219 protein-coding genes, 2 pseudogenes and 1 riboswitch (2 of these 222 only partly in view) are annotated in these 224,190 nt (G+C 71.7%); of the genes and pseudogenes, 84 read left to right on the forward strand and 137 right to left on the reverse strand.

Annotation, left to right across the window (positions count from 1 at the left end; all coding sequences use genetic code 11):
* From ACIBZJ_RS04150 to ACIBZJ_RS04185, 8 genes are all read right to left on the reverse strand, one after another.
* Positions 1-802, reverse strand: partial view of a xanthine dehydrogenase family protein molybdopterin-binding subunit gene (locus tag ACIBZJ_RS04150; protein ID WP_395925259.1) — the 5' portion only. It extends 1,694 nt beyond the left edge of the window; the window shows 802 of its 2,496 coding nt (coding positions 1-802); its start codon is at positions 800-802; its stop codon lies off the left edge, out of view.
* A complete protein-coding gene (locus ACIBZJ_RS04155; protein WP_395925261.1) occupies positions 799-1,269 on the reverse strand; it encodes a (2Fe-2S)-binding protein in 471 nt (156 codons plus the stop codon). The genes ACIBZJ_RS04150 and ACIBZJ_RS04155 overlap by 4 nt, the downstream gene beginning before the upstream one ends.
* Before the next feature lie 71 nt (positions 1,270-1,340).
* Positions 1,341-2,576, reverse strand: a complete 1,236-nt coding sequence (locus ACIBZJ_RS04160) for a transcriptional regulator (protein ID WP_395925263.1) — start codon at positions 2,574-2,576, stop codon at positions 1,341-1,343.
* Between the two features lie 72 nt (positions 2,577-2,648).
* A complete protein-coding gene (locus tag ACIBZJ_RS04165) occupies positions 2,649-3,791 on the reverse strand; it encodes a VWA domain-containing protein (protein ID WP_395925265.1) in 1,143 nt (380 codons plus the stop codon).
* Complete coding sequence (locus ACIBZJ_RS04170) at positions 3,788-4,657, reverse strand: AAA family ATPase (protein WP_395925267.1); 870 nt, start codon at positions 4,655-4,657, stop codon at positions 3,788-3,790. Before ACIBZJ_RS04170 ends, ACIBZJ_RS04165 begins: the two co-directional genes overlap by 4 nt.
* A 112-nt stretch (positions 4,658-4,769) precedes the next feature.
* Positions 4,770-5,072, reverse strand: a complete 303-nt coding sequence (locus ACIBZJ_RS04175; RefSeq protein ID WP_395925269.1) for a GlsB/YeaQ/YmgE family stress response membrane protein — start codon at positions 5,070-5,072, stop codon at positions 4,770-4,772.
* A 214-nt stretch (positions 5,073-5,286) separates the two neighbouring features.
* On the reverse strand, positions 5,287-6,144 hold the full coding sequence (locus ACIBZJ_RS04180) for a hypothetical protein (RefSeq protein WP_395925271.1): 858 nt from the start codon (positions 6,142-6,144) through the stop codon (positions 5,287-5,289).
* A 254-nt stretch (positions 6,145-6,398) separates the two neighbouring features.
* A complete protein-coding gene (locus ACIBZJ_RS04185; protein ID WP_395925273.1) occupies positions 6,399-6,692 on the reverse strand; it encodes a DUF4190 domain-containing protein in 294 nt (97 codons plus the stop codon).
* Between the two features lie 57 nt (positions 6,693-6,749).
* On the opposite strand from ACIBZJ_RS04185, the gene ACIBZJ_RS04190 reads away from it, so the two are divergent.
* Entirely contained in the window at positions 6,750-8,240 is a 1,491-nt protein-coding gene (locus tag ACIBZJ_RS04190) for a carboxylesterase/lipase family protein (protein WP_395925275.1), read from the forward strand.
* 33 nt (positions 8,241-8,273) lie between these two features.
* Here the strand turns inward: ACIBZJ_RS04190 and ACIBZJ_RS04195 are convergent, their stop codons facing one another.
* The 3 genes from ACIBZJ_RS04195 to ACIBZJ_RS04205 are packed head-to-tail and all read right to left on the reverse strand — an operon-like array spanning position 8,274 to position 12,155.
* Positions 8,274-9,251 (reverse strand): NADPH:quinone oxidoreductase family protein, encoded by a 978-nt coding sequence (locus ACIBZJ_RS04195; protein ID WP_395925277.1) that lies wholly within the window; start codon positions 9,249-9,251, stop codon positions 8,274-8,276.
* Between the two features lie 21 nt (positions 9,252-9,272).
* Positions 9,273-10,670 (reverse strand): FAD-dependent monooxygenase, encoded by a 1,398-nt coding sequence (locus ACIBZJ_RS04200; RefSeq protein WP_395925280.1) that lies wholly within the window; start codon positions 10,668-10,670, stop codon positions 9,273-9,275.
* Between the two features lie 18 nt (positions 10,671-10,688).
* Positions 10,689-12,155, reverse strand: coding sequence for an NAD-dependent succinate-semialdehyde dehydrogenase (locus ACIBZJ_RS04205; RefSeq protein WP_395925282.1), 1,467 nt, complete (start codon positions 12,153-12,155; stop codon positions 10,689-10,691).
* An 81-nt stretch (positions 12,156-12,236) separates the two neighbouring features.
* Between ACIBZJ_RS04205 and ACIBZJ_RS04210 the strand changes: the two genes are divergently transcribed.
* Positions 12,237-13,109 (forward strand): LysR family transcriptional regulator, encoded by an 873-nt coding sequence (locus ACIBZJ_RS04210; RefSeq protein WP_395925284.1) that lies wholly within the window; start codon positions 12,237-12,239, stop codon positions 13,107-13,109.
* Here ACIBZJ_RS04210 and ACIBZJ_RS04215 read toward each other — a convergent pair.
* On the reverse strand, positions 13,106-14,623 hold the full coding sequence (locus ACIBZJ_RS04215; RefSeq protein WP_395925286.1) for an APC family permease: 1,518 nt from the start codon (positions 14,621-14,623) through the stop codon (positions 13,106-13,108). The two genes, ACIBZJ_RS04210 and ACIBZJ_RS04215, sit on opposite strands and share 4 nt — an antisense overlap.
* A 171-nt stretch (positions 14,624-14,794) precedes the next feature.
* On the opposite strand from ACIBZJ_RS04215, the gene ACIBZJ_RS04220 reads away from it, so the two are divergent.
* The 4 genes from ACIBZJ_RS04220 to ACIBZJ_RS04235 are packed head-to-tail and all read left to right on the forward strand — an operon-like array spanning position 14,795 to position 18,778.
* Positions 14,795-16,261 (forward strand): aldehyde dehydrogenase, encoded by a 1,467-nt coding sequence (locus tag ACIBZJ_RS04220; protein WP_395925288.1) that lies wholly within the window; start codon positions 14,795-14,797, stop codon positions 16,259-16,261.
* Between the two features lie 3 nt (positions 16,262-16,264).
* Complete coding sequence (locus ACIBZJ_RS04225) at positions 16,265-17,218, forward strand: catechol 1,2-dioxygenase (RefSeq protein ID WP_395925291.1); 954 nt, start codon at positions 16,265-16,267, stop codon at positions 17,216-17,218.
* 10 nt (positions 17,219-17,228) lie between these two features.
* Complete coding sequence (locus ACIBZJ_RS04230; protein WP_395925293.1) at positions 17,229-18,080, forward strand: fumarylacetoacetate hydrolase family protein; 852 nt, start codon at positions 17,229-17,231, stop codon at positions 18,078-18,080.
* Entirely contained in the window at positions 18,077-18,778 is a 702-nt protein-coding gene (locus tag ACIBZJ_RS04235) for a gamma-glutamyl-gamma-aminobutyrate hydrolase family protein (protein ID WP_395925295.1), read from the forward strand. The genes ACIBZJ_RS04230 and ACIBZJ_RS04235 overlap by 4 nt, the downstream gene beginning before the upstream one ends.
* Here ACIBZJ_RS04235 and ACIBZJ_RS04240 read toward each other — a convergent pair.
* Complete coding sequence (locus tag ACIBZJ_RS04240) at positions 18,730-19,512, reverse strand: acetoacetate decarboxylase family protein (protein WP_395926013.1); 783 nt, start codon at positions 19,510-19,512, stop codon at positions 18,730-18,732. The two genes, ACIBZJ_RS04235 and ACIBZJ_RS04240, sit on opposite strands and share 49 nt — an antisense overlap.
* Before the next feature lie 124 nt (positions 19,513-19,636).
* Here ACIBZJ_RS04240 and ACIBZJ_RS04245 point away from each other — a divergent pair, with 124 nt between their 5' ends.
* Both ACIBZJ_RS04245 and ACIBZJ_RS04250 read left to right on the forward strand, forming a co-directional pair.
* On the forward strand, positions 19,637-20,980 hold the full coding sequence (locus ACIBZJ_RS04245) for a glutamine synthetase family protein (protein ID WP_395925297.1): 1,344 nt from the start codon (positions 19,637-19,639) through the stop codon (positions 20,978-20,980).
* Positions 20,981-20,991: 11 nt separating this feature from the next.
* On the forward strand, positions 20,992-22,275 hold the full coding sequence (locus ACIBZJ_RS04250) for a cytochrome P450 (protein ID WP_395925299.1): 1,284 nt from the start codon (positions 20,992-20,994) through the stop codon (positions 22,273-22,275).
* On the opposite strand, the gene ACIBZJ_RS04255 is transcribed toward ACIBZJ_RS04250, so the two are convergent.
* Positions 22,235-22,747 carry a MarR family winged helix-turn-helix transcriptional regulator gene (locus ACIBZJ_RS04255; RefSeq protein ID WP_395925301.1) on the reverse strand — a complete coding sequence of 171 codons (513 nt, stop codon included), beginning with the start codon at positions 22,745-22,747 and terminating at the stop codon, positions 22,235-22,237. The two genes, ACIBZJ_RS04250 and ACIBZJ_RS04255, sit on opposite strands and share 41 nt — an antisense overlap.
* Before the next feature lie 35 nt (positions 22,748-22,782).
* Complete coding sequence (locus tag ACIBZJ_RS04260) at positions 22,783-23,253, reverse strand: MarR family winged helix-turn-helix transcriptional regulator (protein ID WP_395925303.1); 471 nt, start codon at positions 23,251-23,253, stop codon at positions 22,783-22,785.
* Between the two features lie 70 nt (positions 23,254-23,323).
* Between ACIBZJ_RS04260 and ACIBZJ_RS04265 the strand changes: the two genes are divergently transcribed.
* The 3 genes from ACIBZJ_RS04265 to ACIBZJ_RS04275 all read left to right on the forward strand — a co-directional run bounded on the left by ACIBZJ_RS04265 (position 23,324) and on the right by ACIBZJ_RS04275 (position 26,622).
* On the forward strand, positions 23,324-24,496 hold the full coding sequence (locus tag ACIBZJ_RS04265; RefSeq protein ID WP_395925305.1) for an FAD-dependent monooxygenase: 1,173 nt from the start codon (positions 23,324-23,326) through the stop codon (positions 24,494-24,496).
* 43 nt (positions 24,497-24,539) lie between these two features.
* Complete coding sequence (locus tag ACIBZJ_RS04270) at positions 24,540-25,229, forward strand: hypothetical protein (protein WP_395925307.1); 690 nt, start codon at positions 24,540-24,542, stop codon at positions 25,227-25,229.
* Between the two features lie 61 nt (positions 25,230-25,290).
* Positions 25,291-26,622 carry an ABC transporter substrate-binding protein gene (locus ACIBZJ_RS04275; RefSeq protein WP_395925309.1) on the forward strand — a complete coding sequence of 444 codons (1,332 nt, stop codon included), beginning with the start codon at positions 25,291-25,293 and terminating at the stop codon, positions 26,620-26,622.
* A gap of 1 nt (position 26,623) precedes the next feature.
* Here ACIBZJ_RS04275 and ACIBZJ_RS04280 read toward each other — a convergent pair whose 3' ends face one another.
* Entirely contained in the window at positions 26,624-27,415 is a 792-nt protein-coding gene (locus ACIBZJ_RS04280) for a PaaX family transcriptional regulator C-terminal domain-containing protein (protein ID WP_395925311.1), read from the reverse strand.
* A 21-nt stretch (positions 27,416-27,436) separates the two neighbouring features.
* On the opposite strand from ACIBZJ_RS04280, the gene ACIBZJ_RS04285 reads away from it, so the two are divergent.
* Positions 27,437-28,147: a VC0807 family protein gene (locus ACIBZJ_RS04285; RefSeq protein WP_395925313.1), complete on the forward strand. Its 711-nt coding sequence runs from the start codon at positions 27,437-27,439 to the stop codon at positions 28,145-28,147.
* Here the strand turns inward: ACIBZJ_RS04285 and ACIBZJ_RS04290 are convergent.
* Both ACIBZJ_RS04290 and ACIBZJ_RS04295 read right to left on the reverse strand, forming a co-directional pair.
* Positions 28,144-29,001 (reverse strand): LLM class F420-dependent oxidoreductase, encoded by an 858-nt coding sequence (locus ACIBZJ_RS04290; RefSeq protein ID WP_395925315.1) that lies wholly within the window; start codon positions 28,999-29,001, stop codon positions 28,144-28,146. The genes ACIBZJ_RS04285 and ACIBZJ_RS04290 overlap by 4 nt on opposite strands.
* A 133-nt stretch (positions 29,002-29,134) precedes the next feature.
* Positions 29,135-30,520 (reverse strand): GH1 family beta-glucosidase, encoded by a 1,386-nt coding sequence (locus ACIBZJ_RS04295; protein WP_395925317.1) that lies wholly within the window; start codon positions 30,518-30,520, stop codon positions 29,135-29,137.
* Positions 30,521-30,612: 92 nt separating this feature from the next.
* On the opposite strand from ACIBZJ_RS04295, the gene ACIBZJ_RS04300 reads away from it, so the two are divergent.
* Positions 30,613-31,056 (forward strand): NUDIX domain-containing protein, encoded by a 444-nt coding sequence (locus ACIBZJ_RS04300; protein ID WP_395925319.1) that lies wholly within the window; start codon positions 30,613-30,615, stop codon positions 31,054-31,056.
* Between the two features lie 7 nt (positions 31,057-31,063).
* Here ACIBZJ_RS04300 and ACIBZJ_RS04305 read toward each other — a convergent pair whose 3' ends face one another.
* The 18 genes from ACIBZJ_RS04305 to ACIBZJ_RS04390 form a co-directional block, all read right to left on the reverse strand.
* The gene (locus ACIBZJ_RS04305) at positions 31,064-32,158 is read right to left on the reverse strand and encodes a sodium:calcium antiporter (RefSeq protein WP_395925321.1); all 1,095 of its coding nucleotides are present in this window, start codon (positions 32,156-32,158) and stop codon (positions 31,064-31,066) included.
* On the reverse strand, positions 32,155-33,225 hold the full coding sequence (pqqE, locus tag ACIBZJ_RS04310; RefSeq protein WP_395925323.1) for a pyrroloquinoline quinone biosynthesis protein PqqE: 1,071 nt from the start codon (positions 33,223-33,225) through the stop codon (positions 32,155-32,157). The genes ACIBZJ_RS04305 and pqqE overlap by 4 nt, the downstream gene beginning before the upstream one ends.
* Positions 33,218-33,478 carry a pyrroloquinoline quinone biosynthesis peptide chaperone PqqD gene (gene pqqD / locus ACIBZJ_RS04315; protein WP_395925325.1) on the reverse strand — a complete coding sequence of 87 codons (261 nt, stop codon included), beginning with the start codon at positions 33,476-33,478 and terminating at the stop codon, positions 33,218-33,220. Before pqqD ends, pqqE begins: the two co-directional genes overlap by 8 nt.
* Entirely contained in the window at positions 33,475-34,161 is a 687-nt protein-coding gene (pqqC, locus tag ACIBZJ_RS04320; protein WP_395925327.1) for a pyrroloquinoline-quinone synthase PqqC, read from the reverse strand. Before pqqC ends, pqqD begins: the two co-directional genes overlap by 4 nt.
* Complete coding sequence (gene pqqB, locus ACIBZJ_RS04325; protein WP_395925329.1) at positions 34,158-34,973, reverse strand: pyrroloquinoline quinone biosynthesis protein PqqB; 816 nt, start codon at positions 34,971-34,973, stop codon at positions 34,158-34,160. Before pqqB ends, pqqC begins: the two co-directional genes overlap by 4 nt.
* 1 nt (position 34,974) lies before the next feature.
* Entirely contained in the window at positions 34,975-35,058 is an 84-nt protein-coding gene (pqqA, locus tag ACIBZJ_RS04330) for a pyrroloquinoline quinone precursor peptide PqqA (protein WP_395926015.1), read from the reverse strand.
* A gap of 32 nt (positions 35,059-35,090) precedes the next feature.
* Complete coding sequence (locus tag ACIBZJ_RS04335) at positions 35,091-36,788, reverse strand: PQQ-dependent dehydrogenase, methanol/ethanol family (protein WP_395925331.1); 1,698 nt, start codon at positions 36,786-36,788, stop codon at positions 35,091-35,093.
* Between the two features lie 10 nt (positions 36,789-36,798).
* Positions 36,799-37,260, reverse strand: coding sequence for an MSMEG_3727 family PQQ-associated protein (locus tag ACIBZJ_RS04340; protein ID WP_395925333.1), 462 nt, complete (start codon positions 37,258-37,260; stop codon positions 36,799-36,801).
* Positions 37,261-37,436: 176 nt separating this feature from the next.
* Positions 37,437-39,533 carry a catalase/peroxidase HPI gene (gene katG / locus ACIBZJ_RS04345; RefSeq protein WP_395926017.1) on the reverse strand — a complete coding sequence of 699 codons (2,097 nt, stop codon included), beginning with the start codon at positions 39,531-39,533 and terminating at the stop codon, positions 37,437-37,439.
* 90 nt (positions 39,534-39,623) lie between these two features.
* The gene (locus ACIBZJ_RS04350) at positions 39,624-41,018 is read right to left on the reverse strand and encodes a LytTR family transcriptional regulator DNA-binding domain-containing protein (protein WP_395925335.1); all 1,395 of its coding nucleotides are present in this window, start codon (positions 41,016-41,018) and stop codon (positions 39,624-39,626) included.
* 150 nt (positions 41,019-41,168) lie between these two features.
* Positions 41,169-42,230 (reverse strand): phosphotransferase family protein, encoded by a 1,062-nt coding sequence (locus ACIBZJ_RS04355; protein WP_395925337.1) that lies wholly within the window; start codon positions 42,228-42,230, stop codon positions 41,169-41,171.
* A gap of 1,606 nt (positions 42,231-43,836) precedes the next feature.
* Complete coding sequence (locus ACIBZJ_RS04360; RefSeq protein WP_395925339.1) at positions 43,837-44,967, reverse strand: RNA polymerase sigma factor; 1,131 nt, start codon at positions 44,965-44,967, stop codon at positions 43,837-43,839.
* Positions 44,964-45,371 carry a YciI family protein gene (locus ACIBZJ_RS04365; RefSeq protein WP_395925341.1) on the reverse strand — a complete coding sequence of 136 codons (408 nt, stop codon included), beginning with the start codon at positions 45,369-45,371 and terminating at the stop codon, positions 44,964-44,966. The genes ACIBZJ_RS04360 and ACIBZJ_RS04365 overlap by 4 nt, the downstream gene beginning before the upstream one ends.
* A gap of 66 nt (positions 45,372-45,437) precedes the next feature.
* On the reverse strand, positions 45,438-46,391 hold the full coding sequence (locus ACIBZJ_RS04370; protein WP_395925343.1) for an MBL fold metallo-hydrolase: 954 nt from the start codon (positions 46,389-46,391) through the stop codon (positions 45,438-45,440).
* A complete protein-coding gene (locus ACIBZJ_RS04375) occupies positions 46,388-47,320 on the reverse strand; it encodes an MBL fold metallo-hydrolase (protein WP_395925345.1) in 933 nt (310 codons plus the stop codon). Before ACIBZJ_RS04375 ends, ACIBZJ_RS04370 begins: the two co-directional genes overlap by 4 nt.
* Entirely contained in the window at positions 47,320-48,543 is a 1,224-nt protein-coding gene (locus ACIBZJ_RS04380) for a nitrate/nitrite transporter (RefSeq protein WP_395925347.1), read from the reverse strand. The genes ACIBZJ_RS04375 and ACIBZJ_RS04380 overlap by 1 nt, the downstream gene beginning before the upstream one ends.
* A 31-nt stretch (positions 48,544-48,574) precedes the next feature.
* Complete coding sequence (locus tag ACIBZJ_RS04385; RefSeq protein WP_395925349.1) at positions 48,575-49,972, reverse strand: class I adenylate-forming enzyme family protein; 1,398 nt, start codon at positions 49,970-49,972, stop codon at positions 48,575-48,577.
* Positions 49,965-50,975 carry a fumarylacetoacetate hydrolase family protein gene (locus tag ACIBZJ_RS04390; protein ID WP_395925351.1) on the reverse strand — a complete coding sequence of 337 codons (1,011 nt, stop codon included), beginning with the start codon at positions 50,973-50,975 and terminating at the stop codon, positions 49,965-49,967. Before ACIBZJ_RS04390 ends, ACIBZJ_RS04385 begins: the two co-directional genes overlap by 8 nt.
* 117 nt (positions 50,976-51,092) lie before the next feature.
* Here ACIBZJ_RS04390 and ACIBZJ_RS04395 point away from each other — a divergent pair, with 117 nt between their 5' ends.
* A complete protein-coding gene (locus ACIBZJ_RS04395) occupies positions 51,093-51,704 on the forward strand; it encodes a TetR/AcrR family transcriptional regulator (protein WP_395926019.1) in 612 nt (203 codons plus the stop codon).
* 144 nt (positions 51,705-51,848) lie between these two features.
* The gene (locus ACIBZJ_RS04400) at positions 51,849-52,970 is read left to right on the forward strand and encodes a pyridoxal phosphate-dependent aminotransferase (RefSeq protein WP_395926021.1); all 1,122 of its coding nucleotides are present in this window, start codon (positions 51,849-51,851) and stop codon (positions 52,968-52,970) included.
* Here the strand turns inward: ACIBZJ_RS04400 and ACIBZJ_RS04405 are convergent.
* Entirely contained in the window at positions 52,967-54,178 is a 1,212-nt protein-coding gene (locus ACIBZJ_RS04405) for a CoA transferase (protein WP_395925353.1), read from the reverse strand. The two genes, ACIBZJ_RS04400 and ACIBZJ_RS04405, sit on opposite strands and share 4 nt — an antisense overlap.
* Positions 54,178-55,392, reverse strand: coding sequence for an acetyl-CoA C-acetyltransferase (locus tag ACIBZJ_RS04410; RefSeq protein ID WP_395925355.1), 1,215 nt, complete (start codon positions 55,390-55,392; stop codon positions 54,178-54,180). The genes ACIBZJ_RS04405 and ACIBZJ_RS04410 overlap by 1 nt, the downstream gene beginning before the upstream one ends.
* A gap of 194 nt (positions 55,393-55,586) precedes the next feature.
* Here ACIBZJ_RS04410 and ACIBZJ_RS04415 point away from each other — a divergent pair, with 194 nt between their 5' ends.
* Positions 55,587-56,438, forward strand: a complete 852-nt coding sequence (locus tag ACIBZJ_RS04415) for an alpha/beta fold hydrolase (RefSeq protein ID WP_395925357.1) — start codon at positions 55,587-55,589, stop codon at positions 56,436-56,438.
* A 58-nt stretch (positions 56,439-56,496) separates the two neighbouring features.
* Entirely contained in the window at positions 56,497-57,549 is a 1,053-nt protein-coding gene (locus ACIBZJ_RS04420; RefSeq protein ID WP_395925359.1) for an FAD-dependent oxidoreductase, read from the forward strand.
* Here the strand turns inward: ACIBZJ_RS04420 and ACIBZJ_RS04425 are convergent.
* Both ACIBZJ_RS04425 and ACIBZJ_RS04430 read right to left on the reverse strand, forming a co-directional pair.
* A complete protein-coding gene (locus tag ACIBZJ_RS04425) occupies positions 57,524-59,188 on the reverse strand; it encodes an acyl-CoA synthetase (RefSeq protein ID WP_395925361.1) in 1,665 nt (554 codons plus the stop codon). The two genes, ACIBZJ_RS04420 and ACIBZJ_RS04425, sit on opposite strands and share 26 nt — an antisense overlap.
* Before the next feature lie 105 nt (positions 59,189-59,293).
* The gene (locus ACIBZJ_RS04430; protein ID WP_395925363.1) at positions 59,294-60,319 is read right to left on the reverse strand and encodes a DUF5937 family protein; all 1,026 of its coding nucleotides are present in this window, start codon (positions 60,317-60,319) and stop codon (positions 59,294-59,296) included.
* A gap of 72 nt (positions 60,320-60,391) precedes the next feature.
* Between ACIBZJ_RS04430 and ACIBZJ_RS04435 the strand changes: the two genes are divergently transcribed.
* Positions 60,392-61,648, forward strand: coding sequence for an MFS transporter (locus ACIBZJ_RS04435; RefSeq protein ID WP_395925365.1), 1,257 nt, complete (start codon positions 60,392-60,394; stop codon positions 61,646-61,648).
* Here the strand turns inward: ACIBZJ_RS04435 and ACIBZJ_RS04440 are convergent.
* The 3 genes from ACIBZJ_RS04440 to ACIBZJ_RS04450 all read right to left on the reverse strand — a co-directional run bounded on the left by ACIBZJ_RS04440 (position 61,638) and on the right by ACIBZJ_RS04450 (position 68,143).
* Positions 61,638-64,097 carry an FtsX-like permease family protein gene (locus tag ACIBZJ_RS04440; protein ID WP_395925367.1) on the reverse strand — a complete coding sequence of 820 codons (2,460 nt, stop codon included), beginning with the start codon at positions 64,095-64,097 and terminating at the stop codon, positions 61,638-61,640. The genes ACIBZJ_RS04435 and ACIBZJ_RS04440 overlap by 11 nt on opposite strands.
* Entirely contained in the window at positions 64,094-64,855 is a 762-nt protein-coding gene (locus ACIBZJ_RS04445) for an ABC transporter ATP-binding protein (protein WP_395925369.1), read from the reverse strand. Before ACIBZJ_RS04445 ends, ACIBZJ_RS04440 begins: the two co-directional genes overlap by 4 nt.
* A 96-nt stretch (positions 64,856-64,951) precedes the next feature.
* A complete protein-coding gene (locus ACIBZJ_RS04450; RefSeq protein WP_395925371.1) occupies positions 64,952-68,143 on the reverse strand; it encodes a LodA/GoxA family CTQ-dependent oxidase in 3,192 nt (1,063 codons plus the stop codon).
* 77 nt (positions 68,144-68,220) lie between these two features.
* Between ACIBZJ_RS04450 and ACIBZJ_RS04455 the strand changes: the two genes are divergently transcribed.
* Complete coding sequence (locus ACIBZJ_RS04455) at positions 68,221-69,096, forward strand: TIGR03619 family F420-dependent LLM class oxidoreductase (protein WP_395925373.1); 876 nt, start codon at positions 68,221-68,223, stop codon at positions 69,094-69,096.
* Positions 69,097-69,099: 3 nt separating this feature from the next.
* Positions 69,100-69,837 (forward strand): PIG-L deacetylase family protein, encoded by a 738-nt coding sequence (locus ACIBZJ_RS04460; protein WP_395925375.1) that lies wholly within the window; start codon positions 69,100-69,102, stop codon positions 69,835-69,837.
* Positions 69,838-69,864: 27 nt separating this feature from the next.
* Here ACIBZJ_RS04460 and ACIBZJ_RS04465 read toward each other — a convergent pair whose 3' ends face one another.
* Positions 69,865-70,848, reverse strand: coding sequence for an oxygenase MpaB family protein (locus tag ACIBZJ_RS04465; RefSeq protein WP_395925377.1), 984 nt, complete (start codon positions 70,846-70,848; stop codon positions 69,865-69,867).
* 81 nt (positions 70,849-70,929) lie between these two features.
* On the opposite strand from ACIBZJ_RS04465, the gene ACIBZJ_RS04470 reads away from it, so the two are divergent.
* Entirely contained in the window at positions 70,930-71,538 is a 609-nt protein-coding gene (locus ACIBZJ_RS04470; protein WP_395925379.1) for a TetR/AcrR family transcriptional regulator, read from the forward strand.
* A gap of 12 nt (positions 71,539-71,550) precedes the next feature.
* Here the strand turns inward: ACIBZJ_RS04470 and ACIBZJ_RS04475 are convergent, their stop codons facing one another.
* Positions 71,551-72,498, reverse strand: coding sequence for a thioredoxin (locus tag ACIBZJ_RS04475; protein ID WP_395925382.1), 948 nt, complete (start codon positions 72,496-72,498; stop codon positions 71,551-71,553).
* Between the two features lie 74 nt (positions 72,499-72,572).
* Here ACIBZJ_RS04475 and ACIBZJ_RS04480 point away from each other — a divergent pair, with 74 nt between their 5' ends.
* Positions 72,573-74,801: a putative bifunctional diguanylate cyclase/phosphodiesterase gene (locus tag ACIBZJ_RS04480; RefSeq protein WP_395925384.1), complete on the forward strand. Its 2,229-nt coding sequence runs from the start codon at positions 72,573-72,575 to the stop codon at positions 74,799-74,801.
* Here ACIBZJ_RS04480 and ACIBZJ_RS04485 read toward each other — a convergent pair.
* The 3 genes from ACIBZJ_RS04485 to ACIBZJ_RS04495 form a co-directional block, all read right to left on the reverse strand.
* On the reverse strand, positions 74,784-75,083 hold the full coding sequence (locus tag ACIBZJ_RS04485; protein WP_395925386.1) for a hypothetical protein: 300 nt from the start codon (positions 75,081-75,083) through the stop codon (positions 74,784-74,786). The two genes, ACIBZJ_RS04480 and ACIBZJ_RS04485, sit on opposite strands and share 18 nt — an antisense overlap.
* A gap of 51 nt (positions 75,084-75,134) precedes the next feature.
* Complete coding sequence (locus ACIBZJ_RS04490; protein WP_395925388.1) at positions 75,135-76,052, reverse strand: AEC family transporter; 918 nt, start codon at positions 76,050-76,052, stop codon at positions 75,135-75,137.
* Positions 76,053-76,127: 75 nt separating this feature from the next.
* The gene (locus ACIBZJ_RS04495; RefSeq protein WP_395925390.1) at positions 76,128-76,883 is read right to left on the reverse strand and encodes a TetR/AcrR family transcriptional regulator; all 756 of its coding nucleotides are present in this window, start codon (positions 76,881-76,883) and stop codon (positions 76,128-76,130) included.
* A gap of 55 nt (positions 76,884-76,938) precedes the next feature.
* On the opposite strand from ACIBZJ_RS04495, the gene ACIBZJ_RS04500 reads away from it, so the two are divergent.
* The gene (locus tag ACIBZJ_RS04500) at positions 76,939-78,516 is read left to right on the forward strand and encodes a carboxyl transferase domain-containing protein (protein ID WP_395925392.1); all 1,578 of its coding nucleotides are present in this window, start codon (positions 76,939-76,941) and stop codon (positions 78,514-78,516) included.
* A gap of 8 nt (positions 78,517-78,524) precedes the next feature.
* Complete coding sequence (locus tag ACIBZJ_RS04505) at positions 78,525-80,567, forward strand: acetyl/propionyl/methylcrotonyl-CoA carboxylase subunit alpha (protein ID WP_395925394.1); 2,043 nt, start codon at positions 78,525-78,527, stop codon at positions 80,565-80,567.
* A gap of 36 nt (positions 80,568-80,603) precedes the next feature.
* Here the strand turns inward: ACIBZJ_RS04505 and ACIBZJ_RS04510 are convergent, their stop codons facing one another.
* From ACIBZJ_RS04510 to ACIBZJ_RS04555, 10 genes are all read right to left on the reverse strand, one after another.
* Entirely contained in the window at positions 80,604-81,860 is a 1,257-nt protein-coding gene (locus ACIBZJ_RS04510; protein ID WP_395925396.1) for a M20 family metallopeptidase, read from the reverse strand.
* Positions 81,857-82,999: an amidohydrolase family protein gene (locus ACIBZJ_RS04515; protein ID WP_395925398.1), complete on the reverse strand. Its 1,143-nt coding sequence runs from the start codon at positions 82,997-82,999 to the stop codon at positions 81,857-81,859. The genes ACIBZJ_RS04510 and ACIBZJ_RS04515 overlap by 4 nt, the downstream gene beginning before the upstream one ends.
* Positions 82,987-84,378: a glutamine synthetase gene (locus ACIBZJ_RS04520; protein ID WP_395925400.1), complete on the reverse strand. Its 1,392-nt coding sequence runs from the start codon at positions 84,376-84,378 to the stop codon at positions 82,987-82,989. Before ACIBZJ_RS04520 ends, ACIBZJ_RS04515 begins: the two co-directional genes overlap by 13 nt.
* Positions 84,375-85,826 (reverse strand): APC family permease, encoded by a 1,452-nt coding sequence (locus ACIBZJ_RS04525; protein ID WP_395925402.1) that lies wholly within the window; start codon positions 85,824-85,826, stop codon positions 84,375-84,377. Before ACIBZJ_RS04525 ends, ACIBZJ_RS04520 begins: the two co-directional genes overlap by 4 nt.
* A gap of 547 nt (positions 85,827-86,373) precedes the next feature.
* Positions 86,374-86,877 carry a hypothetical protein gene (locus ACIBZJ_RS04530; protein WP_395925404.1) on the reverse strand — a complete coding sequence of 168 codons (504 nt, stop codon included), beginning with the start codon at positions 86,875-86,877 and terminating at the stop codon, positions 86,374-86,376.
* 93 nt (positions 86,878-86,970) lie between these two features.
* Complete coding sequence (locus tag ACIBZJ_RS04535) at positions 86,971-87,777, reverse strand: SAM-dependent methyltransferase (protein ID WP_395925406.1); 807 nt, start codon at positions 87,775-87,777, stop codon at positions 86,971-86,973.
* Positions 87,778-87,943: 166 nt separating this feature from the next.
* Entirely contained in the window at positions 87,944-88,807 is an 864-nt protein-coding gene (locus ACIBZJ_RS04540; protein WP_395925408.1) for a CbtA family protein, read from the reverse strand.
* Positions 88,807-88,983, reverse strand: coding sequence for a CbtB-domain containing protein (locus ACIBZJ_RS04545; RefSeq protein WP_395926023.1), 177 nt, complete (start codon positions 88,981-88,983; stop codon positions 88,807-88,809). The genes ACIBZJ_RS04540 and ACIBZJ_RS04545 overlap by 1 nt, the downstream gene beginning before the upstream one ends.
* Positions 88,984-89,083: 100 nt before the next feature.
* Positions 89,084-89,175, reverse strand: a riboswitch (adenosylcobalamin (AdoCbl) riboswitch).
* A gap of 138 nt (positions 89,176-89,313) precedes the next feature.
* Positions 89,314-89,742, reverse strand: a complete 429-nt coding sequence (locus ACIBZJ_RS04550; RefSeq protein ID WP_395925410.1) for a MerR family transcriptional regulator — start codon at positions 89,740-89,742, stop codon at positions 89,314-89,316.
* Positions 89,739-90,050 (reverse strand): hypothetical protein, encoded by a 312-nt coding sequence (locus tag ACIBZJ_RS04555; protein WP_395925412.1) that lies wholly within the window; start codon positions 90,048-90,050, stop codon positions 89,739-89,741. Before ACIBZJ_RS04555 ends, ACIBZJ_RS04550 begins: the two co-directional genes overlap by 4 nt.
* 87 nt (positions 90,051-90,137) lie before the next feature.
* Between ACIBZJ_RS04555 and ACIBZJ_RS04560 the strand changes: the two genes are divergently transcribed.
* The 6 genes from ACIBZJ_RS04560 (at position 90,138) to ACIBZJ_RS04585 (ending at position 97,612) form a co-directional block, all read left to right on the forward strand.
* Positions 90,138-90,701 carry a hypothetical protein gene (locus ACIBZJ_RS04560; protein ID WP_395925414.1) on the forward strand — a complete coding sequence of 188 codons (564 nt, stop codon included), beginning with the start codon at positions 90,138-90,140 and terminating at the stop codon, positions 90,699-90,701.
* A 350-nt stretch (positions 90,702-91,051) separates the two neighbouring features.
* Positions 91,052-91,618 (forward strand): copper chaperone PCu(A)C, encoded by a 567-nt coding sequence (locus ACIBZJ_RS04565; protein ID WP_395925416.1) that lies wholly within the window; start codon positions 91,052-91,054, stop codon positions 91,616-91,618.
* A gap of 23 nt (positions 91,619-91,641) precedes the next feature.
* Positions 91,642-92,838 (forward strand): Dyp-type peroxidase, encoded by a 1,197-nt coding sequence (locus ACIBZJ_RS04570; RefSeq protein WP_395925418.1) that lies wholly within the window; start codon positions 91,642-91,644, stop codon positions 92,836-92,838.
* Positions 92,835-93,410 carry a copper resistance protein CopC gene (locus ACIBZJ_RS04575; RefSeq protein WP_395925420.1) on the forward strand — a complete coding sequence of 192 codons (576 nt, stop codon included), beginning with the start codon at positions 92,835-92,837 and terminating at the stop codon, positions 93,408-93,410. The genes ACIBZJ_RS04570 and ACIBZJ_RS04575 overlap by 4 nt, the downstream gene beginning before the upstream one ends.
* Complete coding sequence (locus ACIBZJ_RS04580) at positions 93,407-95,545, forward strand: PepSY domain-containing protein (protein WP_395925422.1); 2,139 nt, start codon at positions 93,407-93,409, stop codon at positions 95,543-95,545. The genes ACIBZJ_RS04575 and ACIBZJ_RS04580 overlap by 4 nt, the downstream gene beginning before the upstream one ends.
* Before the next feature lie 6 nt (positions 95,546-95,551).
* On the forward strand, positions 95,552-97,612 hold the full coding sequence (locus tag ACIBZJ_RS04585; protein ID WP_395925424.1) for a cytochrome c oxidase assembly protein: 2,061 nt from the start codon (positions 95,552-95,554) through the stop codon (positions 97,610-97,612).
* Positions 97,613-97,633: 21 nt separating this feature from the next.
* Here the strand turns inward: ACIBZJ_RS04585 and ACIBZJ_RS04590 are convergent, their stop codons facing one another.
* The 4 genes from ACIBZJ_RS04590 to ACIBZJ_RS04605 are packed head-to-tail and all read right to left on the reverse strand — an operon-like array spanning position 97,634 to position 100,875.
* Entirely contained in the window at positions 97,634-98,557 is a 924-nt protein-coding gene (locus ACIBZJ_RS04590; protein WP_395925426.1) for a glycosyl hydrolase family 32, read from the reverse strand.
* The gene (locus ACIBZJ_RS04595) at positions 98,541-99,023 is read right to left on the reverse strand and encodes a universal stress protein (RefSeq protein ID WP_395925428.1); all 483 of its coding nucleotides are present in this window, start codon (positions 99,021-99,023) and stop codon (positions 98,541-98,543) included. The genes ACIBZJ_RS04590 and ACIBZJ_RS04595 overlap by 17 nt, the downstream gene beginning before the upstream one ends.
* Positions 99,020-100,354, reverse strand: coding sequence for an MFS transporter (locus ACIBZJ_RS04600; RefSeq protein ID WP_395926025.1), 1,335 nt, complete (start codon positions 100,352-100,354; stop codon positions 99,020-99,022). The genes ACIBZJ_RS04595 and ACIBZJ_RS04600 overlap by 4 nt, the downstream gene beginning before the upstream one ends.
* Positions 100,355-100,407: 53 nt before the next feature.
* Entirely contained in the window at positions 100,408-100,875 is a 468-nt protein-coding gene (locus ACIBZJ_RS04605; RefSeq protein WP_395925430.1) for an SRPBCC domain-containing protein, read from the reverse strand.
* Positions 100,876-100,986: 111 nt separating this feature from the next.
* Between ACIBZJ_RS04605 and ACIBZJ_RS04610 the strand changes: the two genes are divergently transcribed.
* Positions 100,987-102,114, forward strand: coding sequence for a LacI family DNA-binding transcriptional regulator (locus ACIBZJ_RS04610; RefSeq protein ID WP_395925432.1), 1,128 nt, complete (start codon positions 100,987-100,989; stop codon positions 102,112-102,114).
* A 5-nt stretch (positions 102,115-102,119) separates the two neighbouring features.
* On the opposite strand, the gene ACIBZJ_RS04615 is transcribed toward ACIBZJ_RS04610, so the two are convergent.
* Genes ACIBZJ_RS04615 through ACIBZJ_RS04625 form a run of 3 tightly spaced genes read right to left on the reverse strand, consistent with a single transcriptional unit; the run spans position 102,120 to position 105,031 of the window.
* On the reverse strand, positions 102,120-103,019 hold the full coding sequence (locus tag ACIBZJ_RS04615; protein WP_395925434.1) for an SMP-30/gluconolactonase/LRE family protein: 900 nt from the start codon (positions 103,017-103,019) through the stop codon (positions 102,120-102,122).
* 9 nt (positions 103,020-103,028) lie between these two features.
* A complete protein-coding gene (locus tag ACIBZJ_RS04620; RefSeq protein ID WP_395925436.1) occupies positions 103,029-104,180 on the reverse strand; it encodes an acyl-CoA dehydrogenase family protein in 1,152 nt (383 codons plus the stop codon).
* Positions 104,180-105,031: a 3-hydroxybutyryl-CoA dehydrogenase gene (locus ACIBZJ_RS04625; RefSeq protein WP_395925438.1), complete on the reverse strand. Its 852-nt coding sequence runs from the start codon at positions 105,029-105,031 to the stop codon at positions 104,180-104,182. The genes ACIBZJ_RS04620 and ACIBZJ_RS04625 overlap by 1 nt, the downstream gene beginning before the upstream one ends.
* An 82-nt stretch (positions 105,032-105,113) precedes the next feature.
* On the opposite strand from ACIBZJ_RS04625, the gene ACIBZJ_RS04630 reads away from it, so the two are divergent.
* The gene (locus ACIBZJ_RS04630) at positions 105,114-105,785 is read left to right on the forward strand and encodes a TetR/AcrR family transcriptional regulator (protein ID WP_395925440.1); all 672 of its coding nucleotides are present in this window, start codon (positions 105,114-105,116) and stop codon (positions 105,783-105,785) included.
* 56 nt (positions 105,786-105,841) lie between these two features.
* Here ACIBZJ_RS04630 and ACIBZJ_RS04635 read toward each other — a convergent pair whose 3' ends face one another.
* The 3 genes from ACIBZJ_RS04635 to ACIBZJ_RS04645 form a co-directional block, all read right to left on the reverse strand.
* A complete protein-coding gene (locus ACIBZJ_RS04635; RefSeq protein ID WP_395925442.1) occupies positions 105,842-105,994 on the reverse strand; it encodes a hypothetical protein in 153 nt (50 codons plus the stop codon).
* A 177-nt stretch (positions 105,995-106,171) separates the two neighbouring features.
* Complete coding sequence (locus ACIBZJ_RS04640) at positions 106,172-106,366, reverse strand: hypothetical protein (RefSeq protein WP_395925443.1); 195 nt, start codon at positions 106,364-106,366, stop codon at positions 106,172-106,174.
* Between the two features lie 43 nt (positions 106,367-106,409).
* Positions 106,410-106,703: a putative quinol monooxygenase gene (locus ACIBZJ_RS04645; RefSeq protein ID WP_395925445.1), complete on the reverse strand. Its 294-nt coding sequence runs from the start codon at positions 106,701-106,703 to the stop codon at positions 106,410-106,412.
* Positions 106,704-106,804: 101 nt separating this feature from the next.
* On the opposite strand from ACIBZJ_RS04645, the pseudogene ACIBZJ_RS04650 reads away from it, so the two are divergent.
* Positions 106,805-107,425: pseudogene (locus ACIBZJ_RS04650) on the forward strand (SDR family NAD(P)-dependent oxidoreductase); the annotation flags it as partial.
* A gap of 70 nt (positions 107,426-107,495) precedes the next feature.
* On the opposite strand, the gene ACIBZJ_RS04655 reads toward ACIBZJ_RS04650, so the two are convergent.
* Genes ACIBZJ_RS04655 through ACIBZJ_RS04665 form a run of 3 tightly spaced genes read right to left on the reverse strand, consistent with a single transcriptional unit; the run spans position 107,496 to position 111,232 of the window.
* On the reverse strand, positions 107,496-108,029 hold the full coding sequence (locus ACIBZJ_RS04655; RefSeq protein WP_395925448.1) for a TetR/AcrR family transcriptional regulator: 534 nt from the start codon (positions 108,027-108,029) through the stop codon (positions 107,496-107,498).
* A gap of 9 nt (positions 108,030-108,038) precedes the next feature.
* The gene (locus ACIBZJ_RS04660) at positions 108,039-110,678 is read right to left on the reverse strand and encodes an SNF2-related protein (protein WP_395925450.1); all 2,640 of its coding nucleotides are present in this window, start codon (positions 110,676-110,678) and stop codon (positions 108,039-108,041) included.
* Positions 110,654-111,232 (reverse strand): ester cyclase, encoded by a 579-nt coding sequence (locus ACIBZJ_RS04665; RefSeq protein ID WP_395925452.1) that lies wholly within the window; start codon positions 111,230-111,232, stop codon positions 110,654-110,656. The genes ACIBZJ_RS04660 and ACIBZJ_RS04665 overlap by 25 nt, the downstream gene beginning before the upstream one ends.
* Positions 111,233-111,316: 84 nt before the next feature.
* On the opposite strand from ACIBZJ_RS04665, the gene ACIBZJ_RS04670 reads away from it, so the two are divergent.
* Positions 111,317-111,931, forward strand: coding sequence for a TetR/AcrR family transcriptional regulator (locus ACIBZJ_RS04670; protein ID WP_395925454.1), 615 nt, complete (start codon positions 111,317-111,319; stop codon positions 111,929-111,931).
* A 7-nt stretch (positions 111,932-111,938) separates the two neighbouring features.
* On the opposite strand, the gene ACIBZJ_RS04675 is transcribed toward ACIBZJ_RS04670, so the two are convergent.
* Positions 111,939-112,595 (reverse strand): DUF2461 domain-containing protein, encoded by a 657-nt coding sequence (locus tag ACIBZJ_RS04675; RefSeq protein ID WP_395925456.1) that lies wholly within the window; start codon positions 112,593-112,595, stop codon positions 111,939-111,941.
* A 32-nt stretch (positions 112,596-112,627) separates the two neighbouring features.
* On the opposite strand from ACIBZJ_RS04675, the gene ACIBZJ_RS04680 reads away from it, so the two are divergent.
* A complete protein-coding gene (locus ACIBZJ_RS04680; protein ID WP_395925458.1) occupies positions 112,628-114,064 on the forward strand; it encodes a glucose-6-phosphate dehydrogenase (NADP(+)) in 1,437 nt (478 codons plus the stop codon).
* A 50-nt stretch (positions 114,065-114,114) separates the two neighbouring features.
* Here the strand turns inward: ACIBZJ_RS04680 and ACIBZJ_RS04685 are convergent, their stop codons facing one another.
* From ACIBZJ_RS04685 to ACIBZJ_RS04705, 5 genes are all read right to left on the reverse strand, one after another.
* Positions 114,115-114,660, reverse strand: coding sequence for a hypothetical protein (locus ACIBZJ_RS04685; protein ID WP_395925461.1), 546 nt, complete (start codon positions 114,658-114,660; stop codon positions 114,115-114,117).
* The gene (locus ACIBZJ_RS04690) at positions 114,657-115,343 is read right to left on the reverse strand and encodes a DUF4386 domain-containing protein (protein ID WP_395925463.1); all 687 of its coding nucleotides are present in this window, start codon (positions 115,341-115,343) and stop codon (positions 114,657-114,659) included. The genes ACIBZJ_RS04685 and ACIBZJ_RS04690 overlap by 4 nt, the downstream gene beginning before the upstream one ends.
* Before the next feature lie 325 nt (positions 115,344-115,668).
* Positions 115,669-116,898 (reverse strand): MFS transporter, encoded by a 1,230-nt coding sequence (locus tag ACIBZJ_RS04695; RefSeq protein WP_395925465.1) that lies wholly within the window; start codon positions 116,896-116,898, stop codon positions 115,669-115,671.
* Positions 116,892-117,221 (reverse strand): hypothetical protein, encoded by a 330-nt coding sequence (locus ACIBZJ_RS04700; protein ID WP_395925467.1) that lies wholly within the window; start codon positions 117,219-117,221, stop codon positions 116,892-116,894. The genes ACIBZJ_RS04695 and ACIBZJ_RS04700 overlap by 7 nt, the downstream gene beginning before the upstream one ends.
* The gene (locus ACIBZJ_RS04705; protein WP_395925469.1) at positions 117,218-118,078 is read right to left on the reverse strand and encodes a response regulator transcription factor; all 861 of its coding nucleotides are present in this window, start codon (positions 118,076-118,078) and stop codon (positions 117,218-117,220) included. The genes ACIBZJ_RS04700 and ACIBZJ_RS04705 overlap by 4 nt, the downstream gene beginning before the upstream one ends.
* A 153-nt stretch (positions 118,079-118,231) precedes the next feature.
* Here ACIBZJ_RS04705 and ACIBZJ_RS04710 point away from each other — a divergent pair, with 153 nt between their 5' ends.
* Positions 118,232-118,930, forward strand: coding sequence for a hypothetical protein (locus ACIBZJ_RS04710; protein WP_395925471.1), 699 nt, complete (start codon positions 118,232-118,234; stop codon positions 118,928-118,930).
* Here ACIBZJ_RS04710 and ACIBZJ_RS04715 read toward each other — a convergent pair.
* The 3 genes from ACIBZJ_RS04715 to boxC are packed head-to-tail and all read right to left on the reverse strand — an operon-like array spanning position 118,815 to position 123,541.
* Positions 118,815-120,377 carry a benzoate-CoA ligase family protein gene (locus ACIBZJ_RS04715; protein WP_395925473.1) on the reverse strand — a complete coding sequence of 521 codons (1,563 nt, stop codon included), beginning with the start codon at positions 120,375-120,377 and terminating at the stop codon, positions 118,815-118,817. The two genes, ACIBZJ_RS04710 and ACIBZJ_RS04715, sit on opposite strands and share 116 nt — an antisense overlap.
* A gap of 13 nt (positions 120,378-120,390) precedes the next feature.
* Positions 120,391-121,827, reverse strand: coding sequence for a benzoyl-CoA 2,3-epoxidase subunit BoxB (boxB, locus tag ACIBZJ_RS04720; protein ID WP_395925475.1), 1,437 nt, complete (start codon positions 121,825-121,827; stop codon positions 120,391-120,393).
* Between the two features lies 1 nt (position 121,828).
* Complete coding sequence (gene boxC / locus ACIBZJ_RS04725) at positions 121,829-123,541, reverse strand: 2,3-epoxybenzoyl-CoA dihydrolase (RefSeq protein ID WP_395925477.1); 1,713 nt, start codon at positions 123,539-123,541, stop codon at positions 121,829-121,831.
* A gap of 63 nt (positions 123,542-123,604) precedes the next feature.
* Here boxC and ACIBZJ_RS04730 point away from each other — a divergent pair, with 63 nt between their 5' ends.
* Positions 123,605-124,444: a PaaX family transcriptional regulator C-terminal domain-containing protein gene (locus ACIBZJ_RS04730; protein ID WP_395925480.1), complete on the forward strand. Its 840-nt coding sequence runs from the start codon at positions 123,605-123,607 to the stop codon at positions 124,442-124,444.
* On the forward strand, positions 124,444-125,295 hold the full coding sequence (locus ACIBZJ_RS04735) for an amidohydrolase family protein (RefSeq protein WP_395925482.1): 852 nt from the start codon (positions 124,444-124,446) through the stop codon (positions 125,293-125,295). Before ACIBZJ_RS04730 ends, ACIBZJ_RS04735 begins: the two co-directional genes overlap by 1 nt.
* A 34-nt stretch (positions 125,296-125,329) precedes the next feature.
* On the opposite strand, the gene ACIBZJ_RS04740 is transcribed toward ACIBZJ_RS04735, so the two are convergent.
* The 5 genes from ACIBZJ_RS04740 to rpe form a co-directional block, all read right to left on the reverse strand.
* Positions 125,330-126,133 (reverse strand): META domain-containing protein, encoded by an 804-nt coding sequence (locus ACIBZJ_RS04740; RefSeq protein ID WP_395925484.1) that lies wholly within the window; start codon positions 126,131-126,133, stop codon positions 125,330-125,332.
* Between the two features lie 36 nt (positions 126,134-126,169).
* Positions 126,170-126,808, reverse strand: coding sequence for a hypothetical protein (locus ACIBZJ_RS04745; protein WP_395925486.1), 639 nt, complete (start codon positions 126,806-126,808; stop codon positions 126,170-126,172).
* Positions 126,809-126,895: 87 nt separating this feature from the next.
* Positions 126,896-127,843 (reverse strand): phosphoribulokinase, encoded by a 948-nt coding sequence (locus ACIBZJ_RS04750; protein ID WP_395925490.1) that lies wholly within the window; start codon positions 127,841-127,843, stop codon positions 126,896-126,898.
* Positions 127,844-127,845: 2 nt separating this feature from the next.
* Complete coding sequence (gene tkt, locus ACIBZJ_RS04755; protein ID WP_395925492.1) at positions 127,846-129,816, reverse strand: transketolase; 1,971 nt, start codon at positions 129,814-129,816, stop codon at positions 127,846-127,848.
* Positions 129,816-130,514: a ribulose-phosphate 3-epimerase gene (rpe, locus tag ACIBZJ_RS04760; protein WP_395925494.1), complete on the reverse strand. Its 699-nt coding sequence runs from the start codon at positions 130,512-130,514 to the stop codon at positions 129,816-129,818. The genes tkt and rpe overlap by 1 nt, the downstream gene beginning before the upstream one ends.
* A 145-nt stretch (positions 130,515-130,659) precedes the next feature.
* Here rpe and ACIBZJ_RS04765 point away from each other — a divergent pair, with 145 nt between their 5' ends.
* Together ACIBZJ_RS04765 and ACIBZJ_RS04770 are read left to right on the forward strand one after the other, a co-directional pair.
* Positions 130,660-131,334, forward strand: coding sequence for a response regulator (locus tag ACIBZJ_RS04765; RefSeq protein ID WP_395925497.1), 675 nt, complete (start codon positions 130,660-130,662; stop codon positions 131,332-131,334).
* Positions 131,331-132,503, forward strand: coding sequence for a GAF domain-containing sensor histidine kinase (locus ACIBZJ_RS04770; protein ID WP_395925499.1), 1,173 nt, complete (start codon positions 131,331-131,333; stop codon positions 132,501-132,503). The genes ACIBZJ_RS04765 and ACIBZJ_RS04770 overlap by 4 nt, the downstream gene beginning before the upstream one ends.
* On the opposite strand, the gene ACIBZJ_RS04775 is transcribed toward ACIBZJ_RS04770, so the two are convergent.
* Positions 132,489-133,484 (reverse strand): class I fructose-bisphosphate aldolase, encoded by a 996-nt coding sequence (locus ACIBZJ_RS04775; protein WP_395925501.1) that lies wholly within the window; start codon positions 133,482-133,484, stop codon positions 132,489-132,491. The genes ACIBZJ_RS04770 and ACIBZJ_RS04775 overlap by 15 nt on opposite strands.
* Positions 133,485-133,519: 35 nt before the next feature.
* Positions 133,520-134,386 (reverse strand): LysR family transcriptional regulator, encoded by an 867-nt coding sequence (locus tag ACIBZJ_RS04780; protein WP_395925504.1) that lies wholly within the window; start codon positions 134,384-134,386, stop codon positions 133,520-133,522.
* Positions 134,387-134,481: 95 nt separating this feature from the next.
* On the opposite strand from ACIBZJ_RS04780, the gene ACIBZJ_RS04785 reads away from it, so the two are divergent.
* From ACIBZJ_RS04785 to ACIBZJ_RS04795, 3 genes are read left to right on the forward strand one after another with little or no spacing between them, the layout of a single operon-like run.
* Positions 134,482-135,915, forward strand: coding sequence for a form I ribulose bisphosphate carboxylase large subunit (locus tag ACIBZJ_RS04785; protein ID WP_395925506.1), 1,434 nt, complete (start codon positions 134,482-134,484; stop codon positions 135,913-135,915).
* Positions 135,916-135,927: 12 nt separating this feature from the next.
* Positions 135,928-136,353, forward strand: coding sequence for a ribulose bisphosphate carboxylase small subunit (locus ACIBZJ_RS04790; protein ID WP_395925508.1), 426 nt, complete (start codon positions 135,928-135,930; stop codon positions 136,351-136,353).
* Positions 136,354-136,369: 16 nt separating this feature from the next.
* Positions 136,370-137,431: an AAA family ATPase gene (locus ACIBZJ_RS04795; protein ID WP_395925510.1), complete on the forward strand. Its 1,062-nt coding sequence runs from the start codon at positions 136,370-136,372 to the stop codon at positions 137,429-137,431.
* Here the strand turns inward: ACIBZJ_RS04795 and ACIBZJ_RS04800 are convergent.
* From ACIBZJ_RS04800 to ACIBZJ_RS04875, 16 genes are read right to left on the reverse strand one after another with little or no spacing between them, the layout of a single operon-like run.
* Positions 137,352-138,083 carry a DUF6390 family protein gene (locus tag ACIBZJ_RS04800; RefSeq protein WP_395925512.1) on the reverse strand — a complete coding sequence of 244 codons (732 nt, stop codon included), beginning with the start codon at positions 138,081-138,083 and terminating at the stop codon, positions 137,352-137,354. The genes ACIBZJ_RS04795 and ACIBZJ_RS04800 overlap by 80 nt on opposite strands.
* Complete coding sequence (gene hypD, locus ACIBZJ_RS04805) at positions 138,080-139,204, reverse strand: hydrogenase formation protein HypD (protein ID WP_395925514.1); 1,125 nt, start codon at positions 139,202-139,204, stop codon at positions 138,080-138,082. Before hypD ends, ACIBZJ_RS04800 begins: the two co-directional genes overlap by 4 nt.
* Before the next feature lie 11 nt (positions 139,205-139,215).
* Positions 139,216-139,488, reverse strand: a complete 273-nt coding sequence (locus ACIBZJ_RS04810) for a HypC/HybG/HupF family hydrogenase formation chaperone (protein WP_395925517.1) — start codon at positions 139,486-139,488, stop codon at positions 139,216-139,218.
* A gap of 10 nt (positions 139,489-139,498) precedes the next feature.
* Positions 139,499-140,548 carry a hydrogenase expression/formation protein HypE gene (gene hypE, locus ACIBZJ_RS04815; protein WP_395926027.1) on the reverse strand — a complete coding sequence of 350 codons (1,050 nt, stop codon included), beginning with the start codon at positions 140,546-140,548 and terminating at the stop codon, positions 139,499-139,501.
* A gap of 13 nt (positions 140,549-140,561) precedes the next feature.
* A complete protein-coding gene (locus ACIBZJ_RS04820; protein WP_395925519.1) occupies positions 140,562-141,242 on the reverse strand; it encodes an SIS domain-containing protein in 681 nt (226 codons plus the stop codon).
* Complete coding sequence (locus ACIBZJ_RS04825; RefSeq protein WP_395925521.1) at positions 141,239-141,964, reverse strand: hydrogenase assembly protein HupF; 726 nt, start codon at positions 141,962-141,964, stop codon at positions 141,239-141,241. The genes ACIBZJ_RS04820 and ACIBZJ_RS04825 overlap by 4 nt, the downstream gene beginning before the upstream one ends.
* Entirely contained in the window at positions 141,961-142,200 is a 240-nt protein-coding gene (locus tag ACIBZJ_RS04830) for a HypC/HybG/HupF family hydrogenase formation chaperone (RefSeq protein WP_395925523.1), read from the reverse strand. Before ACIBZJ_RS04830 ends, ACIBZJ_RS04825 begins: the two co-directional genes overlap by 4 nt.
* A complete protein-coding gene (hypF, locus tag ACIBZJ_RS04835; protein WP_395926029.1) occupies positions 142,200-144,443 on the reverse strand; it encodes a carbamoyltransferase HypF in 2,244 nt (747 codons plus the stop codon). Before hypF ends, ACIBZJ_RS04830 begins: the two co-directional genes overlap by 1 nt.
* A complete protein-coding gene (locus ACIBZJ_RS04840; RefSeq protein WP_395925525.1) occupies positions 144,443-145,630 on the reverse strand; it encodes an NHL repeat-containing protein in 1,188 nt (395 codons plus the stop codon). Before ACIBZJ_RS04840 ends, hypF begins: the two co-directional genes overlap by 1 nt.
* The gene (locus ACIBZJ_RS04845; protein WP_395925527.1) at positions 145,630-146,547 is read right to left on the reverse strand and encodes a NifU family protein; all 918 of its coding nucleotides are present in this window, start codon (positions 146,545-146,547) and stop codon (positions 145,630-145,632) included. The genes ACIBZJ_RS04840 and ACIBZJ_RS04845 overlap by 1 nt, the downstream gene beginning before the upstream one ends.
* Positions 146,548-146,552: 5 nt before the next feature.
* Positions 146,553-147,785: a hypothetical protein gene (locus tag ACIBZJ_RS04850; protein WP_395925529.1), complete on the reverse strand. Its 1,233-nt coding sequence runs from the start codon at positions 147,783-147,785 to the stop codon at positions 146,553-146,555.
* 23 nt (positions 147,786-147,808) lie between these two features.
* Complete coding sequence (locus ACIBZJ_RS04855) at positions 147,809-148,015, reverse strand: hypothetical protein (protein WP_395925531.1); 207 nt, start codon at positions 148,013-148,015, stop codon at positions 147,809-147,811.
* A 1-nt stretch (position 148,016) separates the two neighbouring features.
* Positions 148,017-148,814 carry a hydrogenase maturation protease gene (locus ACIBZJ_RS04860; RefSeq protein WP_395925533.1) on the reverse strand — a complete coding sequence of 266 codons (798 nt, stop codon included), beginning with the start codon at positions 148,812-148,814 and terminating at the stop codon, positions 148,017-148,019.
* Between the two features lie 8 nt (positions 148,815-148,822).
* Positions 148,823-150,430: a nickel-dependent hydrogenase large subunit gene (locus ACIBZJ_RS04865; protein WP_395925535.1), complete on the reverse strand. Its 1,608-nt coding sequence runs from the start codon at positions 150,428-150,430 to the stop codon at positions 148,823-148,825.
* Between the two features lie 24 nt (positions 150,431-150,454).
* A complete protein-coding gene (locus ACIBZJ_RS04870; protein WP_395925537.1) occupies positions 150,455-151,426 on the reverse strand; it encodes a hydrogenase in 972 nt (323 codons plus the stop codon).
* A gap of 2 nt (positions 151,427-151,428) precedes the next feature.
* Complete coding sequence (locus ACIBZJ_RS04875) at positions 151,429-151,992, reverse strand: DUF1641 domain-containing protein (protein WP_395925541.1); 564 nt, start codon at positions 151,990-151,992, stop codon at positions 151,429-151,431.
* Between the two features lie 195 nt (positions 151,993-152,187).
* Here ACIBZJ_RS04875 and ACIBZJ_RS04880 point away from each other — a divergent pair, with 195 nt between their 5' ends.
* From ACIBZJ_RS04880 to ACIBZJ_RS04910, 7 genes are all read left to right on the forward strand, one after another.
* A complete protein-coding gene (locus ACIBZJ_RS04880) occupies positions 152,188-153,243 on the forward strand; it encodes an AraC family transcriptional regulator (protein WP_395925543.1) in 1,056 nt (351 codons plus the stop codon).
* Between the two features lie 9 nt (positions 153,244-153,252).
* Positions 153,253-153,594 (forward strand): hydrogenase maturation nickel metallochaperone HypA, encoded by a 342-nt coding sequence (locus tag ACIBZJ_RS04885; protein ID WP_395925545.1) that lies wholly within the window; start codon positions 153,253-153,255, stop codon positions 153,592-153,594.
* 3 nt (positions 153,595-153,597) lie between these two features.
* Positions 153,598-154,326, forward strand: coding sequence for a hydrogenase nickel incorporation protein HypB (gene hypB, locus ACIBZJ_RS04890; protein ID WP_395925547.1), 729 nt, complete (start codon positions 153,598-153,600; stop codon positions 154,324-154,326).
* A complete protein-coding gene (locus ACIBZJ_RS04895) occupies positions 154,326-155,186 on the forward strand; it encodes a hypothetical protein (RefSeq protein WP_395925549.1) in 861 nt (286 codons plus the stop codon). The genes hypB and ACIBZJ_RS04895 overlap by 1 nt, the downstream gene beginning before the upstream one ends.
* 64 nt (positions 155,187-155,250) lie before the next feature.
* Positions 155,251-156,240 carry a class II fructose-bisphosphatase gene (gene glpX, locus ACIBZJ_RS04900; protein WP_395925551.1) on the forward strand — a complete coding sequence of 330 codons (990 nt, stop codon included), beginning with the start codon at positions 155,251-155,253 and terminating at the stop codon, positions 156,238-156,240.
* Positions 156,237-156,956 (forward strand): HAD-IA family hydrolase, encoded by a 720-nt coding sequence (locus ACIBZJ_RS04905; protein WP_395925553.1) that lies wholly within the window; start codon positions 156,237-156,239, stop codon positions 156,954-156,956. The genes glpX and ACIBZJ_RS04905 overlap by 4 nt, the downstream gene beginning before the upstream one ends.
* 14 nt (positions 156,957-156,970) lie before the next feature.
* On the forward strand, positions 156,971-157,738 hold the full coding sequence (locus ACIBZJ_RS04910; RefSeq protein ID WP_395925555.1) for a class I fructose-bisphosphate aldolase: 768 nt from the start codon (positions 156,971-156,973) through the stop codon (positions 157,736-157,738).
* On the opposite strand, the gene ACIBZJ_RS04915 is transcribed toward ACIBZJ_RS04910, so the two are convergent.
* The 6 genes from ACIBZJ_RS04915 to ACIBZJ_RS04940 all read right to left on the reverse strand — a co-directional run bounded on the left by ACIBZJ_RS04915 (position 157,715) and on the right by ACIBZJ_RS04940 (position 162,183).
* On the reverse strand, positions 157,715-158,365 hold the full coding sequence (locus tag ACIBZJ_RS04915; protein ID WP_395925557.1) for a response regulator: 651 nt from the start codon (positions 158,363-158,365) through the stop codon (positions 157,715-157,717). The genes ACIBZJ_RS04910 and ACIBZJ_RS04915 overlap by 24 nt on opposite strands.
* Before the next feature lie 29 nt (positions 158,366-158,394).
* The gene (locus tag ACIBZJ_RS04920) at positions 158,395-158,547 is read right to left on the reverse strand and encodes a hypothetical protein (RefSeq protein ID WP_395925559.1); all 153 of its coding nucleotides are present in this window, start codon (positions 158,545-158,547) and stop codon (positions 158,395-158,397) included.
* Between the two features lie 175 nt (positions 158,548-158,722).
* Entirely contained in the window at positions 158,723-159,124 is a 402-nt protein-coding gene (locus ACIBZJ_RS04925) for a pyridoxamine 5'-phosphate oxidase family protein (RefSeq protein ID WP_395925561.1), read from the reverse strand.
* Positions 159,125-159,201: 77 nt separating this feature from the next.
* Positions 159,202-160,173, reverse strand: a complete 972-nt coding sequence (locus ACIBZJ_RS04930; protein ID WP_395925564.1) for an Acg family FMN-binding oxidoreductase — start codon at positions 160,171-160,173, stop codon at positions 159,202-159,204.
* Between the two features lie 106 nt (positions 160,174-160,279).
* Entirely contained in the window at positions 160,280-161,296 is a 1,017-nt protein-coding gene (locus tag ACIBZJ_RS04935; protein ID WP_395925566.1) for an Acg family FMN-binding oxidoreductase, read from the reverse strand.
* Positions 161,293-162,183: a universal stress protein gene (locus ACIBZJ_RS04940; RefSeq protein WP_395925568.1), complete on the reverse strand. Its 891-nt coding sequence runs from the start codon at positions 162,181-162,183 to the stop codon at positions 161,293-161,295. The genes ACIBZJ_RS04935 and ACIBZJ_RS04940 overlap by 4 nt, the downstream gene beginning before the upstream one ends.
* A gap of 214 nt (positions 162,184-162,397) precedes the next feature.
* Between ACIBZJ_RS04940 and ACIBZJ_RS04945 the strand changes: the two genes are divergently transcribed.
* Both ACIBZJ_RS04945 and ACIBZJ_RS04950 read left to right on the forward strand, forming a co-directional pair.
* Positions 162,398-162,976 (forward strand): hypothetical protein, encoded by a 579-nt coding sequence (locus tag ACIBZJ_RS04945; RefSeq protein ID WP_395925570.1) that lies wholly within the window; start codon positions 162,398-162,400, stop codon positions 162,974-162,976.
* Between the two features lie 178 nt (positions 162,977-163,154).
* Positions 163,155-163,688: a hypothetical protein gene (locus ACIBZJ_RS04950; RefSeq protein WP_395925572.1), complete on the forward strand. Its 534-nt coding sequence runs from the start codon at positions 163,155-163,157 to the stop codon at positions 163,686-163,688.
* 361 nt (positions 163,689-164,049) lie between these two features.
* Here the strand turns inward: ACIBZJ_RS04950 and ACIBZJ_RS04955 are convergent, their stop codons facing one another.
* Positions 164,050-164,526: an FMN-binding protein gene (locus tag ACIBZJ_RS04955; RefSeq protein ID WP_395925574.1), complete on the reverse strand. Its 477-nt coding sequence runs from the start codon at positions 164,524-164,526 to the stop codon at positions 164,050-164,052.
* An 11-nt stretch (positions 164,527-164,537) separates the two neighbouring features.
* Positions 164,538-165,914: a ferric reductase-like transmembrane domain-containing protein gene (locus ACIBZJ_RS04960; RefSeq protein ID WP_395925576.1), complete on the reverse strand. Its 1,377-nt coding sequence runs from the start codon at positions 165,912-165,914 to the stop codon at positions 164,538-164,540.
* 170 nt (positions 165,915-166,084) lie between these two features.
* Between ACIBZJ_RS04960 and ACIBZJ_RS04965 the strand changes: the two genes are divergently transcribed.
* The 3 genes from ACIBZJ_RS04965 to ACIBZJ_RS04975 are packed head-to-tail and all read left to right on the forward strand — an operon-like array spanning position 166,085 to position 169,142.
* On the forward strand, positions 166,085-166,813 hold the full coding sequence (locus ACIBZJ_RS04965) for a response regulator transcription factor (protein WP_395925578.1): 729 nt from the start codon (positions 166,085-166,087) through the stop codon (positions 166,811-166,813).
* A complete protein-coding gene (locus ACIBZJ_RS04970) occupies positions 166,810-168,324 on the forward strand; it encodes a sensor histidine kinase (RefSeq protein WP_395925580.1) in 1,515 nt (504 codons plus the stop codon). Before ACIBZJ_RS04965 ends, ACIBZJ_RS04970 begins: the two co-directional genes overlap by 4 nt.
* Positions 168,321-169,142, forward strand: coding sequence for an FAD:protein FMN transferase (locus tag ACIBZJ_RS04975; protein WP_395925582.1), 822 nt, complete (start codon positions 168,321-168,323; stop codon positions 169,140-169,142). Before ACIBZJ_RS04970 ends, ACIBZJ_RS04975 begins: the two co-directional genes overlap by 4 nt.
* Here ACIBZJ_RS04975 and ACIBZJ_RS04980 read toward each other — a convergent pair.
* Positions 169,127-169,798, reverse strand: a complete 672-nt coding sequence (locus ACIBZJ_RS04980; RefSeq protein ID WP_395925584.1) for a CBS domain-containing protein — start codon at positions 169,796-169,798, stop codon at positions 169,127-169,129. The genes ACIBZJ_RS04975 and ACIBZJ_RS04980 overlap by 16 nt on opposite strands.
* A gap of 143 nt (positions 169,799-169,941) precedes the next feature.
* Entirely contained in the window at positions 169,942-170,205 is a 264-nt protein-coding gene (locus ACIBZJ_RS04985) for a hypothetical protein (protein WP_395925586.1), read from the reverse strand.
* A 190-nt stretch (positions 170,206-170,395) separates the two neighbouring features.
* On the opposite strand from ACIBZJ_RS04985, the gene ACIBZJ_RS04990 reads away from it, so the two are divergent.
* The 4 genes from ACIBZJ_RS04990 to ACIBZJ_RS05005 all read left to right on the forward strand — a co-directional run bounded on the left by ACIBZJ_RS04990 (position 170,396) and on the right by ACIBZJ_RS05005 (position 171,615).
* Positions 170,396-170,818, forward strand: coding sequence for a hypothetical protein (locus ACIBZJ_RS04990; protein ID WP_395925588.1), 423 nt, complete (start codon positions 170,396-170,398; stop codon positions 170,816-170,818).
* Between the two features lie 148 nt (positions 170,819-170,966).
* Complete coding sequence (locus tag ACIBZJ_RS04995; RefSeq protein WP_395925590.1) at positions 170,967-171,146, forward strand: hypothetical protein; 180 nt, start codon at positions 170,967-170,969, stop codon at positions 171,144-171,146.
* A 10-nt stretch (positions 171,147-171,156) separates the two neighbouring features.
* Complete coding sequence (locus ACIBZJ_RS05000; RefSeq protein WP_395925592.1) at positions 171,157-171,432, forward strand: DUF6247 family protein; 276 nt, start codon at positions 171,157-171,159, stop codon at positions 171,430-171,432.
* Positions 171,433-171,615 carry a hypothetical protein gene (locus ACIBZJ_RS05005; protein WP_395925595.1) on the forward strand — a complete coding sequence of 61 codons (183 nt, stop codon included), beginning with the start codon at positions 171,433-171,435 and terminating at the stop codon, positions 171,613-171,615.
* A gap of 243 nt (positions 171,616-171,858) precedes the next feature.
* Here the strand turns inward: ACIBZJ_RS05005 and ACIBZJ_RS05010 are convergent, their stop codons facing one another.
* Entirely contained in the window at positions 171,859-175,284 is a 3,426-nt protein-coding gene (locus ACIBZJ_RS05010) for a CHAT domain-containing protein (RefSeq protein WP_395925597.1), read from the reverse strand.
* Between the two features lie 293 nt (positions 175,285-175,577).
* A complete protein-coding gene (locus ACIBZJ_RS05015; RefSeq protein WP_395925599.1) occupies positions 175,578-176,522 on the reverse strand; it encodes an SDR family oxidoreductase in 945 nt (314 codons plus the stop codon).
* A gap of 90 nt (positions 176,523-176,612) precedes the next feature.
* Between ACIBZJ_RS05015 and ACIBZJ_RS05020 the strand changes: the two genes are divergently transcribed.
* Positions 176,613-177,368, forward strand: a complete 756-nt coding sequence (locus tag ACIBZJ_RS05020; RefSeq protein ID WP_395925601.1) for an enoyl-CoA hydratase family protein — start codon at positions 176,613-176,615, stop codon at positions 177,366-177,368.
* Positions 177,365-178,453: an NAD(P)H-dependent flavin oxidoreductase gene (locus ACIBZJ_RS05025; RefSeq protein WP_395925603.1), complete on the forward strand. Its 1,089-nt coding sequence runs from the start codon at positions 177,365-177,367 to the stop codon at positions 178,451-178,453. Before ACIBZJ_RS05020 ends, ACIBZJ_RS05025 begins: the two co-directional genes overlap by 4 nt.
* Positions 178,454-178,483: 30 nt before the next feature.
* Here ACIBZJ_RS05025 and ACIBZJ_RS05030 read toward each other — a convergent pair whose 3' ends face one another.
* From ACIBZJ_RS05030 to ACIBZJ_RS05040, 3 genes are read right to left on the reverse strand one after another with little or no spacing between them, the layout of a single operon-like run.
* Positions 178,484-179,635, reverse strand: coding sequence for an acetyl-CoA C-acetyltransferase (locus tag ACIBZJ_RS05030; RefSeq protein WP_395925605.1), 1,152 nt, complete (start codon positions 179,633-179,635; stop codon positions 178,484-178,486).
* 16 nt (positions 179,636-179,651) lie between these two features.
* Complete coding sequence (locus ACIBZJ_RS05035; RefSeq protein ID WP_395925607.1) at positions 179,652-180,431, reverse strand: SDR family oxidoreductase; 780 nt, start codon at positions 180,429-180,431, stop codon at positions 179,652-179,654.
* Positions 180,428-181,612 carry an acyl-CoA dehydrogenase family protein gene (locus ACIBZJ_RS05040; protein WP_395925609.1) on the reverse strand — a complete coding sequence of 395 codons (1,185 nt, stop codon included), beginning with the start codon at positions 181,610-181,612 and terminating at the stop codon, positions 180,428-180,430. Before ACIBZJ_RS05040 ends, ACIBZJ_RS05035 begins: the two co-directional genes overlap by 4 nt.
* A 94-nt stretch (positions 181,613-181,706) precedes the next feature.
* Here ACIBZJ_RS05040 and ACIBZJ_RS05045 point away from each other — a divergent pair, with 94 nt between their 5' ends.
* The 6 genes from ACIBZJ_RS05045 (at position 181,707) to ACIBZJ_RS05070 (ending at position 187,514) form a co-directional block, all read left to right on the forward strand.
* Positions 181,707-182,594, forward strand: coding sequence for an enoyl-CoA hydratase (locus tag ACIBZJ_RS05045; protein WP_395925611.1), 888 nt, complete (start codon positions 181,707-181,709; stop codon positions 182,592-182,594).
* Positions 182,591-183,745 (forward strand): acyl-CoA dehydrogenase family protein, encoded by a 1,155-nt coding sequence (locus ACIBZJ_RS05050; protein WP_395925613.1) that lies wholly within the window; start codon positions 182,591-182,593, stop codon positions 183,743-183,745. The genes ACIBZJ_RS05045 and ACIBZJ_RS05050 overlap by 4 nt, the downstream gene beginning before the upstream one ends.
* On the forward strand, positions 183,742-184,707 hold the full coding sequence (locus ACIBZJ_RS05055; RefSeq protein WP_395925615.1) for an acyl-CoA dehydrogenase family protein: 966 nt from the start codon (positions 183,742-183,744) through the stop codon (positions 184,705-184,707). Before ACIBZJ_RS05050 ends, ACIBZJ_RS05055 begins: the two co-directional genes overlap by 4 nt.
* A gap of 3 nt (positions 184,708-184,710) precedes the next feature.
* Positions 184,711-185,814: an acyl-CoA dehydrogenase family protein gene (locus tag ACIBZJ_RS05060; RefSeq protein WP_395925617.1), complete on the forward strand. Its 1,104-nt coding sequence runs from the start codon at positions 184,711-184,713 to the stop codon at positions 185,812-185,814.
* Between the two features lie 72 nt (positions 185,815-185,886).
* Entirely contained in the window at positions 185,887-186,756 is an 870-nt protein-coding gene (locus ACIBZJ_RS05065) for a CoA transferase subunit A (RefSeq protein WP_395925619.1), read from the forward strand.
* Positions 186,753-187,514: a CoA-transferase subunit beta gene (locus tag ACIBZJ_RS05070; RefSeq protein ID WP_395925621.1), complete on the forward strand. Its 762-nt coding sequence runs from the start codon at positions 186,753-186,755 to the stop codon at positions 187,512-187,514. Before ACIBZJ_RS05065 ends, ACIBZJ_RS05070 begins: the two co-directional genes overlap by 4 nt.
* 4 nt (positions 187,515-187,518) lie before the next feature.
* Here the strand turns inward: ACIBZJ_RS05070 and ACIBZJ_RS05075 are convergent, their stop codons facing one another.
* Positions 187,519-188,148, reverse strand: coding sequence for a TetR/AcrR family transcriptional regulator (locus ACIBZJ_RS05075; RefSeq protein WP_395925623.1), 630 nt, complete (start codon positions 188,146-188,148; stop codon positions 187,519-187,521).
* 80 nt (positions 188,149-188,228) lie between these two features.
* Here ACIBZJ_RS05075 and ACIBZJ_RS05080 point away from each other — a divergent pair, with 80 nt between their 5' ends.
* Positions 188,229-189,791, forward strand: a complete 1,563-nt coding sequence (locus ACIBZJ_RS05080) for an AMP-binding protein (protein ID WP_395925625.1) — start codon at positions 188,229-188,231, stop codon at positions 189,789-189,791.
* A gap of 43 nt (positions 189,792-189,834) precedes the next feature.
* Here the strand turns inward: ACIBZJ_RS05080 and ACIBZJ_RS05085 are convergent, their stop codons facing one another.
* Both ACIBZJ_RS05085 and ACIBZJ_RS05090 read right to left on the reverse strand, forming a co-directional pair.
* A complete protein-coding gene (locus ACIBZJ_RS05085; RefSeq protein WP_395925627.1) occupies positions 189,835-190,605 on the reverse strand; it encodes an SDR family oxidoreductase in 771 nt (256 codons plus the stop codon).
* A 160-nt stretch (positions 190,606-190,765) separates the two neighbouring features.
* A complete protein-coding gene (locus tag ACIBZJ_RS05090; RefSeq protein ID WP_395925629.1) occupies positions 190,766-191,716 on the reverse strand; it encodes an NAD(P)-dependent alcohol dehydrogenase in 951 nt (316 codons plus the stop codon).
* Between the two features lie 130 nt (positions 191,717-191,846).
* Between ACIBZJ_RS05090 and ACIBZJ_RS05095 the strand changes: the two genes are divergently transcribed.
* Positions 191,847-192,695: a helix-turn-helix transcriptional regulator gene (locus ACIBZJ_RS05095; RefSeq protein WP_395925631.1), complete on the forward strand. Its 849-nt coding sequence runs from the start codon at positions 191,847-191,849 to the stop codon at positions 192,693-192,695.
* Here the strand turns inward: ACIBZJ_RS05095 and ACIBZJ_RS05100 are convergent.
* Positions 192,629-193,507, reverse strand: coding sequence for an ABC transporter permease (locus tag ACIBZJ_RS05100; protein ID WP_395925633.1), 879 nt, complete (start codon positions 193,505-193,507; stop codon positions 192,629-192,631). The genes ACIBZJ_RS05095 and ACIBZJ_RS05100 overlap by 67 nt on opposite strands.
* A 642-nt stretch (positions 193,508-194,149) precedes the next feature.
* On the opposite strand from ACIBZJ_RS05100, the gene ACIBZJ_RS05105 reads away from it, so the two are divergent.
* The gene (locus tag ACIBZJ_RS05105; RefSeq protein WP_395925635.1) at positions 194,150-194,332 is read left to right on the forward strand and encodes a hypothetical protein; all 183 of its coding nucleotides are present in this window, start codon (positions 194,150-194,152) and stop codon (positions 194,330-194,332) included.
* Positions 194,333-194,521: 189 nt separating this feature from the next.
* Here the strand turns inward: ACIBZJ_RS05105 and ACIBZJ_RS05110 are convergent, their stop codons facing one another.
* Complete coding sequence (locus ACIBZJ_RS05110; protein ID WP_395925637.1) at positions 194,522-195,559, reverse strand: SDR family NAD(P)-dependent oxidoreductase; 1,038 nt, start codon at positions 195,557-195,559, stop codon at positions 194,522-194,524.
* Positions 195,560-195,778: 219 nt separating this feature from the next.
* A complete protein-coding gene (locus ACIBZJ_RS05115) occupies positions 195,779-196,447 on the reverse strand; it encodes a TetR/AcrR family transcriptional regulator (protein ID WP_395925639.1) in 669 nt (222 codons plus the stop codon).
* Between the two features lie 83 nt (positions 196,448-196,530).
* Here ACIBZJ_RS05115 and ACIBZJ_RS05120 point away from each other — a divergent pair, with 83 nt between their 5' ends.
* The 4 genes from ACIBZJ_RS05120 to ACIBZJ_RS05135 all read left to right on the forward strand — a co-directional run bounded on the left by ACIBZJ_RS05120 (position 196,531) and on the right by ACIBZJ_RS05135 (position 201,560).
* The gene (locus tag ACIBZJ_RS05120) at positions 196,531-198,273 is read left to right on the forward strand and encodes an AMP-binding protein (protein ID WP_395925641.1); all 1,743 of its coding nucleotides are present in this window, start codon (positions 196,531-196,533) and stop codon (positions 198,271-198,273) included.
* Positions 198,270-199,055 (forward strand): enoyl-CoA hydratase/isomerase family protein, encoded by a 786-nt coding sequence (locus tag ACIBZJ_RS05125; protein WP_395925644.1) that lies wholly within the window; start codon positions 198,270-198,272, stop codon positions 199,053-199,055. Before ACIBZJ_RS05120 ends, ACIBZJ_RS05125 begins: the two co-directional genes overlap by 4 nt.
* 62 nt (positions 199,056-199,117) lie before the next feature.
* Positions 199,118-199,795: an SDR family NAD(P)-dependent oxidoreductase gene (locus ACIBZJ_RS05130; protein WP_395926031.1), complete on the forward strand. Its 678-nt coding sequence runs from the start codon at positions 199,118-199,120 to the stop codon at positions 199,793-199,795.
* A gap of 31 nt (positions 199,796-199,826) precedes the next feature.
* Positions 199,827-201,560: a CocE/NonD family hydrolase gene (locus tag ACIBZJ_RS05135; protein ID WP_395925646.1), complete on the forward strand. Its 1,734-nt coding sequence runs from the start codon at positions 199,827-199,829 to the stop codon at positions 201,558-201,560.
* Between the two features lie 120 nt (positions 201,561-201,680).
* Here the strand turns inward: ACIBZJ_RS05135 and ACIBZJ_RS05140 are convergent, their stop codons facing one another.
* Entirely contained in the window at positions 201,681-202,589 is a 909-nt protein-coding gene (locus tag ACIBZJ_RS05140) for a helix-turn-helix domain-containing protein (RefSeq protein ID WP_395925648.1), read from the reverse strand.
* Positions 202,590-202,816: 227 nt separating this feature from the next.
* Here ACIBZJ_RS05140 and ACIBZJ_RS05145 point away from each other — a divergent pair, with 227 nt between their 5' ends.
* Genes ACIBZJ_RS05145 through ACIBZJ_RS05165 form a run of 5 tightly spaced genes read left to right on the forward strand, consistent with a single transcriptional unit; the run spans position 202,817 to position 206,769 of the window.
* Complete coding sequence (locus tag ACIBZJ_RS05145) at positions 202,817-203,707, forward strand: SGNH/GDSL hydrolase family protein (RefSeq protein ID WP_395925650.1); 891 nt, start codon at positions 202,817-202,819, stop codon at positions 203,705-203,707.
* The gene (locus tag ACIBZJ_RS05150) at positions 203,704-204,471 is read left to right on the forward strand and encodes an SDR family NAD(P)-dependent oxidoreductase (protein ID WP_395925652.1); all 768 of its coding nucleotides are present in this window, start codon (positions 203,704-203,706) and stop codon (positions 204,469-204,471) included. Before ACIBZJ_RS05145 ends, ACIBZJ_RS05150 begins: the two co-directional genes overlap by 4 nt.
* A gap of 33 nt (positions 204,472-204,504) precedes the next feature.
* Entirely contained in the window at positions 204,505-206,031 is a 1,527-nt protein-coding gene (locus ACIBZJ_RS05155; protein WP_395925654.1) for a flavin-containing monooxygenase, read from the forward strand.
* Entirely contained in the window at positions 206,028-206,195 is a 168-nt protein-coding gene (locus ACIBZJ_RS05160; protein WP_395925656.1) for a hypothetical protein, read from the forward strand. The genes ACIBZJ_RS05155 and ACIBZJ_RS05160 overlap by 4 nt, the downstream gene beginning before the upstream one ends.
* 49 nt (positions 206,196-206,244) lie before the next feature.
* Positions 206,245-206,769, forward strand: a complete 525-nt coding sequence (locus ACIBZJ_RS05165; RefSeq protein ID WP_395925658.1) for a flavin reductase family protein — start codon at positions 206,245-206,247, stop codon at positions 206,767-206,769.
* Positions 206,770-206,949: 180 nt separating this feature from the next.
* Here ACIBZJ_RS05165 and ACIBZJ_RS05170 read toward each other — a convergent pair whose 3' ends face one another.
* From ACIBZJ_RS05170 to ACIBZJ_RS05215, 10 genes and pseudogenes are all read right to left on the reverse strand, one after another.
* Positions 206,950-208,044 (reverse strand): zinc-binding dehydrogenase, encoded by a 1,095-nt coding sequence (locus tag ACIBZJ_RS05170; protein WP_395925661.1) that lies wholly within the window; start codon positions 208,042-208,044, stop codon positions 206,950-206,952.
* A gap of 16 nt (positions 208,045-208,060) precedes the next feature.
* Positions 208,061-208,294, reverse strand: a complete 234-nt coding sequence (locus ACIBZJ_RS05175; RefSeq protein ID WP_395926033.1) for an SDR family oxidoreductase — start codon at positions 208,292-208,294, stop codon at positions 208,061-208,063.
* Positions 208,277-208,800 (reverse strand): annotated as a pseudogene (locus tag ACIBZJ_RS05180) (SDR family NAD(P)-dependent oxidoreductase); the annotation flags it as partial. The pseudogene ACIBZJ_RS05180 and the gene ACIBZJ_RS05175, both read right to left, overlap by 18 nt.
* The gene (locus tag ACIBZJ_RS05185; protein ID WP_395926035.1) at positions 208,797-209,780 is read right to left on the reverse strand and encodes a cyclase family protein; all 984 of its coding nucleotides are present in this window, start codon (positions 209,778-209,780) and stop codon (positions 208,797-208,799) included. The pseudogene ACIBZJ_RS05180 and the gene ACIBZJ_RS05185, both read right to left, overlap by 4 nt.
* 5 nt (positions 209,781-209,785) lie before the next feature.
* Positions 209,786-211,000 carry an acyl-CoA dehydrogenase family protein gene (locus tag ACIBZJ_RS05190; RefSeq protein ID WP_395925663.1) on the reverse strand — a complete coding sequence of 405 codons (1,215 nt, stop codon included), beginning with the start codon at positions 210,998-211,000 and terminating at the stop codon, positions 209,786-209,788.
* A complete protein-coding gene (locus ACIBZJ_RS05195; RefSeq protein ID WP_395925665.1) occupies positions 210,997-211,935 on the reverse strand; it encodes an alpha/beta hydrolase fold domain-containing protein in 939 nt (312 codons plus the stop codon). Before ACIBZJ_RS05195 ends, ACIBZJ_RS05190 begins: the two co-directional genes overlap by 4 nt.
* A 584-nt stretch (positions 211,936-212,519) precedes the next feature.
* Positions 212,520-214,175 carry an AMP-binding protein gene (locus ACIBZJ_RS05200; protein WP_395925667.1) on the reverse strand — a complete coding sequence of 552 codons (1,656 nt, stop codon included), beginning with the start codon at positions 214,173-214,175 and terminating at the stop codon, positions 212,520-212,522.
* A gap of 14 nt (positions 214,176-214,189) precedes the next feature.
* Positions 214,190-215,098 (reverse strand): SDR family NAD(P)-dependent oxidoreductase, encoded by a 909-nt coding sequence (locus ACIBZJ_RS05205; RefSeq protein ID WP_395925669.1) that lies wholly within the window; start codon positions 215,096-215,098, stop codon positions 214,190-214,192.
* Positions 215,099-215,109: 11 nt separating this feature from the next.
* Entirely contained in the window at positions 215,110-216,201 is a 1,092-nt protein-coding gene (locus ACIBZJ_RS05210; RefSeq protein ID WP_395925671.1) for an acyl-CoA dehydrogenase family protein, read from the reverse strand.
* Between the two features lie 3 nt (positions 216,202-216,204).
* The gene (locus tag ACIBZJ_RS05215) at positions 216,205-216,969 is read right to left on the reverse strand and encodes an enoyl-CoA hydratase/isomerase family protein (RefSeq protein WP_395925673.1); all 765 of its coding nucleotides are present in this window, start codon (positions 216,967-216,969) and stop codon (positions 216,205-216,207) included.
* Positions 216,970-217,027: 58 nt separating this feature from the next.
* Here ACIBZJ_RS05215 and ACIBZJ_RS05220 point away from each other — a divergent pair, with 58 nt between their 5' ends.
* Complete coding sequence (locus tag ACIBZJ_RS05220; protein WP_395925675.1) at positions 217,028-218,302, forward strand: CaiB/BaiF CoA transferase family protein; 1,275 nt, start codon at positions 217,028-217,030, stop codon at positions 218,300-218,302.
* Between the two features lie 56 nt (positions 218,303-218,358).
* On the opposite strand, the gene ACIBZJ_RS05225 is transcribed toward ACIBZJ_RS05220, so the two are convergent.
* Complete coding sequence (locus ACIBZJ_RS05225; RefSeq protein ID WP_395925678.1) at positions 218,359-218,976, reverse strand: TetR/AcrR family transcriptional regulator; 618 nt, start codon at positions 218,974-218,976, stop codon at positions 218,359-218,361.
* 57 nt (positions 218,977-219,033) lie between these two features.
* Here ACIBZJ_RS05225 and ACIBZJ_RS05230 point away from each other — a divergent pair, with 57 nt between their 5' ends.
* The 4 genes from ACIBZJ_RS05230 to ACIBZJ_RS05245 are packed head-to-tail and all read left to right on the forward strand — an operon-like array spanning position 219,034 to position 222,960.
* Positions 219,034-219,876 carry an SDR family NAD(P)-dependent oxidoreductase gene (locus tag ACIBZJ_RS05230; RefSeq protein WP_395925680.1) on the forward strand — a complete coding sequence of 281 codons (843 nt, stop codon included), beginning with the start codon at positions 219,034-219,036 and terminating at the stop codon, positions 219,874-219,876.
* The gene (locus ACIBZJ_RS05235; RefSeq protein ID WP_395925682.1) at positions 219,873-221,117 is read left to right on the forward strand and encodes a cytochrome P450; all 1,245 of its coding nucleotides are present in this window, start codon (positions 219,873-219,875) and stop codon (positions 221,115-221,117) included. The genes ACIBZJ_RS05230 and ACIBZJ_RS05235 overlap by 4 nt, the downstream gene beginning before the upstream one ends.
* 45 nt (positions 221,118-221,162) lie before the next feature.
* Positions 221,163-222,167 carry an LLM class flavin-dependent oxidoreductase gene (locus ACIBZJ_RS05240; protein WP_395925684.1) on the forward strand — a complete coding sequence of 335 codons (1,005 nt, stop codon included), beginning with the start codon at positions 221,163-221,165 and terminating at the stop codon, positions 222,165-222,167.
* 40 nt (positions 222,168-222,207) lie between these two features.
* On the forward strand, positions 222,208-222,960 hold the full coding sequence (locus ACIBZJ_RS05245; RefSeq protein ID WP_395925686.1) for an SDR family NAD(P)-dependent oxidoreductase: 753 nt from the start codon (positions 222,208-222,210) through the stop codon (positions 222,958-222,960).
* 141 nt (positions 222,961-223,101) lie between these two features.
* Here ACIBZJ_RS05245 and ACIBZJ_RS05250 read toward each other — a convergent pair whose 3' ends face one another.
* On the reverse strand, positions 223,102-224,190 hold the 3' portion of the coding sequence (locus ACIBZJ_RS05250; RefSeq protein ID WP_395925688.1) for an acyl-CoA dehydrogenase family protein. 84 nt of this gene lie beyond the right edge of the window; only the last 1,089 of its 1,173 coding nucleotides appear in the window; its start codon lies beyond the right edge, outside the window; the stop codon is at positions 223,102-223,104.

Below are 224,190 nucleotides of genomic sequence, written 5' to 3' on the forward strand. Positions count from 1 at the left end.
CGCCGAACCCGCCGCCGACGTCCGGGGCGATCACCCGGATCTTCGACTCGGAGACCCCGGTGACCGCCGCGAGCAGGAACCGCAGGATGTGCGGGATCTGGGTCGCCGACCACATCGTGATCTGCTCACCGGTCGGGTCGACGACGCACGACCGGGGCTCCATGAACGCCGGGATGAGCCGCTGCTGCCGGTACTCGCGCTCGAGCACGATCCCGTCGGTGCGGGCCTTGGCGATCGCCGCCTCGACGTCGCCGCCGGTGCCGGCCGCGGCCGAGTCGAACACCCACAGCGCGGACTTGTTCGTGCCCAGGTCGGGGTGCGCGATCACACCGCCGTTCTCCGGGGTGGCGGCGGCGGCGTCCTTCAGGTCGAGGGCGGCGGGCAGCTCCTCGTACTCGACGTCCACCAGCTCGGCGGCGTCGCGGGCCTCGGCCGCGCTGCGGGCCGCGACGACCGCGACGATCTCGCCCGCGAACGTCGCCCGGTCCACCGCGATCGGCGGGTGCGCGGGCGCGACCTGGTCGGGCGTGATCGGCCACGCGTTCGGCAGCGCGCCCTGCTCCTCCGCGACCTCCTGCCCGGTGATGACCGCGACGACGTTCGTCGCTTGCTTCGCGGCCGACGTGTCGATGCTGACGATCCGCGCGTGGGCGAACGGGCTGCGCACCATGGCCAGGTGCAGCATGCCCGGCAGCTGGATGTTGTCGGTCCAGCGGGTACGGCCGGTGATCAGCCGCTGGTCTTCCTTGCGGCGCCGGTCGCGGCCGATCTCGGCAGTGGGACGGTCGTCGAGGGCGGTCACTGGGCGCCCCCGTTCTCCGACGCGTACTGCACGGCTTTGACGATGTTGTGGTAGCCGGTGCAGCGGCAGAGGTTCCCTTCCAGCCCGTGCCGGATCTCTTCCTCGGTGGGCGTCGGGTTGTCCTTCAGCAGGTCGACCGATTGCATGATCATTCCGGGCGTGCAGTAGCCGCACTGCAGGCCGTGGCACTCCCGGAACGCCTCCTGCACCGGGTGCAACTGCCCGTTGCTCGACAGCCCCTCGATGGTGGTCACCTCGGCGCCGTCGGCCTGGACGGCCAGCACGTTGCAGGACTTCACGCTGCGCCCGTCGAGATGAACGGTGCACGCGCCGCAGTTGCTGGTGTCGCAGCCGACCACCGTGCCGGTCTTACCGAGCTGTTCGCGCAGATAGTGCACCAGCAACGTGCGGGGCTCGACGTCGTCGGAGACCTTCGCGCCGTCAACGGTGAGGCTGATCCGGGTCATGACACTCCCCTCGGTGTGAGTCAGGTCACCGTAGGAGCGCGGGGGTTGGCGGACGGTTGGGCTGCGACCGCTCAGCGGTCGGCCACCGCCAGCCGGGCCTTGAGCAGCGGGATCGTGGGGTCGGGCGTGGCGTCGAGCCGGTCGAGGCAGGACTCGACGACCTCGCGGTCGTACGGTGCCAGCTCCTGGCTGTAGCGCAGCACGGCGTCCGGCTGCGGGTCGGCGAGCAGCGCTTCGCGCAGCGCGACGGCGACGTAATCGGCCAGTTCGCTCAGGGCCGGCGAGTTCGTGCCGGGCAGCAGGTCGCCGCCGTAGGCCTCGACCGCGGCCGAGACGTGCCCGCCCCGGATCAGCGCGAGCACGTGCTGCACGTCGGTGGCGGTCGGCATCAGCAGCCGGTACGGACGCGAGGCCAGCTGGCCGCCGAGCGTCCGCCGCAGATGGCTGACCTCGGCCTTGAGCGTGGAGAACGTGACCGCCTGGTCGCCGTAGACCATCGCGTGCAGCTGCTCGAGCGACAGGCCCTCGGGGTGCAGCGCCAGCAGCGCCAGGATCTCGGTCTGGCGCCGGTTGAGCAGCAGGCGGTTTCCGTCGAACCAGGTCTCGGCGGTGCCCAGCAGCGTCATGACGAGCCCCGGTTCCGCGTTCACTTCCGGCTGCGCCGCCGGGTGGTCGTGCGAGTACGGGATCGCGGTCTCGATCAGCCGGGCCATCACCCGCGCGGTGGCCAGCCCGATCGGGTGGGTGCGGTCCCACGTCGTCGACAGGTCGAGGACGCCGAGCCGCCGGCCCGACACCGGGTCGTGCACCGGCGCCGCCCAGCACACCCAGTTGCCGACGACCCGGGCGTAGTGCTCGGCGCTGAACACCATCGACGGCGCGTCCAGCCGGTTGGCCAGGTCCAGCGCGTTGGTACCGACGGACTCGTCGTCCCAGCGCCCGCCGGGCAGGAAGCCCACGGTCTCGGCCTTGTTCCGCATCACCCGCCCGCCGTACGTCCAGAGGATCCGGCTGTTGGGATCAGTCACCGCGATCACCAGATCGCCGTCTTCGGCCGTCCGGCGCAGCTCGGACTCGACCGCTTCGACCGCGGTCTGCAGCGGGCTGTCGTGCCAGACCGCGTGGGTCTCGGACTCGTCCGCCATCGGCGCTGCCTCGACGTCGGCGGAAACCAGCGCCTTGCGGGCGCGCCCCCAGCTCAGCAGGATCTCCGGACGGACCTCGGCCGCCACGTCGCCGTGCTCGATGAACGTCGTCCAGGCGCACATGGCTTGCACCCGGCGCGCCTGCAGAATGTCGTCCGCCATCCGGAACTCCGATGTCCCTGGTCCGCAATTCGGCGACGTTAACATCCGAGGAGTAAGTACGGCCACAGGCACTCAGGCGCGGGAGATCACGACCGAAAGCTCCGCGAAAGCGGCGAGCGAATGGCCGGCCACAAACGCGTCGACGTGCGGCAGCACGGCCTGGATCCCGACCTGGACCGGCTCGTAATTGGCCTTGCCGCGATGCGGGTTGACCCACACGACGTGGTGCGCGATCCGGTGCAGACGGGCCATCTGCTCGCCCAGCAGCGCCGCGTCGCCGCGCTCCCAGCCGTCGGAGAACACCACGACGACGGCACCGCGGGCCAGGCCGCGCCGGCCCCACCGGTCGAGGAACGCCTTCAGCGTCTCCCCCAGCCGGGTACCGCCGGACCAGTCCGGCACGGTCTGCCCGGCGGCGACGAGGGCCCGCTCGGCGTCGCGGGCCGCCAGTGCTCTCGTCAGCCGCGTCAGCCTGGTGCCGAGCGCGAACGTCTCCACCGGGCCACCGCCGGTGCCCAGGCGGTGCGCGAGGCGCAGCAGAGCGTCCGCATAGGCACTCATGGAGCCGGAGACGTCGACGAGCAGTACCACCGACCGGGCCCGGAGGGCACGGCGACGCCATTCGAGCGTCGCGGGCTCGCCCATGCGGCGCAGGGAACTCCGGAGGGTGCGGGGGGCGTCGAGCGTGCCGCGGTGCCAGGGCCGCATACGGCCGGACCGCCGCAGCGGCGGACGGACCTCGAGCGTGGCGAACATCGCGGCCAGGCGGGCCTTCTCGTTGGCGGTCAGCGTCGCGATGTCCCGCTGCCGGAGGACCTCGGTCTCGCTGGCCATCGCACGGACGATCTCCTCGTCACCGGCTTCGCCGGCGCCGCCGTGGTCCGATTCGGGGAGCGTCGACGTCGAGGTCGTGACCGACGGCGGGGCGGACGCCCGGCGGCGGGGCAGTCCGGCCGCGGGGTCGAAGTAGGCCTCGTAGACCTGGTCGTAGCGTTCGAGGTCGGCCGGGGAGGCGCAGAGCGTGGCCCGGCCGGCGTAGTACGCGGCGCGGGCGTCGGTGAGGCCGGCCAGGGCCGCGGCCTCGAGGTAGCCCTGGGCCCGGTCGTGGGTGACCGGAACGCCCGCGGCCCGCAGCGCGATCGTGAACCCGAGCAGGATCTCCTCGGCGCCTCGTTGCGGGGTGCTCGCGTCGGCGATGGCGGAGAGTTCGGTCATGGCGCGAGCAGGCGGTCCAGCGCGTGCCGCACCTTCTCGGCGTCCTCGCGGTACTTGACCAGCGCGCCGACGGTGGCCGCGGCCGACTCCAGGTCGAGCCGCGCGACGCCGAGCAGGTGCAGGGCCCGGGCCCAGTCGAGCGTTTCCGCCACTCCGGGGGGCTTCTGCAGGTCGACCGAGCGCAGCGCCTGGACGACGGTGACGACCTGGCGGTTGAGCTCGGCCGTGACCTCGGGGGCCCGGGAGCGCACGATCTCGATCTCGCGCTCCAGGCCGGGGTGGTCGATCCAGTGGTAGAGGCAGCGCCGCTTGAGCGCGTCGTGCAGCTCGCGGGTGCGGTTGGAGGTGAGCAGGACGATCGGCGGGACCGCGGCGGTGACCGTGCCGAACTCGGGGATGCTCACCTGGTAGGTGGAGAGGACCTCGAGGAGGAACGCCTCGAACTCGTCGTCGGCGCGGTCGATCTCGTCGACCAGGAGCACCGCGGGCGCCTGACGCAGAGCCGCCAGCACCGGGCGGGCGAGCAGGAACCGCTCGTCGTAGAGCGACTTCTCGGCCTGCTCGGCGTCGACGCCGCCGGAGGCCTCGAGGGCGCGCAGGTGCAGGATCTGGCGCGGGAAGTCCCAGTCGTAGAGTGCCTGCGTGGCGTCGATGCCCTCGTAGCACTGCAGGCGGATCAGCGGCAGCGCGAGCGTCTGGGCGATCGCCTCGGCGAGCGCGGTCTTGCCGGTGCCGGGCTCGCCCTCGAGCAGCAGCGGGCGCTTCAGCCCGAGCGCGAGGAACGTCACGGTGGCGAGGGCGTCGTCACACAGGTAGCCGGTCTCACCGAGGTGGGTGGCGATGTCGGCCGCGGATCGGAACTCCATTAGTCGAGGCTACGCATAGGCGCGTTGGTGCGCGGTTGGGCGGGTCGTCACCCGCCGGCGGCCGGGGCGCGCGGCGCGGACACCGGAGCGTCCTTCCGGTGCCGGCCCGGAGTCACCGTTCCTCGCCGGACGAGAACGCCTTGGCGAGCAGCGCGGCGACCGCGACGCCGACGACGGCGATGCCGACCTGGACGCCGAGCACGAGCCAGTCGTAGTGGTGGCCCCGGACGACGAGCGAGCCGCTGCTGTGCAGGTCCCAGCGATCGGACGCCCAGGTGCCGGCGACGGCGGCGCCCATCCCGATGAGGACGGTCAGGAGGAAGCCGATCGGCTGCCGGCCCGGCAGCAGTATCCGCGCGATGATGCCGATGACCGCGCCGAACAGAATCGCCGCGAGGTAGTCCTGAGCCTGCATCCGGATCGTCCTCCTCGAACTGTGGGTCTCCCGCAGTGTGCCGAGGCGATGCAATCCGGCCCGGCCCTCCGGTTCACCGCGCTCGCCCCGGGGGCGCTAGGCCGCATTGAGGCCGTTCGGCCCATTGCCGGCGCCCCGCCGGCCGGGGCGAACGGCCGAGGCCCGGTGCGGACCGGGCCGGAGCACGGTCCCCACCGGACGACGAGCTGACGGACTAGAGGCAGACCGCGGTGGCGATCACCTCCGGGGTGCTGGCCTGACCGAGGACCCGGGCGCGGTTCGCGTCGATGTCCAGCGCGGTGACGTACGGCGAGTCCGACCAGACCGAGCCACCGGTGACCTTCTTACCGGACGGGCAGGTCGCGGTGGTGGACCCACCCGTGTTCACCTGAACCTTGACCATCGAGGCCTCGAGGATGCCGATCGGCGCGCAGACCGTGTACGCGATGACGGTCCAGTTGCTGGCTCCCACGGTCGAGAATCCGGCCGCCGTCGTGCGGTTGCTGGAGGCCGGCCCGCCCTCGATGCTGGTGTTGAGTCCCACCAGGTTCCCGCCGCCGTCGATCCGGCCACCGGCACTGATCGTGTTCGTGCCCGAAGGGCAGGTCGAAATGGCGTTTCCGAAGTTGGGACCTTGCGGCTGACCCGCCTTCGAGACGATCGTCAAGCCGGTGATCGCCGGACTGCAGACGGCGATCGCCTGGAGTGACCAGTTGGCGGTCGTCCCGACGCTGTCCTCGACGGCGGCGACCGAGAAGTTGTCGGTGGAGGTGCCAGTGACCGGCTGCTCCCGGGTGAGGATCACGTGTCCCCCACCGCCGACGATCTTCACTCCGCCCCCGAGCACCCGGGGCTTGTCGGCCGGGCAGGTCGCGGTCGCGGTCCGGTCCGGCGCCGAATTCAGGACCGGGTTCGGACTCGGCACCACGACGGTGCCGGCGGGAATCGTCGCCGCCGAAGCGGGCGACGCCATCAGCACCGACGCGCCCAGGAGCGCGCCGATCAGAGCGACGACGAATCCCGCCCAGAGTGTTCCGGCCGTCTTCCGGCCGGAATCCGCAGTTGTCTTCATTGCATCTCCCCGTAGCGTCGCGGGCTCCCCAGGCGGGTGCGCCGGGCGTCGCGACATTGGTTGCATGTGCTATGCAACGGGAGAGGCGGCCACGCCTCTGCGTACTTTTACCGACAGTGGTCCACTGTCGACTTACCGTCAGCGGTGGCCACCTGGCCCAGCGCCGTGCTAGCCGTCCGGACGGCAGACGGCAGCAGACGGCGGCGGCGCGGCGCGCAGACCGCGTTCGGCGCTGGTTGTCCTGGCGAGTACAGCTAGTTGATGAGGTACCCGATCAACCCGACGAGATTGACCGCCACGATGATCCCCCAGCTGATGCCGAACGAGATCCACCCGATCTTGATCGCGACCCTCGCGAAATTGTCGCCGTCCTCGCCCGTGCGGGCGATCTGCTTGCGCGCCGAACGGCCCAGCAGCGCGCCGACGAATCCCAGCGTGCCCAGGCACCAGACCACCGACACGATCGACACCACCAACGCGACGATCGCCAGCGTGTTCTTGCGCGGCGGCGGCGCGTAGGGATAGCCCGGAGGCGGCTGATACGTCATCGCGACTGCCTATCACAGCACCGTGCCGCACACTCACTACGAGGCAAAGGAGCTGCCATGGCCGAGGTAAGAGTGACGGGCGGGGTCGTCCGGGGTGTGACCGAGGACGGCGTCGCCCGGTTCCTGGGGGTGCCCTACGCGGCGCCGCCGTTCGGGGCCAACCGCATGCGTCCGCCGGCGCCGGTGGTGCCGTGGAGCGGCACCCGCGACGCCTCGGCCTACGGCCCCACGGTCCCCAAGGGGGACTACCCCGATCAGTACGCGCCGTTGTTCGCCGAGGTCGTCATTCCGGGCGACGAGTGCCTGAACCTCAACGTCTGGACGCCGGAAGGCGCCGCGTCGTTACCGGTGCTGGTCTGGATCCACGGCGGTGCGTTCGTCAACGGTTCCGGCTCGGTGTCGGCCTACGACGGCAGCGCGTTCGCGCGCGACGGGGTCGTGTGCGTGACGATCAACTACCGCCTCGGGCCCGACGGGTCGTTGTTCACCGAAGGTGACCAGGGCACGGACAACGCGAACCTCGGCTTGCAGGATCAGGTCGCCGCGCTGCGCTGGGTCCGCGACAACATCGCCGCGTTCGGTGGCGACCCGTCGCGGGTGACGGTCGCCGGTGAGTCCGCCGGCGCGATGAGCGTGTCGACGTTGCTGGCCCTGCCGTCCGCCGACGGGCTGTTCGCCCAGGCCATCACCCAGTCGGGCGCGACCGCCCACACGCTGACGGCGGAGATCGGCCTGACCGTGGCCCGCTCGTTCGCCGAGCGGCTCGGCGTCGACGCGACCCGCGAGGCGATCGCCGCCGCCGACCTCGACCTGCTGGTCAAGACCGCCGAGGAGTTCCACAACGACGCCCAGGCCGTGCCCGACCCGGAGAAGTACGGTGCGCTCGCCGCCCGGGTCCTGGTGTTCGCGCCGGTGGTCGACGGGGTCGTCCTTCCGCGGCACCCGCTCGACGCGGTCGCCGGTGGCGCGTCCGGGAACGTCCGGATCCTGCTCGGGTCCAACCGGCAGGAGGCCCGCCTGTTCCTCGTCGCCCCCGGGGTCATCGACCTGATCGACGAAGCGGAGCTGACCGCCGGCTCGGCGGCGTACGGGCTGCCGCCGGACGGGCTGGAGACCTACCGCCGCAACCACCCGGGGGCCTCCCCCGGTGACCTGCTGGCGCAGGTCGTCAGCGACTGGTACTTCGGCGTGCCGGCCATCCGGCTGGCCGAGGCGCACGAGCGCGGCGGTGGCCGGACCTGGGCCTACGTCTTCGACCGGCCCCGGCCGGAGGAGAACCACGGCTTCGGGAGCGCGCACGCGGTCGAGATCCCGTACGCGTTCGACACGATCGACGATCCGTCGATCGCACCGCTGATCGGCCCGAACCCGTCCCGGGCGGTGGCCGACTCGACGCACGCGGTCTGGGTCCGGTTCGTCACCGACGGCGACCCGGGCTGGGCGCCCTACACCGCCGCCACCCGGACCACCGGGGTGCTCACCGAGACCGTGACCGTCGTCGACGACCCGCGCGGCGAGGAACGCGCCGTCTGGGACGGCCTCGTCTAGCGCAGCGCCGGCCGAGGGCTGCTCGACGGCCGATCAGCCCTCGCCCGCCGGCTGGCGCACCGAGAGCAGGATCTTCCCGGTCGCGCGCCGCTCGTCGAGCTCCGACAACGCCCGACCGGCCTCGGCCAGCGGAAACGTCCGCCCCAGCACCGGATCGAGCTTCCCGGCCGAGATCAGCGGCAACAGCTGCGCCCACTGCTCCTGCAGATACCCGGGCTGCGCGGTCCAGAACGCACCCCACCCGACGCCGACCACGCTGATGTTGTTCAGCAGCAGCCGGTTGACCTTGACCTGCGGGATCTCCCCGCCGGTGAACCCGACGACGAGCAGCCGGCCCTCGCGGGCGAGGCTGCGCAGCGAGTCGGTGAACCGGTCCCCGCCCACCGGGTCGACCACGAGGTCGACGCCCCGGCCGCCGGTCAGCTCCTTCACCGCGTCCTTGAACCCGTCCGCCGGCACGACGTCCTGCGCACCGGCCGCCTTCGCGGTGCCGGCCTTGTCGGAGGACGACACGACCGCGATCACCCGGGCCCCGAGCGCGGACGCGAGCTGCACCGCCGCCGTTCCGACGCCTCCGGCCGCGCCGTGCACCAGCACGGTCTCGCCCTCGCGCAGCCGGCCCCGGCGCACCAGCCCGAAGTGGACGGTCAGGTAGTTCATCGGCAGCGCGGCCCCGGCGGCGAACGACACCGAATCGGGCAGCGGGAACACCGACCCCGGATCCACGGCCACCACCTCGGCGAACCCACCGAGCCCGGGGAACGCGGCCACCCGCAGGCCCGCGGCGAACCCCGGACCCGACCGGACGACCCCGGCGACCTCCGACCCGGGCACGAACGGCAGCGGCGGCTTGAGCTGGTACTGACCCCGGCTCTGCAGCACCTCGGGGAACGTCACCCCGGCCACGTGGACGTCGATCACGACCGATCCGGCGTCCGGAGCGGGCTCGTCGATCGAGACCACCTCCAGCGCCGACGGACCGTCCAGGCGGGTGATCTGCACTGCGCGCACGCGAGCTCCTCAGCGTCGAAGTTACTGCTCAGTACCGAACCATCGCTCCAGCGGTCCGCGCAGGTCTTCCGGCGAATCACCGCTCCACGCCACCTGACCGTCCGGCCGGAGCAGCACCGCTGGGGCGTCCAGTTCCTCGCTGACGCCGGCCGCGTAGCCGACCCGATCGGCCCAGCCCGACACCGACAGCCGGCCGGTCCGATCCAGCAGCAAACCCCGCCCGTCGCGCATCCGCTCGTACAACCGCCCGTGTTCCAGCGGCAGATCCTTCAACCGCCGGCCGGTCAGCGGGTACCGGATCCCGATCGCGGTGACTTTCTCGACCAGGAACCGCGTGACGTCCTCGAAGTCCATCAGCTCCGACAGCAGCCTCCGCACCGCCGCCGGCCCCGGCCCGGGACCCAGCAGCTCGGCCTGCGCCCGCACGGTGCTCAGCACGTCGTCGGCCACCGGCCGCCGCTCGCTCTCGTACGTGTCCAGAAGCCCGGCCGGCGCCCATCCGGCCACCGCACCGGCCAGCTTCCAGCCCAGGTTGAACGCGTCCTGCAGGCCGAGATTGAGGCCCTGCCCGCCGATCGGCGGGTGCACGTGCGCCGCGTCGCCGGCCAGCAGCACGCGGCCGGCCCGGTAGCGCTCGGCCAGCCGGGTGGCGTTGCCGAACCGCGAGAGCCAGCGCGGCGAGTGCACCCCGAAGTCGGTTCCGGCGGCCAGCCGCAGCGCCTCCCGGAACTCCTCCAGCGTCGGCGGTGCGTCCGAGAGGCCCGGAGCCGGCACGGTCGCCCGGAACACCCCGTCGCCCACCGGACCGATGCCGAACATCCGATTGGTGCGGCGGACCTCGGCCATCACCGTCGCCACCGTCTCCGGTGGCACCCCGATCTCCACCTCGCCCAGCAGGTTCTCGGCCGTGGTGGCCTCGCCGGGAAACCCGATGCCGAGCAGCTTGCGCACGGTGCTGCGCCCGCCGTCGCACCCGACCAGGTACTTCGCGCGCAGCTCGGACCCGTCGGCCAGCGACGCGGTCACCCCGTCCGCGTCCTGCGCGAGCCCGGTCAGCACCGAGCCACGCCGGAGCGAGGCACCCACCGCCACCGCGTGCTCCTCCAGCAGCCGGTCGGTGATCGTCTGCGGAATTCCCAGCACGTACCCGTGCTCGGTGTCCATCCGGTCGGGCCACGGCTTGCTGATCCCGGCGAAGGACGCGCCGGTCCGGTGCACGGTGCCATGCGCGAGGAACGTCTCCAGCAGACCGCGCTGGTCGAGGATCTCGATGCTGCGCACGTGCAGGCCCAGCGACCGCACGAACGGCAGCCGCTCGGCCTCCCGCTCCAGTACCACCGTGTCCACGCCGTGCAGCCGCAACTCGGCCGCGAGCAGCAGGCCGGTCGGCCCGCCACCCACGACGATCACCTCCGTCATGCCGACGATGCTCGGTCCTCAACGACCATTTGGCCAATCGACCGACAGGTACTGCGTCTCGGTGAACTCCTCCAGGCCCACCCGGGCCCCCTCGCGGCCGATCCCGGACTGCTTCATCCCGCCGAACGGCGCCGACGGATCCGACACCAGCCCCCGGTTGACGCCGATCATCCCGGCCTCGAGCTCCTCGCCGATCCGCACCGCGCGGGCCAGATCCCCCGCGTACACGTACGCGGCCAGGCCCAGCTCGGAGGCGTTCGCGTCCCGCAGCATCGCGTCCTCGTCGGTCCAGGCGACGATCGGCGCCACCGGCCCGAAGATCTCCGTGCCGAGGATCTCGGTCGTTGGCACCGAGGCGGAATCCGGCAGCCGCAGCGCGGTCGGCGGGTAGAAGTACCCGTCCGAGGGCACCGGAGCCCGGTGGGTGATCCACGCTCCCGCGGCCACCGCCCTGTCCACCAGCCCGCCGACCGTCCCGACCGCCTTCGCCGAGATCAGCGGTCCGATGTCGGATCCCGCCGAGGCCGGCCCGACCGCCAGTGCCTCGAGGCGCGCGCCCAGCAGCGCGGTGAACCGCTCCACGACCTCCTGGTGGACGTAGAACCGGTTGGCCGCCGTGCAGGCCTGACCACCGCCGCGGAACTTCGCCACCATCGCGCCGTCGACCGCGGCCTCGAGGTCGGCGTCCTCGGTGACGACGAAGGGCGCGTTGCCGCCCAGCTCCATCGACGCGTTGACGATCCGGTCGGCGGCCCGGCGCAGCAGCAGCTGCCCGACCCGCGTCGAGCCGGTGAACGAGATCTTGCGCACGCGCGGATCGGCCAGCCAGGCCTCCACGACGCCGGCCGGGTCGGTCGTCGGCACCAGGTTCACGACACCGTCCGGAACTCCGGCCTCGGCCAGCAGGTCGAGCAGCGCGATCGCGGTCAGCGGTGTCTCGGCGGCCGGCTTGAGAACGACCGTGCAGCCGGCGGCCAGCGCCGGAGCGATCTTGCGCGCGGCCATCGCGGCCGGGAAGTTCCACGGCGTGACCAGCGCGGCCACTCCGACCGGCCGTTCGGTGACCAGCGTGCGGGTGCCGCCGGCCGGTGACGGGCCGTAGCTGCCGCCGCTGCGTGCGGCCTCCTCGGCGAACCAGCGGAAGAACTCGGCCGCGTAGACGACCTCTCCCCGGGCGTCGGCAAGCGACTTGCCGTTCTCGGCCGCGATCAGGCCGGCCAGCCGGTCGGCGTCGCGGACCATCAGCTCGAAGACGCGGCGCAGGACCTCCGAGCGGGTGCGGCCGGGCGTCCGGCGCCAGGGGTCGAACGCGGCCGCGGCGGCGTCCACCGCGGCGAGGGCGTCACGCCGGTCACCGTCCGCGACGGCGGCCAGGTGCGCACCGGTGGCCGGATCGTCGACGTCGAACAGCCCGGAGCCACCCTTGCGCCGTCGGCCGGCGATCACCACTCCGCGTTCGGGGTTCAGGCCCGACAGATCAGTCATGCTTCCAGCGTCGGCACCGCGGCCTATGCCGTCCAATGCCCAGTTCTGATGGGTGGCATGCCTCCGAGGCATGATGGTCCGGTGGACCTGCACACGCTGCGCTACCTGGTGGCCGTCGCCGATGCCGGGACGGTCTCCGCAGCGGCGGAGGTCGTCCGGGTCACCCAGCCGTCGCTCTCGCGGCAGTTGCGGGGGCTGGAGCGCGACCTCGGGGTGGCGCTCTTCGAGCGCGGCCACGGCCGGCTGACGCTCTCCCCGGCCGGCCGTCAGCTGCTGCCGCGGGTCCGCGACCTGCTCAGCCGGGCCGACGACCTGCGCACCGCCGCCGCGCTGGAGGCCCACGGCCGCCTCGAGCGGATCACGATCGCCGCGCCGACGACCACGCTCACCGACGTCGTCTCGCCGTTCCTGGCCACGCTCCGGCCCGACGACCCGGTCCCCGCCGTCTTCGAGTCCGACGCGCTGACCCCGGTGGACGCCCGGCGGCGCGGCGCCGACCTGGTGCTGACCACGGTGCGCCCACTCCCCCCGTTCCGCGTTCACTCGTTGCCGCCGCTGCCGGTGTTCGCGTACGTCCCGGCCGGGCACTCCTGGCACGGCCGGGACGTCGTCGCGCTGGCCGAACTGCTCGGCCAGGAGCTGATCAGCCTGCCGCCCGGTCACTCGGCCCGGCGGGCCCTCGACGCGGCGACGGTCATCGCCGGCGTCACGCCGACGCTGCTGGAGGCCAGCAACGGCACGGTCGCGCAGGCGCTCGCGGCGGCCGGTCGCGGTATCGCCGTGGTCTCCGACGACCCGCGTTTCGGTCTGGACCCGATCCGCATCGCGCTCGACGAGCGGGCTCGTCTGGAGGTGCGCCTGCACTGCGCCTGGGACAGCGCCCACCCGGCGGCGGCCATTCTGGAGGAAGTGGCCCGCCGCCTGGGCGATTTCGTGGTGGCGCGGTACGGCTAGCTGACCAGGTCGGCGATCGCCCGTTCGTTCTCGGAGTTGCGCCGGACCGCACCGAGCACGAACCCGAGGGCCAGCACCACGAACGGCGCCAGCACCAGCACCCAGCCGGTCGCCGACAGCGCGAACGACTTCAACGAGTCGTCGGCGTTCGCGCTCGTCCCGGCCAGCAGGCCGAACCGCGCCATGATCAGGTACGCCCCCAGCGCCAGCCCGACGATCGCGACGACCGGCGCCACCACGCTGGTGAGCACCCCCACCGACCCGGGCTCCCGCCGGAAGTGCACGATCACCGCGACCGACACCAGGATCTCCACCAGCACGATCGCCAGCACCGCCAGGCCGCTGAACCAGTAGAACAGCGTCAGCACCGGATCCTTGCCGGCCAGCGCGAAGATCGCGACGACCACGACGGAGATCACCGACGTCGAGACCGAACCGAACACCGGCGCGCCCCGGCGGTTCACCCGGTCGAGCGCGCGCGGCAACACGCCGGCCCGCCCCATCGAGAAGAAGTACCTCGACGCGCTGTTCTGGAACGCGAGCAGCCCCGCGAACAGGCTGCTGAGCACCAGCCAGCTCAGCAACGTCGACAGCCAGCCGCCGACGTACTGCTCGGCCACCGAGAACAGCACCGCGGCCGGGTCGGCCAGTGGCGTGCCCTGCACGGACGACAGTTCGGCGACCTTGTCGACGGCGTGTGCGCTGCCGACTCCGCTGACCACCGCCCACGAGGTCAGCGCGAACAGCAACGCGATCATCGCGACCGCGGTGTAGGTGGCCCGCGGGACGGCACGCTTGGGGTCGCGCGTCTCCTCGGCGTAGATCGCGGTGGCCTCGAACCCGATGTACGACGCGAACGCGAACGCCAGCGCGATGCCGGCCGAGCCACCGAACCCACCGGCGAAGATGTTCGACGGCGAGAACGACGCGCTGAACCCGAGCCCGTCCGGGCCACCGCCCTGGAACAGCACCACGACCGCGACCAGCAGGAGCGACAGCACCTCCAGCGTCATCAGGACGCCGAGCAGCTTCGCGCCGATGTCGACCTGCAGCAGTGACAGCGTCAGCACGATCGCCCACGCGAGCAGCGTCCACACCCACCAGGGCAGGTCGATCGAGAGATGGGCCTCGAGCTGCTCGTGGGCCACCGACCCGAAGAACCCGTAGATCGCCAGCTGCACCGCGAGGTAGGCCAGTAACGAGACGAACGCGGTCGCGACGCCGGGCACGAGGCCCAGGCCCCGGCCCACGAACGCGAAGAACGCGCCGGTGTTGGCGACCCGATGGCTCATCGCCGAGTAACCGACGCTGAACACCAGCAGCACCAGACCGGCGACGAGGTAGGCCCCCGGCGCGGCGGCCCCGTTGCCGAGCACGATCGCGACCGGCACCGCACCGGTCATTCCGACCAGGGGCGCGGCCGCCGCGACGACGAAGAACACGATCCCGGCGATGCCCAGCCGGTTGGGAGCGAGCTGCTCGTCGGCTCTGGGGACAGTCCGTTCGGCGGTCATGGCGCCTCCCGTAAATGTGACCTGGGCGACAAAAGATATTCGGACCCGAACGACTTGTCGAGCGCTCGTGATCGAATCGTTCGCGTCCGAACAGATTGCTCAGCCGCTTGACCACCCGAACCGGGCGCGATTACGTTCGGCTCCAAACGACCTACGCTCAGCGGGAGCCCGATGGACGACTCTGCACTGGTCGACGGCGTCCGGGTCGATCTCCGCCACTGGATCGACGGCCGGCGCGTCGCGTCCGCCGGACGCTTTTCGGACGTGTCACCGATCGACGAACAGGAGATCGCGCGGGTCGCCGCGGGCGGCGCGGCCGAGGTCGACGCCGCGGTCGCGGCGGCCCGGGCCGCGTTCCCGGCCTGGAAGGCAGCGAGCCCGGCCGAACGCGGCTCGATCCTGCGCCGGGCCGCCGATCGCCTCGACGCCCGGGTCGAGGACCTGGCCGCACTCGAGACGCGTGACAACGGATCGCTGCTCCGCAGCCACCGCCGCGGGGTGATGCCCCGGGTCGCGCTGAACTTCCGGGCCTTCGCCGACTACGCCGAGAAGCGGCTCGGCCACCCCGGCCTCTCGGTGCGGGGCCACCGCGAGCGCATCACCTACGACCCGGCGGGTGTCGTCGCGGTCATCACACCGTGGAACGCGCCGCTGATGCTCGCCACCTGGCGGATCGGCCCGGCGCTGGCGGCCGGCGACACCGTCGTGCTCAAGCCGCCGGAGTGGGCGCCGCTGACCGCGAGCCTGCTCGCCGACATCCTGCACGAGGCCGGCGTCCCGGCCGGAGTGTTCAACGTCGTCCAGGGCACCGGCGCGGACGCGGGGGCACCGCTGTCGGCGCATCCGGGCATCAACCGGCTCGCGTTCACCGGCTCGGTGCCGACCGCCGGGGCCATCGCCCGCGCCGCCGCCCCGAACATCGTGCCGCTCTCGTTCGAGCTCGGCGGCAAATCCCCGCTGCTGGTGTTCGCGGACGCCGACCTCGGCCTCGCCGTCGACCTGGCCGTCGATCAGTTCGACAACGCCGGCCAGGTCTGCCTGAAGGCGGCCCGGATGCTGGTCCACGAATCGATCGCCGGAGAGTTCACGGACCGGCTGGTCGAGCGCACCAGGGCCCTGTGTCAGGGCGACCCCCGCGACGAGCGCACCGACGTCTCCGCGCTCATCACCCGCGCGCATTTCGAGCGGATCGACGGCTTCGTCCGGCGCGCACTCGCCGACGGCGCCCGGGCGCTGACCGGAGGTGGTCCGAACACCGAGAAAGGCGGCCTCTACTACCGGCCGACGATCCTCACCGACACGAAGCCCGGCGACGAGATCCTCACCGAAGAGGTCTTCGGGCCGGTCGTCACGATCGAGACGTTCGACGACGAGGACGACGCCGTCGCCCGCGCCAACGACACCCCGTTCGGGCTCGCGGCCACGCTCGTCACCGGTGACCGGGCCCGCGCCGAACGCATCTCGCACGCGCTGGACGCCGGCACGGTCTGGGTCAACTGCTTCTTCGTCCGCGACCTCGAAGCCCCGTTCGGCGGCAACGGCCGATCCGGCATCGGACGCGAAGGCGGCCCCTGGTCGTTCGACTTCTACTGCGACGTCAAGAACAGCGTCTTCAGCCCCACCGGCTGGGAGGGGTGAGGCATGGGTGAGGTCATCGGCGCCGGCCTGCTGGCGCACGTCCCCACGATCGTCCTGCCGGAGGAGACGCGACGCGAGCTGAACCACGGCCAGGACTCCACGCTCGTCTCCGGCCTGCACCAGCTGCGGCGGGAGGTGTTCGAGACCCTCGACTACGACACGGTCGTCGTGCTGGACTCCCACTGGGCCACGACGGTGGAGTTCGTCGTCACCGCGCAGGACCGGCGCAGCGGCCTGTTCACCTCGGAGGAACTTCCCCGCGGTATGCAACGCCGCCCGTACGACTTCCCCGGCGACCCGGAACTGGCGAGAGCCGTCGCCGGAAAAGGACAACGGCACTCCACCTGGATCACCGCGATCGACGACCACGCGCTGCCGATCTTCTACGCCACGACGAACCTGTGGGAGTTCCTCGGCCGGGGTCTGCCGGAGAAACGCTGGATCTCGATCGGCGTCTGCCAGACCGCCGACGGCGAGGACGCCTACCGGCTCGGCCGGGCGCTCGGCGACGCGATCGCCGAGTCCGATCGCACGGTCGTGCTGCTCGCGTCGGGTGCGATGTCGCACACGTTCTGGCCGCTGCGCCAGCTGCGCGACCACGAGGCCGCCGGGCGCGAGCACATCCACTCGCCCGAGGCGCTCGCCGCCGACCTGGAACGCATCGAATGGCTCGTCGCCGGCGACCACGCGAAGGTCCTCGCCACGATGCCCGACTACCTCCGCTACCGTCCGGAGGCGAGGTTCATGCACTACCAGATGATGCTCGGGGCGCTCGGCGAGGAGCGCTGCACGGCGCCGGGCCGCCAGTTCGGCGAGTACGAGAACTCGGTCGGCACCGGCCAGGTGCACCTCTGGTTCGATCGCCCGGCCGCCGGTTTCCCGGCCGCGAAAACGACGCCGGCCGACCCCGACTTCGTCCGCCAGAACGGCGGCCCCGACCTGCCCGCCGCCGGCTGAGGAGCTCTCCGTGACTCGTGAAACCCGCCGCATCCTGCTGGACGGCAACGCCGTCGACGTCGTTCGCGACGGTGGCACGCTGGTGGCCGGCGACGGGCGGGAAGTGCCGGTCGCCGACGCCCGCCACCTGCCGCCGGTCCTCCCGTCGAAGATCATCTGCGTCCACCTCAACTACCTCAGCCGGGTACGCGAGCTGCAGGCGACGCTGCCGCCCGCACCGACGTACTTCCAGAAACCGACCTCGGCGCTGAACGCGCACGACGCGGCCGTGGTGCGGCCGGAGGGCTGCAAGTGGCTCAACTACGAGGGCGAGATCGCGATCGTCATCGGCCGGACCTGCCGCAACGTCGCGCCGGCCGAGGCCGGGGACTACATCCGCGGCTACACGGTCGCCAACGACTACGGGCTGCACGACTTCCGGGACACCGATGCCGGCTCGATGCTGCGCGTGAAGGGGTCGGACACGCTGTGCCCGATCGGTCCCGGTCTGGTGGAGGGCTGGGACTTCCGCGGGAAACGGATCCGCACGCTGGTCAACGGCGAGGTCAAGCAGGACGGCACGACCGACGAGATGAACTGGGACATGCACTACCTGGTCGCCGACATCGCGCGCACGATCACCCTGCACCCGGGTGACCTGCTGCTGTCCGGCACACCGGCCCTCTCCCGCACGGTCCGTCCGGGCGACGTCGTCGAGGTCGACGTCGAGGGACTGGGGACGCTGCGCAACCACGTCGTCGGCGGCCCCACCCCGATCCGGTCCGACGTCGGGGCGCAGCCCAGCGAGTCCGAGGAGGTGCTGTCGACGGCGCAGGGCGGCGAGTGGGAGTTCCGCGGACAGCGCAAGCCGATCACGTCGTGACGAGGCCGCTGATCGCGATACCGGCGCGCTTCTCCGCCACGACCTCGGCGCTGCGGTACGAGGCCGAGGTGACCGCGAGGGCGCTGGCCGAGTCGGTCTTCGAGGCCGGGGGCGAGCCGCTGTCGATGCACCCCTCGGCCGCGGGCGGGGCGGCCGGGCGGCTGGGGTTCTGTCAGGGCGTGTTATTACCGGGAGGCGGGGACCTGGCTTCCCCGGATCCGGACCCGCATCCGTCGCTCTACGACGTCGATCCCGCGCAGGACGCGTTCGACCTGGCGGTGGCCCGGCACTGCCTGGCGACCGGCGTGCCGCTACTGGCGATCTGCCGGGGGTTGCAGGTGGTGAACGTGGCGCGGGGCGGGCGCCTGCTCCCGGACATGCTCGCCCACCACCGGCACGTCCGGCACACGGTCACGATCGAGCCCGGGTCGGCGTTGTCCGGCCTGCTCGGCGCGAAAGTCGAGGCGTCGTGCTTCCACCACCAGTGCCTCTCGTCCCTGGGCCGGCGGATGCGGGCAGTGGCACACGCCGAGGACGGCACGATCGAGGGCGTCGAGATCGACGGGCTCCCGGGCTGGTTCCTCGGCGTGCAGTGGCATCCGGAAGACACCTGGCAGGCCGATCTCGCGATCTTCCGGGCACTGGTGGCTCAGAGCCGGGCGAGCGTCGACCCGCCGTTCCACTCGACGCCGACCTGACGGAAGTACCCGCCGATGATCTCCCCGACCTCCAGCCGGGCCAGTTCCTCGGTCGGGGCCTCGAACAGCCGCAGTTCGGCGTCGCCCTTCCAGGCCTGCCCACCCTGGAACGCGCTGGCGCCGGACGAGATCAGTTCGGCGTAGGCGTCCCCGTCCCCGGCGATGTCCGGGTACACCCGGTGATGTGCCATCGGGTGCGCGTTGACGAACCCGTTGGTATCCGATTCCTCCCGTAGCGTCACGACCGCTTCGGCCAGCCGCCGGTCGTAGGACGCGAGCGTCGCCCCGAACCTGCCCCCCGCACCGATCCGGGGCGCGGCCTGGGCGAACGGGTGCGGACGGGTCTGCCACACCGAGCCGAGCTTCTTCGGGTACCCCTGGTGCAGGCCGCGGGCGATCGCGAAGTCCTTGTCGACCCAGATGAAGACGCAGCGCGAGTAGGTGACGCCCGCGTACGAGCACCGGACGACGACGAACGCCTCTTTGTACTGTGCGCGCGCCGGGTCGAGCAGTTCGTCCCGGCCGGCCGAGCACGACTGCCAGTCGGCCCAGATGAACGCGACCGCGCCGGGGTCGTCGGGAGCGAGGCCCAGCGGTTCGGGGAGGAGCGCGGCGACGCTGGCCGGATCCGTGCGGTACTCCACCGTGAGCAGATCTCCGGAGTAGTACCAGGGCGGGGCCGGAATCAGCGACGCGTCCCCGGACGCCGTCCGGGGATACAGGAAGCCGTTCATCGCCGTCACGCGGCCCTCCTCTGGTCGTTTGGATCCGTACGTTATGCCGGACGGGCCAGAAGCGGAAGTCTTGCCCGGCCCGGTACCGCGCTATATTGTTCGGGCCCAAACGAAGGGAAGCGGCGTGGCTCACTTCGACACCTCGGGACTCCGGCCGGCGCAGGAACGGCTGACCGCCGACGGCATCGACGTCGTCCGGCTCGGGTACGCCGACCTGATCGGCGTCGACCGGGGCCGGGACGTCCTGGTCAACCACCTCCCCCGCACCGTGGGCGGCGGCGTGGCGTTCTGCCGCTCGGTCTTCGGCACCACGCCACGCGGTGGCGTCGTCGACATCGACCGGGGCCTGTCCGACGGGCTGCCCGACGTGCTCGCGTTCCCCGACCTCGCCACGCTGCGCCCGTTGCCCTGGGAGCCCGGGGTCGCGCACTGCATCGCCGACGTCTTCAACCCCGACGGCAGCCCGGCGAGGGAGAGCCCGCGACAGGTCTTACGTCAGCTCTGCGCGCGGTTCGAGGCCGAGGCGGCCACCCCGATCGTCGGCCCCGAGCTCGAGTTCTACCTGCTGGAGGACAGCCCTTCGGGCTGGAAACGGTACGGCGAGGGCACCGGCAACATCTACACGTCGGGACGCAAGGGCGACCCGGAGAACGTCCTGCTGGAGTCGCTCCGCCGGCTCGGCGAGTACGGCATCGACGTGGTCGCGGCCAACCACGAGTTCTCCTCCGGCCAGTTCGAGATCAACCTCTGGCACGGCCACGCCCTCGACGCCGCCGACCGCGCCCACCGGTTCAAGGACGCGGTCAAGGAGCTGGCCCGCCGCCGCGGCCACCTGGCCACGTTCATGCCCAAGCCGTTCAACGACGAGGGCGGATCGGGCTACCACCTGCACTTTTCCCTGGTCGATGCCGGCGGGGCGTCCCTCTTCGACGACCCGTCGACGGCCGACGGGCTGTCGCTGACCGCCCACCACGCGATCGGCGGCATCCTCGCGCACGCACCCGCGATCGCGGCGGTCTGCAACCCGACGATCAACTCGTACAAGCGCTTCGGCCCCGACACGCTCGCGCCCTGGCTGATCGACTGGGGCCTCGACAACCGCAGCGCGATGGTCCGGATCCCGCCCGAGCGCGGTACGGCCACCCGGCTGGAGCTGCGGCTGGGCGACGCGAGCGCGAACTCCTACCTGGCGATCGCCGGCCTGCTCGCCGGGGCGCTGCTGGGGATCCGCGACCGGATCGAGCCGCCGGAGGCCCTGGTCGGCTACGGCTACGACACCACCCGATCGGCGAAGCTGCCGCAGAGCCTGGCCGAGTCGCTGGACGCCCTCGAGGCCGACGCCGACGTCGCCGACCTGCTCGGACAGCCGTTCGTCGCCGCGTTCCTCGCCTACAAGCGCGACGAGATCGAGCGCTTCCGGACCTGGATCACCGACTGGGAGTTCCAGGAGTACACGTACCACATCTGAGGAGTGCCCCCATGCCTCGTCACGCACCCGTACCCCTCGCCGACGTGGACCTCTCCGACATCGACGGGTTCGCCGGCCTCCGCGGTTTCGCGCAGTTCGACACGCTGCGGGCCGAGGACCCGGTGCACTGGAACGACGAGAAGGACGGCACCGGATTCTGGGCGGTCACCCGGCACGCGGACATCTGGGCCGTCGACCGGGACGTCGAGACGTACACCTCGGAGAAGTTCGTCGGCCTCGAGGACGTCGACGACGACCTGCGAGACTTCCGCCGGTCGATGCTGGAGACCGACGGTGCCCGGCACCGGGTGCTGCGCCGGCTGATCCAGCGCGAGTTCACCCCGCGGACGCTGATGACGCACTACGAGGGCTTCCTCCGGGTGCTCACGAAGCAGACCGTCGACCGGGCTTTCGCGTCGGCGGCCGCCCACGACGGCCGGATCGACTTCGTGGAAGAGATCAGCGCGGACTTCCCGATCCAGGTGCTGGCCCGGCTGCTCGACGTCCCGCCGGAGGACACGCCGCAGCTGATCGCGTGGGGCAACGAGATGGTGGCCAACACCGACCCCGACTACGCGTCGGTCCGGGCCGACACCGCCGAGTCGGAGCGGTACCGGCACCTGCCGTTCCGCTCCCCGACCGTCCAGGACGTCTGGGACTACGGCAACCGGCTGCGCGGCGAGCGGGCCGGCGGCGACGGCGGCGACCTGATCTCGGTGCTGGCCAACAAGATGCCCGGCGACGGGGTGCCGCTGAGCCCGCAGGACTTCAACAACTACTTCTCGCTGCTGGTCATCGCCGGCAACGAGACCACCCGGCACGCGATCAGCAACTCGATGCTGGGCCTGATGGAGCAGCCCGGGCAGCTGGCGCTCCTGCGGCAGCGACCCGAACTGCTGAACACCGCGGTCGAGGAGCTGCTGCGCTGGTCGTCGCCGGTGTACCACTTCCGCCGCACCGCGACCCGCGACGTCGAACTCGGCGGCAGGACGATCCGCGAGGACGACAAGGTCGTGATGTGGTTCGCGTCCGGCAACTTCGACCCCGAGGTCTTCGACGATCCCTACACGCTGGACGTGACCCGCACGAACGTCGACCACCTGACGTTCGGCAAGGGCAGCCCGCACCTGTGCATGGGCGCGAACCTGGCCCGGATGGAGATCCGGCTGATGTTCGAGGAGCTGCTCCCCCGGCTGGAGTCGATCGAGCTCGCCGGTGCGGTGCGGCGGATCCGCAGCAACTTCGTCAACGGGATCAAGGCTTTCCCGGTCCGGGTCGCTCCAGCCCCTCGATGACCGTCCGCAGCGAGTTCGCCAGCTCCGTGCGCTGCGCGTCGGAGAGCGCGCGCACCACGAACGCCTCCTCCCGGTTGAATGCCGGGAACAGGCCTTCCATCAGCTTGCGGCCGGACGGGCTCATCGACAGCACGACCCGGCGCTTGTCGGTCTCGTGCCGCTCGCGCTTGAGGTGCCGGTAGGACTCCAGCGTCTTCACGACGCCGGTGAGCGTCCCTTTGGAGATGCCGGCCTCGGCCGCGGCCTGCGCGGTCTCGATCTCACCCCAGATCCAGACGACCCACAGGACGACGAACCCGGTCCAGGTCAGCCCGGTATCGCGCAGCACGGTCTGCTCGAGGTGGTTCCGGATCGACGTGGTGGCCCGGTAGATGTTCGACACCGCCCACATCGCGCTGGTGTCGAGCGACATCCCGGCCACCCGCTCTTCCACGGCCTGCTCGGTCGCCCGGAGCGTGTGCGATCCCGTCATGCCGCCAGTCTATCGTTCGGGTACGAACGGTCTGCTCAGTCCTCCAGCCACTGGAGCTTCGTGGCGAACTCGTCGGCGAATCGCCGGACGAGCGTGAGGAACGCCGCCCGGTCCTGGTCCGACCACTCGTCGAGCACGTCGCGCATCCAGCCGAGCACGGCGCCGAGGTAGGACGTGACGACGTCCCGGCCTTGGGGGGTGACCTCGATCAGCCGGGCGCGCGAGTCCCCCGGGTCGATGACCCGCCGCACCAGCCCGCGCTGTTCGAGGTCGGGCAGGTGCCGGGTGACGTGCGGCCCGACGACCTGCATCCGGCTCGCGATCTCGCCGATCCGCAGCGGCTGTTCGGCCGTCTGCAGCGTGATCAGGATCGTCAGCGCCGGGCGCTCGACGTCGATCCCGGCGTGCGCCATCGCCCGCTCTTCCAGCCGTCCGCGCCGGATCGCGTTGCTCACCCGGGTGAACTCCGCGAAGACGCCGCGGAGGTCTTCTTCGGTCGCGCTCATATTTAGATGCCTAAGTTAGGTATATAGTTCGTCCCGTCCCTAGAAGCTTACCTAAGTTAGGTATCTCAAAATGACCTCCGTTCTGATTTCCGGTGCCAGCATCGCCGGGCCCGCGCTCGCCTACTGGCTGCGGCGCTACGGGTACGACGTCACGATCGTCGAGAAGTCCGGCTCGCTGCGCGGCGGCGGCTACCCGATCGACGTCCGGGGCACCGCGCTGGACGTCGTCGGCCGGATGGGCCTCTCCCCCGCCTTACGGGCCGCCCACGTCGACACCCGCCGGATCACGTTCCTCGAGCCGGACGGCAGCATCCTGACCTCGCTGAACCCGGCGACGCTGACCGGCGACACCGAGCACGACCTGGAAATCCGCCGCGGCGACCTGACCGCGGCGATCTTCGGCACGATCCGCGACGACGTCGAGCTGATCTTCGACGACTCGATCGCCACCCTCGACGAGAGCGACACCGGCGTCGACGTCGTGTTCGCCGGCGGTTCCCGGCGCACGTTCGACCTGGTCGTCGGCGCCGACGGCCTGCACTCGCAGACCCGGGCGCTGATCCTCGGGCCGGAAGCGCCCTACCACCGCTACCTCGGCTACGCGTTCGCCGGCTTCGGGGCGCCCAACCACCTCGGGCTCTCCCACGAGGGCGTGATGTGGAACGTCCCGGGCCGGACCGCAGCGCTCTACGCGGTCGGCGACCGTCCCGAGCGCGTGCACGCGTTCCTCAACATCAGCCTGGCGGAGCCGCCGCTCGACGCCCATCGCAACCCGGCTGAGCAGCGCAAACTGGTCGCCTCGATCTTCGGGGACGACCACGAGTGGGAGATCCCCCGGCTCCTGGCCACGATGCAGGAGGCCGACGACATCTTCTTCGACGTCGTCAGCCAGATCCATCTGCCGCGCTGGTCGTCCGGGCGGGTCGCGCTGGTCGGCGACGCGGCCTACGCGCCGTCGTTCCTGACCGGCCAGGGCACCAGCCTGGCGCTGGTCGGCGCGTACCTGCTGGCCGGCGCACTGGCCACGCACGACGACCACGCGGCCGCGTTCGAGGCCTACGAGCAGAGCGCCCGCGGGTTCGTCCAGCTCAACCAGGCGCTGGTCAGCGAGGGCGAGGCGACGATGTTCCCGTCGACGCCCGAGGCGCTGGCCCGGCGCAACGACCTGCTCCGCGGGCTCACCGAGATCCCGAGTGACGCCGAGGCCGCCCACTCCGCACTGGTCCTCCCGGCTTTCGAGTAGAACTGGTTCCCGCGGCGCGGCTTCGCTGCTAGGTTTCGCCCTCGTGCGGAAACTGATCGTTGTCCTGCACCACACTGATATCGGCACTCCCCTTTCGGCCGGTTCCTTCCTGTCCGCGCTCGCCGCCGTCGGGGCGACGGCCGTCCAGATCAACCTCGACGACACCGACGTGGCGCCCGCGCTGCGTTTCGGGCCGGGTGCGCCGATCACCGGGCTGGTCTCGGTCTGGACCGAGGGCGACGTGACGAGCGCGGCCGCCGTCGTCGGCCAGGTCGCCGGCGAGCCCGAGCCGCACGCGTACCGGGTCACCGAGCGGGTGCGCCTCGACCCCGAGCCGGTGCCCGACGGCGCCCGCGCCGACGTGCTGTCCCAGATCGCGCTGCTCCGTCGTCCCGGCTCGATGAGCCGGGACGACTACCTGCACTACTGGCTGGTGCGGCACACCCCGATCGCGATCCGGACGCAGGGCACGGTCTGCTACGTCCAGAACGTGGTCGAGGAGGCGCTGACGCCGTCGTCGCCGGACGTCGCCGCGATCGTCGAGGAGCACTTCCCGATGGCCGCGCTGACCGATCCGCACGCGTTCTACGGCAGCCGGGGTGACGAGGCCGAACTCCGTCGCCGCCAGCGCGAATTGATGACCAGCGTGTCCCGGTTCGGTGCGGACAAAGACCTCGATCTGGTGCCCACCAGCCGCTATCTCTGGCGACTCGGAACGCTGTCCGTCAGTTAATTAAAGGAAACATATGTAACAACAGCCCGACCAGACCGTCACTTCAACAGAGGTGTAGCTCGTGAGACACATCCGCGGCCGGCGACGGCCCGCGTTGGCCGGTCTGACGCTGGCCCTGGCCGGCGCCCTCGTGCTCTCCGCCTGCGGGCCGTCCGAGACCAACGGCGCCCGCGACGCCGCCAAGGGTTACGACCCCGACGCCAAGGTGACGATCACCTGGTGGACCGGGCAGCAGACCCCCGAGATGGAGAAGACGGCCGAGAGCCTGGCCGACGAGTACCAGCGTCTGCACAAGAACGTCACGATCAAGACGTCCGCTGGCGCCCAGGTCACCGACGACCTGCTGCCCAAACTGACCAGTGCGTTCGGCAACGGCTCGTACCCGGACGTCTCGTACGCGTTCGGCAGCTGGGCCGGTCAGCTGGCCGCGACCGGCAAGACGCAGGACCTGGCCGACTTCGTCCGCGACCCGGAGTTCGACTGGCAGGACTTCCCGTCCGCCGCGCAGGAGACCGCGACCGTCAACGGCGTCGTGATCGGTATTCCGGCGCTGGTCGACAACATCGGGCTGATCTACAACAAGAAGCTGTTCACGCAGGCCGGGGTGGCGCCTCCGACCAAGCGGTGGAGCTGGGAGCAGTTCCGCAACGCGGCCAAGAAGCTCACCGACACCCAGAAGGGCGTGTACGGCACCGCGTACTCGGTGTCCGGGAGCGAAGACACCACCTGGCACCTGTGGCCGCTGCTGTGGCAGCACGGCGGGCTGATCCTCGACGGCAAGAAGCCCGCGTTCAACAACCAGGCCGGTGTCGACGCGCTGGAGACGCTGCGCCAGATCGCGGTCGACGACAAGTCGATGTACCTCGATCAGACCGACGAGAAGTACCCGCAGTTGTTCGCGAGCGGCAAGATCGCGATGATGATGTCGGGTCCGTGGGAGCTGCTCGGGCTGAGCGACAAGGGCATCGACTACGGCGTCACCCAGCTGCCCGGCTACAACGGTGACCACCAGACGGTCTCCGGCCCCGACCTGTGGGTGCTGTTCAACCACGAGGACAAGAATCGCGCGGGCGCGTCCCGCGAGTTCATCCGGTGGCTGACCAGCAAGGACGTCGACGCGAAGTTCAACCTCGCGATCGGCAACCTGCCGCTGCGCGGTGTCGAGCAGACCACGATGCAGTTCGCCGCCTACACCCAGGAGTACCCGGGCGGCCGGGAGTTCTTCAACAACCTGGCGAACGCCCGCCAGGCCCGCCCGACCGTCCCCGGCTACGCGGAGATGTCGAAGCAGGTCGGCGCCGCGATCGCCAAGGTGCTCAAGGGTCAGGCCCAACCGAAGCAGGCCCTCGATCAGGCCGCGGCCAAGTCCGCCCCGGCACTCGAGGGTTCGTGATTCACGGGCTCGTCAGAGCGTCCAGATAGGCAGTGAACGCCGGAACGACGGCGGCGGAGTACCGGCCGATGGCCTCCCGGAGGCCGGGGCCGGGCCAGTCCGCCGGCATCAGACCCTGCGGGAGCCTCGGTTCCCGCAGGGTCTCCACCAGGATCGGCATCAGCGTGTCGGCGTAGGCGCGGAGCGCGGCCTGCGGATCCGCAGGCGTCTGCGCTCCGGCCGCGGCCAACCGGCGCTGGTGGACGCGATAGTCGCGGGCGAGCCCGGGCAGGTCCCAGGCGACGGACGCCGCCGCGGCCGCGTCCCCGACGCTCAGCGCGAGCCGCGCGGGCCAGACCCGGGCCTCGTCCGGCCGGTCGGCGAGCACGCCGTCGAGGCGGGTGCCCAGGTCGGACATCGAGATCAGGACGCCGGGCTGCAGGACGCCGTAGCCGGCGAGCACGGCCGCCCGGCGGAGCGCGTCGCGGAACGGCCGGTGCTCCTCGGGGACCTGGTAGAGCACGGCCGCGAACGATCCCGTCCACGGGGCGGGCTCGCTCGGCGACCGGATCCGGTCGAATCCGCGGGCGAGATCACCGGCCAGCCGGTACTCGACCGTGCGGCCGTGCCGTTCGGCGGCCAATTGTCCCGCCCGGGCCAGGCGGGACAGCAACGCGCGGGCCGCGTCGTCCGAGACCCCCAGATCTCCGAGCAGCCGCCGCAGCGCGACGCCGGGCAGCGCCGCGCGACCGGTCAGGCCGAACAGGAACGGGACGAGCCCGGCCGACCGCCCTCGCGTGATAACGTCGCTCACGGTCGTAGCGTATCGCGTCACATGTTGGGGGTAGACGTGTCGGACCAGAAGCCGCCGAGCAGCCAGTCGGTCGTGCAGTCGTGGGTGATCCCGCTCGTCGCCAACATCGCGTTACCGACCGCGACCTACTTCGTGCTCACCGGGGCCGGTCTGGCCGACGTCCCGGCCCTGCTGCTGTCCGGCGTCTGGCCGGCGGCCGAGCTGGCCTGGACCGTGCACCGCCAGCGTCACGTCGACGAGTTCAGCGTGTTCGTGTTGCTCGGGCTGGTGGCCGGTATCGCCACCACGGTGTTCTCCGGGGACGCGCGGGCGGTGTTCCTCAAGGACTCGATCACGACCGGCGTGATCGGGCTGGTGTTCCTGGCCACGCTGATCGCCGGCAAGCCGCTGTGTTTCTACTTCGGGCGCCGGTTCGCCACCGACGGGTCCAAGGCCCAGCGCGACTGGTGGGACGGCCTCTGGAGGCACCCGAACTTCCGGAGCCTCCAGCGTCGGCTGACCGCGGTCTGGGGCGCCGGCCTGGTCGGCGAGGCGGTGGTGAGGGCGGTGCTCACCTGGCGCCTGGGCACCGGCTCGATGGTCGTCGTCAACAACGTCGTGCCCTACGTCGTCATCGCCGGGCTGATCACGCTGAGCGTCACCGCCGGACGCCGGGCGCAGGCCGGCGCCCAGCGGCGCGGGTTGAGCGGGGCGCTCCCGCCGACGGCGGCCGCCGCGCCCGAGCAGGCCTAAGCCAGCTTCGGGACCGCGGTCGCGAACAGGTCGCTGATCGCGCGGCGGTCGGTGATGTCGTGCGCGTAGACGTACGCGACCGTGAAGCCGAGGTCGCGCATCGTCTCCGCGCTGCGGACGACGTCCTCGGCCGTGCTGCTCGGGTCGATCGGGAAGATCGTGGTCTTCTCGATCGCCTCGTAGTCGCGTCCGACGTCGTCGCAGTGCCGCCGCAGCACGTCGAGCTTGTGGGTGACCGTCTCGGCGTCGCCGCCGATGTTGCACGCGTCGGCGTACTGGGCGACCAGGCGCAGCGTGCGCTTCTCGCCGCCGCCACCGATCATGATCGGCGGGCGGGCCTGCAGGTTCTGCGGTGAGTTGAGGGTCCGGCCGAGCTGGTAGTGCGTGCCCTGGTAGGGCTCTTCGGAGTCCGACCACATCTGCAGGCAGATCTGCAGTGCCTCCTCGAGGCGCTCGAACCGCTCGGCGACCGACGGGAACGCGAACCCGAGCCCCCGCGACTCGTCCTCGTTCCAGGCCGCGCCGACGCCCAGGCCGGCGCGGCCGCCGGTGAGGACGTCCAGCGTCGAGATCTGCTTGGCCAGCAGCGCGGGCTCGCGGTAGATGACGCCGGTGACCAGCGTCTGCAGCTGCGCCTTCTCGGTGTGCGCGGCGAGGAAGCCGAGCGTCGTGTAGGCCTCGAGCATCTCGTGCTCGACCGGGCCGACCCCCTGGATCTGCCAGAAGTGGTCCATCACGGTGATCCGGGTGACACCAGCCGCCTCGGCCTCGCGGACGTGGTCGGCCAGGGCCTTGCGGAGCTGCGTGGGACCGCCGTCCCAGGTGAAGTCGGCGATGTGCAGGCCGAGTTCCATGACTGGTCGTCTCCTCGATGCGGGATGGGTGTCGAGGACGACGCTAGGGGTTGGAGCGCGCTCTAAGTCAATGCGCGGCGGCCGGCCCGGGGCCGCCGGCTGCGGTCGCGCGACCGCGGCCGGCGGCGGACCGTCAATCCAGCGACCGGTTCCGCACCACGGACGCGTACCAGCGGGCGCTGTCCTTCGGGGTCCGTTCCAGCGTCTCGTAGTCGACCCGGACGATGCCGAACCGCTTCGAGTACCCGTACGACCACTCGAAGTTGTCGAGCAGCGACCAGAGGAAGTAGCCCCGCACGTCGACGCCCTTCTCGCGGACGTTGAGCACCGCCCGCAGGTGCCGCCGCACGTAGTCGGTGCGCTCGGCGTCGTGGATGCGGCCGTCCTCGGTGACGACGTCCGGGAACGCGGCGCCGTTCTCGGTGACCATCATCGGCTGATCCGGGTACCGGCGGCCCAGCTCGACCAGCAGGTCCTCCAGCCCCTGCGGATCGATGTTCCAGCCCATGTCGGTGTGCGGCGGATCGGTCGGCAGGAACTCGACGTCGTCGGCGCCCGGCCAGGCGGTGGCCGACGAGGCCCCGTGGCCGTCGGCCCGCTGCCGCTCACCGACGCCGTCCCAGAGCGCGACCCGGCTGGTGCTGTAGTAGTTCACCCCGAGGACGTCGATCGGCTGGCGGATGAGCTCCAGGTCGCCGTCCTGCACGAACGACCAGTCGGTGATGGCCCGCGTCACCTCGAGCGACTCGGCCGGGTACGCACCCTCCAGCATCGGGCCGAGGAACACGCCGTTGGCCAGCGCGTCCACCGTCGCCCTGGCCGCCTCTCCGGTGGGACCCACCGGGCGGAACACGTGCAGGTTGAGCGTCACCGAGAACTGCGCGTCGGGCCGGACGACCTGGTGGAGCTCGCGGAGCGCGAGCCCGTGGGCGAGGTTGAGGTGGTGGACCGCCTGCAGCGCGGCGAGCGGTTCGGTGCGGCCGGGAGCATGGACGCCGGAGCTGTAGCCGAGGTAGGCCGAGCACCACGGCTCGTTGAGCGTGGTCCAGGTGTGGACACGGTCGCCCAGGGCCTCGCCGGCCACGCGGGCGTAGGCGGCGAACGCCTCGGCGGTGGCCCGGTTGGTCCAGCCGCCCTCGTCTTCCAGTGCCTGCGGGAGGTCCCAGTGGTAGAGCGTGGCGACCGGCCGGATGCCCCGGTCGAGCAGGCCGTCGACCAGGCGGGAGTAGAACGCGAGACCGGCCGGGTTCACCTCCCCGCGGCCGGTGGGGACGATCCGGGGCCAGGCGATCGAGAACCGGTACGCCTCCAGGCCCAGGTCCACCATCAGGTCGAGGTCGGCGTCGAGGCGGTGGTAGTGGTCGTCGGCGACGTCGCCGGTGTCGCCGTCGAGGACCTTGCCGGGGGTGTGGCTGAAAGTGTCCCAGATAGACGGTCCGCGGCCGTCCTCGTGGACGGCGCCTTCGATCTGGTACGACGCGGTGGCGGAGCCGAACACGAACTCAGCGGGGAACTGCATTGGTCCTCCCGTGGTGAGAGCGCTTTCGCTGATAGCGCTTTCACAGCATCCCACGAGGAGTGAGAACGCGAGCGAGTGGGAACCGAACCGCCGTGACCCGAACTCGAGAACTGCCGATCCAGGAGCACACCGGGCCGAGCCCCCGGAAACTCGTGAACGTCGACATCCTCGTCCGCGACCAGAACGGCCGGATCCTGCTGGTCGGCAAACCGGACTGGGCGCTGCCCGGCGGCGTCGCCGGGGACGGCGAATCACCCCGCGCGGCCGCCCGGCGTCTGTTGCACGACCTCCTCGGACTCGACCTGGCCCCGAACCGGTTGCTCGTGGTCGACCACGTGAGCGGGCCGGACCGGCTCGACCTCGTCTTCGACGGCGGGACGGTCCGGGCCGAGGAACTGCCCCGGGCCGCGTTCTGCGACCCCAGCGAGGCGGGCGAACGTCTGCCCGAGACGGTGCGGCCGAGGCTGGCGGCCGCGTGCGAGGGGTTGCGGTTCCAGGTTTCCCGCTATCTGGAGGACGGCGAGACGCTGGGGTAGTCCGGCGTCAGTCCGGGTCGATCGGGGCGGCGCCGAACACCGTGAAGCTGACCACCCAGTACGTGACGTAGAGGGCCAGCAGCAGCACGCCGTGCCAGCGGCGCAAGCGGCCGGTCGAGAGGAAGTAGGCCGAGATCCCGGTCATGACGACGAGCACCGGCAGATGCCAGGCCAGCACGTTGTTCTCGACGTCGATCCGGCCGCCGGTGATCAGGATGATGCCGAGCTTCGCGGTGACGCCGAACACCACGCTGCCGATGACGTTGCCGATCCCGATCTCCGGTGCGCCCCGCCGGTTGGGCTCGACGGTGAGGAAGAGGTCTTCGAGCGACAGCACGAGCGTGGCGATCGTCGCGCCGAACAGCGTCCCCTGGATCTCGAACCCGTCGAGGATGCCGCTGATGCCCTCGCTGGTGATCGCGGCTCCGGCGACGAGGCCGATCAGCGCGAGCACGGCGAGCGCGAGGCCTCCCCACCGCGGCAGCGGCCGGGTCTTCGAGAACGGCATCATCACGGTGAACGGAGGCTCGTCACCCGCACGCCCTCCCCCCGGCCCGCCCGCGGCCGGCACCCCGCCGCCCGGCGCCGCCGGGCCGGGGGCGCCGTCCGCTCCCCCGCCCGCACCGATTCGTTCCAGGATCTCCGCGTTGCGGAACACCGGTGTCGCGCTCCGGAGCTCGTTCGCGGCCACGTAGGCGAGGAACGCTCCGAACAGCAGCAGCAGGACCACCCCGTCGGCCGGGGTCAGCGGCGCGGCCAGCACGAACGGGATCATCATCAGCGGCGACACCGCGAACAGCACGAGGTAGCTGCGCGGAATGCTGATCCGGGTCGGGCAGACGATCGCGGCCAGCGCGAGCACGATTCCGGTCATCGAGATCGCGGTCCCGAACACCGTGCCCAGCGCGACCCCGCCCAGGTCCTCGACGTTCAGCGCGACCCCGAGCGCCACGTCGTCGAACTCGATGCCGGTGAACAGGATCGCCAGCAGAAACACCGACACGTGCAGCCCGGCCGCCGCACCGACCAGGTACACGATCAGTTTCTCGGCGCTGTAGACCAGCAGTCCCGCACCGATCGCGAAGAGCAGGATCGACGTCATGACCGGGCCCGGTGGGGGCGGGGCACCAGCGGCAGATCCACCGAGGTGTTCGCCGCCGCCACGGCGTCGGTCACCAGCGCGTGGTCGGGCGAGAGGTGACAGACCGGGTCGGTCCGGGCCGCGTCGCCGGTGAGCTGGAACGCCTGGCACCGGCAGCCGCCGAAATCGACCTCGCGCCGGTCGCACGACACGCACGGCTCCGGCATCCATCCGGTGCCCCGGAACGCGTTCATCACCGGCGAATCGGCCCAGAGGGACGCCAGGGACGACGACCGCACCGACGCTCTCGGCAACGGCAACGACTGCGCCGCCGGGCACGGCAGCACGTCGCCGTTGGGCGTCACGGTCAGCTGCCGCGACGCCCAGCCGCCCATGCAGGGCTTCGGGTACCGGCTGTAGTAGTCCGGCACGACGTAGAGCACGTCCAGGTCGTACGACGCCGCCCGCACGACCTGTTCGGCCGCCTCCAGCTGCGCGCGCGACGGCAGCAGCGCGTCCCGGTTCTGCCAGGCCCACCCGTAGTACTGGGTATTCGCCAGCTCGACCCGGTCGGCCCCGGCCTCGGCCGCGAACTCCAGCAGTTCGGCGACCCGGTCGATGTTCCGCTTGTGCAGCACGATGTTGACGGTCAGCGGCCAGCCCAGTTCCTTGACCACCCGCATCGCGTCGACTTTGCGCTGGAACGACGGGATACCGGCGATCCGGTCGGACAGCGACGGCTGGTCGGCCTGAATGCTGATCTGGACGTGGTCGAGCCCGGCGTCCCGCAGCCGTTGAGCCGTCACCCGCGACAGCCCCACCGCGCTCGTCACCAGATTCGTGTAAAGGCCGAGAGACGACGCGGCACCGACCAGCGCCGCCAGGTCTCGCCGCAGCAGCGGCTCTCCACCGGACAGATGGCACTGCAGCACGCCGAGGTCGCGCGCCTCGCGGAACACCCGCTGCCACTCCTCGGTGGACAGCTCGTCGGTGTAGTCGGCCATGTTCAGCGGGTTCGAGCAGTACGCGCACGACAGTGGGCACCGGTACGTGAGTTCGGCGAGCAGGCCGAACGGAGGCTCAGCCATCGGCCAGCTCCACGCACCGCCGCGCCACCAGCCCGGCCAGGAACCGCGGGACCTCACCCTCCGGCACGGTCCGGAACTCCCGGGCCAGCGACTCCTCGATCTCGGCCACCGTGCGCTGCCCGTCGCACCGCTCCAGGATCGCCGCACCGGTGTCGTTCAGCACCACGACGGTCTCCGGCAGCAACAGGATCGGCCGCTGCCGGGTGGAGTCGAACGACAACCGGACGTGCCGCGCCAACCGTGGCCTGCTCATCCCGGATAGGCCTTGTCGATCGCGTCCATCTGACTCCACAGCACGTCGCACTTGAACGACAGCGCGTCGACCGCGGCCGCCTGGGACTCGGCCGAGAGGCAGTGCGTGGTGACGATCTCGAGCGCGTGCTCGCAGTCCCGCGGCGCCTGGTGCAGCCGGTTGCGGAAGTAGGTCAGCCCGGCCGGGTCGATCCAGGTGTAGTGCCGCTCGAACGCGGCCAGCCGCTCGGCCATCAGGTCGGGCGCGAACAGTTCGGTCAGCGACGAGGCCACCGCCTCCACCCAGGGCTTGGTCCGGGTGAACGTCACGTACGCGTCGACCGCGAAACGCACGCCCGGCACCAGGTGGCGATGGTCGAGGATCTCCTCCCGGCGCAGTCCGGCGGCCTCGCCGAGACGCAGCCAGGCCTCGATCCCGCTGCCGTCGGCCCCTCCGCCGTCGTGGTCGAGGATGCGCCGGATCCAGCGCCGCCGGACGTCCACGTCCGGGCAGTTGGAGAGGATCGCCGCGTCCTTGCGCGGGATGTTCTCCTGGTAGTAGAAGCGGTTGGCGACCCACCCGCGGATCTGCTCGCGCGTGCATCGTCCCTCGTTCATGCGGACGTGGAACGGGTGGGCGTCGTGGTAGCGGCGCGAGTGGCCCCGCAACAATTCGACGAAGTCGCTCTGCAGAGCCGCGGTCACAACTCCACCTCGAGACCGTCCATGGCTACCTCCAGGCCGCACGCTTCGACGGCCCGCCGCTCGGGCGAGTCGTCGAGCAGGATCGGGTTGGTGTTGTTGATGTGGACGTAGAGCACCCGGCCGGCCCCGAGCGACGACAGCGGGCCGAGGCTGTCTTCGATGGCCAGGTGCCCCATCGAGAACGCCGTCCGGGCGCCCATCTCGTCGTCGCGGTAGAACGAACCGTCGAACAGCAGCACGTCACAGGGGTCGATCGCCGGGAGCGTCTGCGCGCCCGGCACGTAGACGAGCGTCCCGCCGGTGTTCGTGTCGGTGATCCGGTAGCCGACGACCCGGCCGGCGTCCACGCCTACCCCGAAGCGGTCCTTCTTGGTCGTCGGCACGTCGAAGGCCTGGCAGGTCAGGCCCGGGGCCAGCGGGAACGGCACGTCGAGATCGACCGGCCGCCACTCGATCCGGCAGTACCGGGCCAGCAACGGCAACAGCCCCGACCCGTCGTGGAGCGTCCGGTAGACCGCCGCGGTGGCGTACAGCTCGAGGACGTCCGCCTCGCGGAGCAGCAGCAACCCGGCGCTGTGGTCCAGCTCGGCGTCGGTGAGGAGCACCGCGGAGAGCGGAAGGGCGTCGACCTGGACGCGGACGTCCGGCGAGGCGTTGAACAGGAACCACTGACGACGGTCGGCGCTGACCGCGAGCGAGGACTGGGTACGCGAGTGCCCGGCTCCGGAACGGACGGCCGTGCAGACGCGGCAGTGACAGTTCCACTGCGGCGATCCGCCGCCGGCGGCCGAGCCGAGCACCCGCGCCCACACGTCAGGGCTCCAGAGTTCCCATGTACATCGTCACCTCGGGGGCGACGGCGACCTCGACGAACTCAGGGGTCTCCCATTCCTTCATGATTGTTCCTCCTCTCTCGGACCTCGGGCCGGTCAGGCCTCGGGCAGGGCGAAGACGATCAGGGCGCTGCCGTGTCCGGCGCCGAGCATGCCGGGCAGGAACCCCTCGGCCCAGCCGCCCCAGCCGACCGGGACGGCCACGTACTGGCGTCCGTTCACCGCGTAGGTGATCGGGCTGCTGTGGTGACCGCTGCCGCACTGGAACTGCCAGAGCTGCTCGCCGGTGCGGGCGTCGAGGGCGTTGAACTCCCCCGACGGCTCCCCGGCGAACACCAGGTCACCGCCGGTGGCCAGCGTCGACGCGCACATCGGCAGCTCGTTGCGCCAGCGCCACTTCTCCTCGCCGTCGGCGTCGAACGCGCTGACGTAGCCGACCGCTTCCTCGATGTCGACCTGCACGCCCGCACCCCAGTACGGGATGCTCTCCTTGAATTCGCGGCGCCGCCGGGTGGCGGTGGCCCCGACGTCCTGCACCGGAACGTAGAACCAGCCGGTGCGGGGGCTGTAGGACGCGTGCGTCCACTCCTTGGCGCCGGCCGGGCCCGGGTAGAAGTGCACCGGAACGCCCTCTTCGTCGGGGTAGACCTTCGCCAGGACCTGGCCCTCGCGGGTGATCGTGCCCCAGGTGATCCGATCGACGAACGGCGTGATCGAGACCCGCTCGCCGTTCGTCCGGTCGAGGACGAAGAAGTACCCGTTCTTGTCGAAGTGGCCGAGCAGCTTGCGCCCGTCCCGCTCGAACAGGATGCACTCGGAGATGCTGTCGTAGTCCCACACGTCGTGCGGAGTGCACTGGTAGTGCCAGCGGATGTCGCCGGAGTCCACGTCGATCGCGACGATGCTGTCGGTGTACAGGTTGTCGCCCTCGCGGACGCCGCCGTCGAAGTCGGGCGCCGGGTTGCCGGTGCCCCAGTACATCAGGTTCGTGTCCGGGTCGAACGTGCCGACCAGCCACGGGTTGCCGCCGCCGCGGGCCCAGGCCTCGCCGTCGGCCGGCCAGGTCTCGGAGCCGGGCTCGCCCGGCTTCGGGACCAGGTAGGACCGCCAGCGGTGCTCGCCGGTCTCGAAGTCGAACGCGTCGAGGTGACCCCGGACGCCGAACTCGCCGCCGGCGCTACCGACGACGACCATGTCCTTGATGATGATCGGCGCGCTGGTGGCGCTCTCCCCGGCCCGGACGTCGCCCTTGACCTTGTCCCACACCTTCTTGCCGGTGGTGGCGTCGAGCGCGATCAGGTGCGCGTTCGCGGTGACGAAGAAGACCTTGTTCCTGGCCACCGCGACTCCGCGGTTGACGTTCCCGCAGCACAGCGAGACGTCGAACGGGATTGCGTGCTTGTAGCGCCAGATCTCCTTGCCGGTCACCGCGTCCAGGGCCCAGACCCAGCCGTCCCAGCCGGACAGGAACATGATCCCGTCGACGACGATCGGGGTGGCCTCGAACGAGTACGTCGACGCACCGGCGATGATGCCGCTGGACCCGGCCTGGAAGACCCAGGCGGGCAGCAGGCGCTTGACGTTCTCGGTGTTGATCTGGTCGAGCGGGCTGTAGCGCTGTCCGTCGTGGGCGCCGTAGTAGGTGAGCCAGTTCTCCGGCTCGGAACGGGCGTCCAGGATGCGCTCGTAGGTGACGTTCTCGGTGACCGGCGGGGCGACCTCGCCGCCCGCGACCTTGCCGGAGAGACGGCCCTGGTCGACGGCCTCGCCCGCGTCCACGTATTCGACGGTCATGAGTTCCTCCTCACGGGCGGGGCTGGGTGGGCCGGTCGAGTCGGGCTTCCGGTGGGACGTCGCCGAGCACGACGATCGTCCCGGTCAGCCCGCGGCCCTCGTCGTTACCGGTGGGCGAGCTGTACCAGTAGTAACCCGGCCCGTCGAGGTTGAGGAGTGCACGGCCCTTGGAATGATTGACCAGCCAGATGAATTTGCGGTCGCCATTACTCGGCAGCAGAGCGCAGTGCGTGTTCAGGTCGTCATTGATGAGCGTCAGTTCGAGGTCGCCCCCGTGGGGCAGAACCAGAATCGACGGATCCCAGCAGATCTCGTCCGGCTGGATCCGGACCGTCGCTTCCATCGTGCCGTCCGGCCGCTCGGTGGCCTGACCGATGTTTCCGGTGTTCAGAACCTTGCCGAGGGCAGCTTTGTTCTGGCCGTCCAACCCGAGTTTGTCGAGCAGTAAGTCTCGGTCCTGCGCGGTCGCCATCGACCTCATCCTCTCGTCGGAATTCTCCCTGCCTATTTCCGGCCATGCGAAATAGCCCTGTGAAAAGGGCGGATCCGATCAGCTATTACGCCGGACTTTACGCTGACGAAATACGTCCAACAAGGACGACCGCAAATCGTCGCCCGCACTACCGTTCGCCCGCGGACAGCGACCGTTCAGACCGGGTTCGCCACCACCGGCACGTCGTAGCGGCCGAGGTTCATCACCTTGTCCCAGGCCGCGACGAAGTCACGCACGAACATCTCCGAGGCGTCGTCCGCGGCGTAGACCTCGGCGATCGCCCGCAGTTCGGCGTCGGCGCCGAAGACCAGATCGACCCGGGTCGCGGTCCACCGGAGCTCGCCGGTGGACCGCTCGCGGCCCTCGAACGTCTCGGGGCCGTGGTGCGTCCACTCGATCCCCGGGTCGAGCAGGTTCACGAAGAAGTCGTTCGTCAGTACGCCGGGCGTCGCGGTCAGTGCGCCGCCGACGCCGAGCGCGCGCAGACCGCCGACCAGCACCGTCATCTCCGCAGCGGTGAGCGTCAGCAAGCTCGCCCGGTCGACGAGCAGGTGTTCCGACGGGCGCTTCGCGTGCGGCCCGCGGTAGTTGCGGAACCCGTCGGCCAGCGGTTCGAGCGCGGCGAACGACTGCCGGTCGGTCCACTCCGGCGTCGCATCGGTCCGGCCCGGGGTGAACGGCACCTCGACGGTGCCCCCGGCGGCCTGCTCGACGGCGGCACAGCCGCCGAGCACGATCGCGTCCGCGACCGAGATCCCCGGCAGGCCTTCCAGTACGCCGAGGACCTGCGCCAACGACTCCGGGTCGTTGACCTCCCAGCTCCGTTGCGGTTCCAGCCGGACGCGTGCCCCGTTGGCGCCGCCGCGCTTGTCGCTGCGGCGGAACGTGGACGCCGACGCCCAAGCGGCCCCGACCAGCTGGGCGACCGTGAGCCCGGAGCCGAGGATGCGCCGTTTGAGCGCCGGAACGTCGACCGGCTCGCCGGACGGAGCCGGCACCGGGTCCTGCCAGAGCAGGGTCTCCCGGGGCACGAGTGGCCCGAGGTAACGCTGGACCGGGCCCAGGTCTTGGTGCGTGAGCTTGAACCAGGCCCGGGCGAACGCGTCGGCGAGCTGATCGGGGTGCTCGCGGAACCGCCGTGCGATCGGCGCGTAGCCGGGGTCGTAGCGGAGCGCGAGATCGGTGGTCAGGAACGTCGGCGCGTGCCGCTTCGACGGGTCGTGCGCATCCGGCACGGTGCCGGCGCCCCCGCCGTCCCGGGGAACCCACTGCCACAACCCGGCCGGGCTCAGCGCGACGTCCCACTCGTAGCCGAACAGCGTCTCGAGGTAGGTGTTGTCCCAGGTCGTGGGCGTCGGTGTCCAGGTGCCGTCGAGACCGCTGGTGATCGTGTCGCCGGCGTTGCCGGTGCCGTGGCTGTTCCGCCAGCCCAGCCCCTGGTGCCCGACGTCGGCCGCGGCCGGCTCCGGGCCGAGGTGACGCTCGGGGTCGGCGGCGCCGTGGGTCTTGCCGAACGTGTGGCCACCCGCGATCAGCGCGACGGTCTCCTCGTCGTTCATGCCCATGCGCCGGAACGTCGCGCGGATGTCCCGGGCGGACGCGTACTGGTCCGGGACCGTGTTCGGGCCCTCCGGGTTGACGTAGATCAGGCCCAGCTGATCGGCGGCCAGCGGTTCGTCGAGGGTGCGGACGCCGGTGTGCCGTTCGTCGCCGAGCCAGGCGCTCTCCGGTCCCCAGTAGACGTCGTCGGGCTCGAACGCGTCGGTGCGTCCGCCGCCGAAGCCGAACGTGGTGAAGCCCATCGTCTCCAGCGCGCGGTTCCCGGCGAAGACCATCAGGTCGGCCCAGGAGATGCGGCGCCCGTACTTCTTCTTCACCGGCCACAGCAGCCGCCGGGCCTTGTCGAGGTTGCGGTTGTCGGGCCAGCTGTCGACCGGCGCGAACCGCTGCAGGCCCTGGGCGGCGCCGCCCCGGCCGTCGGAGACCCGGTAGGTGCCGGCGCAGTGCCACACCATCCGGAGCACGAGCGGTCCGTAGTGGCCGAAGTCGGCCGGCCACCAGTCCTGCGAGGTCGTGAGCACCGCGTCGACGTCGGCGGCCAGTTCGCCGAGGTCGAGCGTCGAAAAGGCCGCGGCGTAGTCGACGCCCCGGAGCGGGTCGGATCGGCCGAGGACACGGAGGTTGAGCCGATCCGGCCACCGGCCGGTGCCCGCGGTCCGCCGTTCGAGCGAAGCCGAGTACGGACGTTCCACCGAGGCGTAGTAATCGGCCGAGGTGGGGGCGGGCAGGCCGAGGCCTCCGCCCCCGGGCTGGTTGTCGGGCACGGGGCTCCCTTCCGACGCTCAGATCTCCAGTGCGCGTCGCACCGCCGGGGCGTTCCGACGCGAAACGGGCACCATGCCGTCCACGCCGTCGTCCATGACCAGGAAAAGCTCGCCACCCCGGCGACGCTCGACCTCGCGCACGCGGCCCAGGTTGACCACGTATTGCCGGTGCACGCGGAGGAAGCCCACCCCCGACAGCTCGTCGGCCAGGTTGTCGAGGCTCGACGAGGCCGCGCGCAGGCGGCCCTGGTCGGTCGAGAGCCAGACGTCGTTGCCCTCCGACTCGGCGAACGCGACCTCGGTCAGCCGCAGCAGCACGGTCCGGTTCTCCCGGACCGCGACCACCCGGCGCGATCGGGGTGCGGCCTGGGGCGGTGGCGGCCTCTCGTCCACCGAGGGAGGAAGCGGAGCCTCGTCCGAGGCGCTGAACGAGACCAGCGTGCCGATCAGCTGGCCCGACAGGAACACCGGGCGGAGCGTGATCGGGGTCGGTTCGTCGGCGAGGTAGGTGAAGATCTGGGTCGAGCCGACCCAGTCGGGATTGCGGGCCGCCTGGCGGCTCGCGTAGCGGGCGGCGCCGATCAGACCCGGCAGGCCGGGGGTCCAGCGGACGGTGGGGTCGAGGGCCGGGACCGCCGCCGGCACTCCCATCAGGACGCTCGCGGTCTCGTCCGCGATCACCACCTTGCCGGCGGTGTCCATCGCGGCGAGCGGCGCGGGTGAACCGGCCCGGGCCAGGGTGTAGGCGGCGACGAGTTCCGACCCGCTGTTGCGGGCCCGTCGTTTGAGCAGGCACTGGGTCTTGGTGGCCGCGTTGGCCAGCCAGCTTCCGGCCAGCGGCGGGGGCTGGCTACGCCAGCAGGAGATGTTGAGGACGGCGATCGGCTCCCTGCTGACGACGTCGCGCACGGCGACGCCGGCGCAGACCCAGCCGTGGAAGGCCTCGCACCAGTGCTCGGCACCCCGGACCAGCACCGGGCCGTGCGCCTCGAGCGCCATCCCCATGCCGTTGGTGCCCGCGGCGGACTCCGACCAGCAGAACCACGGGGCCAGGTTGGCCGACTCGGCCCGGGCGACCGTGGCCGCGTCGCCCCAGGAGGACAGGATGCGGCCGGTGGCATCGGTGATCGTGACCACGCCGCCGAGGGCGCTGACGTCGTGCGCCAGCGTGGCCGCGCGGAAGCCCAGTTCGGCGAACACGACGTCGTGCTCCGGCGTGTGGTCGATCTCGGTGACCGCGATCGGCGCCTCGGTGAGGTGCGGATCGACGCGGTACCGCTCCCGGCAGCGGTGCCAGGAAATCGCCACTTCGGGCCGGACGCCCGACACGTGGTCGTCGCCTTGGATGAATCGTTCCCACGCCGCGTAAACGGCATTCGTTGTGGTGGATTCCCGCCGATGTCCGTACTTCATGGTGGAGAACCGCCCTTGGTCCATCCCCAACTTCGTTACGGCCGGTCTCGGCTCTGTTACAGACCAGCGTCCCCACTCTAGGTACCCCTCGTGCGGCTTCGCTACCTTTCGTTCCGCCTGTCGAGAGTGGAATCGTGGGGATAACGGCCGTCAGTCGAGACCGTGACGCAGAGCGTGCAGGCCGGCGGCGACCATCGGGCCGACGAGTTCGGCCGCCTCGACGAAACCGTCGCCGATCATCGCGCCGGCCCGGCCGCGGGCGGCCACACCAGCCGCGATAACCGCGAGCTTGAATGACGCGAAACTGAGATACCAGGCGAAATCGTCGACCGGCCGGCCCGTGCGTTCGGCGTACCGCTGCACCAGCTCGCGACGGCGCGGGAACCCGTCGAGCACGGTGACGGCGGTCGCCCGGCCGGCTCCCGCCCACCGGTCGCCGGTCGGGGTTTCCTGCCAGTAGATCGCCAGCATGCCGAGGTCGGTCAGCGGATCGCCGAGCGTCGACATCTCCCAGTCGAGCACGGCGGCGATGCGGCCGGGCCGGTCGGGGTCGAGGATCAGGTTGCCGAGGCGGTAGTCGCCGTGGACGATCGGGCCGGTCCCGGCCCGGGGCCGGTGCTCGGCGAGCTGCCGGGCCAGCGCGTCGAGGTCGTCGGTGGCCGGGTCGTCGGGCAGGCGGGTGGCGGCCCACTGCTTGGTCCAGCGGCGGAGCTGACGGTCGAGGTAGCCGTCCGGGCGTCCGTACTCGCCCAGTCCGACCGCGGCCGGATCGACGCCGTGCAGGTCGGCGAGGACGTCGATCACCGCGGTGCCGATCACCCGCTTCTCCTCGGGCCGGTCGGCGTACCCGGCCGGGAGCGTGTCGGTGACGACGTGGCCCGGCACCCGGTCCATGACGTAGAACGGGGCGCCCAGAACGGCCTCGTCGGCGCAGAACAGGCGGGTGCGCGGGACCGGCACCGGCGAGCGGCCCTCGCCCAGGCGGCTGATCACCGTGTACTCGCGGGCCATGTCGTGCGCGGTCGGCAGCACCGTGGACATCGGCGGCCGGCGCAGGATGACGTCGCCCGCGGCTGACGTGACCAGGAACGTCAGGTTCGACCGGCCGCCGGCGATGAGCGTGATCTCGCAGTCGCGCCAGGCCGGGTCGCCGAGCTCGCTCGCGAGATAGCTGCTGACGACGGCGACCGGTGCGGCGGCGGCCTGGGTCATCGCGTCAGGTTATCGGAGGTTCGGATCTTTGCCACCCGGTCGCCGCTGGATCCCCTCGCCGCTCCGGGGTGGCCCTCGGTCCATCGGCAGGACGCTTCGGGGCGGCCCGCCGTCCACCGGTAGACCGCTTCAGGACGGCCCGCCGTCCACCGGACGGACGCTTCAGGACGGCCCGCCGTCCACCGGACGGACGCTTCAGGACGGCCCGCCGTCCACCGGCAGGACGCTTCAGGACGGCCCGCCGTCCACCGGCATTGCGACCGGCACCGGTCGGCCGTCGGGGCCGACTACCCATCCTGCGGTCGGCAGATCCGGCCATGGCGGGCCTGGGAACGGGCCCATCGCGCACCAGTGCGACTCGACCGTGGACAGGAATTGGCGCCAGCTGCGCCACCATCGGTTGGCTGCCATGCCGCCGCTCCTGTCTGCGACGCCCCGCGAGGGAGCTGGGTTTTCAGGGTATCAACTATTCCTATCGTGAAAGTGTGGTTTGGGGTTGGGCCTGCGGGGTCCGGACGGCAACGAGCCGCAGCCGCGGCTCTCTGGCCGCCCGCAGTGCAGCCCGACCCGGGCCGACTCCGACGCGACCAACCACGACCGCGGCCTCCGGGCGCCCGGAGGCCGCCCCCGGACCTGCGCCGACTCGACCGGCCACGGCTGCGGTCCTTGGTCGCCCGGCCGCCCGACTTGGACCGACGCCGAGCCGAGCGGCCGTGGACGCGCCGCGGTCGCCCGGACCTGGCCCGACGTCGGCCCGGCTGTCCGCAGCACCGCGACCTGGTCAGTGCAGTCGGCAGCACCGCGACCTGGTCAGTGCAGTCGGTGCGGTCGGTGCGGTCGGTGCGGTCGGTGCGGTCGGTGCGGTCGGTGCGCAGCACGTCGATCGCGAGGTCGGGACGCGAGGCTGCGAACCCCGCGGTCACCGGCGTTACGCGCCGGCGGTGGCAGGAACCCGGCGGTGAACGCCTTTGTTCTGCCGCAGCCACCGCCAGCGTCCGGCCGCCTGCGCGGACAGCAGGGACGCGTCCGCCGGAGCCGCTGGCCAGCCGGACGGTCGGGCCGCCCGTGGCCGCCGATCTAGGCGTCCGCGCGTCGATGGCGCTCGCCGCCGGCACCGCCGGCACCGCCGCCCGGCCCCCGGCAGGGCAGGGCCCACGCACGGACGGGGCGGCCCAGAGCAGGGCGGGTTGGGCCAGGGGATGCCGGTGCTGGCCAGGGCGCCCAGGCAGGGCAGGGCAGGGCAGGGCAGGAGCAAGGCCGGCGGGGCCGGAGCAGGCCGAGCCGAGCCGGACGGGGCAGGCCGAACCGGGGCGAGCCGAGCCGAGCCGGACGGGGCCGGGCCGGGGCAGGCCGGGCCGGGGCAGGGCAGGCCGAGCCGGGACAGGCCGAGCCGACCGGAGCAGGCTGGGGCGGACCAGACCGGGGCCAAGCCGGGGCCGGGCAGGGCGCGGAACGGGCAGGGCCGGGCGCGGAACGGGGCGGGCGGGGCCAGGAACGGGGCGGGGGCTTGGCGTTGGCGGCAGGCCGGGCGGGCGCTGGCCGGGGCCCGGGCCGGTCGGCGTCGACCCGATCCGAGCGCGGCGAGCCGCGACAGCACGGTGGTTGCCTAGCGCTGCGCGTTCAGCCGAGCGGCCTGACGGGTCAGGTGATCACGTTCCGCCAGGTTGGGCGCCTTCCGGGCCGCTTCGGCGTACAGCCTCGCCGCCGCCACCAGGTCGCCGTCCCGCTCGCGCAGATGGGCCTCCACGGCCGTGAATCGCGGCACCGTGGCGTCCACGTCCGACAACGCGGCCAGACCGGCACGCGCTCCGTCGGCTTCACCGACCGCGACCGCGCGGTTGAGGCGGACGACCGGACTGGGGGTCAGACGGCAGAGCTCGTCGTACCACTCGACGATCTGCACCCAGTCGGTCTCCCCCGCGGTGGGCGCGTCCGCGTGCAGCGCGGCGATCGCGGCCTGGGCCTGGAACTCCCCCAGCCGATCGCGGGCCAGCGCGGCCTGGAGGATCTCGACCCCCTCGGCGATCAGCCCGGTGTCCCAGCGCTGCCGGTCCTGGTCCGCCAGCGGAACCAGCGAGCCGCCGGGCCCGGTCCGGGCCGCGCGCCGGGCGTGGTGCAGCAGCATCAGCGCGAGCAGCCCGGCGACCTCGGGATGGTCCACCGCCCGCCGCAGGACCCGGGTGAGCCGGATCGCCTCGGCGGCCAGATCCAGCTCCCCCGAGTAGCCCTCGTTGAACACCAGGTACAGCACGCGGAGCACGGTCGCGACGTCGCCGGGCCGGTCGAACCGTACGCCGGAGACCGTGCGCTTGGCCCGGCTGATCCGCTGGGCCATCGTCGCCTCGGGCACCAGGTAGGCCTGCGCGATCTGGCGGGTGGTCAGGCCGCCGACGGCCCGGAGCGTCAGCGCCACGGCCGACGACGGGGTCAGCGACGGGTGGGCGCACAGGAAGTACAGCTGGAGCGTGTCGTCGGTGTTCGGGGCCGCGGGTGGCTCCTCGGGCGGCGACTCCCGCCGTCGGCGGGCCGCGTCCGAGCGGGCCGCGTCGAGGAACTTCCGCCAGGCGACGGTCACCAGCCAGCCCTTGGGATCGCGCGGCGATTCCGACGGCCAGACCCGGACGGCCTCGACCAAGGCCTCCTGCACGGCGTCCTCGGCCGCCGCGAAGTCGGCTCCGCGGCGGACGAGGACGGCCAGGACGCTCGGCGTGAGCTCCCGCAGTAGTGCTTCGTTCATTCGGTGATGGTCGACGGCGCGCCGTAGTACGGGCGCAGTTCGAGCCACTCGTGGATCGGCTCGCCGTCCTTGCCCGGCGCGGCCGACAGCTCCCCGGCCAGCTCGAGCGCCCGCTGGTAGCTGTCGACGTCGATCACGTAGAACCCGGCGATGAGGTCCTTCGTCTCCGCGAACGGCCCGTCGGTGACCGGCGGGCGGCCCTCGCCGTCGTACCGGACGAACGTTCCTTCCGGGGACAGCACGCCCACGTCGACGAACTCGCCCGACGCCTCGGCCCGGGCCTCCCAGTCCTTCATGAACTGCACGTGGGCGGTGACCTCCTCCGGCGTCCACTGATCCATCGGGACGTCGTTGACCGGGGCCGGGCCGCCGCGGTAGTGCTTGAGCAGCAGGTATTTCGCCATCGTGGTTCCTCCCAATTCGGTGTCGTTCTGCCCGGGGACGGAGCCACCTACGGATTCTCGACAGGGTCAGGCCAGGCAGGTCAAAGGCGCACCCCCGTTGTACTCCCGCATGTCGGCGAGCGCGGACCCGAAGTCCATCGCGGCGCCCCGCTCGGCGCCACCGAGCTCGGCGTAGGCCCGGTGCAGGTTGCCGACGAGACGCTCCTGGTCGGTGAGCGCGGCGAACCGGCCGAGGTCCACCGATCGGGCGACCTCCAGCGGCGGCGTGCCGTCCCGCACCCCCAGTACCGCCAGGTCGAGCACGAACCGCAGGTAGGCGAGCACGTCGTCGATCACCTCGGGGCCGCAGACCGGTCCGTGACCGGGGACGATCGTCTCCGCGCCGAGCGACTTCAGCGCGGTCACCGCGTCGACGGCACCGGCCACCGACCCGGCCACCAGGAACGGCGTGCCTCCGTTGAACAACAGGTCACCGGCGAAGAGCACCCGCCGTTCGGGGATCCAGACGATGCTGTCGTTCGTCGAGTGCGCGGGGGTGCCGACGTGCCGCACCTCGCACCTGAGGTCGTCCACCCAGAGGTCGACGCCGGTCGTGTAGGTGAGGAACGGCGGCGCGACCGGCAGGTCACCCCAGTCGACGTCGGTCCAGGTGCCGGTGCGGATCAGCGCGCTGGTGCCGGGCTTGCCCTCGGCCAGGATCTCCTCCCGGCACCGCTCGTGCGCGACGATCGTCGCGTCGGCGAAGAGCCCGTTGCCGTGGGTGTGGTCGCCGTGGTGGTGGGTGTTGACGAGGGTCTGCACCGGGGCCGGCGTCACCTGCGCGATCGCGTCCACCAGCGCGCGTGTCCTGGCCTCGGTGGCGCAGGCGTCGATCGCGGCGGCCCGGGACCGGCCGACCAGGAAGCCGGTGTTGTTGATCCACCAGGTCCCGTCCGGCTGGACGTAGGCGAAGACGCCGTCGCTGACCTCCTGGACGATCGGCGGCGCGGGCGTGGTGATGTCGTGGACGGTAGCGCTCATTCGGTGAAGCCCTCCAGCTCGGCGATCCGGCGGAACACCTCGCGGGTGTCCTCCCGCTCCCGGCCCGGATCGAGTTCGTAGTAGACCGCGAGCACGTTCTGGGCGATCCGGCCGTGCTCGTCGAGGCTCGCGAACCGGCCCAGGTCGATGTCACGCACGGCGTCCTCGGGCGAGAGCCCGCGGTCGAAGCGTTGTTTCGCCTCGTCCTGTACCCAGGTGAGGTAGTCGCGCACCTGGTGGATGCCCTCGGTGCCGACGACCGGGCCGTGACCGGGAACCACGAACTCCGGCTCCAGCCCGAGCATCCGGTCGCACGCGGCGACCCAGTTCGAGATCGGCCCGGCCCAGCTGATCGGCGTCCCCCCGATGAACAGCAGGTCGCCCGCGTACAGGACGCGTTCGCCGGGCACGAACACCACGCTGTCACCCGCGGTGTGGGCCGGGCCGAGGTTGAGCAGCCGCACCTCGGTGCCGCCGACGTCGAGCGTGAGCTCGTCGTCGAACGAACGGGTGGCCGGGGTCGGGGTGATGTTCGAGAAGTCGAACGGGGCGAAGATGTGGCCGGCGAAACGCCCCAGCGCGCCCTCGCCGGCGATCAGGCTCCGGATGAGTTCGGGCCCGTTGGCCAGCATCTCCCGGGTGGTCGGGGCCGACGCGATGATCGACGCGTCGGCCACCAGTTCGTTGCCGAACCAGTGGTCGCCGTTGGCGTGGGTGTTGACCACGGTCCGGATCGGATGGTCGCCGGTGACCGGCGTCAGGCCGTCGAGCATCTCGCGGGTCATCGCGAGGTCGAACAGCGTGTCGACGAGGAGCGACTCGCCCGCACCGGTGATCAGGCCGGCGTTGCTCCAGCCCCAGGTCCCGTCGGGAACCAGCCAGGCGTGGCAGTGCTCGGTGAGCGGGTGCAGCCCGCGGGTGTACTCCATCAGGCCGCGACCTCGGTCCGGGTCGTCACCGCGGACGCGACCGACGCGCTCGACGGGTTGCGTCCGGCCAGTCCGACCAGGGCGAAGACGAAGCTGATCACGGCCAGGAAGTACCAGCCGGTGTTGAAGCTGGTGTGCGGCACCAGGTGGCCGAAGATGATCGGGATGAAGAAGCCACCGACCGCGGCCAGCGTCAGCATCAGCCCGGTGGCCGTCCCGACGTACTCGTGCCGGATCCGGCTCACCCGGGTCGGCACCGCCGACCAGGCCGCGAACCCGAAGATCAGGAAGAACCCGATCCCGATCCCGAGCACCCAGAGCACGCCGGTGGGCACCACCGGGATCAGCGCCAGCAGCACCGCGCACGCGATCAGCGACCCGACGACGAACGCCCGGATGTTGCGCGACCGGTCGGCCCAGTACCCGCCGACGATGCTCCCGGGAATGCCGGCCAGCGCGATCATCGCCGAGAGCAGCCCGCCCTTCGACGCGTCGAACCCCCGCTCGAGGATCGCGTACTCGGTGAACAGCTGCGACGTCGTGAAGTAGGCACCGTACGCGCCGAGCAGCGCGATCCCGTAGATCCACAGGTCCCGGCTGGCCACCGAGGCGGTCAGCGCGTCCCGCTCGAACCGGGTCCCGTGCAGCGCCGGGGCGTCGGCCGGGGTCCGGAACCAGATCAGCGTCGCCGCCGCCACCAGCAGCTCGAACACGCCGGCGAGCAGCAGCGACGTGTGCCAGCTGGTCGCCCGCTGCAGGTAGATCCAGACGTAGAGCGCGAACGCCGCCCCGGCGCTGAACGCCGCTCCGCCGGAGATGCCCAGCGCGAGCGTCACCTGCGTGTCGTGGAACCAGACGATGACCGCGGCGAATGCCACCGCGATGAAGATCGAGCCACCGATGCCGGATAGCAGCCGGAACCAGGCCAGCGCGGTGTAGGACTGGGACAGGCCGGAGGCCACCCCGGCGACACCCTGCAGCGCGAGCCCGATGACGAGCGTCCGCTTCATGCCGATCGCGGTGGCGAGCATGCCGCCGGGGATGTGGGCTACGCCGTAGCCGACCAGGAACAGCGAGATCAGGAAGCTGAGCGACCCGAGGCCGACGTGGAACTCCGCGCCGATCAGCGGGAACGCGGCGGCGACGTCGAACCAGTTCAGGGTCAGGGCGATGAACCCGGCGCTGAGCAGCGCGAGCATCGCCCAGGGGGTGGATCTGGACATGGCTGTCCTCCGGTGCGGGGGGTGACGGGGGTCAGAGACTCCGGGCGCGCAGCTCGGCCTTGCGGACCTTGCCGACGCTCGTGCGCGGGAGAGCGTCGACGAACTTCACGACGCTGGGAACTTTGAACGGGCTGAGGCGCTCACGGCACCAGGTGAGGAGCTCCTCCGGTGCGACCGACGCGCCCGGGCGGAGCGTGACGACGAGCAGGATCGCCTCGTCGCGCACCGGATCGGGGATGCCGACCGCGGCGCTGTCGGCCACGGCCGGGTGCTCCCCGGCGACACGTTCGACCTCGCCGGCCGAGACGTTCTCGCCGCCGCGCTTGATCATGTCCTTCGCGCGGTCGACGAAGTAGAGGAAGCCGTCGGCGTCCCGGCGCGCGAGGTCGGCGGTGCGCAGGCCTTCCGGGGTGAACGTGGCCGCGGTGGCGTCGGGGTCGTTCCAGTAGCCGGCCGCGACCGGCGAACCGGTGACCCACATCTCGCCGTCGGGCCCGAGGTCGATCGTCACTCCGGGCAGCGCGCGACCGATGCTGTCCCACCGCCGGGTGTCGTCGTCCGGGTTCATCGTCGGTGGCAGCACGGTCTCGGTCATCCCGTACAGCTGCACGAGCCGGGTCCCGAACCGGGATTCGAACGTTTTCGCGTCCCCGTCGGCGATGTTCTGGGCGAACAGCACCGTCCGCACCGAGTTCGCCGCGTCGTCGGGGTCGGTGGCCGCGGCCAGGATCATCCGCACCGGGGCAGCGAACAGACTCGCGACGGTCGCGCCCAGCTCGCGCGCCTGCCGCCCCCAGTTCGACGCCGAGAACCGCGGCGCCAGCGCGATCGAACCACCACTGACCAGCGCGGACATCGCGCAGTAGTACTGCGCGTTGGCGTGGAACAGCGGCAGGACGACCAGCCACCGGTCGGCGGCGGTGAGCCCCAGGTGGGTGGCGACGGCGGTTCCGACCGCGACGTAGTTCGCGTCGGTGACCATCACGCCCTTGGCCCGGCTGGTCGTGCCCGACGTGTACAGGATCGCGGCGACGTCGCCGGGTTCCACGTCCGCACCGGTCGGCGCGTGCAGGGCGTCCACCTCGGACGGAGACCGGAGCGAGACCGCGGGGGTGCTGTCGGAGAGGACGTGGGCGAGCTCGTCGGCACTCGACTGCGGGCCGGTGGGCACGAGGATCGTGCCGGACAGCGCGGTGGCGAACCAGACGTCGAAAAACTGGCGGCAGTTGCCCAGCTGGACGTGCACCCGGTCGCCGGGCCGCGCCCCCGCCTCCCGGAGGCCGCCCGCGACGCGGCGGCTCCGGCCGAGCTGCTCGGCGTAGGTGATCGTCTCCCCGCCGTCGAGCACCGCGAACACCCGCATCGCGTCGGCCGCGTTGCGCCGCAGCAAATCCCCCACGGTCAGACGGGCGTCACCCCGCTCAGTCATGAGCGGCCGCGCGGGGTGAACCGGAGTAGCTGGGGACTCCGGCGCCCGCCGGCACGATCTGCTTCGCGCCGACCGGGTTGCGCAGCACACCGAGCCCCTCGGCCTCGAGCTCCACCACGTCACCCGGCCGGATCCATCGATCCAGCTCCAGCCCGCAGCCGCCCCCGACCGTGCCCAGGGCCAGGAACTCCCCCGGGTACACGGTCTCGTCCAGCGACGCCCAGGCCAGCACCTCGGCGAACGAGAACTGCCGGTTCTTCGTGCTCCCGGACGCCCAGACCTCGCCGTTGACGCGGGCGGTCATCCGCACCGCCCACTCGTCGACCTCGTCCATCGTCAGGACGCACGGCCCCATCGCGGTGCAGAAGTCCTTGCCCTTGGACGGGCCGATCGTGAGGCTCATCTCGTAGAACTGGATGTCCCGGGCGCTGACGTCGTTGAAGATCGTGACGCCGGCGATCTTCCCGGCGGCCTCGGCCGGCGTCAGGTCGCGCCCGCCGCCGGAGGTGAAGAACCCGAGCTCGAGCTCGAAGTCGAGCTGGTCGGTGTACGAGGGCCAGAGCAGCGGCTCGTCCGGACCGATGATCGTCTCGACGTTGCACTTGTAGCAGATCGGCATCGCCGCGAACGCCGGCGGCACGGCCAGGCCGGAGCCGGCCGCGTGCTCGGTGTAGGTCAGGTAGTCCCGGATCCGCCGCGGCCTGGGCACCGGCGCGAGCAGCCGCACGTCGCCGATCGGGTGCACCCCGCCGAGCGCGTCGCCGCGGGCCGCGTACCCGCGCGCCACCTCGACCGCGGCTCCGGCCGTCTGCCGGCCGGTCGCGCCGGACTCGAAGAACGCCACCATCTCGGTGGCCACCTCGGGCGCCCGCGCGGCCGCGGTCGTGCCGTTCCGCCGCTCCTGGTCGGCCCGGAGCACCACCGCCGGCTCGATCACGTGGTCGTCGTCCCACACCCCGAACCGCGGTGCACCGGCTCCGACGGAAAAGGTCACCAGCTTCATCGCCAGCCTCCAATGGACTTCAGTCCGAACTTGGACTCGAATCCAAACTGGCTGTAAGGTAGGCCACAGGACACGCGTCGTCAAGAGTCGGGAAAGACGGTGATGTACTTGGGAGCTGTGTCCTCCGAACTCGCCACGCAGGCCCTGCCGGGAACCCCGCCGGCACCCGACCGCCGGACCCGCGGCCGGGTCCGGCGCCGCGACGCGGTGTACGCCGCCGCGATCGGGCTGTTCGTCGAGCGCGGCTACGACAACACGACGATGGACGAGATCGCCGAGCGCGCGGACGTCGCCCGCGCCACCGTGTTCAACCACTTCCAGCGCAAAGCGGCCTTCCTCGACGAGTGGTCGTCCCGGCGCCGCGACCGGGCGCTCGGTGCCGTCCGGGCCGAGGAGCACCACGCGCTCCGGGAGGTCCTGCAGCGGTACATGGTCGAGCTGGGCAACCTGAGCTCCGCGACCCGGCCCGAGACGGTCGCGCTGATGGGCGCCGCCGTCCACAACACCAACGTCCTGGGCGACCCGCCGCTCGCGCACGAGATCGCCAAGCTGCTGACCGACTCCGGCGAGCTCGCCGAGTCCGTCGACCCCGAGCTGGCCGGCCTGCTGCTGGCCACCGGCTACTTCGCGACGCTCACCCGCTGGATCGACACCGACCCCCCGTTCGACCTCACCGAGCAGTTGCTCCGCATGCTCGACCTCGTCCTGACCGGGGTCCTGCCGGCCTAGCGCACAGCCGCGGGACGCCCTCGTGGTCCGGCGTCAGAGGTCGGGGCGGGCCGAATGCAGGTAGAAAGAAGTGTGCATCCGAACTCCGTGGCCGCCGAGCTCGCCGGGCCGTCCGCCCGATCGGGGATCGAGCCGTTCCACGTCATGGACATCTGGGCCGCCGCGGCCGAGCGGCAGCGCACCCACGGTGACCTGATCAACCTGTCGGCGGGCCAGCCCTCCACCCGCGCTCCCGCCGCCGTGCGGGCCGCCGCCGCCGCGGCGCTGGATACCGAGGTCCTCGGCTACACGGTCGCGCTCGGCATCCCGGAGCTGCGGTCCGGCATCGTCGAGCACTACCGGCGCACCTACGACGTTTCCCTGGGAATCGACGACGTCGTCGTCACCACGGCCGGCTCCGGCGGTTTCCTGCTCGCGTTCCTGGCCGTGTTCGACGCCGGCGACCGGGTCGCGATGGCCCGCCCGGGCTACCCCTGCTACCGCAACATCCTCACCGCGCTGGGCTGCGAGGTCGTCGAGCTGCCGACGGGGCCGGAGACCCGGTTCCAGCCCACCGTCGCGATGATCGAGGCGCTCGACGCGCCGATCCAGGGCCTGATCGTCGCCAGCCCGGCCAACCCCACCGGTACGGTCATCGACCCGGCCGAGCTGGCCGCGCTCGCCGTCCTCTGCGAGGAGCGCGGGATCCGGCTGGTCAGCGACGAGATCTACCACGGCCTCAGCTACCCGGGGGCACCCGCGACGGCCTGTGCCCGGGAGACGTCCCGCCAGGCGATCGTCGTCAACTCGTTCTCGAAGTACTTCTCGATGACCGGCTGGCGCCTCGGCTGGCTGGTGGTGCCCGAGGGGCTGCGCCGCGCGGTCGACCGGCTGACCGGCAACCTGACGATCTGCCCTCCCGCACTCGGTCAGTACGCGGCCGTCGCCGCGTTCACGCCCGAGTCGTACGCCGAGGCGGATTCCCACGTGGAGCGCTACGCGGTCAACCGGGCGCTGCTGCTCGACGGCCTCCCGCGGCTGGGAATCGACCGGCTCGCGCCGGCCGACGGCGCGTTCTACGTGTATGCCGACGTCGGGCACCTGACCGACGACTCGATGGCGCTGACGTACGAGTTGCTGGCCGAGACCGGCGTGGCGATCGCCCCGGGGGTGGACTTCGATCCGGTCGACGGGCACCGGTACGTCCGGCTCTCGTTCGCGGGCGCCACCGAGCCGATCGAGGAGGCGCTGGCCAGGCTCCGGCCGTTCGTCGCGAAGCGGTCCTAGGGCAGGCGGACCGCGCCGGCGTCGGCGAGGCCGGTCACCTCGGCGGCGTCCAGGCCGAGCCAGTCGCCGAGCACGTCCCGGGTGTCGGCTCCCACGGCCGGGGCGGGCCCGGGCGTCGGTGGCGTCCACCCGGACGGACGGCCGACCGGCAGCGGCACCGGGTACGTGCCCAGCGCCGGATCGTCGACCTCGGTGAACAGCCCGCTGGCGGCCAGCAGCCCGTCCTCCGACCGGGTCATCTCCTCGATCGTGCGGTAGTCGCCCCAGAGGATGTTCGCGCCGTCGAGCGCCTCCACCACGGACGCGTGCGTCCGCTGCTCGAACCACGGCCGCAGCAGCGCCGAGATCACGTCCCGGTACCGGTAGCGGGCCTCCTCGGCTGCGAAGTCGACGCCGATCGCCTTCTCCATCGCGGCCAGCACGTCCTCGGTGCCGGTCAGCCGGATCAGGTTGTTCCAGTGCCGGTTCGTCAGCGCGACGACCATCACCCGCCGGACGTCGGCGGTGGCGAAGTCGCACCCGTAGCTGCCGTAGAGGTAGTTGCCCTCGCGCAGGCGCTGCGACCCGTTCACGACCACGTCCGCGACGAACCCGAGGTGCGCCATCGTCGCCACCGCCACGTCGGCCAGGTTGATCTCGACGAACTGCGGCGCGCCCGTCTCCCGGCGCATCCGCTCGGCCGAGACGACCGAGAGCGCGGCGTGCGCCCCGGTGATCAGGTCCCAGGCCGGCAGCACGTGGTTGACCGGCACGCTGGCGTCCACCGGGCCGGTGACCCAGGGCAGTCCGACCTCGCAGTTGACCGTGTAGTCCACCGCCGGACGCCCGTCCGCGCGCCCGCCGATCTGGATCTGGATCAGGTCGGGCCGGACCTGGCGCAACTGCTCGTGGCGCAGCCAGGACTGCCCGACCGCGTTCGTGACCAGGATCCCGTGGCCCTCACCCGGCACCGCGAGCAGCCGCCGGACGACGTCCCGGCCGGCCTCGCCGCGCAGGTCCACCTCGATCGACCGCTTGCCCCGGTTGAGCCCGGCCCAGTACAGGCTGCGCCCGCCGGGCGCCAGCGGCAGCCGCCGGGTGTCGGTGGCCCCGCCGATCGGGTCGACCCGGACGACGTCCGCGCCGAGCTGGGCCAGCGTCATGCACGCCGACGGCCCGGCCACGTACGTGCACAGGTCGACGACGTGCAGTCCGCTCAGGGGCAGCATCAGACCTTCTCGAAGATCGCGGCGAGGCCCTGGCCGCCGCCGATGCACATCGTCTCGAGCCCGTAGCGGGCGTCGCGGCGCACCATCTCGCGGCTCAGCGTCGCCAGGATGCGCCCGCCGGTCGCGCCCACCGGGTGCCCGAGCGAGATGCCCGACCCGTGCACGTTCGTCCGGTCGAAGTCTCCCGGTGTGAAGCCCCATTCCCGGGTGCACGCGAGCACCTGCGCGGCGAACGCCTCGTTGACCTCGATCAGGTCCATGTCCTTGAGCGCGAGACCGGCCAGGCTCAGCGCCTTCGCCGTCGCCGGGACCGGCCCGATTCCCATCGTCTTCGGCGGCACGCCGGCGACACCCCAGGACACCAGCCGGACGAGCGGCCGCAGCCCGTACTCGGCGGCCTTCTCGGGCGAGGTCACGATGCAGATCGCGGCCCCGTCGTTCTGCCCCGACGCGTTGCCGGCCGTCACGGTCGCGTCGGGATCGTCCTTCCCGAGGACCGGCCGCAGCGTCGCCAGCTTCTCGATCGAGGAGTCCGGCCGGATGTGCTCGTCGGCGTCGACGACCACCTCGGCCTTCCGGCCGCGCACGGTCACCGGCACGATCTCCTCGGAGAACACTCCGGACGCCGCGGCCGCGGCCGCCCGCTGGTGGCTGCGCACCGCGTACTCGTCCTGCTCCGCCCGCGGGATCGAGTACTCGCGCCGCAGGTTCTCGGCCGTCTCGAGCATGCCGCCGGGCACCGGGAAGTTCTGCCCGCCCGCGGTGACCCGCCCGGCCGACAGTGCGTCACGCAGCAGCACGCCCGGGCTGCCACCCTTGACGCCCCAGCGCATCCCGGTCGAGTAGAACGGCGCGTTCGACATCGACTCGGCGCCGCCCGCCAGCACGACGTCACCGGCCCCGGCCTGCACCTGCATCGCCGCGTAGAGCACGGCCTGCAGGCCCGACCCGCAGCGCCGGTCGATCTGCAGCCCGGACGCCGTGACCGGCAACCCCGCGTCGAGCGCCGCGACCCGGCCGATCGCGGGTGCGTCCATCGTCGGGTAGCAGTGGCCGAGCAGGACGTCGTCCACCGCCTCCGGCGGCAGGCCGGTCCGGTCGATCAGCGCACGGATCACGGTCGCGGCCAGCTCGTGCGGCGGGACGTCACGCAGGGCGCCTCCGAACCCGCCCACCGGTGTCCGCAACGGCTCGCAGATCACGGCCTCAGGCATCTGGTCGCTCCCCTTGATCGCCCGGAACATGCGTCGATTCGATCACGCGCCGGGCCGGCGCCGGTCGGGAACCGCCCGGTGAGATAGCGCACCGTCGCCGGCGGCGGCCGCTCCCCCCCGGCCCGGGCAGCGCGATCCGGCCACCGGCCGGAGTTCGTCACGGGGGCCCGCGCGAACCGCTAGCGTGCGGTGGCATGACGCCCACGGCGCCGAGGGAGTACTCCGTTCCGCTGCCGACGCACGCGGCCGGGGTCCTGGAGTGGGGACCACCCGACGGTGAGCTGCTGATCGCGCTGCACGGGTTCCCCGACACCGCCTGGACGTGGCGCACGGTCGGCCCGCTGCTCGGCGAGGCGGGGTACCGGGTGGCGGCGCCGTTCCTCCGCGGTTACGCACCGTCCGGCTGCCCGGGCGACTACTCCGTCCGCGCGCTCACGGCCGACGCGATCGCGCTGCACGAACGACTCGGCGGGACGGACACCACCGCGCTGGTCGGCCACGACTGGGGCGCGATCACCGCGACGACGCTGGCCGGTTCGCCCGGCTCGCCGTTCGCCCGGGTCGCGGCGCTGGCCGTGCCTCCCCTCGGCTGGATGCACCCCCGGCGCGGGTCGCTGCGGCCCTGGCTCGGCGCGATGTCGCGGCAGCCGTTCCGGTCCTGGTACATCGGCTACAACCAGGTGCCGGGCCTGGCCGAGCGTCACTTCGAGTGGCTCGTCCGGCGTCTGTGGAGGCGCTGGTCACCGGGGTACGACGCCACCGAGGACATCGAACGTCTGAAGCAGGCCGTGCCCGACCGCGCGCACGCCGAGGCGGTCGTGTCCTACTACCGCCGCGCCCGCGTGCCGTTCGACGAGCCCCGGGTGCCGCTGCTCTACCTGCACGGTGATCGCGACGGCGCGCTCGACCCCGCGTGGTTCCGGGTGGCGCAGCCGCGGATCGGTCCGTCGTCCCGGTCCGCGCTGCTCACCGGCGCCGGTCACTTCCTCCAGCTCGAGCAGCCGGGCCCGGTCGCCCGGCACCTGCTCGACTTCCTCCGGAGTTAGCCCGGACCGGGTCCGGGCCCGGCCGGAATACCACCACTCCGGTGCTGTTCCACCCGACGTGGAACGAACGACCGTGGTGATCATCGGTGCGGGACAGGCCGGGCTCTCGGCGGCCTACCACCTCCGGCGCCGCGGTCTGCCGTTCGTGGTCCTCGACGCGGAGTCCGCGCCCGGTGGGGCGTGGCAGCACCGCTGGGACTCGCTGCGGATGGCGACCGTCAACGGCATCTTCGATCTTCCCGGCTTCCCGAAACCGCCGATCGACCCGGACGAGCCGAGCCGCACCGCGATCCCGCGCTACTTCGCCGCGTTCGAGCGTGAACTGGACCTCCCGATCCGGCGCCCGGTCCGGGTGACCGCGGTCCGCGAAGACGGCGACGACCTCGTGGTCGAGTCGGGCACCGGATCCTGGCGGGCCCGCGCGATCATCAACGCGACCGGTACCTGGACCAATCCGGTGCTTCCCGCCTACCCGGGCCGGGAGACGTTCACCGGCGTCCAGCTCCACACCTCCGGCTACGGCCGGGCCGAGGACTTCGCCGGCCTCCGCGTCGCGGTCGTCGGCGGCGGGATCTCCGCCGTTCAGCAACTCGAGGAGATCAGCCGGTTCGCCACCACGTTCTGGTACACCCGCCGGGAGCCCGTCTTCCGTGACGGCGAGTTCGACCCCGAGGTGGCCGGCCGCGAGACGATCGCCAAGGTCACCGCGGACGCGGCCGCCGGCCGCCCCACCGGCAGCATCGTCTCCTACACCGGCCTGATCTGGACGCCCTACGCGCGGGCGGCCCGCGACCGCGGCGCACTCGCGCGGCGGCCGATGTTCACCGCGATCGAACCCGGCGGCGTGCGGGAGGCCGACGGCACGTTCACCGGCGTCGACGTGATCCTCTGGGCCACCGGTTTCCGGGCCGCGCTGGCCCATCTCGAGCCGCTCGCCCTGCGCGGCGCGCTGGGTGGCGTCCGGATGAAAGGGACCGAGGTGGTGGGCGAGCCCCGCGTGCATCTGATCGGTTTCGGTCCGTCGCAGTCGACGGTCGGCGCGAACCGGGCCGGCCGCGAGGCGGCGGTGGCGCTCTCGAAGTACCTCAGCCGTCCGCGGCTCGCTGCGTGACCTGGTCGGCGGCCCAGCGGTAGTCGGCCTTCCCGGACGGGGACCGGACGATCGCGGGCACCCGGATGATCAGCTTCGGCAGCTTGTAGCGGGCGACGTGGCGGCCGGCCTCGGCGTTCAGCTCGTCGTCGGTCGGGTCGTCCTCCGGGTTCATCTCGACGATCGCCACGACCTCGCTGCCCCAGCGCTCCGACGGGCGGCCGGAGACGATCACGTCGCGGACGGCCGGGTGTGCGAGCATCGCCCGTTCGACCTCCTCGGCGAAGACCTTCTCGCCGCCGGTGTTGATCGTCGCGCTGTCCCGGCCGAGCAGCCGCACCCGGCCGTCCTCGAGCAACGCGGCCCGATCGCCGGGAAGCGACCACCGAACGCCGCCGACCAGCGGGAACGTACGGGCGGTCTTGCCCGGGTCGCCGAGGTAGCCGAGCGGGATCCGGCCGCGCCGGGCCAGCCAGCCCTGGCCCTCTCCCGGCTCCAGGACGCGGGAGAGGTCGTCGTGGACGACCGCGGTCTGCTCGTGCGCGTCGAACACCCCGGCCTCGGTCATCGCGCCGCTCGCCGAGAGCGCGCTCATCTGGACGCCGGTCTCCGAGGCGCCGCCCGCGTCGAGCAGCAGGAGGTCCGGCAGCACGCGCATCAGCCGCTCGCGCATCCCCGGCGAGAGCGGCGCACCGCCGTTGGAGATCACCGCGAGCGTCGAGAGGTCGTACGGCCGGCCGGCGTCGATCGCCCGCTCGATCTCTTCGACGACCGGCAGCACGACCGCGTCACCCAGCACCGGGATCGACGTGATGCGCTCGCCCACGATCAGCCGCAGCGCCTCGGCACCGTCGAGATGCCGGTTGTCGTCGAGCAGCACCACCGTGCCGCCGTTCGTGATCGTGTAGAACGCGCTCCACTGCGCGGCGCCGTGGATGAACGGCGGGATCATCAGCACCCGCTGGCCGCCGGGGTTCGCGGCCGCCGCGGCGGCGATCGCGTCGTAGGACGGCCAGGGGTCGGGCGAGCCGAACGGGGTGCCGCCCATCGCCGCGACGTAGACGTCGTCCTGCCGCCAGAGCACGCCCTTGGGCATGCCGGTCGTGCCGCCGGTGTACAGGATGAGCAAGTCGTCGCCGGAGGGTTCCGGCAGGCCCGAGACCGTGGTCGCGGCCGCCGATTCGTACGCGACCGCGCCTTCGAGCAGGTCGTTGCCGCTGTCGTCGGCGACCTGGATCAGGACCCGTAGGTCGGGCAGCCGGTCGCGGATCGCCTGCAGGCTCGGCGCGAACTCCGCGTGGTAGACGATCGCGCGGGCCCGGGCGTCGGTGAGGAGGTACAGCAGTTCCTCGGCCACGTACCGGTAGTTGACGTTGAACGGCGCCAGCCGGGCCCGGTGCGCCGCGACCATCGCCTCGACGTACTCGGGGCAGTTGCGCAGGTACAGGCCCACGTGGTCCTGGCCGGACTCGTGGCCCCGGAGCGCGGCGCGGTCGCGTTGCGCGCCGAGCCCCGTCGCCACCAGGTACGCGGCCAGGCCGTCGGCCCGATTGTCCATCTCGCGGTAGGTGAGCCGGCGGTCTCGCCGGACCATGGCCTCGGTGTCCGGGATGGACTCGGCCACGGTCCGGAACACCTGCGACAGGGTGAAGCTGGTCACGTGGTCTCCCGAAACGGTGGGGAAACTTCGGCGCAATGCCGTGATCCTAAGTGAACAATGATTCGTCCGGGGCCGGTTCCGGCGTGCGGCCCGGCTCGCCGACGTTCACCGTTCCACCAGCGCGTCGCCGAGCGGGGTCCGCGCGTAGCGGACCTCGTGGACCACCCGGCGGGAGGTGAGCAGGCCCGCGTCACGGAGGACGGCCAGGTGGCCGGAGACCGTCGAGAGGGCCAGGCCGTGCCGGGCCGCCAACGCCGACGTCGAGGCCGGCGCGTGCAGCGCGGTCAGGAGCGCGGCGCGGTTCGCGCCCAGCAGCCGGGCCAGGGCCAGCGCCGGTCGCCCGGCCGGTTCCCAGGCCCGGGCCATGCCCCGGGCCGGGTAGATCAGCGTCGGTTGCCAGCGCGGCGCGAAGCCGCTGATCGTGTCGGGCCACGCGAAGACGCTGGGCAGGAGCAGGAGGCCGCGGCCGGCCAGGTCCTGATCGCCGAGGGCGGTGCTGCCGCCGCGCAGGGCGAGCGTGTCGCCGTCCCAGCTGATGTCGGGGTGCAGGTCGGCGAAGAGCGACTGCAGGCCGCCTTCGGCGAGCCGCCGTGAGCGCTCGGCGATGTCGGCCTCGAGCACGTCCCGCAGCCGCGGCCAGTCCGGGGCGACCAGCACCTCCCAGGCCCGCTCGGTCGCGTCCGCCAGCGCCCGCACGGCCGACACCGGGTCGTCCAGCAAGGCCCGCCGCGCTGTCTCCACCGCCCGCCGCGCGGCCGGACCCGCCGGACGCGAGGCGGCAGCTTTCGGCGGCTCGTGCCGGGTGCTCTCGAAGGACGCACGCATCTCGTCGTGCGCCAACGCCGGGTCGGTGGCTCGCAGGCGGGCGATCTCGTCGGCGAACTCCGCGACCCGGCCCAGCGGCGCGTCCGGCGGCGGACCGAGGAAGTCCGGTGTGTAGCCGCGGACCGGCATCACCAGCGGCAGCGGACCCAGCTCCAGGCCGTCGGCGCGAGCCAGCCAGCTCCGGTGGAACCCGTGACGCGCCGGGCGCAGCAGCGTCCGGACCGCCTCGTGCGTCTCGCACAGCGGCGACACCGCGAACCGGCAGCGCAGCAGGTCTTCACCGGCGAACCGGAACCGCAACGGCACGGATCCTCCCGCGGTGATTCGGCTGTGCCCGGAACACTAGGCCGCGGACACGGCGAAAGGCACGCTCCGCCCATGCGTCCGACCTATCGCACCGTGCTCGCCGTCGGGGAGTTCCGCGTGGTCTTCGCCGCGCACCTGCTCTCGACGCTGGGCACGGTCGTCTGCGAGATCGCGCTGTCCGTGCTCGTCTACCGCCTCACCGGCTCGCCGCTGCTCAGCGCCTTGACGTTCGCGCTCGGCCTGCTGCCCTACGTCGCCGGGGGCACCGTGCTCTCGGCGGTCGCGGACCGGCTGCCGGCCCGGCGCGTGATGGTCGTCTGCGACCTGGCGTGCGCCGGGTGCGCGGCCGGGCTCGTGGTGCCCGGCCTGCCGATCGCCGGGCTGCTGCTCCTGCGCTGCCTGCTGGCCGCGGTCGCACCGGTCTTCGCCGGTACGCGCGCCGCCGCCCTGGCCGACGTGTTCACTCATCCGGACGTCTACCCGCTGGGCAATTCGCTGTTGCGCGTGGTCTCGCAGGGCGCGCAGCTCGGCGGTTTCGCGGCGGGCGGCCTGCTGCTGGCCGTGGTGGAGCCGAGAACCGTGCTCGGCCTGACCGTGCTGACGTTCCTGGTGTCCGCGCTGATCATCGGCGCGGGGACGCGTGCCCGCCCGCCTCGCGCCGATGCGGAGGCCGGGCGGTCGCTCCTCACCGCGTCGCTCGGCGGAGCCCGGCGGCTGGCCGCGCGGCCGCGCGTCCGGGCGTTGCTCCTGCTGGCCTGGGTGCCGCCGATGTTCGTCGTGGTGTCGGAGGCCCTGCTCACGCCGTACGCGTCCTCGCTCGGGGCCGGCCCGGCCGGGCTCGGGCTGCTGATGTGCGGGATGCCGATCGGCGCGATCGGCGGATCACTGCTGGCCGGCACGTTCCTGAGCGCCCGCGCGCGGGTCGCGATCTCGGCCCCCGTCGTACTGCTCGCGACGCTGCCGCCGCTCGGGTACGCCGCCCGGCCGTCCCTGCTCTGGGCCCTGCTGTGCCAGATCGGCATCGGCGGCGGGATCGTCTACACGTTCGGCGTCGACCACTGGTTCCTCGACGCCGTCCCGCCCGTCCTCCGCGGCCGGGCGATGACCCTGCTCACGGCCGGGGCGATGACCTCGCAGGGCCTGGGCATGACCCTGGCCGGCGTCGCGGCCGAGTTCGCCCCGGTCCACCGGGTCATCGCGACCGGCGGCGTCGCCGCGCTCCTCGCCGACGCGCTCGTCCTCCGATACTTCCGGAGGACGAGCGATCCGCATCGGGTGGCCGGCCGAGCGCGCCGCGAACCGCGAACCGACGCCGGTCCTACTCCTTGACGCCGAGGTGCTCCACCGGGGACGTGCGCAGCAGGCGTCCGATCGGGAGAACGGTCGTGGCGAGGGCCAGCACGGCCGCGCCGGCCACCACCGCGGCGCCACCCAGCGGCGGGACGTACGGGACCGGGCTGCCGGTCAGCGCGTTGACGACCGCCACCAGCGTCCCGGCCGCGATCGTGCCGCCGATCACCAGCGCGACCCCGAGCAGGCCGGCCTGCTCGGCGTGCACCATCCGCTTCACCTGCCCGGTCGTCAGCCCGACCAGCCGCAACACCGCGAGCTCCCGCCGCCGGGCCAGCGCGGCCACCACCATGGTGTTCGCGGCGGCCAGCGCCGCGAAGCCCACCAGCACCCCGATCAGCAGCTTGTTCGCCCAGGCGCTCACGGCCAGGTCCCGGGCCAGCCCGGCTCCGAGGTCCTCCCGGGTCACGACCGCGCTCCCCGGGTAGCGAGCGGACACCGCCTCCAGCCCCGGCACGGACGCTCCGCGGACCAGCACCGAGTCGGCCAGACCGGTGGGCGTGTGCCCGGCCACGGTCGCCGACGCCAGCGTCAGGTCCCCGAACCCGAGTCCCCGCTGGTAGATCGCGATCACCTCGAGCTTCGCCGGGGTCCCGTCGGCCAGCGTGATCGACGCGGTGTCCCCGACCTTCCACCCCGACCCGGACGCCCGGAGGTCCGACACCGCCACGGTGTCCTTCCCCAGGCGCGCCAGCGACCCCTCGGTCACCTTCAGGTCGAGCGTCGACCGCACGGTCGCCGGGTCGACGGCCTGCGCCCCCGCCGTCTCCAGCCCGTCGAACACCGGTGCCACCACGGTCGTCTGCCGCACCTCGGTCACGCTCCGGACGCCCGGCAGCCGCCGGATCTCGTCGACCGCGGATTCCGGCAGCCCGGTGGGCGAGACCACGGCCTGCTGGGCGAGCGTCCCGTCCCGGCGCTGCTCGACGGTCGTCCGCTGGAGGTTGTCCTGGAGGAACCAGACCGAGCCGCCGAGCCCGACGGCCAGCACGAGCGCGGTGAGCACGGTCGCGCCGCCCCGGGCGTTCGCCCGCAGGTTCGCCGCGGCCAGGTAGCCGCTCGAGCGCCACAGGCCGTGCAGCACCGGCGCGAGCACCCGGGCGGCGAACGTGTTGATCTCCGGCGCCAGCAGCCCGACACCCAGCACGAGCAGGTAGAGCATCCCGGCCGCGGACGTCACCGCGACCAGTCCGCCCGTGCCGATCGCCGCCGGGGCCGCGGCCACCGCGCCGATCAGGATCACCACCCCGACGATCCGCCGGACCCGGCCACCGCCGGTCGGTTCCACCGCCACCTCACCGAGCGCCTCGGTCGGCCGGATCTTCGCCACCCGCCGGGCCGCCGCCAGCGCCGCGAGCACCGCGACGAGCGAGGTCGCGAGCACCGCGGCCGGGGCCGCCAGCACTCCGGGGAGAATCGGCAGCGAGCCCGGCACGAACCCGCGATCCACCAGCTCACCGTGCACCCACCGGGTCGCGAGGACGCCGAGCGGCAGCCCGATCAGCGCACCGAGGAGGCCGAGCAGCGCCGCCTCGGCCATGATCATCCGGCGGACCTGGGCCGGGGTCGCCGCAATCGCCCGCAGCAGCGCCAGGTCACGCCGCCGGTGCCGCACCGAGAGCCCGACCGTGCCGGCCACCACGAACCCGATCAGCAGCGCGACGTACCCGCCGAACGCGCCGCCGAGCTGCAGCAGCAGGTCCCGGCCGTCGAGGGCGGCGCTCGGCTCGGCCCGCGCCCGGTCGTCGCCGGTGTAGGCGCCGGCGCCGTCCGCCCGGGCCAGGTCGCGGATCGCCGGTAGCGCACCGGACGACGCGCGCACCAGCACGGCGGCCACGCGGCCAGGGCTCGGGTTCAACGCGGCGGCCCGGGCGTCCGAGAAGTACAGCGTGGCGGGTGTCGCGTCCGAATGAAAAAGACCGGTGACCGTGAAGCGGTGCACCGTACCGCCGACCAGGACGTCGACCGGCGCGCCGGACGCGAGCCCGAGGCGGGTGTCGGCGACGACCTGGTCGTCGGACGCGGGTGCGGAGCCGGACGGCGGGGAATGGCCGAAGGCCGCGCTGCTCCAGCCGTGCCCGGCGGCCGGGACCGAGCCGACGGTCACCGGGATCGAGACGTCCGCCACGACGCTCCCGACGCCCGGCACCTGGCGGATCCGGTCGGCCAGACCGGCCGGAACGGTGCCGCCGGGTAAGCGGACGCGGCTGGTCTCGGTGTCGCCGTCGAACGTCTTGCTCGTGCGGACGACCTCCGGCCGGGCGACGACGACGTCGGCCCCGGTGTAACGCTGGGGTTCGGGATGGAAGCGCAGGCCGGACTCGACGAGCGTACCCATCGCCATCAGGATCGCGACGCCGGTGACCAGCGCGACCAGCGTGGCCACCGCGCTCCCCCAGCGGTACCGGAGCATGCGGACCGCGATCATGCCCGTGCTCCCTGCGAGACCCGGCTGCGGCCCAGGCCGGCGAGCACCTCGGCGATGCGGGTGGCGCCGGGCTGCGGGAGGTCGAGCACCAGGCGGCCGTCGGCGAGCACCAGCACGCGGTCGGCGTAGGAGGCGGCAACCGGATCGTGGGTCACCATGACGACGGTCTGGCCGTGCGTGTCGACGAGTGCACGCAGGAGCGTGAGGACGTCCGCGGCGGTCCGGGTGTCGAGGGCTCCGGTCGGTTCGTCGCAGAAGATCACCTCGGGGCGGGTGACGAGGGCCCGCGCGATCGCGACGCGCTGCTGCTGGCCACCGGACAGCTCCGAGGGCCGGCGCCGGAGGTGGTCGGCGAGACCGACCCGCTCCACCACCTCGGCCAGCCAGTCCCGGTCGACGTGCGTGCCGGCCAGGCGGGACGGCAGCAGGATGTTCTCCTCGACGGTGAGCGCGCCGAGCAAGTTGAACGCCTGGAAGACGAAGCCGATCCGGTCGCGGCGCAGTTTCGTGAGCTTCGTTTCCGACAGGCCGGACAGCTCGGTGCCGCCCAGCCAGACCCGCCCGGACGTCGGCCGGTCGAGGCCGGCCGCGGTCTGCAACAGCGTGCTCTTGCCCGACCCGGACGGCCCCATGACGGCGGTGAACGTACCGCGGTGGAACGCCGCGTCGACGCCGGCCAGCGCGGTGACCGGCTGCCGGTCGGTGCCGTAGACGCGGGTCAGCTGCTCGACCCGTACGGCTTCATTGTGGACGGACATCGGGATGCCTCTCCGTGTTGTGGCTGTACGGAGACGCTATTTCTCGGCGAGGCCGGCCACGATGAAGCCTACGGGCGAACCGGAGTACAGCCTGCGCTACCCCTCGGAGGGCACCGGGGTGTCCGCGGCCCAGGCCGCGGCGGTGGCGTGGCGCTCGCGGGTGAAACGCTGGCCGTTGCGGGCGCGGCCGGACGCGGTGAACCGGATGCGGTAGGTGCCGGGGTCGGTGACCGTGAACGTTCCCTCGTAGAGCGAGCCGTCGCTGCTGGTCAGGTCGGCGGCCCGGGTCTGGCCGGTCGGGGTCACGACCTCGGCGGAGACGACCGCGTCGGCGGTGATCGGCTGGCCGGACTGCGCGAGGTTCGCGCCGAGCGCGACCTCGGAGCCGGGCGCGAAGCCGTTCTGGGTGGCGAATCCCTGGAGCGAGATGCTCGACCAGGCGTGCACCCGGACCTGGAACGGGGTCCCGGCCGGCTCGGGAGCGGCGGCGGCGAACGCCGCAGGTGCGTCCACCTCCGGCCCGGAGATCACCGCGTACGCGCGCTCGCGCTCCGAACGCCACTGCTGGGGAGGCTCGGCCGGGACCACCGCGGCGGCGAAACCGCCGGCGACGTGGGGCACGGGCCGGTGACGGAGGCCGTGCAGGATCGAGGTGTCGGTCCGGCCCCGCACGTCGGCGGTGGCGGCCGGGTTCGCGGCCGCGAATCCGTGGGCCTCTCCCCCGGCGCCTCCGATCGGCTCCAGGCGGGGGGCGCCGGGCGTGACGACGACGTTCCACGTGCCGCCCTGCTCGAACCGGCCCGGGGCGGGCTGCACCGGCAGCGCGATCCGGTACCAGGCCAGCCCGTCGCCGGTCCCGTAGCGCATCGACGGCTGCTGGAGCGCGTACCACGGCTCGATCAGCAGGCCGTTCGGCGTCTGCAGCCGGAAGTCGACGGACTCGGACGACCGGAGCACGACGTCGAAGCCGCCGTCGGCGTCGGTCAGCGAGAACGGGATCCGGAGCACGGTGCCGTCGGTGAGCCGGCCCGCCGCCTCGGTCACCACCTCGGCGCCGGTGACGGTGGCGACCACGTCCAGCGCCGCGTCGACCGCGTCGCCCTCGGTGCAGGTCAGCACGTAGCCACCGTTGTTCGCGGTCAGGTCGGTCAGGGCCGGTACGCCGATCGAGTGCGGCTGCCCCACCTCGATCACGTACGTCGGAACCCTCACGTCCGCGCTGACGTCGGCCAGCGCGGCCGGAGCGTTCTCCAGCCCGTCGGTGAGCACGACCAGCGCCTCGCTCCCGAATCCGGACGCGGCACCGAGCAGCCCCACTCCGGCGACCACTCCGTCCCCGATCGAACTCGCTCCCCGGGGGTCGAGCCGGTCGCCGTTCAGCGTGTCCACCACCGACGTGTCGCCGACCGGCTGGAGCGCCTCGGCGTCGGCGTCGAATCCGACCACCCCGGCGCCGTCGCCCTCGGGCAGCAGCGCCGCGAACACGGTCGCGGCCCGGCGGACGGCGTCACGCCGGCCGTCGGTGGCCATGCTCCCGGACCGGTCGACGACGAGCGCGGTCGCGGTCGCCCGGCGGGCGACCGTGTTCGCGTCGACGGTGACCGCCCAGGCCGTTCCGGTCGACGGCTCGCGGACCGTGAGTGTCTGGGTCGGCAGCGACGACGGCGCGACCCCGGTCCGGTAGGCGATCGCGAAGTCGGCGAACGGGTTGTCGGCCGGGTCGACGGTGACGCTCCGGGTCAGCGCCTCGAGCTGGGGATGGTCGGGCGCCACCAGTTCGAGCGTCGTCGCGGAGTGCACGGCGAGCCGGATCGACAGCACGGCCTCACTGACCATGCCGAGCGGCCCCTGGGCCACGTCGTCGAACGAGACGTGCGGGGTGAGCAGCGTGATCGGCGCCGGGACGCAGTGCTCGGTCTCGACGTGACGCACGACGCCACCCCCGGTGTCCCGGGCGACGACGAACCCCAGCGTGTGCCAGTGGGCCACCATCTCCTCGCCGCTGCTGACGTCCCGGTCCCAGCGGATCTGCGTCGTCGCGGCGACGTCGCCGAACACGTCGTTCGGACGCGGGACCGGCCACCAGGTGTCGCCGCAGGCCGAGAAGTCGGCCTGCCAGGGCAACGCCATCGACGCGGTGATCGCGCCCGCGGCGACCTGCGCGTGGTCGAGCCGGAACGCGGCCGTGTAGGCGGATTCCAGGATCGGGCGCACGCCCTCGCTCTGCCCGCCGGCCTCGATGCCGGGGAAGAACGCGCCGCCGACGCAGGCCTCCAGGGCGGCCCGGTCGAGGCCGTCCGGGGTCACGCCCGCCGGTGGCACGGGCTCGCCGGCCCAGTCGTTGGTGTACGTCCCGGCCTTCCAGCGGGCGACGTGCGCGGCCTGGATCGGTGTCAGCACCGCGTCCTCGCCGTCGAGCAGCGGCATGTCGCCGGTCGGACGCAACCGGCCGGCGATGCGGTTGACGGTGCGCTGGTCGGTGACCGGGTGCGCCCAGGAGTGCGCGCGGCCGACGTCCTTGACCCAGCGGCTGTCGGCCGCGCGCCGCAGGATCGGATAGATGTCGCGGGTGTACGAGGTGGTCGTCGGCTCGGTGGCCAGGCCGATCTCCACCATTCGGGGCAGCAGCCGGTCGTACAACGTGATGACGTTCTGCTGCTGCGGCGCGAACTTCGGCGGCGCGACCAGCACCCAGGCGCCCTCCACCGGCGGGGACGACCCGTCGGGCAGCGTCAGCGTGGCGGTCACCGGTCCGTCGGCGACGTCGTCGTACCAGCCCGGGTTGCCCCAGAAGTCCTGGATGCCGTTGCCGGCCGGTGAGGCGGACGCGCCCGTGCCACCCAGCACCAGCAGCCGGCCGTCTTCGTCGCTGACGATCTCGCCCAGCGGCACCGTGACGACCGGCTGGCCGGCGAAGTGGATCGTTCCGGTGTCGAACCGGGCGGACTGCTTCGGGCCGTCGAGCGTCCGGGGGCCGGGGTCGATCGTGAGGTCGGCGGCCGGTTCGGTGTTGCCGCGGCCGTCGAACGCGGCCTTGCCGTTGGCCAGGTGCACGGTCCAGGCGATCGTGGCCTGCGCCGACGTGACCTCCTGGACGGTTCCGTCGTCGTGGTGGGCCAAGACCCGGAAGCGGGCGGCCTGCCGCTTGACGCGGCACGCGTCGTCCTTGAAGCCGTCGGCCGGGGCCGGGTACTCGTCCGGGCGTTCGGGCCCGACGAAGTGCTCCTCGGGGCTGTTGCCCACACGAGCGACACCGATTGCCGGATGAACTTTGTAGACCGTCGTCACGGCGGCGATCCTAGGGCGCCTGGGCAAACTCCCAGAAATAGAACGTGTTCTGGTTCGGGCGGGTAACGTCACGGCTCGTGAAATGGACTCTGGCTGCTGCGCTGGTGCCTGCCGACCGGCTCCTCGATCTCGCCCGCACGGCCGAAGAGGCCGGGTACGACTCCGTCGCGATGCCCGATTCGGTGTTCTTCCCGGAGAAGGTCTCGGCCAAGTACCCGTACACCAAGGACGGCAGCCGGTTCTGGAAACCGGAGACCGAATTCATCGATCCGTTCGTCGCGATTCCGGCGATGGCCGCGGTCACCAGCCGGCTGCGGTTCCACACGAACGTCTACAAGCTCCCGCTCCGCGACCCGCTGCTCACCGCCAAGCACGTCGCTTCGATCGCGGTGATGTCGGGCAACCGCTTCGCCTTCGGCGTCGGTCTGTCGTGGATCCCGGAGGAATTCACCTTCACGCACACCGAGATGCGGACGCGCGGCGCGCGGACGGACGAGGCCATCGACATCCTCAAGCTGGTGTGCGCGGGCAACGGACCGGAGTGGGTCGAGTACCACGGCACGCACTACGACTTCGACCGGCTGATGATCTCCCCCGCGCCCGACCGGCCGGTGCCGATCTACGTCGGCGGGCACAGCGAACCGGCGCTCAAGCGCACCGCGCGGGTCGGCGACGGCTGGATCTCGGTGAACACCACGCCCGACAAGATCATCGAGTCCTGCGTGCGGCTCCACGAGCTGCGCCGGGAGTACGGGCGGGAGAACGAGCCGTTCGACATCGTCGCCGGGCCGGTCGGCAACGTCAGCCGGGACGACTACCGCCGGATGGAGGAGGCCGGGGTCACCGAGTGCCAGGCGGCGCCGTGGTGGCAGTACCGCGTCGGCTTCGGCGACGCCGCCGCGATGCGCGAGGCGACGCTGCGCTTCGCGGACGAGGTGATCGCGCAGTATTAGGGCATGGAACCCCTCACGCCGGTCGACGAAGACTGGCAGCGCGCGCTCGCGATCGTCGCCCACCCCGACGACCTCGAGTTCGGGGCCGCCGCCGCGATCGCCCGCTGGACCGCGCAGGGCAAGGACGTCGTCTACACGTTGCTGACCAGTGGCGAAGCCGGGATCGACGGGATGGATCCGGCGACCGCGGGCCCGGCCAGGGAACAGGAACAGCGCGAGTCGGCGCGCATCGTCGGCGTCTCGGCGGTCGAGTTCCTCGGGCTGCCGGACGGCGTGCTGGAGTACGGCGTCCCGCTGCGGCGGGAGCTCGCCCGGGTGATCCGGCGGCGCCGGCCGGAGGTCGTGATCACGAACAACTTCCGGGACAGCTGGGATCCGGAGGGCGCCGCGCTGAACATGTCCGACCACATCGTCACCGGCCGCGCCGTCCTGGACGCGGCTCGCGACGCCGGCAACCGCTGGATCTTCCGCGACCAGATCGAGGACGAGGGTCTCGAGCCCCACAAGGTGAGGGAAGTCTGGCTGGCCTCGTCGCCGCGCGGGCAGCACGGCGTCGACATCACCGACACGTTCGACGCCGGGGTGCGCTCGCTCGAGGCGCACGGGCTCTACCTGCGCGGCCTCGGTGCCGGTGACTTCGACGCCGAGGAGTACCTGGAGGGCTTCGCCCGCCCGACCGGCACCCGGATGGGCGTCCGCTACGCGGCGAGCTTCGAAGTATTCTCCCTGGGCCTGCTCTAGGCACCGGACTCCGCTGGACGACTGACCTCAGAGCGCGGCCTCGACCTCTTCGCGGGTGCGGGCCGGGTCGGGAACGGCCGGAGCGGTCGTGGCGACCGGAGCCGCCGTCCCGGACGCCGTCCGCGCCTGCGCCTCACGGAACTCGCGCAGCGGGGTGTAGATCCCGTTGACCGCCGACTTGAGCACCCGGCGCTTCCACCGCAGCGACACCGGGTTCGGACGCTGGTAGAGCGCCAGTTTCTGGGCCCACCCCGGCAGCATGTCGCGGGCCGCCCAGTCGAGGAACGCACTGCCGGGCTGCCACGGCGGTACCCCGTTCCCACGCAGGTTCGGCCCGGTGCCGAAGGCTTTGATCGGCGTGACCGCGAGCTTCGGCAGGTACGACTCGAGACAGTCCGCGACCTCCTTCTTCGTGCGCGGCAGGCCGGTGCCGCCCAGCGCCTCGCCGACCCGGACGAACTCGGCGTAGTACTCGTCGATGTCGGGCAGCGGCGCGGAGTGGTACCGCTCGTGCGCGGTCGCCAGCCCCCAGACGACCGTGGCGTAGTTCCAGCGCAGCCACTCAGGCTCGTCGGCGTCGTAGCGCACACCGTCCGGGCGGACGCCCTTCACCGTGTGGTGCATCGCCCGGACGGTCCTGGCCAGCCTCTCGGCGGTCTCGGTGGTGCCGTACGCGGTGCCGATGAAGAACGAGACCGAGTGCCCGAGCCGGACCGCGCCGCCCTCCGGATCGATGGCGCCGGTCGGCACGCCCGCGGCATCCCGGGCGACCAGGCGTGAGTGGTCGTAGCCCATCCAGCTGATGCTCGGGTCGAGCCCCTCGATATAGGCCGCGGCGACCAGGCCGAGGACCAGCGCCGGGGTGTGCGAGTGGACGTACCAGACCGCGCTGCCGGGCCCGAACCAGCCGGGATCTCCGACCGGCTCGCGGAACTCGAGGTGGCGGAAGAACTTCGTGCGGACGTCGGCGTCGAACGACCGCTCGAAACGAGTCGCCAATCGGTTCGGCATCTGCGACCTCCAGTCTGGATACGACCGTAGCCAGACTAAGCAGTTGGCTACGGCCGTGTCCAGACTTGATAGGGTCGTCGGATGACCCGATGGGCGGGCGTCCCCGCCGGCCAGCGCAGGGACGGGCGCCGCGAGATGCTCGTCCGGGCCGGGTACCGGCTGTTCGGCGACGAGGGCGAGGCGGCGCTCACCGTCCGGGCCGTGTGCCGCGAGGCCGAGCTGCACACCCGGTACTTCTACGAGAGCTTCGCCGACACGACCGAGCTGCTCGGCGCGATCTACGACGAACAGGCGGCCGCGCTCGGCGCCACGCTGGCCGAGGCGGTGGAGACCGCGTCACCCGACGCGGCCGCGCGCACGCGCGCGGGCGTCCGCAGCGTCCTGCAGCTCATCAGCGACGATCCGCGCCGGGGCCGGGTCTTGTTCGCGGACGCTCCGTCGCTGGGCGCCCGCCGCCGGGCCGCGGAGCAGAGCCTGCTCGACGGCCTGGTCGCGAGGAGCGGAAACCCCCGTCTCCCGACCCTGGTGGCAGCCACCCTGTTCACCGGCGCGATGACCGAACTCGCCCGCCAGTGGGCCGACGGCCGGCTGGGCTCCGACCTCGACGCGGTCGTCGACACCGCGGTGGAACTCGCCCTGGCCCTCCAGACCCGCGCCGCCCGCCGGCTCCGGGAGGGCGCGTCGAGGTGACGTGCGGCCGGATCAGCCGAACGTGAACGCGTAGGCCTCGGCGCCGGGGGCGTCGAACGTGATCTCGAGCGTGCGCTCGCGGACCTCGCCCGGGGCTCGGAGCAACTGGTAGAGACGGCCCTCGCGCAGGACGCCGGCCCCGGCGGCGTCGACGTCGGCGCCGGCCGACGCCCCGGGCGCCTCGCCGTCGACGCGCACGCGGAACGGGATCGGCTCACCGGTGCCGTCGAGCACGACGTGCGCGTCGCGCGCGGAGTAGCGGAACGCGAGGCTCCCGCCCGGCCGGACCAGCGCGACCCGCTCGCGGCCGAACGTCCACTCACCGGCCAGCGCCCAGTGGTTCGCCCGGAGCCGCTCCGGGAGCCGGTAGACGCTCGGCTCCGTCCCGGCCTCCCCGGGTGACGCGAACCGCTCACCGCGCGCGTACCCGAGGTAGGTCTCCGGCGTCCCCAGGTGACGCCAGTCGGCCGCCGCCTCCACGCCGGCACCGGCGACCGCGGGCGTCACCGGCGCCCGGCTCACGTGCAGCAGCCGCTGGAGCACGCGCTCGGACTCCTCGTACCGGCCCTCACCGAAGTGCTCGTCGGCCAGGACGCCGTCGCGCCCGGCAAAGTACAGCGCGGGCCAGTACCGGTTGCCGAACGCCTCCCAGATCGCGTAGTCGTTGTCGACCGCGACCGGGTAGCCGATGCCGCGGGCGGCGACCGCCCGCCGGACGCCCTCGACCTCGTGCTCGAACGAGAACTCCGGCGTGTGCACGCCCAGCACCACCAGGCCGTCGTCCCGGTACGCCTGCGCCCAGGCTCGCACGTACGGCTCCTGCCGCAGCCAGTTGATGCAGGTGAGCGTCCAGAAATGGACGAGGACGACGCGGCCGCGGAGCTCGGCGGGCGCCAGCGGCTCGGAGTTGATCCACGCCGACGCCCCGTCGAGCCGCGGTAACGGCACGCGATCCGGCATGGGCTCACCGTAGCCGTTCCCACTCGGCCCGGTCGTCCATTCATCTGGGCTCGCCGCCCGCCGATATAGCCGACGTGAGGCAACACCGGGCCGTCGTCGCGGTGATCGTGGTCACCCTGGCCGGCCAGGTCGCCGGCCTGGCTGATCGTGCCCTGCACGACTCCGTGTTCGGTCTCTCGCTGGTCGCCCTGGACGGGCTCGGGCTGCTCTACAGCGTCCGGGCGGCCCTCCGATCGGCCGCCCGGACGACGTGGGCGCTGGTCGCGGCCGGCCGGGGCCTCTCGCTGCTCTCCACGGTGCTGTTCACGGTCGACGCGGTCAGGCCCGGGCTCGTCTGGTGGTATCTGGCCGTCGTGCCCGGCCTGGCGGTGTTCGCGGCGCTCTCGACCGCCTGTCTCAACGTGACGACCGAGCGGCTCGACCGCCGCCACCGCTGGGCCTTCCTCGCGGAGGCGACCACGGTCCTGAGCAGCGCATTCATCGTCGCCTGGTACTACGTGCTGCACCCGGCACTGCACGACAGGCACTCCGGGCACTGGCTGTTCGACCTCGGCTACCCGCTCGGGAACCTGCTGCTGCTGGCCGCGGTGTTCGCGGTACTGCTCCGGGGCGCGGTCGCCCACCTCACCCGGCCACTCGCGCTGCTGCTGGGCGGGATGCTGCTGTACGCGGTCGGCGACATCGCGTTCTCCGCCGTCCGCATCCACGGCCAGCAGGCGACGGACGACGCGGCCGCTTCCGGCGCACTGGTGCTCGCGTCGCTGCTGATGACGATCGGCGCGATGGAGGAGCGGAAGACCACCCCGCGCCGGGGGTCCGGCCGGATGCCCGCCTGGTCCACCCACCTGCCGTACGCGGCGGTGGTGGTCGGTAACGTGATGATGCTGGTCGCGACGATCCGCGAGAACGACTTCCTGCTCTGGGGCGGGCTGGTCATGGGCCAGACCGTGATGACCAGCGCGCTGGCCGTCCGGCAGCTGATCAGCCTCCGCGAGAGCAGCGCGCGCAACGTCACCGACCCGCTGACCGGCCTGGCCAACCTCACCGGCCTGCGCCAGGCGACCGAACGGGCGGTGCAGCGCCGCGAGCCGATCGCGCTGCTCCTGCTCGACCTGGACGGCTTCAAGCAGATCAACGACCGGTACGGCCACGAGGTCGGCAACACCGTGCTGGTCGCGTTCGCCCGGACGCTGCGCCAGGCGATCCGCGCCGGCGACACCGCGGCCCGCGTCGGCGGGGACGAGTTCGTCATCCTGCAAACCGGCGTCAGCACCGAGAGCCAGGCCGTCGCCCTGGCCGAGCGAGTGCTGTCCGCGCTCGCGGACACCCGGATCCGCGAGGGCGAGGACCTGATCACGATCCGCACCAGCATCGGGCTCGCCGTCCGCGACGGCGACGACAGCCCGCAGGACCTGCAGCACAAGGCCGACCTGGCGATGTACGAGTCGAAGCGGGCCGGGGCGCACGGCTGGAAGGCGTACGAGCCGTCGATGACCGACCGGCGCAACCGGGATGCGCTGCTCGCCGCCGAGCTGGACGGCGCCTGCGCGGCCGGGGAGCTCTCGGTCCTCTACCAGCCGCTGGTGGACCTCACCACCGGCCTCCCGATCGCGGCCGAGACGCTGCTGCGCTGGCACAGCCCGGCGCTCGGCACGGTTTCGCCGACCGAGTTCATCCCGGTCGCCGAGCGCAGCGGCGCCATCCACGAGATCGGCCGCTGGATCCTCGAACAGGCCTGCGGTCAGGTCCGCCGCTGGGCCGACGCCGGGCACGGGCAGACCGTCTACGTCACGGTCAACGTGTCACCGCGCCAGCTCGAGGATCCGTCGTTCATCGACGACGTGCTGGCGATCGTGCAGCGCAGCGAGTTGCCGCCGGACAGGCTCGTCCTGGAGATCACCGAGACCGCGATCGTCGACGAGCGGACCGCGATCCCGGTGCTCACCCAACTGCGCAGCCGGGGCGTCCGGATCGCGATCGACGACTTCGGTACCGGGTACTCCGCGCTGCACTACCTGACCCGGCTGCCGGTCGACATCCTCAAGATCGACCGGTCGTTCGTCGGGCAGCTCAACGGCACCCGGCACGGCGCCGCGGTGACCGAGGCGATCATCCGGCTGGGTCAGATCCTCGGGTTCTCGATCGTCGCCGAGGGCATCGAGACCGCCGCGCAGGCCACCGAGCTGCAGGCGCTCGGATGCACGATCGGTCAGGGGTACCTGTTCGCGCGGCCGAGCGAGGCCTCCGAGCTGGACGCGATGATCCTGGCCGCGCCCCGCCGGGAGTCACCCGCCCGAACGTGACTCGACGTGGATCCGGATCCGGCCGGCGGCGTCGAGGAAGCCCCGCTGCGTCGCGTAGGCGATCATCTGGTCGAATCCGGCGCGCCAGCCGGTCTCGGCCGCGACCGGGCCGGCCATCGTGGCCAGCGTCTCCGCCGGGACGACGAGGTGGTCGGGGTCGATCCACTCCCCCACCCGTGCGGCGGCCACCTCGGCGCCGGGGCCTTCCAGGATCAGCGACAGCGTCGTGAAGTCCCGGGGAGCATCGAGCGAAACACCATTGGATGAAGCACGAACGAGCACGGTGCGACACTCCTTCCACATTGAGCGGAAGAAGTATGGCACTGGACGAAATCAGCGGAGAAATGCCGTCGCCGCAATGATCACCACCGGCGCGAGGATCGTCGTGATCAGCACCGACTCCCGCGCAAGCCGCGGCGCCACGTCGTAGTGCGCGGCCCACACCGCGACGTTCTGCGCGGCCGGCAGCGCGGAGAGCACGACGGCCGCGTACGCGACCGGGCCCGGCTCGCCGAGCACCGGCCCGGCGAGCAGCCAGGCCAGCGCCGGCCGGCCCACCGCGGAGAGCAGCACGATCAGGGCCAGCGGCCCGCGGTCGCCGTGGCGTCCCGGCAGCGGGCTGCCGACCAGCGAGATCCCGAACGCCAGCAGAACCACAGGCACCGCGACCTGACCGAGGATCCGGACCGGCTCGGCGACCACGAACGGCACGTGCACGCCGGTGGCCGCGACCAGCAGCGCGAGCACGGTCGCGACCAGTACCGGGTTGGTCACCACCGCCCGGACGCGCTGCCGGACGCTCCCCCCGTTCGGCCCGCGCAGCTCCAGCACCGACATCGCCACCGGCGCCTGCACCGCGAGCTGCGCCAGGATCAGCGGTGCGACCAGGGCCGCGTTGCCCAGCACGTACGACGCGACCGGGATGCCGAGGTTGCCGTAGTTGCCGAATCCGACGGCGATCGTCCCCATGACCTGGACCTCGCCGCGCCAGCGGCGCACGAGCGCCACCACGGCGAAGGCGATCATCGCGGCCAGGCAGGTCACCATCGGGACGAGCGCGGCCGGTGCGGTGAGCAGCGACGGGTCGGCGTGCGTGACGGTCGTGAACAGCAGGCAGGGCGTCGTCACGGTGACCGCGAGCCGGGCCAGCACCAGCTGGGCGCCGGAGCCGAGCGTGGCGCGCCGGCCGAGGACGAAGCCGACCGCGATCAGCAGCCCGATCACCGCGAATCCGGAGACGGCGCCGGTCACTCTTGATCTACCCGAGGAGGCACGCCGAGGACGTTAAACCGCAAATCGAGCCCTACTGAGCCGGAGAGAGCCAGCTCACGTGCCCGGGCGACTCCCGCTGCCGCCGGGCACGATCGAGGAAACGCTGCGCCGCGGCCCGGCCGGCGTCCGGCTGAGGGGTGGACGCGGGGTGCGGCCGGGCGCCCGCCGGACCGTCTCGATCGCCGTCGCGATCCGGTCGCCGAGCGCGGTGTCGTCATCGGTGGGGTGGGACAGGCCGCCGAGGATGTCGCGGGCGAAGCGGCCGGCGATCTCCTCGACCGACTGCGGGCCGTCGGGCCGGTACCAGGTCCAGGCGTAGTTGCACATACCGAAGATCTGCAGCGCGGACATCCGCGGGTCCGTCGTGTGCAGCACCCCGCGCCGCACGCCGTCGCGCACGATCCCGACCACGATCTCGGTGTACCCGGTGCGCTGCTGCCGCACGTAGTCGTTCAGCTCGCCGTCGAAGTACCGGACCAGCTCCCGCAGGCACGCGAGGCTCGCCGCCCGGTCGTCGCGGTGGGCCGCCAGCAGCGCGTAGACCATCGCGACCAGCCGCTCGACCGGGTCGCCGAGCTGGTCCAGGACGAACTCCGCCTCGGCGAACCGACGCCCGAAGTACGCGACGTGCAGCTCCCCGAGCAGGGCCTCCTTGCTGCGGAAATGGTGCACGATCGTGCCTTTGCTCAGCCCGAGTTCGGCGGCCACGTCGCCCAGGCTGGTGTCGGCGTAACCGCGCGCGGCCACGTGCTCGGCGAACACGTGCAGGATCGCGTCACGTGAGCTCGCGCGGGGGCTGCGTCCGGCCATGAGAGCCATTCTAGGGGTCTTGCTGACCGTACGGGCGGTCAGTTACGGTCCGGGTGTGACGACCCAGGCGGCAACCCGGGCACTTGGCACCAAGACCGATCCGGGCGGCGAACAGTTCGCGCGCAACGCCGCGGCTCACCGCGCCCTCGTGGCCGACCTGAACGCCGCTCTGGCGACCGCCCGGCTGGGCGGGCCGGAGAGGTCCCGGGCCCGGCACGTGGCGCGGGGCAAGCTGCTGCCGCGCGAGCGCGTCGACACGCTGGTCGACCCGTCCTCGCCGTTCCTCGAGCTCTCGCCGCTGGCCGCGCACGATCTCTACGGCGGCGACGCTCCCGCGGCCGGCCTGGTCACCGGCATCGGCCGCGTCTCCGGCCGCGAGTGCGTCATCGTCGCCAACGACGCCACGGTCAAGGGCGGCACGTACTACCCGATGACGGTGAAGAAGCACCTGCGCGCCCAGGAGGTCGCGCTGCACAACCGGCTGCCCTGCCTCTACCTGGTGGACTCCGGCGGCGCGTTCCTCCCCGCGCAGGACGACGTCTTCCCCGACCGCGAGCACTTCGGACGGATCTTCTACAACCAGGCCCAGCTGTCGGGTCTCGGCATCCCGCAGGTCGCGGCCGTGCTCGGGTCCTGCACGGCCGGCGGGGCGTACGTCCCCGCGATGTCCGACGAGGCAGTCATCGTCCGGAATCAAGGGACGATCTTCCTCGGTGGCCCGCCGTTGGTGAAGGCCGCCACCGGTGAGGTGGTGACCGCCGAGGAACTCGGCGGCGGTGACCTGCACGCGCGCGTCTCCGGGGTGGTCGACCATCTCGCCGACGACGACGCGGACGCGCTGCGCATCGTCCGTTCGATCGTGTCGACGTTCGGCCCGCGGGCGCCGTCGCCGTGGGAGCGGATCCCGGTTCAGGAACCGGTGGTCGATCCGGGCGAGCTGTACGGCGCGGTGCCGACCGACCCGCGGATCCCGTACGACGTGCGGGAGGTCATCGCCCGGGTCGTCGACGCGTCCCGGTTCGCCGAGTTCAAGCCCGACTACGGGGCGACGCTGGTCACCGGGTTCGCGCACATCCACGGGCATCCGGTCGGGATCGTCGCGAACAACGGCGTGCTGTTCAGCGAGTCGGCGATGAAGGGCGCGCACTTCATCGAGCTGTGCGACCAGCGCGGGATCCCGCTGGTGTTCCTGCAGAACATCACCGGGTTCATGGTCGGACGCGACTACGAGGCCGGTGGCATCGCCAAGCACGGCGCGAAGATGGTCACCGCGGTGGCGACCACGCGGGTGCCGAAGCTGACCGTCGTGATCGGCGGGTCGTTCGGCGCCGGGAACTACGCGATGTGCGGCCGGGCGTACTCGCCCCGGTTCCTGTTCATGTGGCCGAACGCGCGGATCTCGGTGATGGGCGGCGAACAGGCCGCGACCGTGCTCGGCACGGTCGGCAGCGCCGACCCCGCCGCCATCCGGGCCCAGTACGAATCACAGGGGCACCCGTACTACTCGACCGCCCGGCTGTGGGACGACGGGGTCATCGACCCGGCCGACACCCGGATGGTGCTCGGGTTGTCGCTCTCGATCGCCGCCAACGCGCCGCTGGCCGATCCCGCCTTCGGCGTCTTCCGGATGTGAGGGGCCTCATGTTCTCCACCGTTCTGGTCGCGAACCGCGGGGAGATCGCCGTTCGCGTGCTGCGCACGCTCCGGCGGTTGGGGATCCGCTCGGTGGCGGTGTACTCCGATGCCGATCTGGACGCTCCGCACGTGAGCGCCGCCGACGTCGCCGTCCGTCTCGGGCCGGCGCCGGCGGCGGAGTCGTACCTGTCGATTCCGGCGCTGATCGCGGCCGCGCGGGCGACCGGGGCGGCGGCGATCCACCCCGGCTACGGGTTCCTGTCGGAGAACACCGAGTTCGCGGCCGCGTGCGAGGCCGCCGGCCTCGTCTTCATCGGCCCCCCGGCGAGCGCGATCGACGCCATGGGCGACAAGATCCGGGCGAAGCAGACCGTCGCCAGGGCCGGCGTCCCGGTCGTGCCCGGTTCCGACGGCGCGGTCCCGTCGGCCGGGGCCGGTCGGAGCGGGTGGTCGGACGCGGAACTCTCGGCCGTCGCCGTCGAGATCGGTTTCCCGGTTCTCCTGAAGCCGTCCGCCGGGGGCGGGGGCAAGGGGATGCGGGAGGTGCATCGGGCCGCGGACCTCGCCGAGGCGCTGGCCAGCGCGCGGCGGGAGGCTCGGGGGTCGTTCGGGGACGACACGCTGCTGGTCGAGCGGCTCGTCACGACCCCGAGGCACATCGAGATCCAGGTACTGGCCGACCGGTACGGCAACGTCGTGCACCTCGGCGAGCGGGAGTGCTCGCTCCAGCGGCGGCACCAGAAGATCGTCGAAGAAGCACCTTCTCCCCTGCTGACGCAATCGCAGCGGGAGGCGATGGGCGCGGCCGCGTGCGACGCCGCCCGGGCCTGCGGATACGTCGGCGCCGGCACCGTGGAGTTCATCGTCGCCGGCGACCGCCCCGACGACTGGTTCTTCATGGAGATGAACACGCGCCTCCAGGTCGAGCACCCGGTCACCGAGGAGGTCTACGGCGTCGACCTGGTCGAGTCGCAACTGCGGGTGGCGGCCGGCGAGAAGACGCCGTGGCCGAGTCCGCTGCGGCCGACCGGCCACGCCGTGGAGGTCCGCGTCTACGCGGAGGACCCGGCCGCCGGTTTCCTCCCCACCGGCGGCCGGATCCTCGCGCTGCGCGAGCCCGGCGGGGTCCGGGTGGATTCCGGGATCGCCGAGGGCGGCGTGGTCGGCTCGGACTACGACCCGATGCTGGCCAAGGTCATCGCGTACGGCGCCGACCGCGCGGAGGCGCTGCGCCGCCTGGACGCGGCGCTCGCCGAGACCGTGCTGCTCGGTCTCGGCACGAACATCGGATTCCTCCGGGCACTGCTGTCCGATCCGGACGTCCGGTCCGGCGACCTCGACACCGGCCTGGTCGGTCGACGCCTCGACGCGCTGACCGCGCAGGACCTGCCCCACGACGTCGTCGGAGTCGCGACCGGAGTGGCCCTCCTCGACTCGGAACCGGCCGACCCGGCCTCCGCCGATCCCTTCGACCTCCCCGGAGGCTGGCGCCTGGGCGACCGGGCCTGGACCACGCGCCGCTTCTCGGTCAGCGGCCACGACCCGGCCGAAGTCCGCTACCGGGGCCGCGCCGGGGGCGCCGAGATCACGATCGACGGCAGCGGTCCGATCCGGATCGCCACCGCCGGCGGCGGGCCGTCGGCCCCCGGCGGGCGCGCGGTGCGCCACACGCAAGACGGCGTGACCCGGGTCTACGCGGTCGCCCGGGACGAGTCCGGGGTGCTGTGGGTCGGGCGGGACGGGCTCACGTGGGCGCTGCGCGACCACGAGGCGCTCGACGCGACCGCGGCCGCGGCGTCCGGATCGGGCGGGCCGGTCCTCTCGCCGATGCCCGGCACCGTCACGGTCGTCGCCGTCACCGAGGGCGAGCAGGTCACCGCCGGTCAGACGCTGGCGGTCGTCGAGGCGATGAAGATGGAGCACGTGCTCACCGCGCCGGTCGACGGCACGGTCACCGATCTCCGGGCCCGCCCCGGCGCCACCGTCGCCAAGGACGCCCCGCTGATGACGCTCGCGGCCACCGGACCGGCGGGCGAGGGCTCCGCGTAGCAGTCGTCGCGCCGGGCGCGCCGGCCGGGCTGCCGGCTAAGCGCCCTCCGCGCCGGCCAGCCAGCCGGCCAGCAGCGCCGCCGCTACCTGCCCGACCGTCTCGTCGCCGGGCAGGTAGCGCGCGTCGTGCAGCATCGGCCCGTCCGGGCCTTCGCCGGTACCGACGAAGTGCATCAGGATCGGCACCTGCGGACCGTAGGTGGCGAAGTCGTCGGATCCGCAGGACGCGAAGCTCGCCTCCGGCACTCCGAACGTCCTCAACCACCGGGCGGACGCCTGCGCCAGCGCCGAATCGTTGACCAGCGCGGGCTCACCCCGCCGGACGCGGTACTCGCCGGTGCACCCGTGCGCGGCGGCGATTCCCTCGACCGCGCGGCGGATCCGGTCGTGCACCAGCGCCCGGTCCTGCTCGCGCATCGCCCGGACCGTGCCCGACGCGGTCGCGACGCCGGGCAGCACGTTCGGGGCACCCGACCCCGCGAGCTGCGGCAGCGTCACGACGACCGGGTGCAGCGGGTCGACCGCGGCCCGCGCGACCTCCGGAACCGCGAGCACGACCCGGCACAACGGCGGCACCGGATCGGCGGCCAGGTGCGGGTAGGCGCCGTGCCCGCCCTGGCCGGTGATCACGATGTCGACCTCGTCCACCGACGCGTTGACCGGGCCGGGGTCGCTGGTCACGCCCCCGGCCGGAACCAGCGGTTGCACGTGGGCCGCGACCAGCGCCCGCACGTCGTGAGCGAGCAGGCGCCCGGACGCGACCACGTCCGCCGCCCCGGTGGGCCCGACCTCCTCCCGGGGTTGCAGCACCGCCACCAGGCCGAGCGGCAGCTCCAGCCGCCGGGCCGCCCGGACCACCGCGACCAGTGCCGCGAGGTGCACGTCGTGCCCGCACGCGTGCATGGCCCCGTTCGTCGAGGCGTACGGGGCCCCGGTCGCCTCCACCACCGGTAGCCCGTCCATCTCGGCGCGGAGGCCGATCGCCGGGCCGGCCGGTCCGATCCGGACGATCCGCCCGGTTCCGGCGACGGTTTCGACCTCCGCCCCGGCGGTGCCGGCCGGGCTCGGCCCGGTCAGGCTCGGCCCGGTCAGGCTCGGCCCGGTCAGAATCGGCCCGGTCAGAATCGGCCCGGTCAGGCTCGGCCCGGTCAGAATCGCCCCGGCCACGCGGCGTGCGGTCGGTTCCTCGGCGCCGGAGACCTGCGGCGCGGCGTGCAGTTCGTGGCGCAGCGCGATCGCGGCCGGTAACTCGGCGGCGATCAGCGACCGCCAGGCCTGCGCGAGCTCCCTCACAGGCGGTAGACGCGCTCGGCGTTGGCGTGCGACACCAGGTGACCGATCCGGTCGGCGTCGGACGCCGCCCACTCGCCGCTCTCCACCCGATCGGACAACAACGCCTCCATCGCCACCCGGAACCCCAGCGCGCCCAGCACGTACAACTCCGGTGCCCCGTACGCGTCCGACGAGTACAACAGCCGCGTGAACGGTGTCACCTCGGCCACCTCGGCCAGCACCTCGATCCCGCGGCGGGGGCCGACGTAGTGCAGCACCGATCCGACGTCCACGTGGACGTTCGGAGAGACGCAGGCCAAATACGACGCCTGCCGGTGCCACGGCCAGCAGTGCAGCAGCATGACCGGCACGGAGTGCCGGTGGATCCAGTCGGTGAGGAGCGTCGGGTCCACGTCGGTCATCCGGATGTCGCTGTCGCCGAAGCCGACGTGGAACTGGATCGGGAGCCCGAGCTCGAGCGCGGCCTCCAGCGTCATCCGCTGCAACACCGGGTCCGCGAGCCGCCACCCGGTCCCGGCCGGGGCCTCGGATCCGTCCGGCGCGCCGGAATGCAGCCACCGTGCGGCCGCCGCCTCCACCGACGAGTCCGAAGGCGGAGACGGGTCGAGGCGGAAGCCGGTGCGGTAGGCGGCCACGGACTTCACGCCGACCGCGCCGGCCGCGGCCACGGTCGAGGCCAGCCGTTCTCCGTACCGGGCCCGGAACTCCGACGGCGACACCCCGGACGCGGCCAGTTCCTCGGCCACCGACTCCAGCCGCACGATCTCCGAGGCCGCGTTCCCGGTCAGCGCGGCCATCTGCGCCGGCGTCGTCAGCCCGGCCGGGTTGTGCCCGGTGTCGACGAGATACCGCGCCGTCCCGGTCGCGCCGAGGAACCGCCGGTTCACCTCGGCCGTCCCGAGTTCGAACCGCCGCGCGAGGTACTCCTCCGGAGCGGCGTGGGCCGGAAGGTCCAGCAGCGGCGCGCAGTGCCGCCGGATCGCCAGCCCGACCGGCGTGTCGAAGTTCGTCTCGCCCGGCGGTGGCGCGCCGCCTTCGCTGATCAGCGCCTCGACCCCGGCCCGGTCGGCCGCGGCGGTCACCACCCCGTGGCAGTGGTGGTCGACCAGCTCCCAGCCGGCGGAGATCAATACACCCACCGGTACGCCTCGGCGACCTCCGCCGGTGAACGCCCCGCCATCCGCGCCTCCTCGCCCCGGCGCACCGCGACGATCGCGTCCGCCAGCAGCTCGCCCCAGCGCTTGGAGTCGGCGGCGAAGGCCGTCAGCGCGTCGTCCATCGTGGTCGGCAGCCGCCGGACGCCGCGCGCCGCCAGTTCGGCCTCGGAGAATCGCGACGGGTCGCCGGTGATCTCCTCCGGCAGCTCGAGCCCGCGATCGACGCCGTCCAGACCGGCCGAGAGCAGCCCGGCGAACACCAGGTACGGGTTCGCGGCCAGGTCGCAGGCCTTCACCTCGAGGTTCGACGCGCGCTCCCGCACGCCGGTCGTGCCGGTGACGACGCGCAGCGCCGCTTCCCGGGTCTCGTGTCCCCAGCAGGCGTAGACCCCGGCCCAGTGCGACGGCTGCAGCCGCAGGAAGCTGGCCGGGCTCGGCGTGTTCACGGCCGACAGCGACGGCAGCGCGTCCAGGATCCCGGCCGCGAGCGCCTCGGCGTCGGGCGTCAGGCCGTACCGCCCGGAGCCGGTGCCGTGCAGGTTCACCCCGTCGCGCCAGGCCGAGAGGTGCACGTGCCCACCGTTGCCGACCCCGCCGGCCTCGACCGCCGGTGCGAACGAGATCCGCAGGCCGTGCTTCTGCGCGAGCGCCCGGAGCGTCTGGCGCACCAGCACGGACCGGTCGGCCGCGGTCACCGGGTCGGTCGCTCCGACCGAGATCTCGAACTGCCCCGGGGCGTACTCCGGGTGGACCTGGTCGACGTCGACGTCCTGCGCGGCCATCGCCTCGAGCACCTCGGCGCAGAACTCGCTCTGCTCGACCAGTCGCGTCATCCCGTAGGCCGGGCCGGTGCAGGCCGGTTCGAACGCCGGCCCCGGCGCGTCCCCACGACCGAGCACGAACTCGATCTCGACCGCGGCCTTGAACGTCAGCCCGCGCGCGGCGGCCTCCCCGACGACCCGGCGCAGCAGCGATCGCGAGCAGTTGACGTGCGGTACACCGTCCTGGGTCAGCCGGTCGACCGGCGCCCAGGCCCAGCCGGGCTGGGCGGCCAGCACGGTCAGCTGGTCGAGGTCCGGGTAGAGCCGCAAGTCACCGTCGGGGCCACCCTGCTTGTCACTGCCGACGATCGAGTCGTCGGCGAGGAACAGGTCGAACACCGGCGACATCCCGACGCCCCACTGCACGGCCGAGGCCAGCGCGGAGACCGGCACGGTCTTCACCCTGGTGATGCCCGCGGTGTCGACGTAGGTCAGTGCGGCGCCGTGCACCCCGAGCGGAAGCAGCTCGTGCGCGATCTGCTGCGCCCGGGCCGCCTGGCCCTCGTGCCCGCCCGGCACCGGATCAGCGGGAAAACTCATGCGTGCTCCTTTGCCGCCGTCAGTCCCTCGTCCGCGGTGAGCGCCGCTCCGGCCCGACGGGTCAGCCGCGGCGCGGCCAGCACCGCCACCAGCCCGACCAGCAGCCAGACGGCCGCGACCAGAGGCGCGACCAGGCTCTTGCCCTCCGGCAGCGGGATCACGTTGCGGTAGAGCGTGTAGCCCAGCACGACCAGCCCGGCGAGCGGCACGACCACCTCCCACATCCGGACGCTCACGTCACGACAAACGAACAGCAAGCGGATCACACCCACCGAGGCCAGGACATACACCACCAGAAGCACCAACGTACCGATCACACCCGCCGCGACGAAGACCGCGAGCGACGTGTCGGACCCGCTCCGGTAAACCAGCCAGAGCACCACCTCGATCACCCCGGCGGCGACGACGACCCCGGCCGCCGCGCCGACCGGCGTCCGCCGGGTCGGGGAAACCCTCGCCAGAGGGGCCGGCGCGAGGCCGTCCCGAGCCATCGCGAACAGCAGGCGGGACGCACCGACCGCGCAGGCCAGCGCACAGCCGAAGGCGCTGATCGCCGCGCCCAGGCTGATCAGGTCGCCGAGCCAGGCCCCGACGTACTGCGTGCCCAGGTCGCCGAAGAGCGACCCCGACGCACCGAACTTCTCCAGGCCGGCCGCGTCGGTGCCGAAGCCCATCACCTCGACCCAGGTGACGAACACGAAGTAGACGCCGCCGAAGATCGCGGTGCCGAGGATCGCCCGGGGGATGTCCCGCCGGGGCCGGCGGGTCTCCTCGCCGAGCGTCGCCGCGGCCTCGAACCCGGCGAACGACAGGAACCCGAACACGACGCCGAGGAACAGCGCGCTGGTGTCGGTGCCCGTCGACACCGTGAACGGAGACGTCGTGAACTTGCCGTCGCCACTGACCTTGACCAGCACGATGATCGCCACGACCAGGATCAGCGCGACCGTCGACGCCTCGACGATCAGCAGTACCCGGGTGCCGAGCCGGATCGGCGAGATCGTCAGCCAGAGCACCCCGAGCAGGACCAGGCCGACGATCGGCAGCACGATCCAGTCCGGCGGGGAGTCCCAGAGACCGGTCCCGTCCAGGAACGACACCAGGAAGCGGGCCGACGCCGTCGCGGTGACGACGCTGTAGAACAGGTAGGTGCCGAGCAGGCCCCAGCCCGCGACGACACCCGGGCGGGCGCCCAGTGTCGCCCCGACGAAGCCGTACACGGATCCGGAGTGGTGGAACTTCTGGGTCAGGCGCACGAACGTGTACGCGACGAGCAGGACTCCGGCGGTGGCCAGGGCAAAAGTGAGCGGGATGGCCCGTCCGACGCTGCCCACCATGCCCTGTGGATTGATGTTCGCCGCCATCGACGGCGCCATGAGGGCGACGGAGATCCCGACGGCCTCCCAGATGCTCAATTCGCGGCCGAGCCGCGGACCCTCACCAGCCACGGGTCACTCCTCGTCAACCGGTAGTTCACGTGCGACGACGCAGGTCTATACCACTTCGTGCCGCCGGACAAGGGGGTGGGTGGAAACGTCCCCGATGTCTTGTCGAGCACGAGGGCGCCGTCGGCCGACCCGGCCTCGGGAGCGCCGGGCACGAGCGCGCGGGCTCCGGGAGCGCGCAGGTGAGACCGCTCGGATCCGGGGTCGCACCGCGCCGCGGTGAGGTCGGCGGCGCGCTCCTCGTCGGTGCCGGCTACGGACCGGGCTGAGCCAGCACGTGCTCGCCGAGCCCCACGTCGAGCCCGGCCCGGCCGAGCCCCACGTCGAGCCCGGCCGAGCGCAGCCGAGCGCAGCCGAGCGCAGCCGAGCGCAGCCGAGCGCAGCCGGTCGGGCGACACCGCGTTGCGGGTGGCGATCACCGCGACCCGGTCACCCGGCCGGACCCGCTCCGGGCGGTAGGCCCCGGCCTCCCGGGGCGCCCCGCGGTCCGAGCCACCGCGGGAGTTCGCGGTGCCGCCGTCGATCCCCGGCACCGGGCCGAGGTCGGTAGTCAGGACGACATGATCGTGGTGACGTCCACTTTGCGGCCGACGCCGGCCACGTGGCGGCCCGCCACGGTCACCCGGCGGTGCAGCCAGAGCGCCCCGACGATCGTCCACGCGAGCGTGGCCGGGCCGATCAGCGCGAAGCCCATCAGTGCCATGAACTGCAGGTTCCAGCCCGAGCCGCCGCCCAGGACGACCGCGAGCGTGTGTCCTTCGAGGAGCAGGAGCGCGGTACCGGCGGCGATCGCCGCGGTCCAGTGCGGCACCGCGGCCGGCTCGCGGAGCCAGTGCGAAGCCGCCCACGCGGTGTAGCCGACCACCACGGCCAGCACCAGCATCAGCATCACCGAGCTACCGGCGTCGGCGGCCCGGATGAACAACCCGACCGCCACCACGCCGGCGGCGACACCCGCGACCGACCAGGTGAGCTGGCGGCCGGAGCGGCGGGCCGCCCGGCCCGTCCCGCCCAGCCCGGCGGCTAACAGCACAGCGAGCAGAAACGCGATCACATCGCCTCCCCAGGGGCACGACGTCCGTTTCTGCCCTGTTATCCGATACCGCCCTCTGCCGAAACGTCTCCAGGTCAGGGCCGCCGCCGACGCTCAGCGAAGCCGGCCCACTCCGCCCAGGCAGGCCACATCGGCCGGGTCCGGACGCTCGCCCTCGCCCGGCCGCCACTCCGAGATCACCGTGATGCCGGGTTCGACGAGCTCCATGCCGTCGAAATACCCGGCCAGCTCGGCGCCGCTGCGGAGCTGGAACTCCCCGCCGCCCCGCGTCATGGCCGCCAGCGTGTCGGCGGTGGCCGGCGGCAGGTAGTCGGCGCTGCCGTGCGAGATGGCCAGGAAACTCCCGGCCGGCAACGCGTCGGTGAGCGTCCGGACCAGCGCGTACGAATCCGCCTGCGAGTCCGGGACGAAGTGCAGCACCGCGATCAGCATCAGCGCCACCGGCTGCGACAGGTCGAGCGACTCGGCGGCGCGCGACAGGATGCGGGCCGGGTCCCGCAGGTCGGCCTCGAGGTAGGAGGTCTCCCCCTGGCGCGTCGACGTCAGCAGCGCCCGGGCGTGCGTCATCACCAGCGGGTCGTTGTCGACGTAGACGATCCGCGACTCGGGCGCGATGCGCTGTGCGACCTCGTGCGTGTTGTCGGCGGTCGGCAGCCCGGTGCCGACGTCGAGGAACTGCCGGATCCCGGCCTCGCGGGCCAGGTACGTGACGACCCGTCGCAGGAACGCGCGGTTCTGCACCGCCCAGACCCGCGCGGTCGGGAAGATCTGGGCCATCTGCTCGCCCGACTCGCGGTCGACGGCGAAGTTGTCCTTGCCGCCGAGCCAGTAGTTGTACCGGCGGGCGGAGTGGGGCACCGTCGTGTCGATGCCCGCGAACACGGGCGAGTCCGAACTCATGGCGGCGCCTCTCGGTCTGCTCCCCGAATCTCGCGCCGTTCATCGTACTGATGCGATTGCGCCATCCGTCGGCGGTCAGTCGCCAGTGAACCTACCGGCGGTGTTCCGCCGGGCGGCGTAGAAAAAAGGGCGGGACCGTCACGCGTGGTCCCGCCCCGATCCGGCCTCAGGCCGGTACCGCGTCCGGGGCGCCGGTGGGCGCGGCTGCCGTCCGCGGGGCGAGCACACGCTCGGCGAGCGGACCGAAGACCAGGCCGAACGCGCCCCAGAGGACGAGCTGGGCCCCGACCGAGTACAGACGGAACGTGGCCAGCACGTCGGCCGGGAAGCCCTCGTAGACGATCCGGCCGCTCGGATCACGCAGCGGGAGGGGCGTCTCGGTGGCGCGTTCGCTGCCGGTCGCGGCCACGTTCGCCGCGAGGTGGCCGAGCGGCGGCAGCAGCAGCATCACGACCCCGCAGGCGACGACGTACGCACCGCCGGCCAGCAGCGTCGCGTTCCAGTTCCCGAAGCGGGGCGCGAGCCGCTGGCCGAGCCAGACCGCACCGCCGAGGAACACCAGCGACGCGAGCACCATCAGCAGGTACAGGCCACCGCGGGTGCCGATCGTGTCGTCGTTGCCGACCGCGGGCGGGTTGGCCGGGTACTTCAGCCAGGGCACCAGGAACAGCCCGACGAACGCACCGCCGGCGACCAGCATCGCCAGCACGCGCGGCCGTACGGCCCCGACCCGGCCGAGGCAGATCGCGTAGATCACGGTGGCCAGCAGGCCCATCGCGAGACCGAACACGATCATGCCGACGCCGATCCCGACGTTGGCCTGGACGGCCCGGGTGAACGTCTCCGGCTCCGGGCCCGGGATCGGCAGGCGGGCTGCCTGGTCGAGCGCCTCCTGGGCGGCGCCGCGACCCTGTTCGTAGTCGATGGCCTTCTGGATCTGCGGTTCGGCGAAGATCCGCGCGAAGACGAACGCGCACAGGCCACCGATCCCGCCGGCCAAAGCGCCGCGCAGGAGCAGTTTCAGCTCCATCAGTGGCAGGGGAAACCGATGAAGTGACGCGCGTCGTGCACGAACTCGTGGATGTGCACGTCGTTGCCGAAGACCGAGACCGCACCCTGGTCGACGCCGACGAAGTAGTAGGCCAGCAGGGCCAGTAACGCGGCGGCACCGAGGTAGACGGCACCGCGCGAGCCGGAGATGACCACCGGCGTGGCAGCGGGCCTGGCCGTGGGCCGGACAGCGGCGGACGGAGTTGTCACGTAAAGCCTCCTCTGGGGATCGTGCGTCCCCTTGCATGTAGGGCCTCGAGACGGCGCCAGTATCTGACTCACCGGCGGGAGCCGGCACACAGTGGCGCGACCGTGCTGGGTTTTCACCAGCTTCCTCGCACCGTCACGTGGGTTCGAACATAAGGCCGGACGGCTGCGGGGGTCAACCAGCAGGCGCGCCGGGCGGCACGCGAGGTCAGCAGGGGCAGTCGTCTCCGTACCCGGAACCGGCAGCGGACGCGGGCCCGGTCCCAGGGGCCGGTGCGGTCATCGGGGGGTCTCCAGGGCGCGGATCGTCAGGTCGGCGAAAGGGAGCGGGCAGCAGTCGCTCGCGGCGCACGCGGACAGGTCGTCGCACCCGGCGTCCAGCGCCTCGGCCAGCGTGTCGCGGATCGTCCGCAGGTCCCGGATCCGCTCCTCCACCTCGACGAGCTTCTCCCGCGCCCGGGCCCGCAGCCCGTGGTGACGGCGCCGCCCGACCTCCAGCAGGTCCGCGACCTCGTCAAGTGTGAACCCCAACCGCTGCGCGACCTTGATCACCCGCAGCACGGTCACCGCCTCGGCCGGGTACACGCGGTGGCCACCGGGCGTCCGGGCGGGCTCGGCCAGCAGTCCCCGGCGCTCGTAGTACCGGAGCGTCTGGGTGTTCACTCCGGCCGCTGCGGCGACCTCGCCGGTGCGGAGCGTGCCGCTCACGCCGGGACCCGTTCCAGCAGGCCGTCGAGCACCGCGATCCGGGCCGGCGGCACCTCGATCTCGAGCCAGAACTCCGAGGGACCGGCCGGGCCGAACCCGAACCGGAAGAACGAGCAGCATTGCGTCTCACGCGCCGCCAGGTCCTCCGCCCGCGCCCGGTGCGACGCGATCAGCAGCAACCGGACCCGCGTCGGCGTGACGCGCTCGGTGCGCCGTACCGCGTCGCGGAACAAATCGTCGAACTCGGCCACCCGGAACGGCTGCGCGGCCGTGGGCAGCGTGCATCCGGAAGGCATCCAATCGGTCATGGCTCGACGGTAAGCCCGTACCCGGGTACCGGATGCAAGTCCTTGCCCGCCGCGTTCCCGGGATCGGGTTCTGGCATGATCTGCGCCATGACGAACCAGGGACTGCTGCGCGAGGCGCGCGCCCTGATGTTCGTCCTGGTGTGTCTGAGCCTGTCGGTGGCGTTGCACAGCTGGGCGCACGGGCAGGTGCCGCCGGTGATCGCGGTTCTCGCCGGTGCCGGTCTCGTCGTGCCGGTCGCGATGGTGCTGACCGGCCGTCAGCGCGGGTTGCCGGTGATCGCGGGTGCTCTCGCGGTGACGCAGGCCGGGCTGCACGCGCTGTTCACGCTCGTCCCGGCGGGCGGCATGCACGCGATGATGGCCATGCCCGGTGCCGGCACCATGGTCGCCGCCCACGTGGCGGCCGGGAGCCTGGCGGCGCTGTGGCTGCATGCCGGGGAGGTCGCGGTCTGGCGCCTGGTGCGCCGGCTCGCCGGCCGGTTGCCTGTGCTCGGCCGGCTGTTCGCGCTGATCGGGCTGCGTCCCGTGGTGCCCGCGCCGCGCCGCTTCCGCCCGCGGCTGGTCGAGCTCGCGGCGCCGCTTCCGGAGCCATCGTGGCTCCGGGTCGTCAGTCACCGAGGGCCTCCGAGCGCCCTCACCGTGACCGCCTGACCGTCCCGCCCGCCGACGTGCGCGCACCGGGCCGGTAGCGCGGCCGCCCGTCGACTCCCGCCGGGGACCCGGCACCCGTAGCGCCGATCGATCGGCGCTCGTGAGGTCGGACGACCACCGTCGCCGGACCGCCTCGCGGGCCGGTCGACGGTGCGCGGCTGGCCGCGCGCCGCTGGACCGGTCGGCCGCGTCCCCGGGCAGCCCCACGCGGCCGTCCGCGGCCCGGCGGCCTTCTGCGGGCAGCCGGGACCGGCCTCGCGGGGCGGGTGGTCCGGTGGTGGTCACGGTCCTCACCGCCGCTTCCGGCGGCAGTCCCACGTCAATCGCTTCACACCCCTGGAAAGGGATCCATGTTCCCGCTGTCCCGCCGCACCCGCGGCCTCGTCCTGCTCGCCTCGGCCACCCTCACCGGCGCCCTCCTCACCGGTTGCGGAAGTACCGACGCCGCCACGCCCTCCCCGTCCGAGGCCCCGTCCGCCTCCACCTCCCCGGCCACCGCCGTCTCGATCACCGACCCCTGGATCAAAGCCGCCGACACCGGCATGACCGCGGCCTTCGGCACGCTCGTCAACAACACCGACAAGCCCCTGACGATCGTCAGCGCGTCATCCGACGTCTCGGCGATGGAACTCCACGAGATGGTCATGAAGGACGGAAAAATGATCATGCGGCCCAAGGAGGGCGGCTTCGAACTCCCGGCCCAGGGCGCCCACGAGCTCTCCCCCGGCGGCGACCACCTGATGCTCATGGACGTCACCAAGCCGGTCAAACCCGGCGACGAAATCGCGATCACGCTCAAGCTCTCCGACGGCACCACGATCGGGTTCACCGCGGTCGGCAAACCGTTCACCGGCGCCGAGGAAAGTTATGCCCCCGACGCCGGCATGGACATGAGCAGCCCCCACCCGTCCGCGTGACCCGGCGCCCGGACACCGTCCAGATGAACGACCGAACCGATGTCCCCCGCCGTCCGGTGAGTAGGCGCAGCCTGCTCACCGGCGGCGCCGCGGCGGCGGGAGGCGCGCTGGTGGGCGCGGCCTCCGCCGCCGCGATCGGAGCCGCATCCGACGAGCCGAAACCGGTCGCCCACGCGGCGCCCGCCGACTACGGGAGCCAGGTCGAGCCCTTCCACGGCCCCCGCCAGTCCGGAATCGACACTCCTCCGCAGGCGTTCGCCGCGTTCCTGGGCTTCACGCTGAAGCCCGGCACCGACCGGGACGCGCTCGGCCGCATGCTGCGACTCCTCACCGACGACGCGAGCCGCCTCACCCAGGGGCGACCGGCTCTCGGCGACACCGACGCGGACCTGGCCCGCACGCCGGCCCGGCTCACGGTCACGTTCGGTTTCGGACCCGGCCTCTTCCGGGCCGCCGGCCGGACACCCCAGGTCGAGGACCTCCCGGCGTTCCCGATCGACCGCCTGCAACCGCGGTGGACCGGCGGGGATCTGCTCCTGCAGGTGTGCGCGGACGATGCCACCGCGGTCGCGCACGCTCAACGCATGCTCATCAAGGACGCCCGTCCGTTCGCGGCCGTCCGCTGGGTGCAACGAGGCTTTCGACGCGGACGCGGGGTCGAAGCCGAGGGCGCCACCCACCGCAACCTGATGGGCCAGCTCGACGGCACGGCCAACACCAAGACGACCGAGGCGGCGGTCTGGACGGGCAACTCCACCACGCTCGCGCTCCGCCGGATCCGGATGGAGATCGAGACCTGGGACAAACTGTCACGCCCCGACAAGGAACTCGCGATCGGCCGCAAGCTCGACACCGGCGCGCCGCTCACCGGCCGGGCCGAGCACGACGAGCCGGACTTCGCCGCCGTGGACTCCGTCGGGCTCCCGGTGATCCCGGACTTCGCCCATCTGACACGCGCGCACGTGAGCAATGAACGGCTGCGCATTCTTCGTCGTCCCTACAGTTATGACGGGGAGCCGGACGCGGCGGGAGTGCCCGACAGCGGGTTGATCCTCGCGGCCTTCCAGGCCGACATCGCGACGCAGTACCTCCCGATCCAGCAGCGGCTCGCCGAACAGGACCTGATGAACCAGTGGACGACACCGATCGGATCTGCGGTCTTCGCGATCCCGCCGGGGTGCGACCAGGGCGGGTGGGTCGGCGAGCAGGTGCTGTCGTGAGGGCGGCGGTGGTGGTCCTCGTGGTGGTGCTGGCGAGCGTGTTCGCCAGTCCGGCGCGGGCGCACTCGGACATCGTCAGCAGCAGCCCGGCGTCCGGCAGCACGGTCACCGCTGCGCCGGAGGAGATCGCGCTCACGTTCGGCGGGGTGATCCGCGGTCAGTTCAGCACCGTCGTGGTGACCGGACCGGGTGGCGTCCGGTACGCGTCCGGCGAGCCCAAAGCCGTGGATCGGACGCTGTACCAGCCGGTGGAACCGCTGGTGTCCGGAAGTTACACGGTGGCGTGGCGGGTCGTGTCCGGTGACGGGCATCCGCTGCAGGGCGTGTTCCGGTTCACCGCGGACCTCCCGGCCACGCAGCCGAGTTCCGCGGCGGCCGGGGCGTCGCCGTCGGGGGCGGGCTCGCCGTCGCCGGCGGCGGAGCGCTCGCGCGCTCCGGAGCCGTCGGAGGCGGCGGTGGCGTCTGCCTCGGACGGCGGCGGGAGTCCGGCGTTTCTCCTCGCGGCCGGGGCCGCGGTCGTGATCGTGGTGGCCGGGGTCGTCGTGCTGGCGCGGAGGCGCCGGGTCTCGTGAGCGGTCGCGACGAGCCGCGGATCGCGGTCGAGCCGAGCCTCCTCCGGGAGGTGCGTGCCGTCGTGTTCGCGCTCGTCGCGCTGAGCGTGTCGGTCGTGCTGCACAGCTGGGCACACGGCGGCGCTCCCGCACCGACCGGGATCCTGGCCGGTGCGGGGCTCACGCTCGGACTGGGCGTGCTGGTCGCCAACCGGAGGCGAGGGCTGCCGGTCATCGGCGGCGCGCTGACCGTGGCGCAGGCGGTTCTGCACGTGGTGTTCTCCCTCTCCGAGGGGCCGGGGCACGTGATGGCGCCGCCGCAGCCGACGGGCGCGATGCTCGGCGCGCACGTGCTGGCCGGAGTCCTCACCGCGGGCTGGCTGTTCGCCGGCGAGGCGGCGGTCTGGCGGGTCGCGCGGTGGCTCGCCCGGTCGGTGCCGGGCCTGGCCCGCCTGTTCGCCCTGGCCTCGCGGCGCGTGTCGGTCCCGGCGCCGCGCCGGGTCCGGCCGGGGCTCGTGGCGGCCGCGGTTGCGGTGTTCGAGCCGACGTGGCTACGGAGCGCACCGCGCCGCGGTCCCCCGCGCACCGCCGCCGCCGGTGCCGCCCTGGCCACTGCACGTCAGTGGCTCCTCTGTCCTGCCCGTCCGCGCGGACCTCCGCCGGCGGGAACACGTCTGGAGCATCTCGTGACCTTGAACGCCGACCCACCCCGCGAACTCACCGCGGCCGACACCGCGGCCGAGCCACCGCTCGATACGCCGGCCGCAACCGCCGACGCCCGCCCGCCGCGGCCGGCCCGCTGGGCGCTCCTGCGACGACTCCACTTCTACGCCGGCATCTTCGTCGCCCCGTTCCTCTTCGTCGCGGCACTCACCGGCCTCGCCTACACCCTCGCCCCCCAGCTGAACCAGCTCGTCTACGGCCACGAACTCACCGTCGACAGCGTCCGCGACACGAAGGTCCCGCTGGCCGACCAGGTCGCCGCGGCCCGGAAAGCCCATCCCGACGGCACGCTCACCACCGTCTCGGTCCTCGACGACCCCGAAGCCACCACCCAGATCTCGTTCTCCACCCCCGCACTCGCCGCCGACGACAAGGCCAGCACGGTCTACGTCGACCCCTACACCGGCGAAGTGCGCGGAACGCTCACCACCTGGTACAACGCCACCCCACTGCAAACCTGGCTGGACAGCTTCCACCGCACGCTCAACCTCGGCGACACCGGACGCCTCTACTCCGAACTCGCTGCCTCCTGGCTCTGGGTCATCGCGCTGGGCGGCTTCGCGCTCTGGATCGGACGCAAGCGCGCCTACCGGGGCACCCGCGGCCGCACGTTCCGCCCCGACCTGAAGGCCAAGGGCGTCCGCCGCACCCGCGGCTGGCACGCGGCGGTCGGCCTCTGGATCATCGTCGGGCTGCTGTTCCTCTCGGCCACCGGCCTGACCTGGTCGCAGTACGCCGGCGCCCGCTTCGGCGCCGCGCTCGACGCCGTCCAGGGGCACGCGCCCGAGCTCGACACCGTGCTGTCCGGTCCGAAAGCCCATCACGGCGCGACCACCGCGACCGGCCCCCGCGCGACCGACCTGCCCGACGGCGTCAGCCTCGACCAGGTCCTGCGGGCCGCCGGTCCGATGACCGGCCGGATCGACGTCACGATCCCCGCCGACTCCGGCACCGCGTACAGCGTCGCGCAGGACGACGGCACCTGGCCGGTCGGCTTCGACCAGGTCGCGGTCGACCCGAGGTCGGGCGACGTCACCCAGCGCGTCGAGTACGAGGACTGGCCGTTCCTCGCGAAGCTCACGAAGGTCGGGATCCGGGCCCACATGGGCGAGCTGTTCGGCGTCGTCAACCAGATCCTGCTGGCCGGGATCGCGCTCGGCCTGCTCTGCGTCATCGTCTGGGGCTACCGGATGTGGTGGCAGCGCCGTCCCACGCGCGCCGACCGGAAGGCCCCGCTCGGATCGCCGCCGCCCCGGGGTGGCTGGCGGACGCTGCCGCGCTGGTTCCTGGTCGTCGGCGTCCCGGTGACGCTGTTCGTCGCCTGGGCGATGCCGTTGCTCGGCCTCACGCTTGGCGCGTTCCTGGTGTTCGACCTGCTGGTCGGCGCTTTCCGCTGGGCCCTGCGCACCCCGGCACCCCGGCTGACCGAGTAGGACGCCGTGTCTTTCGTTCCACGCCCGGCCGCGGCACTCGCGGCCGGTTCGGCGGTGGCCGGCTTCGTGGTGCTGGCCGCCGCGCTCGAGTACGGGCGGGCGCTCGAGGCCGCGATTCCCGGCCTGCCCACGGCCGGCGCCGCCACGTCCTGGGGGCTTCCGGTCGCGACCACGCTGGCCACCGCCGCCGGCACGATCGCCGTCGGCAGCGCCGTCGTCGGCGCCTTCCTGGTACCCGCCTCCGGCCCGCGGACCGGCTCCGGCGCGCGACCCGATCGGCTGCTCCGCCCGGCGACCTACCGGCTGCTCCGGGTCGCGTCCTGGGCGGCGCTGGCCTGGCTGGTCGCGGCCGGCGCGGCGATCGTCCTCACGACGTCCGATCTGATCGGCCTCCCGGCCGGGCGGATCGGCGGCGCCGAGGTCGTCAGTTTCGTGACGGACGTGTCCCAGGGCCGGGCGCTCGCGATCCAGGCCGGGCTCGCCCTGGTGGTCGCGGTCGGCGGGCGCCTGGTGCTCTCGCGCAACGGCGCGGCCTGGGTCGCGGTGGCGGCGGTCGCCGGGATCGTCCCGCCGGCGTTCACCGGCCACGCCGCCGGCGCCGGGAACCACCAGGTCGCGGTCACCAGCCTGGCGTTCCACGTCGTCGGCGCCGCCCTGTGGACCGGCGGCCTCGTCGCCCTGCTGCTGATCCGCCGGACCGACGTGCTGAGCCGCGCCGCCCACGGGTACTCCCGGCTCGCGCTGTGGTGCTTCGTCGCGGTCGGGCTCTCCGGCGTCCTCAACGCCATCGTCCGCCTGGGGACGCCGGACGAGCTGACGAACTCCCGCTACGGCCTGCTGGTGGCCGGCAAGTCGGTGGCGCTGATCGTGCTCGGCGCCCTCGGGGCCGTCCACCGGCGCACGACCCTCCGCGCCCTGCACGCCGCCGCCGCGGCCCGCACGGACGCCCCCGCCGCGGCCCGCACGGACGCCACCGACGTCCGCGCGGCGCGGGCGTTCCGGCGTCTCGCCGCCGGCGAGATCCTCGTGTTCGCGGCCACCACCGGGCTGGCCGTAGCCCTCTCCCGGAGCCCGACCCCGGTCCCCAGCAACCCCGTCGACCCCGACCCGGTCACCGACCTCGTCGGGTTCGGGATGCCGCCGGCACCGACGCTCGGGCGGCTGATCGGGCTCTGGTTCCCCGACGTCTGGTTCGGGACGATCGTCGTCGTCGGGGCCGTCGTCTACCTGGCCGCCGTGGCGCGCCTGCGTGCCCGCGGCGACCACTGGCCCGGCCACCGCACCGCCTGCTGGCTCGGTGGCCTGGCGCTCCTCGCGTCGGTGACGCTCACCGGAATCGGCCGCTACAGCGTGCTGGCGTTCAGCGTCCACATGTTCCAGCACATGGTGCTCTCGATGGCGGTGCCGATCCTGCTCGTCCTGGGCGCACCGGCCACGCTGGCCCTGCGGGCGCTGAAACCGGGCGAGCCCCGCGCCTGGCTCCTGTCGATGCTGCACTCCCGCGCTCTGCGGGTCGCGGCCCACCCGGTCGCCGCGACCGCGCTGTTCGTCGGCAGCCTCTACGGTCTGTACTTCTCCGGCCTGTTCGAGGCCGCGATGCGCTCGCACCTCGGGCACCTCGCGATGTCGACGCACTTCGTCCTGGTCGGCTACCTGTTCTTCTGGGTCGTCATCGGCGTCGACCCCGGCCCGCGACCACTGCCGTACCCGGTGCGGATCCCGGTCCACTTCGTCGGCATGGTGATGCACGCGTTCTTCGGCGTCGCGCTGCTGCAGGCCGGCACCGTGCTGGCCGAGGGCTGGTACGCGGGGCTCCACCGGCCCTGGCTGACCGACCTGCTCGCCGATCAGACCACGGCCGCGAGCATCGCCTGGTCGGCCGGCGAGATCCCGTCCGCCGCCGTGCTCGGCGTGCTGTTCTGGCAATGGGTCCGCGCCGACGAACGCGAGCAGCGCCGCCTCGACCGGGCCGCCGACCGTGCGGCGGCCGCGAACGACCCCGACGACGACCTCACCCGCTACAACGCCGCCCTCCGCCACCTCCACGACGCCGACCGGACCCGCTGACGACCCGGCCCGCTGGCGACGTCAGCGCACCACCGGAACCATCGCGCCGTCCACCAGAGCGACCGGAATCGGGTCGACCACCTCGAAGGCCTCGACGCCCCCGTTCTCGACGTCCCCGTTCCGGAAGCCCAGGTACACCCACCCCCCGTCACGCCCCCGCACCAGCGGCGCCGCGAACAGGTCCGGATCGGCGGCGAACGGGCGCGCCCGGCCGAGATCCCAGGGCCCGGTCGGCGACTCCCCCACCACGGTCCACGTGCAGTAGTCGCCGGCCGCCCGCCTGCCCGGCGTCTGCTCGCGGGGATGGCAGGTGAACGTCAGCACCGGCGTACCGTCCACCACCCGGACCTGCGCCACCTCGGTCTCGCCGAACCCTCCACCGCGGGTCACCGGCGGCCCGACCTCCCACTCCCGCAGGTCGGAGCTCCGGGCGTGCGCCAGCACCCCGCCGGACGCGTCCGCGGCGGTGATCAGCATGTGCCACCCGTCGCCGCCGGGATCCGCGAAGACGAACGGGTCCCGCCACATCGTGCTGACTCCCCCGCCCAGCGTCCGGTACCAGCGCGGATCCGCGCTCAGCACCAGCCCGGCCCGGCGCCAGGTGACGAGGTCCGGGGACTCGGCCAGCCCGATCCGCTGGCCGAACGACGACCCGGCCCGCGTCACGCCGGTGTAGTACAGCCGCCACGCCCCGTCCGGCCCGCGCACCACCGACCCGGTCCACACCGCGAGCGACTCCCACCCGGACGCCACCGGCCGCAGCGCGTCGGGCAGCACCCGCCAGGACGTCAGATCCCCCGACACCGCGTGCCCGATCGTCGCCGCCCCGTGCCGGAGCGCGGGGTCGGCGAGCGATCGCGGCGCCTTCAGGAAGAACAGGTGGTACTCGGTTCCGGTGTCGGCGACCCAGCTGTCCCAGACCCAGTCGTCACTCAGGCGCAGCATCCGGCACCGGCCGGACCACCAGCACGTCGCACGTCGCCCGCTTCGTCACCTCGAGGGCGACGCTGCCGAGCAACCGTTCGGCGAGGGACCGCTCGTGCCGCGCCCCGACGACGATCAGCTGGGCCTCGCGCGCGGCCGCGGTCTCCAGCAGCGCTGCCGCCGGCTCCCCGTCCACCAGCAGCGCCGCCGAGATCGTCGCGTTCTGGGCTTGCGCCACGCTCACGGCCGCGGCGATCGCCTCGCTGGCGGCCGCCCGTCCGAGCACCTGGCCGATCCGGATGTCACCGCCCAGCGTCGCGACGTTCTTCGCCTCGGCTCGGCGCGACAGGTCGGCGAACGCGCAGACGATCACCAGGTCGGCGTCCTCGCGGGCCGCCAGCCAGGCCGCCCTGGCCACGGTCGGGCCAGCCAGCCCCGACCCGTCGGTACCGACCACGACCACGCGGTAGTCCGTCGGTGCGCTCATGACGTCACCTTCTGCGGAGCGACCGGCATCGCGTTCAGCGCGTCGACGTCCCGGACGATCGGGGGCTCCTTGATCCAGAGCATCGTGACCGCCGCGATCGCGAGCAGCACTCCCGCGAACGTGATCGCGTTGTTCGGGTCGTCACCCAGCAGCCCGGAGTAGATCGCGCCGAACGTCACCGTCTGGATCAGCATCGGGACGACGATCATCATGTTGATGATTCCCATGTAGACCCCGTAGCGGGTGGACGGGATCATCCGCACCGCCATGATGTAGGGCACGCCCATGATCGACGCCCAGGCGATGCCGAGCCCGATGATCGGCAGGAACAGCAGGTACCCGTTACCGAGGTGCGGGAAGATCGCCAGCCCCACCGCCGCGCACAGCAGGCAGGCGGTGTGCACGAACTTCGCCCCGCGTCGCCGGGCCACCGCGACCAGCGAGAACGCCACCGTGAACGTGACGATGTTGTACCAGCCGTTCACCAGCCCGGTCCAGCCGACCGCGCGGGCGTAGTCCGGCGACGACGCGTCCGTGGTCCCCCACACCGACTTGGCCACCGAGAGCGTCACGAACTGCCAGTAACAGACCATCGCGTACCACTGGAACAGGTACACGAGCGCGAGTTTGCGCAGCTCCGGGGGCATCTCCACGATCGCTTCCCAGATCCCGCGCACGGCCGCGCCGAAGCCGCCGCGGTGCGCGCGCATCTCGGCCAGCTCCGACTCGCTGGGCGGGATCTCCGGCGTACTGAGCACCGAGACCAGCACGGTCGCGATCGAGCAGACCGACCCGAGCATGAACGACCCGAGCACCCAGTACGGGATGCCCGCCTCGGTGCCGCCGGTGATGAACTTCTGGAACACGAACAGCGAGAGGTTCGCCAGCGTGATGCCGAACCCGGTGAAGAAGCTCTGGGCCAGGAAGCCCTTGGCCAGCTGCGACGGCGGCAGCTTGTCGGCGATGAACGCCCGGTAGGGCTCCATCGCGGTGTTGTTGCTGGCGTCCAGCAGCCAGAGCAGCAGCACGGCCATCCACACCGCGGCCACGAACGGGAAGAGGAACAGGCAGATGCTGCAGCCGATCGCCCCGATCAGGAAGAACGGCTTGCGCCGCCCCCACCGCGGGCTCCACGTCCGGTCGGAGAGCGCACCGATCAGCGGCTGGATCAGCAACCCGGTGACCGGCCCGGCCAGGTTGAGGATCGGCAGCTCGTCCGGGCTGGCGTGCAGGAAGCTGAAGATCGGGTTCACCGCGGTCTGCTGCATCCCGAAGCTGTACTGAATGCCGAAGAAGCCGAGGTTCATCAGCAGGATCTGCTGCATGCTCATCAGCGGCTTGTGCCGCACGGTGGTGACGTGCCCGGACGACGTCGTGGTGGCGGTCACGGCGCACCGCCCACGCTCAGGAAGTCCTGCAGACGCGTGAGCTCGCGCTCCCACCCCGTGCTGTGTTCGTAGGCGACCGTCTCGTCGTACGGCCCTTGGATGATGCGGACGAGAGTCCCTTCGCGTCCCGTCCGCAGGAACTCGACGCGTAACTCCAGCGGGATGTCCGGGTCGATGCCGTCGTCACCGGTGATGCGCTGCCGGGCGACGAAGACGTCGGGGTCGAAGTACTCGACGAACACCGCGTCGGTGGTCACACGCACTGCCGGGTCGTCGTCGCGCACTTTCACGTGGTGGTGCCGGCCGCCGAGCTTCAGCTCCGACGTGACCGTCTCGGACTCGACGTGCCAGCCCGGGCTCCCGCGCCACTGCGCCATCTCGGCGGGCTCGGTCCAGGCCCGGAACAACCGTTTCTGCGATTCGTCGAATTGTCTCTCTACGACCACCATGATGTTTGCCGTCATCGTTGACCGCCTACGGGTCCGTTTACGGGTGGTTTAACCTTCAAAAGAGTGTGACCAGGGTCTCACTTGGCGGGCGCAAGTCAATGGGGCTGCGTCGAAACGGAGGACGGTTTGGCCGAGCGGGCCACGATCCACGACGTCGCACGAGCCGCCGGGGTGTCGCATCAGACCGTGTCGAACGTCCTCAATGGGCGGGCGCGGGTCGGAGCGGCGGCCCGCGACCGGGTGAACACCGCCATCGACGAACTCGGCTACCGGCCGCACGCCGGAGCGGCGAGCCTGCGCACACGCCGGGCCGGGCGGCTGGCCTATCCGCTCACGGCGAGTGACCACGGGCCGACGAACACGATCATGCTCGAGTTCCTGCAGGCGCTCACGTCGGCGGCGGCACGCCACGGCCGGCACCTGGTGCTCGCCGAGGACGGGCCCGACGACCGGCTCGCCGGTGTCCTGCGGCTGGTGCGGTCGGGCGAGGTCGACGGAGTCGTCCTCACGAACGTGGTGGCCGACGATCCGCGGGTCGCGGTGCTCTCCCGGGCGCGGGTGCCGTTCGCCTGCTTCGGGCGCACCGGGGCCGGCCAGCCACAATGCTGGGTCGACGTCGACAACCGGGCCGGTACCCGGGTGATGACCGAGCGGCTGGTCGGGTTCGGGCACGAGCGCGTCGCGTTCCTGGGGTACGCGCCGCAGGGCCGGTGGGACGAGGAGCGCGAGGCGGGCTACCGCGACGCGATGCGCTCGGCGGGCCTGCGCCCCCAGGTGTCCACTCCCGACCCGGAGGGGCCGGACGTCGCGCGGGCGATCACCCGGCTCCTCGAGAGCCCGGCCAGCGCGATCGTCACCGGCAGTGACGTCCTCGCCGCCGCTCTCTGCGCCGCCGCCACCGCCCGGGGCCTCACTCTCGGTCCGTCCCCGTCCCCGTCCCCGTCGGCGGCCCCGTCCCCGTCCGCGGGCCCGTCAGCGGACCCGTTCCCGTCCGCGGGCGCGTCCCCGTCCCCGTCCTCGGACCGGTCGGCGGCCCCGCCTCCGCCCGGCGCCCGGGCCGCGGCCCTCGCCGTCACCGGGTTCGACGGGTCCGTCGTCGGACGGCTCCTCACCCCGGCGCTCACGACGGTCGCGATCCCGCTTCCCGAGATCGCCGAGCGGGTCGTGCGCCGGGTGCTGGCCGAGATCGACGGCCCGACCACGGCCGGAGGCGAGATCCTCGCCCCCGGCCTGATCGAGGGCTCCACCGGCTGAGCCGCCTACGGCCGCCCGGCGTGCGGTACGTCCACCTCGGCGGTGAGCAGCACGGCCTCGCGGACGTCGAAGCGCATGTGCTCGTAGAAGTCGGGCGCCGCACACATCAGCAGCGTGCGGCCGTCGTGGCCGCCGAGCTGGCAGGCGTACACGCCGAGCCCCTCCGGCCCCCGGATCTCGTCCACGATCTCGCCGCCGGGCGCGACCCGCACCACCCGGCCCCCGACCGCGTCCGCCGCCCAGATGTGCCCCTCGGCGTCGAGCGAGCACCCGTCCGGCGCCACGACCAGCTGCGACAGCACCTCCTCGGTGGTCGTTCCGGTGGGCGTCGGCGCGAACTGCGCCCACACCCGCCGGTTCGACAACGACCCGTCCGGCGACAGGTCGAACGCCGTGTAGCGATTCCCGAGCGTCTCGCCGACGATCAGCGTCGATCCGTCCGGCGTGATCACCGCGCCGTTCGGGAAGTACAGGTCGTCGGCCACCACCGTGACCGAGCCGTCCGGGTCGACCCGCTTGAGCGTCGCGGTCCGCAGGTCGGCCCCGTTCATCAGGTCGAACCCGAAGTCTCCGACGAAGATCCGCCCGCCCTCGTCGATCACCAGGTCGTTCAGGAGCCCGCCGCACGACGACGACAAGTCGGCCAGCGTCGACACCGCTCCGTCGGCGAACCGCACCAGACGCTGGTCCTTCATCGAGACGACGACCAGCGAGCCGTCGGGCAGCCATCCCATCCCGGACGGCTGGTGCTCGACCTCGAACAGCACGGTCTCCGCGCCCTCCGGCGTGATCCGGCTGACCGTGTGCCGATAGAAGTCGGACACCCACCAGGTGCCGTCCCGCCAGCGTGGTCCCTCGAAGAACGCCCCGCCGCTGAAGATCGTCCGAACCTCTGTGTTCGCCATAGCCGCAACCTAACTGACCAGGGACCTTGCGGCGACGAGTCGCTGGATCTGATTCGTGCCCTCGTAGATCTGGGTGATCTTGGCGTCACGCATCATCCGCTCGGCCGGGAAATCCTGCGTGTACCCGGCGCCACCGAGCAACTGCACCGCGTCCGTGGTGATCCGCATCGCGGTGTCCGACGCCTGGCACTTCGCCGCCGCCCCGAAGAACGTCAGGTCGGCGTCGCCGCGCTCGGACTTCGCGGCCGCGACGTAGACGAGCTGGCGCGCGGCCTCCAGGCCGATCGCCATGTCGGCCAGCATGAACTGGATCGCCTGGAAGTCCGCGACCCGCTTCCCGAACTGCTTGCGCTCCCGCACGTACGCCGTCGCCACGTCCAGTGCGCCCTGGGCGATGCCGATCGCCTGTGCACCGATCGTGATCCGCGTGTGGTCGAGCGTCCGCAGTGCGACCTTGAGGCCTTCACCCGGTGCGCCGATCCGCCGGTCGTCCGGAATGCGGACGTTCTCCAGCAGAACCTCCCGGGTCGGGGAACCTTTGATGCCGAGCTTGCGCTCGGGTGCACCGAAGGTGACGCCCGGGTCGGACTTCTCGACGACGAACGCGGTGGCGTTCGCGCCGCGCCGGCCCGACGGATCCGTGATCGCCAGGACGGTGTAGTACTCGGACACGCCCGCGTTCGTGATCCAGGCCTTGACGCCGTTGAGCACCCAGTCGTCGCCGTCGCGCACCGCGCGGGTGCGCATCGACGCCGTGTCGCTGCCGGCCTCGCGCTCCGACAGCGCGTACGAGAACATCGCCTCCCCGCGAGCGAGCGGCGGCAGGTACTTCGCCTTCAGCTCCGGCGACCCGGCCAGGATCAGCGGCAGGCTGCCGAGCTTGTTCACCGCCGGGATCAGCGACGAGGACGCACACCCGCGTGCGACTTCCTCGATGATCAGGCACACCGCCAGCGCGTCGGCCCCGGCGCCGTCGTACTCCGCGGGCACGTGGGCCGCGTGGAACTCCCCCGCGACCAGCGCGTCGTATGCCTCGCGCGGGAACGACGAGGACGCGTCGACCGCGGCCGCGTGCGGCGTGATCTTGTCCGCGACCAGGTCGCGGACGGCGGCCCGGAGCGCCTCGTGCTCCTCGGGGAGCCGGAACAGATCGAAGCTCATCACGCACCCTCGCCGTAGGCGTAGAACCCGCGGCCGCTCTTGCGCCCGAGCAGACCGGCGTCGACCATACGGCTGAGCAGCGGAGGTGGTGCGTAGAGCGGCTCCTTGAACTCCTCGTACAGCGATTCGGCCACCGCCTTCACGGTGTCGAGACCGATCAGGTCGCACAGCGCCAGCGGTCCCATCGGATGCGCGGCACCGCGGACCATGCCCTGGTCGATGTCCTCCGCGGTCGCGAACCCGGACTCGAACATCCGGATCGCCGAGAGCGTGTACGGGATCAGCAGCGCGTTGACGATGAACCCGGCCCGGTCCTGCGCGACGATGACGTGCTTGCCCAGCACGTCCCCGAGGAAGTCGCGGGCGACGTCGGCCACGTCGGGGTCGGTCAGCAGGCTCGGCACGAGCTCGACCAGGTTCAGCACCGGCACGGGGTTGAAGAAGTGGACGCCGACCACGTGCTCGGGGCGGGACGTGGCCACCCCGAGCCGCATGATCGGGATCGACGACGTGTTCGAGGCCAGGATCGCGTCCGGCGATTCGACGATCTTGTCCAGCCGCTCGAAGATCGCGACCTTCGCGGCCTCGTCCTCCGCGACCGCCTCGATGACGATCTCCCGGTCGGCGAGGTCGAGCAGCTCGGTGGTCAGCCGGATTCTGTCCAGCACGGCCGGGGCGTCGTCGACCTTCCGCCGCGCCGCCGAGCGCTGCAGCGACTTCGCCAGGCGCTCCCGGCCCCGCGCCACCGCCGCCGCGTCGGTCTCGACCACGACCACGTCGAGCCCGGCCAGCGCGCAGACCTCGGCGATTCCCGACCCCATGAGCCCGCAGCCCACGATCCCGACCCTCATGTGATCTCCTGGTACTGAGTTCCTCTTCCTGGTACTGAGTACCAGAAGTAGTCTCGCCAGACAATCGACGAGGGCAGGTCGTGTGGTCAACGAGTCCAACCGGGAGCGGCTGACCGCCGCCGCGTTCGCGCTGTTCGAGGAGCAGGGCTACGAGCAGACGACGGTCGACGACATCGCGGCCCGGGCCGGTGTGGGCCGCACCACGTTCTTCCGCGCCTTCGGCTCCAAGGACGACGTGATCTTTCCCCACCACGAGTCGCTCGTCCTCGCCGTCCGCGACCGGCTCCACGCCGCCGCGCCCGACGCCGGGGTCCCCGCGCTCGTCGAGGGCGCCCGCCTGGTGCTGACCCACTACCTCGACGAGGGCGACCTCGCCCGGGCGAGGTACCGCCTCACGCGTACGGTGCCCGCGCTCCGGCACCGCGAGATCGGCGGCGTGCAGCAGTACCAGCGGCTCTTCCGCGACTTCATCACCGAGCGCGGGATCCGGGCTGATCCGCTGCACGCCGAGTTGCTCGCCGACGCGCTGGTGACCGCCCATAACTACGTGCTGCGCCGGTGGCTCCGCGAACCCGGCTCCGACCCGATCGCCGAGTTCGACCGGGCGATGGCCGACGTCCTGCGTCTGTTCTCCCCCGGCGGGCCCTCCGGCGGTGGGCCGGGGGCCGTTCTCATCCTCCGTACGGACCACGATCTGGACGCTCTGCTGCCGAGCATCCGCGCCGCTCTGGACGACGAGAGCCGGTCGCGGTAGAGGCCCGAATCGCCCGCCGGGCCCGGCCGGGCCGCACCGGCGCGCGGCGGCCGATTTCAGGCGCGCGCCGGCACGTAGGTGAAGCCGTACAGCCCGGCCGCACCACCGGCGGCGAGGAGCCCAGCGGCGCCGATCGCCACCTCGTAGAGCGGCCCGTCGCCCCGGACCGACACCAGGGCCGCACCCGTCCGCGGATCCCCGACCCCCACGGTGTGGTCCGCGCCGGGTGCTCGCCGAGCGTCACCCAGAGGATCCCGCCCGGGAAGTGACCGGCCACCTCCGGGCGGACGCAGACCGGCTGCGCGAGCCGTGGATCCCGGCGATTCCCACGGTCGGGCTACCGGTCAGGAGCGCAGCCAACGGCTCGGTCAGGCCGGGCCGGTCGATCACACCGGCCGGGTCCTGCGGCACCAGCGCCGGACGGGGGCGCGGCACCTCCAGTCGGCGGGCGCGAACCACCGCACGTCGACCGGCGCGTGCCCCGCCTTGGTGACCGCCTCGATCGCCACGTCGACGAACGACCCGTCCGCCCGGTACGAGGCGAACTCCTCGGTGTGCGACAGGAACACCCGGAGCGCCATCGCTCCATCCTGGACCACCGGATCCCGGGGCGTCTCGCCCGGCTCAGACGTCGATCGTCCGGTAGAACGTCCGCTCGCGGTTCTCGAGCAGCGGGATCGCGGTTCCGAACGCGAGGCGCCGGAAGTGCTCGGAATCGACGTGGGCCTGGTAGCCGGCCTCGTCGTCGTAGACCTCGAACAGCCGGAACACCAGCGGTTCGGCCGGGTCCTGGTACGCCTGGTAGTGGCGGTTCCCCGGCTCCTGCCGGGAGAGCGGCGCCAGCTCGGTCAGCGCGGCCAGCACCTCCTTCTCGTTGCCGTCGGCGGCAGTCCAGATCGCGGACACGACGTAGCCCATTCCGGCCTCCAGGCAGAGTTCACGAGTCGCCCCAGCCTAGGGACCGGTTCGCCGCACCGCGCGTCCCAGGGCGCCTCGCGCTCGTTCGCGAGACCGGCGGCCGAGAATGCGAACCATGGGACGTTGCGCAGGGAAAGTCGTCGTGGGGCTCGCTGGCCGCGCACCTCCAGGAGACCTACGGGCGCGTCGACGGGCTGGTCAGCAACGCGGGGATCGCCTCGAGGGACCGGCTGCCGGACGTGTCGCTGGACGCCTGGCACCGGGCGCTCGACATCAACACGACCGGGCCGCTGCTCGGCATCCAGGCGCTCGCACCGCTGATGCCGCCCGGTTCCTCGATCGTCAACATCTGCTCGGTCGCCGCGCTCGCCGGCCACGCGGCGGCGGCCTACACGACGAGCAAGTGGGCGCTCCGCGGCCTCACCCGGGCCGCGTCGCTCGAACTCGGTGTCCGCGGGATCCGCGTCAACGCGGTGATGCCCGGCCTCGTCGACACCCCGCTGATGGCGAACGCCTCACCCGCTTTCGCGGCGGCCGCGCTCAAGGAGATCCCGCTCGGCCGGATCGGCACCCCCGCCGACGTCGCTCCGCTCGTCGTCTACCTGATCTCCGACGAGTCGACGTACGTGAACGGCGCCGAGATCGCCGTCGACGGTGGCCTCACCGCGCACGTCTCCCACAAGGGCATCGCCGACGCGACGCGCGACCCGAGCCCCCGGTGACGAGGCCGGAGCGCCCCCGCCCGGCGGGTGCGGACCGCGGGCCGCTCCTGACGCGTTCGCGCCGGCGTCGCTAGCCCGGGCCCCGCACCCCGAGGCCGTCGAGGATCAGCGCCAGCATCGGCTGCGACCGGTCGGGCGCGGCCCGCCAGAGGGCGCCGGTGAGCTGCAGGAAGTCACCCGGCTCGGCGTCGGCGCGGATGCTTCCGTCGCGCCGGCCGGCCTCGAACAGCTGGGCGATCGCCCCGATCACCGGCCCGTAGGTCTGGTCGTTGATCGTCTGGTGCGCACTCGGGCTGAGGGCGGCGCCGAGCGCGTGCTTCTTCCGCATGGCGTCCACCAGCGCGGTCGTCCAGCTCCGCAGAGCCTCCCGCGGGGAGAGCTCGGCCAGCAGCGGAGTCACCGAGCCGGTGAGGCGATCGACCTCGTCCCGGTAGATCTCCAGGATCAGGGCCTCGCGCGACGGGTAGTTGCGGTACAGCGTGCCCGGGCCGACACCGGCTCGCTGCGCGATCTGGTTCATCGAGGCGTCGCCGTCCTCGGCGAACGCCTCGCGGGCGGCCGCGAGGATGCTGGCGCGGTTCTTCAGAGCATCGGAACGGACCATGACCCCAACCTAGGACGCCGCGGCCGCCAGCCGTGCCCGCTCCGCCGCGACGACCTGACGCACCAGATCCGCCTCGGACAGGTCGACCGCCTCGGGCGCCGCCGCCAGGTCGCTCACCCGTGCGTACTCGTCGAACATCTGCGTCTTGCGTGCGAGGAGCTCGACGATTCGCTGATCGACGCTGTCTTCCGACAGCAATCGGTGCACCTGCACGGTCTGGACCTGCCCCATCCGGTGGGCGCGCGCGATCGCCTGGGTCTCGGTCGTCGGCTTCAGCTGCGGTTCGCACAGGACGACGACCGACGCCGACTGGATGTTGAGCCCGACGCCGCCCGCGACGATCTGCGCCACCAGCGCCGCCCCGCCCCGGGCCGCGGAGAACTCGTCGACGATCTCCTGACGCCGGTTCGCCGGTACGGCCCCGGTCAGCGGCCCGAACACGGCCCCGGGCAGCCCGGCCCCGGGCAGTGCGGCCGCGACCAGGTCGAGAACACGGCGGAAGTACGAGAACACCAGCACGCGCCGCTGGTTCTCCTGCGCCTCCCGCACGATCTCGATCAGCCGGCGCATCTTCTCCGACTCGGCGCCCTGGAGCATCGCGGCCTGACGCATCGCCATGAAGTTGCCGCTTTCGACCGCCTCCCGGTAGGCCAGTGCGTCGTCGGCGGAGAGTGGCAGCCACTCCTCGACCTCGATCAGCTCCGGCAGTTCGGTGAGCACGTCTTCCTGGTTGCGGCGCAGGTAGGCCGGCGCGACCTGCCGCCGGAACGCCCGCGGTGCGCCGTCGCGGGCGGCCGCGACCAGGTCGGGCCTCAGGTACGAGACCAGCGTGCGGAACTCCTCGACCCGGTTCTCCAGCGGCGTGCCGGTCAGCAGGATCGCCCGGTCGGCCCGCTCGATCAGCGCCTTCGTGCGGACGGTCCGCCGCGCCGCCGGGTTCTTGACGTAGTGCGCCTCGTCGACGACGACGCACGACAGATCGCCGACGCCGGCCAGCGCGGGCCCCCACCACCCCAGGGTCTCGTACGTCGTGACCGCCACGCCGCCGTCGCGCAGCCACGCGCGGGCCGCCCGCTCCCGGTCGGGCCCGTGCACCCGGTGCGCGGTCAGCCGCGACTTCGAGCCCACTTCCCGCACCCAGTTCGTGACGACCGCGGCCGGGCAGACGACCAGGAAGCGGTTCTCGCCCTTGCTGCGCAGATGGGCCAGTACGGCCAGGGCTTCCAGCGTCTTGCCCAGCCCCATCTCGTCGCCGATCAGCACCGCGCGCTGGACCAGCGCGAAGCGGGCGGCGAAGCCCTGGTAACCGCGGAGGGACGCGGTGAGGTACTCGGTACGCAGCGGCTGCTCGCGGACCGCCTCGATGATCTCCTCGGGCAGGTCGCCGTGGGCGGCGTTCTCGTCTTCGGTGAGGAAACCCAGCTCGGCGAGCATCGCGACGTAGTCGGCCGGGCGGGCGAGATAGTCGGCCCACGGGTCGGCCTCCACGGGTGCGGCGCCCCGGCGGGCCGGATCGAGCATCGCCGCCCGCCGCCCCACCCTGCGGAGGTTCTCCCCGAGGTCCGCGCCCTCGCCACCGCCGAGCGGGACCACGAGCAGCCGCTCCGTCGTCGGGCGGATCGCGGCGCCGAGCGGCGCCAGCTCGGCGGCCAGGCGCAGGTCGTCGGCGGCCGATCGGGTCTGCCGGCCGGCGTCCCACTCGGCCAGCCGGTGCAGCAGCTCGGTCGCCTCCGGCGGGCGTTTCTCCACGTCGATGCGGACCGGCGTCTCCTCGTGCGTGATCCGCCGCAGCTCGCTCGCCGCGCCGAGCATCCGCCGCGCCGATGTCTCACCCACGCCGGGCAGCGCGTCGAGCGACGGACCGCGATCGAGCACCTGCTGCACGGTCGTGACGTGACCGTCGGTCAGCGCGCCGAGCCGCAACCGGTCTCGCGTCGCCTGTTTGAGCGCGTCGACCGGCAGCCCCTCGAGCACCCGCCGGACCTCGGCCTCCCGGACCCGCTCGCCGGCCTCCCGCGCCGCCGACCGGAACGACGCTTCCGCGGCGACCACCGCGTCGATACGGGCCAGCGCCTGCGGCAACCCGGCGAACTCGGCCCGGCCGAGCAGGAAGGGTGCCGGCCCGGTGTGCTCCGCGACGAGCGGGAACCCCAGACCGGGCTCGATCAGAGCGTCCACCGAGGTGACGGCCGTACCGGTGAGCGTCGCGAGCCGTTCCAGCCGGGCCGGGGCCTCGGTCTGCATCGCCGCGTGCTCGCGGCGGAGATACCGCGCCGCGGCCTCGGCCGCGCTCCGCTGCGCGGAGCCCGTGAAGAACCGCAACAGGCCCAGCACCGGCCCCACGTCGTCGAGCGCACGCCTGGAGTCGTCGGCCAGCCGGCCGAGGAAGGCCTCGTCGGCCGGGGGTAGCCGGGCCCGGTCGGAGAGCGCGCCGACGACGGCGGTGTCGGCCCGGTCGAGCGGGACGACCCGCCAGGCCGGTTGACGTGCCGAGGCGACGTCGACGCCCCGGGCCTCCAGGGCACGCTCACCCTCCGAAGCCGCCGCCCGCACCCGCCGGTGCCAGGCCCGCACCTCCGCGGCCCGCCGGCTCCAGCCGTCGAAGTCTCGCGCCAGCCCCCGTACTACCTCACGTTCCGCCCTGTCCATGCGTCGCCGCGCTCCATTCCCTCTGCAGCGCGAGGGTAGGACACCCCGCCGACACTTCCGGCCGCGCGCCGGGCCCGGCGGGTGGCGACGGCACAGCGGAGCAGGTACACCGGGGTCGGCGGGATCCAGCCCAGCTGCAGGGCCTGGCCCTGGTCGTCGCGAACCGCCCAGTGCTCGACGACCAGATCGCCCCGCATCCGGAGGAAGTGCGCGTGGTGCACCTCGAAACGCTTCCCGGTGGGAGCGAACGCCCGCTCCACCCGCCCCTCGGGCGTCCAGACCGTGAAGTCTCCCGTGTGCCGCCCGGACATCGTGCCGTAGGTGACCACCAGGTCGTCGTCGACGACCGCGGTTTCGACCGTGAACGCCAGATCGCTGTAGGCGGATCGCAACCACAGCGCGGTAGCCCAGAAGGCCTCCGGGCCGGTGCCACGGCAGTCCGGGGGTTCGTTGGCGGCCTCGCGGTTGGTCGCGTCCGGATGGACGACCTCCCGCAGGCCCTCCAAGGTTCCGTCGGCCATCAGGTGGATCGACCGTTCGGCTACTGCGCGCATCGCTGCTCCCATCTTAGATACAGTCGGCTGTACTCAATTGGAGACAGTACGCTGTACCGAACTTGTCGCACAACCGGGAGTTTGATGGCTTACGACAATCGGTCACGGGCGGCCGCCGCCCGGGCGACCCGCGCCGCGGTGCTGGCGGCCGCGCACGAGTCGTTCCTGACCGTGGGGTACTCGGGCACGACGATTCGCGGCGTCGCGGAGGCCGCCGGGGTCTCACAGGAAACCGTCTACAAGCGGTTCAGCGGCAAAGCAGGTCTGCTCAAGGACGTCTACGACGTCGCGATGGCCGGTGACGACGACCCGGTCCCGATCGCCGAGCGTCCGCAGTTCCGCGCCGTGCGGGACGCGACGACACCGGCCGAGGTGGCCCGTGCCTACGCCGCGTACGCGCGCCTGCTCACCGGCCGGGCCGGACCGCTGATGCAGGTGGTCTCGTCCGCGCGCGGGGTGGATCCCGACCTCGACGCGTTCATGCGGACGGTCGACGGGGAGCGGCTGATCGGCGCGACGATGGCGGTCACCGCCTGGTCGGAGCGGGGGTGGCTCCGCTGCGAGCCCGACCGCGCGCGCGATCTGGTGTGGACGCTGATCTCGCCGGCGGTGTGGGGACTGCTCACCGACCGGGGCTGGTCCCTCGACGACTACGAGGGCTGGCTCCGCGACTCCCTGGCCGCGATGGTGCTGCTCTAGACGCTGTCTAGGCCCAGCGGCCCGCCTCGGTCGTCGGGCCCACGTGCTCGTCCAGCCATCGCAGCACCGGGGCGCTCGCCCGCCACGTCCCGGCGACGAACGCGTGCCCGGCCTCCGCGTCGATGCCTTCGTCCACCCGCAGGCGCCGGCCGAGCGTCACGCTCTTGCGGCGCAGACCCTCGATCCGGGGATGGTCGCGGGCGAAACCGCGCGGTGCCGTCGCCAGCGACTCGCCCCACTGCTCGAGGCCGGTGTCCGCGATCCGCTTCTCCAGTTCCGCCCCGGCGTCTCCGACGACCGCGGCCCGGTAGCGTTCGAGCTGGTCACGGGCCATCCGCCAGTAGCCGCCGCCGGCCGTGAGCCCGTCCGCGGAGATCGACACGTACAGACCGGCCGGGCTCAGCTGCGAGCCGGTCAGCACGCCGTAGGTCTGGGTCTTGTAGGGCGACTTGTCGGCCGAGAACCGCACGTCCCGGTTCTGCCGGAACAGCTTCGTCTCGCCGCCGAGCTCGTCGCTCAGGTCGTCGAGCAGCGCGGCGAGCCGGTCCCGGATCGCACTCTCGAAGTACGGGCGCCGCGCGGCGAAGTACTCCCGGCTGTTGTCGTCCTCCAGCCCGGCGAACCACTCCGCCACGCCGGCGTCGAACCCTGTGAACCGCTGCATCCGCTCAGGGTAGGCCGGACCCTTCCTGGGGTATGCACCCTGCAACCAACTTCTGGGAGGTCGCCGTGCCCGCACCGCAGCCGGGTCCTACCGTGTTCGTGCTGTTCGGCGCGACCGGGGACCTCGCCAAACGCATGGTGATCCCGGCGTTCTACACGCTCGCCATCGAAGGGCTCCTCCCGAAGGACTGGATGCTCGTCGGCAACGGCCGAGGCGACGTCTCGCACGAGAACTTCTCCCAGCACGTCCGTGACGTCCTCACCGAGTTCGGCCCGAAACCCGGCTCCGGCCCGTGGAAGGAGTTCTCGAAGCGGCTCCGTTTCGCCGGCGGCGGCTTCGACTCCACCAACCCGGGCAGCCTCCTCGACGTCATCGGCGACGCCCGCACGGAGGTCGGCGCCGACGCCCAGCTCGTGCACTACCTCGCGGTGCCGCCGGTCGCGTTCGAAGGCCTCACCCGCGGGCTCGGCGCCCACGGCCTGGCCAAAGGCTCCCGGGTCGTCTACGAGAAGCCGTTCGGCACCTCGACCCAGGGCTACCGCACGCTCAACCGTGCGGTCCACAGCGTTCTCGACGAGGAGCAGGTCTACCGGATCGACCACTTCCTCGGGAAGGAAGCCACCCAGGACCTGCACATCCTCCGTTTCGCCAACGAGCTCTTCGCCTCGAACTGGGACCGCCACCACATCGAGAGCGTCCAGATCGACGTTCCCGAGACCCTCGGCATCGACGACCGGGCCGAGTTCTACGACAACACCGGCGCGGTGCTGGACATGCTGGTCACCCACCTCTTCCAGGTCGCGGCCGAGGTCGCGATGGAGCGACCGCGCACCCTGTCGGCCGACGACCTGCAGGCGGCCCGCGAGAAGGTGATCCGGTCCTTCCGCCCGCTGGACCCGTCCGAGGTCGTCCTCGGCCAGTTCACCGGCTACAAGAGCGTCAAGGGCGTGCGCCGCGGGTCCACCACCGACACGTTCGTCGCGGCGCGACTCTGGATCGACAACCCGCGGTGGCGCGGCGTTCCCTTCCTCTTGCGGACGGGGAAGCGGCTGGCGGTCAGCGAACAGCGTGTCACCCTCGTGCTGCGGACGCCGGACCAGCCGTTCGCGGGGCTTGCGCACGGCGCCGGGACGCTATCGTTCTCGCTGTCCGGTGCCGGGGAGATCGACCTGACGCTGCTGGCCAAACGGCCGGGCGTCGATCTGAACCCGGAGCAAGCCACCGTCCGCCTCCCGCTCTCCGAGCTCCCCGACGCCGACCCGCTGCCGCCCTACGTGCGGCTGATCCACGACGCCCTGGTGGGCGACCGCTCGCTGTTCACCCGCCCGGACGGCCTCTCGGCCAGCTGGAGGACGGTGCAGCCGGTGCTGGACTCGCCGCCGGCGCCGGCCCGCTACGCGCAGGGCTCGTGGGGGCCGGCCGCCGCCCGCAAACTCGTCGCGCCGGGGCGCTGGTACGTCGGTCAGTAGCGCTCGCGGCCGGGTGTCGATCGGCGCGCGGCGCGGTTCCGGTGGTCCCGTCAGTCGACCGGCGTCGACACGAAGTTGAACGGGCCCCGGACGTTGCCGTTGAAGCGCTCGGCCGCCTCCAGCGCGACCTCCAGCCGCTTGCGCGGGCTCATCCGGCTCCGCGCCGTCGCGTACAACGCCCCCATCGCGATCTCGTCGCCGGAGCCGACCGCGTCGTACCCGAGCGCGGACTCCCCGACCTGGTAGTCGGAGTCGATCGAGAACAGGCGCCCGGCGACTCCGACGAGGAACACCCCGCCGGTCTCGCGCTCGTTCTCCTTGCCGGCCCAGCCACCGGTCTTGAGGCACTCCCGCACTCCGTCGATGAACGTCGTCGCCATGAAACGGTCGAGGTCGCTCGCCGGGGGCCCGGGCGGCGTCCAGGCCCAGCGGATGAGCTGGCCCATCCGGAAACTGGTCGTGAACCCGAACGCGTACGCGCCGGTCGTGAACACCTTGGCGTCGGCCCGCGGGTGGATCACGTACCCGGAGACCCCGGCCGAGTCCCCGCCGATGTGCACCGCCCCGCCGTGCACGACCCCGACGATCGCGGTCACGCGGACACCTCGCTCCGCCGCGGACGGATCCCGGCCACCAGCAGGTAGCCGATGATCCAGAACTCGCCGATCGAGGCCGGTACCGCCAGCGCGCCGACCAGGACCGCCGGGGCGTCGGCCAGGCCGAGGTCGAGGAACGCGCTGAGCACGTAGCCGGCGCCGCCGACGATGAGCAGCCGGCCGAGCATCTTCGGCAACCGGCCCGACACGACCGCGACCCAGCCCATCGGGATCAGCCACAGCCCGAAGAAGACGGCCCCGACCTGCCAGAGCGTCGCGCTGACGTGGTGCGCGAGCTGAACCGTCGCTCCGACGTCACCGCCGGGGGCGAGGCTCGCGGTGCCGGCCACCGTGACCGCCGTCGAGAGCGCCACGACGCTGCCGAGCACGACCACGGCGTTGGCGAGCCCGAACGCGGCCAGCGCCCAGGCCGCGTCGGGCGCGAACTCGCGGAACAGACGGTAGAACAGCGCCGCGGTCACCGCCTGGGTCACGACCACACCGAGCTCCAGGGCGAGATCGACGTGCGCCAGGCCGGTCCGTTCCACCAGATTGCTGACGGTGGCTGCCGGGTCCCCGTCGACGTAGAGCATCGGCCGGACGGTCAGGAACCCGAGCAACCCGGTGAGCGCCAGCCCGAGGTAGGACACCCCGGTGAGCCGAGCCCACGTCACACCCGTCATCGCCGCGCCCCCGACTGTGGTCGACCGGAACCATCCCTCGTCGAGGATCGCAACCTCCCGCCACCCGGCGCCACCACCGCTCAGACCATGGCTTGGACGTCGGCGAGCAGGTAGAGGTCGTCCCTGCCGGGAACGCCCAGTTTCGACCAGGTCAAGAACGGGGTGCCGCCGCCCTCGCCCTCGACGTACGGAATCGAGATCCAGGTCGGCGGCGATGTCGTACTCCGCCTTGCCCTGGGTCAGCGGCCGGGCGTCCGAACCGTCGCGGCGGGCGACCCAGATCCGCTTCCCCACCTGACCGACGCACCAGGAGAGCGAGCAGTGGTCAGCTCCGGGGCCCTCCGGAGGCGTGGGCGATCCGGTTCAGCTGGGGCCAGAGCAGGACCACGAAGACGGCCGAACCGGCGAACGCGAACCAGAACGGCGCCGTCACGCCGAGCCCGCCGGCCAGCGCGCCACCCAGCGCCGAGCCGACGACCAGCCCGCCGTACGTGCAGATCGTGTGGACGCTGTTGACCCGCCCCTGCAGGTGCGACGGGACGGCACGCTGCCGGATCGTGATCGACGTGGTCCCCCACACGAACGCGTGCACGCCGAACACGAACAGCACCAGCAGCGCCACCGGAGCGGACGTCGTGACGGCGAGCGCGAGGTGGGTCAGCGTCTCCAGGATCAGGCCGATCCGCATCACGTTGCCGAGGCTCACCCGGGCGGTGATCCAGCCGTAGATCCCCGTCCCGACCAGGCCGCCGACCGCCGTCGCGGTGCTGAGCAGGCCGAACCCGACCGCACCCAAGCCGAGCCGGTCATGGGCGTAGAGCACGAGCACGGACCAGGCGGCGCCGAACGTCACGTTGAAGATCAGGATCGTCAGGACCAGAGTGCGGATCGCGGCGTGCCGTACGGTCCACGCGAGGCCGTCGCGGATCTCGCGCAGGGCGTTGCTCCGGGCCGGGGGCGCGGCCGCGGGCGGCCGGACCCGGGACACCAGCATCACCCCGGCGGCGACCAGCACGGCCTGGGTGACGAACGGCCAGACGTGCCCGGCGGCGAACAGCGCGGCCCCGATCGGCGGGCCCGCGAGCTGGTCGAACGACACGAATCCGACCTGCAGCCGAGCGTTGGCCAGCGCCAGGTCGTCGCGCGGCACCAGCATCGGCGTCAGCGTCGCCGCGGTGTTGTCGGCGAACACCTCCGCGGTGGCGAGCAACCCCAGCGCCAGCAACGCGCCGGTCGCGGTGGCGTGACCGGTCACCAGCAGCGTGACCAGCACGGCGAGGATCGCGGTCCGGCTGCCGTCGGCCAGCATCACGATCCGGCGCCGCTCGTGCCGGTCGGACAGCACGCCCGCGTACAGACCGAACACCAGCGGCGGCGCCCAGCGCAGCAGCGCGGCGAGCGAGATCAGGAACACGTCGTCGGTCAGCGACGCGACCAGCAGCGGCCCGGCGGCGGCCGCGACACCGTCGCCCAGGTTCGTGGTCCAGGTCGACGCGAGCAACCAGCGGAACGACGTTCCGAGGCGGGCCGGAACCAGACGCTCAGCGCTCAGCACTCCCGCTGAGCCAGGAACTCGTCGAGCAGGCCGAACAGCACGGCTACCGCGTGCGCGTCGTCGTCGGGCGGCAGGTCCCGGGCCCAGCCGTCGGGAAAGGCCAGGTGCAGGACGACGCCCGGCCACGCGTGGTTGCATTCCTTTCCCCGGCGGGCATTGAGCCACTCGGACCAGCCGGCCAGCGCCGGTTCGCCGTGCCGGGCCGCGTGCTGGTCGTAGCCGAGGAGGAACGCGCTGACCGCCGCGAACGACGGCCGGCCGACGTACATCCCCGGTCGCGCGCCCAGCTGGGCGAAGAACTCCCGGTCGCCGAGGTCGGTCATCGGTCCACTATCGAGCAGTGCTCCCCCGGGTGCACGGCCGTACCGATCAGCCCCCGGTGCTGGGCCAGCACGACCGTGGCCGTGCGGTCGCGGGTGCCGAGCTTGCGGTACAGCCGCTCCTGGTGCTTCGAGACCGTCGACGGGGTGATGCCCAGCCGGTGACCGATGGCCCGGGCGGTCATCCCGGTCGCCAGCAGGCTGAGCACGGTCCATTCGCGCGGGGTGAGGCCGGCGTCGGTGGCCGCCTGCAGCCGCTCCTCGGCCGACGGCGGGGAGCCGCAGGCGCACCGTCGTTCCCGCAGCAACCGCTGCCACACGCGGGCCTGACGCTCCACCTGCACGAGCAGCGGCTGGGCCCGCCGGGCGAGCGTCACCTCGCGCTCGGTGAAGTCGGAACCCGAACGGGCGGTCGCCAGCAGGCGCACCCGGCCCTCCGCGTACGACAGCGGGATGATCAACGACCAGACGCAGTGATCGAAGTTCTCGTCCGCCACCCGGTAGGTGGGGTCGCGGCGCCAGCTCGACCAACTGACCAGGTCGGAATTGCGGAACGCTTGCTGCCGGCCGGCCGCGACCGCGCGCACCGGCGGATAGTCCAGACCGTGCCGGCGGATGGCCGATTCGACCCGGACGCGGGACCCGGAAAGCGACGGTGACCGGTCGTCGGTCCAGCCGATGACCTGCTGGGCGCCCGCGGTTGCCAGATCGAACTCGCCGATCGCTCCCACCCGGCCGCGCAGCAGCGTCCGGGCCGACTCGGTCAGCAGGGGCCAGGGCGGGCCACCGGGTTGCTCGCTCTGCACGGTGACGGCCAGATCCAGGAGATCACTGTAGTCACGGTTGCTGATTCCGCGCACCACCCGAGTGTGGAGCCCACTCCCCGGCCGGGCCATCGGATTTCCGGTGAGTGTCCACTCCCGCCGAGCCCGGCGCCATACGCAATTGTGCGGCTAGGAGTGCACGCCTCCGTCGCCCACCATCACCGGAAGACACGGCCGAGGGGGCGTCGAATGACCGATCAACTCCACCCCGGTGAGAATTTCGCCGTCGGCGGCGAGCTCCTTTCGGGCGACCAGGAATCGCGGCTCGTGCTGCAGGGCGACGGCAATCTCGTGCTCTACCGCGCGTCCGGGGCAGCGCGCTGGGCCACGGCGACGAGCACCGGAACGACGGCCGTCATGCAGACCGACGGCAACTTCGTCGTCTACGGCGCGGCCGGTCAGGCCGTGTGGGCCACCGGGACGGACGGGCATCCGGGCGCGTTCCTCGTGCTCCAGGACGACGGCAACCTGGTCGTCTACCGGCCCGGCGGGACCGCGCTGTGGGCCTCGAACACCGTCATCACCCGGAGGTCGGTCAGCGGGTTCCTTCCCCGCTCGTCCGGCTTCCGGTTCTCGAACTCGTCGTTTCCGTCCGTTCCCGACCTCACGCTGCGCCTCTACGACCCCAACTACCCGGGCGACGATTCGGTGACGATGACGCTCAGCCTCGCCGACCCGCAGCACACCGCTCCGGTCACGAACTCCGTCGTCCCGACCGTGTGGTGCTTCTTCAGCCCGATCTACCTGTTCGCGTTCCCGCCGGCCGGCCGGTTCAGGCCTCCGGAGCCAGGCGGCTCACCGCGATCTCCCGGACCCGGAACCGCTGGAGCTTGCCGGTCGCGGTCACCGGCATCGCGTCGAAGATCAGCACGTGGCGCGGGCGCTTGAACGACGCCAGGCCCTCCCGGCAGAACCGCACCAGGTCGTCGGAGGTCGTCGAGGATCCTTCGGCCAGGACCACGCACGCCACCGGCTTGTCGAGCCCGGCGGCGTCCGGCACCGAGACCACGGCCACCTGGACGACGTCCGCATGAGCACGGAGTCGTTCCTCCACCTCGGTCGGGGACACCCAGATGCCTCCGGCCTTGATGATGTCGTCGGTCCGCCCCAGCGAGGTGTAGTAACCGTCTGCGGAGCGGACGTACGTGTCACCGGTGCGCACCCACGAGCCCTGGAAGACCCGGCGGGTCACCTCCGTCCGCGACCAGTAGCCGGTCGCCGCCGAGGAGCCGCGCACGTAGAGGTGCCCCGGCGTGCCGTCGGGCACCACGGCCCCGTCGTCGTCGACGATCTTCGCGCGATAGCCGTCCACGATCTCCCCGGTCGCGCCGGCCCGCGTCCGGCCGGGCCGGCCGCTGATGAAGATGTGCAGCATCTCCGTGGACCCGATGCCGTCGAGCATCTCGACGTCGAACGTTTCGCAGAACCGGGAGAACAGCGGAGCCGGGAACGCCTCTCCCGCCGAAACGCACTCCCGCACCGACGCGAACGCGTCCCGCGGCAGACCGGCGGCGAGCAGCGCCGCGTAGTAGGTCGGGCCACCGAAGAACAGCGTCGGCCGGTGCTCCTGCAGTACCCGCAGCGTCCCCTTCGGCGAGGGCCGCGACCGGTCGAGCACCACCGACGCTCCGACCGAGAACGGGAACGTCATGCTGTTGCCCAGCCCGTAGGCGAAGAAGAACTTCGCGACCGAGAAGCACACGTCGTCGGGGCCGATCGCCAGGACGTCTTTCGCGTACGTCTCCGCGGTGTCTTTCAGAGACCCGTGCCGGTGCATGGCGGCTTTCGGCGTCCCGGTCGTGCCCGACGTGTAGAGCCAGAACGCCGGCGACTCCTCGGTGGTCGGATAGACGTCCGCGGTGCCGCCGGAGGCCAGGAACGACTCCCAGGGCCAGACCGGCACGCCGAGGACGCCCGGCAACCCCGCGTCGCCGGCCAGCACGACGACGTGATCCAGGTCGGGCAGGCCCGACAGCACCGGTGCCAGGCTCGCGAACTCCGACGACAACACCACGATCCGGGCCCGGCTGTCTTCGGCCAGCGTCCGCAGGTCCTTCGACGTCAGCATCGTGCTGACCGGCACCGGGACCGCGCCGAGCCGGAGCCCGGCGAGGAACGCCGTCACCAGCTCCGGGCAGTCACCCATGCAGAGCAGCAGGCGCTCCTCGGGACGCAGGCCCGCGGAGCGCAACGCGCCGGCGAACTCGCGCACGGACGCGGCCAGCGCGCCGTAGGTGACTTCGCGGACCGAACCGTCGAGGTCGATCGCGGTGATCGCGCGTCTCCCGGGCGCGTGCCGCCCGACGAGCCACTCGGCCGCATTGAAGGTGGCCACGCTTCGAACCCCCTCAGGGAAAACGCACGTAGTCGTACTCGACCGGAAGATCGTTGATGCCGAACGCGGGCGGAGAGATCCAGCCGGCGAAGTCGCCGGCGTCGTGGTGCGGAACCATCAGCGCGGCGACCCGGGCCCGGTCGTCGGCCGACGGCAGGAACTCCTCGACCGAGTCTCCGAACGTCCCGTCGGGCCGGATGCAGGACCCCGAGAACACCCCGACCCGCCGGTTGAAGCCCTCGTGCGGCAGGTACAGCCGGGCCTCGACGCCGGCCTTCTCGAGCTCGGTGTTCCAGCGCTTGACGCCGGTCGCGCAGTCGGCCGCGTACTCGTTGCGCAGGTCGAGGTTGAGGGCGGTCAGCATCGGAACGGTCTTCGTCGAGAACGCGCCGTCGACGACCGTCGGGACGTCCATCGTGAGGCCGGTCAGCACGTGATCGTCCGTGCGCCTGCTCTCCATCCAGCGACCCTTGAGGCCACCGGTGAAGTACGCGGCCGCGTTCGACGACGTTTCCGCGCCGAACAGATCCATCGAGACCGAGTACTGGAAGTTCAGGTACTTCTGGATCACCGGCAGCGGAATGCCGCCGTACTCCCACACGTCGTCGGTGTCGTGCCGTTTCATGAGTTCCGCGGTGCGCTGGACGACCCGCTGCACGCCCGTGGTGCCGACGAACATGTGGTGCGCTTCTTCTTTGAGCATGAACTGGCAGGTGCGGGCCAGCGGGTCGAAGCCGGACTCTTTGAGCGTGCCGAGCTGGTACTTGCCGTCGCGGTCGGTGAAGTACGTGAACATGAAGAACGACAGCCAGTCGGTGGTCTCCTCGTTGAACGCGCCGAGGATGCGGGGCGAGTCGAAATCGCCGGAGTTCCGCTTGAGCAGTTCCTCGGCCTCTTCCCGCCCGTCGCGGCCGAAGTACGCGTGCAGCAGGTAGACCATCGCCCAGAGATGCCGTCCCTCCTCCACGTTCACCTGGAAGAGGTTCCGCATGTCGTAGAGGCTCGGCGCGGTCATCCCCAGGTGGCGCTGCTGCTCGACGCTCGCCGGTTCGGTGTCGCCCTGGATGACGATGAGTCGCCGCAGGTCGGCACGGTACTCGCCGGGCACCTCCTGCCAGGCCGGTTCGCCCTTCCGGGCGCCGAAGCCGACCGTGCGCCCGGGGTCTCGCTCGGCCAGGAAGATCCCCCAGCGGTACTGCTCCATCGGCACCCGGTCGAAGTGGGCCCAGCCGTCGCGACCGACCGCGATCGCCGTGCGCAGGTACACGTCCTGCGTCGGGATCGAGGGGCCGAGCGTCTGCCACCAGTCGAGGAACTTCGGCTGCCAGCTCTCGAGCGCCCGCTGCAGGCGCCGGTCTCCGGCCAGGTCGACGTTGTTCGGGATGCGCTCGGAGTAGTCGATGCGCGACATCGGGCCGGTCGGGACCGGGGCGTCGGCAATCTCCGCCATGTCAGACTCGCTTCCGATCGTAGTCGGCACGCGTGCCGGTGCCGTACCGGCGCAGCGCGCCCTCCGGCCCGGCGGCGTTCGGCCGCTGGAAGATCCAGTTCTGCCAGGCGGTGAGCCGCCCGAACACTTTCGTCTCGAGCGTCTCCGCCCCCGCGAACCGCAGGTTGGCCTCCATCCCGGTGAGCGCGTCCGGGGAGAAACTGGCGCGCTCCTCGACCGCGAGGCGCAGTTCGTCGTCCCAATCGAGGTCGTCGGGCGCGGTCGTCACCAGGCCGAGGTCGTCGGCCTCCTCGGCGAGGAGGTCCTTCCCGGCGGCCCCGAGCGCCGCCGCGAGCGCGTCGGCACTGCCGACGAAGCGGGTCTGCAGACGGGTGAGGCCGTTGCCCATCGGCAGCGGGCCGGTGTTGAACCCGTCGAGGCGGATCGTCGCCGCGGGCAGCGGGTTCTCGTGCTCCTCGAACTGCCCGGCGAGCATGAACTGGCGGTCGGCCGCGAACGCGATCTCGGCGAGGGAGCCGGCGAAGCAGGATCCGGGCTCGACGAGCGCGAACAACGTGCGTGAGGTGGTGTCGAGCCGTTTGAGCGTGCGCCGGTAGAACCCGATCGTCTCGTTGACGAGCCAGTCGGACCGGTGCGCGAGCAGGAAATCGTCGTAGGCCGCGACGGTTGCGGCGTTGCCCGCGGTGCGCAGCAGCCAGGTGCCGAGCGCGGGTTCGTTGGTGCGCAGGCGCAGGATCGCGTCGTCGAGCTCGCGGGTCGTCGCCAGCAGCCACGCGCGGTCTCCCTCCGCGTGCAGCGCACCCGGGCCGGCCGGTACCGCGTCGGGCCCGGCGACGGTGATCGCCGCGGTGCCCGCGTCGCGATCCAGCTCCACCCGGACGTGCGGATACGCGAACCCCCGGTCGGTCTCCTCCCGCCGTAACGCGGTGATCGTCACGCCGGCCGGGTCACCGGCGCGGGCGCCCCGGGGTGACGGGCGGGCGGCCGCCTCGGCGGCCCGGCGGGCGATCTCGGCGTCGAAGTCGCGTGCCTTCGCGACGGCGTCGACCAGGCGCCACTGGACCGCCCGGTTGCCCCGCACGCCCTCGGCGGTGGTGGCGAACACGTCGGCCCGATCGCGGCGGACCCCACGCTTGTCGACCACCCGGGTCAGCCCGCCGGTGCCGGGCAGCACCCCCAGCAGCGGCACCTCGGGCAGGGACACCGCCGACGAGTTGTCGTCGACCAGGACGATCTGATCGCACGCCAGCGCGAGCTCGTACCCGCCACCGGCCGCCGACCCGTTCAGCGCCGCGATGAACGTCAGCCCGGAGTGCGCGGACGAGTCTTCGATGCCGTTGCGCGTCTCGTTGGTGAACTTGCAGAAGTTCACCTTCCAGCTGTGCGCCGACGCCGCCAGCATCGTGATGTTCGCCCCGGCGCAGAACATCCGCTCCAGCCCGCTGGTGACGACGACCACTGTCACGCCCGGGTGCTCGAACCGGATGCGTTGCAGCGCGTCGTGCAACTCGATGTCGACGCCCAGGTCGTAGCTGTTCCTCTTCAGCGCGTAGCCGGGCACCAGGCCGCCGTTCTCGTCGACGGCCAGCGTCAACGTGGCGACCTGGCCGTCGACGGCCAGCGACCAGTGCCGGTACGCGGCGGGGCTGGTATCGAAGTCGACCTCGATCACGCCGCCTCCAGCGGGTTGCGGTCCGGGGAGCTCGTCCCTCATCGTGGACGTGCTACATGGATATCGCAAGCCCTACGGACGTATGTAGACCGTTAGGATGCGGTGGTGACCGCCCCGAACGTGACCCGGCGCCAGCAACTGGGTGCGGCGAGCGCGCCCAGCCTCCTGCTGACGATCCTGGGCGAGTACGTTTTGCCGTCCGGGCGCCCGGTCTGGACCGCGGCGCTGCTCGACCTGATGGGCGAGATGGAGATCGCCGAGAAAGCGACCAGGCAGGCGATCATGCGCACCGCCGACAGCAACTGGATCTCCGGTTCCCGCGTCGGCCGGGAAACGCAGTGGTCGCTCACCGACGCGGGCGTGCGGCTGCTGCGCGAAGGCACCGAACGGATCTTCGGCTTCGCCACCCACGAGCGCGTGTGGGACCGGCGCTGGCTCGTGACCAGCGTCAACACGCCGGAGAACCAGCGCGCGCTGCGGCAGAAACTCCGGACGCAACTCGGCTGGGCCGGTCTGGGCGCGCTGAACACCGTCACCTGGGTCACACCCTGGACCGATCGCGAGGACGAGGTCTGGCGGGTGCTCCAGGCGCTCGGACTGCTCGAGGGCAGCTGGTCGTTCGTGGCGGCCGCCGGCCAGATCGGCGACGTGCGGTCGCTGACCCGCGCGGCCTGGGATCTCGACGAGATCGAGGCCCGCTACGAGTCGTTCGTCGAGCTGGTCGGACGCCGCCGGCCGCGGACCGACCGGCAGGCGCTGCTGGCCCAGATCCGGCTCGTGCAGGAGTGGCGCCGGTTCCCGCTGCTCGATCCCGGGCTGCCGCGCGAGCTGCTGCCGCCGCGATGGAGTGGGCACCGGGCCGCGGAGGTATTCCGGGAGCGGCACGCGACCTGGGCACCCCGGGCGCAGGCGGCGTGGGAGTCGCTCGAACGGAAGGACGCCTGATGCTGGACGGTCACCGGCTGATCGACGCGCACGTGCACGTCCCGGTACTCGGCTCGCTGAAACCCGCCTGGACGGACTGGGCCCGCGACTTCGGCCGCGGCGGCGTCCTCGACGAGATCTGGGACGCCGGCGGGCGTCCGCGCCCGGCGGCGCTCGACCGGCTGTTCGCCGACGAGGGGGTCGACACCGCCCTGCTGTTCTGCGAGTACAGCCCGAAGGCCACCGGGTACCAGGAGTTCGACGACCTGCTGCCGCTCGTCGACCACAACCCGGAGCGGTTCCGGCCGGTCGCGAACGTCAACCCGCACCTGCACCATCCGATCGCGCGGGAGCTGACCCGCCAGCTCGACCGCGGCGCGGCGGCGCTGAAGCTCCACCCGGTGCACGGCGGTTTCCGCGTCGACGAGGCGGCGCTGTACCCGGCCTACTCGGTGCTGGCCGAGCGGCGGATCCCGTTGATCGTCCACTGTGGCACCAGTAGTTTCCCGGGCTCGACGAATGCCAACGCCGACCCGGTGTTCCTCGACACCGTGCTGCGCGACTTCCCGTCGCTGACGGTCGTGCTGGCGCACGGCGGGCGGGGCTGGTGGTACGACGCGGCGGCGTTCCTGGCCCTGTCGCGGCCGAACGTCTGGATCGAGCTGTCGGGCCTGCCGCCCAAGCGCCTGCCCGAGTACTACGCGAAGTTCGATCTCGGCCGGTTGTCGCGCAAGTGGATCTTCGGCACCGACTGGCCCGGCGTCCCCGGTCAGGCCCTCAACGCCCGCGCGATCGCTGCTGTCGTCCCCGACGACGTCGTCCCGCTGGTGCTGGGCGGGAACGCCGCGGGCGTGTACGCCGGGCTGTCGTGACCCGCGTCGCCGGGTCAGCGGGCGTCAGCGGGCATCAGCGGGGGCGCAGGAGCAGGCCCGGGTCGCCCGACCGGAGGCGGAGGGTGCGCGCGCCGTCGAGCGTGTAGGTGAGCCTGGTGTTCGCGCGGAGTACGTCGGTCACGGCTCGGTGGAGTGTGCTGGCCGCGCTCGGGCACGGGCGCACGGAGGTCAGCACGACCGGGCCCAGGTCGATGGTGCCCGGACCCACGACCGCCGGAGCCCGCAGCTGCGCACAGGTGGTGTCTCCGACGACCTGCGTGCCGTCGAACGTCAGGTGCGGCTCGAGACCGGGCGGCGTGCCGGTCTCGCTCATGGCGTCGGTCAGGCCGTAGACCACCCACTCGATGCCGACGATCGCCTCCGGCCGGGCGGGGGCGGGCGGCGCCAGCCGGATCGTCGTCGGGCCGGATTCGAGCACCACCCCGGACGCCTCCTGCCGCCAGGACGGGTTGGCGCGGAGGAACACCGCCAGCCAGTGGTCCTGCGCCAGCAGCGCGTCCCTGCAGTCTTTGTCCGTGGTCCGGATCCGGCCGACGTCGAGACGGGCGCGGCCGATCGCGACGGGGGCGGTGAGCCGGTTGCAGCCGGCCTCGGCCACGACGGTGTGGTCCGCCTCGAAGCGCACCTCGATCGTGGTGCCGGGCACCAGCGCCCGCCGGGCACCGTTCTCGGTCACCTCCACGGCCTCGAAGGATTTGCCGGTGAGGGCGGCGCCGGGCGAGGCGGCCACCGAAACCGGCGTGACGTCCGGGGCCGGCCGCGCGGTGCAGCCGGTCAGGGCCAGAACGCACAGGACGAGCAGCGTGGTCCGCATCATGCGCCTTCGACGCGGCCCGGGACGCGCCGGTTCCCGTCACCCGTGGAAAAAGCCGAGCTCGCCCTCGCAGAGCAGGCACCGCTTCTCCAGAAGACCCCGGCCCAGGGGCGATGAGGTCGCTCGGTAGCACCGCGCGCAGGTGAGCGCACCGCACGACGGGCACCGGAAGCCGGCTCCCATGGTCTCCAGGTCGTCCAGTGCGAGCGTGATCGTCGTCGTGCCCTCGGGCGGCCGGCCCACCGGTATCACCGAGTACCCGCATCGATGGCAGTTCTCCCGCGAGACCTGCGGGGCCGGAAGGGGACTTCGTTCGGCGAATTCGACGAACGACCCGTCCACTTCCTCGAAGATCATGACGAGGTCCAGGCCGAGGTTGCCCTCCGGCGACTGCGCGATGACGTAGACGCGCTCGTCCCGGACCTCGCAGCCGCGCAGGAACTCGAGCGCCGCCGCCCGGCTGTCGAAGTCTTCGACCAGGTAGAGCCATTGCGTGTGCGCCCGCCGCCGGATCGGCCGGTCGTCGGCGTATCCGGGAGGCCACGACACCCGGTACGACGTCGGCGGAGTGAGGCCGCCCGGATCGGGCGCGGGCCGGACGACGAACGAGGTCACGGTGCCGCCCGAGACCGGAGCCCGCCGCCGGAAGAGCGCCGCCGCGGTCCGCCAGAGTTTCATGTGGCCTCCCCGTGCCGCCGGAGTCCGGTCAGGAAACCCGGCCGCGCTATACGAGAGCTACACGCGACGGTCGTCGTCCGGGGACGTTCACGCGCCGGTCTTCGTCTGCAGCAGGTGGTACAGCAGGATCAGCTGGGTGATCGCGAGAGGTTCGCTGCGGTCGCCGGGGTTGATCTCGCCGATCCGCTCCGGGAGACCGTGCGTGGCCTCCAGCTCCTCCCAGATCGCCTTCTCCACGTGCCGCGCCTCCTCCTGCGACGCCGGGCCGTGGACGTGCAGGCAGTCGGTCGGCGTCCCGTCCTGGTCGCGCATGATCTTCAGGTGGATCGCGTCCCGGTGGTCGTCGGTCAGCACGCTGCTCAGCGCCGGGTGCTTGATCGTCGGCCGGAGCAGGAGCTCGGCCGAGAGCGGCGTGCCCGGCGGCTCGTCGCGCCCGGCGATCGGCGCGAACCGGACCACGATGTCGGCGAACCGCCGCTGCGGCCGGATGAACTTCTGCGACTCCGGTTCCCGCCGCTCCAGCTCGGCCAGCACCTGCGCCTCGGTGTAGCCGCGCTTCCGGCAGTCGCGATCGACCTTCCAGCCCCGCCGGATCGGCTCCGGCGGATCGAGGTACACGGTCACGTCGAAGCACGCGCGGGTCAGCTTCGTCGAGAGCGGGTGCAGCCCCTCGATGATCACGAACTCCTTCGGCTCCACGTACTGCGGCCGGGTGAAACGCCCGGTCGCGTGGTCGTAGACCGGCTTGAGGATCGGCCGTCCCAGCGCGAGCAACTGCAGGTGCTGCTCCATGATGTCGATGTAGTTGCAGTCCGGATGCAGCGGCGTGAACGGCAGCGCCCGGCGCTCCTCCCGGTCGTACCGGTGGTAGTCGTCCACGCAGATCGACAGGCACCGCTCCGGCCCGACCGCCTCGACCAGCCCTTTGGTCAGCGTCGTCTTCCCGGACGCGGAGTCGCCCGCGATCGCGAGCATGACCGGCCGGGGCGCACCCTGCTGCTCCGAGCGGGTCATCTTGATGATCTTCTCCAGCATCGTCAGCTCCTCCGGATCCGGTCCGCGACTGCCTCCGGCGTCAGGCCGAGGTAGGTGAGCACCTGCTCGCCGGGTCCGGAGACCCCGAAGGTCTCCACCCCGACCGACGTGTCGGCCAGCCCGCGCCATCCCTGGCTGACGCCCGCCTCGATGCTGACGCTCGGCAGCGCGCCGGGGTCTCGCCTGCCGACGTCCGGGAGGCGTTCGCGCCACAGCACCGACCGCACCCGGGCCCGCACGCCGTCGGCGGCGAGCAGGTCCGCGGCCGCGAGAGCGAGATGGACCTCGGACCCGGTGGCCAGCAGTTCCACGTCCGGGTTCTCCGGGTCGTGCACGGTCCGGGCGCCGGTGGCCGCCAGGTCACGCAGCCCGGTAGCGGGCAGCGGCGGCAGGGACTGCCTGCTCAGGATCAGCACCGTCGGGCCGTCGGTGCGCTCCAGCGCGATCCGCCACGCCTCGAGCGTCTCGGCGTCGTCGGCCGGCCGGAGCACGGCCACGTTCGGGATCAGCCGGAGCGACTCGATGTGCTCGACCGGCTGGTGCGTGGGGCCGTCCTCGCCGACCGCGACCGAGTCGTGGGTGAGCAGGTAGACGACCGGCTGACGCATCAGCGCGGAGAGCCGGAGCGCGGGCCGCAGATAGTCGCTGAACACCAGGAACGTGCTCCCGTAGACCCGGAAGCCGCCGTGCACCGAGATCCCGTTCAGGACCGCGGCCATCCCGAACTCGCGGATCCCGAAGTTGATCCGGGTGCCCGAGAAGTCGTCCCGGGTGAGGGCGGTCGCCCCGATGTCGGTGCCGGTGGAACCGGCCAGGTCGGCCGAGCCCCCGACCAGCTCCGGAAGCACCTCGGACGCGCACCGGAGCACCTCCCGGGACGCCACCCGGGTGGCCCGCGCCGCACCGAGCGGGATGCTGACCGGCGTCTCCGGGAGCCGGCGCGCGTGCCGCCGCTGCCACTCCCCGGCCTCGCCCGGTGACGCGGCCGCGAACTCCTTCCAGCGCTGCTCCCACGCCGCCCGGTGGGCCGCGCCCTGGGCCGCCAGGGCCGCGCATCGGTCGCGGATGACCTGCGGCACGTGGAACCGCTCCTCCGGCCAGCCGATCCGCCGGCGCGCCGCGGCCAGGACCTCGGCGCCCAGCGGCGAACCGTGGGCCTTGGCGGTGCCCTCGACCCCCGGAGCGCCGTGGCCGATCTGCGTGCGGACCGCGACGAGGCTCGGCCGCGGATCCGCCTTCGCCGCGGTCAGGGCGGCGTCGATCGTGACCAGGTCCGTGCCGTCGTCGACGCGCGACACGTGCCAGCCGTAGGCCGCGAACCGGGCCAGTTGGTCGTCCGAGCTCGCGAGCTCCACGTCACCGTCGATCGTGATCCGGTTGTCGTCGGCGAGCACGACGAGCCGTCCGAGCCCGAGGTGCCCGGCCAGCGAGGCGGCCTCGTGGCTCACGCCCTCCATCAGGCACCCGTCGCCGACCAGGGCCCAGGTGTGGTGGTCGGTCAGGTCCGGGTAGCGGGCGGCCTGCATGCGCTCGGCGAGCGCGAGGCCGACCGCCATGGCCAGGCCCTGGCCGAGCGGGCCGGTGGTGGTCTCGACGCCGTCGGTGTGGCCGAACTCCGGATGACCAGGGGTGGCGGAGCCGAGTTGCCGGAACCGGCGGAGCTCGTCCATCGGGAGGTCGTACCCGAACAGGTGCAGCAGTGCGTAGAGCAGCGCCGAGCCGTGTCCGGCCGAGAGCACGAACCGGTCCCGGTCGGCCCAGTCGGACCGGGACGGGTCGTGGCGGAGGTGCCGGCTGAACAGCGTCCAGGCCATCGGCGCCGCACCCATCGGCAAGCCCGGGTGCCCGCTGTTCGCCTCCTCCACCATGTCCGCGGCGAGGAACCGGATCGTCTCCACGGCCAGCGAGTCCACGTCGTCCGGCCCGAACGCGCCGGGGAGCGCCGCCGCGGTCGCGGATGAGGTCGTGGCCATCACGCCACCTCCCTCTGCTGCCGGCCGCGCGCGGCGTCGGCGATCGCGCGGAGCTCTGCGACCGCGGCACGTTTGCCACCGGGATGGCCGTAGAGCCAGCTGCCGCTGATGAACGCGTCGGCGCCGGCGGCGGCCGCGCCCGCGATCGTGGCGTCGCTGATGCCCCCGTCCACCTCGAGCTCGATCGCGAGCCCCGACGCGTCGATCAGGCGTCGCAACTCCACCAGCTTCGGCTCGACCGCCGGGACGTACCGCTGGCCGCCGAACCCCGGGTTCACGGTCATCGCCAGCACCAGGTCGGTCAGGTCCAGCACGTGCGCGAGCGTCCCGGCGGGCGTCGCCGGGTTGAGCGCGACCCCGGCCCGTGCTCCCAGGTCGCGGATCAGCCCGAGTGTCCGGTGCAGGTGCGGGCACGCCTCCGCGTGCACGATCACCAGGTCGCACCCGGCGTCCACGTACCGCGCGATGTCGCGGTCGGGATCGGTCACCATCAGGTGGGCCTCGAACGGCACGGACGAGTGCGGCCGTGCGGCCGCGATCACGTCCGGCCCGAACGTCAGGTTGGGTACGAAGACGCCGTCCATGACGTCCCACTGGATGCGGTCGGCACCGGCGGCGCAGAGTGCCGAGACCTCCGCGCCCAGCGCGGAGAAGTCGGCCGGCAGTACGGAGGGGATGATGCGGCTTGGCGAGGACAAGGAGCCGGTCCTTCCCGATGCGATCGTCGTCCGTTCCAGCTTCGGTGCCCGGACCGCCGCACCGGCTCCCCCCAGCGGGTGGGCCCGGTGGTGACTTCGGCGTCCTTGCCGGTCAGTGGCCCTGTTGCCGCTTACGCTGCACGACATGGCGCAAACCGAGGGGACACCGCCGGTGATCCGCGTCGTCCTGGCCGACGACCACGAGATGGTGCTGCACGGCGTCGAGGCGATGCTCGCGCACCACGCCGACGAGGTGCGGGTCGTCGGCACCGCGACGAGGTCCGCGGACGCGCTGCGCGTGGTGGCGTCCGAGCGTCCGGACGTCGTGCTGTGCGACTTACGGCTGGGCAAGGAGAGCGGGCTCGACCTGTGCCGCGAGGTGAAGGCGACGAACCCGGACGTGCACGTCGTGTTCCTCACGGTCTACGAGGACGAGCAGTACCTGTACCGGGCGCTGCGGGCCGAGGCGTCCGGGTACGTCGTGAAACGGGTCGACGGCACCGAGCTCGTCGCGCACCTGCGCCGGGTCGTGGACGGCGAGGTCGTGATCGACCCGCTCCTGGCCGGCCGGATCGCGATGTCCGCGGCGAAGCTCAACGCCGGTGAGTTCTGGCCCGGCGCGCGCCTCGGGCTGACCCAGCGCGAGAGCGAGGTGCTGGCGCTGCTGGTGGCGAACCACTCCAACCGGGGCATCGCCGCGAAGCTCGTGATCAGCGAGGACACCGTGAAGACGCACGTCCGTGGCGTGTACCGGAAACTCGGCGTGTCCGACCGGGGTGCGGCGATCGCGCTGGCCCTGCGGGAGGGGTTGGTGCAGTGATCGAGCTCGCGGCGCTGCACGGGCTACTGGTCGGCCCGGTGGAGCTGGACCTGCGCATGGTGGCGCGCCTGTTCACCGAGGTGTTCGACGCCAGCGGCGCGATCGTGTTCGTCGTCGAGGACGCCACTCTCGCCGTCGGAGCGGCACATCCGGAAGCCGGCGCGGCCGAGCGCGCGCTGCGGATCCCGGTCGGGTACGGGGTGGCCGGCCTGGTCGCGCAGAACGGCAACTCGGTGACGATCGTCGACGACGCACCGCGCAACACCGTCCACCGGACGATCCTCGGGATCGAGCCCGGACAGGTCGTGGCCCGGCTGTGCGTACCCGCCCACGGTCTGGCCGGGGCCATCGTCGCCGTGGTCTCGGTGCACCGGCACGACCGCCGGCCGTTCGACGCGGCGGACGTCGCCCGGGCCCAGCGGCTGGCCGACCTCGTCGGGCTGCGGTTGTACGCACAGGACCTGCTCGGCGCCGCGGAGGAGCAGCGCTCGCAGCAGGACCGGCTGATCGCGCAGGCGGTGTCGGCGCAGGAGGCGGAGCGACGCCGGATCGCCGGCGACCTGCACGACGGGGTGACGCAGGCGCTGGCGTCGCTGACGTTCCACCTGTCGGCGGCCCACGTGGGGTTGAGCGGCCGGGCCGACGACCCGGCGGCCCGGGACGCGCTCGCCGACATCGAGGCCGCGCGGGAGCTGGCCGGGCTGGCCTACGACGAGACCCGCGCCGCGATCAGCGGGCTGCACAGCCCGATCCTCGACGATCTCGGCCTGGTGGCCGCGCTGGAGTCGCTGACCCGGCTGGTGCCGCAGCTCGAGGTGGAGTTCCGGGGCGACGATCCGGCGCTCTTCGCCGGCCTGCCCGACCACGCGTCGGCGGTGCTGTACCGGATCGCCCAGGAGGCGATCAACAACGCGGTGAAGCACGCCGAGGCGCGGCGGGTCGTGTTGTCGCTGCGGCGGGTCGGCGACGCGGTGGTGCTCGGGATCACCGACGACGGGGTCGGGTTCGACGTGCAGGCCGTGCGCGAGGCCCGCCAGGCCGGCGAACTCGGCGACCACTTCGGGCTGTCCACGATCGCCGAGCGCTCCGCCCTGATCGGCGCGACGCTCCGGATCGACTCGGTCGCCGGCCGGGGCGCGGCCGTGCTGGTGGAACTACCGCTGGCTTAGGGACGCCGAAGCCCGGGCGCAGTTCGCGAGCAGGATCTTCTGCGCGGCCCCGGTGTCGCCGTCCTGGGCCCAGGCGTGCAGCGCGTCGCTGACCAGGGCCCGGCCGAAGGAGTAGGTGAGTGCCCAAGGGGCGTTGGTGCCCAGGGCGTTGATCTCGGCCAGGTACTCGCAGGCGGTGGCGTTGGTGTGGCCGCCGGACAGGAACGCGATGCCGGGCACGGTGGCGGGCACGAAACTGCCCAGCAGCCCGAGCGTCGCCTCCGCGACGGCGGACGCGGTGGCGGGCGGCCCGTCGAGACCGGGCGTGACCATGTTCGGCTTCAGGACGATACCGGCCAGGTCGACCCCGCACCGATCGAGCTCCTCGAAAACCGCGGTCAGCGTCCACTCCGTGACGTCCGCGCACTCCCGCAGACCGTGGGCACCGCTGCACAGCACCTCCGGCTCGACGATCGGGGTCACGCCGTGCGCCTGGCAGGCGGCCGCGTACCGAGCCAGCCCGGCGGCGTTCTCCCGCAGCGAGCGGTCGCGCACCGAGTCCACCGCGATCACCGCCCGCCACTTCGCGAACGCGGCCCCCCGCCCGGCCGCCGCTTCCAGCCGCGCATCGAGCCCGTCCAGGCCCTGGGTGATCAGCACGCCGTCCGCGTCGGGCATCGTCCCGGTGTCGACCTTGATCCCGGGCAGGATGCCGCGGTCGAGACAGGCCGGCCCGAACGGCGTCCCGTCGGCCAGCGTGCTGCCCAGCGTCTCGTCGCAGAAGATGACCCCGGCGACGGTCTCCCCGAGCCCGTCCGCGGTCACCAGCAGCTCCCGGTAGGCCCGCCGGTTCTCCGCCGTCGGCTCGACCCCCTCGGCGGCCAGCCGCTGCGACATGGTCCGGATGCTCTCGTCCGCCGCCAGGATCCCGCGTCCCGGCGCGACGAGCCGCGCCGCCGTGGCCTGCGGGCCGAGGTCTGCATCGTGCGTGTTGTTCTCCATGCCGCGATGCTCAGCGGCGCGCGGCCACCCCCGGCTCACCCGCGCGGGCGGTTCCGGAGGTGGAACGCGGCCTCCCCCACCTGCTCCCCCGACCCGATGTGGGCCAGGAACCGCACCGCCGACGCCGGTGGCACCGCGTTCGTCGTCACGTGCCACGGCCTCGCCAGCGGCGTCCCCGCCACCGCCAGCCGTTCCAGCGCCCCGGAGACCAGATCGCCGGCGACCGCGTCGGCGTGGACGAGCGTGACGCCCAGGCCTTCTTTCGCGGCCGCCACCACCGCGCCGTGCGTCCCCAGCGTCAGGGTCGGCGGGTCGGCCTGCAGCTGCGCGAAGAGCGCGAGGCACGTTTCCCGGGTGCCGGACCCGGGCCCGCGCAACAACCAGGTCGCCGACCGGGGATCGAACCCGGCCCCGGGCGCCTGCACCACGACGAACGAGTTCGGGCGGGTGGCCCGCGACACCAGCCCGCGCCCGTCCGGCGCCCGGCCCGCCACCACGAGATCGGTCTCGTGCCGGCGCAGTTCCTCGAACAACTCGTCCCGGGGCCGCACCGACAGGCTCAGCTCCACCGCCGGGAACCGGGCCCGGTACGACGCCAGCAACCGCGGCAGCACCGCCTCGCTCGCGGTCGCCACCGCCCCGATCCGCAACCGCCCGCTCCCGGCCCCCCGCACGGCCGACTCGCTCTCCTCGACCAGGCCGAGGATCCGGCGGCAGTAGTCCGCGTACACCTCACCGGCCGTGGTGAGCCGGATCCCGCGCCCGTCGCGGGCCACCAGCTCGGCGCCGAGCGCGGCTTCTAGCTGCCCGATCGCCGTCGAGACCGCCGGCTCGGTGACGTGCAACTGCGCCGCCGCCGCCCGCACGCTGCCGTGCTGCGCCACCGCGGCGAACGTGCGCATCCGCGCCCAGGTGACCAATGCTTAACCAATCGCTGAGATCAACTCGGTAAAGATTCAATTGTCCCAGAGGTATGGCACCGGTTCCACTACTTCCCATGGACACCAAGGACCGCTGGGACCCGGGCGTACAGAGCTACGCCGGCATGGGCTACTACGACCCGACCTACCAGCCGAAGGACACCGACGTCCTGGCCGCCTTCCGGGTCACCCCGCAGGAGGGCGTCGACCCGATCGAGGCCGCCGCCGCGGTCGCGGGCGAATCCTCGACCGCGACCTGGACCGTCGTCTGGACCGACCGCCTCACCGCGAACACGCACTACCAGGCCAAGGCCTACCGCGTCGACGAGGTCCCGGGCCGGCCCGGCGAGTACTTCGCCTACATCGCCTACGACCTCGACCTGTTCGAGGAGGGGTCGATCGCGAACCTGACCTCGTCGATCATCGGCAACGTCTTCGGGTTCAAGCCGCTCAAGGCCCTGCGCCTCGAAGACCTGCGCATCCCGGTCGCCTACGTGAAGACGTTCCAGGGCCCGGCGCACGGCATCGTGATCGAGCGCGAGTACCTCAACAAGTTCGGCCGCCCGCTGCTCGGCGCCACCGTGAAGCCCAAGCTCGGCCTCTCCGCCCGCAACTACGGCCGGGTCGTCTACGAGGCCTGCCGCGGCGGCCTCGACTTCACCAAGGACGACGAGAACATCAACTCGCAGCCGTTCATGCGGTGGCGCGACCGGTTCCTCTACGCGATGGAGGGCGTCAACAAGGCCACCGCGGAGACCGGCGAGGTCAAGGGCCACTACCTGAACGTCACCGCGGCGTCGATGGAGGACATGTACGAACGGGCCGAGTTCGCCAAGGAGCTCGGCAGCGTCGTCGTCATGATCGACCTGACCGTCGGGTACACCGCGATGCAGTCGATGGCGCACTGGGCCCGCCGCAACGGCGTGCTGCTCCACCTGCACCGCGCCGGGCATTCGACGTTCACCCGGCAGAAGACCCACGGCGTGAGCTTCCGTGTGCTCGCGAAGTGGTGCCGGCTGATCGGCGTCGACCACATCCATGCCGGCACGGTCGTCGGCAAGCTCGAGGGTGACCCGGCCACGACCCGGGGCTTCTACGACACGCTGCGCGGCGACTTCGTCCCGGCCAACCCGGCCAACGGCATCTTCTTCGACCAGAGCTGGGCCAGCATGCCCGGCGTGATGCCGGTGGCCTCGGGCGGCATCCACGCCGGCCAGATGCACCAGCTGCTCGACCTGTTCGGCGACGACGTCATCCTGCAGTTCGGCGGCGGCACGATCGGTCACCCGCTCGGCATCGCGGCCGGCGCGGAAGCCAACCGGGTCGCGCTGGAGGCGGTCGTGAAGGCCCGCAACTCCGGGCGTGACCTGCTCCGCGAAGGCCCGGCTGTGCTGCAGTCCGCGGCCCGGCACTGCAAACCGCTCGAGGTCGCGCTCGCCACCTGGGGCGACGTCACGTTCGACTACGTCTCCACGGATGCCCCCGACGCCGTCCCGACGGCCAGTTACTGAGGAGTGACGACGATGATCCTCCGCCACGGAGCCTTCTCGTACCTGCCCGACCTCTCCGACGACGAGATCGAGGCCCAGGTCCGCTACGCCCTGCTCAACGGCTGGCCGGTCTCGATCGAGTACACCGACGACCCGCACCCGCGGAACGTCTACTGGGAGATGTGGGGGCTTCCGCTGTTCGATCTCGACCAGCCCGACGGGGTCCTCGCCGAGATCCGCGCCTGCCGCTCGACGTTCCCGCAGCACTACGTCCGCGTGCTGGCCTACGACGCCCGGCTGGGACGCCAGACGACCGCGATGCATTTCCTGGTGCAGCGTCCGGTCGTCGAGCCCGGGCTGCTGCTGACCCGGACCGAGGGATCCGACCGGCGGCAGCGGTACGGGTTCGCGCCCTACGCGACGCAGGCCCCGCCCGGCGCCCGCTACGACGCCGGCTGACGGCGGAAGGAGCACAGTGCCCGACAACGGATTCCGGATCTACCGTCCCGACGGCGCCCAGGTCACCGGCGCGCCGCCGGCCCCGTCCGCACCGTCGGCCCCGTCCGCACCGTCGGTCCCCGGGGAACCCGCCGTGCTCGACGACGCGAGCGAACTCGACCTGTCGTCGGACGACGTCCGCCAGCAGGTGGCCGAGGTCCTGGCCGCTCTGGACGCCGACCTGGTCGGCCTCGCGGCGGTGAAAGGGCGGGTGCGCGAGATCGCGGCGCTGCTGCTGGTCGACCGCGCCCGCCGCCAGTTCGGGCTCGAGTCGTCCCGGCCCACCCTGCACATGAGCTTCACCGGCGGGCCGGGCACCGGCAAGACGACGGTCGCGCTGCGGATGGCCCGGATCCTGCACTCGCTGGGGTACATCCGGACGCCGAAGGTGCACACGGTGACCCGCGACGACCTGGTCGGCCAGTTCATCGGGCACACCGCGCCGAAGACGAAGGAGGCGATCGCCCGGGCCGCGGGCGGCGTCCTGTTCATCGACGAGGCCTACTACCTGTACCGGCCGGAGAACGAGCGCGACTACGGGCAGGAGGTCATCGAGATCCTGCTGCAGGAGATGGAGAACGAGCGGGCCAGCCTGGTCGTGATCTTCGCCGGTTACGCCGACCGGATGGAGACGTTCTTCTCCGCCAACCCGGGTCTGTCGTCGCGGGTGCCGCACCACATCGGCTTCGGCGACTACACGCACGACGAGCTGGCGCAGATCGCCGAGCTGATGGTCGCGTCGGAGAACTTCCGTTTCGACTCGGCCGCCCGCACGGCGTTCTCCGAGTACCTGGGGCTGCGGATGCGCCGGCCCCGGTTCTCCCACGCGCGCAGCGTCCGCAACGCGATCGAGCGGTGCCGGTTGCGCCAGGCGAAGCGCCTGGTGGAGCTCAGCCGTCCGCTGACGAAGGCCGATCTGATCACGATCACCGAAGCCGACGTGCGCGGCAGCAGCGTGTTCAGCCCGCCAGACGAGGAGCCATCAGCGCGAGCTGACGCCGGGTCGAGTCCTCCAGGTGGGTCGCCTCGGCCGGCGTGAGCCGGTCGCAGGCGAAGCCCCAGTGCAGCGCCACGACGTCGCCCTCGGCGACCTGATCGATGAACGGAAGTCCGCCCGCGAGCCGGTCCACCCGCCGCTCGCGGGCGTTTCCGAGCGTGAGGACCCGGTCGTCGTACTCGAGCTGCCGCGCCGCGACCCGCAGATGATCCGGTTCCACGGCGAGCACCGTGCCCCAGCCGATCCGGCAGGAGTCGAGGACGTGCAGCGGCTCCGGGCCGGCCTCGAGCAGCCGCGACCACGGGTAGACGCCGAAGACGTGGAACGCGTGGGTGGGAGCGGCCTCGGGCAGCAGGTCCTCGGTGAGGTGCGCCCAGTAGTGGCCGGCCTGCGGGGCCAGCCGGTCGAGCAGGGCCTTCCCGAAGACGTCCCGGTCGAGGCCAGCGGTGAGGTCGTTGCCGGTCCAGTATCCGCGGACCACCTCGTGATCCAGCGGATCCTTCACGGTGAGCGTGCCGATCAACTCCTGGTAGGGCCAGGCGCCGGAGAACCGGCGGGCGATCGCGCGCACGTCGACGTCCCCGCCGGAGCCGCAGGCGACCGCTTCCAGCGCCTCCGACCCCGGCGGGCCGCAGTAGCCCAGCGCGTTGGGCGCGTGGGCGTACTGCGCGAACAGCCGGCGGCCGGAGCTCACCGGGAGCCGACCATCCGCGCGGTCTCCCGGTGCAGCCGGCCGAAGTTGTAGTACGCGGCGCAGGCGCCCTCGGGCGAGACCATGCAGGTTCCGATCGGCGTCTCGGGCGTGCACGCGGTGCCGAACACCTTGCACTCCCAGGGCTTGATCGCTCCCTTCAGGACCTCGCCGCACTGGCACGCCTTCGGGTCGGCGACCCGCACACCGGGCATGCCGTACCGCTCCTCGGCGTCGAACTCGGCGTAGTCGCGGTGCACCTTGAGCGCGCTCTGCGAGATGAACCCCAGGCCACGCCACTCGAAGTGCGGACGCAGCTCGAACGTCTGCGCCATGAGCTCGAGCGCCGCCGGGTTGCCCTCGTCGCGGACGACCCGGCCGTACTGGTTCTCGATCTCGCAGCGGCCCTCGCGGTACTGCTGGAGCAGCATGTACACCGAGGCGAGGATGTCGAGCGGCTCGAACCCGGCGACGACCAGCGGGATGCCGTACTGCTCGGCGACGAAGTCGTACGGCCGCGTGCCGACGACGGTGGAGACGTGGCCGGGGCCGAGGAAACCGGAGAGCCGCAGGTCGGGCGAGTCGAGGATCGCCTTGATCGGCGGCACGATCGTCACGTGGTTGGAGAACACCGAGAAGTTCTTCACGCCCAGTGCCTTCGCGCGCACCAGCGTGACCGCGGTGGACGGGACCGTCGTCTCGAACCCGACCGCGAAGAACACGACCGGCCGGTCCGGATTCTCGATCGCGAGCTTGAGCGCGTCGAGCGGCGAGTACACGAACCGCACGTCGGCACCGCGTGCTTTCGCCTCCAGCAGGCTGCCGCGCGAACCCGGCACCCGCATCATGTCGCCGAACGTCGTGAAGATGACGTCCGGCTGCTCGGCCAGCCACATCGCGTCGTCGATGCGGCCCATCGGGATCACGCAGACCGGGCAGCCCGGTCCGTGCACCAGCTCGATGTTCTCCGGCAGCAGGTGCTCGATGCCGTGCCGGTAGATCGTGTGGGTGTGACCGCCGCACACCTCCATGAACTTGTACTCGTCGTCACCGGCCAGGTCGGCGATCGACTTGACCAGCGCGCGGGCGGCGGCCGGGTCGCGGAACTCGTCGACGAACTTCATCTCGGTCTCCTTCAGACGATCCGCGTGCTGGTGAACGCGTCGAGTTCGTCGAGATACTCGCGCCCCATCTTCTTGGCCGCGTCGAGCGTCAGCTGGGCTTCTCGTTCGTCGATCTTCGCCATCGCGAAACCGACGTGGACCAGTACCCAGTCGCCGACCTCGAGGCCCTGACCGGCGAGCAGCCGGACGCTGATGATCCGCCGGACGCCGCTGACCTCGACCTTGGCCAGATGCTCGGCGGGGTCGGTGAGCTCGGTGACCCGGCCCGGGATTCCTAGACACATGTCGGGCTCCTCAGCAGATCCGGGGCAGGGGGTCACCGACGAGCATGTCGACGATTCGGGTGCCGCCGAACGGGGTGCGCATCGCGACGATGCCGGGCGGCTCGGCGACGATCTCGCCGATGACCGCGGCCCGGTCGCCGTCCGGCAGGCCGCGCAGCGCGGCCACCGCGGCCTCGGCCTGGCCGGGCGGGACGACCGCGACGAACTTGCCCTCGTTCGCGACGTACAGCGGGTCGATGCCGAGCATGTCGCAGGCGCCGAGGACGTCCGGGCGCACCGGCAGCAGTTCCTCGTCGAGCACGACACCGATGCCCGCGGTCTGGGCGAGCTCGTTGCAGACCGTGCCGAGGCCGCCGCGCGTGGCGTCGCGCATCCAGCGGGTGTCGGGTGCGGCGGCGAGCAGGGCCTCGACCAGGCCGTGGACGGGTGCGGTGTCGGACTCGATGTCGGCCTCGATCGCGAGGTCCCCGCGGGCGAGGAGGATCGCCATGCCGTGGTCGCCGAGGGTGCCGGAGACGATGACCCGGTCGCCCTCCCGGACCCGCTGCGGGTGCCGGCCCTCGGGCACCACGCCGATGCCCGAGGTGGTGATGAAGAGGCCGTCGGCCGCGCCTTTCGGCACCACCTTCGTGTCGCCGGTGACGATGAGCACGCCGGCGGCGTCGGCCGCCTCCTTCATGTCCCGGACGATTCGGCGGAGCGTCTCGATCTCCAGGCCTTCCTCGAGGACGAACGCGGCCGAGATCCAGCGCGGGCGGGCGCCGCTGACGGCCAGGTCGTTGACCGTGCCGTGGATCGCGAGACGGCCGATCGTCCCGCCCGGGAACTCGATCGGCTGCACGACGAACGAGTCGGTCGAGAAGGCCAGCCGGTGGCCGGGGGGCGGGGTGAGCAGCGCACTGTCGCCGAGCTGCTCGAGTTCGTCGTTGCGGAAGGCCTCGACGAAGACGTGGTCGACGAGCGCGGCGGAGGACTTGCCGCCGGCGCCGTGGGCCATCGTGACGACCTGGTCGATCAGGCGTGGGCGGCGCTTGCGGAACTCTTCGATCCGCAGCAGCATGCGGCCCTCGGCGTCAGTGGACACGGTGTTCTCCGTTGGTCAGGTGCTGCTGGGTCGCTTCCCACAGCCGGTAGCCGACGACGGCCTGGCTCTCCTGGATGCGGTGGACGCTCTGGGAGCGGACCGTGAAGCAGTAGTCGACGTCGCCGGACGCGGCCATCCGGCCGCCGTCGTACCCGGCGAAGCCGAGCGTGAGCAAGCCTCGCTTCCGGGCTTCGGCGAGCGCGACCGTGAGGTCCTCGGAGTTGCCGGACGTGGAGAGCGCCGCGGCGATGTCGCCGGGGCGGGCGTGGGCGATCAGCTGGCGCGAGAACACGACGTCGAAGCCGATGTCGTTGCCGAGCGCGGTGAGCACGGCCTGGTCGGCGGCGAGCGACCAGGCCGGGAGCGGGCGGCCCCGCGCCGGCGTGGAGAAGAGCGCCGCGAGCGTGGCCGCGTCGGTGGAGCTGCCACCGTTGCCGAACGTGTACAGCCGCCCGCCCCGCGCGAACCGCCCGGCCAGCTGCTCCGCCGCCGCGTCGATCAGCGGGCCGCACTCGGCGAGCGTGCTCTCCTGCAACCGCGCGCTGTCCGCGGCCTTGGCCCGGGCCGAGTCCGCGAGATCGGCCAGCAACGCGTCCGCCGCGCCGGTGTCCGCCGACGCGCTGCCGCTCTGCTCGCCGTGGTCGAGGAACGGGTAGAGGAAGCCGGTCACGGCTGGGCCTCCAGACGGGTGAGGGCGGCTCCGGCGTGGACCAGGATCAGGTCGCCCGAGCCGACCGGGCCGACGACCGTGACGTCGACGCGCTCCTCGCCGGTCGCGGTGCGCACGAGCGCGCCGCCGAACGGCTCGGACTCGGGCTCGACGACCTCGCCCAGGCGTCCCTCGTCGCTGCAGGTGATGCAGACGTCGTCGGCGCAGTCGGGCTCGGGCGCGAGTAGCGCGGGGTGCTCGAAGCACACGTGCGTGAGCTCCCAGAGCAGGTGGTAGAGCAGCACGAAACGGCCGGTGGCAGGGGTCATTTCGTCCGGATCGGCCAGCCAGAGCACGTGATCGGCGGATCCCGGGGCGGGCCGGTCGCCGAACCCGATCCAGATGGTGCCCGCCCCCCAGGCCGGTGCGCGGCGCATCACGTCACGCACGCGCGGGTCGGCCGCCGCGGCGACCGCCAGCACGACGTCACCGGGCCGGACCGCCAGCCGCGCCCGCGCGACCGGGTCCGCGTCGGTGAGCGCCACCGCGGGCAGCGCCCGCTTCCCGACGATCACCGGGTGCACGAACTCCACCGCGACGTGGTGCGCGTGCGGTGCCCACTCCGGAGAGATCACCCAGAGCGTGGCGCCGGCGGCGAAACGCCGGGCCAGCCCCAGCGCCGCGGTGGCGAGGTCGGCGGCGAGCCGCGCCCCGATCGGCCCGGTCTCGAGGGTTGCGGTCATGACGTCTCCTCCAGCAGGCCGAACTCGCGCATCATCGCGATCGTCGCGTCCGCCTCGGCCTCCGTGAGCCGGGTGAGCGCGAAGCCCGCGTGGACGATCACGTGGTCGCCGACCGTCAGCTCGGGCAGGTAGTTCAGGCAGATCTGGCGCGTCTCACCGACGAAGTCGGCGTGCGCGAGCCGCGCACCACCGTCCTCCCACACGTCGGTGATCCGGCCCGGTACCCCGAGACACATCAGCGCTCCCCTTTCTCGCGCAGTACAGCCCGCCCGACGACGGCCTGGCCGAGGCAGAGGCCTCCGTCGTTGGGCGGCACGACGGCGTGCGTCAGCACGGTGAGCCCGGCCTCGCGCAGCGCCCCGGCGAGCAGGGCCAGCAGCAGCCGGTTCTGGAACACGCCCCCGCTCAGGCCGACGGTCCGGACACCGCGAGCGGCGGCCAGCTCGACGACGACGTCCGCGGTGCCCGCGGCGAGCGCGTGGTGGAACCCGAGCGCCAGCTCGGCCCGGTCGTGGCCGTTCGCCACCGCGGCCAGGATGCCCCGCACCAGCGTCCGGTGGCTCAGCCGGGAGAATTCGAGGGGCGCGGCGCGGGTCGCGGTCCGGGCCAGCGCTTCGAGCTCGATCGCGGCCTGGGCCTCGTAGGTGACCCGCGCCCGCACGCCGAGCAGGGCCGCCACCCCGTCGAAGAGCCGTCCGACGCTGGTGGTCGGCACACACCCGACACCGGTGCGCAGCTGGGCGAGGACGACGTCGACCTCGGCCGGGTCGATCCCGTCCGGGCGCCAGGCCCCGCCGGTCAGGGCCAGCGCCACCCGGTACGGGTTCCGGACCGCCCGGTCCCCGCCGGCGAGCGGGAACTCGGCCAGGTGCGCCAGACGCTCGAACTCGGCGATGTTCTCGCCGACGCCGAGGATCTCGCCGCCCCAGACGTGCTGGTCACAGCCGTAGCCGGTGCCGTCGAACACCACCCCGACGGCCGGCGTGCCCACCCGGCCGTGCTCGGCGAGCAGCGAGGCCAGGTGAGCGTGGTGGTGCTGGACGCTGATCAGCGGCACCCCGGTCTCGGCGGCCCGCTGCTCGGCCCAGGACCGGGTGACGTACCCGGGGTGCGCGTCGGCCACCAGCGCCTCGGGCCGCACCGCGTGCAGCGCGAGCACGTGCTCCACCGCCCGCCCGAACGCGGTCCGGCTCTCCAAGGTGCCCACGTCCCCGTTGTGGGCCGAGCAGAACGCCAGCTCCTCGCGCGTCACGCAGAACGTGTTCTTGACCTCCGCGCCGACCGCGAGCACGACCGGCCCCCGGTCCGGCAGCGCGACGGGCAGCGGCGCGTAGCCGCGGGAGCGGCGGATCGGCGTCTCGCTCGTCACCACCGAGTCTTCGCCCGGTGTGGCGATCGGGCGGTCGTGCAGCAGGAACCCGTCGGCGAGGCCGTCCAGCCGGGACAGCGCGTCCTCGTCGTCGTAGCAGAGCGGCTCGTCCGAGAGGTTTCCCGAGGTCATGACCAGGAAGTGGAATTCCGTCCCGGCGAAGAGCAGGTGGTGCACCGGCGCGTAGGGCAGCAGCACGCCGAGCTCGGCCAGGCCGGGCGCGACCGGGTCGGCGACGCCGCTGCCGGGACGGCGAGGGAGCAGCACCACCGGCCTGGCCGGCGCGGTCAGCGCCCGCTCCCCCGCCGCGTCGAGGCCGACGGCGAGCGCCGCCGTCCGCAGGTCCCTGGCCATGACCGCGAAGGGCTTGTCGGGGCGGTGCTTGCGGTCGCGGAGGCGCGCGACGGCGTGCGCGTCCGTGGCGTCGCAGGCCAGGTGGAAGCCGCCGATGCCTTTCACGGCCAGGATCCGGCCGGATCGCAGCAGTTCCCGGGCGGCGGCGACGGCGTCCTCGCCCCGGGCGGTGTTCCCGTCGTGGACGAATCGCAGCCGGGGGCCGCAGTTGTGGCAGGAGATCGGTTGCGCGTGATAGCGCCGATCGTCCGGGTTCGCGTACTCGGCGGCGCACGCGGCGCACATGTCGAACCGCGCCATCGTCGTGTTCGGGCGGTCGTACGGCAGGTCGGTGACGATCGTGAACCGCGGTCCGCAGTTCGTGCAGGTGATGAACGGGTGGCGGTACCGGCGGTCGGCCGGGTCGCGCATCTCGCGCAGGCAGTCCGCGCAGGTGGCCACGTCCGCCGGCACGAGCGTGCGGGCCCCCGCGGCCGGCGTGCCGGCGACGATCCGGAACTCCCGCTCACCACTCGGCGTCCCGGCCCGGCTGGTGACCGACAGCACGGAGGCCAGCGGCGGCGCGTCGAGGCGCAGGCGGGCGGCGAACTCGGTCAACAGCGGCCCGGGCCCCTCGACCTCGATCACGACACCGGTCTCGTCGTTGCTCACGGCGCCGGCCAGGCCCAGCTCGGTGGCGAGCCGGGCCACGAACGGCCGGAAGCCGACCCCCTGGACGACCCCGCGCACCTCGATCCGCTGACGCTCCGCGGTGATCACGATCGCCTCCACAGGACCACCCGGTTGTTCCCGGAGTCCGCGACCGCGAGGACGCCGTCGGCCGCGCCGAGGCCGTAGGGCCAGCACAGCGTGTCGTGCGCGACCGCGTCCCAGCGGTTCTCGCCGTTGGCGCTGAACGTCGGCTGGCCCAGCACGTACGCCGGTTCGGCCACCGGGGAGGCTGGCGGCGACGGCCAGATCAGCACCCGGTTGTTCGCGGTGTCCGCCACCGCCAGCCCGTGCGCGCCGGCCAGCACCCCGTACGGGAACCGGAAGCCGGTCGGCGTCTGCGGGCGGTACGGGAACTCGGCCGCGCCGGTCAGGTCCGGCTGCCCCAGCACGAAGTCCGCCGCCCGGTCGGCCGCGGGGTGCGCGTGCCACCCCAGCACCCGGTGGTTCCCGGCGTCCGCGACCAGCACGCCGCCGGTGAGCGTTCCGGTCACCGCGTGCGGCCATCGGAAGGAATCCGGCCCGGCCGCCCCGCCGCGGTTCTCGGCCCGGCTGACCGCGTCCGGCTGGCCCAAGACGACGTCGGCCGGCCGGTCGGGGCTGACCGGCACGCCGTCCGCCCAGCACAGCACCCGCCGGTTCCCGGTGTCCGCGACGTAGAACCGCCCGTCGACCAGCGCGATCCCGAACGGCCAGTAGAACACCCGGCCGCTCGGCTCCCCGCCCGCGTTCGGCTCCACGTCGTGCGGGGTCGCCTGCCCGAGCACCAGATCCGGCGGTCCGCCTGCCTGCGGCACCCGGTCCCAGACCAGCAGCCGGTGGTTCCACGCGTCCGCGACGACCAGCCGCCCGTCCGGCGTGACCAGCACGCCGGTCGGGAGGTTCATCCCACCGGCCGGGCCCGCACCCGCGGCCTGCGGGCCTTCGGTGACGGCGTCGCGCTGCCCGAGGACGACGTCCGCCGCGGCGCCGTCGGAGGACGGCACGCCGTCGAAGACCAGCACCCGGTGGTTCCCGGTGTCGGCGACGACCACCCGCCGGTCATCCACGTGGACCGCGCGGGGCGCGTAGAGCCAGGACGCCGTCGGCTGTGCCGCGGGGAGCAGCAGGCCGCCGACGGCGGGTGCGCCCAGCACGGCGGACGGCCGCCACGGGCCGTAGCTGTCCGGCCGCGCCGCCGGGGCCGGAACCGGCCGCTCGAACGACGTGCCGGGCTGGATCACACGGACGCGCATCAGCTTCTCGCCCGCACCCAGACGTTCCCGCCGTCGACGCGGAGCGGCAGCTGTTCCAGACGCAGGCCGGGCAGGCTCGCGCACTCGCCGTCGCTCGCGTCGAAGCAGTAGCCGTGCCAGGGGCAGGTGAGCACGCCGTCGGAGAGCTCCGCGTCCTCCAGCGGCATCGCCAGGTGCGCGCACCGGTTGACGAACGCGGTCAGCTGCCCGGACGAGTTGACCACGATCGCGTCGACCGGGTCACCGCCGGCCGGCTCCAGCGTCACCGGCACGATCGCGCCGGGCGCGAAGTCGCCGCTCACCCGGCACCAGGCCGGGTCCGGCGGCGTCCAGCCGCTCCCGGCCGGTACCGCGCCCGGGCGGAGCCCGATCTCGGTCAGCGGTACCAGCGCCGGCGCCGGTTCGTTCGGCACGACCTCGACCGCGCGCAGGCCCGGCACGCCCGCCAGCAGCGCCTTCTCCACTCCGTCGCGCAGGGTCACGGCCGCCATCGAGCAACCGTTGCACGCGCCCGACAGCCGCACGAACGCGGTCCCCTCGGCCACCCGGACCAGCGACACGTCACCCCCGTGCGACCGGATGCCGGGTTGCACCGACTCCAGGGCCGCCCGTGCCAGCGTCTCCGGGTCCGGCCGCACGATGCCGTGCATCAGCAGCACCATCCGCACGGCCGGGTCGTCCACCAGCTCGAACAGCAGCTCCTTGCCCCGCGGATCGGCACGCAGCACCCGGACGATCCGCACCAGCGCCGCCCGGTGCGCGTCGCTCAGCGCCGCTTCCAGGTCGTCGGCGGCCCGCCGCGGGCCGGCGTCGAGCGAACGCACGGCGTCGGTCGCCCGGTCCAGCGCCGAGGCGAGCTCTTCGAGCGGACGATCCTCGGCCGGCGCCCGATCCTTCGCCGACGTGTGGTCGGTCACCGCGGTCACGGTGCGCTCACCCGCTCCGGCGTGGGCACGACGCGTTTCGCGATCTCGTCCAGGACCGAGCGGACGGTCATCACGGCCTGGTGGTCACCGGACTCCTCGAACAGGTACCGGGCCTCGTACAGCTTGGCCTTCGCGTGGTCGAACACGCCGAGGTGCGCCAGCGCGTTGCCCTGGTTCGCGAGCAACCGCGCCCGCCCCAGCGGATCGTCCTCCCGGGTACGCAGCTCCAGCACCTCCTCGTACCGCTCGACGGCCTCGACCAGGTTGTCGGCCTGGTGCGCCGACGGCGCGTAGACCAGCGCGTTGGCCAGGTTGAGCTGCGCCGCCGACCACTCGGCCGGGTACTCCTCGCGGGTGAAGACCTCCAGGGCCGCCCGCAGGCACTGCATCGCGATCCCGGTCCGGAGCTGATCGCTGGCCTCGACCATCGGCATCGTCAGGTACGCGGTCCCGAGGTCGGCCTGGGCCGCGGCCCAGAGCGCGGGGGCGCTCTCCCGGTCGATCAGCTGCAGCACCGTGTAGTAGTGGTGCACCGCCGCGGTCAGCGGACGCGTGCCCCGCGCCGCCGCCGCGTGCAGCGCCGACGCCAGCTGGTAGTGCAGCTCCGCCCGCGGCCCGGTCAGGTCGGTGGGCGTGAGCACCCCTACCGCGTGGGTCAGGTCGGTGAGGGCCTGATCACCGTCGAGGCCGTGCTCGGCGGCGAGCGCGCCGGCGTTGCCCAGCAGGAGCGCGGCGAGCGGCGTGTCCGGGTTCCCGACCGCGTCGGCGGCGGCCCGCAGACCGTCGACCGCGGCCGGTACCGCGCCGTCGGCGAGGTCGGCGCTCGCCCGCGCGCCCAGCACGACCGCGGCGATCTCGCCGTCGGCCGCGCCGAGCGCGGGCACCTGGTCGGTGAGCCCGACCGCGTAGGCGACGACGTCGACCATCGGCGCGATCGGGGCCGGCAGGGCCGCCCGCAGCGCGGCGACGTCCACGCCCTCCGGCGCCAGCACGAACCGGTTGAACCGGTCGACGACCCCGTCACCGGAGAACGCCTCCAGCGCCCCGGCCACGTCGCCGGCGTGCGCCAGCTCGACCCCGCGGAGCGACGGGGGCCACTCGGCCGGAACGCGTCCGGCGACGAGCGACGCACGCGCCCGCGACACGTCGGGTCCGCCGTCGGCGATGAGCAGGTAGCCGGCCGGCAGGGAGAACACCCCGACCGGCTGCGGCCGTCCGACAACGTCCATAGCTTCAGCCCTATCCTGCTCGATCAGCCGTTCCGGAGAGGGCCGCCGCCGATGTCCCGCTCGGCGGCCCTCTTGATCACATCGGCGTGGATCCGCGCCAGCCGCTCCGTCCGATGGACGGAGATCCGCTTCCGCACGACCTCGTCGTCGAACAACACGACGATCTCCACGACCCACTGGCCGCGCTCCTCGGTCACGACCGTGTCGACCGAGTACGCCCGGCCGGACATGTCAGGTCGGGGCCGTCAGGTCGACCGCCAGCGCGCCCTGCGAGTCGTCCCACCGCGCCCGGCACGCACCGGCCGGCCACCCGTCGCCGGCCAGCTCCCGCACCAGCAACGACCGGTCGCCGCGGGCGTTGCGCTGTTTCAGCAGGTGGCCGCCGTGCGCCACCCCGGCTACCGGGGCCAGGTACAGCACGTTCTCCCGTACGTACGCCCCGACGGCGTCGGCCGGGAAGAACGTGGCGGCCACCCGGGCGTCCAGATGGAGGTAGCCGTCGGCGGTGAACGAGACCATCCCCGGGAACTCCGCCCGGACCAGCCGGACCGCGGCGTGCATCGCCCGCAGCACCGGTTCCGACAGGTCCGCGCCCGGGGTGAGGTCGCCGGCCTCGATCAGCAGGACGGTCACGTCCGCCGGGCAGTCCGGCCCGAGCAACCACCGCCCGAACGCGAGCGCGTGGTCCCACCGGAACGAGTGCGTGTGCAGCCCGTCCAGCGGCGGCAGTTCCGCCAGCGCGGCGCCGGGCACGCGGTACAGCGTGCCCGGCGAACGCCCCGAGGACGCCGCGTCCACGATGATCACGCGACCGGCGCCGCGCATCTGGAACGCCACGTCCATCCCGGCCGTGCCGCCGTCGACGATCCGCACGCCGTCCGGGACGCCCTCTTCCCAGAGTTGCCGGATCAGCCGGGGCCCCACCGCGTCGTCGCCGCGGAGGATGTTCCCGCAGCCCACGACCAGCAGGTCGCACCGGACCGGCGCGAACCCGTCGTCCAGCAACTCGTGCGGCGCGAGACCGTCCACCACAACCCCTAAACCATGCCGTTGACGACGAACTTGTTCAGCTCCCGGCCGGTCTTGCCGTCGTAGGCATGGACGGTACAGACCAGGCAGGAGTCGAAGCTGCGGGCGACGTGCCCGAGCTCGACCGGGTCGTCCTGATCCCGGATCGGTGAGCCGACCAGCGCGTTCTCGATCGGTCCCAGCACTTCGGCCGCATCACGCGGGCCGATGTTCCACGCCGTCGGCGTGACCACCTGGTAGTTCGCGATCTTGCCGTCCTCGAGGACGATCCAGTCGGCCAGGGAGCCGCGCGCCGCCTCGGTCGCGCCGAAGCCCCGGCCGGACTCGAGCTCCACCGGCTTGGTGTAGAACGACTCCCCCAGCTCCAGCCGGCTGAGCCACTTCATCACCCAGGTGTAGTACTTCGCGGCCTCGTGCATGCGGGCCATCTGCCGGACGAACACCGACGGGCCCAGCTTGTCGATCATGTCCAGGAACAGCGGGTCGTAGTCCTGGTGCCCGGCCGCGCCCGGCGCACCGGCCGCGACCCGGCGGGCGAGCGGGCCGACCTCCAGCGGCACGTGCCCCAGATCGGGGACGTCGTAGCGCGGTGACTTCGCCCAGCTGTACTTGCCCTGTTTGCGGCCCTTTTCCGGGTCGATCGGGCGCGTCTCGCCCTCCCAGGGATGCAGCGGCCGGTCGCCCTCGTAGAACGAGTGCGTCACGTCCTCGGAGACCCGCAGGTGGTCGAACTCGGAGAACACCCCGTCGGCGTACACGCCCGACCGGTTGATCAGCGCCGCGTTCCGGCCCTCGACCGTCGGGTTCTCGTACAGCGAGGGCTCGAAGTAGGTGCCGGTCGCGAGGAAGTTGCCGACGCCGGCGCCGTACTCGTGCAGGCCGATGTCGAGCGCGTACCGGATGAAGAACCCGCAGTCGCTGTTGTAGTGCGACTCGTTCTCCTCCACCCAGGCCTGCATGTCGGCCCAGGTCTCGATCTCGAGCCAGCGCTCGACCGAGCAGCCGAGCCACTCCTTCTCGAGCCAGTTGTCCTTCCAGTGGTTGAGGATCGCGGTCGACCGGGTGACGTCGGACAGCGTCGGCGCGCTCATCACGCCGCCCGGGATCATGAACGACGAGTGCGGCCACTGCCCGCCGAAGATCGCGTACACCTCGACCGGCTTGTTCGAGAGGACGACGCCCTTCTGGTACGACGTGCCGACGTAGGGCGCGAACCGCCGGACCGCTTCCGCGTACATCGGCGACTTCGCGTAGTTCTTGTTCGTGAGGTCGATCGCGAACAGCGCGTAGAAGTAGCGCGGGATCGACTGGAGCGTCTCGCAGGCCTGCGCGATGTTGCGTACCAGCGTCGCGTTGTGCGGGACGCTGGTGCGCCAGGCGGTGTCGAGCGCGTAACAGGCTTTGTAGAGGTGGCTGCCGCCGCAGATCCCGCAGATGCGCGGGGTGACGATCAGCCCGGCCTGCGGGTCCTTTCCTCTGAGGATCATCTCGAAGCCGCGGAACATCGCGGCCTCGGTCCAGGCGGAGGTGACAACACCGTCGGTAATGGTCACCCGTACGTCGAGGTCGCCTTCGACACGCCCGAGCGGGCTGACGAACAGGTCTACAGAAGTCATGTGGGGAGCCCTTCGAAGGAAAAGTCAGACGACGAACATGTCTTCCTTGGACCACTGCGGCGCCGCGATCCGGGCCGCCGACGCGTGGGCCATGTAGGTCAGGTGGTCCGACCCCTCCGGGACCTCCTTGGGGATGACGCCGGAGATCTTCTGCGTCTTGAAGACCGTGTCCTTGGCCAGGTCGAAGAACGGGAACTCCGGCTCCGTGCAGCCCAGGCACGGCATGCCGGCCCTGGTCTTGGACGACTGCCGGTTCCAGAGGATGCGGTTGCACGGCGAGTGGGTCATCGGGCCACGGCAGCCGAACTCGTAGAACAGGCAGCCGGTCCGGGTGCCCTCGCCGAACGACATCGTCGACTGCTTGTACTCGAAGAACTGGACCCGGGTGCAGCCGGTCTGGGTGAACGTCTTGAAGAACGTCTGCGGGCGGTGCAGGTCGTCGAGCGCGATGTCGCCGGCCCGCCCGGTCGCCAGCGCGACGATGATCTGGGTGATCCAGTCCGGGTGGGCCGGGCAGCCCGGGATGTTGATCACCGGCAGGCCGGATTTCGACCGCCAGTTCGGCCCGAGGAACCCGCCCTTGGCCCGCTTGTGGAACTGCAGCCCGGTGGAGTCCGACGGGTTGGGGTCCATCGCCGGGATCCCGCCCCAGCAGGCGCAGTCACCGATCGCGACGACGATCGACGCCGCCGCCGCGAGCTCGACGACCCAGTCCTTCATCGGGCGGTCGGCGAAGATGTCGTACCGCCCGGTACCGTCCGGGCCCTCGATGACCGTGCCCTCGAACACGAAGATGTCGAGCGGGCGCTCACCGGTGGCGCAGTCCCGGAACAGCTTCTGTGCGTTCTCGCCGAGCTCGAGGCCCAGTGACGGGTGCCAGAGCAGCTCCATGCCGAAGTCGACGATGAGGTCGACGACGTTGGGCTCCTCGGCGTTGAGGAACGACATCGTGTTGCCCGAACAGGCGCCGCCTTGCAACCACAGCACTGACGACATGCTCAGCCCTTCTTCTCGTCCAGCTCGCGACCGATCTCGCGCAGCGCGGCCACCATGAACCCGGCTCCCCGGCTCACGTCGGGGTCCTTCAACAGCTTCAGCAGGCCGAACACGCCGGTGGGAAGCGGCTCGGGGTTGGCCTGGTGCTGGGCCGCGGCGGCGGTGAGGCCCCGGCCCATCCGCGAGATCTGTTCGATCATCGGCGGGGACGTGATGCCCGAGTCGAGCACGGTGTCGATCAGGCCCGAGCCGGCGATCCGGGAGAGCGCCGGCGCGACCGTGGGGAGCACCCGCGCCAGTTCGACCAGGCTGCCCGCGACCGCCCGCGGGTCGAGGTCGTGCTCCGCCCGCTGCGCCGCGGCCAGCTCGCGCAGTTCTCCGACGCCGTCGGCCAGCGCCTCGCCGATCTGCTCCGACCGGCGCATCAGGCCGTCGATCGCGACCACGGCGACGGCGATCAGATCGGCGTGGTCGAGAATCGTGTTCAGCGCGTCGGCGACCTTCGGCTCGTCGAGCCGGCAGAGCACCGAGTCCAGGGACGAAGGCCGGGACAGATCCGCGGTCATACCCTTCCTCTCGACTGCAAATTTGGGGTATTCGCCCGACATGTGACCTAGGTCGCACTGTGGGCTGGTCGCATCACCATAGGTACGTCCGGCCGGGTCAGCTATCGCACGAGCGCAGGCGCTATCAAATTCGCGCAAGATTCTTGCCGCGAAGACGCAGCTGGGGGCAGGGTGCTTCGATGAGGAGGCCGCTGGATGTCACGTCTGTCGAAGCTCGGGTTCATCGACACCGCCCGGACGTCCCGGCCCGTCCGCCGGCGGATCCGCTCGCGTGGTGTCCCGACCGCGCTGGCCGGGCACGAGGTCATCTGCACCGACGACCCGGCCGAGGCCGAGCACGTCGTCGGCCGGATGCTGGGCGCGCACCGGCTCACCGTGCATCCGTCGACCGAGCGCTTCCAGGCGACGCTGCACGCGGTCCGGCTGCGTGACGTCACGTTCGCCTACCTCGACTACCACCTCGGGGCGACGCTCGAGTTCGCGGCCACCGGCGACCACTACAGCGTGCACATGCCGATGAACGGCACCGCCGAGTGCCTCTACGACGACCAGCCGATCAGCGCCCTGTCTTACCGCGGTCTGGTCGTGAACCCGCGCACCCGGCTGACGATGACGACCGCCTACGACGCACCGCAGCTGATCGTCCGCGTGGAGGTCCAGGCGCTCGAGCGGCAGCTGGCCCGGATGCTCGGCCGCACCGTCGACAAGCCGGTCCGGTTCGCACCGGCGATGGACCTCAGCCGCGATCCGGCGGTGCGCTGGCACGGTGCCCTGCAGTTGCTGTCGACCGAGGTGATGACGCCGGAGTCACTGATCCAGCAGGGCATCGGCGGTGGCCCGATCGAGGAGCTCATCATCTCCTCGCTGCTCTGGATCCAGGAGTCGAACGTCCACGACGAGCTGACGACCTCGGTGCGCCGCAGCGAGCGGGCGGTGGTGCGCCGGTCGATCAACTTCATCGAGGAGAACCTGGCCGGCGAGCTCTCGGTCTCCGACATCGCCCGCGCGGCGAACGTCAGCGTCCGATCGATCCAGCAGGGTTTCCGCGACGATCTCGGCACCACGCCGATGACCTACATCCGCGAGCGGCGGCTCGAACGGGTGCGGGCCGTACTCGCCGACGCGGTGCCCAGCGACGGGGTGACGGTCACCGACGTCGCCGAACGCTGGGGCTTCAGCCACCTCGGGAACTTCTCGCTGCTCTACCGGAAACGGTTCGGCGAGTCCCCGTCCGCGACCCTGCGCCGTTAGGAGTGTCGGATGCACGAGCTCTCGCTCTGCGGCTCGATCTACCGGATCGTCGAACGCGCGGCGGCCGGCCGGCCGGTGTCGGTCGTCCGGCTGCAGGTCGGGCAGCTGAGGCAGGTGGTCCCGGCCACGTTGTCCTACTGCTGGACGCTCGTGTGCGAGGCGACGCCGCTCGCCGGGTCGGTGCTGGACATCGAGTCGGTGCCGGTCGAAGCGCGCTGCGACGCGTGCGGGACCAGCGCGACGATCCGGGACACGCTGGTGCTGGTGTGCCCGGCCTGCGGCTCGGCCGCTCTCACCCTCACCGCGGGTGAGGAATTCCTCCTCACCTCGCTCGATCTCGCGGAGGTCTGACCCATGGGCCGATTTCATCGTCACGACGACGGGACGACGCACACCCACGTCGGTGACCACGGTGGCTACGCCACCGGGCCGGAGAGGGTGACGGTCCTCGAACGCATCTTCGACGAGAACGACCGCTGCGCCGAACAGAACCGCCTCCGGCTGGACGCGGCCGCGGTGACCGCCGTGAACCTGATGTCCTCGCCCGGGGCGGGGAAGACGACGCTGCTGGAGCGGACCCTGCGCGCGGTGGCCGCTCCCGGGCGGATCGGGGTGATCGAGGGGGACATCGAGACCAGCATCGACGCGGACCGGCTCTCGGCCTGCGGGGCCCGGGTGTCGCTGCTCAACACCGCGCACGGGTTCGGGGGCGAGTGCCATCTGGACGCGGCGATGGTGTCGGCGGCGCTGGCGCGCCTCGACCTGCCCGCGCTGGACCTGCTGATCGTCGAGAACGTCGGGAACCTGGTGTGCCCGGCGGAGTTCGACGTCGGCGCGCACCGCAGCGCGATGGTCTACGCGATCACCGAGGGCGAGGAGAAGCCGCTGAAGTACCCGGTGATGTTCCGGGCGGTGGACGTCGTGGTGGTGAACAAGCTGGACCTGCTGCCGTATCTGGACTTCGACCTGGACCTGTTCGAACGGAACCTGCGGCAGGTGAACCCGCGCGCCTCGGTCATCCGGGTGAGCGCGCGGGACGGGTCCGGGCTGGACGCGTGGCTGGACTGGCTGGGGGTCGCCTAGTGGCCCGGCCGGCGATCGTCCAGGGCGAGGGGCAGATCGGCTTCTACTGGTCGGCGGCCGGGCGGCCGGTCACGCTCGCCGAGCTCGTCCGCACCGACGACGAGCCGGAGCGGCTGCTGCCGACGCACCTGGAGGCGCTGGACGACGCGCTGATCATCGCCGCCGGGCGGTTCGGCGAGCTGCTCGGCGGCGGGCGCCGTCCCACCGGACCGGAGCGGTCAGGGCTGGCCGACCTGCACCGCGCCGTCGACCGGTCGATCCACGAGTACGCGGTCGCGGCGGAGGAGCTCGGGACGCCGATCGAGACCAGGGCCGGGCAGATCGTCGGCACCGCCGCGCTGGTGAGCGTGCTGGCGCGCGAGCCGATCGGCCTGCTCGGCCCGGCGCCGCTGGACGGCACCCTGGACCCCCCGTCCGCCGGCGTCGTCGGGGGGTTCGGCGAGCTGGCCACCGTCGCACCGGACCGGCCCTGGCTGGGCGGCCGCTGGACGGTCCGCACGGTGGACGGGCGCCGGCTGCCCGCGACCCTGTCGATGCTGCTGTTCGACAGCTCGGGCGTCTACAAGGACGCGGCCCTGGACGAGCACCGGGCCCTGCTGCGCGCCACGGCCGAAGCGGCCGCGTCGCCCGAAGCCGACCCGTTGGGCGCGGCGTGCGCGATCGACTGGCTGCTCTACGACTGGCTCCGCGCTCACCAGGACGGCCCCGACAGCGCCGCCATCGAGCTCAAGGGCGGCGCCGCCGACGCCGAGCTCGTCGTCCGGGCCGCGGCCGCCTCCATCCGGGCGCGAGCGCTGTTCGATCCCGGGCTCCTGCGCCTCGCCGCGGCCGTTCACCCCTGGCCCTCCCCGGCGGGGTGATTCGGCCCGGCGGGATTCCGCGTTGGCTGAGGTCGGTGGCGACGCCGGACCGAGGAGCGTGGAGATGGGCGCAGTACCCGATCGGAACCTGGCATTGGAGCTGGTGCGGGTCACCGAGAGCGCGGCGATGGCGGCGGCCAGGTGGGTGGGGGGCGGGGACAAGGTCGCCGGCGACCGGGCCGCCGTGGACGCGATGCGCGCGCTCATCGGCACGGTCTCGATGGGCGGAACCGTCGTCATCGGCGAGGGCGAGAAGGACGCCGCGCCGATGCTCTACAACGGCGAGCGCGTCGGCACCGGCACCGGCCCGGAGTGCGACGTCGCGGTCGACCCGATCGACGGCACCACGCTGCTGGCCAAGGGCCAGCCGAACGCGCTCTCGGTGATCGCGGTCGCGCCCCGCGGAGCGATGTTCGACCCGTCCGCGGTGTTCTACATGGAGAAGCTGATAACCGGCCCGGAGGCCGCCGGCGTCCTCGACATCACCGCGCCGGCGGCGCACAACGTCGAGCAGGTCGCCAAGGCCAAGGGCGTGGCGCCGGGCGATCTCACGGTCGTGATCCTCGATCGCCCGCGTCACGACGCCCTGATCGCCGACGTCCGCGCCACCGGGGCCCGGATCCGGCTGATCTCCGACGGCGACGTCGCGGGCGCGATCCTGGCCGCCGGCCGGGGCACCGGCGCGGACCTGCTGATGGGCATCGGCGGTACCCCGGAAGGAATCATCGCGGCGGCCGCGTTGCGCTGCCTGGGCGGCGCGATCCAGGGCCGCCTGCGCCCGGCGTCGGACCTCGAGCGCGACCGGGCCCGCGACGCCGGTCTCGACCTGGACGCGGTACTCACCACCCACGACCTGGTCCGCGGCGACGACATCTTCTTCTGCGCGACCGGCGTCACCGACGGGGACCTGCTGCGTGGCGTCCGGTACGACCGCGGGACCGTGCTGACGTCGAGCCTGGTGATGCGCTCGAAGTCCGGGACGATCCGCGAGATCACGTCGCGGTACCGGCCCGACCGGCCCGGCGCCACCACCGACGTGCGGCGCGAGTTGTGAAGGCGGTCGTCTTCGACGTGGACGGCACGCTGGCGGAGTCCGAACGCGACGGGCACCGGGTGGCGTTCAACGACGCGTTCGCACGGCTCGGGCTGCCGTACCACTGGGACGCGGGGACGTACCGGCGGCTGCTCGCGATCACCGGCGGGCGACGCCGGATCGCGCACTACCTGCGCGAACGGGCCGACGCGGCCGACGTCGCGGTGCGGGTGCACGCGGTGAAGACCGGGATCGTGCGGGCGATGGCTGCGGAGGGGCGCATCCCGTTGCGGCCCGGGGTCCGCCCGCTGGTGGCCGCGCTCGGGGCGGCGGGGATCCGCCTTTTCGTGGCGACCACCGGTGACCGCGCCTGGGTCGAGCCGCTGCTCGCCGCGCACTTCCCGCCCGGGACGTTCGAGACGGTGCTCACCGGCACCGACGTCCCCCGTCTCAAGCCCGAGCCCGACGTCTACCTGGCCGTCGTCGAGCGGGCCGCGCTGGATCCGCGTCAGACCGTGGCGGTCGAGGATTCCGCGAACGGCGTCCGCGCGGCCAGGGCCGCCGGTCTTCCCTGCCTGGCCGTGCGCAACGACTTCAACCCCGAAGACCTCTCCGACGCCGACGCGTCCGTCACCGCCTTCGGCCCGGACGCCGCCCACCTGGCCGGCGTCCCGCTGCCATTGCCCGGCGGCCGCGTCACCCCGGAGACCCTCGCCACCCTCTGCGCCACCCCCTGACCGGAGGTCCGCCCATGCCCGGCGTCACGTCCCCGCTCGCCACCCTCCTCACCCCCGAACGTTGCCTGCTGCTCCTCGATCCGGTCGTCGCCGCTGCCGGCCCCGCGCTGGGGGCGGGCCTCTCCCGGTGGGTCAGCGGAGTCGTGGTTCCCCCGGCCGCGCTGGCCGGGTTTCCGGGCGACGGCCCGCTGCCGGGCGTCCGGATGGACACCGGAACCGCCGCGCTGCCGCTGGGCCGGGGCGCGACGGTGAGCGAGGGGCTCGACGGCCTCAGCCGTCGCCTGGACGCGCTCGCCGAGCACGGAGCGAGGTTCGCGTACTGGCGCGCGGTCCTCGACGCGGAGCGTTACTCCGGCGCGGCGGTGCACGCGAACACCCACGCGCTGGCCCGCTTCGCCGGGGCCTGCCAGGAGGCGGACCTGCCCGCGCTGCTCGACCTCCGGGTCGGCACGACGACGCACGGCATCGCCGTGCACGAGGCGCTCGTCACCAACGCACTGGAAAAACTCGACGCCGAGCTCACCCGGGCCGGCGTCGCGCCGGCGAACCTGATCCTCGTCACCGGCCTGGTGCGGCACGGCACCCCGGCCGAGGTCGCGGAGCGCACCGTCCGGGCCCTCGGTGCGGCACCGCGGACGGCCGGCATCGCGCTGGCCGTCGACGCGGCCGGACGGACGAACCTGAGGGCCGTCGCCGAGCGGGCCGCCCGCTATCTCGACTCCTCGGCCACGCTGACGTTCTGCGTCGACGACCCCGGATTAGCGGAACAGGCCCTCGCGTAGAGCGGTCGCGACCGCGCCGCTGCGGTCGTTCACCGCGAGCTTGCGGTACAGGCCCCGCAGATGCGTCTTCACGGTGTCGTCGCTGACGACCAGGCGGCCCGCGATCGCCCGGTTCGAGAGTCCGCCCACCAGGAGAGCGAGCACCTCGCTCTCCCGCTGGGTCAGGCCCAGCCGCGCCCCGGGCCAGAACTCGCCGTTGTGCAGGTGCGCGGCCGACGCCGCCACCCGACCGGCCATCGTCGGGTCGATGACCACCTCACCGTCCCGGACGCTGTGCAGGTGGCGCACCAGTTCGGGTCCGTCGACCCGTTTGAGCAGATATCCGGCCGCACCCGCCCGCAGTGCCTGGAACAGGTGCTGCTCGTCGTCGTACACGGTCAGGAAGACCACCCGGACGGTCGGCGCGGCGGTCCGGAGTGCCGTGCACAGGTCCAGGCCGCTGTTCTTCCCCAGGCGCAGATCGCTGAGCACCACGTCGGGTGCGGACTCCACCGCGAGCCGTACCGCCGCGGCGACGTCCGAGACCGCTCCGACGACCGCGACCTGGTCGGTGAATCGCTGAAGCATGGCTTCCAGACCGCGCAGGATCATCTCGTGGTCGTCGACCAGCAGTACGCGAATCGGCACCCGCACCTCCGGGCTCCGACGGTACGGACTCAACGGCGCCGGCGCTGCCGGCGGGACGCACGAAGATACTCCCGATAGCGCGGGTCGAACTGGGTGCCCCAGAGGGGGTTGCCGGGGTAGTCGGCCGGGCCGAACAGCAGGAGCAGTACTCCGACCACGGGGTTGATCCGTCGAGGTTCCATGTGTGGCCTCCCGTCGCCGAGCGTGGGGTGAACTCCCACGGTGGGCGAAGAGGCGATCCGCGGCATCGCCCCGGGGGGTGGATGGGCCGGGTGAGCTGCCACCCGGCGGACGCAGGAGAAAGCCGCCCCGGAGACCGGAGGGGACGTCCGGTCGCCGGGGCGGCGGTTCGGAGGATCAGCCGAGGCGGCGGCCGGTGACCCGTTCGGCGCTGATCCGCAGGACGTGGTCGCGCGTGTCGTCCATCCACGACTCCAGCGGCAGCGCCACGATCCGCGCGCGTTCGTCCGGATCGATCACCTCGGCCGCCCGTCCGACCACGGTGACGCTCCAGCCGGTCCGGCCCGTCTCGTCGACGCGGTCGGCGTGGAAGGCCAGAACCGTACCCTCGGCGACCTGCGCGAGCCTCGACCCGGCGGCCACCCGGATCACGACGCTGTCCCGGTCGACGCGGAAGTTCACCGGCAGGACGTCGGGCAGAGCCCGGTAGGTGAACACCACCTGGCCGACCGGGACGCTACCCAGGAGAGCCAGGCAATCGTCGCGGCTCAACGGGGCCAGCGTGCGGGTATCGGGCATTACTCCACCTTCCGTGGTTTCCGCGCCGCGCCCCAGGGCCGAAGGTCCCGCGCCGGCCTCCGGCTCATGGCGGCTCGCTAACCCTCGATGACGTCGGCCGCACCCCGCCGGGCGCTGACCGGTGTGTCGTCCGGCGCCGCCGGGACGCCGACGCGCAGTGCCATCTGGGCCTCCCCGAGGTGGTCGAGTACCCGGTGGAGCAACGCCCGGGACGCCGGCACCTCGATGACGTCGGTCATCGGCGAGACCGCGAGCCCCGACGCGGTCGCCTCCAGCATCGCCGCGCTGGTCGCCTCCCCGGCGGCCAGCCAGTCGGCCGGTTCGTCGCCGGTGGTCCAGAGCACCAGGTAGCGCGCGCCGCCGTCGTGGCCGGGGCCGGGCAGCAGACGCTCACCGCCGTCCGGGTAGAACGACCGGAGCGGCACGGTCCGCGGTGTGGCCGGCACCGCCACCGACGGCGTGATGCCGTCGCCCGCGCCCGCGGGACGGTGGGTCCACTCGGCCAGCTCGGTCTGAAAAGCGGGGTCGTTCTCGTCGAGCTCCCCGGCGCGGGCGGCGGTGACCTGGAAGCGAACCATCGACCGCGGGCCGAGGTCGGCCAGGTACACCCCCTGCTCCTCCACGTCGACCCGGAGCCGGTCGACGACCGCGTCCGGCACCGGCTCGTCGGAGAACGGCCGGCGATCGGTATGACGCTCGGCGATCGCGTCGCGCAGCCGGGCCCCGGCCGGCGGGATCTCCCCGGCGAGCGCGACCCGGGCCAGCAGGTCGGGATCGCCGCTGTCGGGCAGCCGGTCGACGACCGGTAGGTAGCCGTCCGCGGTCAGCGTGACCAGGGCGTGGTGCAGGGCGATCCCGCAACTGACCGTCAGCATCCGCCCCTCGGGGTCGGTGACGGCCAGCTGCCGGGTCCGGTCGGCACGCAGCTCCAGCACACCGTCCCGGACGGCCCAGCGCCACGGCTGGGTGTTGAAGATCGACGGGGCCCGGATCGCGGCCTCGGCCGCACCCCGGAGCAGTTCGTCGTGGTCAGAAGTGTCGCTCAGCATTACGCCGGTCCCCTCGGCTCGTGGATTTCCCCGCACCTCCAGCCTGCGCGGCCGTGCGACCGGTGATCAGGGCCGGAAGTCCCGGATCAGTCCGCCTCTGGGCCCCTCACTCCTCGACGACGTCCGGCGCCGCCCGGCGGGAGGTCGGGCCGTGCGCGAGCCCGTACCCGAAGCGCAGCACCATCTGCGGCACCCCGCCCCCGACCACCCGACCGAGCTGCGTGCGCGTCGCGGGCACCTCGATCACCTGCGAGAACAACGAGGACGTCAGCCCGGACGCGGTCGCCAGCAACAACACGTGCTGCAGCGCCTGCCCGGCACGCAGCTCGTCGTACCGGCCGAACGAGCTGGTGGTCAGGACGGCCACGCAGGGATCGCTCTCGTACCGCCGCGCCAGCGAACCGTTCGCCTCACCGAAGTCCCTCCGGCGTAGCGGTTCGTCCGGGTGCGGCCGGCCGGCCAGCAGGTCCCACGAGATGCCGTCCGGCCCGGCGGGCAGCCCGCGGACCCAGGCCCGTCGCTCCGCGGTGTAGCCGGGGCGACGCTCGAGTTCCTGGTCGGCGTCCCGGAGCAGACCGGCGACCTCCGCGTGCGCGCGCGGGCCGAGCACGGTCAGCCGGCAGGAGTCGGCCGTGGCGGCCTCGGCCAGCTCGGCCAGCATCGGGTCCGGGACCCGGGCGTCGAGGTACGGGCGCCGGTTCGTGTGCCGGCGCGGGATCGCGTCGGCACACGTCCGCTCGGCCGGTGTGGCGGGACGGACCACGATCGGGCGGACCCGGACCAGCAGGTCCGGCTGGGCCGGCTCGGGGAACGGCTGGACGTCCGGTGCCCATCCGAGTAGCAGGTAACCGAGCCGGACGTTGTACGCGGCGGCACCGATCGCGAGCCGCGTGCCCCAGCCGGTGGGATCGGTCGCCGGGAGGGCCCGGCCGGCGTCGGAGAGGATCTCCACGGCGTCACCGCGACGACGGAACCGCCACGGCTGGCTGTTGTGCACGGACGGGGCTCGGATGCCCAGCTCGACCAGGTCGATGAAGCGTTCCGGGTCGAGCACCGCCGACCGGGGCGCGGCGTGGCCGGTCATGTCGGGCGGCGGTCGGCGTGGGGCGGGCCGGTCGGTCATGACTGCCTCCTCCGGATGACGTGGTCGCCGGTCGGATCCGGTGCGCGGACGATCGCCACCGGGCACGGCGCGCGCCAGAACGCCCGGCGGCTGACGGAGTGGTGCAGGATCCCGGCCAGGCCGCCCCAGCCGTGCGCGCCCAGGACGAGCAGGTCCGCGCCGGCGGCGTGGGTGAGCAGGGCGGTGGCAGGCGTGGCGGGCTCGGTGATGCTCTCGACGTCGACCGCCGGGTGCTTGTCGGACCACTCGTCGACCGCCGACCAGACAGCCGCTTCCTCCGCCCCGGCGGATCCGTGCCCGCCGGTGCAGTGCACGACGATCAGCCGGGCGTGCCGTCGCTCGGCGGCGTCGAAGGCGAAGTCGAGGATCGCCGCCGCCTGCGCGGGGCCGTGCTCCGAGTCGAACCCGTCGATCCCGGCCACCACCGCCGGGGGGCTCTGCCGGGCGTCGGCGACGTCGGTCACGACGACGAGTGGGCACGGTGCCGTCGCGGCCAGCTCCACGCCCACCGAGCCGACGATCAGCCCGGTGACCGGGTCGAGCCGGCGGCTCCCGACGACCAGCAGCCCCGCGCCCCCGGCCTCGGCGAGCAGTGCCGGGACCGGGCCGCCGACGACGAGCGCCGAGCTGACCCGGACGCCCGGCGCGGCGGCGCGGGCCCGGGCTTCAGCGGCGAGCAGAACGTCCTCGGCCGCGGCGCGCAGACCGGACCGTTCGATGCCCGGTACCGGCGCGGTCGACACGTGCAGCAACGGCCAGATGAAGCCGTGCACGATCCGGAGCGGCTGATCGCGGCGTACCGCCTCGATCGCCGCCCACTCCACCGCGTGGCCGGCCTGCGGCGACCCGTCGGTTCCGGCCAGGACGTAGGTTTCCCCGAGGTGCACCGTCGTCTCCCTCCCGTGTTCCTGACCTCAGCCTGCGGGTGCGGCGACGCGGGCATCAGGGCCGGTGGGCGGCGATCGACCGGGACGAACGTCCCGCCCGGAAGTTCCGCCGTCGTGGGATCCGGGACCTAGGACTCTGCTGGGCGGGGTGGTCCACGGCGGAATCTGAGGGGGCAGAGAGCACAGCTCCTACTCCTCACCGAGGTGACTCCCCATGGCCACCACCCACGGCCCGGCGCGGACCTCGCGCCTCCACTTACCGCGCCTCCACCACGAGGCGGGCACCACCGAACTCGTCGGCGCCCCCGGCCTCGCGGCACGCACCGTCCTGGCCGCGACCCGGATCGTCGTCGGATGGACGTTCCTCTGGGCGTTCGTCGACAAGGTCTTCGGACTCGGCTACGCCACCCCCTCCGGCAAAGGCTGGATCGACGGCGGCTCCCCGACCGCCGGCTTCCTCGGCCACGGCGCCGACGGCCCGTTCAAGGGCCTGTACAACGACCTCGCCGGCACCGCCTTCGCCGACTGGGCGTTCATGCTCGGCCTGCTGGGCATCGGCATCGCGATGACCCTCGGCATCGGCATGCGCATCGCCGGTGCCAGCGGCGCCCTGCTCTACGTCCTCATGTGGAGCGTCGTCCTGCCCCCCGAGAACAACCCGATCGTCGACGAGCACATCCTCGGCGCCCTGATCGTCGGCGCGCTCGCGCTGCTCGGCGCCGGCCGCTACTTCGGCCTCGGCACCTGGTGGACCAGCACCACCCTGGTCAAGAAGTACCCCTGGCTCACGTGAACCACGGACCCGTCCCCCCAACCCCATCGATCCGCTAGCGGCCCGGCCGAGTCCTCTCCGGCCGGGCCGTTCGCGTGCCGGGGCGAACCGGCCGGTCAGGTCACCGCTCCTCCCGAGCGGGTGGACGGACAGGCAGCCCGTTGAACGAGTACCGACCGGGACACCAGGAGGCAGGGCCATGCGCCGCCGGACTTTCGACGCCATCACCACCAGTATCGGAATCGGTCTCACGCTGGTCCTGCTCATCGCGGGCGGCCTCGCCCTCTGGGGCTGCAACTTCGCCAACAACCCGTACCTGAACAAGTACGCAGGCCAGAAGCTGACCCGGGGCGACCAGGCCCAGGCCTACGCCGACCACTTCATCGCCGTCCACCTCCGGGAAATCGCCGACGGCAAGACCTACGCCCAGGTCAGCTCGGCCGCACAGGCCGACCCGAACAACGCGCAACTGCAGCAGCAGGCCAACACGCTGTTCAAGGGCGAGGCGCTGCGGAGCATGCTGCTCGAGGCCTACGCGTTCTGGAAGATCGGCCAGATCGCCCTCTGGGCCGCCCTCACCAGCTTCGTCGCCGCCGCAGTCATAGCCGTGCTCAGCATCCTGGGCGCCATTCACCTCCGCCGCACCGACACCACGGCCGAACCCGACCCCACGGCCGAACCCGACACCGCGACCACACCCGAGACCGCCACGACCAAGCCCGCCATCGCCTGAGCCGTCGCCACCGAGAAGCCCGCCCGACCGGCGGGGCTCTTCGGACGTGACGGCCGCCGCCGTGGGGCCGCAAGTCCCCGACTCCCGCGACGCGCCTCTGCTCTCCGGCACCCGGGACGGCCGGCGTGTGTTTCACGGGCGCCGGCCGCCCGTCGTGGCGGCCGGCGGCAACGCGATCGCCATCGGGTCCGGCTGGGCGCGCTGATCCGCCGGCAGCCGTGAGCAGACCGAGCGCCCGGAAGCCGTACTCCGACGAACTGCACTGGCGATGGCGTTCGTCCTCGGCGCCAGCCACCTCGTCGGGGCGAGCGTCCGTTGACCAACGGCGCGCGAGCACGCGGGCGGCGTCGCCAGGACCGATTCACTTCTGCAGGCCCGCCTTGTCCAACGCGCTCTGCAGCGACTGCTGGTAGGCCTCGCTGGTGTAGGTGGCTCCGGAGACGGTGTCGACCTGTGCGCTCGAGACGCCGAGGGTCTCCTGCTGGAGCTGCGGCACGGCGCGCGCGTCGATTTCGGCCGATTGGGGTTCGTTCGGGTCGAGTTGCACGACGGCGACTTTGCTCACCGCGCCGCCGGTGACGGTGACCCGCACTTGGATCGACCCGTAGCGGTAGGTGGCGACGTCGCCGGTGACGGTGACTGAGGCGGCGGCGGAGGTGGAGCTCGCCGGGGGCGAGGCGGCCGACGACGGCGAAGTCGGGGACGGGGCGGCGGGAGCCACTGCCACGACGGCGGGCAGAGTGCTGCTGACCGGCGGATGGCCGGTGTACGACTTCAGTCCGAGCAGCGAGACCAACCCTGACGCGGTGGCGACGGTGGCGACGACGATACGGCGCACGGGCGAACTCCTCAGAACTCGAACGATTCGTGGTGGATGCGCCGCTGCGGGACCCCGGCCCGGCGTAACGCGTCCCGGACGGCGCCGCTGAACCCGTCCGGCCCGCACACGTAGACGTCGTGGTGGCGCAAGTGGGGCGCCATCCGTTGCAGGGCCTCCGAGCTCAGCGGGTCATCGTCGTACTCGGCCCGTGAGCCGGTGACGAAGTACAACCGCGCGCGCCGGCGAACCGCGATGTCTTCCAGCTCTTCGCGCAGTACGAGGTCGCCGGGGGCGGTGGCCCGATACACCAGCGTGAGGTCGCCCGGCTGACCGGGAAGGGTCTCGAACAGCGCTCTCAGCGGAGTGATACCCACACCGGCGCCGACCAGCAGCACCTTGCGCTGCCGGCGTCGCCCGGCGGTGAACGCCCCGTACGGCCCCTCGGCGACGACCCGCATCCCCGGGCGCAAATCGGCCAGCCGCGCGCTGTGGTCACCGAGCTCCTTGACGGTGATCCGCATCGAGCCGCTCGTCGCCGGCGCCGACAGCGAGTACGGGTTGGCGGCCCACCAGTGGTGCCGGGCCAAAAACCGCCAGCGAAAGAACTGGCCGGGCTCGGCACGAAGTTCGTCGAGGTGACGTCCGCGCAGGTAGACCGACACGACACCGGGGCCTTCCGGGCGTACCGCGTCCACGACGATCCGGTGCCGCAGTGCCTGCCGTACCGGGGCGACGACCCGGTAGTTGACCAGCAGCGCCCCTACGCTGAGGTAGAGGAGGCTCCACACCGCCTGTGCCACCGGATGACCGGAGAAGTCCGCGCCGACGGAGAACTGGTGGGCGAACGCGAGGCCGATCGCGACGTAGGTGCCCAGGTGGATCAGGTGCCAGGTCTCGTACCTCATGCGTTTCCGCGCGGCTCTCGCCGATACCACGCCGACGACCACGAGCAGCAAGCCACCCAGCGTGGCCAGCAACACGTCGCCGTAGTCGCGGAGCAGCGAAGCTCCCTCACTGACCACGCCGGTGTGAGCCGCTACGGCGTAACCCCAGGTCGTGAGCGCGGCGTGGGCCACCACCAGACTGACGACGTACCGGCCGCCCAGCGCGTGCCAGCGGGTCAGCCGGTCCGTCCCCACACCGCGTTCCAGCGCCGGAACCCGGGCCATCAGCCCGACCAGCACCGCCATCGCGTACCCGGCCAGCAGCCCGGTGATCCGGCCGGCCCCGGTGAGCCACTCCGCCGGCCCGGTCACCGTCGGCGTATCGAACCACCAGAGACCGACGGCACCGGCCGCACCGGCGTAGACCAGCGCGAGCACCAGGGCGGGGTTCGCGCGGAGCCACCGGTCGGGTGTCAGGGTGGCGCGGTGGGCGGGCGCCGGCGATTCGAGAGTCGTCGTCACGGGTGGTTCTTCCTCCGGCTCGGCATCGGCCCCAGCGTGCGGGCACTACCTCTGCGTTTCTTCTCAAACCGCTGAGCGCGCCCCGCGCCACCGGGCCGACCAGGCGAAACTCCGCGCTTGGCGGCCCGATTGAGAAGAAACTCAGAGGAAAGAGCGAGATGCTGGACGCCATGAGCGCCACTGCGGGATCCCCGGCCGCGCCGCTGTGCCGTCCGGACGGCTCGCCGCTGCGGGCACTGGTCGTCGACGACGAGCCGAGCCTGCGCGAGGTGCTGGCCGGAGCTCTGCGCTACGACGGCTGGGAGGTCCGGACGAGCGCCGACGGCGCGTCCGCCGTCGCCTCCGCCCGCGACTTCCGGCCGGACGCCGTGGTGCTTCCCGACTTCGACGGTATGGAGGTCCTGCGCCGGGTGCGCGCCGATCGCCAGCAGATCTGCGTCCTGTTCCTCACCGCACGCGACGCGGTCGAGGATCGGGTCGCCGGGATCACCGCCGGTGGCGACGACTACGTCACGAAGCCGTTCAGCATCGAGGAGGTCCTGGCGCGGCTCCGGGGGCTCGTCCGGCGCGCCGGCCTGACCGGTGACGGCGTCCACGAGGGATTGCGGGTCGGTGACCTGGTGATGGACGAGGAAGCCCGCGAGGTCCACCGCGGCGGCGAGTTGGTGGAGCTCACGGCGACCGAGTTCGAACTGCTGCGTTACCTGATGCGCAACCCGCGCCGGGTGTTGTCGAAGGCGCAGATTCTCGACCGGGTGTGGAACTACGACTTCGGTGGCCGTGCACACGTCGTCGAGCTCTACATCAGCTATCTCCGCAAGAAGATCGACGCCGAGCGGCCCTCGATGATCCACACCGTCCGCGGCATCGGCTACGTACTCCGCCCGGCGGAACAGTGAGGCTGCGACCGCGCCGGCTGCTCGGCCGGGCACTGCAGGCACGGTTGGTGCTCGGTCTGCTGGTCCTGCTCGCGCTGGCCTGCCTGGTGCTCGGTGCGGGGACCACACTCGCGCTCCGCGCCTTCCTCGTCCAACGGCTCGACCAACAGCTGGAATCCGCGGGCGATCAGTACGCGGAGAGGGTCGAGCACGGCCGGGAGAACCCACTCGACGATTCCTCCGACGGCGAGGAGGCCAGACAGGTCCCCGGCGCCGTCGGGACTCTGGGGGCACGCCTCGCCGACGGACAACTCACCATTACCGTCGTCCCCCGAGGCGGCGACCGGGCCACCGTGGTCGACCCGTCCGCATCGATTCGCGAGGCACTGGCGGCACTACCCGCCGACGGCCGTCCGCGCTCTCGCGATCTGGATGCGCTGGGCGACTACCGGCTGCGCGCGGTGAACGGTCGCGACGGCGACGTCCTCATCAGCGGCCTGCCGCTTCGCGACACCACCGAGGTGCTGCTCAGCTTCATCACCGTCGAGACCGCGGTCTTCGTCGTCGTCCTGCTGGCCGCCGGAGCGGGCGGAGCACTCTTCGTCCGCCGCTCGCTGCGGCCGCTGCACCGGGTGACCCGGACCGCCCGGCAGGTCGCCGAGCTACCGCTCGGCAGCGGCGAGGTGGATCTCCCCGCCGAGGTCTCCGGTGCCGGGGACGACACCGAGGCCGGGCTGCTGGCCGACTCCTTCAACCACATGCTCTCCCACGTCGGAGCGGCGCTCTCCCAGCGGCAGGCCAGCGAGGACCGGCTGCGGCAGTTCATCGCGGACGCCAGTCACGAGTTGCGGACCCCGGTCGCCGCGATCCGCGGACACGCGGAATTGGCCCGCCGGACGCCCGACCCCGTGCCCGCCTCCGTGCAGCTGGCGCTGCGCCGGGTGGAGTCGGAGTCCATCCGGATGGGACTGCTGGTCGACGAGCTGCTGCTGCTGGCCCGCCTGGACACCGGACGACCTTTGGCCCGTGAGCAGGTCGACCTCACCCAGCTGGTCGTCGAGGCCACCGCGGACGCGCACGCCGCGGGTCCCGGGCACCGGTGGGAGCTCGACCTGCCCGACGAACCGGTCGTGGTCACCGGCGACCCCCACCGGCTGCACCAGGTGATCGGCAACCTGCTGACCAACGCCCGCACCCACACCCCGCCCGGGACGCTGGTGAGAGTCGGCGTGAGCGGCGGCCGGGACCGGGCGACGATCGTCGTCACCGACGACGGCCCCGGCATCCGGCCCGACCTTCTCGACCGTGTCTTCCAGCGGTTCGTCCACGGAACCGCTCCCCGCCCCGACCGGTCGTCGGACGCGGCCGATCGCCGCGCCTCCGGCACCGGCCTCGGCCTGGCCATCGCCCGAGCCGTCGTCCACGCCCATCAGGGTGCGATCACCGTGACCAGCCGGCCGGGCCGGACCACCTTCCGAATCGAGCTGCCGACGGGTGACCGCGCGACGTCCGTACCGGGAGGATCTCCGTGACCGATCGCCCTGAGCCCGGCCGACGAGTGTGGGTCGAGCAGATCATGGGCCTGCCCGTGAGCATCCACGTACGCGGGCCCGCGGTGGACTCCGACCGGGTGAACGACCGGGTCGACGCCGTCTTCGCGAGCCTGCGCGCGGTCGACCGGCTACTGAGTCCCTACCGCGACGACAGCGCCCTCACCCGCTGGGAGCGCGGTGAGCTGGCACTGGGCGACGCCGGCCCCGCCCTGCCCGAGGTGATCGAACTCTGCGAGGAAGCCCGGCAGCGCACCGACGGCTGGTTCAACGCCCGCGATCTCCCCGACCCCCGCGGCGGACGACCCCGATTCGACCCGTCCGGGCTGGTGAAAGGCTGGTCCGTCGAGCGCGCCGCCAGGCATCTCGACCCGCTGGACGACCACGACTGGCACGTTAATGCCGGCGGCGACATCGTCGTCTCCACCGCGGGCACCGGCCGGCCCTGGCGCGTCGGCGTCGAGGACCCCAGCGACGCCCGACGCCTGACCCAAGTGGTCGAGGTGCGCGACGGGGCGATAGCGACCTCGGCCAACACCCACCGCGGCGGCCACATCGTCGACCCCTTCTCCGGTCTGCCGTCCCCGTTCCGGGGTTCGGTCACCGTGGTCGGCCCGTCGCTGCTGTGGGCCGACGTGTACGCCACGGCCGGTGTGGCGCGCGGATCCGCTGCTCCGGACTGGTGCGGCGACCTCGAGGGATACGAGGCCATGATCCTCGAACCCGGCGGGTCGATCCGGGTCAGCAAGGGGTGGCTAGATCCCGGAGCGGTCTTCCCTACCCGTCAGGCGTACACGTAGCGGGTGTCGTCGTTCAGATACCCGAGCCGGTCGACGACCCGGATCACTCCGTCGACCCGGCGAGCGAGCGCGACTGCCAGAACTGCGTCACTCCGTCGGTCGAGGTGGCCCTTGAGTGTCACGACCCCCTGAGCGATCTCGACCGTGCAGGCGTCCGCCGGAAGCAGCAGCGCCTGCTGGAGGACGTCCTCGACGATCTCCGCCTGGATTTGCTGATCCGGTCGGAGGAACACCTTCACGAGGTCGCTCCGGCTGACGATGCCGACCAGCTCCCCCACGCCGTCCACGACCGGCAGCCGCTTGACGCCCGCGCGCTCCAGCGCCGCCGCGGCCTCCACCACCGACGCGTCGGGCCGGATCGTCACGGCCGGCGTGGTCATCAGCTCGCGGGCGGTCACGCCGTGCGCCTTTTCCCGGTCGACGCGGTGCCGGCGCAGCAACCGGGGCCAGTCGTCGGTCTCGTCCTGGTAGGTGATCTTGTGCAGCAGGTCGGTCTCGGTCACGACGCCGACGACGACGTCACGATTCTCGGCGACGACCGGAACACCGGCGATCCGGTGGGAATCCAGGAGCTGGGCGATGTCCTTGGCCGAGGCGTCGGCCTGCACGGTGACGACGTCGGTGCTCATCACGTTCCGAACCGTACGGTGCTTCATGGTGGGCTCCTTCCCGGTGCCTCGATCGTCCGGCCGTCTGGCGTCGAGTAGTAGAGGCTGAAGTCCTGTCGTTCACGCGGTCCAGCGACCGATGCGCACCGGATCCGGGATCGGTCGGGTCCTCAGCGGCGTCCGCGCTGTCTTCACGCCGACACCCCGAGCGTTGGCGGCTCGACCCAGCAACCACCACTGTGGACGGAAAGTTCAGCACCGCTCAGGGGCACGTCCTGTTCAGCCCGGCCGGTGCGTCGGCGGCCCTTCCGGACGGGAAGATCACGATTCCGGTCAACCCGCAGGGCAGCACCGCGCAGGCACGTCTGGACGGAATCGGCCCTCCTCCTCGATGCGCGGAACAACGTCGTCTTGAGGGCAGGCTTCGGCACGGCGCCGATGACCACGATCGGCACGTGGCATCCCTTCGGCGGTACGGTCTTCCGGAGTCAAGGGGATGCCTTGGCGACGGTCACGCAAGTCTCGCTGTCGGCCACGTGCACGGCTACCCCGACCGGGACGGGGTAGCCGCACGTCGGCGTGAAGCCGGCCTCCCGCGTGGCGTATTGATGGAGGAACTTCCCGTTTCTATGGTCAGCGGGACAAATGTCCACAGACTCACGGGGGATCCTCATGCGCCGTACGCAGTCCATACTCGCGATCATTGCCGCTCTGACAGCCGTCGCCTTCCCGGGCACCGCCGCCTCGGCCCGCTCCGCCGACGACCCCATCGGCGGAGCGTGGAACGGCCCCGACACCTGCCCGCGAGGCGCCGTCTGCCTCTATCACGGTACCGACGGCAGGCACCGCTACCGCACGATCAGTCATTTGCCGGCCGACTGCAGCCGCGTACCGATCGATCCCCGGTCCACCCGATCGACCTGGAACAACAACCCGTTCCCGGTCCGGTTCCGGATGCAAGGCGGAGGCTACCTCGACCTCGGCGCCGACACTCGCCGAGGCGACCTCCGGCCGCCCCGCTACTTCACCTGGGTCGCCCGGAACACCTGCTTCGTGCCCCCCACGTAAGTCCGCCGCTCTCACCCCGCCAACCCGATGCGCCCGGCCACCCCGCCCAGCCAGACCAGCCCGCGCAGGGCCCTCGGTGAATGCTCGTACACACGGCCGACCGAGACGCCGAGCGCCTGCGGGCGGTACTCGACGTGGGCCTGAGGACGTGGGCCTGAGTCAGCAGCTCGGCGGAGAGTGCGACCGGCCCCTCGGGTCCGATCTCGGCGGGGTGGTCACCGAGCAGGACTTCATCGTCGCCACCTACCTCGCCGCGCAGTTCCCGGACGCGGAGACACCGGTCGAACAGGCGCCACTGGCCCGTGCCCGCAGCAGCTCCAGCACCTGACGAGCCGGAAGTGCCCGCCGTCAGCCCGAAGGCGATTCGAGCTGCGCTGCTCCCGGAGGAAGCCGGTGACTTCGACCGGGAGTACCGCCAAGCGATGAACGAGGCCGTCGAGTCCCTCGAACTCACTGGGGTACTCGCGTTGCTCCGCCGCTGGCAGCGAGTGGCGTGGTCGTCCCGCGACGAGCGCGCCCATCGACGGATGCTCCAGCGCGCCGAACAGCTGTCAGCCGGTGAGCCGATCGCGACAGAGCCATGGCCGGTGACCCGCGCGAGGCTCGGCCTGTAGGTGTACGCCGTCGAAACCGACGCCGAGACTGTGGAGCAGGTCACTGCCTTGCCGACCTCTGCGCTGCCGTCGTACGCGGAGCTCATGGCGTTGCTGGAAGTAGCTCCGTGGAGCGGCGAAAGCTACAACGCCATGGCGGAGGCCAGGCGATCTACCTCATCCTCGAAGACCGACGTCGCGTGATCGTGCTCCGGGTGCTCTGGGCGGCTTAAGCCGCCGCCATCCGGCGACGTTCGCTGTCGCCGGCCTCACGGTGTCGTGTCCGAGCCGGCCGCGGCTGGCCCGGCGGAGGACTGCGCGGACTCGCTGACGGTCGTACCCGACCTGGTCGGATGCGACGTCGAGCCGACGCACGACCTCGACGGGGTCGCGGCCGCCGGGATTTCAGGCAACGACCTGCCGTCGACGCGACCGGGGCCGACGACGCTAGGCGCCGACATGGATGTGGGACGCCCACCGTGACGGGGACGACGGCGCGCGATCGCGTGAAGCGCGGACGGCATCGTGGACGGCGGCGGCCACGTCGCCTCCGTCGTCCAGGGTGCGGTAGATGCGTTCGGCGAGACCGACGGCGGCGCGGTCGCTGATGGGCCACAGCGTGGCGATCACATGGCGGTATCCAGCGAGCTGGAACGCCGAGGCCAGGTGCATGGCCTCCTCAGTGAGGTCGCCGCCCGGGAGGGCGGTTTCGCAGGCCGACAGGTACGCCAGCTCGGCGTCGGCGAGCCTGAGTTGATTGACGTCGAGAACCGTGAGGGACTGATCGTGCAGCAGCAGGCGGCTGGTCGACGGGGCGGAGACGACTGCCTGGGCGTGGCAAGCGAAGTGCACCCAGCGGGTGCGGGGTAGCGCGGCCAGTACCGCGGCGCGGGTTGCCTTCTCCGCGGCCAGCACGCGCACCCGGTCGTGCAGGAGTCGCGCGAGACCATCGGCTTCCCGCTGTGCGCCGGGTAGGTCGGCGGCGTCGGGAGTGTGGGGCATCGCCACGATCAGCGCCCGGCCCGCGTCGTCGTTCGTCGGCGGAAGGCCGACCAGCGGTGCGGTATCGGGCGCTCTCCCCCGGGCATGACTCAAGGCGCGGATGGTGGGCGTGTACGAACAGATCGCTCTGTCGATCACCGTGCTCGGCGCGGGGCCGGATCGGGTCTCGTGGCGACCGGCCGCGTGCACCGGAAGGAACGACAGCAGCCCCGACAGGCACCACCACACGCGCGGCCACGGAGCTCCCGCGGCCGGTGCGTCGCGGATGCCCAGGCTTTCCAGAACCGGCCCGGCGAGGACGTCCCACAGCCAGCCGAGAACGTTCGCGAGTCCGGCCTCGTCGTCGTGTTCGCGAGCCGAGAGGAGAGCGAGCGCCTGGTCACGCACGGCCTCTTCGGTGAGATCCGGCAGAGGGAGGAGTTGCACGCCGGCCGTGGTCAGGATCAGGGCGTCGCACCGGACCTCGCTGACGTTCACGGCCACGATCGGGCCCTGGCCCGCGGCCTGCCGGAGGTCGTCGACGGTCGGGGGAAGTAGGAAACGCGCGAAGTCCGGCAGTTCGCGGATCTCGGCCACGAGGCTGGTGAATCGAGCCTCGAGGGCGTGCCGCCGGTCCCCGTCGCGTCGTCCCGGGCCCGGGGTGCCGCTTCCGACGACGGACGAGGCCGCTAGCCCCGCCGACGCGTCGTCGGTGGCGGTGACGGTGACGGTGTCGAACTCGTCCCGGGCCCGCGTGAACTCGGCCGCCTTTTCCGGGTGCTTCGCGGCCAGGTCGGTGAGGTCCGTGCGGGCGTCGAGGAGCTGGCCCAGGATGACTCCGCGTCCTTGTTCCCAGAGTTCCAGGGCGCGCTCGACCTCGCCGGTCTGCAGGCAGGACGCGGCGGCCAGCGTCCCCAGGCGCGACAGCGTGTCCAGGCGGTACTCCTGATCCTGACGATCAAGGCTCCGTGGTGCGACCTGTCTCAACAGGTCCACGGCCGTGGCGCAGCCGGCGACGGCTTGTCGCCAATCCTTGGCGGTCACCGCGAGGCTCGCCCACGCCCCGGCCGCCTTGGCCCGGATGCTGGGCGTTGCCGTCGCCAGCATGGCGGCACGCCGGAACGCGGCGATGCCGGCGTCGCGGTCGGCCGATCTTCCGGTGTGTGCGAAGCGGTCCCACAAAGACAGGCCGAGGCCGGACAAGGACCTGGCGTTCTCCGGTTCGTCACCGCGGACGTCGATCGCCGTCCGGTACGCCGCCACGGATCCGTCCAGGTCGGGCAGGTTTCCCGTCCGGTCGAAGCGGCTTCTGAGGACGTGACCGAGATCCGACGCCGCCGCCGCGAGAACGGTTCTGTTTCCGGTGGATTCGGCGCCGGCGAGCGCCGCACGGACTACTGCGACGGCCTCGTCCAGATCAGCCGCGGTTCCGCGCAGCCGAGCACGTCGTGACAGCGCCGTACCGAGATTCACCATAAGGGCCGGCCCGATCGTGTGCTCGGCCGCAGTGGCCGCCGCCGCCCGCCGGAGGACGTCGACGGCCTCGTCCACGTCGGCCGGCAGCGCGAGCCGGTCCGCGCGCAGGCCGACGACGGCGCCGAGGTTGGCCAGAGCCGTGGCCCGTTCCGCGTGGCCGGCCGGCGTCGCCGCTACCGCCTGCCGGCAGGCGTCCACGGCCTCGTCCAGGTCGAACCGCAGCCCGGCCCGGTCGAAGCGTGCGCGCAGCGTATTGCCGAGGTTCGTGAGGCGCCGAGCCCGGTCCGGGCTGCTCCGCGGAGTCGCGGCCACGGCCTGCCGGGACGATTCCACCGCTGCGGACAGGTCGGATTCGGCTCCGGTCTGCAGAGCTCGGACCAGCAGGGCAGCGCTCAGATTGCCCAGCGTCACCGGATGGTGCGGATGGTCGGGAGGCGTCGCCGCGGCTGCGCGAGCGAAGAGGTCGACGGCCGCCGTCAGGTCCGTCATCACCGCGGTCCGAAGGAACCGCGTTTGCCGCGCGACGGCCAGATTGGTGAGCATCGTCGCGTGCTCAGGGTGCCACTCCGGTGTCATGGCGACGGCGCGCCGGCCCTGTTCGATGGCTTCGTCGAGATCAGACTCGTCAGCGGTCCACTCGAATCGGGAACGCAGTATGTTGCTCAGATTCGACAGGTAGCGACCGCGATCGGGATCGTCTGGCCGGATCGCCGCGACGGCCTGCCGGATCGCCTGGAGGGACTCGTCCAGGTCCGCCCGTGACTGCCGCTGCACGCACCGCGCCCAGAGAGATCCGCTGAGTCCCGACAGAACGAGGGAGCGGGAAGGGTCGTCTTCCGGCGTTCGCGAGGCGGCCAGCCGTCCGAGTTCGACCGCCTCGTCGATATCGGATTCCGAACCGGACCAGAAGAACCGCCTTTGCAGCGCCGTCGCGAGGTTGGAAAGTATTCCGGCGTGCGACGAGTGGCTCGCCGGTGTCAGTGCCGACGCACGCCGGAACAGAGTGATCGCCTCGCTGAGCGCGGCTTCGTCACGGGTTCGCGTCGACTGCGCGAACAGTCGCTCGGCCCGATGCGCCAGCCTCTCCCTGCCGTCGGCGTTCCCGGCCGCCTCGTCCATGGCGTCACGGATCCCGCCGGGTAGCAGGTCCGGATCCGACTGACGGACCGTGCTCAGCAGCTCCCGGGCCCGTGCCAGGTCCGGCCGGCCTTCGTCGCCGCTCTGCGCGACGTAACGGGCCCAGTGCAGGAGGCCCGCCGCGAGCAGAACCTCCGTGTCGGTGGACGGATCCGGGGTGGCGTTCAGGAGGTTCATCACCTCGAGCACCGCGTCGTCGGACAACACCACGTCCGGGGAATTCTCCTCGGCGAACAGCGCCAGCCGCGTTCGGACTTTGGCCAGGAGAGCGTCCCGCATTGCCGTGTCTCCCTTCCTCGGCCGCTTCCCGCTGACCCGAGTCGCACGTGTGCGGCGTCCTGGACGGAGTTGATCGTCCCAGGCTCCGGGGCGGACCGTCAGTCGTGGAAGGCGGAGGCGGGCCGCTACCGGTGCGCGGGGCGAGAGCGGTCGCGTCGGCGGCGACGCCTCGATCGGTGCGCACGCCGAACGCGCCGCCGCCTACCGGTCGAGCGCGGTCCAGGTCACGGTCCGGTCGCCGAGGTGGCGGCCGGGCCGGTCTCCGGCGACGACCGGCTGCGCGGCGGGGCCGGTCACCCGCGTGCCCCGTTCACCGCGGACGGCGCGGGGGTCCGGGCGCCGTAGACGGGCTCGGGGCTCGCCGCCCGGGCGAGGAGCGCGCGGAGTGCCGGGCCGACCTCCGCCGCGGCCCACCGGGCGCCGAGGTCGTCGGCCGGTCCGTGCCGCCAGCCTTCCTCCACGCAGATCCGCCCGCCTTCGATCTCGACCACCCGGCCGGTGACGTCACCGGCCTCGATGCTCGCGAGCCAGGCCACGACCGGCGAGACGTTGGCCGGGTCCATCGCATCGAAGCCCTCGGTGGGCACCGCCATCTTCGCCGCGAACGGCCCGCCGGTCATCCGGGTACGGGCGGACGGCGCGATCGCATTGACCGTGACGCCGTACGGCGCGAGTTCTTCGGCGGCGACCAGCGTGAGCCCGGCGATACCCGCCTTGGCCGCCGTGTAGGTGCCCTGCCCCACGCTGCCCTGCAACCCGGCGCCCGACGACGTGTTGATCACCCGGGCCGCACGCTGCCGACCGGCCTTCGCCTCAGCGCGCCAGTACGCCGCGGCGTGCCGCAACGGCGCGAAATGGCCTTTGAGATGCACGCGGATCACCGCGTCCCACTCCTCTTCGGACGTGTTGACCAGCATCCGGTCGCGGACGAAACCGGCGTTGTTGACGAGGATGTCCAGGCCGCCGAATTCCTCGATGGCTTGCGCGACCATCTTCTCGGTGGCCGCGAAGTCCGCCACGTCGGCGCCGTTGGTCACCGCCTGGCCACCGGCGGCCCGGATCGCCGCCGCGACCTCCTCGGCCGGTGCGCTCGAGGCCCCCTCGCCCGCGCCGGACGTGCCGAGATCGTTGACCACGACCTTCGCCCCGTGCCGGGCCAGCTCGAGCGCGTGCTCGCGCCCGAGGCCGCGCCCGGCACCGGTGACGATCGCCACGCGGCCTGCGAGGATGCCGGTCATCCGCACTCCTTCGTGCTCGGGTTCACGACAATTTCGACCAACCAAGCGACTGCTACGCTACCAAGCAATCGCTAGGTTAGGAATCGCGCCATGACACTCTCGACCCAGCTCGTGGACGACACGATCGGCGTCGTCACGATGGACTACCCGCCGGTCAACGCGCTACCGGTCGCCGGGTGGTTCGGCGTCGCCGACGCCGTCCGCGCGCTCGGAGACGACCCCGAGGTCCGCGCCGTGGTCCTGCGGGCCGAGGGCCGCGGCTTCAACGCGGGCGTCGACATCAAGGAGATGCAACGTACCGAGGGGTTCGACGCCCTGCTCGGCGCGAACCGCGGCTGCTACGTCGCGTTCAAGGCGATCTACGAGTGCCCGGTACCGGTGATCGCGTCGGTGCACGGATTCTGCCTGGGCGGCGGCATCGGGCTGGTCGGCAGTTGCGACACGATCATCGCCAGCGACGACGCGTACTTCGGTGTACCCGAGGTCGACCGCGGCGCGCTCGGCGCGGCTACCCACCTCGCCCGGCTGGTGCCGCAGCAACTGATGCGCACGATGTACTTCACCGGCCGGACGATCTCGGCTGCACAGCTGCTCCACCACGGCTCGGTGCTCGAGGTCGTGTCCCGCAGCGAGCTGGACGACGCGACGCTGGTCGTGGCCCGGGAGATCGCGGGCAAGGACCCCCGGGTCATCCGCGCCGCCAAGGAGGCGCTCAACGGTATCGAGCCCGTCGACGTCAGCCGCAGCTACCGCTTCGAGCAGGGCTTCACGTTCGAACTCAACCTGGCCGGCGTCGCGGACGAGAGGCGGGACGCGTTCGTCCGGAACGGGAAGGAGGCCCGGTGACCACCGCACCCGCTATTCGTACGCCGCTCACGGACCTGACCGGGGTGCGGCATCCGATCGTCCAGACCGGCATGGGGTGGGTCGCCGGTCCCCGGCTCGTGTCCGCCACCGCCAAGGCCGGAGCGCTCGGGATCCTCGCGTCGGCCACGATGAGCCTCGAGCAGACCGAGAAGGCGATTCTCGAGGTTCAGGAACGGACGGATCGTCCCTTCGGTGTCAACATGCGGGCGGACGCCGCTGACGCCGGAAAACGCGTCGATCTGCTGATCCGCCACGGCGTCAGGGTGGCCTCCTTCGCTCTCGCACCGAAGCCGGACCTGATCGCCAGGCTCAAGGAGCACGGGATCGTCGTCATGCCGTCGATCGGCGCGGCCAAGCACGCACGGAAGGTCGCGTCCTGGGGTGCCGACCTGGTGCTGGTCCAGGGCGGCGAGGGCGGCGGGCACACCGGCCCGGTACCGACGACACTCTTGCTGCCCTCGGTGCTCGACGCGGTCGACATCCCGGTGGTCGCCGCCGGTGGCTTCTTCGACGGACGCGGGCTCGCCGCCGCGCTGTCCTACGGCGCCGCCGGGGTCGGCATGGGGACCCGCTTCCTCCTGACCAGCGACAGCGCGGTGCCGGAGCCGATCAAGCGCCGGTACCTGGAGTTCGGTTACGACGGTACCGTCGTCACGCGGAAGGCGGACGGTATGCCGCACCGGCTGCTGCGGACCCCGTTCATCGAGGCACTGGTGTCCGAACGGCGCTACCGCCAGGTTCTCCCCACGATCCGGCGGACGCTGGCCTACAAGCGGATGAGCGACGCGAGCTGGCGCCGGCTGGCCGCGGACGGCTGGTCGATGAAAAGCAGCAGCGATCGGTCCTGGTCACAAACGATGCAGGCCGCGAACACGCCGATGCTCCTCAAGGCCGGCCTCGTGGACGGCGACCTCGACGCGGGCATGCTCGCCGCGGGACAGGTCGTCGGCGCGATCGACGACCTGCCGACGTGCGCGGAACTGGTCGATCGGATCGTCGCCGACGCGGTGACCCGGCTCGCCGCGGCACAGGCCACGGTCACCCCGTCCCGCGAAAAGACCTGACGCCCCGAGGCACCTCCCGGGCCGATCGCGTCAGAGACGTTCGAGGATCGTCACGTTGGCCTGGCCTCCGCCCTCGCACATCACCTGGAGGCCGTAGCGGCCACCCGTGCGCTCGAGCTCGTGCAGCAGCGTCGTCATCAACCGGGTACCGGTCGCGCCGATCGGGTGGCCGAGCGCTATTCCTCCGCCGTTGACGTTGGTCTTCGCCAGATCGGCCCCGAGTTCCTGCGCCCACGCCAGCACCACGGACGCGAACGCCTCGTTGACCTCGAACAGATCGATGTCGTCGATGGTCATCCCCGCTTTCTCCAGCGCCCGCCGGGTCGCCGGAATCGGGCCGGTGAGCATCCAGACCGGGTCGTCGGCGTAGACGCTCAGGTGGTGGACACGCGCCCGCGGGGTCAGGCCGTGCGTCCGCACCGCGTCCTCGGACGCCACCAGAACCGCGCTGGCGGCATCACTGATCTGCGAGGCCAGCGCGGCGGTGAGCCGCCCGTCCGCACGCAACGGTGCCAGCGTGGCCATCTTTTCCAGCGACGTCCCGCGGCGCGGCCCCTCGTCGGTCGTGAAGTCTCCGACCGGCTCGATCTCGCGTGCGAAAACTCCCGCGTCGATCGCGGCGAGGGCCCGCGCGTGGCTGGTGAGCGCGAACTCTTCCATCTGCTCCCGCGAAATGCCCCATTTTTCAGCGATCATCTCCGCCGAGCGGAACTGGGACACCTCCTGGTCTCCGTAGCGAGCCTGCCATCCCGGCGATTCGGCGAACGGCGTGGAGAAGCCGAACTGCTGGCCGGCAATCATCGCGGCTGAGATCGGAATCGCCGACATGTTCTGCACCCCGCCGGCGACCACGAGGTCGGCGGTGCCGGACATCACCGCCTGGGCCGCGAAGTGCACGGCCTGCTGCGACGAGCCGCACTGGCGGTCGATCGTGACGCCAGGCACGTGATCGGGCAGACCGGCGACCAGCCAGGCGGTCCGGGCGACATCGCCCGCCTGCGAGCCGATCGTGTCGCAGCATCCCAGGATCACGTCGTCGACCGCCCCGGGGTCGACGCCGCTGCGGCGCATCAGAGCGGCGAGCGCGTGGCCGCCCAGATCGGCGGAGTGCATCGCGGAAAGTGCGCCGCCGCGCTTGCCGACCGGTGTGCGGACCGCCTCGACGAGATAGGCCTCGGGCATGTTCCGATCCTCCGAATCAGGGGTGCTGGCTGCTGACCGAGACGACCTCACCGGTCAGATAGGACGAGTAGTCGCCGGCGAGGAACACGACGACGTTGGCGACCTCCCACGGCTCGGCGGCCCGTCCGAACGCCTCGCGGGACGTGAGTTCGGCCAGCGCTTCGTCGGTGGTCACCTTGGCCAGGAACGGGTGCATCGCCAGGCTCGGCGAGACCGCGTTGACGCGGATTCCGTGCGGCGCGAGGTCGAGCGCGCTGCAGCGGGTCAGCGCCATCACTCCGGCTTTGGCCGCGGCGTAGTGGGCTTGACCGGCCTGGGCGCGCCATCCGACGACCGACGCGTTGTTGACGATCACGCCCCTCGTGCCGGCCGCGACCATCCGGCGGGCCGCCGCGCGCGTGCACCGCATGGTGCCGGTGAGCGTGACGTCCAGCACCCGCGACCATGACTCGTCGGTCATCTCCAGGATCGAGGACGTACCGCCGAGCCCGGCATTGTTGACGAGCACGTCGAGGCCGCCGAACGCGTCCGCCGCGGCGAGCAGGGCCTCGACGTCGTCGGAGTTCGTGACGTCGCAGAGCACGGCGGAGACCCGGTCCGCACCGAACTCGTCGCGCAGCGCCTCGGCGGCCTCGTCCAGGCGACGCTTGTGGACATCACCGAGCACCACGGCCCGTGCATCCTCCTCCAGGCAACGGCGAACCACGGCCGCACCGATCCCCGCGCCGGCCGCGGCGGTCACCACGACCGTGCGCCCGCTCAGCAGCGAATGGCCGGGCACGTAGTCAGGAATCACGGACGAGGCTCCTTCGGTAGGCCGAGCACACGCTCGGCGATGATGGTGCGCTGCACCTCGTCCGAGCCGCCGTAGAGCGTGTCGGCGCGGGAGAACAGAAACAGCGTCTGGGCGTCGTCGAGGTCGTACGGCGGTGCGACCGTCAGCGCGGTCGCACCGCGGACGTCCATCGCCAGTTCGCCGAGATCCCGGTGCCATCGCGCCCAGAGCAGCTTCTGCACCGAGCCGGCTCCGAGGCCGGGTTCTCCGGTCAGTGTGCGCAACGCATGCGTGCGCAGCACCTCCAGGCCGAGCCTGGCGCGAGCGATCCGATCGGCGATCAGTGGATCGTCGACGGCACCGTTCGCCCTGGCTTCGGTCACGATCGCACCGAGCTCGCGGGCGAACCCGACCTGTTGCCCGATCGTCGACACACCCCGCTCGAAGCCCAGCGTGGCCATGGCGACCCGCCAGCCGTCCCCGGGCTGCCCGACCACGAGGTCCGCACGGGTGCGCGCGCCGGTGAAGAACACCTCGTTGAACTCCGACGTCCCGGTCAGCTGAACGATCGGCCGGATCTCCACCCCGGGCTGGTCGAGCGGCACCAGGAGGTAGGAGAGGCCGGCGTGGCGACGGGAGCCCGGCTCCGTACGGACGACGGCGAAACACCAGTCGGCGTGGTGAGCCAGTGACGTCCAGATCTTCTGACCGTCGATCACCCACTCGTCGCCGTCGCGGCGCGCCCTGGTACGGACGTTCGCGAGATCCGATCCGGCCTCCGGTTCGGAGTAGCCCTGACACCACAGCTCGGTCACGTCGGCGATCCGCGGCAGGAACCGGGCCTGCTGCTCGGGCGTGCCGAGCGCGATGAGCGTCGGCCCCAGCAGTTCTTCACCGAGGTGGTTCACCCGTGCCGGGGCATTCGCGCGGGCGTACTCCTCGTGGAAGACCACCTGTCGGCCCAGGCTCAGGCCACGACCGCCGTGCTCGACCGGCCAGCCGAGGCAGGTCCAGCCCGCCGCGGCGAGATGCCGGTTCCAGGCGATCCGCTCGGGGTACGCCTCGTGCTCGCGACCGGACCCGCCCAAGCCGCGCAACGCACCGAATTCTCCGGTCAGGTTGTCGGCCAGCCACGTCCGGACGTCCTTGCGGAATGCCGCTTCCTCAGGAAAGGCGTCCTCGGACGAGTACGTGGGGTCCACCGGCTTCCTCCTCGCCACGGGCACGGACGAACCCTACTTCACCAAGCACTTGTTTGGTAGCGTGCGCACAAGCGTCCGACGAGGAGGAACGACCATGACGACGTACGAGCCGGTCATCGAGAACGGCGAACCGGTCGTCACCTACGAGGTGCGGGGGCCGGTCGCGCTGGTCACGGTCAATCGGCCGAAGTACACGAACGCTCAGAACTCGAAGGTCACCTATGCCCTCGACGCCGCGTTCGTCCGGGCCGTCGACGACGACGCGGTGAAGGTGATCGTGCTCGCCGGCGCCGGGAAGCACTTCAGCGGCGGTCACGACATCGGCACTCCCGGGCGCGACATCGACGAATCCTTCGAGCGCAAGGCCGTCATCTGGTGGGACCACACCGACAAGCAGGGCGTGGACTCCCGGTACGCCCGCGAGTCCGAGGTCTACCTCGGGATGTGCCGCCGGTGGCGGGAGCTGCCCAAGCCGATGATCGCGATGGTGCAGGGCGCCTGCATCGCGGGCGGCCTGATGCTCGCCTGGTCCTGCGACTTCATCATCGCCTCGGAGGACGCGTTCTTCTCCGATCCGGTCGTCCGGATGAACATTCCCGGCGTCGAGTACTTCGCCCATCCCTGGGTCATGAACCCGCGGGCGGCCAAGGAGTTCCTGTTCACCGGCGACCGGTTCTCCGCCCAGCGCGCGCACGCGCTGGGCATGGTCAACCACGTCGTTCCCCGGGACGAGCTGGAAAGCACGGTCTTCGCGCTGGCCGAGCGCGTCGCGAAGATGCCCAGGCTCGGGCTCGCGCTGGCCAAGAAGGCCGTCAACCAGGCCGAGGACCTCCAGGGGCTGCGCACCGGCATGGACTCCGTGTTCGGACTGCACCATGCCGCGCACGCCCACAACGCCGAGGTCGACACCGATTCGCTCGCCGGCCTGGACGCCCGGGCGATGGCCGAGTCGAACAAGCGCGCCGCGTCCGGACCGGCATGAGCGTCGAGCTCACCGACGCGGAGCGGTCGTTCCGCGCCGAGGCGCGGGAGTGGCTGCGGGCCCACTCGCCCGGCCGCCTGCCGTCGATGGACACCGCGGCCGGCGCCCGTGCGCACCGGGACTGGGAACGCGAACTCGCGGCCGCGCGATGGTCGGTCGTCGCCTGGCCGGAGGAATTCGGAGGCCGCGACGCCTCGCTGGTCGAGTGGGTGCTGTTCGAGGAGGAGTACTACCGGTCCGGCGCCCCCACCCGGATCGCGCAGAACGGCATCTCGCTGCTCGCCCCGATCGTTTTCGCCCACGGCACTCCCGAACAGCAGCAACGCATCCTTCCCGGAATGGCCGACGGCACCGACGTCTGGGCCCAGGCCTGGTCGGAACCCGAGGCCGGTAGCGATCTGGCGGGGATCCGCAGCCGCGCGAGCAGGGACGAGGATCGTCGCGGGTGGGTGCTGTCCGGTCAGAAGATCTGGAGCTCCCGGGCACCGTTCGCGGACTTCGGCTTCGGCCTGTTCCGCTCCGACCCGGACGCCGAGCGCCACCGCGGCCTCACGTACTTCCTGTTCCCGCTCGACGCGGCCGGCATCACCGTCCGGCCGATCGCCCAGCTCGACGGCGACGCCGGATTCGCCGAGATCTTCTTCGACGAGGTGTTCGTCCCCGACTCGGGCGTCCTCGGTGACGCCGGAGACGGCTGGCGTACCGCGATGAGCACCGCGGGCAGCGAGCGCGGCCTGTCGCTGCGATCCCCCGGCCGATTCCTCGCTGCCGCCGACCGGCTGGTGGAACTCTGGCGCGAACGCGGAGCCGCCGAGCCCGCGGCCACCGATCGGATGGTCGACGCGTGGATCGGTGCCCAGGCCTACCGCTACTACACGTGGGACACCGTCGACCGTCTGCGCAACGGCGGAGAGGTCGGCGCGCACGGCAGCGTCAACAAGCTCTTCTGGTCCGAACTCGACATCGGTCTGCACGAGACCGCCCTCGACCTGCTCGGCCCGGACCAAGAGCTGGCCGGACCGTGGACCGACGACTACCTCTTCGCTCTGGGCGGGCCGATCTACGCCGGCACGAACGAGATCCAGCGGACGATCGTCGCCGAGCGCCTGCTGGGTCTGCCCCGGGGGAACGACCGGAGGGCCCGGGCATGAAATTCCGGCTCACCGACGAGCAGCGGGCGTTCGCCGAGGCGCTCGACGCTCTGCTGGCCGCCGCGGACGTTCCCCGGGTCACGCGGCGATGGGCCGACGGCGACATCGCCGACGGGGTGTCGCTCTGGGAACGCCTGGCCGCGCTCGGCGTGACCGCGCTGGGCATTCCGGAAGAACACGGCGGGCTGGGCGGCACACCGCTCGACGTGACCGTTGCGCTCGAGCGGCTCGGGTACCACGGTGCGCCCGGGCCATGGGTCGAATCGGTCGCACTCGCACCGGCCTTGCTGGTGGAGGCCGATCCGGACGTCCTGCCCGAGCTGGCCAAGGGCACGGCGCGGGTGACGGGTGCGGCGCTGCCGTGGGCCCCGTACGCGCTGGACGCCGACACGACCACGCACGCCTATCTCCTGTCGGACGGCGTGCTGCACCGCGCCCGGGCCGACCGATCGCTCCGCTCGCTCGATCCGGCGCGAAAGCTCAACCAGCTGGTCGCCACCGACCGGATCGGAGTCCCCGGCGCCTGGGCGGCCGACCATGCGGCGCTGGGCACGGCCGCCTGGCTCGTCGGCGCGGGACAGCGGCTGCTCGACGAGACGGTCACCTACGTGGTCGCGCGCAGGCAGTTCGGCCGCCCCATCGGCGAATACCAGGCCGTGAAGCACGCGCTGGCCGACGTCCGGGTCGGCCTGGACTTCGCCCGCCCACTCGTCGTCGGCGCCGCGCGCGCCCTCGGGTCCGTACCGCAGGACGCAGCCTCTGAGGTGTCGGCCGCCAAGGTACTGGCCGGCAACGCCGCGCACCGGGCCGCCCGCACCGCACTGCAGTTGCACGGAGCGATCGGCTACACCCGGGAATTCGACCTGAGCCTGCTGATCCTGCGGGTGCGAGCCCTGCTCGGCGCCTGGGGCACGCCGGCGTTCCACCGTGCGCGGATCGCCACCGCGCTGAAGGGGGTGTGAGCCGTGCGGCTGACCCTCGACGACGACCAGCAGGATCTGGCGGAGGCCGTGACCCGGCTGGTCCGGCGCCGCGCCGACACCCTCGACCTCCGCGCGTCGATCGCGTCCGACCGGGGCTACGACGACGTCCTGTGGACGACGCTGTGCGACCAGATCGGTGCGGCAGCCCTGGCGATCCCGGAGGAGGACGGCGGCGCGGGCTTCACTCTTCTGGAGACGCTGGTCGTCGCGGAGCGCCTCGGCGCCGGCCTGACCCCCGGTCCCCTGCTCGGCTCGGCGGTGCTGGCCGCCCAGGCGGTCCTGCTCGCGGCCGGTCCGGCCGATCGCGCCCGGCTGCTCCCCGCCTTGGCCGAAGGCCGCACGATCGGCACGCTGGCCTGGGCCGACAGGCAGGGTCGATGGAGAACCGACGGGTCCGACGTGGTGGCCGGGCGCACGGGCGACGAGTGGCTGCTTTCCGGTACCGCGACGCTCGCCCTCGACGGTGCCGAGGCCGAGTTGCTGCTCGTGGTGGCCGACACTCCGGACGGCGTCGGGCTGTTCGAGGTCGCGACCACAGCGGTCGGCCTCGTCCGCACGGCGACGCCCGCTCTCGATCCCACCCTGCGCTTCGCGACCCTCACCCTCGACCGAACACCGGCGACGGCCCTCACGACCGACGCCGCCGCGGCCCTGGCCCGGTTGCGCGACGTCGCGGCGGTCGCGGTCACCGCACTGCAGGTCGGCGCGGCGGAAGCCGCACTCGGACGCACCGTCGACTATCTGACCGGACGCGTCCAGTTCGGACGGCCACTCGGCTCGTTCCAGGCGCTGAAGCACCGGCTCGCCGATCTGTTCGTCCAGGTCGAGAGCGCCCGGTCGATGTTCCTGGCCGCGGCCTGGGCGGCCGCGCACGATCCGGCCGACCTCCCGTTCCGGGCCGCGTGCGCCAAGGCCTGGTGCTCCGAAGCTTTTACCGCGGTCGCCGCCGAGATGGTCCAGATGCACGGCGGAATCGCGATCACCTGGGAGCACGATGCCCATCTCTACTTCAAACGGGCACACGCGACCGCGCAGCTGTTCGGTACCGCCCGTGAGCACCGTCGGCGTCTCCTGAGGCACGTGTGACCGGCATCCCTCACGTCGGGCTGTCGGCGAGCCACCGACCGTGACGGTCCGATGAGAGAACAAGGAGACCGGATGGGTGACAAGACCCTCCCGCTCGCGGACGTGGCGAGCCACGTCGAGTCGGGCATGACGATCGGCATCGGCGGCTGGGGCTCCCGGCGCAAACCGATGGCGCTCGTTCGGCAACTGCTCCGCAGCGACGTCACCGATCTGACCGTGGTGAGTTTCGGCGGCCCGGACGTCGGGCTGCTCTGTGCCGCGGGCAAGGTCCGCCGGGTCGTTTACGGCTTCGTGTCGCTGGACAGCATTCCGCTCGATCCGCATTTCCGTGCGGCCAGGGAACAGCACGGCCTGCCGGTCACCGAGTACGACGAGGGCATGTTCGTCTCCGCGCTGCGCGCCGGCGCCGACCGGCTCTCGTTCCTGCCGACCCGGGCCGGCCTGGAGAGCGACGTCCTTCGCCGCAATCCGGATCTACGCACGATCGCGTCCCCGTACGACGACGAGGTGTACGTCGCCGTACCGGGAATCCGTCCGGACGTGGCACTGATCCACCTGAACCGCGGTGACGCGCAGGGCAACGGGCAATACCTCGGCCCGGACCCGTATTTCGACGATCTGCTCGCCCGGGCGGCTGATCGCTGCGTTCTCTCGGTCGAGCGGCTGGTGGGCACCGCGGAGCTCACCGCCTCGGCGCCCCCGCAGTCGCTGCTGGTCAGCCGGCTGTTCGTGAGCCACGTCGTGGAGGCTCCGAACGGGGCCCATTTCACCTCGTGCGAACCGGACTACTCGCGGGACGAGGCGTTCCAACGCCACTACGCCGCGAGCGCCGCCGACCCGGACGCCTGGCGGGCGTTCACGGACGCCTACCTCGCCGGCGACGAGGAGCAGTACCAGACAGCGGTGAACACCCTGCGAACGCGGGAAGGAGCGCCGGCATGACCGACGACGTGACGCGGGCCGAGATCTGCGTGACCGCGTGCGCGGACGCGTGGCGCGGCGCCGGGGAGGTCCTCGCGCACGCGGTCGGCACGGTACCGACGATCAGCGCCCGGTTGGCGAGGCTGACCCATTCGCCCGACCTGGTCCTCACCGACGGCGAAGCGTTCCTGATGAGCGAGCCGCCCCCACTCGGTGGCACCGCCGCCGACGGCGGGACGATCGAGGGCTGGGTGCCGTTCAGCCGGATCTTCGACATCCTCAACTCCGGGCGGCGGCAAAGCATGATGGGCGCCAGCCAGATCGATCGCTACGGCAACCAGAACATCTCGCTGATCGGCGACTGGGACCGCCCGACCCGGCAATTGATCGGTGCCCGGGGCGCGCCGGGCAACACCGTCAACCACCGCACCGACTACTGGGTGTCCCGCCACTCGGCGAAGGTCTTCGTCGAATCCGTCGACGTCGTCTGTGGCGTGGGCAACGACCGGGCGCGGGCGCATCCGAGCAGCTCGCTGCGCTTCCACGATCTCGGTCTGGTCGTCACCGACCTCGCGGTGCTGGGCTACGACGCCGGCGGCCGGCTGGAGGTTCGTTCCCTGCATCCGGGAGTCACGGCGGAACAGGTGCAGGCCAATACCGGCTTCCCGATCGAGTGCCCGTCCGCGCCGCCGACCCGTCTTCCGACGGACGAGGAACTCCGGCTGATCCGGACGGTGATCGACCCGAAGAGCCTGCGGAACCGGGAGGTGCGGGGATGATCCCTCACGCGGCGAGCAGTCCCCCGAAGAGCATCGCCAGATAGTGCTCGGCGACGACCTCGTGCCCGAGCCTGCCGTCCGGCTTGTACCAGCGCACCGAGCCCCACACCGAGTCGCGGATGAGCCGGTAGGTGACGCCCGGCTCGAGGTCGTCGCGGAAGACGCCTTCCTGCCGGCCGGCGGCCAGCACGTCCAGCCAGATCACGGCGATGTCGTTGCTGGTCTCGGCCACGTAGGAGAACCCGGGAAGATGAGCCAGCAGCGCGGATTCGTTCTGGTAGAGCGCCACGGCGTGCGGACTGTCGTGGATCACCGCGAACGCGCATCGGATCAGACCCTCGAGAGTGGCGCGGGGTCCGGTGGTGCGCTCGACGATCTCGGCGAAGGCGCTGTGGAGTCCACCCATGAGGTCCCGGAGGATTTCGTCGAGCATCGCCTCTTTGGAGCCGAAGTGGTGGTAAAGGCTGCCGGACAGGATGCCGGCCGCGTCCCCGATGTCCCGAGTCGTGGTCTGCACGTATCCCCGGGTGGAGAACAGCTCCGCAGCGATCGTCAGCAACTGCGCACGGCGGTTCACCGACTTCGGGGACGTGGCGCGCCGCTTCGACCGCGGTACGGACTCCGTCGACACCATGGCGCGTTCCTTTCTCGGCGACCCGTCGAACTACGGCCCGCCACAGTTTACTGAACAAGCACTTGCTCAGGGAGGCAGTGATGTCCACCGCACGGACGATGCCAGGGCTCCTTGCCGAAGCGGCCGAGCGATACGCCGGCCGTGCGGCGATCGTGGACGGCGCGGTGCGGCTCAGCTATGCCGCCCTGGCCCACGAGGTCGAGGTAGCGAGCCGCGCCTACTGGGCGGCCGGGGTCAGACCCGGTGACCGCGTCGCCGTCTGGGCGCCCAATCAGGCGGAATTCGTCGTCGCACTCTGCGGCGCGCAACGCATCGGGGCGGCCGTCGTCCCGCTCAACACTCGCTATCGCGGACCGGAGGCGCACACGATCCTGGAGCGGTCCCGCGCGTCCGCGCTCGTCGTCGCCGACGGATTCCTCGGTACCGGCTACCTGACGATGCTGGCCGAGAGCGGAGACCGGCCGCCCCACCTGCACACGATCGTCGATCTCGGCGACAGCGGCCACCCGGACGCCGTGCGCTGGACGGACTTCCTGGCGGGTGCGGAGCGGGCCGACCCGGCGGAGGCCGCGGCCGCCGCGGCCGCGGTCACCCCGGACACCGTCTGCGACATCCTCTACACCTCGGGCACGACCGGACTGCCCAAGGGAGTGATGAGTGCGCACCGGCAGACGATCGGCGTCGCGGCGGTATGGGCCCGGGGCGCCGGACTGAGCCCCGCCGACCGGTACGCGATCGTCAACCCGTTCTTCCACAGCTTCGGCTACAAGGCCGGCTTCGTGGCCGCGTTCACCGCAGGCAGCACCGTCTATCCGGTGCGCACGTTCGACCCGGTCGCGCTCATGAGCTCGATCGAGCGCGAGCGGATCACGGTCCTGCCCGGCGCACCCACGATCTTCACCACGCTGCTCAACAGTTCCGAGCGGAACCGGTTCGACCTCTCGTCGCTGCGTTTCGCGATCGCGGGTGCGGCGTCCGTGCCGGAGAACCTGTTCGTGCGGATGCTCGACGAGCTGGGATTCGACCAGGTCGGGCAGGCCTACGGCCTCACCGAGTGCGTCGTCGCCACCCAGTCGCGGCCCGGCGAGGATCCTCGGCACGTCGCCGAAACCACCGGACCGGCCGTGTCCGGCCTCGAGGTGCGCATCGCCGGAGCGGACGGTAGCGAACAGCCGGTCGGGGTGGACGGGGAGATCTGGATCCGCGGTGAGAACGTCATGCTCGGCTACTTCGAGGATCCGGAATCGACCAGGGCCGCGATCGATCCCGACGGCTGGCTGCACACCGGCGACCTCGGCCGCACCGACGAGCACGGATGCGTGACGATCACCGGGCGGTTGAAGGACATGTTCACCGTGGGCGGCTTCAACGTCTACCCGGCCGAAGTCGAGAACGTGGTGGCCGACCACCCCGACGTCGCGGAGACCGCGGTGATCGGAATCCCGGACGAACGGCTGGGATCGGTCGCGCGCGCCTACGTCACCGTGCGCCCGGGCCACGACCTCGACCCGGACGACCTGATCACGTTCTGCCGGCATCGGCTGGCCAACTTCAAGGCACCCCGCGACGTGGTGGTCCTGGACGAATTGCCGCGCAACGCCAGCGGCAAGGTCCTCAAGCGAGTGCTGGCCGGAGAGGACTGAACCCGCCCCGGCCGACCGCGAACCGCGGCGGGCCGGACGCCGGTCACGCGTTCGGTGTGTGCTGCAGGAAGGCGGGCCATTCGCCGCCGCCGTCGACGTCGAGCACCGCGCCCGTGACATGGGAGGCCAGCGGCGACGCGAGGAACAGGCAGGCGTCCCCGATCTCGGCCGGTGTGGCGAAGACACCACGCGGGATGGTGGCTGCCACCCGGGCAACCTGGCCGGCGTCCCCGTAGTGGTCGGTCGAGCCCGGCGTCGCCACCAGGCCGCAGCTCACCGCGTTGACCCGGACCAGAGGCGCCCATTCGACGGCGAGGCTGCCGGTCAGGCTCTCGGTCGCGGCCTTGGCCGCGCCGTACACCGCGGTTCCCGGGCTCGGCCGGCGTGCGGAGATCGACGTGATGTTGACGATCGCCCCGTGGCCGGCGGCCACCATCACCGGGTGGACGGCACGGCACACGTAGGCGACGGCCAGGAAGTTGAGTTCGGTGATCCGCTGGTGGAACCGTGGTGAGGCCTCGGCGAAGTCGGCGTACGGAGCCCCGCCGGCGTTGTTCACCGCGACGTCGATCCGGCCACGCCGGCCGACGACATCGGCCACCCACGCGTCGACCTGAGCCGGATCCCGGACGTCGACGACGCGGAAATGCGGCTGCCTGCCCGCCACGGCGCCGAGCGCGTCCGGCCGGTTCCGGCCGCAGATCTCCACCTCGGCGCCGGCGTCCAGAAACCTCTCGACGATGCCCCGGCCGACTCCGCGCCCCCCGCCGGTCACCAGGACCACCTGTCCCGACAGGTCGATGCCGACCGCCACTCCGCACTCCCCTCGTCGACGACGATCGGCTCAGCCTATCCCGCGAACCAAGCAAGTGATAGGTCAAAATAATGCGCCGGTGCCGAGCGCCGATCGATCGCCAGGAGGTTCCTCCCTGGATCCACTCCTGCCGGAAGCAAAGAGCAGCGCGCACCGGCGTTCACAGACTGATGTCGATGACGTGCTTTCCCATCGCACCGCCCCGCTCGAAGGCCCGGTGCGCCGACGCGATGTCCGTCAGGGCGTACACGCTGTCGACGACCGGCAGCAGCGCCCCGGAGGTCACGTAGTCGGCGACGTCGTGGAGGAGCGCTGTGCCGGGGTTCGCGCTGAACGCGCGGATCCGGCGGGAGCCGTGGACGCTCGACGCCGCGATGGCGGCAATGGTGGGACCCGAGAGCCCGATGGTGACCATCCGGCCGCGGGGACTCAGCCGCCGCCGGAAGTGGCTGAGCTCGGTGCCGACCGTATCGAAGATCGCGTCGAATTCACCGAGCTGGTCCGCGCTCGTGGTGCGGTAGTCGACGACCTCGGCGGCGCCCAACTCGCGGATGGCTCCGGCATGGTTCTCCCGGGCCAGTGCCGTGACCTCGCCGCCCATCGCACGGGCCAGCTGGACGGCGGCAGTGCCGACCCCGCCCGCGGCGCCCCGGACCAGCACCCGCTCTCCCGGGCCGAGCCGGAGGGTGTCGCGGAGCCCGATCAACGCGGTCGCGCCGGCCACCACCAGTGAGGCGGCTTCCACCGGCGAGACACCCGCCGGTGCGGCGCTGACCCGGTCCGCGGCGACGACGACGTACTCCGCGGCTCCCGCGACCGTGTGCCGTTCCCGCGGGTGCACCATTCCCCACACCTGATCACCGACCTCGGGACCCGCGACCTCGCTGCCGGCCGCGGCGACGACACCGGCGAAGTCCAGCCCCACACCGATCGGGAAGCGACGTCCGGTCATGATTTTCACGGCACCCGACCGGACCAACACGTCGTGGCCGTTCACGCTGGACGCCGTCACCGAGACCAGGATTTCGCCCGGACCAGGCACAGGGCGGTCGACGTCCTCGATCCGCAAAACGTCCGGAGTGCCGTAACGGGTGATCTGCGCGGCCTTCATCGCCGTGTTCCTTCCGCCGTCCGCTGTTACCGGCCAATGCTGGGCCCGGCCGGCGCAAGCACGGTCGTTCCCCTTGTCCTGGGACTGCCGGACCCACCCTGATCACCGCCGGCGGGTAAATACTGAGGTGGTGTCCGACACCACGGCTGACAGCCCCCGACAGGAACTCGCCGAGTTCCTGCGCACTCGCCGCACCCGGTTGCGCCCGCAGGACGTCGGTCTGGAACCCGGCCCGCGCCGTCGTGTCGCCGGGTTGCGCCGCGAAGAGTTGGCGCTGCTGGCCGGAGTGAGCTCCGACTACTACCAGCGGATGGAACAGGGCCGCGACGTGCGCCCGTCCGACCAGGTCCTCGACGCCCTGGCGCGCGCGCTCAACTTCTCCCCCGAGGAGACCCGGCACCTCCACGGCCTCGCCGCCGCCGCGCGCACGCCGGTCGACGCCGCACGACGGTACGAGCCGGAGGAGGTTCCCGAGACCACCCTGCGGCTCCTGCGGTCGACGACGTCGCCCGCGCTGGTCGTCGGCCGCTTCCTGGACGTACTGAGCTGGAACCCGCTGGGCGGTGCGCTGCTGGGCGGCTTCACCGGGCTGCCCTGGCACGAACGGAACCTCCTGGCCCTGTTCCTGCACCCGGACGCCGACCAGACCTGCCCGGACCGGGCAGCCACCGCCGCCGAACTCACCGGGATGCTGCGACGACAAGTCGCCACCACGCCGGGTCACCCGCGCGCCGTGGAACTGGTCGGGCAGCTCGCGGTCGGAAGCGACGAGTTCGCCACGCTGTGGGCCCGCCACGACGTCGAGGAGACGACGCGGGGGCAGATGCGCATCGACCACCCGATGGTCGGGACGCTGAACCTCGACTGGGACGCCTACCCGATGCCGGGCGCTCCCGGCCCGGTGCTGATCGTCTACACCGCCCCCGAGCACAGCCCCGACGCCGAACGGCTACGCCTGCTCGCGGGCCTGCTCGGGTAGCCGCCGATCGGTGCACCAGCTGCTCGGTCCCCGTCGGCCCGATGCCTATCGCCCGGTGCGGCCGTGCGGTTCTGACGAGCCGGGTGTGGAACGCCCCGGACTTGTCGTAGGCGGCCTGGTTCGGGGCCGGATCGGCCGGGATTTCGGCCCGCAGCACCGGCACCAGTGCCTCCACGGCCTCGGTGTTCATTGTCGTCCGGTACTTCTGCAGCAGGCCCTGCGCCGTGCCGGGTCCCCTGAATCTGCCGTTGGCGTCCGCCTGCTGCCCGACCGGCTGGAAGGACGACAGCGCGCCGACCCGGGCGGTCTTGAGCGCACCGAGCGCCGCGGACACGTCGGAGCCGAGGTTGACCATCGTGATGTCCCTCTCGGCGTCCAGACCCTGCTGACCGAGCAGGTAGTTCAGCCACGCCTCGGTTCCGCTGACGCGCCCGGCGATGACGTCGATGTAGTACTCGTTCGTCAGGGTCCCGATCACCCGGGCCTTCTTGATGATCCGGTACAGGTTCAGCGCGTCGGTCATCACGCCGGCGGCGATGTCGATGCTGCCGGACTGCAGGGCGGCAGCGGACTTCACGCCGGTACCCAACGGGGGCGCTCTCCCAGCGGCAGGCCCTCGTCGCGGAAGAAGCGACGAGCAGCCCGGTGCGCAACCCGCTCATCGACGCAGGCAGCACGGCCTTCCACGCGACGGCCCGGCGACTGCCGCCCATCAGGCGCACCGCGTCGATGAGCCCGGGGTCGACCTCGCGTACGCCGGCCGCGGTGTCGAGGAATACCGGAAAGAACACCGTGACGGCGGCGAGCAGCACCTGGGATCGGCACCAATCCGCCGGGCTCGGGTATGGACAGCCATCGGGCGTTCCGGCAGCCTAGCCGTCACGGGCGACGAACCTGGCCGGCCGTCCGTTGACCGGAAGAAACGGAACAGTAGACATGACTCGTGCGCGTGCTTACGGAAGCCGGATCGCTCTTGTGGCGTCCGCCGCTGCGGTTGCTGTACTCGTTTCGGCAGCGCAGGCTTCTGCCTGCATAAGCCCATGGTGATACTCGCTTAGTCACACACGCGGGGGATCCACCACCACGTGGATCCCCGTTTCTCGCTTGGCGGACATGTGCGGTGGACCGCTGCAGCCATTGCGTCGGCACTTCATGCGGCCGGAACCGAACCGACCGGTCGGCGGAGTACCTGGGGCCTCGCGGGCTGGCCGATCGGCGCCGACGTCGTCCCGGCGCGACTGGGTCGCCTACGCTCTGGGCCCCTGTTGAGGGCGGAAGCGCAGCGCCAGGCCCAGTCCGCGGCCCGGACGGGCAGGCGTTACCGGTGAACCCGTGCGGTCCTCGGCCGGCACCGGGAACTGGCCGATTAAGTCTTTGGTCTGATGTGCTGGCCGTTACCGAGCACTATTCTGGCGGCGTCCTCATCGGACATTCCCGATACGACGGAGACCGCTATGGTCGAGCCCAACGTTTCTCTCCGGACGGACGCCCACCCCTACCTCCTCCCGATCCTCGTCGCCATTGTGGTGGCGTTGGCCCTGACCGCGGTCGTGGTCGCAGTCGTCGTGCAACAGGGTGGCGCCCCCGCCTCCACCACTGACGTCGTCTCGCAGGGCACCTGGAAGATCTGGTTGTAGCACTCGCCCCGAACGGTTCGTCCGGGGACGGGCCGTTCGGGGTGGTGTCCACCCGCACGAGGCCAGAGGACGTCTCGTCACTCGGATAGGTCTGCCGACCGGGCGTCGTGGAGGATGGCCGGGTGTCATCGCCGGTCATCACCGCGTCTTGCAGTGAGTGGATCGAGCCGTTCACCGGCCTGTCCCGGGCTAGGTTCGGGAGGCTGGTGCGGCTGGTCCACTACAGGCCGGACCACCGCCGGCCGATTGCCGGGTCCTGGCCCCGTGGCCGAGGCGCTGCTTGGCAGCGATGGCCGTCTCCATCTCGTCGAGACCGCTGAACGGGATTTCGAATTGACTCACATCGTCGATGTCAGAGAGGTGTGCGACAAGTTCTTCAACGCTAGGAGGCTGCGTCCCAGGGACGTACCAGCCCTCGGTCGCGCCGACGAAGAGGCGCGAATACTTGCCGCCGAGCGCCGAGTACATGTGCTGCGAGCTAGCGCACGCCCGACTGGCGAGATAGACCGCGAGCGGAGTGACGAAGTCAGGCGTCATGCCTTCGGCGATCTGCCGGCCTCGCTCGCCGGCGGCGACGAGCCACAGTGCGTCCGGCCGCTCAGCGAGCGGCGTGTCACCGAGGCGGCCGCCCATCGCGTTCGGGAACAAGCAGTTGACCGCGACTCCGGCGGGCGCCTCTTGCGCGATGACGTTCATCAGTCCGATCAGAGCGGTCTTGGCCGAGCCGTAATTGGCCCGAAACGGGTTCCCGAAGATCCCGGACTGGGAGCTGACCAGTACCAAACGTCCGTACCCTTGGTCCGCCATGCGCCGGTAGGCGGGCTGGCAGACGAAGAAGGCGCCCTTGACGTGAACGTCGTGCACCGCGTTGATGTCACGGGCTCCAAGCTCTCCGAAACGCCCGTTGCGCTGGTTGCCGGCGTTGCTGACCACTACGTCGATACGGCCGAACGTCTCCAGGGCGGCATCGATGACGGCTTGGCCACCGGCTTCCGTGGCCACGGTGTCGTAGTTGGCGATCGCCGTGCCACCGGCCTCACGAATCTCGCGCACGACCCGGTCGGCGTAGCCGGTGGAGCTACCTTCCCCGCTGGTGCTTCCACCGAGGTCGTTCACCACGACCGCGGCTCCTCGGCCGGCCAATTCGCGGCTGAACGCGGATCCGAGACCGCCTCCTGCTCCGGTGACGACGGCGACTTGGCCGGTGAAATCAACCTCGGGACTCATACTTGCGCTCCTCTCCCGGCAGCGCAGGCGACCACCAACGCCGTCCACCCGGCCGTTGCAACCCCGGCGTCCACGCCAACGCGCCGCCCGGAGCACGAGGTGCTGGGGAATAGATCTAGTTTATTTAACCAGTAACTGTTCGCCGGGACGGAACGGTCGTCGTTGAGCGGTCTCCGGAAGGCGTGAGTCGTGTGTTCGCCACCGGCATCGACCGGCGCGTCAGGCGCCGGGTGTGTCCGTCGTGGCGGCGAGACCGTGCAGCAGGAGGTCGGCCATCTCGGTGTAGGCCTGGCCGGCGGTGAGCCCGGTCGAGGCGAGCAGAACCCCGGATTGCACCCCGTGGATCGCCAGGGCGATGAGCTGGCCGGCGAAGTTGCCGTCCACGGACCGCAGCGTTCCGGCGCGGATCCCGGAGTCGACGAGTTCTCCTACGCGGCGGGCTGCGGCGTTCGAGTTGTCGGCGTAGATCGTCGCGGTGGGCGCGAAGCCGACCATGTCAGCGTAGAAGGTGGGCGAACAGCGGCTCATCGCCGTGCCGACCCCCGCCAGATACGTGCTGATTCGGCGCCGGGGATCTTCGACGGCCGCGACGGCCTGTTCGATCTGCTCGGTCGCCTGCCGGAAGAATCGTTTGGTCAGCGCGATGACCAGCTGTTCCTTGCTCCCGGCCACGCTGTAGAGGGTCGCCTTCGAGCATTGCAAACGCCGCGCCATGTCGTCGACGGTCAGCGCCGAGAAGCCCTCGGCCAGGAGGAGTTCCTCGAGCGCGACGAGCAGTTGCGCGCGGCGCTCCTGATCCACCCGGCGGCGACGCACCGACCGGGTGGGCTCGGGGGTGGATCCCGGGCCGGCGAACGGAGCGAGAGGGGCCGGCGGTTGCCGGCTCATGGCGTCGTCACGAGAGCGACGGTACTGCCTGCACCGGATTCCCGAAGCGCCGCCGAACCGATTGGGTATTGACAAGGGTACGAATGATCTCGTTATCGTACCCAGCAGTGACCGGCTCGCACCCCTTCTTGATTCATCGAGGAGCCTCTGTGTCCGCACCTCCGTCTCCCCCGGCCGGCCCGACGAACGTGGATTCCCGTATCGAGCAACTCCGGAGTCGGTTCTGCGATCCGGACGCCGAGGTGGCCGCCCTGCTGTGCGACGACCACCCGGCGGACGGGGTCGCGCTCACGACGGTCGATCCGAACGGCCGATCGACGGATCTGACCTACGGACAGGTGCGGGAACGGTCGATCCGATGCGCGCGGGCGCTGGAGGGTCTGGGCGTCGGTCGCGGTGACCGGGTGGCGTCACTGATGGACAAGAGCCCTGATCTCGTGGTGCTCATGGTGGCGGTGTGGCGCCTGGGTGCGGTGTACGTGCCGTTGTTCACCGCGTTTGCACCGCAGGCGATCGCCCTGCGCCTGGAGGGGTCCGACGTCAGGGTGATCGTCGTCGACCCCCGGCAGCGAACCAAGCTCGTTCCCGGCGACGACCTCCCCGACGACCCGGACCGTCGAATCGTGGTCACCGGCGACGAGCCGCCGGCGCACGACGACGATCTGCTACTGACGCGGCTGGAGGCCCGGGCGTCGTCCGAGCCGCTACCCCGAGTCGCGGTCGGCGGTTCCGGGGCGCTGGTGCACATGTTCACCTCCGGCACGACGGGCAAGCCCAAGGGCGTCGTGCATCCGGTGGCCTATCTCGCCGGTTGGCAGGGTTACCTGGAGTTCGGTCTGGGGGTCACCGCCGAGAGCGTGTACTGGTGTGCGGCCGACCCGGGCTGGGCCTACGGGCTGTATTCCGCCATCGCCGCCCCACTGGCGGCCGGGCGCTCCACTCTTCTGGTGTCCGGCGGGTTCAGCGTCGAGCGGACCTGGCGGGTGCTCGCCGAACACCAGGTCACCGACTTCACGGCCGCGCCCACCGTCTACCGCGGCTTGCGGTCTTCGTCGGTCCCCGTACCCGGCGGGCTGGCCCTGCAACGGCTGTCCAGCGCCGGCGAGCCGCTGACGCCCGAGGTCAACGAATGGGCCGAGGCTGCCCTCGGCTTGCCGGTGCACGACCACTTCGGGCAGACGGAGGTCGGCATGGTGCTGGCCAACTGCCACCACCCCGCGCTCGCGCGACTGATCAAGCCCGGATCCATGGGCCGCGCGATCCCGGGCTGGCAACTCACGGTCCTCGCCGAGGACGACGACGCCCCGGCTGCCGCCGGCGCGCTGGGACGGGTCGCGGTCGACGTCGCGGCGAGCCCGATGATGACGTTCACCGAGTATCAGACCACCGGCCAGGCAGCGTCCAAGTTCACCGCCGACCGCCGCTGGTACCTCACCGGCGACTCCAGCCGGGTCGACGACGAGGGCTATTTCTTCTTCTCCTCACGCGACGACGACGTGATCATCATGGCCGGCTACCGGATCGGGCCGTTCGAAATCGAGTCGGTGCTGGCTCAGCACCCCGCTGTCGTCGAGTGCGTCGTCGTCGCCGCGCCCGACGAGGTCCGCGGTGAGGTCATCGAGGCCCACGTAGTACTGCGCGATGACACCCCCGGCACACCCGAACTCGTCACCGAACTCCAGCAACTGGTCAAGACCCGGTACGCAGCGCACGCCTATCCGCGCGCCGTGCACTTCCACGACCGGCTGCCCAAGACGCCGAGCGGCAAGCTCCAGCGCTACCTCTTGCGCGATCGCGCCCGGCCGTCCACGGCGGCCTCCTCGTGATCGAGCCGCCCGTACTCGTCGAGCAGCGCGGCGACATCCGCTGGCTGACCCTCAACCGCCCCGGCCGGCGGAACGCCTTGGACAGCGCCCTCATCGCCGCACTGGACGAACAGGTCACCGTGGCCGACGCCGATCCTGACACTGCGGTGGTCGCCGTCACCGGCGCCGGCCCGAGCTTCTGCGCGGGCGGGGACTTCGACCAGTTCCTCTCCCTCGATCGCGACGGCATCCACCCGGTGCGATTCCTGCAGCACGTCTCCGGCTGCTTCACCCGGATCACCGCGGCCGCCACCCCCTGGATCGCCGTCCTGCACGGACACGCCATCGCCGGCGGGCTGGAACTGGCCCTCGCCTGTGACCTGGTGGTCGCTGCGGACACCACCCTCATCGGCGACGGCCACCTGCGTCACGGTCTGCTGCCTGCCGGCGGCTCCAGCGTGCGCCTCCCGGCGGCCGTCGGACACGGCCTCGCGCGGCGGCTGCTGCTGACCGGAGAGCTGCTGCCGGCCACCGCGTTCGCCCCCAGCGGCTGGATCGACCAGATCGTGCCCGAACCCGTGCTGGAAGCGACGGCGATGCAGGTCTGCCGCCAGATGGCCGACCGCTCCGGCCCTTCCCAGTCCGCGTTGAAAAGGCTCCTGCACCGCATCACCGGCGCCGACCCGGCAACCGCCTTGCAGGACGAGCTCGACGCGTTCGCCGACAACTGGACCGACCAACCGGTCAGCGAGGCCCTGGAAGCATTCCTCGGCGACCGGACCACCCCGAGGAGAACGGCGTGACCGAGCGTTACCACGGCCGGGTCGTCGCCGTCACCGGCGCCGCCCAGGGCCTCGGCCTGGCCATGGCCCGGCGATTCGCCGCCGAAGGCGCCACAGTGGTCATGGCCGACCGCTCGGAGGCTGCCCTCACCGAAGCCGGAAAGGAAGTAGGCGGGCGCGCCGACGTCGTGGACGTGACGTCCTCCACCGAGGTCACCGACTGGGTCGCCGCGGTCACCGCCGATACCGGTGGCATCGACGTGCTGGTGAACAACGCCGGCATCATTCGCGACAACCGTGTCGAGGACATCACGGACGACGACTGGCACGCGGTTCTCGACGTCAGCCTCACCGGCTCCTTCTACTGCGCCCGCGCCGTCTACCCGGGAATGAAGGCACGCGGCTACGGGCGGATCGTCAGCTTCTCCTCGATGTCCTGGCGCGGCAACTTCGGACAGGGCAATTACGTCGCCGCCAAAGCCGGCCTCGTCGGACTCACCCGCACCCTCGCCCTCGAGGGCGCCCGCCACGGCATCACCGCCAACGCCATCGCCCCCGGCCTCATCAAAACACCCATGCTCGCCTCGATGAACGGCCCGGCCCGCGACAAACTCACCGCCAAGATCCCGATGCGTCACACCGGCCGACCCGAAGACATTGCCGAAGCCGCCGCGTTCCTCGCCTCCGAAGCAGCCGGCTACATCACCGGCGTCGTCCTCGACGTCGACGGCGGTATCTCCATCGGCTCCTCCATCCGCTGAAACCCGCGATTCGCTCAACGAGGAGAGATCGATGAAGCATGTGTTCGAACGCGACGTCCCGATGCTCGCCCGAGACGGGGTGACCCTGCGCGCCAACGTGTGGCGTCCCGTGGAGGGCAAAGCTCCGACGCTGCTGATGCGCCTGCCCTACGGCAAGCATCAGGACGCGTTCACCGGTGACGAGCCGGCGTCTCTGCTGCCGTCCGTCACGGTGCTACTCGAAGCCGGGTACGCGGTGGTCCACCAGGACGTCCGGGGAACGTTCGCTTCCGACGGCGTCTTCCGGCCGAAGCTCAACGAGATCTCCGACGGCCAGGACACCCTGGCCTGGCTGGCCGAGCAGGACTGGTACGACGGCACGGTCGGTACCTACGGTGCCTCCTACATGGGCATGACCCAATGGGCGCTCGCGATCGCCGACAATCCCGGCCTGAAGGCCATCGCGCCATCCGTCGCCGCGGCGAATTGGTACACCGGCCTGTGGTATTCCCCCGGCGGCGCGCTGTCTCTGAGCCTGGTCACGATGTGGACCGCACTCATGTCCTTCAACACCGAGCAACGAGCACTCGAACGGGGAGAGACCAGTGACACCAGCCGCATGATGCGGTTCGGCGGTGCCCTGCAGGATCCACTGCCCCTCAACGACACCCTCCCTGTCGCCGGGATTCCGCTGGTCGGCCAGGGGCAGTGGTTTGACGACTGGCTCGCGCACCCTGACCACGACGACTATTGGGCGGCCCAGGACTGGACGACCTCGATCACAGCGGTCACCGTCCCGGCGCTGTTCAGCACGGGCTGGTACGACCTCAAGATCCCCGGGACCGCCATCGACTTCGTCCAGATGCGCACCCAGGCAGGCTCCGAGCAGGCTCGGGACCATACCCGGATGATCATTGGCCCCTGGGACCATGAAAACAGGACCGGCCGCTACCCCGACCGGAACTTCGGGCCCCACGCGAGCGCGGACCTCGACGCCGAACACGTCGCCTTCTACGACCAGTGGCTCCGTGGCCGTCCCGCCGAAGCTCCCGTGCCCCGCGTCCGACTGTTCGTGATGGGCGTCGACGAGTGGCGCGACGAGCAGGACTGGCCACTGCCCGGCACCCGGTACACGGACTACCACCTGCACAGCGCGGGCTCGGCCAACACCAGCGCCGGAGACGGCGTCCTTCAGATCGGCGCTTCCGCGGCCGAGAGCAGTGACGTCTTCCGCTACGACCCCCGGGATCCGGTGCCGACCACCGGTGGGGCTCTTCTCCCCACCGTTCCCGGCCTGGTCGGCCCGGTGGACCAACGCGCCGTCGACGGCCGCGACGACGTCCTTTGTTACGCCACGCCGGTCCTCACCGAGCCGGTCGAGGTGACCGGCTTCGTCAACCTGGAGGTATTCGTGTCCTCCACCGCCGTGGACACCGACATCACCGCCAAGCTCGTCGACGTCTTCCCCGACGGCCGTGCCATCAACGTCTGCGACGGAATCCTGCGACTGCGCTACCGCCACGACCTCTCCCGCCCCGAGCTGATGACCCCCGGCGAGGTCTACGAGGTCACCGTTCCGATGGCGGTGACGTCCAACGTCTTCCTGCCCGGCCACCGGATCCGCCTCGACGTCTCCAGCAGCAACTTCCCCCACTACGACCGCAACTCCAACACCGGCGGCGTGATCTCCTCCGAAGCCCTGGACGACATGGTGGTCGCTGAGAACACCGTCCACCACGGCGGGGCACGGCCCAGCCGCCTCGTGCTTCCCCTCATCAACCGGTGAGGACGCTGCCGCCTGCGTGCGCGTCCGTGTGCGCAGGCGGCAGCGTCGAACCAGCGTGCGACCGGCGGCCTCGAACTGCTCGCGTCTCAGCTCCCGGCCCCCACTCGCGAGCGGTGGCGCTCAGGTTCTCGACGAAGGAGCGTCCAGCGTCCGCACACCGGACAAATTCACGATCGATTCGCGCATCCGACGCGCCACGTCGAGGATGTCCGGCCCGGTGAGCTTGCGCGGGAGATTGAGCACGACGAACGCGAGTTCAACGCGTCCGGCGTCGTCCAGCAGCGGGATTCCGATCCAGTCGACGTCCTGCGGCTCGGGCTGCCGGTAATCCAGGATCAAATACCGCGAGCGGCGCATCTCGGCGATCATTTCCTGCACGAGCACCGGGTCCTCGGTCCGGAACGAGCTGTCGAGCCCGTCGAAGGCCCGTTCCATCCGGGCCTTGACGTCCAGCCGCGCGGTGGCCAGGAAGCCGGCGGAGCGCAGATGTTCGAGGGCGCTGAGGTTCAGCTCGATCTCGTTCGGTAGGAGGGGCGGCTGCGCGCGGCTGAGCCACTCCTGGATGTCGGCCATCGGTCGGCCGGGAAGGAACAACACACCCATCGGCGGTGTGAAGGGGTTCGCTCGGGCGCCCACGCGGAACAACGTCGTGACATGCGTGGGATCGCCGGCGTGGGCCAGCGGAACGATCCAATTGTCGAAGTCGGCGCTGACGACACAGTGAGAATTCAGCTCGGCGGCGACTTTTTCCATCGCCGGGCGCAAAACGCCGATCAAATGACCGCGACGTCCCAGCGCGGCCGTGCCGATGCCGGCCAGCACGGGCCCCAGGCGGAACTGTTTGGACTCGTTCTCACGCAGCAGGTACCCCGCCTCCACCAGCGTTTCGACCAGCGCGTGGAGCGTCGATTTGCTGATCCCCACCCCCTGCGCGAGCTCGGTGAGTGTGAAGGTCCGAAGTGGATGCTGCGCGAGGAAGTCGAGTACCGCGATGACACGACGGGTCGGGTTCGACGGCGATCCGGCCACACGTCCCCCTTGACCCTCGAGCGTCGGCTCACCGTAGCAAGACCGTTGACGTGACCTGACTCACGGGTTAGCGTTGTTCGACAATTAGAATACTAGTTCGAATACTCGAACGGAGCCAGTGCATGGTGGCAATCGCTCCCCGAGATCTCTTACGAGGGATACCTGTCGGCTCGGCTCGCCGAGTACCGGATTCCTGCGGCCGCCGTCTGCCCGCCGACACCTGGGACGTGGCCCGCATCCCGGCCGGAGCGCGCCTGGAGTTCCGTAGCCGCGCCGAGTCGGTGGACATCACGCTCGCCCTGTCCGATCGGCACGAACTCGCCCCGCCGACCACATCGGCTGCGGTCTCGGTCTGGCGCGGCGACGAGTTCGTCGGCGCGATCGACATGCCTGCCGACAGCGGGCCGGTCACCGTCGCGACCGTGCCCGGCGCGGAGTACACCGTCTTTCTTCCCGACGCCTTCCTGCCCGAGGTCACCGCGGTCGTCCCGCACGGCGGGACACTCGAGCCATCACCCGCCCGGCCGCGGTGGCTGGCCTACGGCGACTCGATCACGCAGGGGTGGTCGGCCTCCGATCCCGCGCTCGCCTACCCGGCGATCGCGGCGCGCCTGGACCATCTCGACGTCCACAATTTGGGCTTCGCGGGCGCCGCCCGCGGCGAAATCCCGGTCGCCGAGCATCTCGCGGCCACGCCCGCCGACGTGATCACGCTCGCCTTCGGCACGAACAACTGGTCAGCGATCCCGACCGGCGCGGCGCACCTCGCCGCGATCCTGCGCGACTTCGTCTCGGTGATCCGCTCCGCCCAGCCCGACACCCCGATCGTCGTACTGAGCCCGATCATCCGGCCGGACGCCGAAAACCGGCCCAACGTGATGGGCGCGAGCCTCGTGCAGCTGCGCTCGGCGCTGGAAGCCACCGCTTCCGAGCTCGCGGCTGACGACCTCGCACTGTTCCTGATCAAAGGTAGATCCCTCGTGGCTCCGGATGACCTCGTCGACGGCATCCACCCGGGAGACCACGGGCATCGGCGGATCGCCGACGCGCTCGTGCCGGTCCTGGACGCAGTGCTCGCCCGTGCCGGTTCGGCACCGGTCGCGGAGGCCCGGGCATGAGCGCCGGGCTGGACCTCGGCCTGGACGGGAAGGTGGCCGTCGTCGTCGGCACCGGCCCGGCGATCGGTGGTGCGTGCGTGACCGCGCTCGCCGCCGCCGGCGCCCGCGTGATGTGCTGCGATCAGGACGCCGCCGCAGCGCAGGCCGCCGCTGAATTCGCTCGCGCTCTCGACGTGGAGGCCACGTTCGCGGTCGTCGACGTGCTGGACCGGAGCGCCGTCCGCACTGCGCTGGACAGCGCCGTCGCCGAATTCGGCCGCGTGGACGTCGTGGTGAACGTGGTAGGCGCCTCACTGTGGTCACTCAGTGCCGAGACCGACGATGACGAGTGGGACCGGGGCATCGCCCTGAACCTGCGGCAGCAGTGGGTCGTCGCGCAGGAGGCGCTGCGGTACATGATCCCCGCGTGCCGGGGCAGCGTGGTCGCGATCAGCTCGGTGAGCGGGCTGTCGGCCGCGACCCGGCACGGGTCGTACGGTGCCGCCAAGGCCGGTCTGATCAATCTGGTGAAGACGCTGGCCGTGGAGAACGCCCGGTACGGCATCCGGTTCAACGCGGTTGCGCCGGGCTCGATCGATACACCCGCCCGCGCGGGCGACGACGCCCTGGCCGCCAGGGTCCCCCTCGGCCGGCGGGGCCGACCCAGCGACATCGCGAACGCCGCGGTGTTCCTCGCCTCCGACGCGGCCGCCTACATCACCGGCCAGACCGTGGTCGTCGACGGGGGCGTCACCTCCGCGCACTCCCTGATCGACCTCGGCTGACGACCGGCCCCTACCGCTGGAGTACCGATCACCATGCTACGTAGCGTCATTCGACGGAACGACGAGAGTCCGTCCATAACCATCATCGGCGCCGGCTTCGCCGGTATCGGCATCGCGGTGAAACTGCGGCAGGCCGGCTTCCAGCGGATCACGCTACTCGAGAAGGCCGAGGGGCCGGGCGGCACCTGGTGGGCGAACACCTACCTCGGAGCCGAGGTCGACACGCCCTCCGTGCTCTATTCGTACTCGTGGATGCCGTGGAACTGGACCCGCACCCACGTTCGTCAGGCCGAACTGCAGAGTTACCTGGCCCAGGTGCTCGACCGCTTCGGTCTGGCCGGCTCGGTCCGGTACGGCGTCGACGTCGATCACGTCGGCTGGCACGAGGAAGAAGGGATGTACTCGCTGCACTCGGCGTCCGGCGAGATCATGCGGGCGAAGTACGTCGTGAGCGCCGTCGGCCTCCTCAGCGACCCGAAGCTGCCCGATCTCCCGGGCATGGAACTCTTCCCGGGGCCGATCTTCCACTCCCAGCGCTGGGACCCCGAGGTCGACCTGAACGGCGTCCGCGTCGGAGTGGTGGGCTCCGGGTCGACCGCCACCCAGGTCGTGCCCGCACTGGCCGAGGTGGCCAAGCAGGTCACGATGTTCGCCCGCGAACCGAACTGGGTCGTGCCGAAGAAGGCGCGGGCCTACACCGACGAAGAGCGCTGGGCGCTCGACTCCCGGCTCGCCCAGCGCCTGTTCCGCGCCAAGATGATCTACAAGCGAGACCGGGGGCAGTTCGGTGGCGCCATCTGGCGGCCGGGTACCCGGGAGAACAGCGGCGCCGAAAAGGTCGCGCGTCAGTACATCGAACAGTCGCTGCGGGACCGGCCGGATCTGATCGAACTGGTCACCCCCCGCTACCCGTACGGCGGCAAGCGGCCGGTGATCAGCGACGACTTCTACCCTGCTCTGCTGGATGAACACGTCCAACTCGTTCCGCACGGGGTGCGCGAGGTCACTGCGCAGGGGGTGATCGATGCCACTGGTACCGAGCACGCGCTGGACGTCGTCGTCCTGGCCACCGGCTTCAAAGCCGACTTCCTGTCCACGTTCGAGGTGACCGGCCGGACCGGCCGGACGATGCGTGAATACTGGAAAGGCGACGAGCGAGCCCTCCTCGGCGTCATGGTTCCGGAGTTCCCGAACTTCTTCATCATGTACGGGCCCAACACCAACGGCGGAACGATCGTCACGAACATCGAGCTGCAGGCCTCGTACATCCTGGCCGCCATCCGCCGGGTCGAGCGCAGCCGGGCCGCCACCGTCGAGGTGCGTCCCTGGGCCGCCGACCTCTTCGACGTCGTGACGCAGCGAATGCTGGCCGGAACCGCCTTCCACTACGAGAACAATTACTACCGCAGCGGTTCCGGCCGCATCGCCACCCAGTGGCCCGACGGCGTCCTTCTCTACGGGACCCTGACCAAACTCCTTCGCGGACCCGTGCTGAGGGTCGAGCGGCGACTGGGCCGGAGCGCGCAACGCCCCGCCGTCAACTCGGAGAGTGCCTCGTGAAGAAGAGCACGGCTGCGGTCGTCCTGCTGCCTGCCTGCGCCGCCCTCGGAGCGGTCGCGTGGGTCAAGGGCGGCCGCGTCGTCAAGTCGTTCAAGATCCTCGACGCCATCGACATCCGCACGGTCAACACCGTCGTCGACGACGCCGGCTCGGCCGAGGACTGACGCGTCAGGAGCATTCCGGGTGTCCCACGATCCCTGGGGATGGGAATTCATGATCAAAATCGCCTCCGCCGCGGACGCCGCGGAACAGCTACGCCAGGCCTATGGATGCTTTCCGTCCGGCGTCACCGCTGTTTGTGCACTTGTCGACGGCATTCCGGTCGGAATGGCCGCGAGCTCGTTCACGTCGGTTTCGATGAATCCACCGCTGGTCTCGGTCTGCATCCAGCACAGCTCCACGACGTGGCCGAAAATTCAGCCGCGCTCCCGGCTCGGAGTCAGCGTCCTGGCCGAAGGGCAGGACGCCGAGTGCCTTGCCCTCTCGAGCAAGGGCCAGGACCGGTTCGCCGGCATCGCGTGGACCCCGTCCCCCGACGGCGCCGTGTACGTCAGCGGAGCCACCGCCTGGCTGGAATGCTCACTGGAGGCCGAGCTCCCGGCCGGCGACCACCTCATCGCCCTGTTGCGGATCCACGGGTTACGCGCCGAGCCCGCGCGCTCCCCTCTGGTCTTCCACGGCAGTGTGTTCCGATCGCTCGCCGCCGTGTCGGGTGCGCCGAACGGGGCCGCCGGCTGAACTCCACGCGCGCCTCGGTGCGCGCCGAGGCGCGCAGCGTCCTGGCCGGCGGTGTGCTGACCGTCGGCGCGTCCGGCGAACGGCCCCGTCGCGGGCAGCCGAGGGCAGCTCACTCGGCTCTCCGGACGAGGCCGGCGGCCTCCGTGCCGATGCCCACGGACTCGGACGCTCCCGCCTCGCTCAGTCCGCCCGCCCGGGCTCCACCACGCACTTGACGGGAACCCCAGTGGCCGCGGCCGCGATGGCCTGCTCCGTCTCGTCGAGACCGAAACGCCGCGACACGAGCCTGTCGACGTCATGGAGCGCGCCGATCCGGGGGGCCAGCGCAACCGTGTGGTGCAGGTCCTCGGGCCGGTAACCGAGGCTCCCGATGACGACCTGGTTGGCGTTGTTGAGCCGAACCGGCTCGAACGGCACCGATCCTTCTCCCGAGTAGAGCCCGGCCACCACGTATCGGGCCGCCGGGGCAAGCAGCGTGAGACCCTCCGCGAACGCGGCCTGCTGGCCGGCAGCTTCGATCAGCAGATCGGCCCCGCGCCCGCCGGTCAGATCCCGGACGGCCTCCCGACGCTGTTCGGCGGTCGTGCCGGCCAACTCCACCACGTCGGTGGCCCCGAGGTCGCGGGCGACCCCGAGCCGGGCGGTCGGCGCACCGATCACGATGATGCGCGACGCGGGGCTCAGTGCGGCCAGCACCGTGCAGGCCAGCCCGACCGGCCCACTGCCCTGGATCACCACCGTCTCCCCGATGCGGACGCCACCGGCACGGCGCAGAGCACCGAGCGCCGTGGGCATCGCGCATCCGAAGGCGATCACGGCGTCCGACGAGACGCCCTCGGGAACACGGGCGCAGACCGTCCGGGTCGTCAGTGTGGCCACGGTCTGGAAGGCCGCGGGACTCGCGCGGCCGACCGGAACCGGCCAGTCGTAGCTGGAGCACAGAATCGGTTCGTTGCGCACCACGCACGCCTCGCAGCGGAAGCAGGCGCTCATCGTCGACCAGTACACCCGGTCTCCGGGACGGAGCGGGGTACCGACGCTGTCCGATCGGAAGGCGCGTCCGAGGCTTTCGATCGTGCCGATGCCTTCATGACCCAGCGTGAGCGGCTGTTCGGGCTTTCCGAGATCGCCCGCGAGCCGATGAACGTCCGAACCGCAGACACCCGCCGCCACCACCCGGACATGCGCTTCGTCCTCGGCGAGGTCCGGCAGAGCCAATTCGTGGATGCGGAGTGGCTCTGCCGGCGCCTCGAACCCGACTACTCGATTGTTCACGGCCGGATCCCCTCACTCAGTACTTGGTGAGGCCGCCGTCGATCGCTATCGCCGCCCCCGTCATGAAACGCGCGCGATCGGAGACCAGAAAGACGATCAGATCGGCGATCTCCTCCGGCTCGGCTTTCCGATCGATGACACCGGGTGTCGTGCGCGCCGACGAGCCGGGCTTTTCGGCTGCCACGGCGAGCATGGGGGTGTCGACCAGACCGGGCATGACCGCCGTGCACCGGACGCCGTGCCCGGCCATCTGGTGCGCGATCGCGCGGGACAGTGCGTTCACACCGCCCTGCTCGCCGGATAGGCAGTGCTCGTCAGACCCATCGCCGCGGCCGCAGAGGACAGGTTGACGATGGCCCCGCCGGTCTCGATCAGCGCGGGCAGCGCGTACTTGCACATCAGGAACGTGCCGCGGAGATTCACCGCGAGTACCCGCTCGAAGACGTCGTCCTCCACCGACCGGATGTCACCGTCGGCCGAGAGTGTGATCGCGGCACTGTTGACCAGCGCGTCGAGACGCCCGAATCGCTCCGACGCCATGGAGACCGCGCTCCGCACGTCGTCCGCGCTCGACACGTCGGCCCGGAGCACCAGGTGCCGGCCTTCGTACGGGGCAACCACGTCCGGCTTGATCTCGTGGACGTCGACCAGCACCACTTGCCAGCCCGCGGACAACAGCGCAGTGCTCGTGGCCAGTCCGATGCCGGAGCCGGCACCGGTCACGATCGCGGTTTTCGGGCTCACCGCACTCGTCATTTGATCGCCAGCGGGTTGAGGGGCGATCCCACGCCGCCCACGATGCGCAGCGGCGGGGCGACGAGCTGGAACTCGTAAACACCGTCGGCCGCGCAGTCCGCGGCCAGCGCGGTCAGGTCCCACAGTTCACCGAACGACATTCCCATGTCACGCAGGCAGAGCAGGTGCATCGGGAGCATGTTCCCGGGGATGTCCGACGCGACGTCCTCGACGCCGGTGTTGTCGGCGGCCAGAGCCGCGACCTCGCGTTCGTGGAACCAGGCTGCACTCCGCCAGTCGAGGCCTGCGGCCGGTGACTTGTCGCCGGTCTGCCGGAATCGGCCGGCCCATCCGGTGTGGACGAGAACGATGTCCCCGCTGCCGACTTCGACGCCCTGGGCCTCGGCGATCGCCGAGAGCTCGTCGGGCAGGATCGTCCGGCCGTGGGCGGCGGCCAGCTCGTCGCCGCGGTGCCGGACCACGTCCAGTAGCACCCCGCGCGACGTGATGCCCTTGGCGTCGGCCTTCTCGATACCGAGGCGGAAGGCACCTTGGCTGGTCACTGTGTCCGCGCCGAAGCCGTTGTACATCTGACCGTCGTAGTAGACGTGCGACAGGGCATCCCACTGCGTGGCCGCCTGGGTGTGCATGATGATCATGTCGTCGTTGAAGCGCAGGATGTCCTTGCCCATGAAGGCACCCAGCTCCTGAGCCAGGCCGTTGGCGCTCCACCCGGGCCACAGGTCGGCCGGGGCGTTCACGTCCCCGCCGTCGACCGTCATCACGTGGGTCGGGTTCCGGCGGAACAGCAGCTCTCCCTGCGGTCCCGTGGGGCTCAGGTCCAGCCCCAGCGGGAGCACGGTGCCCTTGCGCACCAAGCCCGCACTCTGGATCACCTTCTGAGCCGTGATGTAGTTCAGCGCACCGAGCTCGTCGTCCGAGCCCCATCGGCCCCAGTTACGGACCTGCTTCGCCAACGCGTGGAAGTCGTTCATCGTCATTGTTCTCACGCATCCAAACCCTTGGAGACCCACGCGCGCAGGATCGCGCCGCCGGTGGGAATGAGGTTCGCGCGGTCCACGTACAGGTGGTTCCGCATGACGTCCATGTCGGCCGCCAGCCGGGCGAGCACACTCGGCCGGCGTACGCTCGCAGAGCCTCCCCACGAGTTGCACCACTGGACGAGATCGTTGGCCCGCAGATGCACCCAGGCGGACACGCGGTTCATTCGCGCGTCGTCGACCGGCGTCAGCGGGTTCCCCGCGCGGATGCTGTCCTCGACGTCCCGGAACGTGCGGTAGGTGTAGTCGCGAAAAGCGTGGTAGTCAGCTTCCCGCTCCGCGAACTCGTACCGGAACATGTCGGACTCGCCGATCGTGCCCTGGTACCCGACGCGCCCCTTGCCGGCGACGATCTTCGTGATCTCGTCGAACGCGCGACTCATGACACCGAGGGCGACAGCGGCGTGGCCCGCGTAGACCCGCCCCATGAAGCCCAGCCGGAAGATCGGTTCGTCGCGCCGGCAGGTGCCCACCGGATCGGCGATCGCCCGCGACACCGGGAGCGCGTGCCCCTCGGGCACGAAGACGTCCCTCGCGGCGTAGTCCCAGCTCGCGGTCGCCTGCATTCCGGCGACGTCCCAATTGCCCAAGAACTCGATCTTGTCCCTGGGCATCATCGGGAAGACGAGCTCCTGTGCGTCGCCGAAGAGAACCGGCGAGCCGTCCTCGTTCTCGACCAGGGACCCGCCCGCGATCAGCGTCGCGAGGCTGGAACCGCTGCCGAACTGCCAGCGGCCGGTGACCCGGTAGCCGCCGTCGACCTTGACCGCCTTGCCCAGCGGCGCGATGTGCCCGATCGAGATGCCCCGCGGGTGCCCGGTGAGCAACTCGCGGGCATCCTCCGGTGCCAGAAGCGAGGAGATCATCCCGTTTCCCTGCCCCGCAGCCAGGCCGACCCAGCCCGCCGAGGGATCGGCACGGGACAGTTCCTCGAGCATTCCGATGTACTGGACGATGTCGATCAGCGTGCCGCCGAACTCCTCGGGCACCAACGCCCAGAAGATGTCGTTCGCCCGCATCGCGTCGGCGACGTCGTCGGTGAGCCGTCCCGCCTTGCGCGCGGCGTCGGACTGGGAGTCGATCAGGTCGTACAGACCGCGCGCCCGGTCGACGAAGCTGCCGTCGAGTCGCTGCGGGGCGGGATCGCCGATCAGGGTCATGACTTGTCCTCCGCGTCGATTTCCGGGGTGACCGCGGGCAGGGCACGCCGCACGAACTCTCCCGCCCTCGCGATCGATGTGTCCGCGGCGATGTCGCGCCCGGCCATGTACTGGAAGACGTGCTGCTGACCGGCGTAGACGTCGAGCTCGACGTCGGTGCCCGCCGCGTCGGCCTGCTCTTTGAACTCGCGGCCACCCCCCAGTAGTGCTTCGTCGGCGCCGAACGCCAGGTACATCGGCGGGAGGTCATGGGCGCCCCCGGAAAGGGCGGTCAGGTAGGGCTCGTCCGCCCCGCCCGCGATCAGCGGTAGCAAGGCCTGGGCGGCCGCACGCGTCGCCAGCAGGTCTCGGCCCTGGTTCTCGTCGTAGGTCGAGCTGTGCCCGTCGATGTCGTAGAACGGCGAGAAGGCGACGACGGCCGCCGGGCGTCCGAGGCCTTTGTCCCGCAGGTACTGGGCGAGGACGGTGGCGAGCAGACCGCCTGCGGAGTCACCGGCGAGAACGACTTGCTCCGCCGGGTGGTAGTCGTGCGATACCAGCCAGTTCCAGGCCGTCACGGCGTCGTCGAGCTGCGCCGGAAACGGGTGCTCCGGGGCCAGCCGGTAATCGATCGAAAGCAGGCTGGTCCCCGCGGCGGCAGCCAGGTGCCCGGTCAGTTTCCGCGTCGCACCGGACGAACCGCCCAGGTAACCACCGCCGTGGAAGTAGAGGATCACCGGCCCGCGCGGTGCGTCGTCCGGCCGCGCGGACAGGCCGTGCAGCCCGTCCACGTCGATGTCTCGGTAGTGAACTCCGGCCGACTCGTCCGCGAGGTCGATCCAGGACGCGTTCTGGTAGCGGGTGAGGGTTATCGGGGAGAGTCGTCCTCCCGCTAGCGCAACGGTCTCGTCGGACCAGCGTCGATATAAGTCGGCTAGTGCGTTCGAGGTCGTCATGTGTCTCCTTTGACATCGCCTCGTCCACGTTGTTCGAATATTCGAACAGGCCTTCACATATTCGAAATACTAACCGTGTGATGTAAGGCACGTCAATATTTAGCTAAATCATTAGTCGCCTCCTGTAGCGACGACTCTCCGCCGTCGGCAGATCCGGTTTGGCCGTTCCGGCCATCGGGCGCAACCGCCCGGCCGACGCCACGGCACGGAGGGAGCAGGCGCTGGGCGGGCTCGACGGTGTCCCTCGTTGCGGCGATCCGGCGAAGCTCCCGGATCTGATCGTCGAGATGCGCCATGCCGGCACTTGATGCTCGATCTCGCGCCGACCGCGCCTCAGACCACCGGCTGCGCCGTTCGACGACCGCGGACACGTCCAGTTGGACGACGGCGCGGCCGTGATCACCGAGACCCCCGGCGCCACCGGACGGCCGATGCACCTGCGGCTCTCTCCGTCGGCCGTACCTGACGCAGACGTGGGAGGTGACCGGGACCGTCCTCGGCCGGCCCGTTCGCGGTTTACTCTTCCACGAAGAGGCAGGCATGCAGCCCGGAGCTCGTCTCTCCGTGACCGAGGATGGAATCCGCTACGACCTGGACGGTGTGGATGGCATGGGGTGAGAGCTCCCCACCCGCGCTCGTAACTCGTTCTTGAGCACCTTCATGCTGGAATTCCGCGGCAACCGGTCGACGAGAAACACGCGGCGCGGACACTTGAAGTTGGCGATCTTCTCGGCGGCCCAGGCGAGAAAGGCATCCTCGGTCAGAGAGGCTCCGGGACGCGGCACGACGAACGCGATCGGCACCTCCCCGAGCCGCTCGTCGGGCGCCCCGACCACCGCGATCTGATCCACCGCCTCGTGCCGGCCCAGGATCAGCTCCACTTCCGCCGGGTAGACGTTGAATCCACCGACGATGACCAGGTCCTTTTTGCGGTCGGTGATGCGGAGGTACCCGTCCTCGTCCTGAACGGCGACGTCACCGGTGTGCAACCACCCGTCGCTGTCGATGACCTCGGCGGTGAGCCCCGGCTCCTGCCAGTACCCCGACATGACGTGGTAGCCGCGAGTCAGCAACTCCCCCGGCCGGCCGGCCGGCACCTCGCGGCCGTCGTCGTCGGCGATGCGGACTTCGACCTCCCAGGAGGGCCTGCCGATGGTGGTGGCGATCCGCTCCAGGCTGTCGACGCCCTGCACGGTGGTGGTCACCTGCGACGTGGCCTCGGTGAGGCCGTACCCACCGTGAATACCCTCCGGCCGCAACTCCTCGTACACCCGGTAGACGAGCTCGGGAGGAATCGTGGTCGACGCGATCAGCACGTTCCGGATCGAACTCAGGTCGTGACGATGCCGCTCCGGCGAGTCCAGGATCGACTGGAAGATCGTCGGCGGGCCGAAGAGGATCGTGACCTTCTCCTGCTCGATGGTGGTCATCACGTGACGAATGTCGAAGACCTGCTCCGGGATGATGGTGACGCCGTGTACGAGGCACGCCATCCACCCCGCCTTGTAACCGAAGGTATGGAAAAACGGGGGGATGATGAGGTAGCGGTCACCGGCCCGGAGGCCCAGCATCTTCGCGTAGCCACCGTGCGCGCGCAGGGACTGCCCGTGGGTGAGCTGCACGCCCTTCGGACGTCCCGTGGTCCCGGACGTGAACATGATGTCCGACAGATCGTCGGGCCCGACCGCGCCGATCGCCGCGACGGCGTCCGCGCGCGGCACCGACTCGCCGGACGCCAGGAACGCCTCCCATCCGATCTGGTCCGCACTCACCGGACCGGACAGCACGACCGTGCGCAACCCCGAGAGTCCCGGATCGACGTTCCGCAGCATTTCGGCGTAGTCGGTGCCGAGAAAATCCGTCGTCAGGAACACCGTTTCCGCTCCGCTCTTGCGCAGAACGAAGGAGGCTTCCTCGCCCTTGAAGCGGGTATTCACCGGAACCAGAACCCCACCCGCGCCGAGGACACCCAGCGCGGCGGCAACCCACCGTCCGCTGTTGGGTCCCCAGACGGCAACACGGTCGCCGGGCCGTACGCCCAGAGCCACGACGGCGCGGACAGCCGCGACCATGTCGTCGGCGAGCTGGGCGAACGTGCGGCGCCCGTCCTCGGCCACGAGTGCCTCACGAAGCGGGTGCCGCTCGGCGGTCATTCGCAGCGCGTGGGGAATACTGCGGCACTCCACGTCGTAACGAATGCGAGCGTCCTGCGGGATGTACCACCAAGGATCCTGGCTCATGTCCGTGTCCTTCTTCAGCTGAGTGGCGCGACCCCGGGAACCCGGCCGCCGGCGAAAAACTCCGCGGAACGCGCGGTGAGCTCCTCGACCGTCCAGCGCTTCTCACCCACGGTCAGGTGGACCTCCGTCTCGATCGGCGTCTGGAGTTCCACGTCGCCGGCGTAGCAGGCGAACACCTTGCCGGAGATGTGACCGGCGCCGGGGCTCGCGAGCCAGGCGACGACCGGGCTGATGTTCTCCGGAGCCCGGATGTCGAAGCTGCCCTCGACGGCCTGCGGGTAGTCGGGGATCGAGCTGAGCGTCATCCTGGTGCGCGCGCGGGGCGCGATCACGTTGACCGTGACGCCGATGCTCGCCAGCTCGCGCGACATCGTCATCGTCATGCCGACGATGCCGGCCTTGGCCGTCGCGTAGTTGACTTGCCCGACTCCCCCGAAGAACCCGGACTCGCTACTCGTGTTGACGATGCGGCCGTAGACGCTTCCGTCACCCGCTTTGGCTTTGGTGCGCCAGTACTCGGCGGCGAAACGGGAGGGCGCGAAGTGGCCCTTGAGGTGCACCTCCATCACCGCGTCCCATTCGTTCTCGGAAAGCTTCCAGCTCATCCGGTCACGCAGGATGCCGGCGTTGTTGACCAGCACGTCGAGGCTGCCGAAGGTCTCGACGGCCTGGGTGATCAGGCCTTCCGCGGCTTTCCAGTCGGCGCAGCTGTCGAGGTTGGCGACGGCGCGGCCACCGGCGGCTTCGATTTCGGCGACTACCTGCTGCGCCGGTGTGCCGTCGCCGCCCTGGCCGTCACCGGCGGGGCCAGGATCGTTGACGACTACCGCGGCGCCCTCCTGAGCGAGCAGTAACGCGTGGGCCCGGCCCAGTCCACGGCCCCCGCCCGTGACGACGGCGACCTTCCCGTCGAGTGATCCCATTGAATGTTTCCTCAGAGGTTGATGCGGTCAGCGAGGACCTGGCGGTGGTGATCGGAACTTCCCAGCAACGCTTGCGAACTCTTGGCGCGCTTGAGGTAGAGGTGCGCGGGGTGCTCCCAGGTGAACCCGATCCCTCCGTGGATCTGGATGTTCTCTCCGGCAGCGAACAGGTACGCGTCGATGCAGTGTGCTTTGACCAGCGGCGCGACGATACTTGCTTCGTCGTGGCCGACCGCGGTTGCCCACAGCGCGTAATACGCGGCGGCGCGGGACGATTCCAGTTCGACGAGCATCGACGCGCACTTGTGCTTGATGGCCTGGAACGAGCCGATCGGTCGCCCGAACTGCTCGCGAACCTTCGCGTAGTCGACGGCCATGTCCAGCACCTGCCCGGTCCCACCCAGCGCATCGGCGGCGAGCGCGACGGCCGTGCGATCGAGCATCGTCTCCACCGCCGCGGCGGTGGGCTCCGGTCGGGCGAGCAGCCGGGCGGGGGCGTCGTCGAAGGTCAGCCGGGCCAGGCGCCGGGTCTGGTCGAGAGTGTGCAGCGGTTCACTGGTCAAGCCGGGTGCGTTCCCGTCGACCGCGAAGACCGCCGGGCCGTCGGGAGTGCGTGCGACGACGAGGTACAGATCTGCTCCGTGCCCGTCGAGCACGAAAGACTTGTGTCCCCGGACGAGGCCGTCGGCTGCAGTGGTCGTGACGTCCTCGAGGCGCCAGGATCCGCCGTCTTCGGCCAGCCCGACGGCCGCGATCGTCTCGCCGCTGGCGATACCGGGCAGGAGGTCGGTCGCACCGACGGCGAGCGCGAGTTGCGCAGCCATGACACACGATCCGAGGAACGGTGAGACGACCAGGGCCCGGCCCATCTCCTCCAGCACCACTCCGAGCTCGACGAAGCTGAATCCGGAGCCGCCGTACTCCTCAGGGATGGCCAAACCGGGCAGCCCCAGCTCGGTGCTCATCCGCTTCCAGAGCTGGCGGTCGAAACCGGCGGGTTCGGCCATCTGCGCGCGTACCGCGGCCTCGGGCGAGCGGTCGGCGAAAAACTCGCGCAGCACGCTCTGCAGTGTGCGCTGCTCCTCATCGAGCGCGAAGTCCATCGGTTACGCCTTTCGCGCGCGGAACGTCTCGGGTACGGCCCGGTACTCCGGGGTGTCGTGCGACTGGCTCTCGGCCGCCAGCCCGTAGGGCAGCGTGTGCACCGCGGCTTGCCGAATGTGCTGGTTGAGCAGCGCTTTGGTGTCTTGCACGGCTTGCGGGGGCAGTGCGGCGATCCGTTCCGCGGTCGCGCGTGCTTCGGTCATCAGTTCGTCGGGAGCGACGACGCGGGTTGCCAGACCCATGGCGACGGCCTGCTCGGCCGCCACGCGTTCACCAGTGAGCAGGAACGACTTGGCCCGCAGCAATCCGGCGTTCAACGGCCACGTCACCGCGCCGCCGTCGCCGGCGACCAGTGCGACCTGCACGTGGGGATCGGCCAGAAACGCCGTCTCGCTGATCAGCACGACATCGCAGGCCGTCACCAGCGTGCAGCCGAGCCCTACCGCCGGGCCGTTGACCGCGGCGACGACCGGAACGTGGACGTTGACCAGCTCCTCGAACAGCTGTCGGCCCAGCCGGAGGGAACGGCGGCGCAGCTCGAAGTTCTCGGCGAAGCGGGTGAAGTCCTCGATGTCGCCCCCAGCGCTGAACGCACGCCCTGCGCCGGTGAGGACCACGACGCGCGCCGAGAGGTCGTTGCTGATCTCGCGTAACGCGGCAGGCAGCGCGTGATGCAGTTCGTCGTCGAAAGCATTGAGCGTGTCCGGCCGGTTCAGCGTCAGGATGCGAACCGCGCCGTCAGCCTCGATAGTGACCGCATCTTTCATGGAAATAGTTATACGTTATGGCGGACTAGGTGCGCCAGGGCGCCCGCCAGAGACCTCTATGCGGTGCTTCAACAGTTGTTTAGTCTACCTGTATCGCTCAACAGGGAGGTCGCTCGTGGGCGCACTCGCAGGCATTCGCATCCTCGATCTGAGCCGCATCCTCGCTGCACCGTTGGCGACCCAGATGCTCGGCGACCTCGGCGCCGAGGTGATCAAGGTTGAACAGCCCGGCCACGGAGACGACGCCCGGCAGTATGGTCCGCCGTTCCTGCACGGTGATCCGGACGACGGCATGTCCGCCTTCTACTTGAGCTCGAACCGCAACAAGCGCTCGGTGACGCTCGACTACAGCACGGAACAGGGACGCGAGGTGCTGCTCGGCCTGCTGGCCCGATGCGACGTACTGGTGGAGAACTTCCGCCCGGGTGTACTGGCGAAGTACGGGCTCGACCATCCGGCCCTGAGTGAGCGGTTCCCACGGCTGGTGATGGCGTCGGTGACCGGCTTCGGCCAGGACGGCCCCTATCGTCGTCGCGCGGGATACGACGGCATCTTCCAGGCGGTCAGCGGCATGATGAGCGTCTCCGGCGTCCCCGACGGCCAACCAGGTGCGGGCCCGATGAAATCAGGTTTGTCGCTGATCGACATCCTGACCGGTCTCTACACGACCACTGCGATCCTGGCCGCACTGCGCCACCGGGACTCGACCGGCACGGGCCAGCACCTCGACATCTCGCTGCTGGACTGCGGCATCGCAGCCATGTCGCACTACGCCGAGAACTACCTGGTCTCCGGCGAGGTGCCCCAGCGACGCGGCAACGGGGGCTTCGGTGGAATCCCGTCCCAGGCGTTCACCTGCGCCGACGGCAAGATGCTGTTCGTCGTCGCCACCACGAACCCGCAGTTCGGGCGCGCTTGCGCGGCGCTCGGACGGCCCGAGCTGAGCGAGGACCCCCGGTTCTGCTCGATCGCTGCCCGCATCGAGCACCGGCTCGCTCTCCTCCACGTGCTGGAAGACGTGTTCGCGCAGAAGTCCGCCGGCGAGTGGATCGCCGCACTCGAAGCCGCCGATGTACCCGTGGGACCGGTCAACGACATCCGCGAGGCGTTGGCCGACGAGCACGTGCGCAGCCGCGAAGTGACGATGACGATGCGCCACGAGCAACTGGGCGACATTCCCGGGCTGAGTTATCCGATCCGCATGTCGGGCACGCCGGTGGAGCGGTACACCGCGCCTCCCATGCTGGGAGCGGACACCGCAGAAGTGCTCGGTGAGTTGCTCGGCCTCTCCGACGCAGCGATCGGAGCACTCGCTGACAACGGAGTCATCTAGCGTCGTTCCGGCCCCTGGGGTGCAATGCTCAGAAGCCATCGCCGCCGGCGCACACCTCAGTCCGGGGCGCACAGCGCCACCACGTGGCCCAGCAGCGCTCGCCGACAAACAGCCAGATCGAGTGAGCTGTCGGTGAACCACTCCCAGACGATCCCCCGAACCATTGCCGTGATGGCGATGCCGACCGAGCCCGCATCGAGTTCCCGACGCACGGTGCCCACCATCGCACCGTCCCGCAGCGCGGACTGGATCCGGCCGCGGAACGCGACGTTCTGCTGGTGAACCACCGGCCGCAACTCCGGCACCGTGGTGATCGCCTCGAAGGTGATGACCAGGTAGGCACGGACCGGGTTCGGATCCTTCTCCAGACCTTCGAACACCGCGGAGAGCTCGGCCTCGACGCGCGCGAGCCCGCTCAGCGATTCGTCGAGCCGCGCCAGCGGATTGTCGCGGAGGACATGGTCGACGACCGCCGCGAGCAGCTTGGGCTTGGAACCGAAGTAGTGCGCGGCCAGGCTTCGGCTGTACCCGGCGCGCTCGCCCAGGTCCGCCAGGGTCATGTTCGCGTACCCACCATCGGCGAGTAACCGAATCGCGGTTTCGACGATGGCGGTGCGTGCGGCATCGCGGCGCTGAGCTTGCGTGCGTTTCGCTGCCGGTGTGGTTGACGTCACGATGCCCCCATGTTACTTGTTGATCATCCAACTAATTAAGCGATTTGGAGTGGCGCCATGGCGGACAGAGCGGTCGCCGTCGTGACCGGGGCTGCGAACGGTCTCGGATTCGGGCTGGTCTCCAGCCTCGTCGCCAGAAACATGAGTGTGGTCATCGCCGATATCAACCGCGAGGCGCTGTCGTCGGCCGAGCAGCGCCTGCGCGCGGAGGACGCGGATGTCCTCGCGGTGCGCACCGACGTCACCAAGTCCGACTCGGTCGAGGAACTGGCCGCATCCACCCTCGATCGGTTCGGCCGGGTGGACGTGGTGTGCCTGAACGCCGGGGTCTCGATGCGGGGACGGGCCTGGGAACTGGCGCTCGCGGACTGGCGCTGGATCTACGACGTGAACCTCTTCGGCGTCGTCCACGGGGTTCGCGCCTTCGTTCCGGCCCTGCTGAAAGCGAACGCCGGTCACGTGGTGATCACCGCGTCCAACAGCGCCGTGACCGCCCTCCCGGCGCTCGCGCCGTACGTGTCCAGCAAGCACGCCGTCGTCGCCGTCGCGGAATCCCTCCAGCACGACCTGCGCGGTGCCGGTTCCGACGTGCGAGTCTCGGTCGTTCTGCCCGGCGCGATCCGGTCGGCCATGGCGGACGCGGTGCGCAACCGCCCGGCCGAATACGGCCGGGCGTCGGTCTCGGAGGATCTCGCACGGGCGAGCCGCGCGTACCTCGACCGGTTCGGGGCCGACCCACGCGAAATGGCGGACGACATTCTGCGGCACGCTCTCGACGAGCACCGTTTCTGCATCTTCACCGACCCGGCCGACGCGGCGATGCTCGTCGCCCACACCGAGGCGCTGCGCGTGGGAGAACTGCCACCCGTCATCGCGCCAGTGTCCCAGGAGGTCCAGTGAGTCAAGACACCGTCACGTCGGCGGACGCGGAGGCTCGGGCGCGCGCCGCCGGAGTAACCGTCGCAGACTTCGATCCAGAATGTGATCCTGCCTTCAAGGAAGACCCGCTCGGCACGATTCTGGCGGCGCAGCAGTACGGCGACATCTTCTACAGCACGGCGGCACGCGGCTTCTGGGTCGTCACCCGGTACGACCTCTGCCGGGAGATCAGTCAGGACGCAGCCGGCTACTCCAATCGTGAGACCTTCACCTTCTACCGGAACCCACCTCCCGTGTTCCAGATGCCGGCGAACCTCGATCCTCCCGACCACACCAAGATCCGGCGGTTGATCGCCCCGCTCCTGTCCCCGGCCGTGGTGCGCCGGCTGGAGCCACGCGCACGGGCCTCGGTCGCCGCGATCGCCGGCACGGTTGCCGCTGCGGGGGGTTGTGACTTCATGGCCGACGTGGCGCTGCGGATCCCGGCCGAGGTCTTCCTCGAACACATGGGGCTGCCGTTGGCCCGCGCCGACGAGATCATCGCCACCCGCCTGCTGCCGGGCAAACTCAATGCCAGCAACGACCCCGACGGCACGCTCCTGGCCGCAGCGGTAGCCGATGTGCGCACCATGTTCGAGGAGGTCGTGGCCGAGCGCCGCCGGCGGCCGGCCGACGACATCCCCAGCCATTTGCTGTCCCAGACCGTCGACGGCGAGCCACTGCGCGACGAGCAGGTCCTGCAGCTGTGTCACACGCTGTTAGGTACCTCGCTGGGCACGACCGCGTCGACCATGGCGTTCCTGTTCCAGCGGCTGGCCGAGCGCCCGGAACTGCGCCGGCGCATCACCGAGACTCCGGAGATCGTCGACGGTCTGGTCGACGAAGCCGTGCGATGCTTTCCCGCGATCCCGATGGTGGCCCGGACGGTTCGGAACGACCGGGATGTTCGTGGCATCTCTTGGAAAGAAGGTGACCGGCTCCTGCTGCTCCTGTCGGCGGCCAACGCCGATTCCGACGTGTTCGCGGAGCCCGCGCACGTCGATCCGCAGCGCGGCCCGGCACGTCACCTCGGATTCGGGGCCGGGCCGCACCGGTGCGCCGGCGCGCTCCTGGCGCAGATGGAGCTTCGGGTTCTCATCGAAGAATGGCACCGGCGTATCCCCGAGTACCACCTCGGCGATCTGTCCGACCTCACTCACGAGGTGTCGGTCGCGGTCCGCATGACGAGCTTGCCCCTGGTGGTCGGCGCACCGTCCGCGTAGACCACATCGTTTCCGCAACGCCCTCCCTACGTCGTGAGGTGCTCCATGCCCCGTTTACGCCTGTCCTTCGATCTCCGCCGGCCCGACTTCGTGACAGCCACCTCGGCCGAACTCGCCGCGACGATGCTCGACATCTGCGAGTGGGCCGATCGGCTCGGCTTCGACATGACCTACTTCGGCGAGCACCACGGTGCGGACGACCACTACCTGCCGTCGCCGCTGCTCGCCTCCGCTGCCGCCGCCGGGCGAACGTCGCGGATGCGATTCCGCCCCATCATGCTCGCCCCGCTCTACCACCCGATCCGCCTTGCCGAGGATCTCGCCGTCGCCGACCTGCTCAGCGGTGGCCGGATGAGCCCGGTGTTCGCCGCGGGATACCGGCCGCAGGAATTCGACATGTTCCAGGTCGGCCTGGGCGAGCGTCGCCGCCGGCTCATCGAGGCGGTGGAGGTGTGCAAGCTCGCCTGGACGGGCGAGCCGTTCGACTTCCGTGGCGACACCGTGACCGTTACTCCCCGCCCTGCCCAACGGCCCCGGCCACCGATCGTGATGGGCGGCGGGGCCGAGGTTCCCGCCCGGCGCGCCGCTCACCTCGCCGAGGACTTCGACCCCGCGGACCCAGGAGTCTGGGCTCACTACCGGGACGAATGCCTCAAGCTGGGCCGGGATCCCGGGCCGTGGATCCGTCGCGGCCCGACGTTCCTCTACGTGACCCATGATCCTGACGCCGCATGGGCGGAGGTGGGTCCGAACCTTCTGCACGCCGCGAACACCTACGCCCGGTGGATCGCGGAGTCCGCGATGCAGAGGAGCGAGTGGTATCCCCCGATCGCCTCGGTCGACGAACTGCGAGCCGGCGGGGCCTACGAGATCGTCACCCCGGAGCGCTGCCTCACCATCGCACGTGAGCTCGGCGCGGAGGGCCACCTCATCTTCCGGCCACTTTTCGGCGGGACGGAGCCGGAGAAAGCGTGGGCAAGCCTGCGGCTCTTCGAGTCGGAGGTACTGCCGCACCTCGAACCGGCCGACCTGCAGGCGTCACCGGGCTAAGGGGCAACGCCCCGCTTCCGTGTACCGAACAGGAGAAAACATGACAGGCAATCGCCTCGATGGACAGGTCATTCTGGTCACCGGCGCCGGACAGGGCATCGGGCGAGGAACCGCGCTGGCACTGGCGAAGGAGGGGGCTTCGGTCGCTGTCGCCGGCCGGACGAAGGCGAAGTGCGATGCTGTCGCCCAGGAGATCGAATCGGCGGGCGGAACAGCCCTGTCGCTGGCGTGCGACGTCACCGACCGGTCTCAGGTGGACCATGCGGTCGCGGAGACGGTGGGACGCTTCGGGACGCTGCACGGTCTGGTGAACAATGCGGCATCCAGCGTCCAGAAGCCGCTCGAGGAAGTCACCGACGCGGACGTCGAGCTCTGCTGGCGCTCGGGTGCGATGGGAACTCTGTACGCGATGCAGGCGGCGCTGCCGCACCTGCGGACCGCCGGCGGCGGCTCGATAGTCAACTTCGGATCGAGCACCGCCGTGAAGGGCAACGGCACCTTTGGTGCCTACGCCATGGCGAAAGAGGGCATCCGTGGGCTGTCCCGGGTGGCCGCCCGGGAGTGGGGTCGCTATGGCATCCGGGTGAACGTGGTGGTACCAGTGGCCATGTCGCCGACATCCGTGGAGTTTTCGGAGGAGCACCCCGAGCGCTTCGAGGCGATGCGGAACTCACTCGCGCTACGCCGGGTGGGTGATTGCGAGGCGGACATCGGGCGCGCCATCGTCGCACTCATGTCGGACGACCTTTCGTTCCTGACCGGTGACACGCTCATGCTGACCGGCGGAATGTGACCGGCCGGTGAGCCGGCCACGATCGCTCTCGGGCCGTCCTTCCCAGTTCGGACGCAGGGGGCGCGGCGCCCGAGTGGTGCAGGCGCCGCAGGATCTCCAGGGCTGCCTGGTTCCATCGCCCGGCCACTGCCGAGAACAACCTCATCTGGGCTCGCGCGGAAGCCCGAGCGTGCGTTCGGCCAGGACGTTCAGTTGAATCTGCTCCGTACCACCGAAGATCCTCTCCGCGCGGCTTCCCAGGAACATGTGCTGGAACCTGTCCACGGCGTAGTTCTCCCCCACCAGGTCGCCGGGTGCGCCGGCGATCCGCGAGGCCAGTTCACCCATCCGCACATGAGCGGCGCTGGCGAACACCTTGCTGATCGAGGCCTGCACGGTCGGGTCGAGCCCACGATCCTTGAGCGACGTCATCAGACGCAGGCCGTTCCACTCCATCACCCGCGCCTCGGTCCACGCCTTCGTCAGCTCGCGGCGCAGCACCGGCGACATTCCCCGGCTACGCGCCGCGGCGATCATCGCTTCGACCTCGGAGCGAATGCGCAGGTGCTCTCCGAGCAGCACCGTGCCCCGTTCGGTGCCCAGCGCACCCATTGCCACGTGCCAGCCGTTGTCGACCGGTCCGACGACGTGGTCGGCCGGAGTTCGCGCAGCGGTGAAGAACACCTCGCAGAAGTCGGCGCCGCCGAGGATGTTGCGGATCGGGCGGACCTCGACGCCCGGCGCGTCGGCCCGGATCAGCAGCATCGACAACCCGCGGTGCTTCGGCGCGTCCGGGTCGGTGCGGCACAGCACGTAGAGCCAGTCGGCATGGGTGGCCAGCGACGTCCAGATCTTCTGCCCGTCGATCACCCAGCCGCCGCCCTCGAGGCGCGCCTTCGTCCGCAGTCCGGCGAGATCGGAGCCGGCACCCGGCTCGCTGAAGCCCTGGCCCCACTGCTCCTCGACCCGGACGATCGCGGGCAGGAAACGAGCCTTCTGCTCCGGCGTCCCGAACGTCAGCAGGGTCGGCCCGAAGAGGTCCTGGCCCTGTGTCGTCGCCCGGTACGGCGGGTTCGCGCGCGCGTACTCCAGCTGGAACACCAACTGCTGATCGACGGAGGCCTCCCGGCCGCCGTACTCCTTCGGCCAGCCGAGACACAGCCAGCCGCCCGCCGAGAGCTCGCGGTCCCAGGCCAGGCGCACGTCGAAAGCCTCGTCGTCCCAGCTGGCGCCGGCGCCCCGGTGCCGCGC

Source organism: Cryptosporangium sp. NPDC051539, assembly GCF_044454545.1.
Lineage (GTDB): Bacteria > Actinomycetota > Actinomycetes > Mycobacteriales > Cryptosporangiaceae > Cryptosporangium.

Coding starts and splice junctions, on each gene's coding strand:
- ACIBZJ_RS04465 (WP_395925377.1), bottom strand. CDS start 70,848: ATGCCGAACCGATTGGCGACTCGTTTCGAGCGGTCGTTCGACGCCGAC.
- ACIBZJ_RS04590 (WP_395925426.1), bottom strand. CDS start 98,557: ATGCTGCGCCTGAGTGACGACTGGGTCTGGGACAGCTGGGTCGCCGAC.
- ACIBZJ_RS05030 (WP_395925605.1), bottom strand. CDS start 179,635: ATGCCCGAGGCCTATCTCGTCGAGGCGGTCCGCACACCGGTCGGCAAG.
- ACIBZJ_RS04410 (WP_395925355.1), bottom strand. CDS start 55,392: ATGCCTGAGGCCGTGATCTGCGAGCCGTTGCGGACACCGGTGGGCGGG.
- ACIBZJ_RS04520 (WP_395925400.1), bottom strand. CDS start 84,378: ATGAGTTTTCCCGCTGATCCGGTGCCGGGCGGGCACGAGGGCCAGGCG.
- ACIBZJ_RS04735 (WP_395925482.1), top strand. CDS start 124,444: ATGCTGGACGGTCACCGGCTGATCGACGCGCACGTGCACGTCCCGGTA.
- ACIBZJ_RS05015 (WP_395925599.1), bottom strand. CDS start 176,522: ATGACCGGCATCCTCGCAGGCCGCGTGGCGATCGTCACCGGTGCCGGG.
- ACIBZJ_RS04570 (WP_395925418.1), top strand. CDS start 91,642: ATGAACGACCGAACCGATGTCCCCCGCCGTCCGGTGAGTAGGCGCAGC.
- ACIBZJ_RS04415 (WP_395925357.1), top strand. CDS start 55,587: ATGACGCCCACGGCGCCGAGGGAGTACTCCGTTCCGCTGCCGACGCAC.
- ACIBZJ_RS04655 (WP_395925448.1), bottom strand. CDS start 108,029: ATGGTCCGTTCCGATGCTCTGAAGAACCGCGCCAGCATCCTCGCGGCC.
- ACIBZJ_RS05240 (WP_395925684.1), top strand. CDS start 221,163: ATGCCCCGTTTACGCCTGTCCTTCGATCTCCGCCGGCCCGACTTCGTG.
- glpX (WP_395925551.1), top strand. CDS start 155,251: ATGGGCGCAGTACCCGATCGGAACCTGGCATTGGAGCTGGTGCGGGTC.
- ACIBZJ_RS05075 (WP_395925623.1), bottom strand. CDS start 188,148: ATGGTGTCGACGGAGTCCGTACCGCGGTCGAAGCGGCGCGCCACGTCC.
- ACIBZJ_RS04340 (WP_395925333.1), bottom strand. CDS start 37,260: ATGGCGACCGCGCAGGACCGAGACTTACTGCTCGACAAACTCGGGTTG.
- ACIBZJ_RS04475 (WP_395925382.1), bottom strand. CDS start 72,498: ATGCCGGATCGCGTGCCGTTACCGCGGCTCGACGGGGCGTCGGCGTGG.
- ACIBZJ_RS04675 (WP_395925456.1), bottom strand. CDS start 112,595: ATGCAGCGGTTCACAGGGTTCGACGCCGGCGTGGCGGAGTGGTTCGCC.
- ACIBZJ_RS04460 (WP_395925375.1), top strand. CDS start 69,100: ATGGAACCCCTCACGCCGGTCGACGAAGACTGGCAGCGCGCGCTCGCG.
- ACIBZJ_RS05165 (WP_395925658.1), top strand. CDS start 206,245: ATGATCAAAATCGCCTCCGCCGCGGACGCCGCGGAACAGCTACGCCAG.
- ACIBZJ_RS04155 (WP_395925261.1), bottom strand. CDS start 1,269: ATGACCCGGATCAGCCTCACCGTTGACGGCGCGAAGGTCTCCGACGAC.
- ACIBZJ_RS04200 (WP_395925280.1), bottom strand. CDS start 10,670: ATGACGGAGGTGATCGTCGTGGGTGGCGGGCCGACCGGCCTGCTGCTC.
- ACIBZJ_RS04180 (WP_395925271.1), bottom strand. CDS start 6,144: ATGAAGACAACTGCGGATTCCGGCCGGAAGACGGCCGGAACACTCTGG.
- ACIBZJ_RS04160 (WP_395925263.1), bottom strand. CDS start 2,576: ATGGCGGACGACATTCTGCAGGCGCGCCGGGTGCAAGCCATGTGCGCC.
- ACIBZJ_RS05135 (WP_395925646.1), top strand. CDS start 199,827: ATGAAGCATGTGTTCGAACGCGACGTCCCGATGCTCGCCCGAGACGGG.
- ACIBZJ_RS04875 (WP_395925541.1), bottom strand. CDS start 151,992: ATGACCGCGGATCTGTCCCGGCCTTCGTCCCTGGACTCGGTGCTCTGC.
- ACIBZJ_RS04775 (WP_395925501.1), bottom strand. CDS start 133,484: ATGGAGAACAACACGCACGATGCAGACCTCGGCCCGCAGGCCACGGCG.
- ACIBZJ_RS04945 (WP_395925570.1), top strand. CDS start 162,398: ATGGCCACCACCCACGGCCCGGCGCGGACCTCGCGCCTCCACTTACCG.
- ACIBZJ_RS04750 (WP_395925490.1), bottom strand. CDS start 127,843: ATGCTGGAGAAGATCATCAAGATGACCCGCTCGGAGCAGCAGGGTGCG.
- ACIBZJ_RS04605 (WP_395925430.1), bottom strand. CDS start 100,875: ATGACGGCAAACATCATGGTGGTCGTAGAGAGACAATTCGACGAATCG.
- ACIBZJ_RS04740 (WP_395925484.1), bottom strand. CDS start 126,133: ATGATGCGGACCACGCTGCTCGTCCTGTGCGTTCTGGCCCTGACCGGC.
- ACIBZJ_RS04295 (WP_395925317.1), bottom strand. CDS start 30,520: ATGCAGTTCCCCGCTGAGTTCGTGTTCGGCTCCGCCACCGCGTCGTAC.
- ACIBZJ_RS04855 (WP_395925531.1), bottom strand. CDS start 148,015: ATGTCCGGCCGGGCGTACTCGGTCGACACGGTCGTGACCGAGGAGCGC.
- ACIBZJ_RS05185 (WP_395926035.1), bottom strand. CDS start 209,780: ATGACGATGAACGACTTCCACGCGTTGGCGAAGCAGGTCCGTAACTGG.
- ACIBZJ_RS04555 (WP_395925412.1), bottom strand. CDS start 90,050: ATGACCGATTGGATGCCTTCCGGATGCACGCTGCCCACGGCCGCGCAG.
- ACIBZJ_RS04840 (WP_395925525.1), bottom strand. CDS start 145,630: ATGCGCGTCCGTGTGATCCAGCCCGGCACGTCGTTCGAGCGGCCGGTT.
- ACIBZJ_RS04825 (WP_395925521.1), bottom strand. CDS start 141,964: ATGACCGCAACCCTCGAGACCGGGCCGATCGGGGCGCGGCTCGCCGCC.
- tkt (WP_395925492.1), bottom strand. CDS start 129,816: ATGGCCACGACCTCATCCGCGACCGCGGCGGCGCTCCCCGGCGCGTTC.
- ACIBZJ_RS05045 (WP_395925611.1), top strand. CDS start 181,707: ATGACGACGTACGAGCCGGTCATCGAGAACGGCGAACCGGTCGTCACC.
- ACIBZJ_RS04535 (WP_395925406.1), bottom strand. CDS start 87,777: ATGAGTTCGGACTCGCCCGTGTTCGCGGGCATCGACACGACGGTGCCC.
- ACIBZJ_RS04865 (WP_395925535.1), bottom strand. CDS start 150,430: ATGACTTCTGTAGACCTGTTCGTCAGCCCGCTCGGGCGTGTCGAAGGC.
- ACIBZJ_RS04435 (WP_395925365.1), top strand. CDS start 60,392: ATGCGTCCGACCTATCGCACCGTGCTCGCCGTCGGGGAGTTCCGCGTG.
- ACIBZJ_RS04285 (WP_395925313.1), top strand. CDS start 27,437: ATGTTGGGGGTAGACGTGTCGGACCAGAAGCCGCCGAGCAGCCAGTCG.
- ACIBZJ_RS05020 (WP_395925601.1), top strand. CDS start 176,613: ATGACACTCTCGACCCAGCTCGTGGACGACACGATCGGCGTCGTCACG.
- ACIBZJ_RS04620 (WP_395925436.1), bottom strand. CDS start 104,180: ATGAGCTTCGATCTGTTCCGGCTCCCCGAGGAGCACGAGGCGCTCCGG.
- ACIBZJ_RS04505 (WP_395925394.1), top strand. CDS start 78,525: ATGTTCTCCACCGTTCTGGTCGCGAACCGCGGGGAGATCGCCGTTCGC.
- ACIBZJ_RS05200 (WP_395925667.1), bottom strand. CDS start 214,175: ATGAGCCAGGATCCTTGGTGGTACATCCCGCAGGACGCTCGCATTCGT.
- ACIBZJ_RS05130 (WP_395926031.1), top strand. CDS start 199,118: ATGGCCCGGCGATTCGCCGCCGAAGGCGCCACAGTGGTCATGGCCGAC.
- ACIBZJ_RS04625 (WP_395925438.1), bottom strand. CDS start 105,031: ATGAGGGTCGGGATCGTGGGCTGCGGGCTCATGGGGTCGGGAATCGCC.
- ACIBZJ_RS04470 (WP_395925379.1), top strand. CDS start 70,930: ATGACCCGATGGGCGGGCGTCCCCGCCGGCCAGCGCAGGGACGGGCGC.
- ACIBZJ_RS04540 (WP_395925408.1), bottom strand. CDS start 88,807: ATGGAGCTGAAACTGCTCCTGCGCGGCGCTTTGGCCGGCGGGATCGGT.
- ACIBZJ_RS04660 (WP_395925450.1), bottom strand. CDS start 110,678: ATGGACAGGGCGGAACGTGAGGTAGTACGGGGGCTGGCGCGAGACTTC.
- ACIBZJ_RS04170 (WP_395925267.1), bottom strand. CDS start 4,657: ATGGAGTTCCGATCCGCGGCCGACATCGCCACCCACCTCGGTGAGACC.
- ACIBZJ_RS05155 (WP_395925654.1), top strand. CDS start 204,505: ATGCTACGTAGCGTCATTCGACGGAACGACGAGAGTCCGTCCATAACC.
- ACIBZJ_RS04700 (WP_395925467.1), bottom strand. CDS start 117,221: ATGACCGACCTCGGCGACCGGGAGTTCTTCGCCCAGCTGGGCGCGCGA.
- ACIBZJ_RS05010 (WP_395925597.1), bottom strand. CDS start 175,284: ATGCGGGACGCTCTCCTGGCCAAAGTCCGAACGCGGCTGGCGCTGTTC.
- ACIBZJ_RS04405 (WP_395925353.1), bottom strand. CDS start 54,178: ATGCTGCCCCTGAGCGGACTGCACGTCGTCGACCTGTGCACGTACGTG.
- ACIBZJ_RS04990 (WP_395925588.1), top strand. CDS start 170,396: ATGTCCACAGACTCACGGGGGATCCTCATGCGCCGTACGCAGTCCATA.
- ACIBZJ_RS05065 (WP_395925619.1), top strand. CDS start 185,887: ATGGGTGACAAGACCCTCCCGCTCGCGGACGTGGCGAGCCACGTCGAG.
- ACIBZJ_RS04255 (WP_395925301.1), bottom strand. CDS start 22,747: ATGACGGGATCGCACACGCTCCGGGCGACCGAGCAGGCCGTGGAAGAG.
- ACIBZJ_RS04950 (WP_395925572.1), top strand. CDS start 163,155: ATGCGCCGCCGGACTTTCGACGCCATCACCACCAGTATCGGAATCGGT.
- ACIBZJ_RS04680 (WP_395925458.1), top strand. CDS start 112,628: ATGCACCCTGCAACCAACTTCTGGGAGGTCGCCGTGCCCGCACCGCAG.
- ACIBZJ_RS04390 (WP_395925351.1), bottom strand. CDS start 50,975: ATGAAGCTGGTGACCTTTTCCGTCGGAGCCGGTGCACCGCGGTTCGGG.
- ACIBZJ_RS04870 (WP_395925537.1), bottom strand. CDS start 151,426: ATGTCGTCAGTGCTGTGGTTGCAAGGCGGCGCCTGTTCGGGCAACACG.
- ACIBZJ_RS05150 (WP_395925652.1), top strand. CDS start 203,704: ATGAGCGCCGGGCTGGACCTCGGCCTGGACGGGAAGGTGGCCGTCGTC.
- ACIBZJ_RS04690 (WP_395925463.1), bottom strand. CDS start 115,343: ATGACGGGTGTGACGTGGGCTCGGCTCACCGGGGTGTCCTACCTCGGG.
- hypE (WP_395926027.1), bottom strand. CDS start 140,548: ATGCTGCTGCGGATCGAAGAGTTCCGCAAGCGCCGCCCACGCCTGATC.
- ACIBZJ_RS04220 (WP_395925288.1), top strand. CDS start 14,795: ATGGACGACTCTGCACTGGTCGACGGCGTCCGGGTCGATCTCCGCCAC.
- ACIBZJ_RS05210 (WP_395925671.1), bottom strand. CDS start 216,201: ATGGACTTCGCGCTCGATGAGGAGCAGCGCACACTGCAGAGCGTGCTG.
- ACIBZJ_RS04265 (WP_395925305.1), top strand. CDS start 23,324: ATGACCTCCGTTCTGATTTCCGGTGCCAGCATCGCCGGGCCCGCGCTC.
- ACIBZJ_RS04240 (WP_395926013.1), bottom strand. CDS start 19,512: ATGAACGGCTTCCTGTATCCCCGGACGGCGTCCGGGGACGCGTCGCTG.
- ACIBZJ_RS05195 (WP_395925665.1), bottom strand. CDS start 211,935: ATGACGACCTCGAACGCACTAGCCGACTTATATCGACGCTGGTCCGAC.
- ACIBZJ_RS05175 (WP_395926033.1), bottom strand. CDS start 208,294: ATGGCCGGGCACGGCGTCCGGTGCACGGCGGTCATGCCCGGTCTGGTC.
- hypD (WP_395925514.1), bottom strand. CDS start 139,204: ATGAAGTTCGTCGACGAGTTCCGCGACCCGGCCGCCGCCCGCGCGCTG.
- ACIBZJ_RS04925 (WP_395925561.1), bottom strand. CDS start 159,124: ATGCCCGATACCCGCACGCTGGCCCCGTTGAGCCGCGACGATTGCCTG.
- ACIBZJ_RS05205 (WP_395925669.1), bottom strand. CDS start 215,098: ATGGGATCACTCGACGGGAAGGTCGCCGTCGTCACGGGCGGGGGCCGT.
- pqqD (WP_395925325.1), bottom strand. CDS start 33,478: ATGAGCAGGCCACGGTTGGCGCGGCACGTCCGGTTGTCGTTCGACTCC.
- ACIBZJ_RS04850 (WP_395925529.1), bottom strand. CDS start 147,785: ATGGACGTTGTCGGACGGCCGCAGCCGGTCGGGGTGTTCTCCCTGCCG.
- ACIBZJ_RS05055 (WP_395925615.1), top strand. CDS start 183,742: ATGAAATTCCGGCTCACCGACGAGCAGCGGGCGTTCGCCGAGGCGCTC.
- ACIBZJ_RS04640 (WP_395925443.1), bottom strand. CDS start 106,366: ATGGCGCTCCGGGTGTTCCTGTCGCACACCGAGGAGTTCGCCTCGTAC.
- pqqE (WP_395925323.1), bottom strand. CDS start 33,225: ATGGCTGAGCCTCCGTTCGGCCTGCTCGCCGAACTCACGTACCGGTGC.
- ACIBZJ_RS04665 (WP_395925452.1), bottom strand. CDS start 111,232: ATGCGCGCAGTAGCCGAACGGTCGATCCACCTGATGGCCGACGGAACC.
- ACIBZJ_RS04370 (WP_395925343.1), bottom strand. CDS start 46,391: ATGAGCGCTACCGTCCACGACATCACCACGCCCGCGCCGCCGATCGTC.
- ACIBZJ_RS04565 (WP_395925416.1), top strand. CDS start 91,052: ATGTTCCCGCTGTCCCGCCGCACCCGCGGCCTCGTCCTGCTCGCCTCG.
- ACIBZJ_RS04350 (WP_395925335.1), bottom strand. CDS start 41,018: ATGAAGTACGGACATCGGCGGGAATCCACCACAACGAATGCCGTTTAC.
- ACIBZJ_RS04785 (WP_395925506.1), top strand. CDS start 134,482: ATGGACACCAAGGACCGCTGGGACCCGGGCGTACAGAGCTACGCCGGC.
- ACIBZJ_RS04910 (WP_395925555.1), top strand. CDS start 156,971: ATGCCCGGCGTCACGTCCCCGCTCGCCACCCTCCTCACCCCCGAACGT.
- ACIBZJ_RS05120 (WP_395925641.1), top strand. CDS start 196,531: ATGATCTCGTTATCGTACCCAGCAGTGACCGGCTCGCACCCCTTCTTG.
- ACIBZJ_RS04260 (WP_395925303.1), bottom strand. CDS start 23,253: ATGAGCGCGACCGAAGAAGACCTCCGCGGCGTCTTCGCGGAGTTCACC.
- ACIBZJ_RS04360 (WP_395925339.1), bottom strand. CDS start 44,967: ATGAACGAAGCACTACTGCGGGAGCTCACGCCGAGCGTCCTGGCCGTC.
- ACIBZJ_RS04930 (WP_395925564.1), bottom strand. CDS start 160,173: ATGCTGAGCGACACTTCTGACCACGACGAACTGCTCCGGGGTGCGGCC.
- ACIBZJ_RS04920 (WP_395925559.1), bottom strand. CDS start 158,547: ATGGAACCTCGACGGATCAACCCCGTGGTCGGAGTACTGCTCCTGCTG.
- ACIBZJ_RS05090 (WP_395925629.1), bottom strand. CDS start 191,716: ATGAAGGCCGCGCAGATCACCCGTTACGGCACTCCGGACGTTTTGCGG.
- ACIBZJ_RS04185 (WP_395925273.1), bottom strand. CDS start 6,692: ATGACGTATCAGCCGCCTCCGGGCTATCCCTACGCGCCGCCGCCGCGC.
- ACIBZJ_RS05190 (WP_395925663.1), bottom strand. CDS start 211,000: ATGACCCTGATCGGCGATCCCGCCCCGCAGCGACTCGACGGCAGCTTC.
- ACIBZJ_RS04165 (WP_395925265.1), bottom strand. CDS start 3,791: ATGACCGAACTCTCCGCCATCGCCGACGCGAGCACCCCGCAACGAGGC.
- ACIBZJ_RS04790 (WP_395925508.1), top strand. CDS start 135,928: ATGATCCTCCGCCACGGAGCCTTCTCGTACCTGCCCGACCTCTCCGAC.
- ACIBZJ_RS04615 (WP_395925434.1), bottom strand. CDS start 103,019: ATGGCGAACACAGAGGTTCGGACGATCTTCAGCGGCGGGGCGTTCTTC.
- ACIBZJ_RS04935 (WP_395925566.1), bottom strand. CDS start 161,296: ATGACCGACCGGCCCGCCCCACGCCGACCGCCGCCCGACATGACCGGC.
- ACIBZJ_RS05070 (WP_395925621.1), top strand. CDS start 186,753: ATGACCGACGACGTGACGCGGGCCGAGATCTGCGTGACCGCGTGCGCG.
- ACIBZJ_RS05110 (WP_395925637.1), bottom strand. CDS start 195,559: ATGAGTCCCGAGGTTGATTTCACCGGCCAAGTCGCCGTCGTCACCGGA.
- ACIBZJ_RS04225 (WP_395925291.1), top strand. CDS start 16,265: ATGGGTGAGGTCATCGGCGCCGGCCTGCTGGCGCACGTCCCCACGATC.
- ACIBZJ_RS05220 (WP_395925675.1), top strand. CDS start 217,028: ATGCGGTGCTTCAACAGTTGTTTAGTCTACCTGTATCGCTCAACAGGG.
- ACIBZJ_RS04600 (WP_395926025.1), bottom strand. CDS start 100,354: ATGAGCATGCAGCAGATCCTGCTGATGAACCTCGGCTTCTTCGGCATT.
- ACIBZJ_RS04355 (WP_395925337.1), bottom strand. CDS start 42,230: ATGACCCAGGCCGCCGCCGCACCGGTCGCCGTCGTCAGCAGCTATCTC.
- ACIBZJ_RS04830 (WP_395925523.1), bottom strand. CDS start 142,200: ATGTGTCTCGGGGTACCGGGCCGGATCACCGACGTGTGGGAGGACGGT.
- ACIBZJ_RS04710 (WP_395925471.1), top strand. CDS start 118,232: ATGACCGATCAACTCCACCCCGGTGAGAATTTCGCCGTCGGCGGCGAG.
- ACIBZJ_RS04175 (WP_395925269.1), bottom strand. CDS start 5,072: ATGCAGGCTCAGGACTACCTCGCGGCGATTCTGTTCGGCGCGGTCATC.
- ACIBZJ_RS04305 (WP_395925321.1), bottom strand. CDS start 32,158: ATGACGTCGATCCTGCTCTTCGCGATCGGTGCGGGACTGCTGGTCTAC.
- ACIBZJ_RS04375 (WP_395925345.1), bottom strand. CDS start 47,320: ATGGAGTACACCCGCGGGCTGCACCCGCTCACCGAGCACTGCCACGCC.
- ACIBZJ_RS04745 (WP_395925486.1), bottom strand. CDS start 126,808: ATGAAACTCTGGCGGACCGCGGCGGCGCTCTTCCGGCGGCGGGCTCCG.
- ACIBZJ_RS05230 (WP_395925680.1), top strand. CDS start 219,034: ATGGCGGACAGAGCGGTCGCCGTCGTGACCGGGGCTGCGAACGGTCTC.
- ACIBZJ_RS04595 (WP_395925428.1), bottom strand. CDS start 99,023: ATGAGCGCACCGACGGACTACCGCGTGGTCGTGGTCGGTACCGACGGG.
- ACIBZJ_RS05080 (WP_395925625.1), top strand. CDS start 188,229: ATGTCCACCGCACGGACGATGCCAGGGCTCCTTGCCGAAGCGGCCGAG.
- ACIBZJ_RS04365 (WP_395925341.1), bottom strand. CDS start 45,371: ATGGCGAAATACCTGCTGCTCAAGCACTACCGCGGCGGCCCGGCCCCG.
- ACIBZJ_RS04445 (WP_395925369.1), bottom strand. CDS start 64,855: ATGTCCGTCCACAATGAAGCCGTACGGGTCGAGCAGCTGACCCGCGTC.
- ACIBZJ_RS04335 (WP_395925331.1), bottom strand. CDS start 36,788: ATGACCGTCGAATACGTGGACGCGGGCGAGGCCGTCGACCAGGGCCGT.
- ACIBZJ_RS04440 (WP_395925367.1), bottom strand. CDS start 64,097: ATGATCGCGGTCCGCATGCTCCGGTACCGCTGGGGGAGCGCGGTGGCC.
- ACIBZJ_RS05215 (WP_395925673.1), bottom strand. CDS start 216,969: ATGAAAGATGCGGTCACTATCGAGGCTGACGGCGCGGTTCGCATCCTG.
- ACIBZJ_RS05050 (WP_395925613.1), top strand. CDS start 182,591: ATGAGCGTCGAGCTCACCGACGCGGAGCGGTCGTTCCGCGCCGAGGCG.
- ACIBZJ_RS04965 (WP_395925578.1), top strand. CDS start 166,085: ATGAGCGCCACTGCGGGATCCCCGGCCGCGCCGCTGTGCCGTCCGGAC.
- ACIBZJ_RS05245 (WP_395925686.1), top strand. CDS start 222,208: ATGACAGGCAATCGCCTCGATGGACAGGTCATTCTGGTCACCGGCGCC.
- ACIBZJ_RS04645 (WP_395925445.1), bottom strand. CDS start 106,703: ATGGGCTACGTCGTGTCCGCGATCTGGACTGCCGCCGACGGCAACGAG.
- ACIBZJ_RS04400 (WP_395926021.1), top strand. CDS start 51,849: ATGGACATCTGGGCCGCCGCGGCCGAGCGGCAGCGCACCCACGGTGAC.
- ACIBZJ_RS04670 (WP_395925454.1), top strand. CDS start 111,317: ATGGCTTACGACAATCGGTCACGGGCGGCCGCCGCCCGGGCGACCCGC.
- ACIBZJ_RS04560 (WP_395925414.1), top strand. CDS start 90,138: ATGACGAACCAGGGACTGCTGCGCGAGGCGCGCGCCCTGATGTTCGTC.
- ACIBZJ_RS04885 (WP_395925545.1), top strand. CDS start 153,253: ATGCACGAGCTCTCGCTCTGCGGCTCGATCTACCGGATCGTCGAACGC.
- pqqA (WP_395926015.1), bottom strand. CDS start 35,058: ATGAAGGAATGGGAGACCCCTGAGTTCGTCGAGGTCGCCGTCGCCCCC.
- ACIBZJ_RS04250 (WP_395925299.1), top strand. CDS start 20,992: ATGCCTCGTCACGCACCCGTACCCCTCGCCGACGTGGACCTCTCCGAC.
- boxC (WP_395925477.1), bottom strand. CDS start 123,541: ATGAGGGACGAGCTCCCCGGACCGCAACCCGCTGGAGGCGGCGTGATC.
- ACIBZJ_RS04205 (WP_395925282.1), bottom strand. CDS start 12,155: ATGACTGATCTGTCGGGCCTGAACCCCGAACGCGGAGTGGTGATCGCC.
- ACIBZJ_RS04765 (WP_395925497.1), top strand. CDS start 130,660: ATGGCGCAAACCGAGGGGACACCGCCGGTGATCCGCGTCGTCCTGGCC.
- ACIBZJ_RS04780 (WP_395925504.1), bottom strand. CDS start 134,386: ATGCGCACGTTCGCCGCGGTGGCGCAGCACGGCAGCGTGCGGGCGGCG.
- ACIBZJ_RS04495 (WP_395925390.1), bottom strand. CDS start 76,883: ATGGCCGGACGCAGCCCCCGCGCGAGCTCACGTGACGCGATCCTGCAC.
- ACIBZJ_RS04880 (WP_395925543.1), top strand. CDS start 152,188: ATGTCACGTCTGTCGAAGCTCGGGTTCATCGACACCGCCCGGACGTCC.
- ACIBZJ_RS05115 (WP_395925639.1), bottom strand. CDS start 196,447: ATGAGCCGGCAACCGCCGGCCCCTCTCGCTCCGTTCGCCGGCCCGGGA.
- ACIBZJ_RS04290 (WP_395925315.1), bottom strand. CDS start 29,001: ATGGAACTCGGCCTGCACATCGCCGACTTCACCTGGGACGGCGGTCCC.
- ACIBZJ_RS04215 (WP_395925286.1), bottom strand. CDS start 14,623: ATGACCGCCGAACGGACTGTCCCCAGAGCCGACGAGCAGCTCGCTCCC.
- ACIBZJ_RS04980 (WP_395925584.1), bottom strand. CDS start 169,798: ATGAAGCACCGTACGGTTCGGAACGTGATGAGCACCGACGTCGTCACC.
- ACIBZJ_RS04190 (WP_395925275.1), top strand. CDS start 6,750: ATGGCCGAGGTAAGAGTGACGGGCGGGGTCGTCCGGGGTGTGACCGAG.
- ACIBZJ_RS05105 (WP_395925635.1), top strand. CDS start 194,150: ATGGTCGAGCCCAACGTTTCTCTCCGGACGGACGCCCACCCCTACCTC.
- ACIBZJ_RS04810 (WP_395925517.1), bottom strand. CDS start 139,488: ATGTGTCTAGGAATCCCGGGCCGGGTCACCGAGCTCACCGACCCCGCC.
- boxB (WP_395925475.1), bottom strand. CDS start 121,827: ATGGCGGAGATTGCCGACGCCCCGGTCCCGACCGGCCCGATGTCGCGC.
- hypB (WP_395925547.1), top strand. CDS start 153,598: ATGGGCCGATTTCATCGTCACGACGACGGGACGACGCACACCCACGTC.
- ACIBZJ_RS04380 (WP_395925347.1), bottom strand. CDS start 48,543: ATGTCCAGATCCACCCCCTGGGCGATGCTCGCGCTGCTCAGCGCCGGG.
- ACIBZJ_RS04385 (WP_395925349.1), bottom strand. CDS start 49,972: ATGACTGAGCGGGGTGACGCCCGTCTGACCGTGGGGGATTTGCTGCGG.